Source organism: Marinifilum sp., from assembly GCF_965230805.1.
In the GTDB taxonomy this organism is placed as follows: Bacteria; Bacteroidota; Bacteroidia; order Bacteroidales; family Marinifilaceae; genus Marinifilum.
Genome location: NZ_OZ246019.1, coordinates 3,114,258 through 3,344,943 on the forward strand (window position 1 = coordinate 3,114,258; position 230,686 = coordinate 3,344,943).

At 35.9% G+C, this 230,686-nt stretch carries 174 protein-coding genes and 1 pseudogene (2 of these 175 only partly in view); 93 read left to right on the top strand and 82 right to left on the bottom strand.

The features are described 5' to 3' along the window. Nucleotides 1-448 carry the 3' portion of a cytidine deaminase gene (locus tag ACO05S_RS12605; protein WP_421918361.1) on the top strand. It extends 38 nt beyond the left edge of the window, so 448 of the gene's 486 nt are visible here — the last part of the coding sequence; its start codon lies beyond the left edge, outside the window; it ends in the stop codon at nucleotides 446-448. A gap of 98 nt (nucleotides 449-546) precedes the next feature. Here the strand turns inward: ACO05S_RS12605 and ACO05S_RS12610 are convergent, their stop codons facing one another. The 5 genes from ACO05S_RS12610 to panB form a co-directional block, all read right to left on the bottom strand. Then, nucleotides 547-1,272 (bottom strand): hypothetical protein, encoded by a 726-nt coding sequence (locus ACO05S_RS12610; RefSeq protein ID WP_421918362.1) that lies wholly within the window; start codon nucleotides 1,270-1,272, stop codon nucleotides 547-549. Between the two features lie 680 nt (nucleotides 1,273-1,952). Beyond that, entirely contained in the window at nucleotides 1,953-4,103 is a 2,151-nt protein-coding gene (locus ACO05S_RS12615; RefSeq protein WP_421918363.1) for a TonB-dependent receptor, read from the bottom strand. Nucleotides 4,104-4,361: 258 nt separating this feature from the next. Continuing rightward, nucleotides 4,362-4,604 carry a hypothetical protein gene (locus tag ACO05S_RS12620; protein WP_421918364.1) on the bottom strand — a complete coding sequence of 81 codons (243 nt, stop codon included), beginning with the start codon at nucleotides 4,602-4,604 and terminating at the stop codon, nucleotides 4,362-4,364. A gap of 922 nt (nucleotides 4,605-5,526) precedes the next feature. After that, nucleotides 5,527-6,231 (bottom strand): RluA family pseudouridine synthase, encoded by a 705-nt coding sequence (locus ACO05S_RS12625; RefSeq protein WP_421918365.1) that lies wholly within the window; start codon nucleotides 6,229-6,231, stop codon nucleotides 5,527-5,529. Nucleotides 6,232-6,281: 50 nt separating this feature from the next. Next, a complete protein-coding gene (gene panB, locus ACO05S_RS12630) occupies nucleotides 6,282-7,100 on the bottom strand; it encodes a 3-methyl-2-oxobutanoate hydroxymethyltransferase (RefSeq protein ID WP_421918366.1) in 819 nt (272 codons plus the stop codon). A gap of 398 nt (nucleotides 7,101-7,498) precedes the next feature. Here panB and dnaK point away from each other — a divergent pair, with 398 nt between their 5' ends. Further along, the gene (gene dnaK / locus ACO05S_RS12635; RefSeq protein ID WP_421918367.1) at nucleotides 7,499-9,424 is read left to right on the top strand and encodes a molecular chaperone DnaK; all 1,926 of its coding nucleotides are present in this window, start codon (nucleotides 7,499-7,501) and stop codon (nucleotides 9,422-9,424) included. A gap of 64 nt (nucleotides 9,425-9,488) precedes the next feature. On the opposite strand, the gene hemH is transcribed toward dnaK, so the two are convergent. The 4 genes from hemH to ACO05S_RS12655 all read right to left on the bottom strand — a co-directional run bounded on the left by hemH (nucleotide 9,489) and on the right by ACO05S_RS12655 (nucleotide 13,576). Continuing rightward, nucleotides 9,489-10,511, bottom strand: coding sequence for a ferrochelatase (hemH, locus tag ACO05S_RS12640; RefSeq protein ID WP_421918368.1), 1,023 nt, complete (start codon nucleotides 10,509-10,511; stop codon nucleotides 9,489-9,491). A 90-nt stretch (nucleotides 10,512-10,601) separates the two neighbouring features. Next, a complete protein-coding gene (gene hemF, locus ACO05S_RS12645; protein WP_421918369.1) occupies nucleotides 10,602-11,507 on the bottom strand; it encodes an oxygen-dependent coproporphyrinogen oxidase in 906 nt (301 codons plus the stop codon). 16 nt (nucleotides 11,508-11,523) lie between these two features. Continuing rightward, a complete protein-coding gene (locus ACO05S_RS12650; RefSeq protein ID WP_421918370.1) occupies nucleotides 11,524-11,841 on the bottom strand; it encodes a DUF6787 family protein in 318 nt (105 codons plus the stop codon). A gap of 184 nt (nucleotides 11,842-12,025) precedes the next feature. Beyond that, nucleotides 12,026-13,576 (bottom strand): peptide MFS transporter, encoded by a 1,551-nt coding sequence (locus ACO05S_RS12655; protein ID WP_421918371.1) that lies wholly within the window; start codon nucleotides 13,574-13,576, stop codon nucleotides 12,026-12,028. Between the two features lie 311 nt (nucleotides 13,577-13,887). Between ACO05S_RS12655 and ACO05S_RS12660 the strand changes: the two genes are divergently transcribed. From ACO05S_RS12660 to ACO05S_RS12685, 6 genes are all read left to right on the top strand, one after another. Then, a complete protein-coding gene (locus ACO05S_RS12660) occupies nucleotides 13,888-15,399 on the top strand; it encodes an NAD(P)H-hydrate dehydratase (protein ID WP_421918372.1) in 1,512 nt (503 codons plus the stop codon). Nucleotides 15,400-15,474: 75 nt separating this feature from the next. Beyond that, entirely contained in the window at nucleotides 15,475-16,617 is a 1,143-nt protein-coding gene (locus ACO05S_RS12665; protein WP_421918373.1) for a DUF4831 family protein, read from the top strand. A gap of 240 nt (nucleotides 16,618-16,857) precedes the next feature. After that, nucleotides 16,858-18,333 carry an aminoacyl-histidine dipeptidase gene (locus tag ACO05S_RS12670; protein WP_421918374.1) on the top strand — a complete coding sequence of 492 codons (1,476 nt, stop codon included), beginning with the start codon at nucleotides 16,858-16,860 and terminating at the stop codon, nucleotides 18,331-18,333. A gap of 121 nt (nucleotides 18,334-18,454) precedes the next feature. Next, nucleotides 18,455-18,919 (top strand): TetR/AcrR family transcriptional regulator, encoded by a 465-nt coding sequence (locus tag ACO05S_RS12675; RefSeq protein WP_421918375.1) that lies wholly within the window; start codon nucleotides 18,455-18,457, stop codon nucleotides 18,917-18,919. Nucleotides 18,920-18,931: 12 nt separating this feature from the next. Further along, nucleotides 18,932-19,066 (top strand): hypothetical protein, encoded by a 135-nt coding sequence (locus tag ACO05S_RS12680; RefSeq protein WP_421918376.1) that lies wholly within the window; start codon nucleotides 18,932-18,934, stop codon nucleotides 19,064-19,066. Between the two features lie 142 nt (nucleotides 19,067-19,208). Continuing rightward, nucleotides 19,209-19,979: an ABC transporter transmembrane domain-containing protein gene (locus ACO05S_RS12685; protein WP_421918377.1), complete on the top strand. Its 771-nt coding sequence runs from the start codon at nucleotides 19,209-19,211 to the stop codon at nucleotides 19,977-19,979. A 206-nt stretch (nucleotides 19,980-20,185) separates the two neighbouring features. Here ACO05S_RS12685 and ACO05S_RS12690 read toward each other — a convergent pair whose 3' ends face one another. After that, nucleotides 20,186-21,490 (bottom strand): IS1380 family transposase, encoded by a 1,305-nt coding sequence (locus ACO05S_RS12690; RefSeq protein WP_421918378.1) that lies wholly within the window; start codon nucleotides 21,488-21,490, stop codon nucleotides 20,186-20,188. Between the two features lie 89 nt (nucleotides 21,491-21,579). Between ACO05S_RS12690 and ACO05S_RS12695 the strand changes: the two genes are divergently transcribed. Further along, nucleotides 21,580-22,593 (top strand): ABC transporter ATP-binding protein, encoded by a 1,014-nt coding sequence (locus ACO05S_RS12695; protein ID WP_421918379.1) that lies wholly within the window; start codon nucleotides 21,580-21,582, stop codon nucleotides 22,591-22,593. Beyond that, the gene (locus ACO05S_RS12700) at nucleotides 22,586-24,316 is read left to right on the top strand and encodes an ABC transporter ATP-binding protein (RefSeq protein ID WP_421918380.1); all 1,731 of its coding nucleotides are present in this window, start codon (nucleotides 22,586-22,588) and stop codon (nucleotides 24,314-24,316) included. Before ACO05S_RS12695 ends, ACO05S_RS12700 begins: the two co-directional genes overlap by 8 nt. 122 nt (nucleotides 24,317-24,438) lie before the next feature. On the opposite strand, the gene ACO05S_RS12705 is transcribed toward ACO05S_RS12700, so the two are convergent. The 3 genes from ACO05S_RS12705 to ACO05S_RS12715 form a co-directional block, all read right to left on the bottom strand. After that, the gene (locus ACO05S_RS12705) at nucleotides 24,439-24,891 is read right to left on the bottom strand and encodes a DUF2062 domain-containing protein (protein ID WP_421918381.1); all 453 of its coding nucleotides are present in this window, start codon (nucleotides 24,889-24,891) and stop codon (nucleotides 24,439-24,441) included. 111 nt (nucleotides 24,892-25,002) lie between these two features. Then, a complete protein-coding gene (locus tag ACO05S_RS12710) occupies nucleotides 25,003-26,136 on the bottom strand; it encodes an alanine racemase (protein WP_421918382.1) in 1,134 nt (377 codons plus the stop codon). Between the two features lie 32 nt (nucleotides 26,137-26,168). After that, nucleotides 26,169-27,587, bottom strand: a complete 1,419-nt coding sequence (locus ACO05S_RS12715) for a nicotinate phosphoribosyltransferase (RefSeq protein WP_421918383.1) — start codon at nucleotides 27,585-27,587, stop codon at nucleotides 26,169-26,171. A gap of 186 nt (nucleotides 27,588-27,773) precedes the next feature. On the opposite strand from ACO05S_RS12715, the gene ACO05S_RS12720 reads away from it, so the two are divergent. Both ACO05S_RS12720 and ACO05S_RS12725 read left to right on the top strand, forming a co-directional pair. Continuing rightward, nucleotides 27,774-29,321, top strand: a complete 1,548-nt coding sequence (locus ACO05S_RS12720) for an MFS transporter (RefSeq protein WP_421918384.1) — start codon at nucleotides 27,774-27,776, stop codon at nucleotides 29,319-29,321. A gap of 863 nt (nucleotides 29,322-30,184) precedes the next feature. Beyond that, nucleotides 30,185-30,721 (top strand): DUF6515 family protein, encoded by a 537-nt coding sequence (locus tag ACO05S_RS12725; RefSeq protein WP_421918385.1) that lies wholly within the window; start codon nucleotides 30,185-30,187, stop codon nucleotides 30,719-30,721. 143 nt (nucleotides 30,722-30,864) lie between these two features. On the opposite strand, the gene ACO05S_RS12730 is transcribed toward ACO05S_RS12725, so the two are convergent. The 6 genes from ACO05S_RS12730 to ACO05S_RS12755 all read right to left on the bottom strand — a co-directional run bounded on the left by ACO05S_RS12730 (nucleotide 30,865) and on the right by ACO05S_RS12755 (nucleotide 38,873). Further along, entirely contained in the window at nucleotides 30,865-32,136 is a 1,272-nt protein-coding gene (locus tag ACO05S_RS12730; RefSeq protein WP_421918386.1) for an adenylosuccinate synthase, read from the bottom strand. 246 nt (nucleotides 32,137-32,382) lie between these two features. Beyond that, a complete protein-coding gene (locus tag ACO05S_RS12735; protein WP_421918387.1) occupies nucleotides 32,383-32,841 on the bottom strand; it encodes a Fur family transcriptional regulator in 459 nt (152 codons plus the stop codon). A 101-nt stretch (nucleotides 32,842-32,942) separates the two neighbouring features. Next, a complete protein-coding gene (locus ACO05S_RS12740) occupies nucleotides 32,943-35,192 on the bottom strand; it encodes a RelA/SpoT family protein (protein WP_421918388.1) in 2,250 nt (749 codons plus the stop codon). Between the two features lie 187 nt (nucleotides 35,193-35,379). Then, nucleotides 35,380-36,684, bottom strand: a complete 1,305-nt coding sequence (locus ACO05S_RS12745) for a M16 family metallopeptidase (protein WP_421918389.1) — start codon at nucleotides 36,682-36,684, stop codon at nucleotides 35,380-35,382. A 2-nt stretch (nucleotides 36,685-36,686) separates the two neighbouring features. Continuing rightward, on the bottom strand, nucleotides 36,687-37,925 hold the full coding sequence (locus tag ACO05S_RS12750; protein WP_421918390.1) for a M16 family metallopeptidase: 1,239 nt from the start codon (nucleotides 37,923-37,925) through the stop codon (nucleotides 36,687-36,689). Then, nucleotides 37,926-38,873, bottom strand: a complete 948-nt coding sequence (locus ACO05S_RS12755) for an NAD(P)H-dependent flavin oxidoreductase (RefSeq protein WP_421918391.1) — start codon at nucleotides 38,871-38,873, stop codon at nucleotides 37,926-37,928. A 334-nt stretch (nucleotides 38,874-39,207) separates the two neighbouring features. On the opposite strand from ACO05S_RS12755, the gene ACO05S_RS12760 reads away from it, so the two are divergent. From ACO05S_RS12760 to hutG, 3 genes are all read left to right on the top strand, one after another. After that, on the top strand, nucleotides 39,208-40,983 hold the full coding sequence (locus ACO05S_RS12760) for a chloride channel protein (protein WP_421918392.1): 1,776 nt from the start codon (nucleotides 39,208-39,210) through the stop codon (nucleotides 40,981-40,983). A 352-nt stretch (nucleotides 40,984-41,335) separates the two neighbouring features. Then, complete coding sequence (locus ACO05S_RS12765) at nucleotides 41,336-43,111, top strand: chloride channel protein (protein WP_421918393.1); 1,776 nt, start codon at nucleotides 41,336-41,338, stop codon at nucleotides 43,109-43,111. Nucleotides 43,112-43,204: 93 nt separating this feature from the next. Then, on the top strand, nucleotides 43,205-44,215 hold the full coding sequence (gene hutG / locus ACO05S_RS12770) for a formimidoylglutamase (RefSeq protein WP_421918394.1): 1,011 nt from the start codon (nucleotides 43,205-43,207) through the stop codon (nucleotides 44,213-44,215). A gap of 139 nt (nucleotides 44,216-44,354) precedes the next feature. On the opposite strand, the gene ACO05S_RS12775 is transcribed toward hutG, so the two are convergent. From ACO05S_RS12775 to ACO05S_RS12805, 7 genes are all read right to left on the bottom strand, one after another. After that, a complete protein-coding gene (locus tag ACO05S_RS12775) occupies nucleotides 44,355-45,263 on the bottom strand; it encodes a helix-turn-helix domain-containing protein (protein ID WP_421918395.1) in 909 nt (302 codons plus the stop codon). Between the two features lie 13 nt (nucleotides 45,264-45,276). Next, nucleotides 45,277-45,780 carry a hypothetical protein gene (locus tag ACO05S_RS12780; protein ID WP_421918396.1) on the bottom strand — a complete coding sequence of 168 codons (504 nt, stop codon included), beginning with the start codon at nucleotides 45,778-45,780 and terminating at the stop codon, nucleotides 45,277-45,279. A 152-nt stretch (nucleotides 45,781-45,932) separates the two neighbouring features. Continuing rightward, a complete protein-coding gene (locus ACO05S_RS12785; protein ID WP_421918397.1) occupies nucleotides 45,933-47,231 on the bottom strand; it encodes an alpha/beta hydrolase in 1,299 nt (432 codons plus the stop codon). Between the two features lie 6 nt (nucleotides 47,232-47,237). Further along, nucleotides 47,238-47,591: a hypothetical protein gene (locus tag ACO05S_RS12790; protein WP_421918398.1), complete on the bottom strand. Its 354-nt coding sequence runs from the start codon at nucleotides 47,589-47,591 to the stop codon at nucleotides 47,238-47,240. A 241-nt stretch (nucleotides 47,592-47,832) separates the two neighbouring features. Then, a complete protein-coding gene (locus tag ACO05S_RS12795; protein ID WP_421918399.1) occupies nucleotides 47,833-48,990 on the bottom strand; it encodes an iron-containing alcohol dehydrogenase family protein in 1,158 nt (385 codons plus the stop codon). Between the two features lie 224 nt (nucleotides 48,991-49,214). Beyond that, nucleotides 49,215-50,036, bottom strand: a complete 822-nt coding sequence (locus ACO05S_RS12800; protein ID WP_421918400.1) for an SDR family NAD(P)-dependent oxidoreductase — start codon at nucleotides 50,034-50,036, stop codon at nucleotides 49,215-49,217. Between the two features lie 32 nt (nucleotides 50,037-50,068). Then, nucleotides 50,069-50,890, bottom strand: coding sequence for an oxidoreductase (locus tag ACO05S_RS12805; protein ID WP_421918401.1), 822 nt, complete (start codon nucleotides 50,888-50,890; stop codon nucleotides 50,069-50,071). 392 nt (nucleotides 50,891-51,282) lie between these two features. Here ACO05S_RS12805 and ACO05S_RS12810 point away from each other — a divergent pair, with 392 nt between their 5' ends. The 11 genes from ACO05S_RS12810 to ACO05S_RS12860 all read left to right on the top strand — a co-directional run bounded on the left by ACO05S_RS12810 (nucleotide 51,283) and on the right by ACO05S_RS12860 (nucleotide 71,073). Further along, nucleotides 51,283-52,017: a hypothetical protein gene (locus tag ACO05S_RS12810; protein WP_421918402.1), complete on the top strand. Its 735-nt coding sequence runs from the start codon at nucleotides 51,283-51,285 to the stop codon at nucleotides 52,015-52,017. A gap of 137 nt (nucleotides 52,018-52,154) precedes the next feature. Continuing rightward, on the top strand, nucleotides 52,155-54,683 hold the full coding sequence (locus tag ACO05S_RS12815) for a hypothetical protein (RefSeq protein WP_421918403.1): 2,529 nt from the start codon (nucleotides 52,155-52,157) through the stop codon (nucleotides 54,681-54,683). An 824-nt stretch (nucleotides 54,684-55,507) separates the two neighbouring features. Next, nucleotides 55,508-57,283: a chloride channel protein gene (locus ACO05S_RS12820; RefSeq protein ID WP_421918404.1), complete on the top strand. Its 1,776-nt coding sequence runs from the start codon at nucleotides 55,508-55,510 to the stop codon at nucleotides 57,281-57,283. A gap of 225 nt (nucleotides 57,284-57,508) precedes the next feature. Beyond that, entirely contained in the window at nucleotides 57,509-58,084 is a 576-nt protein-coding gene (locus ACO05S_RS12825; RefSeq protein ID WP_421918405.1) for an RNA polymerase sigma-70 factor, read from the top strand. Between the two features lie 137 nt (nucleotides 58,085-58,221). Further along, a complete protein-coding gene (locus ACO05S_RS12830; RefSeq protein ID WP_421918406.1) occupies nucleotides 58,222-59,436 on the top strand; it encodes a FecR family protein in 1,215 nt (404 codons plus the stop codon). A gap of 101 nt (nucleotides 59,437-59,537) precedes the next feature. Next, nucleotides 59,538-62,885, top strand: coding sequence for a SusC/RagA family TonB-linked outer membrane protein (locus ACO05S_RS12835; protein ID WP_421918407.1), 3,348 nt, complete (start codon nucleotides 59,538-59,540; stop codon nucleotides 62,883-62,885). An 18-nt stretch (nucleotides 62,886-62,903) separates the two neighbouring features. Further along, complete coding sequence (locus tag ACO05S_RS12840; protein ID WP_421918408.1) at nucleotides 62,904-64,460, top strand: RagB/SusD family nutrient uptake outer membrane protein; 1,557 nt, start codon at nucleotides 62,904-62,906, stop codon at nucleotides 64,458-64,460. 114 nt (nucleotides 64,461-64,574) lie between these two features. Continuing rightward, nucleotides 64,575-66,440 carry a right-handed parallel beta-helix repeat-containing protein gene (locus tag ACO05S_RS12845; protein WP_421918409.1) on the top strand — a complete coding sequence of 622 codons (1,866 nt, stop codon included), beginning with the start codon at nucleotides 64,575-64,577 and terminating at the stop codon, nucleotides 66,438-66,440. Nucleotides 66,441-66,471: 31 nt separating this feature from the next. Beyond that, a complete protein-coding gene (locus tag ACO05S_RS12850) occupies nucleotides 66,472-68,145 on the top strand; it encodes an MFS transporter (protein ID WP_421918410.1) in 1,674 nt (557 codons plus the stop codon). Nucleotides 68,146-68,239: 94 nt separating this feature from the next. Then, nucleotides 68,240-69,838, top strand: a complete 1,599-nt coding sequence (locus ACO05S_RS12855) for a glycoside hydrolase family 43 protein (protein ID WP_421918411.1) — start codon at nucleotides 68,240-68,242, stop codon at nucleotides 69,836-69,838. 110 nt (nucleotides 69,839-69,948) lie between these two features. Further along, nucleotides 69,949-71,073, top strand: coding sequence for a glycosyl hydrolase (locus ACO05S_RS12860; protein WP_421918412.1), 1,125 nt, complete (start codon nucleotides 69,949-69,951; stop codon nucleotides 71,071-71,073). A gap of 134 nt (nucleotides 71,074-71,207) precedes the next feature. Here the strand turns inward: ACO05S_RS12860 and ACO05S_RS12865 are convergent, their stop codons facing one another. From ACO05S_RS12865 to ACO05S_RS12875, 3 genes are all read right to left on the bottom strand, one after another. Continuing rightward, nucleotides 71,208-71,819, bottom strand: a complete 612-nt coding sequence (locus ACO05S_RS12865; protein ID WP_421918413.1) for a hypothetical protein — start codon at nucleotides 71,817-71,819, stop codon at nucleotides 71,208-71,210. A 132-nt stretch (nucleotides 71,820-71,951) separates the two neighbouring features. After that, nucleotides 71,952-72,458: a hypothetical protein gene (locus tag ACO05S_RS12870; protein ID WP_421918414.1), complete on the bottom strand. Its 507-nt coding sequence runs from the start codon at nucleotides 72,456-72,458 to the stop codon at nucleotides 71,952-71,954. A 34-nt stretch (nucleotides 72,459-72,492) separates the two neighbouring features. Beyond that, nucleotides 72,493-72,975 (bottom strand): hypothetical protein, encoded by a 483-nt coding sequence (locus tag ACO05S_RS12875; RefSeq protein WP_421918415.1) that lies wholly within the window; start codon nucleotides 72,973-72,975, stop codon nucleotides 72,493-72,495. A 419-nt stretch (nucleotides 72,976-73,394) separates the two neighbouring features. Between ACO05S_RS12875 and glyA the strand changes: the two genes are divergently transcribed. Then, nucleotides 73,395-74,675: a serine hydroxymethyltransferase gene (glyA, locus tag ACO05S_RS12880; RefSeq protein ID WP_421918416.1), complete on the top strand. Its 1,281-nt coding sequence runs from the start codon at nucleotides 73,395-73,397 to the stop codon at nucleotides 74,673-74,675. 159 nt (nucleotides 74,676-74,834) lie between these two features. Further along, a complete protein-coding gene (locus ACO05S_RS12885) occupies nucleotides 74,835-75,605 on the top strand; it encodes a sulfite exporter TauE/SafE family protein (RefSeq protein WP_421918417.1) in 771 nt (256 codons plus the stop codon). 92 nt (nucleotides 75,606-75,697) lie between these two features. On the opposite strand, the gene ACO05S_RS12890 is transcribed toward ACO05S_RS12885, so the two are convergent. From ACO05S_RS12890 to ACO05S_RS12910, 5 genes are all read right to left on the bottom strand, one after another. Beyond that, on the bottom strand, nucleotides 75,698-76,642 hold the full coding sequence (locus tag ACO05S_RS12890; RefSeq protein WP_421918418.1) for a cell envelope integrity protein TolA: 945 nt from the start codon (nucleotides 76,640-76,642) through the stop codon (nucleotides 75,698-75,700). Between the two features lie 2 nt (nucleotides 76,643-76,644). Then, on the bottom strand, nucleotides 76,645-77,037 hold the full coding sequence (locus ACO05S_RS12895; RefSeq protein WP_421918419.1) for an ExbD/TolR family protein: 393 nt from the start codon (nucleotides 77,035-77,037) through the stop codon (nucleotides 76,645-76,647). Nucleotides 77,038-77,043: 6 nt separating this feature from the next. Continuing rightward, nucleotides 77,044-77,754, bottom strand: a complete 711-nt coding sequence (locus tag ACO05S_RS12900) for a MotA/TolQ/ExbB proton channel family protein (protein ID WP_421918420.1) — start codon at nucleotides 77,752-77,754, stop codon at nucleotides 77,044-77,046. Between the two features lie 127 nt (nucleotides 77,755-77,881). After that, nucleotides 77,882-79,270, bottom strand: a complete 1,389-nt coding sequence (gene nhaD / locus ACO05S_RS12905; protein ID WP_421918421.1) for a sodium:proton antiporter NhaD — start codon at nucleotides 79,268-79,270, stop codon at nucleotides 77,882-77,884. Between the two features lie 153 nt (nucleotides 79,271-79,423). Beyond that, on the bottom strand, nucleotides 79,424-83,821 hold the full coding sequence (locus ACO05S_RS12910; protein ID WP_421918422.1) for a translocation/assembly module TamB domain-containing protein: 4,398 nt from the start codon (nucleotides 83,819-83,821) through the stop codon (nucleotides 79,424-79,426). A 206-nt stretch (nucleotides 83,822-84,027) separates the two neighbouring features. Here ACO05S_RS12910 and tsaD point away from each other — a divergent pair, with 206 nt between their 5' ends. Then, the gene (gene tsaD, locus ACO05S_RS12915) at nucleotides 84,028-85,050 is read left to right on the top strand and encodes a tRNA (adenosine(37)-N6)-threonylcarbamoyltransferase complex transferase subunit TsaD (protein WP_421918423.1); all 1,023 of its coding nucleotides are present in this window, start codon (nucleotides 84,028-84,030) and stop codon (nucleotides 85,048-85,050) included. Nucleotides 85,051-85,650: 600 nt separating this feature from the next. Here tsaD and ACO05S_RS12920 read toward each other — a convergent pair. The 5 genes from ACO05S_RS12920 to ACO05S_RS12940 all read right to left on the bottom strand — a co-directional run bounded on the left by ACO05S_RS12920 (nucleotide 85,651) and on the right by ACO05S_RS12940 (nucleotide 92,960). After that, complete coding sequence (locus tag ACO05S_RS12920; protein ID WP_421918424.1) at nucleotides 85,651-86,097, bottom strand: hypothetical protein; 447 nt, start codon at nucleotides 86,095-86,097, stop codon at nucleotides 85,651-85,653. Between the two features lie 84 nt (nucleotides 86,098-86,181). Beyond that, nucleotides 86,182-86,748 carry a chemotaxis protein CheB gene (locus tag ACO05S_RS12925; protein ID WP_421918425.1) on the bottom strand — a complete coding sequence of 189 codons (567 nt, stop codon included), beginning with the start codon at nucleotides 86,746-86,748 and terminating at the stop codon, nucleotides 86,182-86,184. After that, nucleotides 86,748-87,590, bottom strand: coding sequence for a CheR family methyltransferase (locus ACO05S_RS12930; protein WP_421918426.1), 843 nt, complete (start codon nucleotides 87,588-87,590; stop codon nucleotides 86,748-86,750). The genes ACO05S_RS12925 and ACO05S_RS12930 overlap by 1 nt, the downstream gene beginning before the upstream one ends. A gap of 3 nt (nucleotides 87,591-87,593) precedes the next feature. After that, entirely contained in the window at nucleotides 87,594-89,186 is a 1,593-nt protein-coding gene (locus tag ACO05S_RS12935) for a response regulator (RefSeq protein ID WP_421918427.1), read from the bottom strand. Between the two features lie 18 nt (nucleotides 89,187-89,204). Next, nucleotides 89,205-92,960 carry a response regulator gene (locus ACO05S_RS12940; protein ID WP_421918428.1) on the bottom strand — a complete coding sequence of 1,252 codons (3,756 nt, stop codon included), beginning with the start codon at nucleotides 92,958-92,960 and terminating at the stop codon, nucleotides 89,205-89,207. 576 nt (nucleotides 92,961-93,536) lie between these two features. Here ACO05S_RS12940 and ACO05S_RS12945 point away from each other — a divergent pair. Further along, nucleotides 93,537-94,580, top strand: coding sequence for a hypothetical protein (locus ACO05S_RS12945; protein ID WP_421918429.1), 1,044 nt, complete (start codon nucleotides 93,537-93,539; stop codon nucleotides 94,578-94,580). A 496-nt stretch (nucleotides 94,581-95,076) separates the two neighbouring features. Here ACO05S_RS12945 and ACO05S_RS12950 read toward each other — a convergent pair whose 3' ends face one another. The 12 genes and pseudogenes from ACO05S_RS12950 to ACO05S_RS13005 form a co-directional block, all read right to left on the bottom strand. Beyond that, a complete protein-coding gene (locus tag ACO05S_RS12950; RefSeq protein WP_421918430.1) occupies nucleotides 95,077-95,907 on the bottom strand; it encodes a GLPGLI family protein in 831 nt (276 codons plus the stop codon). Between the two features lie 279 nt (nucleotides 95,908-96,186). Continuing rightward, a complete protein-coding gene (locus ACO05S_RS12955; RefSeq protein ID WP_421918431.1) occupies nucleotides 96,187-96,423 on the bottom strand; it encodes a hypothetical protein in 237 nt (78 codons plus the stop codon). Nucleotides 96,424-96,825: 402 nt separating this feature from the next. After that, entirely contained in the window at nucleotides 96,826-97,314 is a 489-nt protein-coding gene (locus ACO05S_RS12960; protein WP_421921288.1) for a GLPGLI family protein, read from the bottom strand. Continuing rightward, complete coding sequence (locus ACO05S_RS12965) at nucleotides 97,315-97,587, bottom strand: hypothetical protein (RefSeq protein WP_421918432.1); 273 nt, start codon at nucleotides 97,585-97,587, stop codon at nucleotides 97,315-97,317. A 16-nt stretch (nucleotides 97,588-97,603) separates the two neighbouring features. Then, a complete protein-coding gene (locus ACO05S_RS12970; protein ID WP_421918433.1) occupies nucleotides 97,604-98,365 on the bottom strand; it encodes a GLPGLI family protein in 762 nt (253 codons plus the stop codon). Nucleotides 98,366-98,383: 18 nt separating this feature from the next. Further along, entirely contained in the window at nucleotides 98,384-99,034 is a 651-nt protein-coding gene (locus ACO05S_RS12975) for a GLPGLI family protein (protein ID WP_421918434.1), read from the bottom strand. 133 nt (nucleotides 99,035-99,167) lie between these two features. After that, the gene (locus tag ACO05S_RS12980) at nucleotides 99,168-99,962 is read right to left on the bottom strand and encodes a GLPGLI family protein (protein WP_421918435.1); all 795 of its coding nucleotides are present in this window, start codon (nucleotides 99,960-99,962) and stop codon (nucleotides 99,168-99,170) included. A 146-nt stretch (nucleotides 99,963-100,108) separates the two neighbouring features. Next, complete coding sequence (locus ACO05S_RS12985) at nucleotides 100,109-100,288, bottom strand: hypothetical protein (protein ID WP_421918436.1); 180 nt, start codon at nucleotides 100,286-100,288, stop codon at nucleotides 100,109-100,111. A 597-nt stretch (nucleotides 100,289-100,885) separates the two neighbouring features. Then, nucleotides 100,886-101,278, bottom strand: a pseudogene (locus tag ACO05S_RS12990) (GLPGLI family protein); the annotation flags it as partial. Nucleotides 101,279-101,290: 12 nt separating this feature from the next. Further along, a complete protein-coding gene (locus ACO05S_RS12995) occupies nucleotides 101,291-101,632 on the bottom strand; it encodes a hypothetical protein (RefSeq protein WP_421918437.1) in 342 nt (113 codons plus the stop codon). A 35-nt stretch (nucleotides 101,633-101,667) separates the two neighbouring features. Next, complete coding sequence (locus ACO05S_RS13000) at nucleotides 101,668-102,513, bottom strand: GLPGLI family protein (protein ID WP_421918438.1); 846 nt, start codon at nucleotides 102,511-102,513, stop codon at nucleotides 101,668-101,670. A gap of 606 nt (nucleotides 102,514-103,119) precedes the next feature. Beyond that, on the bottom strand, nucleotides 103,120-104,397 hold the full coding sequence (locus tag ACO05S_RS13005) for a peroxiredoxin family protein (protein WP_421918439.1): 1,278 nt from the start codon (nucleotides 104,395-104,397) through the stop codon (nucleotides 103,120-103,122). 426 nt (nucleotides 104,398-104,823) lie between these two features. Here ACO05S_RS13005 and ACO05S_RS13010 point away from each other — a divergent pair, with 426 nt between their 5' ends. The 6 genes from ACO05S_RS13010 to ACO05S_RS13035 all read left to right on the top strand — a co-directional run bounded on the left by ACO05S_RS13010 (nucleotide 104,824) and on the right by ACO05S_RS13035 (nucleotide 113,095). Continuing rightward, nucleotides 104,824-105,399, top strand: a complete 576-nt coding sequence (locus ACO05S_RS13010; protein ID WP_421918440.1) for a TetR/AcrR family transcriptional regulator — start codon at nucleotides 104,824-104,826, stop codon at nucleotides 105,397-105,399. A 275-nt stretch (nucleotides 105,400-105,674) separates the two neighbouring features. Next, a complete protein-coding gene (locus tag ACO05S_RS13015; protein ID WP_421918441.1) occupies nucleotides 105,675-106,745 on the top strand; it encodes an efflux RND transporter periplasmic adaptor subunit in 1,071 nt (356 codons plus the stop codon). Continuing rightward, nucleotides 106,742-109,804, top strand: coding sequence for an efflux RND transporter permease subunit (locus ACO05S_RS13020; RefSeq protein WP_421918442.1), 3,063 nt, complete (start codon nucleotides 106,742-106,744; stop codon nucleotides 109,802-109,804). Before ACO05S_RS13015 ends, ACO05S_RS13020 begins: the two co-directional genes overlap by 4 nt. 10 nt (nucleotides 109,805-109,814) lie before the next feature. Next, nucleotides 109,815-111,191, top strand: a complete 1,377-nt coding sequence (locus tag ACO05S_RS13025) for a TolC family protein (RefSeq protein WP_421918443.1) — start codon at nucleotides 109,815-109,817, stop codon at nucleotides 111,189-111,191. Between the two features lie 661 nt (nucleotides 111,192-111,852). Next, a complete protein-coding gene (locus ACO05S_RS13030; RefSeq protein WP_421918444.1) occupies nucleotides 111,853-112,035 on the top strand; it encodes a hypothetical protein in 183 nt (60 codons plus the stop codon). Beyond that, nucleotides 112,025-113,095, top strand: a complete 1,071-nt coding sequence (locus ACO05S_RS13035; protein ID WP_421918445.1) for an adenylate/guanylate cyclase domain-containing protein — start codon at nucleotides 112,025-112,027, stop codon at nucleotides 113,093-113,095. The genes ACO05S_RS13030 and ACO05S_RS13035 overlap by 11 nt, the downstream gene beginning before the upstream one ends. Nucleotides 113,096-113,123: 28 nt before the next feature. Here ACO05S_RS13035 and ACO05S_RS13040 read toward each other — a convergent pair whose 3' ends face one another. From ACO05S_RS13040 to recG, 11 genes are all read right to left on the bottom strand, one after another. After that, on the bottom strand, nucleotides 113,124-115,958 hold the full coding sequence (locus ACO05S_RS13040; protein ID WP_421918446.1) for an ATP-binding protein: 2,835 nt from the start codon (nucleotides 115,956-115,958) through the stop codon (nucleotides 113,124-113,126). A gap of 206 nt (nucleotides 115,959-116,164) precedes the next feature. Beyond that, a complete protein-coding gene (rsxA, locus tag ACO05S_RS13045; protein WP_054714787.1) occupies nucleotides 116,165-116,737 on the bottom strand; it encodes an electron transport complex subunit RsxA in 573 nt (190 codons plus the stop codon). A gap of 11 nt (nucleotides 116,738-116,748) precedes the next feature. Continuing rightward, complete coding sequence (gene rsxE, locus ACO05S_RS13050; RefSeq protein ID WP_421918447.1) at nucleotides 116,749-117,333, bottom strand: electron transport complex subunit RsxE; 585 nt, start codon at nucleotides 117,331-117,333, stop codon at nucleotides 116,749-116,751. Further along, the gene (locus ACO05S_RS13055) at nucleotides 117,333-117,941 is read right to left on the bottom strand and encodes an RnfABCDGE type electron transport complex subunit G (RefSeq protein WP_421918448.1); all 609 of its coding nucleotides are present in this window, start codon (nucleotides 117,939-117,941) and stop codon (nucleotides 117,333-117,335) included. The genes rsxE and ACO05S_RS13055 overlap by 1 nt, the downstream gene beginning before the upstream one ends. A 2-nt stretch (nucleotides 117,942-117,943) precedes the next feature. Continuing rightward, nucleotides 117,944-118,945 carry an RnfABCDGE type electron transport complex subunit D gene (locus ACO05S_RS13060; protein WP_421918449.1) on the bottom strand — a complete coding sequence of 334 codons (1,002 nt, stop codon included), beginning with the start codon at nucleotides 118,943-118,945 and terminating at the stop codon, nucleotides 117,944-117,946. A 105-nt stretch (nucleotides 118,946-119,050) separates the two neighbouring features. Next, on the bottom strand, nucleotides 119,051-119,410 hold the full coding sequence (locus ACO05S_RS13065) for a four helix bundle protein (RefSeq protein WP_421918450.1): 360 nt from the start codon (nucleotides 119,408-119,410) through the stop codon (nucleotides 119,051-119,053). Between the two features lie 54 nt (nucleotides 119,411-119,464). Beyond that, the gene (rsxC, locus tag ACO05S_RS13070; RefSeq protein ID WP_421918451.1) at nucleotides 119,465-120,793 is read right to left on the bottom strand and encodes an electron transport complex subunit RsxC; all 1,329 of its coding nucleotides are present in this window, start codon (nucleotides 120,791-120,793) and stop codon (nucleotides 119,465-119,467) included. 15 nt (nucleotides 120,794-120,808) lie between these two features. Continuing rightward, nucleotides 120,809-121,771, bottom strand: coding sequence for a Fe-S cluster domain-containing protein (locus ACO05S_RS13075; protein WP_421918452.1), 963 nt, complete (start codon nucleotides 121,769-121,771; stop codon nucleotides 120,809-120,811). A 4-nt stretch (nucleotides 121,772-121,775) separates the two neighbouring features. After that, a complete protein-coding gene (locus tag ACO05S_RS13080) occupies nucleotides 121,776-122,204 on the bottom strand; it encodes a SoxR reducing system RseC family protein (protein WP_421918453.1) in 429 nt (142 codons plus the stop codon). 961 nt (nucleotides 122,205-123,165) lie between these two features. Next, the gene (locus ACO05S_RS13085) at nucleotides 123,166-124,551 is read right to left on the bottom strand and encodes a hypothetical protein (RefSeq protein WP_421918454.1); all 1,386 of its coding nucleotides are present in this window, start codon (nucleotides 124,549-124,551) and stop codon (nucleotides 123,166-123,168) included. Between the two features lie 208 nt (nucleotides 124,552-124,759). Further along, nucleotides 124,760-126,865: an ATP-dependent DNA helicase RecG gene (recG, locus tag ACO05S_RS13090; protein ID WP_421918455.1), complete on the bottom strand. Its 2,106-nt coding sequence runs from the start codon at nucleotides 126,863-126,865 to the stop codon at nucleotides 124,760-124,762. A gap of 456 nt (nucleotides 126,866-127,321) precedes the next feature. Between recG and ACO05S_RS13095 the strand changes: the two genes are divergently transcribed. Both ACO05S_RS13095 and ACO05S_RS13100 read left to right on the top strand, forming a co-directional pair. Continuing rightward, on the top strand, nucleotides 127,322-127,882 hold the full coding sequence (locus tag ACO05S_RS13095) for a cob(I)yrinic acid a,c-diamide adenosyltransferase (protein WP_421918456.1): 561 nt from the start codon (nucleotides 127,322-127,324) through the stop codon (nucleotides 127,880-127,882). Nucleotides 127,883-127,941: 59 nt separating this feature from the next. Then, a complete protein-coding gene (locus tag ACO05S_RS13100; protein ID WP_054714819.1) occupies nucleotides 127,942-128,163 on the top strand; it encodes a DUF2795 domain-containing protein in 222 nt (73 codons plus the stop codon). A 47-nt stretch (nucleotides 128,164-128,210) separates the two neighbouring features. Here the strand turns inward: ACO05S_RS13100 and ACO05S_RS13105 are convergent, their stop codons facing one another. From ACO05S_RS13105 to guaB, 6 genes are all read right to left on the bottom strand, one after another. Beyond that, on the bottom strand, nucleotides 128,211-129,797 hold the full coding sequence (locus ACO05S_RS13105; RefSeq protein ID WP_421918457.1) for an OstA-like protein: 1,587 nt from the start codon (nucleotides 129,795-129,797) through the stop codon (nucleotides 128,211-128,213). Nucleotides 129,798-129,802: 5 nt separating this feature from the next. Then, nucleotides 129,803-130,768 carry an AAA family ATPase gene (locus tag ACO05S_RS13110; RefSeq protein WP_421918458.1) on the bottom strand — a complete coding sequence of 322 codons (966 nt, stop codon included), beginning with the start codon at nucleotides 130,766-130,768 and terminating at the stop codon, nucleotides 129,803-129,805. Nucleotides 130,769-130,841: 73 nt separating this feature from the next. Next, on the bottom strand, nucleotides 130,842-132,164 hold the full coding sequence (locus ACO05S_RS13115; protein ID WP_421918459.1) for a peptidylprolyl isomerase: 1,323 nt from the start codon (nucleotides 132,162-132,164) through the stop codon (nucleotides 130,842-130,844). Between the two features lie 37 nt (nucleotides 132,165-132,201). Next, entirely contained in the window at nucleotides 132,202-133,041 is an 840-nt protein-coding gene (locus tag ACO05S_RS13120) for a hypothetical protein (protein ID WP_421918460.1), read from the bottom strand. Continuing rightward, complete coding sequence (locus ACO05S_RS13125) at nucleotides 133,034-134,683, bottom strand: peptidylprolyl isomerase (RefSeq protein WP_421918461.1); 1,650 nt, start codon at nucleotides 134,681-134,683, stop codon at nucleotides 133,034-133,036. The genes ACO05S_RS13120 and ACO05S_RS13125 overlap by 8 nt, the downstream gene beginning before the upstream one ends. Before the next feature lie 81 nt (nucleotides 134,684-134,764). Beyond that, nucleotides 134,765-136,234 carry an IMP dehydrogenase gene (gene guaB / locus ACO05S_RS13130; RefSeq protein WP_421918462.1) on the bottom strand — a complete coding sequence of 490 codons (1,470 nt, stop codon included), beginning with the start codon at nucleotides 136,232-136,234 and terminating at the stop codon, nucleotides 134,765-134,767. Between the two features lie 179 nt (nucleotides 136,235-136,413). Between guaB and ACO05S_RS13135 the strand changes: the two genes are divergently transcribed. From ACO05S_RS13135 to ACO05S_RS13180, 10 genes are all read left to right on the top strand, one after another. After that, nucleotides 136,414-138,321, top strand: a complete 1,908-nt coding sequence (locus tag ACO05S_RS13135; protein WP_421918463.1) for a RecQ family ATP-dependent DNA helicase — start codon at nucleotides 136,414-136,416, stop codon at nucleotides 138,319-138,321. Nucleotides 138,322-138,446: 125 nt separating this feature from the next. Further along, nucleotides 138,447-139,076: a DUF5063 domain-containing protein gene (locus ACO05S_RS13140; RefSeq protein ID WP_421918464.1), complete on the top strand. Its 630-nt coding sequence runs from the start codon at nucleotides 138,447-138,449 to the stop codon at nucleotides 139,074-139,076. Between the two features lie 34 nt (nucleotides 139,077-139,110). Beyond that, complete coding sequence (locus ACO05S_RS13145) at nucleotides 139,111-139,701, top strand: 3'-5' exonuclease (protein ID WP_421918465.1); 591 nt, start codon at nucleotides 139,111-139,113, stop codon at nucleotides 139,699-139,701. Nucleotides 139,702-139,788: 87 nt separating this feature from the next. Next, nucleotides 139,789-140,976 carry a class I SAM-dependent rRNA methyltransferase gene (locus ACO05S_RS13150; RefSeq protein WP_421918466.1) on the top strand — a complete coding sequence of 396 codons (1,188 nt, stop codon included), beginning with the start codon at nucleotides 139,789-139,791 and terminating at the stop codon, nucleotides 140,974-140,976. A gap of 55 nt (nucleotides 140,977-141,031) precedes the next feature. Next, on the top strand, nucleotides 141,032-142,243 hold the full coding sequence (locus tag ACO05S_RS13155; RefSeq protein WP_421918467.1) for a DEAD/DEAH box helicase: 1,212 nt from the start codon (nucleotides 141,032-141,034) through the stop codon (nucleotides 142,241-142,243). Between the two features lie 31 nt (nucleotides 142,244-142,274). Further along, nucleotides 142,275-143,324: a DUF262 domain-containing protein gene (locus ACO05S_RS13160; RefSeq protein WP_421918468.1), complete on the top strand. Its 1,050-nt coding sequence runs from the start codon at nucleotides 142,275-142,277 to the stop codon at nucleotides 143,322-143,324. Then, on the top strand, nucleotides 143,324-143,953 hold the full coding sequence (locus ACO05S_RS13165) for a hypothetical protein (RefSeq protein ID WP_421918469.1): 630 nt from the start codon (nucleotides 143,324-143,326) through the stop codon (nucleotides 143,951-143,953). The genes ACO05S_RS13160 and ACO05S_RS13165 overlap by 1 nt, the downstream gene beginning before the upstream one ends. A gap of 12 nt (nucleotides 143,954-143,965) precedes the next feature. Next, the gene (locus ACO05S_RS13170) at nucleotides 143,966-145,162 is read left to right on the top strand and encodes a protoporphyrinogen/coproporphyrinogen oxidase (RefSeq protein ID WP_421918470.1); all 1,197 of its coding nucleotides are present in this window, start codon (nucleotides 143,966-143,968) and stop codon (nucleotides 145,160-145,162) included. A gap of 112 nt (nucleotides 145,163-145,274) precedes the next feature. Continuing rightward, nucleotides 145,275-147,404 carry a Tex family protein gene (locus ACO05S_RS13175; RefSeq protein ID WP_421918471.1) on the top strand — a complete coding sequence of 710 codons (2,130 nt, stop codon included), beginning with the start codon at nucleotides 145,275-145,277 and terminating at the stop codon, nucleotides 147,402-147,404. Between the two features lie 718 nt (nucleotides 147,405-148,122). Further along, nucleotides 148,123-148,356 (top strand): hypothetical protein, encoded by a 234-nt coding sequence (locus ACO05S_RS13180; RefSeq protein WP_421918472.1) that lies wholly within the window; start codon nucleotides 148,123-148,125, stop codon nucleotides 148,354-148,356. Nucleotides 148,357-148,402: 46 nt separating this feature from the next. Here the strand turns inward: ACO05S_RS13180 and ACO05S_RS13185 are convergent, their stop codons facing one another. Further along, nucleotides 148,403-149,128: a head GIN domain-containing protein gene (locus tag ACO05S_RS13185; RefSeq protein WP_421918473.1), complete on the bottom strand. Its 726-nt coding sequence runs from the start codon at nucleotides 149,126-149,128 to the stop codon at nucleotides 148,403-148,405. A gap of 241 nt (nucleotides 149,129-149,369) precedes the next feature. Here ACO05S_RS13185 and ACO05S_RS13190 point away from each other — a divergent pair, with 241 nt between their 5' ends. From ACO05S_RS13190 to ACO05S_RS13215, 6 genes are all read left to right on the top strand, one after another. Continuing rightward, nucleotides 149,370-149,624: a hypothetical protein gene (locus ACO05S_RS13190; RefSeq protein ID WP_421918474.1), complete on the top strand. Its 255-nt coding sequence runs from the start codon at nucleotides 149,370-149,372 to the stop codon at nucleotides 149,622-149,624. A 103-nt stretch (nucleotides 149,625-149,727) separates the two neighbouring features. Further along, nucleotides 149,728-149,982 (top strand): hypothetical protein, encoded by a 255-nt coding sequence (locus ACO05S_RS13195; RefSeq protein ID WP_421918475.1) that lies wholly within the window; start codon nucleotides 149,728-149,730, stop codon nucleotides 149,980-149,982. 11 nt (nucleotides 149,983-149,993) lie between these two features. Continuing rightward, nucleotides 149,994-150,191, top strand: a complete 198-nt coding sequence (locus ACO05S_RS13200; protein WP_421918476.1) for a PspC domain-containing protein — start codon at nucleotides 149,994-149,996, stop codon at nucleotides 150,189-150,191. 254 nt (nucleotides 150,192-150,445) lie between these two features. Next, entirely contained in the window at nucleotides 150,446-151,162 is a 717-nt protein-coding gene (locus tag ACO05S_RS13205; protein WP_421918477.1) for a hypothetical protein, read from the top strand. Nucleotides 151,163-151,324: 162 nt separating this feature from the next. Beyond that, nucleotides 151,325-152,116: a PhzF family phenazine biosynthesis protein gene (locus ACO05S_RS13210; RefSeq protein ID WP_421918478.1), complete on the top strand. Its 792-nt coding sequence runs from the start codon at nucleotides 151,325-151,327 to the stop codon at nucleotides 152,114-152,116. Beyond that, nucleotides 152,116-152,682 carry a pentapeptide repeat-containing protein gene (locus ACO05S_RS13215; RefSeq protein WP_421918479.1) on the top strand — a complete coding sequence of 189 codons (567 nt, stop codon included), beginning with the start codon at nucleotides 152,116-152,118 and terminating at the stop codon, nucleotides 152,680-152,682. Before ACO05S_RS13210 ends, ACO05S_RS13215 begins: the two co-directional genes overlap by 1 nt. Before the next feature lie 158 nt (nucleotides 152,683-152,840). On the opposite strand, the gene ACO05S_RS13220 is transcribed toward ACO05S_RS13215, so the two are convergent. The 3 genes from ACO05S_RS13220 to ACO05S_RS13230 form a co-directional block, all read right to left on the bottom strand. Then, on the bottom strand, nucleotides 152,841-153,392 hold the full coding sequence (locus tag ACO05S_RS13220; RefSeq protein ID WP_421918480.1) for a carboxymuconolactone decarboxylase family protein: 552 nt from the start codon (nucleotides 153,390-153,392) through the stop codon (nucleotides 152,841-152,843). Between the two features lie 116 nt (nucleotides 153,393-153,508). Beyond that, nucleotides 153,509-154,327 (bottom strand): helix-turn-helix domain-containing protein, encoded by an 819-nt coding sequence (locus ACO05S_RS13225; protein WP_421918481.1) that lies wholly within the window; start codon nucleotides 154,325-154,327, stop codon nucleotides 153,509-153,511. 72 nt (nucleotides 154,328-154,399) lie between these two features. Beyond that, nucleotides 154,400-156,070 carry an alanine/glycine:cation symporter family protein gene (locus ACO05S_RS13230; RefSeq protein ID WP_421918482.1) on the bottom strand — a complete coding sequence of 557 codons (1,671 nt, stop codon included), beginning with the start codon at nucleotides 156,068-156,070 and terminating at the stop codon, nucleotides 154,400-154,402. 252 nt (nucleotides 156,071-156,322) lie between these two features. Between ACO05S_RS13230 and ACO05S_RS13235 the strand changes: the two genes are divergently transcribed. Both ACO05S_RS13235 and ACO05S_RS13240 read left to right on the top strand, forming a co-directional pair. After that, complete coding sequence (locus tag ACO05S_RS13235) at nucleotides 156,323-158,755, top strand: alpha/beta hydrolase family protein (RefSeq protein WP_421918483.1); 2,433 nt, start codon at nucleotides 156,323-156,325, stop codon at nucleotides 158,753-158,755. Nucleotides 158,756-159,304: 549 nt separating this feature from the next. Next, nucleotides 159,305-159,796, top strand: coding sequence for an outer membrane beta-barrel protein (locus ACO05S_RS13240; protein ID WP_421918484.1), 492 nt, complete (start codon nucleotides 159,305-159,307; stop codon nucleotides 159,794-159,796). Nucleotides 159,797-159,904: 108 nt separating this feature from the next. Here the strand turns inward: ACO05S_RS13240 and ACO05S_RS13245 are convergent, their stop codons facing one another. Next, nucleotides 159,905-161,413 (bottom strand): IS1634 family transposase, encoded by a 1,509-nt coding sequence (locus ACO05S_RS13245; RefSeq protein WP_421918485.1) that lies wholly within the window; start codon nucleotides 161,411-161,413, stop codon nucleotides 159,905-159,907. A 275-nt stretch (nucleotides 161,414-161,688) separates the two neighbouring features. Between ACO05S_RS13245 and ACO05S_RS13250 the strand changes: the two genes are divergently transcribed. Beyond that, nucleotides 161,689-164,196, top strand: a complete 2,508-nt coding sequence (locus tag ACO05S_RS13250; RefSeq protein ID WP_421918486.1) for an endonuclease MutS2 — start codon at nucleotides 161,689-161,691, stop codon at nucleotides 164,194-164,196. Between the two features lie 67 nt (nucleotides 164,197-164,263). Here ACO05S_RS13250 and ACO05S_RS13255 read toward each other — a convergent pair whose 3' ends face one another. Together ACO05S_RS13255 and ACO05S_RS13260 are read right to left on the bottom strand one after the other, a co-directional pair. Beyond that, a complete protein-coding gene (locus tag ACO05S_RS13255) occupies nucleotides 164,264-165,202 on the bottom strand; it encodes a hypothetical protein (RefSeq protein WP_421918487.1) in 939 nt (312 codons plus the stop codon). Nucleotides 165,203-165,399: 197 nt separating this feature from the next. Next, nucleotides 165,400-166,581, bottom strand: a complete 1,182-nt coding sequence (locus ACO05S_RS13260) for a CD0519/CD1768 family membrane protein (RefSeq protein WP_421918488.1) — start codon at nucleotides 166,579-166,581, stop codon at nucleotides 165,400-165,402. 561 nt (nucleotides 166,582-167,142) lie between these two features. On the opposite strand from ACO05S_RS13260, the gene recQ reads away from it, so the two are divergent. The 9 genes from recQ to ACO05S_RS13305 all read left to right on the top strand — a co-directional run bounded on the left by recQ (nucleotide 167,143) and on the right by ACO05S_RS13305 (nucleotide 182,124). After that, nucleotides 167,143-169,257: a DNA helicase RecQ gene (gene recQ / locus ACO05S_RS13265; RefSeq protein ID WP_421918489.1), complete on the top strand. Its 2,115-nt coding sequence runs from the start codon at nucleotides 167,143-167,145 to the stop codon at nucleotides 169,255-169,257. A gap of 220 nt (nucleotides 169,258-169,477) precedes the next feature. Further along, nucleotides 169,478-170,251, top strand: a complete 774-nt coding sequence (locus ACO05S_RS13270) for a LytR/AlgR family response regulator transcription factor (protein ID WP_421918490.1) — start codon at nucleotides 169,478-169,480, stop codon at nucleotides 170,249-170,251. A 321-nt stretch (nucleotides 170,252-170,572) separates the two neighbouring features. Beyond that, nucleotides 170,573-171,994 carry a hypothetical protein gene (locus tag ACO05S_RS13275; protein ID WP_421918491.1) on the top strand — a complete coding sequence of 474 codons (1,422 nt, stop codon included), beginning with the start codon at nucleotides 170,573-170,575 and terminating at the stop codon, nucleotides 171,992-171,994. Nucleotides 171,995-172,143: 149 nt separating this feature from the next. Further along, nucleotides 172,144-173,013 carry a BT1926 family outer membrane beta-barrel protein gene (locus ACO05S_RS13280; protein ID WP_421918492.1) on the top strand — a complete coding sequence of 290 codons (870 nt, stop codon included), beginning with the start codon at nucleotides 172,144-172,146 and terminating at the stop codon, nucleotides 173,011-173,013. Nucleotides 173,014-173,086: 73 nt separating this feature from the next. Further along, nucleotides 173,087-173,869 carry a LytR/AlgR family response regulator transcription factor gene (locus ACO05S_RS13285; RefSeq protein WP_421918493.1) on the top strand — a complete coding sequence of 261 codons (783 nt, stop codon included), beginning with the start codon at nucleotides 173,087-173,089 and terminating at the stop codon, nucleotides 173,867-173,869. A 152-nt stretch (nucleotides 173,870-174,021) separates the two neighbouring features. Next, nucleotides 174,022-176,574, top strand: coding sequence for an NACHT domain-containing protein (locus ACO05S_RS13290; RefSeq protein WP_421918494.1), 2,553 nt, complete (start codon nucleotides 174,022-174,024; stop codon nucleotides 176,572-176,574). A 334-nt stretch (nucleotides 176,575-176,908) separates the two neighbouring features. After that, nucleotides 176,909-180,589 carry a hypothetical protein gene (locus ACO05S_RS13295; protein WP_421918495.1) on the top strand — a complete coding sequence of 1,227 codons (3,681 nt, stop codon included), beginning with the start codon at nucleotides 176,909-176,911 and terminating at the stop codon, nucleotides 180,587-180,589. Between the two features lie 30 nt (nucleotides 180,590-180,619). Continuing rightward, nucleotides 180,620-181,852 carry a nucleoside recognition domain-containing protein gene (locus ACO05S_RS13300; protein WP_421918496.1) on the top strand — a complete coding sequence of 411 codons (1,233 nt, stop codon included), beginning with the start codon at nucleotides 180,620-180,622 and terminating at the stop codon, nucleotides 181,850-181,852. 44 nt (nucleotides 181,853-181,896) lie between these two features. Beyond that, nucleotides 181,897-182,124, top strand: coding sequence for an RNA-binding S4 domain-containing protein (locus tag ACO05S_RS13305; protein WP_421921289.1), 228 nt, complete (start codon nucleotides 181,897-181,899; stop codon nucleotides 182,122-182,124). A gap of 96 nt (nucleotides 182,125-182,220) precedes the next feature. Here the strand turns inward: ACO05S_RS13305 and ACO05S_RS13310 are convergent, their stop codons facing one another. Further along, nucleotides 182,221-182,604 carry an SRPBCC domain-containing protein gene (locus ACO05S_RS13310; RefSeq protein WP_421918497.1) on the bottom strand — a complete coding sequence of 128 codons (384 nt, stop codon included), beginning with the start codon at nucleotides 182,602-182,604 and terminating at the stop codon, nucleotides 182,221-182,223. Between the two features lie 391 nt (nucleotides 182,605-182,995). Between ACO05S_RS13310 and ACO05S_RS13315 the strand changes: the two genes are divergently transcribed. The 16 genes from ACO05S_RS13315 (at nucleotide 182,996) to ilvA (ending at nucleotide 207,609) form a co-directional block, all read left to right on the top strand. Further along, nucleotides 182,996-184,291, top strand: a complete 1,296-nt coding sequence (locus ACO05S_RS13315; protein ID WP_421918498.1) for a dihydrolipoamide acetyltransferase family protein — start codon at nucleotides 182,996-182,998, stop codon at nucleotides 184,289-184,291. 2 nt (nucleotides 184,292-184,293) lie between these two features. Further along, complete coding sequence (locus ACO05S_RS13320) at nucleotides 184,294-186,384, top strand: alpha-ketoacid dehydrogenase subunit alpha/beta (RefSeq protein WP_421918499.1); 2,091 nt, start codon at nucleotides 184,294-184,296, stop codon at nucleotides 186,382-186,384. A gap of 83 nt (nucleotides 186,385-186,467) precedes the next feature. Further along, nucleotides 186,468-186,977 carry a flavodoxin gene (locus ACO05S_RS13325; protein WP_421918500.1) on the top strand — a complete coding sequence of 170 codons (510 nt, stop codon included), beginning with the start codon at nucleotides 186,468-186,470 and terminating at the stop codon, nucleotides 186,975-186,977. 599 nt (nucleotides 186,978-187,576) lie between these two features. Next, nucleotides 187,577-189,754: a S9 family peptidase gene (locus ACO05S_RS13330; protein WP_421918501.1), complete on the top strand. Its 2,178-nt coding sequence runs from the start codon at nucleotides 187,577-187,579 to the stop codon at nucleotides 189,752-189,754. 842 nt (nucleotides 189,755-190,596) lie between these two features. Further along, nucleotides 190,597-191,091 carry a putative molybdenum carrier protein gene (locus tag ACO05S_RS13335; RefSeq protein WP_421918502.1) on the top strand — a complete coding sequence of 165 codons (495 nt, stop codon included), beginning with the start codon at nucleotides 190,597-190,599 and terminating at the stop codon, nucleotides 191,089-191,091. A gap of 1,354 nt (nucleotides 191,092-192,445) precedes the next feature. Beyond that, nucleotides 192,446-192,820: a NifB/NifX family molybdenum-iron cluster-binding protein gene (locus ACO05S_RS13340; RefSeq protein ID WP_421918503.1), complete on the top strand. Its 375-nt coding sequence runs from the start codon at nucleotides 192,446-192,448 to the stop codon at nucleotides 192,818-192,820. A 720-nt stretch (nucleotides 192,821-193,540) separates the two neighbouring features. After that, complete coding sequence (gene ilvD, locus ACO05S_RS13345) at nucleotides 193,541-195,406, top strand: dihydroxy-acid dehydratase (protein WP_421918504.1); 1,866 nt, start codon at nucleotides 193,541-193,543, stop codon at nucleotides 195,404-195,406. A 20-nt stretch (nucleotides 195,407-195,426) separates the two neighbouring features. After that, entirely contained in the window at nucleotides 195,427-197,163 is a 1,737-nt protein-coding gene (gene ilvB, locus ACO05S_RS13350; protein ID WP_421918505.1) for a biosynthetic-type acetolactate synthase large subunit, read from the top strand. Nucleotides 197,164-197,252: 89 nt separating this feature from the next. Beyond that, the gene (ilvN, locus tag ACO05S_RS13355) at nucleotides 197,253-197,768 is read left to right on the top strand and encodes an acetolactate synthase small subunit (RefSeq protein WP_421918506.1); all 516 of its coding nucleotides are present in this window, start codon (nucleotides 197,253-197,255) and stop codon (nucleotides 197,766-197,768) included. A 103-nt stretch (nucleotides 197,769-197,871) separates the two neighbouring features. After that, nucleotides 197,872-198,918 carry a ketol-acid reductoisomerase gene (gene ilvC / locus ACO05S_RS13360; RefSeq protein ID WP_421918507.1) on the top strand — a complete coding sequence of 349 codons (1,047 nt, stop codon included), beginning with the start codon at nucleotides 197,872-197,874 and terminating at the stop codon, nucleotides 198,916-198,918. A gap of 537 nt (nucleotides 198,919-199,455) precedes the next feature. Continuing rightward, nucleotides 199,456-200,952 carry a 2-isopropylmalate synthase gene (locus tag ACO05S_RS13365; RefSeq protein ID WP_421918508.1) on the top strand — a complete coding sequence of 499 codons (1,497 nt, stop codon included), beginning with the start codon at nucleotides 199,456-199,458 and terminating at the stop codon, nucleotides 200,950-200,952. Between the two features lie 223 nt (nucleotides 200,953-201,175). Beyond that, nucleotides 201,176-202,576 (top strand): 3-isopropylmalate dehydratase large subunit, encoded by a 1,401-nt coding sequence (gene leuC, locus ACO05S_RS13370; RefSeq protein ID WP_421918509.1) that lies wholly within the window; start codon nucleotides 201,176-201,178, stop codon nucleotides 202,574-202,576. 219 nt (nucleotides 202,577-202,795) lie between these two features. Continuing rightward, the gene (leuD, locus tag ACO05S_RS13375) at nucleotides 202,796-203,377 is read left to right on the top strand and encodes a 3-isopropylmalate dehydratase small subunit (RefSeq protein ID WP_421918510.1); all 582 of its coding nucleotides are present in this window, start codon (nucleotides 202,796-202,798) and stop codon (nucleotides 203,375-203,377) included. A gap of 114 nt (nucleotides 203,378-203,491) precedes the next feature. After that, on the top strand, nucleotides 203,492-205,057 hold the full coding sequence (locus tag ACO05S_RS13380) for an alpha-isopropylmalate synthase regulatory domain-containing protein (RefSeq protein WP_421918511.1): 1,566 nt from the start codon (nucleotides 203,492-203,494) through the stop codon (nucleotides 205,055-205,057). Between the two features lie 86 nt (nucleotides 205,058-205,143). After that, entirely contained in the window at nucleotides 205,144-206,214 is a 1,071-nt protein-coding gene (gene leuB / locus ACO05S_RS13385) for a 3-isopropylmalate dehydrogenase (RefSeq protein ID WP_421918512.1), read from the top strand. 129 nt (nucleotides 206,215-206,343) lie between these two features. After that, nucleotides 206,344-207,609: a threonine ammonia-lyase gene (gene ilvA, locus ACO05S_RS13390; RefSeq protein WP_421918513.1), complete on the top strand. Its 1,266-nt coding sequence runs from the start codon at nucleotides 206,344-206,346 to the stop codon at nucleotides 207,607-207,609. A gap of 490 nt (nucleotides 207,610-208,099) precedes the next feature. On the opposite strand, the gene ACO05S_RS13395 is transcribed toward ilvA, so the two are convergent. Then, a complete protein-coding gene (locus tag ACO05S_RS13395) occupies nucleotides 208,100-210,187 on the bottom strand; it encodes a prolyl oligopeptidase family serine peptidase (protein WP_421918514.1) in 2,088 nt (695 codons plus the stop codon). Between the two features lie 141 nt (nucleotides 210,188-210,328). Here ACO05S_RS13395 and ACO05S_RS13400 point away from each other — a divergent pair, with 141 nt between their 5' ends. The 4 genes from ACO05S_RS13400 (at nucleotide 210,329) to ACO05S_RS13415 (ending at nucleotide 215,448) form a co-directional block, all read left to right on the top strand. After that, the gene (locus ACO05S_RS13400) at nucleotides 210,329-211,864 is read left to right on the top strand and encodes a TldD/PmbA family protein (RefSeq protein WP_421918515.1); all 1,536 of its coding nucleotides are present in this window, start codon (nucleotides 210,329-210,331) and stop codon (nucleotides 211,862-211,864) included. Nucleotides 211,865-211,904: 40 nt separating this feature from the next. Next, nucleotides 211,905-213,221, top strand: coding sequence for a TldD/PmbA family protein (locus ACO05S_RS13405; protein ID WP_421918516.1), 1,317 nt, complete (start codon nucleotides 211,905-211,907; stop codon nucleotides 213,219-213,221). Nucleotides 213,222-213,405: 184 nt separating this feature from the next. Beyond that, on the top strand, nucleotides 213,406-213,990 hold the full coding sequence (locus ACO05S_RS13410) for a hypothetical protein (RefSeq protein ID WP_421918517.1): 585 nt from the start codon (nucleotides 213,406-213,408) through the stop codon (nucleotides 213,988-213,990). A 42-nt stretch (nucleotides 213,991-214,032) separates the two neighbouring features. Further along, nucleotides 214,033-215,448 carry a flotillin family protein gene (locus ACO05S_RS13415; RefSeq protein WP_421918518.1) on the top strand — a complete coding sequence of 472 codons (1,416 nt, stop codon included), beginning with the start codon at nucleotides 214,033-214,035 and terminating at the stop codon, nucleotides 215,446-215,448. 69 nt (nucleotides 215,449-215,517) lie between these two features. Here the strand turns inward: ACO05S_RS13415 and ACO05S_RS13420 are convergent, their stop codons facing one another. The 5 genes from ACO05S_RS13420 to ACO05S_RS13440 form a co-directional block, all read right to left on the bottom strand. Further along, complete coding sequence (locus ACO05S_RS13420) at nucleotides 215,518-216,813, bottom strand: S28 family serine protease (protein WP_421918519.1); 1,296 nt, start codon at nucleotides 216,811-216,813, stop codon at nucleotides 215,518-215,520. Between the two features lie 169 nt (nucleotides 216,814-216,982). Continuing rightward, nucleotides 216,983-218,365 (bottom strand): aminopeptidase P family protein, encoded by a 1,383-nt coding sequence (locus tag ACO05S_RS13425; protein ID WP_421918520.1) that lies wholly within the window; start codon nucleotides 218,363-218,365, stop codon nucleotides 216,983-216,985. Nucleotides 218,366-218,903: 538 nt separating this feature from the next. Continuing rightward, nucleotides 218,904-219,509, bottom strand: coding sequence for a lysine exporter LysO family protein (locus ACO05S_RS13430; RefSeq protein ID WP_421918521.1), 606 nt, complete (start codon nucleotides 219,507-219,509; stop codon nucleotides 218,904-218,906). Between the two features lie 23 nt (nucleotides 219,510-219,532). Next, complete coding sequence (locus tag ACO05S_RS13435) at nucleotides 219,533-219,802, bottom strand: LysO family transporter (protein ID WP_421918522.1); 270 nt, start codon at nucleotides 219,800-219,802, stop codon at nucleotides 219,533-219,535. 74 nt (nucleotides 219,803-219,876) lie between these two features. Continuing rightward, nucleotides 219,877-220,149, bottom strand: a complete 273-nt coding sequence (locus ACO05S_RS13440; protein ID WP_421918523.1) for a DUF493 family protein — start codon at nucleotides 220,147-220,149, stop codon at nucleotides 219,877-219,879. Nucleotides 220,150-220,384: 235 nt separating this feature from the next. On the opposite strand from ACO05S_RS13440, the gene ACO05S_RS13445 reads away from it, so the two are divergent. The 7 genes from ACO05S_RS13445 to ACO05S_RS13475 form a co-directional block, all read left to right on the top strand. Continuing rightward, a complete protein-coding gene (locus tag ACO05S_RS13445; RefSeq protein WP_421918524.1) occupies nucleotides 220,385-221,506 on the top strand; it encodes an efflux RND transporter periplasmic adaptor subunit in 1,122 nt (373 codons plus the stop codon). Nucleotides 221,507-221,529: 23 nt separating this feature from the next. Continuing rightward, nucleotides 221,530-224,694 (top strand): efflux RND transporter permease subunit, encoded by a 3,165-nt coding sequence (locus ACO05S_RS13450; protein ID WP_421918525.1) that lies wholly within the window; start codon nucleotides 221,530-221,532, stop codon nucleotides 224,692-224,694. A 47-nt stretch (nucleotides 224,695-224,741) separates the two neighbouring features. Then, complete coding sequence (locus tag ACO05S_RS13455) at nucleotides 224,742-226,028, top strand: TolC family protein (protein WP_421918526.1); 1,287 nt, start codon at nucleotides 224,742-224,744, stop codon at nucleotides 226,026-226,028. 148 nt (nucleotides 226,029-226,176) lie between these two features. Continuing rightward, nucleotides 226,177-227,304, top strand: coding sequence for a glycerate kinase (locus ACO05S_RS13460; RefSeq protein ID WP_421918527.1), 1,128 nt, complete (start codon nucleotides 226,177-226,179; stop codon nucleotides 227,302-227,304). An 847-nt stretch (nucleotides 227,305-228,151) separates the two neighbouring features. Next, nucleotides 228,152-228,706: an RNA polymerase sigma-70 factor gene (locus ACO05S_RS13465; RefSeq protein ID WP_421918528.1), complete on the top strand. Its 555-nt coding sequence runs from the start codon at nucleotides 228,152-228,154 to the stop codon at nucleotides 228,704-228,706. Nucleotides 228,707-228,892: 186 nt separating this feature from the next. Next, the gene (locus ACO05S_RS13470; protein ID WP_421918529.1) at nucleotides 228,893-230,086 is read left to right on the top strand and encodes a FecR family protein; all 1,194 of its coding nucleotides are present in this window, start codon (nucleotides 228,893-228,895) and stop codon (nucleotides 230,084-230,086) included. A gap of 97 nt (nucleotides 230,087-230,183) precedes the next feature. Continuing rightward, nucleotides 230,184-230,686, top strand: partial view of a SusC/RagA family TonB-linked outer membrane protein gene (locus tag ACO05S_RS13475; protein WP_421918530.1) — the start only. Its footprint extends 2,980 nt past the window's final position; 503 of the gene's 3,483 nt are visible here — the first part of the coding sequence; its start codon is at nucleotides 230,184-230,186; the stop codon falls past the right edge of the window.

A 230,686-nucleotide genomic window follows, 5' to 3' on the forward strand; every position in this document is an offset into this window, starting at 1 on the left:
CGATTCGATAGCAGAACTTTCAAAGGAAGATCAGTTGCTGGTAAACGAAGCTAAAGATGCGGCTCATCGCTCCTATGCTCCATACTCTAAATTTAATGTGGGTGCAGCTTTGTTGCTGGAGAATGGTGAGATTGTGCAAGGAAACAATCAGGAGAACTCGGCTTATCCTTCGGGTTTATGTGCCGAGCGGGTAGCGGTTTTTTATGCCAATGCAAAATACCCGGATGTTCCGGTTAAGGCAATTGCAATTACCTCCAGAACAAATGGAAGCTTTCTGGATGCTCCGGTTCCTCCTTGTGGGGCATGCCGACAGGTTCTGCTTGAAACAGAAAACAGATACAATCATCCCATAAAAGTGATTCTGTGTGGCGAGAAAAAAATTCAGATCATTGACAATATCAAACAGTTAATGCCTTTGTATTTCGATAAGGATATGTTGAATGAATAGATATATAGCTACAAACAATCAGCTTTCAGCCAACAGCTTTAAATCACAAAACCTTAAAAGATAAGTCTCAGGCTTAACTCCTGAGACTTATTTGCAACTTATTGCTGTTCGCTTTCCACTACTACTTCCTCATCTGCTTCTTCATCCTTTAGGTAGCGATAGTTAAAACCATAGTTTCGCATGATACGGCGCACATTCGAGGCCGATTCCTTCCGCATAACAAACTGAATGGTATCAGCAACTTCGCTAATCAGCTCATCAATAGGTTCGCGCTTGGCTTCCAGCTCTTTTTGCACACGGTTGTACTCACTATCGGCAGGACCAACTTCCTCTTTCTCTTTTTCGGCAGCAGATAATTTTTCCTGCACTTCAGCAGCCGTAGGATTACTCATTGCTGTGTATCCTTCAACAACTGCATTTGCATCGCCAAGAACAATTTGTCTGGCTACTTCAAACAGGTTATTATCACCTGAGAATTTAGGCAATTCGCCTTCGGAACTTACTCCATACAAACGAAATACCGATGTTGGATGATGCAAGCGATAAGTTCTTCGTTTTAAGCCATCATAAAAATCGCGTACATACACCTTTAATACGCCAACAGCTTCGTTTTTCTCTAATACTTCTTGCTGACGAGCCGACAAGCTGGCATCCAACAACTGATAACTGGTATCAAAATCGGTAAGACCTGATTCCAAATTGGCAACAAGTGTTTCACCTAAAATAGCAGAATTATTGGTTACTGCTTTTTTCGCCATACTTAAACAGGCTCTCATAAATGCAATGCGTTGCACATCTGAATTGGGTTGTGATAAATAAGGCATAGCTTACTTATTTTGGGTTAAATAAAAATTAATTCGTATCAATACACACAATTGGTGTATGAATTAAAATTTCAGCCCCTGTTTGATTAAAAAGGGATATCATTCTGAAATTTCAGAGGTCTGTCAGATACAACAGATGTATGATTTTTCAGTATCAATAAGCTGTTGATATCCAAGATTAGTATATTTTAAAATTTTAAAGTCTTGTCTGACTAATTAAAGCACTTATTCCAGAGATCGAATGGGTTGTTGGCACTCAATATGGCGTTCTACTCAAATAACAGAGGGCTGTCGGGATCAAAAGGAGGCCCAACTCCCAAACACACACACATGTTGATCCCAAAACACCACCTCTGTGTAAATTTCACAGGTCTGTCATAGCTGACAGCCTATCAAATATTAGCGACATAAACATATCTCATCCCGAAAGGGGACTTTTTTTAGGTACCAAAGGGCTTTTAAATCTTATAACAAGGCATTAATTAATGCGGTAGCCAGCTTGCAATATGCACTCTGGCTAAAACAGATCAGCTTTTCCTTCCTCTTGCCATTTGATTCTATTCCTGGCTTTCCTATCCATTTTCTTTTTGGTAGAAAAATTATAGTATAGCGAAAACAGAACTGTTTTCATGTCTACATTCATTTTATGGTATGATTTGTAATTATCAATTTGATATTTATTAACTGTTTCGTAGGGTAAGCTGCGATTCAAAAAGTTTACAACAAATTCTAATTTCTTTTTGAAGAACTTTTTTGGAAAATCCATAACTAAAAGCCTTATACCCTCTAGTTTCTCCACCATAGGTCAGACTAGTTGCATTCTGCCTGTAATTGGCAAACACCAGAAAATCCTTAGGGAAATAAATGTAAGCATAGGTCAACATTTCGGAAGTATAATCTTCATCAGAATATTCTTTTTCTTCTATTCTATTCCAGAAACCTCTCAAACTTCCTCCAAGTAGGAAATATTTATTAGGTCGGTAAGAGTAGTTAAGCTTTATTCCCAGTTTCTTTTGTTTCGATAAGTTTTCATATGTGTTTGCTTGTACACCTTGATCAGAATACCTTGTAACACTTGCTATATCATCATCAATAATCTGGTAGAAAATATTCATTTTTATATAACTACGACCAAAACGATATTGTCCGCTAAGATTTATGTTATGAGAATAGTAGTCTTTTAAATAAGGATTTCCAACACTAACATTTAAGGAGTCAGCATAATACTCGTAAGGATCAAGTTCATAAAATGACGGATGATATACCCTCTTCTCATATGAGATTTTTGTCGATAGCTTAGATGTAAAACTATAGGACATCCCTGCATTTGGGTAAAAACACCAATTATCGTATTCTATATTGGAAATTTCTCTTTTGTTGTACTTCTGCGCCAAACCTAACCAATAGGATAATTTTCCTTTCCTGGCAAAATAATCAACAAATCCGCTATACGTACTGTTATCGTATTCTATATTACGAATTGAATTATTTGATTCCAGGTAATTCTCAGTATTCTCGTTGTTATAGTCAACTCCAAACTTCAGATTACTGTTTTTATCAATTGCAATATCGTAAACCAGTTTTGCTTTTATGCGCTCACGATCCAACTCATTATATTCTGGTCTATCAGCACTTTCTAATGTCTCGAAATAATAATCTTTAAGATTTTGCTCTTCGTTCTGATCAAAATTTGAATACAAAAAATCTAGGGTCAAAGTTTTCTTTTCATCCTTTGATTGATTTTTATAAAATGTAGAAAGCTGAAAGTTATCGTAATCTTGATGTTCCAGGCCTTGAGTTTTAAACAGAGAATCTTTATTTATTAAATTGAGTTCATTAAAAAATTCTTTTCTGTGCAATGTTTTTAAGTTTGCAGCTAAGCCTAAAGTATTGTAATCATCAATAAAACAATCAATCCCACCATAATATTGTTCTCGATACCTTGGGTTAATACGATTATACCCTTGTTTAAATATCGTATCATTACTACCAATTTCGGTTCTATATTCCGAGATACTATAATTATTTGTCTGACTATGTAGCTTATAGCCTCCAAAAAAACGCCATCTCCCGGTATAGTAACTCAACGCACCATTTACCTGATCTAACATCTCATTCGGAAAAACGTAATCGAAATTTCCATTTAAACTATAATCCCTATCTTTTTTTAATATGATATTCACTATGGAAGTATAACCTTCATTCACGATGTCAACAGAAGGTGTGGTATTCACTTCGACCTTATCTATTTGTTCTGGCACTAATAATTTTAAGGGATTTGTGTCATAATATCTACGTCCATTCACCAAAACCAAAACATCACCGTCTCCTTCAACACTAATATCATCCTCAAGACTGACATGAATTGTAGGAACCTGTATTAATAAATCTCTTACATTCCCAGATTGATTTAACATTTCATTGGAAATGAAAAATACATCTTTCCTGGCTTGTTTTTCATGTAATTTCCTGTTCCCCCTTACTACAATCTCCGATAAGGAATTATCAATCTTCTCAAGAACAATTATTTTCAAATCAAGATTGCTCTTGCCCGCATTCAATACAATGCTTTTACTTACTGGAGTATAATTTAAGTGCGAAATCTTTATCTCATATGAGCCAGGCGCATCAACATTAATTTCAAACTTTCCATCGATATTTGAGGAACAACCTGCAACGAGTTGATCTTCCTTAAAAACGCCAATGTTGGCATACTCAACAGCCCAATTACTTTTATTTTTTAAGGTACCATGAATATGGTATTTGATTTCCTTGGCGAACAATGAAGTAGTGAAAGCAAAAAATAGAAGCAGAAGGAAATATTTATTCATGATTAATGTGGCAAAGGTTAAATTGATTAATTAGGTATTCAAGACCAGAAATAGGAGGACAAACATTACAATAATTACATTCGTTACATGGAGATACTTTATCGCGTGTTAAAAACCATGAAGAATTCTCATTGTAGTATTCTAAAAGATTCTTTGTTAGGTTTTGTTTATTATAGTTTGCAATGGGGGATCCATAAAAATTTGTTCCCATATTTCCCTTAGAGTCAATAAATACTTTCCCAAAATCAAATGTATTATTTAATTCATATCCTTGTCCATCATTGTTAAGGCACAGACTTCCACATCAGTACCAGGACATAAACAACTTACATCTGTAGAGTCATGATCAATAAGGCCACCCTTAATCACATCCATTTCTCGTATGCTTAATTCTGTTAATTTAATAGTATCCATTGTATTATAATTTATTAGTAAACTTCCTTCCTTATACAATTGCCAATTGTATAAGTCATCTCTATACAGTAGCTTTGCCCTCGCCAAAGGTAGCCTAGTGTAAAGAATGCTAATTCCCCGAACTAATTTTTTGACCTATTTTCCTTTCTACTGCGTTAAGCTTTTTCGCCGTAGCTAAGGCTATGCCTGTAAACCTTGCCTTGTAAAAAGAAAAATATTTTCAAAAACTTTAATTCGTTTTATTAACACTCTTCACACTAGCTACTAGCCATTCGGGATGAGAATGGATAAACGTTTATTTATATTCCCGAGTGGCATTTCTATAAGTTCGCAATATTCTTACGTGGCAAAATGTTAAATCAAAATTATGTATTTAAAATTTAACATCCACCAAAATCTCAATTGCTAAAAAACATATCTATTTTAGGGTTACCTTTTTGCTATTCGGGGGATGTAGTATATTTTTCAATAAATAAAGGGTTTTTTAAACCTCCAATAAAATGATCAATAAAACCAATATATCCATTCATAATTTTAGATTGATTCAAAATAAAGTTCACATTTCCAGATAAACTGAAATTTTATTTTTTAACATTTTTTAGTATGATTTTCCTCATTATTTTTTCACATGTTATCTCCACTAAATAAAAATATGATATAAAATAACGTGAGTTCGACGTAAAATACTATCCACAGAAAGTTCTATTTGGGATAGATTTGCATTAAAAATTTGGAAAGAATAGCGGGCTATTTTGAGGAATTTTTAATGTGAAGCTGTCGTAAAGAGAACTTTCCATTATGTGTTTGCCTGCTTTCGGCATAAATTTCCTCAAATCTTCTTGAAATATCCCGATATTCCTTCTAAAATTTGAGAAAATTTCTACTCAAAATCAGATCAAACTGTGAACGAATTTTACCTCGAACTCAGGTTAAAATAAAAAGCTCTGTTAGGATATCCCAACAGAGCTTTTGTTTATCCACAAAGAGCAATGCTATATGTGACTTATACTTAAGCTTCCACTAACTTCTCCAGTTCCCTCCACAAATTATCATCTTGTGGAACCGGCGCCTTAATTCTGATTGGTTCTTGCTTTACAGGATGCATAAAACCAATTTCTCTGGCATGAAGGCCAATTCCGCCTCCATTTTTCGAACGAGGAGCTCCATACTTTAAATCTCCACGGATAGGCATGCCTACTTTCGATAACTGTGCTCTAATCTGATGGTGGCGACCTGTATGCAACTTCACCTCTAACAAGAAATATTTCTGAGAACGAGTTAGCAATTTGTATTCAAGAATTGCTTCCTTCGCACCATTTTTCTCTTTATCGAATACATTGGTACGATTTTTTTCCTGATTTCTCAGTACATAGTGCTTAAGTGTTTCCTCTTCCTCCCTTGGACAGTTTTGCACCACTGCCCAGTAAATCTTATCAATTTGATCGGCCTTTTGCTGAAACATCTTATTCAATCGGGTAAGTGCTTTACTGGTTTTTGCAAAAATCACAACCCCGCTTACCGGTCTGTCGATTCGGTGTGGTACACCAAGGTACACATCTCCTGGTTTGTTGTATTTTTTTTTGATGTAAGCCTTCACCTTTTCGCTTAAAGGCTCATCTCCTGTCTGATCACCTTGCACAATGTCACCACATCGTTTGTTAATTGCAATAATATGATTGTCCTCGTATAGTATTTCTAATCTTTCTCTTGCCATCTTATTAGTCATTGCTTGCTGGTCACTGGTTGACTTGTCAACTGTAAACTTTAATATTGTTCTCTTTCGTTAGGGAAATCTTTCGATTTTACATCTCCAATGTAAGTTTCAACTGCTCCTTTGATTTCAGCAAACAGGTTGTGATATCTTCTTAAGAAACGAGGTGAAAACTCCTGAGTAATCCCTAACATATCATGAATCACCAATACTTGTCCGTCAACACCATTACCTGCTCCAATACCAATAATTGGAATAGATACACTTTCGGCAACCTGTTTTGCCAATACTGCAGGCACTTTCTCCAAAACAATTGCAAAACATCCTGCTTCTTCCAATAGTTTGGCATCTTCAATCAATTTTTTTGCTTCTTCTTCCTCTTTGGCACGAACAGCATAAGTCCCAAACTTATGAATTGATTGCGGAGTTAATCCCAAATGTCCCATTACAGGAATACCAGCTGATAGAATTCGATTTACCGATTCCAACACTTCTCTTCCGCCTTCCAGCTTTACAGCATCGGCGCTTGCCTCTTTCATAATACGAATGGAAGAATTCAGTGCTTCTTTAGAATTTCCCTGGTAGGTACCAAAAGGCAAATCAACCACAACCAAAGCTCTTTGCACTGCACGCACAACCGATGCGCCATGATAAATCATTTGATCTAAAGTAATTGGCAGTGTGGTTTCGTGTCCTGCCATAACATTCGATGCTGAGTCGCCAACCAATATTACGTCTACTCCGGCTCTATCAACAATAGTAGCCATCGAATAGTCGTAAGAGGTTAACATGGAGATCTTTTCTCCTTTCAGTTTCATTTCAGAAAGCACATGTGTTGTCACTCTCTTTACCGATTTTTTATGAATTGACATGATCTTAAAATTTTGGACAATAGATAAGTAGGTGCAATTGATACTTAAGCTGTTTTAGTTCAGATTGCAAAGGTATAAAAAAGGATAAAGTATCAAGTGAAAAGTAAAATAAGTGCCTAAAATACTTAAAGTGCCTAAAGTACTTAAAATTAAAAGAGAATGAGAGGTTGAGTAAATGAGTGAATAAATAATTCATCCTTTATAATTAACAATTGGAATTTCTGTCTTTCTGTCAGTAAAACTGTCATATTATTTACTGATTTTCTCCTTTCTGTGCCAGTATTGCATTTGAAATGTTCATTTTTTTAATGGCACAGGCTTTGATTAATCCCTTTCGGATTTAAAAATGATCTGTGAGTTTATTCGAAAAAAATAAGAACATTAAATAAATACTTAAAATGGGTAAAATTATTGGAATCGACTTAGGAACTACCAACTCTTGTGTATCTGTAATGGAAGGTAACGAGCCTGTAGTAATTCCTAACAGTGAAGGAAAAAGAACAACTCCATCAATTGTGGCATTTGTTGAAGGTGGCGAAAGAAAAGTAGGTGATCCTGCAAAACGCCAGGCAATCACAAATCCAGCTAAAACAATTTTCTCTATCAAGAGATTTATGGGTGAAACTTACGACAAGGTAGGTAAAGAAATCGGACGTGTTCCATATAAAGTAATTAAAGGTGATAACAACACTCCTCGTGTTGAGATCGATGATAGAAAATATTCTCCTCAAGAAATTTCGGCTATGACTCTTCAGAAAATGAAGAAAACTGCTGAAGATTATCTTGGACAGGAAGTAACTGAAGCTGTAATTACAGTTCCTGCTTACTTTAACGATGCACAACGCCAAGCTACCAAAGAAGCTGGCGAAATTGCAGGTTTAACTGTTAAGCGTATCATCAACGAACCAACAGCAGCTTCATTGGCATATGGTCTTGACAAGAAAGATCAGGATATGAAGATTGCAGTATTCGACCTTGGTGGTGGTACTTTTGATATCTCGGTTCTTGAATTGGGAGATGGCGTATTCGAAGTAAAATCTACTAACGGTGATACTCACCTTGGTGGTGATGATTTCGACCAGGTAATTATCGATTGGTTGGCTGATGAATTCAACAAAGAAGAGGGAATTGACTTGCGTCAGGATCCTATGGCTCTTCAGCGTTTGAAAGAAGCAGCTGAGAAAGCTAAAGTTGAGTTATCAAGCTCTACCAGCACCGAAATCAACTTGCCATACATCATGCCGGTGAACGGTATTCCAAAACACTTGGTTAAAACTCTTTCTCGTGCACAATTCGAGCAATTGGCTGATAGCTTAATTCAAGCTGTAATCGAACCATGTAGAGTTGCACTTAAAGATGCTGGGGTATCTGCTTCCGAAATTGATGAAGTAATCTTGGTAGGTGGTTCTACTCGTATCCCTGCTATTCAAAATAAAGTACAGGAATTCTTCGGTAAAGCTCCCTCGAAAGGTGTTAACCCTGATGAAGTGGTAGCTGTAGGTGCTGCAATTCAAGGTGGTGTTTTAACGGGTGAGGTAAAAGACGTTCTTCTTTTGGATGTTACTCCTCTTTCATTAGGTATTGAAACTATGGGTGGCGTAATGACTAAATTGATTGAAGCGAACACTACGATCCCAACCAAGAAAACTGAAACTTTTACAACTGCTGCCGACAATCAGCCTTCAGTAGAAATTCACATTCTGCAAGGTGAAAGACCAATGGCACAAGGAAACAAAACAATTGGTCGTTTCCACTTAGATAGCATTCCACCAGCACCACGTGGGGTACCACAAATCGAAGTAACTTTCGATATCGATGCCAATGGTATCTTAAATGTATCTGCTAAGGATAAAGGAACTGGTAAAGAGCAAAATATTCGTATCGAAGCATCATCTGGATTATCTGATGAAGAAATCAACAGAATGAGAGATGAAGCGAAAGCAAACGAAGAAGCTGATAACAAAGCAAAAGAAAGAATCGATACTTTAAACAAAGCGGACGGTATGATTTTCCAGACTGAAAAGCAGTTGAAAGAAATCGGTGATAAATTGCCAGCTGATAAAAAACAGCCAATCGAAGATGCTTTGAACAAATTGAAAGAAGCTCATAAAGCTCAGGATGTTGATGCTTGTAATGCTGCTATCGATGAGTTAAACACTGTATTCCAGGCTGCATCTCAGGAAATGTACAACGCTCAACAACAACAACAACAACAGCAAGGCGGTCAGCCAGGTCCTGATGCTGGTGCACAAGGAGGTCAAGCAGGCGGTAAGACTAAATCTGACGATGAAGTAACTGATGTTGACTTTGAAGAAGTGAAATAAAAAAGCTGATAGCTTATTCAATAAAATTAAAGGAGCTGCTCTGTATGAACAGCTCCTTTTTTATTCACTTAGGTGATACAGGCATAATCAAATCTTTAAGCGTTGCAATCCATTTTGGATGGTCGTTTAAACTTTCAACCAATACCAAGTCTTCACCACCATTTTCTTTAAACAGTTCGCCGTATTCCAAAGCAATTTCAATTGTAGTTTCAAGACAATCGGCAACAAAAGCTGGGCTAAAAACCATAAGTTTTTTTGCACCTTTTTGGGCTTGTTTAACCACAACCTTATCAGAAAAAGGTTCCAACCAGTTTTTGTCCAGTCTCGATTGAAAAGCAACCGTATATTTTTCTTTAGGGATATTTAGTTTTTCAGCCAACAATCTGCTGGTTTCGTAGCATGTTGCTTTATAGCAGAAATAATCCGTTTCTGGCCTGAATTGCTTATCGCAATCACATTCTTTGCAATTTTTTTGCGGATGTACTTTATTTACCTGCCTTAATGGCAAGCCATGATAGGAAAAGATAAAATGATCAAAAACATTTAAATCATGATGATTGGCATTGTCAACAATCGTATTTAAATATCCTTCATGATCGAAAAACTGATTGACCAATTTAATTTCAGGAATCACTTCCCACTTTCTGATCAGCTGCATGGCTTTTTCGAAAGTAGAACCAGTAGTTGATGAAGCATATTGCGGATACATGGGCAGAATAATCAATTGATCAGGCATGTCCAATCGGATCTTTTCCAAAACCTTCTTCATGGAAGGTTCCTGATAGCGCATTGCCAACTCCACTTTAAAATGACTGTCCAGCTCTTGCTGAAGCAGATTTTTTACTTTTTTGCCGTAGATCATCAATGGAGATCCATCTTTGGTCCACAATTGCTTGTAGATTTTCGATGATCCTTTTGCCCTAAACGGCACAATAATTAGGTTCACCAATATTTTACGCAGCAACCAAGGGATATCAATTACCCTTCGATCATTTAAAAACTCGAACAAATAGGTGCGAACATCAGAAACATTAGGACTTTTAGGTGTTCCTAAATTAAGGAGCAAAACGGTAGTTTTCTTTGGCATAACAAGTTTGTAATAGGCAAATAAATAAGGAAATGCATTCACATTTCCTTTCTGAAATTAATATTTTTTTTCGACTAATAATGAAACAAATCAAGCTGAGAATGGTTCGAGCCAGTTCAAGCCTTTTTTTAAGAGTTGTAAGCTTTCTGCCTCTTTCGATCCTTCTTGTACTTCGTATTGATAAGTCCATTTTACTTCGGGAGGCATACTCACCAATATCGATTCTGTTCTGCCAGCTGTATCCAAACCAAACTTGGTTCCTTTGTCCAAAACCAGGTTAAACTCTACATATCTTCCACGGCGATGCAACTGCCAGTCTTTTTCTTGTTTGCTGTATAATTTTGATGCATTGCTTTTCATGATCTTGCAATAGGTAGGAGCGAAGATTTCACCCACGTCCATTACAAAGGCAAACAGCTGTTCTTTAGTCATCCCGGAGGAATCGTTCAAATGATCGAAGAAAATGCCTCCTATACCACGCGTTTCGTTTCTGAATGGCAAATAGAAATATTCATCGGCCCAGGGCTTGAATTTGTTATAAAAATCGGGATGATGCCTGTCGCAAACTTCTTTCAATTTCAGATGAAAATCTTTGGCTTGATCTTTATCTACATAAATTGGGGTAAGATCTATTCCGCCACCAAACCAATAGCTCCCGTCGCTCAACTCAAAATAGCGAACATTCATATGTATGATAGGTACATGTGGATTTTCAGGGTGCATGATTAAGGAAACGCCAGTTGCAAAAAAATCTTGAGCATCAAGCTTTAACTTGCTCTTTATTTTTTCAGGCAGTTCTCCATGAACAGCAGAAAACTGAACTCCACCTTTTTCAATTATATTACCGTTTTTAATTACGCGACTTCTTCCACCACCACCAGCGTCTCGTTCCCAAATGTCTTCATGAAATTTTGCACCGGCATCGCAACTTTCCAATGCTTGGGTAATTTTGTCTTGTAATATTTTAAACTCTTCGGCTATGTATTCTTTTTGCATTATGCGTACCCTTTGTTTAATAAGATTTTGTTGCAGTCTTGTTGCTTTTCCGCTGAAACCGACTCAGCATTTTCTTCTCGAAATTCCAGAAGAAGCGGAATTGTCCGAGGAGGGTTCCCACAATCAAAAGTAAAAGCTGGTAAGTGGGTGTGATAATCAAAATGCTAAGAAAGATTCTCAGTAAAATATTGGTGTCGGTATCAATCGAGAAGTATTCAAATATCGGATTACGAACCAATACCGATAAGCTTCCGGTAATCGAGAATACAATTAGAATAACTACCAGTTGTAGATTTGAATTGATTTCCCATCGCTTTTTAAGTTTCTCAAACATCTATGTATATTATTTAGATTTATTTCAGATAAAGCAAATATAATATAAAATACCTTTAGGTCTGAAATAGGGCTAAGGAAATCTGTTTGATTTTATTGATTGCTTAATAGAGGAGAGTAGCAATTGAGGCATAAAAAAACCGCCTCAAATTGAGACGGTTTCTGTAAATATATTTTTGATTTGCTTACTTAGCAACTCTTTCAAGCCACTTAACCATTCCTAGCATTACAAACATTGAAAGGGCACAAGCCGCAACGAATACGAACCATGTTAACCACATTGGACTGCTCGTATATAAAAGACCACCAATAAATAGGAATAAGTTACCTATTGCAGTAGCAGCTAACCAAGCTCCTTGCATAATACCTTGCATATGAGGAGGAGCTACTTTAGATACAAAAGCAAGTCCCAATGGACTGATGAATAACTCTGCAATTGTCAAGATAAAATACAAACCAATCATCACCCATGGAGTTAATTTCATTGCATCTAAAGCCTCAGGACTCATACCAGCTAATTCAGCTTTTGTTGGTACTGCAAAAGAGAACACCATTAGGAAAACATATGCTAAAGCAGCAATACCCATACCGAAAGCGATCTTCTTTGGAGTAGAAAGGTTAAATCCTTTTTTATCTAAGAAACCAAAGAACCATACAATTAGAGGAGTCAACGCTACAACAAAAATTGGATTCACAGCAGCAAAAATTTCTGCACCAATAATTTGTGTAAATCCTAGATCAATTTCAATCGCACTTAAATCGATATAATCACGTGCAAAATAAGTTAAAGAATATCCGTTTTGGTGGAAAGCAAACCAGAAGAAAATTACAACTCCAAATACAGCAAATAAGGCAAAAATTCTTTGTCTCACTTCTTGAGCATCCATTTTTATCTCTTCTTTCGCTTCATCAGATTTTTCTACTTTTTTAGCTGAAACATCAGGGAATTTTGACTTATTAACAATATATATAATCAAAGAAACAACCATCATAATGATTGCCGCCATAAATGCATACTGGAAACCTTCACTAAATACATCAAGATAATTGTTTACAAAAGCTCCAAGATCAGTTACAGAAGTTCCGTCAGCGACAGACGCATTTGCATAAGTTGTTAACTGTTCTAATCTCTCTGCTGGCATAGCGCTTCCTTGAGCTACATATTCGTGGCACAATTCTGGTAAAGATGAGTTGTACAAGAAGTTATTTGCTTTCAACCACCAGTTTCTAACACCTACAGCAATAAAAGGGGCGAATAGTGCACCTACATTGATAAACATATAGAACAACTGGAAACCAGTTTCTCTTTTGTCCTTGAATTCGTCGTTGTCATACATTTGACCAACAAGAGCTTGTAGGTTACCTTTGAATAAACCATTACCAAATGCAATAACAAATAAACCTAAACACGTAATACCTAAATATAAAGTATAGTTAGGAACAGGTGTAGGTGTAGGGATAGCAATCATTACATAACCCAAAGCCATTACAATGATACCCGTTAGAATAGTTCCCTTGTAATTTTTAGTTTTGTCGGCTATAATACCACCAACCAATGCCAATAAATAAATAGAAGCATAAAAAATAGAATAAATAATTCCTGTAGTTACTTCTGATAGTCCGAATTTAGCAGAAATAAATAGCGTTAAGATTGCCATCATGATATAGAAGCCAAAACGCTCTCCCATATTAGCTAATGCAGCGGCAATAAGTCCTTTAGGATGTCCTTTAAACATAGATGTGTGTTTTAATTTATAATAGTTTCGTTTAAGTTATAAGAGTGACAAATATATAGAAAAAAACAGAAGTCCATAATGATTCGTAAGCGTTTCGCTCTTATTTAAAACGTTTTCGGAAGAAGACTCAGATTTCGAAAGTTTAGTATCTTTGATAGGAAACCCGATTTTGCTGTAGTTTTGAGTCTGTTATAGGGGTTTCATGATAGTCCGTTCATGTTAAAAATATGTTATAAAAAAGTAATTCGAATAAGTATGTACGCAAACAATATCAACAATTTTTTTACGTATAAATACAAACTGATTAACAAATGAAAATATTTCCTGTCCAAAAAATTGCCGAAATCGATACTTATACCATCGAACACGAACCCATAGAATCGATTGATTTAATGGAGCGTGCTTCAAAAGAGTTATTCAAGAGGATTTTAAAAAAATTTCCTGCTCCTGGGAATTGTAAAATATTTGTTGGTCCCGGCAATAATGGTGGCGATGGTTTGGCTTTAGCCCGAATGTTGGCAGAAAAGAACTATGCAGTGGAGGTGTTTATCGTTAAAGTTACGGATCAGCTTTCGAAGGATGCAGAGAAGAATTTACAGCGGTTAAAACTAGCAAAGAAAGTCGATATCTACGAGATGGTAAAGGTGGATGCTATGCCGTGGCTGTTTCCCGAAGACATTGTTATTGATGCCATCTTTGGTTCAGGCTTATCACGACCAATTGAAGGATTAGCATTTGAAGTGGTAAAAGCCATTAATGCAAGTGAGGCAAGTGTTGTTTCTGTTGATATTCCTTCGGGATTAATGGGAGAGGACAATTCTAAAAACAACTGCCACGGAATTATTAAGGCCAACTTCACCTTTAGCTTTGAGTTTCCAAAACTGGCATTTTTGTTCCCTGAAAATGCAAAATTTGTTGGAGAATGGGAAGTATTACCAATTGGTTTGCATGCCGATATCATTGAACAGGAACATACTCCTTACAAAATGCTTACTCGAAAGTTTGTGAAATCGCTATTAATGCCGCGAAAAAAGTTTGATCACAAAGGTACCTACGGACACGGTTTATTAATCAGCGGAAGCTACGGTAAAATGGGAGCAGCAATTTTGGCATCCAGGGCCGGATTAAGATCGGGCATAGGTCTACTTACTTCGCATATTCCCCGATTGGGATATGAAATTATGCAGACTGCAGTTCCCGAGGCGATGGTAAGTATCGATAGATCGGATATTATTTTTACCGAATACCCGGATTTAAGTCAATTCAAAGCAGTTGCTATTGGACCTGGTATCGATAAAAAACAGAATTCGTATCGGGCAATGATCGAATTACTAAACGAAATTAAGATTCCCATGGTGATTGATGCTGATGCGATTAATATTATTGGAGAGCATCCGGAATTAAAAAATGATTTGCCAATGGGAACGGTTTTTACACCACATCCCAAGGAGTTTGAACGAATGGTTGGAAAATCAAAGGATAGTTTTACTAGAAATACAATGCAGCGAGAGTTTGCAAAAGAACATGGGGTTACTCTGGTTCTAAAAGGAGCTTATACGGCGATTGCATGTCCCGAGGGTAGTGTGTATTTTAATCCAACAGGAAATCCAGGCATGGCAACTGCCGGAAGTGGGGATGTGCTTACCGGAATAATATTATCTTTGCTTTCGCAAGGATATTCTTCGAAACTTGCAACAATAATTGGAGTTTACCTTCATGGTTTGGCAGGAGATTTGGCAGCCAAAAAAATAGGTCAGGAAGCTTTAACTGCCGGTGATATTATTAATTACCTGCCAAAGGCATGGTTAACACTTAAAAAATAAGGAATTGTAGAGACCTTGCATTTTAGGTAAATGCAAAGACTTGGCTTATTGCGTCTCTACCAAAATAGAAATAAAATGAACAGAAACATTTTTAAACTACTAGTAGCAATTTTGATTGTTGGTGGAACAATTGGAAACCTAAGCGCACAAAAACGCAGAACTCTTGAAACGCCAAATACGGTAATTTATGCCTTACCTCAAACGGTTTTAAAAGTAGATGTGGTGGCTGAAAAGACAATTATGAAACGTGGACCTTTTGCTGATTATGCAAAAAAATATCTTGGGATTTCGGATGTTGTAAATAGCGATGGGGTGGAGTGGAAATTAAAGTCGATAGAATTGAATGGAATTGGAGAGGTGGATCCTGAACAGTTTCATAAAATTACTACCTCCGTAGATTATGAGCCAAGTTTAATTGCACTTACTCCGGAAGGCTTAATACGAGGGTTTAATCTTAAAAAATCAGCATCAGTAAATGTGGAAAAAGAGGTGATGAAATTGTCATCCGAAGAGATCAAGATGGAGTATGGTAAATTTTCTATCGATCCGATCATAAAATATCGGGAAGATACCACCTATAAAGTGGTTGAAACAGATACGGCTTTTATTAAAGTTCCGGTTTTGGAGAAGCAAGCTCTTACCAAATCGTTGGAAGAAAAAGCCGAAGAGGCTGCTCATCAAATTTTCAAATTAAGAAAACGAAGATTTAAAATTCTAAGCTCAAACTTTGAAGTTCTTCCTCCTGATGGAAAAGCCTATGAAATATTGGTGAAAGAATTGGCAAAATTAGAGGAAGAGTACATCTCTATGTTTGTTGGTAAAAAAGTTAGTATTCAGAAATCATATCAGTTTTCATACTCGCCAAAACAAGGTGAAAATGGAGGAGTGATTTTTAGGATGTCGCCTCAGATGGGACCTGTAGAGGTAAATAATTTAGGTGGACGTCCGGTTCGTGTAGATTTTAAAAACTTGAATGTTACCAACCAATTGGCCATTTTACCAACAGCAGGAGTAAATCCGCAATCATTAATTTTTTATAGAGTTCCTGGAGTGGCAGATGTTACCCTCTCAAACGGAAAGAGCGTCTTGTTAAAGAAACGCATGGCAATTGCTCAATTTGGGAAAATTGCCAAAATGCCAGCCGAAGTTCTCTTAAATGAGGATTACAGTATTGAGTATTATCCTGAACTAGGATCTATAAAGGAGGTAACAAAGTAATTTCAGTTATCGGTGAACAATGAACAGTTTGGAATTGAATTTTTGTTCGAATGATCGATAAGAATTTCCAAAACTCAAAACCCAAACTCCAATTAAGGAGTTTGGGTTTTGATGTTTAAATAGTTTCTTAAAAATTCTTAATTCCTTTTCACTTTTACAATAAGTCTTTCTGCCTTAATCAAAAAATACTACCTTTAGTGCTCTTAAATAATAAACACAATTTAACGGAGGAAATATATTATGAGCAAAGAGATTTTAAGCCTCGAGCCTAAAGCAATCTGGGAAAATTTTTATTCACTAACTCAGATCCCGCGCCCATCAAAGCACGAAGATGCTATTCAGGATTTTATAATGAAATTTGGTCAAGATTTAGGTCTTGAAACCATTAAGGATGCAGTAGGTAATATTATTATCAAAAAGCCTGCAACACCAGGTTACGAAGATCGCCAAGGCGTTATATTGCAAGGCCACTTGGATATGGTACCACAAAAAAATGCAGATACAGTTCATGATTTTGAAAAAGATCCGATTACTGCAGTTATTGAAGGCGAATGGGTTACTGCTGATGGTACTACTTTAGGTGCGGATAACGGTATGGGTGTTGCTGCGGCAATGGCTGTTTTACAGGCTAAAGATATTGAACATGGTCCGGTTGAAGCTTTGTTTACTGCTGACGAGGAAACAGGAATGACTGGTGCTTTTGGTCTTCAGAATGACGTTTTAGATGGGGATATCCTTTTGAACATGGACTCTGAAGATGAAGGTGAATTGTACGTTGGTTGTGCTGGAGGTATCGATGCAAATGTAAGCATGAAGTACAAAGAAGAGAAGTTAGACAAAGGAAACCGTGCTTACAAACTATACATGAAAGGCTTGAAGGGAGGCCACTCAGGAATGGAAATTATTTTGGGTCGTGGTAACTCAAACAAGTTATTGTTCCGCTTTATGAAGTATGCAACCAAAAACTTTAAGTTGAAGTTGGCTTCTGTTGATGGTGGTTCTCTTCGTAATGCAATTCCACGTGAATCTTTTGCAGTGGTTGCTGTACCCGAAAAATACGAAGAAAAATTCTTAGCTGCTATTTCAGAATTCGAAGCCATTTACAAAGCAGAATTATCAGTAGTTGAGCCAGATTTAGTGTTCTTTGCTGAAGCAACTGATGTTCCTAAAAGAGTATTCAAAAAGAAATATCAGAAGAATTTAATCAATGCAATTTATGCTTGTCCTAATGGTGTAATCCGCATGAGCGATGATATGCCAGGATTGGTTGAAACTTCTTTGAATCTTGCACGTGTTTTCAGTGAGAATGGTGTAATCACAATTCAAGCTTTAATTCGTTCATCAGTAAATTCGGCGAAAGAAGATTTAGCCCAAATGGTGTCTTCAACTTTCGAATTGGCAGGAGGTAAAGTAAACTTAGATGGTGAATATCCAGGATGGAAACCAAACATGGATTCTCCAATTTTAAAAACCATGCAGAAAGTTTATAACGATAAGTATGGTAAAGTGCCAGAGATTAAAGCAATTCATGCTGGTTTAGAGTGTGGTTTGTTAGGTGCTGTTTATCCAAAGTGGGATATGATCTCATTCGGTCCAACTATCCGCTTTCCTCACTCACCAGATGAGCAAGTGAAAATTGATTCTGTTACTAAATTCTATGATTTCTTAATTGAAACTTTAAAGAATGTTCCGGGAAAAGAAGAGGTAGAAGCATAATTAATGCGACTAGATAAGGAAGGGGGCGTACATTGTACGTCCTTTTTTTGTGAAAAATACCTATTAATGAGGATTGTTCATAAAGGAACATTGTTCTTTATCTGTATTAGATTTTTAGTTTATGCAGGTTCAAAAAGATAATATCAGATCGAAAATATTGAAAATAGCTGAAGAAGAATTCCTTAAAAAGGGATTTAAGAGCGTTTCTATGCGAGAGATTTCTGCCAAGTCTGATGTAGGACTTAGTAATATTTATAATTACTTCAGGAATAAGAATGAAATACTCGAAGAGGTTTTAGCTCCATTATTAGCTGCGTTTAATCAGTTGTTAGAAGATCATAATCAGTCTAAATATATAGATAAAGATATTTTTACTTCAGAGGAATATCAACTTGAACATGCCGAAACATTTGTACAACTAATATTGAAGTTTAAAAAGGAACTTAAATTACTTCTGTTTCATGCACATGGCTCTTCATATGAAAATTTTTGGGATGAATTTACTGACAGACATACAGAGACTGGTTTCAAGTATATTCAAAAAATGAAAGAAAAATACCCGCAGGTAAATACAAATTTCTCGTAGTTTTTTATTCATATGATGAGTTCATCGTGGTTAACAATTATTGGAGAGATTGTATCTCACGATCTTACTCGTGAAGAAATGGAGCATTTCTTTACTGATTATGTGGTGTTTGGGACAGCAGGATGGAAGAAACTATTGAATATGTAATATTTTTTTGAATAAACATGAACATCGTTCTTTTTTGAACTTGAAATAGGTCTACAACAATTTATTGGATTCGGCTTATTAGTAATTAAATTCATAAAACTCATATTGTATGATTAATACATTAAAATAATTACAAGCATTAATGGGTAATCGAAAAGTTCTTTTCCCCACTTCACTAATATTATCCGGACTAAGTTCCATCGTAGGAATGCTACCTTTTGTTTTTGTATGGCTTATTGTGGGAAACCTACTGAATAAAGACTTTACTCATGCATTTGAAAGTATAAATTACTATGCTATGTGGGCGTTTGGAACTGCAGTTGGGGGTGTTTTACTTTATTTTGTTGCGCTTACTTTATCGCATTTAGCAGCTTTTCGTGTGGAAACCAACATGAGACGTGAGTCGATGAAAAAAATAATTCGTATGCCATTGGGATTTTTCGATGAAAACACGAGTGGACGGATTAGAAAAATTATCGATGAGAATGTTAGTATTACACATGGCTTTCTAGCTCATCAAGTACCTGATTTAGCCGCTACAATACTTATGCCTTTGATTGCAACGGTTTTAATCTTTGTATTTGATTGGAGATTAGGCTTGGCATGTTTGATACCGGTTATTTTTTCTTTAGGAATTATAATTTCAATGATGGGAGGTAAGGGGCAGAAATTTATGCAAGAGTATATGAATTCCCTTGAAAAAATGAACACGGAAGCTGTTGAATATGTGAGAGGTATTCCAGTTGTCAAAATTTTTCAGCAAACCGTTTATTCTTTTAAGAATTTTCACAGTAGTATATTAAGTTATAGAAATATGGTAATAGAGTATACCAGATTATGGGAAAAACCAATGTCCTTTTATGTAGTTATTATTCATGGATTTGCATATATCCTAAAATCCGCAAGTAGATAAAGTAAAGCAAATTTTTGAATTTTATTTCATAAATAATAATCCTGATAAGATAAATAGCAAGTCAAAAATTCATTATTAGCATGCAATGAACCAATGCTCATGTGGCGGACTAGTCCTGAGGTAAAAAGATAATAATCAGTTCTCCAAAAGAATAACTGTTATTTAAGTGCCAATAAATAAGAAAATCAACATACTGTCAGGAAATACTATGTCTTGAAAGCTATCTTTCCATATACTTTCAGATATTTGTACCTGGCATGGCTGATCCATTTAGCTGGAATGCAAATAAATCGAAAAATAAATTTCTTGATTCTAAAATTTGATTTCAGATTTTGATAACGAGATGAGAATTTTTGAATAATATAATCATATAAATTTCTACACATTGCAGTAAGTATCAGAAAAACTGTGTTTTGTTCAAGTTTAGAGAATGGTAAGTGTCTCCATCCAAAATCATTCTTTAATACATCAAACTCTCTTTCGATAGTACCTCTTTGATTATAAAAGAAGACAATTTCATCATCAGTTTTTTCAAAATCAGAAGTCATTATACAACTATAAACACATGCTTCATTGGTGAATACATTTAACTGTCCATCCAGATTATTTTCTTTGGTAACAACAATTCTATACTCTTTAAGTAATCCTTTTTGCTTTTGATTTTGTGCCGCTCTTTTGAAAGGAGTAAATTTAGATGATCCACGAAATAGTGTTCTGCCATCTTTGGTTTTTATTTCCTTCCAATTATTCACCTTATTAATAGCTTGATAAATACTAGGTCGCATTTTTATACGAACGTAAAACTTATTGACATACCTGTTTACCGTATTTATAATGTCAAATTTATAAGAACCACTATCAGCTCTGAATGCATCAATTGAAATACCTTCTTGTCTTAGATTTTCAAACATTGTTTCCAATGTCTTTTCTTGCAAGGCATAGGCAACACTATTGCCATTTCTATTTTGAATGCCTACAATGTCACTACCAATAATCCCAACACCCGGACAGTAACCATATTCTCTTTTATAGGTCATTTTCGCATCAGCTTTACCTGTAAAAATAATTGTGTTATCATAGTCAAGTATCAAATCCCTTTTAAGATATTTTTCTGGGTTTAACCTTTTTAGCAATTTAATATTCAAAATATCCAGCATGGGATTTTCACTAAATTCATTTATTGATTCTCCACGTTTTGTTTTACATACATATTTAGCTTCTGAGAGTTCTTTAAATCGACTAAGTAATCTATCTGGACTAGGGGCTTTTAGATACGGGCTATCTGTTAGAAAACCTCTAAAGTTTTCTCCCAAATCCTCAATGCAACTTCCTCCGCAAAAGTAAACAGACCAGAAGGAAAAGATCAGATCTTTCCATGAGTAATGACTATTGCTGGAAAGTTTAGGTAGGCAGGTGTATAATAGTTGATCAATTTTAAGATTTTCAAATTCTTCAAGTACAAAATTTAAACCACCAAAAGGCGATAAATGAGAACTTTGTTGTATTTTCATAGTGCGAGGTTTTATCACCAATTTAGGTGAAAAAATCAAAGTTGTAAAGCTTTGAAATATTAAGCTTTACAACTTTTTTACACTTTTACATGCGGATTTTAGGATATATACTCGTACCCACTGCAGTTTCTCTTATAAATACTTCGGCGTCTGCAAGCTCTATTATTTCTAACTTGTTCTTTTACATTTTAATTACCCCTGTTTTTGGGCAGAGCATAATGAGAAGTATGTATCTTCAGCAAGCACTCGGACAGGCGAAAGAAGCGGTCTGCAGGCTTCAGGACTTAACAAATGTTGAACAACTTCCGGTTAAAAAGACTTCCCAAAAGATAAGAGGAAATAGCATAAGTTTTAAAAATGTAGTATTTAAATATCCAGATGCTAATAAAAATGCCGTTGATGGTTTGAGTTTTACTGTTCCTGAAGGAAAAACAGTGGCAATGGTTGGAGTTTCAGGTGGTGGCAAAACAAGTATTGCACGTTTAATTCCAAGATTCTGGGATGTCGATAAAGGACAAATCTGTATAGGTGGTATGGATGTTAAAGATATTTATCCTCAAGTTTTAATGAAACAAGTATCATTTGTGTTTCAAAATACTAAGCTTTTTAAAGCAAGTATTCTACAGAATATTAAATTAGGTAATCCTAAGGCAAAACAAGAGGAAGTTGAAAGGCTATTGGATTTAACAAGATCTCGTGAAATTATTAATAAGCTCCCTAATGGATTAAACACAAAGATAGGAGTTGATGGAACTTATCTGTCAGGAGGAGAACAACAACGAATTTCATTGGTAAGAGCAATCTTAAAAAATGCACCGATTGTATTACTTGATGAGGCTACAGCTTTTACAGATCCGGAAAATGAACATCTAGTACAAGAAGCTTTGAAGTTATTATGCAAGAATAAAACTGTTTTAATGATTGCACATCGCTTAACAGGCGTTCAAGATGTTGATGAGATACTTGTGATTGATAAAGGAAAAATTGTTGAACAAGGTTCACATCAGGAACTGTTGAATAAAAATGAGATTTACGCTAGTATGTGGAAAGAATATCAGCGCTCAGCGCAATGGACAATAGGAAAGGAGGCTCAGTATGTATAGATTTTTAGAAGAACGACTTGCTCTATCAGTTCAGGGAGCTAAGGATTTTACAAAAGGAGTATTTTTTACAACACTCCTAAATATGGCATTAATGTTACCGGCTATTTATGTATTCATGTTTTTGGAAGATTTTCTTCGGCCAATAATTGATCCTTCCGGAATACATCCTAAAGGATTATTTTGGTATTATATTTTAATTGGGATTTCATTTATGCTTGTAAGCTGGTTTATTGCTTTACTTCAATACAGAAGTAATTACACTAAGGTGTACGATGAAAGTGCCAATAGAAGAATTTCTCTTGCTGAAAAGTTAAGAACATTGCCACTGGCATTTTTTGGTGAAAAAAATCTGTCTGATTTAACTTCTACAATAATGGAAGATAGTACAGAATTAGAACATACTTTTTCTCATGCTGTGCCTCAGTTATTTGCATCATTTATTAGTTTGGGATTAATTGCCTTAGGCTTGTTTATCTATAACTGGCAATTGTCTTTGGCATTATTTTGGGTAGTTCCGTTTGCCTTTTTTATAATTCTATTATCAAAAAAGATTCTTCATAAAGAAAATCAAAAACACTATCTCAAAAAAAGAGACGTGACAGAACATATACAGGAGGGTATAGATACCATACAAGAGATAAAATCTTATAGTTTGGAAGATGCTTATTTGTATAAATTAAACCTAAAGCTAGAAGCTTATGAGAAACAATTAATGCATGGAGAACTTATTGCAGGTGCAATGGTAAATGGTTCTCATGCTTTTTTGAAATTAGGAATGGCTAGTGTGATAATTGTTGGAGCTGAGATACTTGTATCAGGAACTCTTGATGTTTTCACCTATTTGATATTCTTAATAGTAGCTTCTCGGATATTCGATCCTATTAACGAGGTGTTTAATAATATAACAGCACTTTATTACCTGGATATTCGCATCAATCGAATGAAGGAAATGAATTCTTTACCCATTCAAAATGGAAATTCAGAGTTTATCCCTGTGAATTATGATATTGCTTTTGAAAATGTTGATTTTTCGTATGAAAAAGGAAAACAAACCCTTAAGAATGTTTCGTTTATAGCTAAACAAGGAGAGATTACTGCACTCATAGGACCATCGGGTGGAGGGAAAAGTACTGTTGCTAAATTAGCAGCGCGATTCTGGGATATAAATTCAGGAAAAATTTATTTGGGAGGAAAGGACATTAGCAGGGTTGATCCGGAAGTATTATTACAGTACTATTCAGTAGTTTTTCAGGATGTGGTTTTATTTAACACTACAATTGAAGACAATATTCGGGTTGGGAAGCGCAATGCATCTGAAGAGGAAATTAAGCGTGTAGCCCAATTGGCACAATGTGATGATTTTATAAGTAAGATGCCAGATGGTTACAAAACAATTATTGGTGAAAATGGAGAAACTCTTTCAGGAGGAGAGCGCCAACGAATTTCAATTGCTCGTGCATTACTAAAGAATGCCCCAATTGTTCTTCTTGATGAGGCTACGGCATCTTTAGACGTTGAAAATGAAACAAAAATCCAATCAGGTATATCTGCATTAATAAAAAATAAAACGGTAATTATAATTGCTCATAGGATGAGAACAATTGCCAACGCAGATCAAATTGTTGTTCTAGAGAATGGTGGAGTTGTAGAAAGAGGCGATCCGGAATTTTTAAAAATGAAGCATGGCGTTTTTGCTAAAATGTTAGAAAAACAATTGAATTAAAGAAGGACAAAGAATGAGACTTGTTTCATGTTTGTAATGGAATGATATCATGGATGGAATATAACGATTGCTCTTCGAAGTGAGAAAAATTACTTAGGTGAAATTTATTTTTATGCTGTGATTCATGTTCTGAACCTTTTCAATAACAAGAATATCACCACGTAAAAAAGACTTCCAACTCCACTGGCTACAACTAAGGAACCAAGGGCAAACTGCAAGTAGTTTTCACCTAAAGTTTTTAAATTCATTAAATCAGGAACTTCAGTTTGAAAATGACCAGTCAAGATGAAAGCTCCGGATTGATAGCCTGCAATAAGAATTAAAGGAATTAGTGGCGGAATGCTACTAATATTTACCGTTACTAAAACCAGAACTTTGTTAAGGCGCAGCAGTATTGCTAAAGAAATTGCCAATGCCGTTTGAAACCCCCAGGTTGGGGAAAATGCTATGAACGCACCCAATGCAAGCGAAAGAGCAATTACCGAGTTAGAATTATTGGCGGCTGTAATTTCCGTAACAATTGCTTTCTTAATTCTTGAAGGTCTAAATTTTTCTATATATGCCTGATAATTCATATTTGCCCAGATCTCTTTGCAAAGAAACAAACCGGAAATAAAAATGTTCGAATTGTATTCCGATTTACAAAAAATAAGATTCCTTTAGTTTATACAATCATTAAGAGTATCTTAATTATCAATTGTTTGTTGTTCGCTGTTCATCGTGCTAATCCATGTGCCATCTGTCGAAAGATATTTTCTCATTAAGTTGGCTGTCATGCAGGAGTGTACGGGCAGAATGCCGATAATATCACCAATGGTAAATTCATCGAAAAGAATATCGCTACAGCGGATAATGCCATGTTCTTGCGAAAGTTCTGCTAAAAAACCTCCTCCAAGAATTTCGCTCCATCCATTTTCTGTTATTCGGACCAAACTGCCAAAAAGCTTTGTTCCATCCTGGTCGGCTTCGATAAATTCTTTTGAGAAATGAATACCTCCACCATGAATGACCAACTCCTTGCGATCGATATTTCTGGCAATAACAGGGCATGCCATTGCAACAGCAATTTCATTTTCTTCGCAGGAACCCAAAACGTATTGCATGATGTCATAGAACACAAAGTTACCTGGCCGAAGTTCATCAATGCCATAAAACTCTTTGCTAATGCTGCATGCTGGAGTATCACCAAGAGAAACCTGGATATTTGGAATTTCATTTCGGAATACATCCTTAAGTTCATTCAAGCTGAGCAAAGTCTTGCTATGGTTATTGTGAATTTCGTTTTGATCTTTAGCTTTGTAATTGTGACCGTTATGAGTAAGAAAACCTTTACATCGTAATTGCTCAGCTTCCTTCATTAAATCAGTTAAGATTTTAATGGAACCTATGGCCTCTGATGGAATTCCACATCGGTGGTAACCCACATCTATTTTTATAAAAATGCCTACTGAGTGTTGCAGTTCAGATTCCAGGTAAAGAATACTCTCTCTCGATTCCAGAACAAGATTTAAGTGGATCTTCGAAGCCAACTCATTAATCAAATCAATTTCACGAACATTTATAGGAATGGCTATCGTTATATCCTCCCAGCCATGATCTGCAAAATACTTTGCCATTTCAACGGATGAAACCGCAATGCAATCAACACCCCTTTCTTTAAACCAATTTCCCACCTCGACAGATTGATGCGTTTTAAAATGAGGACGCAATCGAGCATTGGCTTTCTGTGCCCTTGTAATCATAGCTTCTATATTGCTGATGCATTTTTGTTTGTCAAGAAGTAAGCTTGGGCGTATAATTTGATTATTAAGTGTTTTCACGTGTATACTTAATTTTGGCTTTAACTTGCGATCTATTTTATTCTCTCTCTAATATCTTTCAACATATTGTCTCTCAGTTCAAGCAAGTTTTTAGATATTCCTACCTTGTAAATATGTGGGCTGATAAAACGCTTGTGCTCATCGGGCAGCTGATTGAATCTTTGTTGTAAATATTGATTGATCTCTTTGGGGGATTTATTATCGATTAAAATTTTACCATTTTCCATTACTTTTTCAGTTAATTCCTCGGCTCTACAGTTCGAAATAAGGGTGTTTTTGTCTTTATGGAATGGGTGGTAAATCTTATCTGTATTCTCTTCTTCAGCAGTTAAAATTCCATCACGAAAAAACATCCCATCCTTATCAAAATAACGAATCAACTTTTTGCGCCCCGGCATAGTAATCTTTTCAACATTCTCTGATATTTTCAATCGAGGATTTCCATTGTTCTCAACCAATTTATAAACACCATCTAAAGCTCCGGTATCTTTGCCAGTTACCAATTCGGTTCCGATACCATATCCATCAATTTTTGCTCCCTGTTCGTTCAAACTTTTAATCACGTATTCGTTTAACTGATTTGAAGCAAAAATCTGAACATACTCCAAGCCCTCATCATCAAGCATTTTCCTGGCTTTTTTGCTTAAGTAAGCCAAATCGCCACTGTCTAAGCGAATGCCAACAAGTTTGAAGTCCTTTGCTTCCAATTCTTTGGCAATAGTAATGGCATTTGGAACCCCCGATTTTAGCGTATTGTAAGTGTCAACCAAAAGCACTGTGCTTGTTGGGTTGATCTCAGCATATTTTCTGAAAGCTTCCAATTCATCCTCAAAACTTTGTACCCATGCATGAGCTTGAGTTCCGGTAACGGGTATATTGTAATTAAAACCACTATACACATTCGATGTAGTATCGGCTCCGCCTATGGCTGCGGCGCGAGAAGCATGCACTCCTCCTAAGCCTTGAGCTCTTCTTAAACCAAAATCAGCGAAAGCTTTCTCGCCAATTACATTTCTGATACGACATGCTTTGGTTGCAATAAGGGATTGAAAGTTCAGATAGTTCAAAAGAAGCGTTTCGATTAACTGAGCCTCGATGATGTTTCCTTCCACACGCACAATAGGTTCGTTTGGGAAAACAATTTCGCCTTCGCGAACACTGTAAATTGTTGCTGTAAACTTAAAATCATTTAAATAATCCAAAAATTCCTTACGCAGGCCAGCCTTTCTTAAAAATTCTATGTTTTTACTGTCATACTTAAAGTTTTGCAAGATTTTTAAAAGATCATAGAGACCTGCAAAAATAAGGTATCCGCCTTTATATGGATTAGTACGATAGTAGTAATCGAATACTGTTTGTTCATGTTCTTTACCGCTTAAATAATAGCCTTGAGCCATGGTTAGCTCATAAAAATCAGTATATAAACCTGCATTTTCCGTTAATGTATTCATCGAATTTATTTAAAAATAATCACCTCAAATATAGGGATTATCTGTCTTACAAACCCGAAGTGTGGAATCAATATAGATAAGTTAAAGCGGATGGATACTATTTGATTCTATGAGGATTAATCTTAATTTAGCAAGCTTTAGAATAATTTACTAAAACAATAAAATCTTAAACTTAAAAATACAAACATGACAGAAGTAATAAGAAGAACACTGCGTGATTCATCTGCTATGAGATGGGCTATGTTGATCCTTTTATCAGGTTTAACGTTTAGTACCTATTGGTTTCAAGATTTCTTTTCAGGCTTGAAAGGATTAATGGAAACTGAAATGGGCTTTTCTAGTGAAGAATTTGGAAGAATACTTGGTTTAACAACTGTCGCCAATATGTGTGGTATGATTATTATTGGTGGTATTATGCTTGACAAGTGGGGAATTAGAATAGCTGGAATCGTTTTTGGAGGAATTGCAGTGCTGGGTGGAGCAATTTCGGCTATGGGTGCGGCAGGAATATTTGGTGCAGATAAAAGTACCATGTTAAATGCAATTATTGTAGGTAGGATTTTATTTGGATCTGGTCTTGAAGTTATTTGCGTTGTTGCTACTAGAACCATTGTAAAATGGTTTAAAGGATATGATCTTGCTTTGGCTATGGCCATAAATATGGGTTTTGGACGTTTAGGTAGTGCTATGGGAACTGCTTTGTCTCTTGATATTGCTGGTGGTCATGTTTCACCTGCTGTTACCTTTGCAGCAGGCTTAATTGGTGTGTCTCTTATAATGTTTTTAATTTATACAGTATTTGATGTTAAATTGGATAGGCAAGAGAAGGCTATTAGTTCTGAAAAAAGTGGAGAGGTTTGTGATACTGATGAAGATTTTAAATTTTCTGATCTAATTACTTTAATTAAGAATAAATCATTCTTGTACATTGCTCTTCTTTGCGTAACATTTTATGCTGCAATTTTTCCATTTATGCAATATGCTCCTGATTTGTTAATTAACAAATTTGGTTTTACTCAGGAATTGCCTCAGGCAGGTGAAGTTATTTTGTTTGGAAGTAAAGCCATAGGAGCAGCAAGTGTTTATATCGTATTTTTCTTATTTGCAATACTATTTGCTGTAGTTCCAAATAATTTTGAAAACAAGAATTTTCGAACCCTATTTAAGATTGGTGCATTAGCGGGATTTCTCATTTATTTGTTTATCATGAAGGATATTCTTGCTATTTGGTTGAACAATGGTGCGAAAACAGCAAGTTTAATTCCCCTTGGAACGATTATATTTACTCCAATTTTTGGAAATATTGTTGATAAAAAAGGAAAGGCTGCTTCATTAATGATTCTTGGATCATTGTTATTGATATTTGCTCACGTGTCTCTTTCAGTTCTACACAGTGTAGTGATAGCGTATTTTGGTCTATTAAGTTTAGGTGTGGCATTTTCGTTGGTTCCCGCTGCTATGTGGCCTTCAGTTGCTAAAATTGTGGCTGAAAACAGATTGGGTACTGCTTACGCTACAATGTTTACCCTACAAAACTGGGGACTTGGACTATTCTTTTGGGGTATTGGAGCGTTACTTGACTTTGTTAATCAAGGAATACCAGAAGGTCAAGCTAAAGACTATACTATTCCTATTTTGGTTCTTGTGGGTTGTGGTGTAATTTCAATATTTTTATCATTCCTTCTTAAGAAAGCTGATAGAGCTCAAAACTATGGTTTGGAATTACCTAGCTAAGAAATTGACGTTTTTAGAATAATTTATTATTTATAAATCCGCCTTGAACATTGAGTTTAAGGCGGTTTTCTTTTATCTATTATCGTAAGCGCAGAGAATAGATAAACAATTAGCCTAAGAATACGATGGCATTAGTCTAATGCTTCAAGTCAAAGTATTCTAACCTAATATATTACTATTTGTTCTTTTGAGTTTATTCTCACTAAAAAATATAGCCATAGCTAAGGCTTTGCTACTATTTTCGCATTGAATACAGTCAAAATTCTCAAAATAATTCAAAACTCATTCTATTATAAAACTGGCATAATAACGTGAGTTCGACGTAAAATTCGTTCACAGTTTGCACTGATTTTGAGTAGAAATTTTCTCAAATTTTCGAAGGAATATCGGGATATTTCAAGAAGGTTTGAGGAAATTTATGCCTAAAGCAGGCAAACACATAATGGAAAGTTCTCTTTACGACATCTTCACATTAAAAATTCCTCAAAATAGCACGCTATTCTTTCCAAATTTTTAATGCAAATCTATCCCAAATATAACTTTCTGTGGATAGAATTTTACGTCGAACTCACGTTATAATAATAAAGCTGACAATAAAATGGCAACTTTTTTATGCTTGTTAATAAAAGCACATTGATTCAATATTCATGAATTGATAAAACCATGTAGGGTAAAATAACTTCTAGACGTTTTATTAGTAAACGAAGCATAAAACTCCTCGCAACCTTTTTATTAGTGATGCATCAGATAAATAAAAATTTTGCTTTATGAAACGAGCATGATTAAAGTTATTATTATACATACATTGTAATGATTATTTTGATCTTATGGCTTCCATCTTACAAATAGAAAATAACAAACAGATGAAAGACTTGCATAGAATATTTATCGTGTTGTTTATGTTATCGGGTGGAGTAGTAATGCCTGATAAAGCAGAGGCAAAGAAAGTTTACAAGAAAGTTGTGGTTAAGCACAAGCGATATAAAAAATATCCTGCAAAAGGAACTCATGTGTTGTATATGAATTCGGCACGCAGAGTGAAGCACAACAAGGGTATTTTTTATCATGCTAATGGGATCTATTATAAAAAATCAACCTGTGGATACAAAATTGTTGCGGCACCCATAGGAGTTAGGCTTAAGGTACTACCTGCAAAACATGTGCGAATAGTCTTAAATGGTCGCCATTACTTTTATCATTATGGAACTTATTACATTTCGGTAGGTAAAAAGTATGAAATTGTTACACCTCCAGTTGGAATACAAGTGGATGATTTGCCAAATGGTTATAAGCTAGTTACGAAAAAAGGGAAAACATTTTATGTGGTTGATAAAGTGTTTTATGAGCGCATTGTTTTAAAGAATGGGTCAAGAGTATTTCAGGTTGTAGAGGAAGTATAAGAAAAGAGCTTGTCTAAAAAGTATAACATTAATGTGAGGAAAACGAAAAATCTATATCATTGAGAATCGGATGTTGCACTTAGTTCAACATGACTCTAAATAAACTTACTTTTTGGACAAGCTCTTTCTTGTATATGATGATTTTAATCAATCATTCTGTCAATAGTTTGAGCGCGGTTAGGACCAACCGAAACAACTTTTACCGGAACTCCGGTTTCTTTCTCGATAAAGTCAATATAAGCATTGAATTCTTCAGGAAATTCGTTTTCATGAGTCATGGCAGTCATATCTGTTTGCCATCCTTTAAATTCTGTGTAAACAGGTTCGATATCATCGGTCATTTCGTAAGGAACATGCTCAACTTCTTTGCCATTTACCTTGTAAGAGGTACAAATCTTAATGGTTTCAAAATTATCCATCACATCCGACTTCATCATGGTTAATTCGGTAACACCATTAATCATGATGGAGTATTTCAAAGAAACCAAATCTAGCCAACCACAACGTCTGGGACGTCCTGTAGTCGATCCATATTCGTTACCATTGTCTCTTAATCTTTGCCCGTCTTCGTCAAACAATTCGGTTGGGAATGGTCCCATGCCAACACGTGTACAATAAGCTTTAAAGATACCGATTACATTTCCAATTCGGTTAGGAGCAACACCTAAACCGGTACAAGCACCTGCACAAACCGTATTCGATGAAGTTACAAATGGGTAAGAACCAAAATCGATATCCAATAATGTACCTTGAGCACCTTCGGCAAGAATTGACTTGTTATCTTTTAGTGCGTCATTTAAAAATTGTTCGCTGTCGATTAATTGGAATTCGCTAAGAGCTTTAACTCCTTCGAACCAATCAGCTTCGTACTCTGCAATATCATAATCGAACTCGTAGAACTTGTCAAGCATTTGGCGGTGCTTGGCAACTACCAGTTCATATTTTTCTTTAAAATTATTGTTGATGTCACCAACTCTTAAACCGTTTCTACCCGTTTTGTCCATGTATGTTGGACCAATACCTTTAAGTGTAGAACCAATTTTAGATTTTCCTTTAGCAGCTTCCGAGGCAGCATCAAGAATTCTGTGAGATGGCAAGATAAGGTGTGCTTTTTTTGAGATAAATAATGACTTCGATAAATCGATACCTAATTTTTTGATTCCTTCAATCTCCTTTTTGAAGATTACAGGATCGATCACAACACCGTTACCAATAACATTGATTTTGTCATCACGAAAAATTCCAGATGGAATGGTATGTAATACGTGTTTTATCTTGTTAAATTCCAGGGTATGTCCTGCATTTGGTCCGCCCTGAAAACGGGTAATTAAGTCGTACTTTGGGGTCAGTACATCCACAACTTTTCCTTTACCTTCATCTCCCCACTGGAGGCCTAAAAGTACATCAACTTTCATTTCGTCTAATAATTTGATTTAAACCTTATAATCTAGTTTCCGAAACCGATTTGTTTTTGGCTTGGATTTGTAAAACGGTTCGGTATCGTGGTTAAAGCTTGAAGAGTGCTTACAAGTTTTAACAGTCAAAGGTAGTAATTATTTTGAAATGGGTTTGAAGAAAATTTTGCTTGTTGATAAAATGTATAGATACAAAAAAACCTCTTTATTTTAGAGGTTTTCAGAGATATATAATTGTTGATAAACTTAGTTGTTTTCTAGTTTTCTACAGTCTTGACAAATTCCGTAGATATATAATGAATGATGCGATACTTTAAAGTCCATATCGTCTGAAACATTTCTTCTTACATCATCAAGCCTTGTATCACAAAATTCAAGTACTTTACCACAGCGAGTACAAATTAAATGATCGTGCTTGTTGCTATCATAGGCTTTTTCGAATTGAGCAATATTTTTTCCAAACTGATGCTTGATTACAAGCTTGCAATCAAGAAGCAAATCAATGGTATTATAAAGAGTTGCTCTACTTACACGATAATTTTTGTTTTTCATAAATATGTATAAAGACTCAATGTCAAAATGTCCTTCTCTTGAATATATCTCGTCTAAAATAGCATATCTTTCCGGGGTTTTTCGGTGTCCCTTCTTCTGAAGATATTCTGTAAACATCTTCTTAACAATTTCTTTAGTGTCTTCGTTGCTCATATCTAAAAAATAGCCTAGGTGTTATCTAATCTAATTTAAAATAATGGCTCTAAAATAGTAATTTTTTTTAGAAATGAGATGTTATTTAGAATAAATTTTATTTAGGAGTATTCTTCAATGTTTTCTATACGTTTCACATTATCAAGCCCTTTGATCTTAATCAATTTCACGATAAGATTATTAAGATCTTCAGTATTGTGCACATATAGGTGAATTAAACCTTCAAAAATGCCATCGTGACTTTCGAAGTGAAGAGATCGCATATTCACGTCATGATCTTTGGAGATGATATTGGTTACCTCGTTCACAATTCCAATTTTATCAATACCAGATAGCTCAATAACAGCAAGGAAAGACATTAATCGATGGCTTGTCCAATCTGCTGCCAAGATTCGATCACCCTGACTCGACATTAGTTTTAAGGCATTCGGACATTTTCGCTTGTGAATGGTAATGTTATTGTTCATGTCGAGATGTCCTAGAACTTCATCTCCTGGAATGGGTTTACAGCAAGCTGCGATTTTATAAGATTCATTGGCAGCCATTTCGCTAAGCATGAGTGTTTTTTTCTTGTCAATGGTTGGTTTATCACCTTTCTCTTCTCTTTCAACAATTTTTTCCTCTTTTTCTTCATTGTTTCCAAAGAAGTTCAAACGCCAATATTTGATAAATTTACTTCTGGATTTTCTTCGAACAACTGCTTCAATATCATTGATATCGATTTTTCCCATGCCAATTTTATAGAACAGTTCCTCTTTGCCCGATAGTTTATAATGTTCCAGCATTTTTCGATAAGACTTTGCGTTCAACTGAAGACCAGTCTCAAGAAGTTTATCTTCAATCATTTGTGAGCCTTTGCTGGTGTATTCTTTTCTTTCTTTTTTAAATGCGGTTTTAATTTTAGACTTGGCTCTGGCAGTGACAACAAAATCCATCCATTCGTGTTTGGGAGATTGTTTTTCGGAGGTTAGAATTTCCACTTGATCACCACTTTTTAGAACATGACTAAGCGGAACAAGTCTGTGATTTACTTTTGCTCCTATACACTGGTTCCCAATATCGGTATGAATTTCGTAAGCAAAGTCTAATGTAGTTGCATTTTTCGGTAAGGTCTTAATCTGACCTTTCGGGGTAAATACCTGTATTTCTTGCGAGAACAAGTTCAGTTTAAACTCATCCAAAAAAGCCATTGCATCGGCTTCCGGATTATCAAGGATTTCGCGAACATCCTTTAGCCATTTGTCAAGTTCCGAATCACCCGAACCATTTGTATTGTATTTAGAATGGACTGCAAAACCTTTTTCTGCAATGTCATCCATCCTTTCTGTCCTGATTTGAAATTCAACCCAATTTCCTTTTGGCCCCATTGCTGTAACATGTAAGGCTTCGTATCCGTTAGCTTTTGGAGTACTTACCCAGTCGCGAATTCGTTCGGGTTTGGGTTTATAAATATCAGTAATTAAAGAATATATATTCCAGCACTGATTTTTCTCCGGAATACTATCATCGGGTTTAAAAACTACTCGAACCGATACCAAATCATAAATTTCTTCAACACTTACATTTTGCGTTTGCATTTTATTCCAGATGGAATAAATAGACCGAGGACGGTTTTTAATGGTGCATTTAATACTGTTCTCGGCAAGTTTTAGCTCAATTGGAGCAATAATTTCTCCGATGAGCTCGCTTTGTTTGGCTTCCTGTTCTTTTATCTTTTCGGCTATGGAATTATAATCTTCGGGATGTTCGTACTTTAGACTCAGGTTTTCCAGTTCGGTTTTAATGGTGTAAAGACCCATTCTGTGGGCCAAAGGTGCAAATAAGAAAAGAGTTTCACCAGCAATTTTCATTTGCTTACGCAGGGGCATTGAACTAAGTGTTCGCATATTGTGCAAGCGATCTGCCATTTTTATCAGGATTACACGTAAATCATCGGATAGGGTAAGCAACATCTTACGGAAGTTTTCGGCTTGCATTGAGGTTTTCTGATCGAATACACCTTTTATTTTTGTGAGACCATCAACAATTTGTGCGACTTTTTCTCCAAACAGATTTTCAATATCTTCAATGGTGTAATCCGTATCTTCAACAACATCGTGAAGTAAAGCTGCTACGATGGATTTTGTTCCAAGTCCCATCTCTTTTGCAGCAATATGTGCAACCTGAATAGGGTGCAGTATATAAGGTTCTCCTGATTTTCTTCTTACACCACGATGCGCTTTCCATGCAAATTGAAAAGCTTTCTCTATCATTCTGCGACTCTCTTGTGCTTGACTTCGTTTGCAGTCTTTCAATAGTGCTTCGTAGGCATCAAGGACTAGTTGTTTATCTTTTGTGGTTTCTACATTCATAAAAACTCGGTTCTCTTGTTTGTTAGTTTTAGTAGTAATTCTTAAATGTAGCGAAATCTAACTATTTTTTATCGTTTTGTTCAACTTAAAGTTTAAGCCATTTTTATGTATGATTCAAATGTAAGTTATTTTAAGCCAGTTCAACCATAATTAATTTCATGATTTAACCTGTTTGTTTGAATTTATTTTAGATGGAGTTTTTGCAATTCTTTGGTCCACAAACTACTAATTTGAGATCATCCTCCTGAAAATAGATATTGGCTATGTGCTTGATTTTATCAGCATCCACATTTTTAAGCTCTTTGATGAATTTCTGATAGTATGAGTTATCCAGACCAAACGGGAGATTTCCTTTTAGACTTTCGGAAAGAGCAAAGGGGCTATCTAAATTACGAAGCATTTCACCTAGAATGTAATTTTTTACCAGGTCCAACTCTTCCTCAGAGATTAAAACTTCTCTTAAGCGTTTAATTTCCTTGTAAATTTCAGCAATTGTATCCTTACATACATCGGTGCCAACTTCGGTAACAATTACAAAGTGGCCTCCTTTTAAATGAGAAATAATAATGGAGTTGATGCCATAAGTATATCCTTTATCTTCCCGAATATTTTGCATTAAGCGAGACCCAAAATATCCTCCAAGAATTAGGTTGAAAATATGAAGTGCTGTATAATCTTTATGCGTTTTATTAAAAATAGGTCGACCAATCCGGATACAGGCTTGAATCGCATCTTCCTTACATACGAATGTTTTGTTTTCTTTCGATAAAACGATTTCATGATTCGCTTTGATGATCTCAGTTTTTGGAGACCATGCTTCTTTTCCAAACATTTTTTCCAATTCATCAATTACTAACTGATCCACTTTCCCTGCAACAATAATTTTACAATTATTCGCAGTGTAATGAGTTTTATAGAACTCCTTTACTGTGTTAAGATCCAATCTGTCGAACTCTGATTCATCTATAATATTGGAGTAAGGATGATGCTTCCCATAAATTAAAGAGCTGAACTTATCTTTTGCAAGAACATTCGTTTTCTGATGTTCAATTTGAAAGCGCTGTTTTTTATTCAATAAAACGGTGTCAAATTCTTTTTTAGGAAATGTTGAATCCTTGATCAGGTTTTCCGTAATTTCTAAAGTTTCTGATAAGTACTTGCTTAAAGTATAGAGGCAAACACTGGCATCGTGTTTGGCGGCCGAAAAACCAATATAAGCCCCGTAAAAATCGAAATGTTCTGCAATTTCCGCTGCACTGTATTTATTGGTTCCCTCGTTTAGCATACTATTGGCCATGCTTGCCACCAAGGGTGACTCCTGGAACCAAATGCCTGCATCAAAAATAAATTCAATCTTTAATACTTCCTGACTTCCACCATTAATTACATGCACAGGAATGTTGTTACTTAGTCTGTATCTCGAGTCTCCTAAAATTTTGATATCATCAACCGTTTTAAATTTCGGAGCTGTATTTCGATATAATTTTTCCATTCCTATTTCTTTGAGTGATAATATAGAACTGAACAATTTTCTTTTCTGAAGAGTTTTGCGGATGTGTTTTGAATATCACCAACACTCACGTTACGATATTTATCAACTTCAGTATTAATATCATTGGCATCGCCTAGTAATTCATGTGTTGCAAGGTTCATAGCCTTATTTAGGTAACTGATTTCGGAGAAGATAAGACTTGATTCGATTTTGTTTTTTACCTTCTGAAGCTCATAATCAGATACTTTTTCGGCAGCCATTTTATTCAATTCTGTCCAAATTGCAGCCTCTGCTTCCTCAAACGAAACTCCCTTGCTTAATTTACCGGTAACCAGGAATAAACCTGGGTCAAAATCACCAGAAAGATAAGCGTCAATCGATGAGAATAGATTCTGTTCTTTTATCAGTTTTTGAAAAATCCTTGAAGATTGTCCGTTAGATAAGACGTCAGAAACCAGATCGGTTGAGTAGAACTCGTCATCGGTTCGGCCAGCCATATGAAATGCCATGTAAATGGCATCGAATGGAACATTACGTTCCAAATGCAGGCTCCTGAATTCTTTTTGTTTGGGCTCTTTAGGCAGATTGCGTTTTGCAATTTCACGACTTTCAATTGATCCAAACCATTTTTCTGTCAACAGCTTTACATGATCGGGTTCAACATTACCCGAAACTACAAGAATTGCATTGTTGGGAGCATAATGCTTAAAAAAGAACTCTTTTATTTCATCCAGTTGTACTTTTTCAATTTGTTCGATCGATTTGCCAATAGTTGGCCATTGATAAGGGTGTTCTTTGTAAGCCAAAGGCCTTAAATGCAACCAAACATCACCATAAGGTTGGTTAAAATATCTTTGTTTGAACTCTTCGATAACTACATTTTGTTGTACTGCCAGACTTTTCTCGCTAAAAGCCAGACTCAGCATTCGGTCCGATTCCAGCCAAAAGGCAGTCTCCAAATTGTCTTTCGGAACTGTTAGGTAATAGTTGGTTACATCATTACTGGTCCAAGCGTTGTTATCGCCACCAACCATTTGCAAAGGCTCATCATAGTTGGGAATATTCACCGATCCTCCAAACATTAAATGCTCAAAAAGATGAGCAATACCGGTTCGTTCTGGATCTTCATCTCTCGAACCAATATCATACAAAAGGTTGATAGCAGCCATCGGTGTGGTTTCGTCCCTGTGAACAATTACCCTCAAGCCATTGGCAAGTGTAAATTTATCGAACTCTATCATTTAGATTTTGAATTTATCAAGCCCTGAAAGTGCTTCTTTGTATTCTGTTTTGATTTCCTTTACGATCTCTTCTACCGATTGTATTTTAGAGATCAAGGCTGATATTTGTCCAATCTCCAACTCACCTTCTTCAAGATTTCCATCGAACATGCCTTTTTTAGCACGCCCTTTACCAAGTAGGTCTCTCATTTCTTTAGGAGAAGCACCTCTGCACTCTGCATCATTTACTTGTTCGAAGAACTGGTTTTTAATGAGTCGGGTAGGCGCAAGTTTTTTAAGTGCCAGTTTGGTTCCGCCTTCGCCCAGTTCAACAACTGATTTTTTAAAATCGATATGAGCTGAAGATTCTTCAGATACAGCAAAGCGGGTTCCCATTTGAACACCATCGGCTCCGAGCACCATGGCTGCCAGCATGCTCCGACCAGAACCGATGCCACCAGCAGCGATTACAGGTAAACTGGTTGCTTTGCGAACCGATGGAATCAATGCCATAGTGGTTGTTTCCTCGCGTCCATTGTGACCACCAGCTTCGAACCCTTCTGCAACAATTGCATCTACACCAGCATCCTCACATTTTTTAGCGAAAAATGCGCTCGAAACAACATGAACCACTGTAATTCCATGCTCTTTTAAAAAGGGAGTCCATTTTTTTGGACTTCCTGCAGATGTAAAAACAATTTTTACTTTCTCATCAATAATGATATTCATGATTTTATCCATTTCAGGATAAAGCAAAGGAACATTCACACCAAAAGGTTTCGAAGTAGCCAATTTTGTTTTTTGAATATGTTCCTTAAAGGTTTCAGGATGCATAGATCCTGCACCAATCAGGCCTAATCCTCCTGCATTACTAACTGCCGAAGCCAATTTCCAACCCGAACACCAAACCATTCCTCCCTGAACAAGGGGAATATCTATTCCAAAAAGAGATGTAATTCTATTTGTCATTTTTTATTCAATTAGTATACAATCAAAAAAGACACAAGAGCCATGAGTTTTTCTTGTGCCTTACTTAGTCAGATGATTTGTTTGCAAATTTAGAAAAATTCTTGATAAGAATGGGTCTTAGCCAATGATTTTGAGAATATTCATCCTTGCAAAGTCGGCATTGTCAAAAAGGGTTCTTTAGATTAATTATAGATACCTTATTATTCTTGATTTTTGAGCCGATTTCAGCATTGGATCTTGTTTCTTACGATCAATATTACTTTTTTTAGGCTTAAAATCAGGGTTGGCGGTTATCAATCAAGGAGTTTTGATTGGCTTTTTATATTAAATTAGAGTGAAGAAGAAATCATTATTAGGTCGTTTTTTAGTTTGGCGTTTAAAGCATGTAAGTGATCGTCAATTTATCTCTTTTATGGCGGTACTTATCGGCATAATATCAGGTATAGCAGCAGTGATTATAAAAAACTCAGTGCATTTTATCAGTGAGTTACTGCATCATAATTCGTCAGAACAATACCAAAATATCCTTTATGTGATTTATCCTACAATTGGTCTTACAGTGGCCGTTTTGTTCATCAAATTCGTCATTCGTCGTCCGGTTCGCCATGGTGTTCCCAATGTACTTTATTGCATCTCGAAAACTAACGGACAGATCAATAGTCACAATATGTTCTCTTCTATTATTACTTCTGCATTTACTGTAGGGTTTGGCGGATCGGTGGGTTTAGAAGGGCCTACGGTAGCAACAGGTGCGGCTTTGGGTTCAAACATAGGAAGACTCTTTCATCTCAACTATAAACAAATTACCTTGTTGCTTGCATGTGCGTGCACCGGAGCTATGGCATCCATATTTAAAGCTCCAATTGCAGCAATAGTATTTGCCTTGGAAGTGATCATGCTGGATTTAACCATGTGGTCTTTGGTACCTCTCTTGCTTGCTTCAGCATCAGCAGTACTAACTTCTTATTTCTTTTTGGGAATGAATGTATTGTATCCATTCGAAGTTCAGGATGGTTTTATCTTGAAAGATCTGCCATATTATATTGTGCTTGGTATTTTTACAGGATTAATAGCAACTTATTTTTCCAAATCATACATGTTTATTCATTCATTGTTTGATAAGATTGGCAATACATATAAAAAGTTGATTTATGGATCATTGGCATTAGGGGTTATTCTATTCTTTTTGCCATCCCTGTATGGTGAGGGATATCATGCGATTAATGCGTGTTTGTCTGGTGATTATTCCTATTTGTATAACAATTCTTTTTTTTATGCCCTGCAGGATAATTTTTTAGCCTTTGTTGTATTGATGGCAATGGTTATTTTCTTTAAGGTAATAGCGGCATCGATTACTTTTGGTGCAGGTGGAGTAGGGGGCATATTTGCACCAACTCTTTTTATGGGAGTAAACTCAGGCGTTTTGTTTGCTAAACTAATAGGGTATTTTGGTTTAAGAGATTTGCCGGTAAATAATTTTGCTTTGATTGGAATGGCAGGAATGATTGCAGGGGTATTGCATGCTCCTTTAACCGGCTTATTCCTGATTGCAGATATTTCAGGCGGTTATCAATTGTTTGTTCCTTTGATGATTACTGCTACCATTTCTTATGCAACAGTTAAAACTTTCGAACCACATTCGGTTTATACCATCCAGCTTGCCAAGCGAAAGGAGTTGATGACTCATGATAAGGATAAGAATGTGTTGTCGCTTATGAGTGTTACCAGAATGATTGAGAAGAATTTTAATACCGTTAATTCTGAAGCAACTCTTGGTGATTTGGTAAAAATTATAGCCAAAGCACAGCGAAATATCTTTATTGTAATTGATGATGAAAATAACTTTCAAGGAATAGTAAAACTAGATGATATCCGTGAAATCATGTTCAAGCCTGATAAGTACGATTCTGTTTTTGTGCGCGATTTAATGGTTATTCCGGAAGTTGTTATTCAGCATGATGAGTCAATGGCTGATGTTGCCAGAAAATACCAGTACTCCGATAAGTTTAACTTGGTGGTATTAAAAGATGGGAAATATTGCGGATGTGTTTCAAGAGCCCAGATTTTCTCAACTTACCGTCGAATGCTAAAACACTTCTCTGAAGATTAATTTTATTTTAATGTTTGGGTAATTATTTTATGGCAGATTTACGCCTATTAATAGCATAAAAGAGAGCATTTCTTTAGATGTGCCTTTAATTCATTAGCTTATCGTTAATTGTGAAATCAGTAAAAAAAAATCTTGGAAAAGAGTATAAGCTTTCTAATTATCTGCTACATTTGCAGTCAATTTTTGAAGGACTTTTAGCAGAGGAATGTTATAAATATGCTAAAATCAATAAAATACGTAAATGTCAGTTGATAGCTGCTTGTATGTATTATGCCCTAAGGCCGCCTGACTTCTGCAGCCATCCGACCTTTAACTTTATGTATGTGGAATAAAATAATCTTGATTCGGAGCAATGAAGAAGAAGAGTTTGCTTTCTCGATTTTTAATTTGGAGAGTAAAAAACATTAAGGAACGACAGTTTGTTTTAATTTTAAGTTTTTTGGTTGGTTTAATAAGTGGATTAGCTGCACTTGTGCTTAAAAATACCATCCATTTTACCCATCATTTTTTAACGCATCGCTTGCATGTTGAGTCGGCAAACTTGTTGTACCTGGCATATCCTGCTATTGGTATTTTACTTACGGTTTTGTTTGTAAAATTCTTTGTAAAAGATAATATTGGTCATGGAGTTTCAAGAATCTTATATGCCATATCACAGAAAAATTCACTCATAAAATCACACAATAACTACTCATCGGTATTAGCCAGTACACTTACCATTGGTTTTGGTGGATCGGTAGGAGCTGAGGCACCAGTGGTTTTAACCGGTGCTTCAATCGGTTCCAATCTTGGTAGGATGTTCCACATGAACCAAAAAATTATTACCCTAATGGTTGGTTGCGGAGCTGCAGGAGCAATTGGAGGAATCTTTAAAGCACCAATGGCTGGTATGGTATTTACGCTAGAGGTTTTGATGTTGGATCTTACCATGGCATCACTAATTCCATTGTTAATTTCATCAATTACAGGTGCAAGCATTGCTTATTTCTTTATGGGAAAAGGTGTTTTGCTTTCATATGATGTAACAGAACCTTTTGTTATTGGAAATTTTCCCTACTACATTCTTTTAGGAGTATTTGCAGGTTTGGTATCTCTATATTTTACTCGTCTTTCGATGTTTTTAGAGCTGCAGTTCGATCGCATAACGAACTGTTATCGAAAAATGATGGTCGGCGGAATTCTTCTAGGTGTTCTGATCTTCCTATTCCCACCACTTTATGGTGAAGGTTATATAACTATTCAAGCCTTGTTGGATGGGAATTATACTGACTTGGTAAATAACAGTATCTTCTATTTCTTAAAAGATAATTATTGGTTGCTTTTAGGCTATATTGTATTGGTTTTGGGTTTTAAAGTGATTGCATCAACCGTAACAACCGGTAGCGGTGGAGTTGGAGGTATATTTGCACCATCGCTTTTTCTTGGTGGAGTTTCAGGTTTCTTTGTAGCCCGATTCATTAACGGGTTGAATGTTGTGAAGCTATCCGAAAGTAATTTTACCCTTATTGGTATGGCAGGAATGATGGCTGGAGTGATGCATGCCCCATTAACTGCAATATTCCTGATTGTCGAAATTACCGGAGGATACGAATTGTTTATCCCAATCATGGTTACAGCCACAATTGCTTACTTAACCATCATGTATTTTGAACCACATTCCATTTACACCAAACGTTTGGCCAAACGAGGTGAATTGATTACTCACAATAAGGATAAAGCTGTTCTTACTTTAATGAAGTTGGGAAAGGTAATCGAGACTGACTTGAAAAAAGTAAGTCCTGATGCTACATTAGGAGAATTGGTAAAGATTATTTCTCACTCGCAAAGAAATATTTTTCCAGTGGTTGATGAAGATGACAAGTTGTTAGGAATTGTTTTGTTGGATGATATACGTCATATCATGTTTAACCCTGATATGTATGAGGATACTTATGTAAGAAACCTAATGATTATGCCACCCGCTATTTTAGATGCTAATGCTCCGATGGAAAAGGTGATGCGCAGATTTGAAGAAACAGGAGCCTGGAATCTTCCGGTTACTCAGGATGAAAAATATTTGGGATTTGTATCAAAAGCAAAAATCTTTAACGTATACCGTAGGGTTTTGGTGCACTTCTCGGATGAATAATACCTGTTTTATTTTGTGACTATTTAAGATGAAAGCTTGCTCAAAGATGGGGAGGCTTTTCTATTTTTGGCTTACGGTAACAAACGACTAATCATGAAGAACAAACACTATAAAACAATCGACCCTGAAATTTGGAAGGGACGAATTGACGATGAGGAGGACTACCTTGCATTCAGATGGCATCAGATAATCCAATCAATAGATCTTCTTGAAACTCCCAAGAAACCTTTAAAAGGATTTGGTTTATTAGGATTCTGTTGCGACAAAGGTGTAGAAAGAAATCTAGGGCGAAAAGGAACATCGAAGGCTCCAAATAGTATCCGTAAAGAAATGGCAAACCTGCCTTGCTCTTTTCCGAAGGGAACAAATATTTACGATTGTGGCAATATTGTAAGTAACGAGGCTGAGCTTGAGGAGGTACAAAATGTACTATCGGATGCGGTTTACCAGATGCTAAAAATGGGATTATTTCCATTGATTTTAGGGGGTGGACATGAGATTGCTTATGGACATTACATCGGGATAGAACGATATCTTGCAGAAAAGGAAAATCAAGAACTGGGAATATTTAATTTGGATGCACACTTTGATATGCGACCCTATAAAAATGGTCCAAGTTCAGGAACGATGTTTGCGCAAATTGCTGACCGATGCAAAATCAATGCAAAAGACTTTTCATATATGGTTGCCGGCATTCAACAATATGGAAATACGGTTAGTTTGTTTAATAAAGCCGACGAATTGGGCGTAAAATACCTAATGGCAAAAGATATTTCCAATGATAACATGTTTTCGGTAGGGCAAGATTTGGTGCGATTTGCCAGGCAACAACAAAACATTTACATGACGCTTTGTTCGGATGTAATCTCATCGGCTTATGCTCCGGGTGTGAGCGCTCCGCAACCCTTTGGTTTGCATCCCGAAATGATTTTGAAGTTGATTAAAACCGTAATTCAATCCGGAAAGGTGATTAGTTTTGATATTGCCGAAGTTTCCCCTCGTTTCGATGAGGATAACAGAACTTCCAAATTGGCTGCCATTATTGTCTTTGCAGTGATTAACTCCTTGGTTGAGTTTGGCTCTGCTTCGGATTGTATTTGCTAGACAATTGAGTTGGGATCATATCCTGCTTATTCATATTCTTGCTTAGAAAGGCTTCTTTTGTTGAAATATGAGACTGTACACCCTTGGGTGTCACGATAGTCTCATATTGATACAGTTCTAATTTTACGTCGAACTCACGTTAATTTAAACTCCGATACTCTCCCGGTGTCATTCCGGTTTTCTTTTTGAACATTTTGCTAAAGTACTGAGGGTATTCAAAACCTAAATCATAGGCAATTTCACTTATCGATACGGATGAGCCCAATAATTTATTTTTAGCCTTTTCTATAATGTGATATTGAATAAAATCAGTGCCATTTCTGCCGGTTTCTTTCTTCAAGATGTCACTCAAATAATTTGGGGATAAGCCAAGTTGATTTGCAAAATCTTTCACAGAAGGAAAGCCTTTTTGTTTCAGGACATCGGTATTGAAATAGTTATTAATCAAGCCCTCAAATTCAACTATAAGGTCGTTATTTTGGTTTGTTCGAGTAATAAATTGGCGATCATAGTAACGATTGCAGTAATTTAGCAATAGTTCAAGCGTTGAAATAATTAAAGTTTTACTATGCTTATCGATGTTTTGTGAAAGTTCAAGTTCAATATCCTCAACTATACCTTTAAGTTTGTTTTGTTCTTTATCTGATAAATGCAATGCCTCGTGCAAATTGTAGGAAAAGAAATTGTAATCCTTCATTTTAGAACTTAACGAAGTCTTGCGTATTAACTCAGGATGGAAAAATAAGCCCCAACCATAAATATCCTTTGTTTCATCGGGGTCTTCTATTGAAATTACCTGATTGGGCGCAAGAAAAAACAAAGTTCCTTCCTGAAAATCGTAGTAGTTTCTTCCATAGCGCAAGGCTCCGGGGCAAAGGTTTTTTTGTAATACAGTATAAAAACCTGTCGAGATTTTTATATTGCCTCCGTGCCCTTGGGGCTTTACTTTCGAAAAATCAATAAGCCCAATTAAAGGATGCTTAGGCTCTTCTTGCCCAAGCATTTTATGCAATTCGCTAATGTTTTCTATTCTAGTAATTGAATCCATCTTACACTTTCTCTTATTTTTTTATTTCCTGCCTCAATACATTTGTGTACTCGGCAATGGATTTATGCGAAAAGCCTTCGATAAGTAACTGTCCGATAAAAAGGATGGCAACTGAAAAAGCTACGCCTTTTAATACTGGCGATTTAACAAAAATTATCACAATTAGTGCAGCTAAAACAAATGCTGCAAATGTAATTTGATACCATATAAAGCCTTTATCAACTTTTTCCATTCTCTCGTGCTCATATTGTACAAACTCGGCTACATCTTTTTGGTAAATGGCGGTAGATTCTTGCTTTGTTTTTTCGTTGAAATTAAGATATGATAATCCGCCAGCTATGATAAGGATTCCTGCAGCTAAAGAACCCCATTTCATTCCGGAGGCCATGGGCGATTTGGCAACAAAAAATGCAAATATCCCTGCAAGAATTAGCAAGATAGATCCAAGGATCATAAAATTGATAGCTACCCATTTTTGGGCGGAAGCATAAGCTTCAAGTGATTGTAAAATGTTCATGATTTTATCTTTTTTCAATGTTTCACAAAGTTATATCGGTTTTATCATGAAACGAGACTTATTTCATGGTAATATTGGTATTATTTAAAATTTATTTTTTGATATCACGGGCACAACTGTTCAAACTTTGTTTTTGGCACATGCTTATCTTATTATTTAAATGCCTTTTCGAATGCAGCAATTCTTCTTTCAATGGCTTGTATGGTAATACTGCTATCTATTACACTTTCAAAGCCATGCAGTGTTCCTTTTGTTTTGTTTAATTCTACTTCAACTCCCGCCTTCATTAATTGATCTGCATATATTTCGGCTTCATCTTTTAGGCTGTCGAATTCTGCTGTTTCAATGTATGATGGTGGAAGATCCGAAAAGTTATGGGCTCGTAAAGGATAGGCATAAGCTGGAGTTTCCCCTTTTGTGTCTCTCAAATATAGCTTAATGGCATCTTGGCTCATAGGAGTGTTCCAAATAGGAACGCCTGTGTATTTTTTTGCACTTTCTGTTTGCAAGCGATCATCTGTGAGTGGGTAAACCATCATCTGAAAACAAGGGGTAAACGCTTGCCTGTCGCGCAGCATTTGAGCAACAGCTGCCGTTAAAGCCCCTCCAGCACTATCGCCATAAAGTGCAATGCGCTTTTTATCTATCCCAAGTTTCTGGGCATTGTCAAACACCCAAATTGCAGTATTATAACAGTCTTCTACTCCATGCGGATAAGCACCATCCAAGGCCAGGGTGTAGTCGATAAAAACTACTTTTGCACCTGTTGCCAAAATATAGGATTCATACAATTTCTTGTAAGTGGGAATTGCATACATCCAAAATCCACCACCATGAAAAGCTACAATAACCGGAGCATTGTCCGAACTATTTTTTTTCTGATATACCTCTACATTTCGAAGCTCTTTATATCCTTCAATCTGATAGTATTTAATTTCGATTGAATCATTAAACTCTTGTTTTTTATAAGCCCTTTTAAGAAATCGGTTCATCATTTTTTTTGGGAATGTTCCTTTAAACCGATAATTAATGATCCCTAATTTCTGAAAATCGGGATGTAGAGCTTCAACATAATTGTATGGCGTGGGGTGGTAACGCAACAAATATATAAACCCTGCTAATGATAAAAATTCGGTAACAATACCAACAATAGCCTGCTCAGAAACTCCGTCAATCATGATACTGATGAAACGAGTGAATAACAAAACAGATACTGCTATAATTGCTGGTTTCAGCCACCACGAGCCACGGATAAAATAGAAGAGTATTAGCAATCCCATAAGCAGGAGCATACTACCAATATCTGCTTTAAGAGCATTGATACTGACTAAGGATGCCGCTTTTACCTGAAAAATCTCCATGCTTAATGCCGGTGAAAACATCCAAATTGCCCATAAAACAAACATCAGGCACATTATTGCGAAAAGATATGTTTTAACGATATATTTCATTGTTTTTTATAGTTTATTTTTTCGAATGTTAAAATACAATAGCATGGGTACACTAACACAATCAACAGCAATTAAATAGGGATCAATTTCCCACAAAGGTGATGCTTCCTGCAAAACCAAAACAGCTGTCAGTCCAAGCGCATTGATAATAAGAGCCGGAAGAAGCAGTGTTTTTTTTCGCAGAAGAAAACTAATCCCAAATAATGTATATAAAGCTCCGATGACCAGTATGCCGATGTATTGAGCTTTATCTACTGTTGAAGCCTCTAAAAAGAAAATCAAGTAGATAATGTGCACAGGTCCAACCAAGGATAAGAGTGCGCCCTCGAGTGTTAAAAGTCTTTTGTGTATCGTTTTCATTACTTAAGCTTTTAAATTGTTCTTATTTAAAAATTGACTTGCTCTGTTTACAATTGCATCTGTAAATTCGGGTTTGCAATACTGGTATAATTAATAGGTCGTAAAAGTTGCCTGCCAACAACGCGTCGAACTACACTAAAGTCGGCAGGCTTCATCATAAACGATACCAATTTTAAAATCCATATTTCGATGCCAACAAAACTCTTTCTTACTTGTAAAAATCAGTTGCTTTTTGCAGATACTATATCGATTCTCTTATTGCACTTTCAATCCACTCATTGCTTGGCAAACCTTTTACCAAATAAGCTTCTCTCGGAGCAATAAAGCCTTGTGCATTTTTAACTACAATCTCTAACTCATCCAAGTTGGTTTTCTCGAACTCGCTAAGTTTAGGCAAGCCAATGCCTTCTGCAAATTTACGCATGGCATCTGCAAGCGCTTTGCCTGGGTTTTCACCTGCCTCTACACCAAAAATGTTCAATAAATCAGCTGTAGAATCCGGTACACCATCAGCTAAGTATTCTACCATTGGAAACAGCACGTGTGCTACGGCTACTCCATGCGGAATATTCCACTGCCCACCGATTGCATGCGCTATACCATGTCCGATATGAGTCATTCCCTGCATGCCGGCAAATATTGCTAGAGTTGATGCTTCTGCCATGTTTTGTCTTGCTTCCAAATTGCTACCATCTGCAACAGCTTTTGGTAAATTTTCTACAATTAAGCGAATGGCTTGTAAGCCAAAAGTTTTGGTTAAATTGTTTCTTTCTTTTGAATATAATGCCTCCAAGGCATGCGACAAGGCATCCAAGCCTGTAGACATGCTTACAGAAGCAGGCATTCCTTTGTGTAGTTCACCATCAACAATGGCAATTGTTGGAATCATCCCTGGTCCGTAAATAGACTCCTTGCGTTTCTTTTCCACATCCTTAATTCCTGCTGCCGGGCTCGCTTCGCTTCCGGTGCCTGCTGTTGTAGGAATGGCAATCAGGGGCAATAGTTTATCGGTACACCAATAGCCTGTGCGTGTGGTAAAGTGCTTGTCCAAATTATCCAAGCCTAGCGTAAGCATTAAATCCATCGCTTTGGCACAGTCCATAGTACTTCCGCCACCCACAGCAATAATCCCGTCAATTTTTTCACCTGCCATATCTTTGATGGCTTTTTCGATAATATGAGATGGATTGTCGGGTAGTACTTCGTCAAAAATCGAAAAGGAAATATTGTTTTCAATTAGAATATCAGTAACCGTTTTTGTAACTCCGGTTTTAACCAATATTTTATCGGTTACCACCAATATATTTTTCAAACTGAATCTCTCAACTTCTTTAAGAAGCTCTTTTTTAACTGATCCAAGACCAAATATTAAATGACCTGGATGTGCAAATTGATACATATTTTTAATTTTTGCTGTATTTGATAATTATTCCGGTTTTACCATGAAATAAGTCTCAAAATCAAAACCATTTAAGACTCGTTTTTCTGTTTATAGTTTTTCCATTTGTCAGATGGAAGCGGCAAGATCAAAATAACCATTATCCTGTATGTGTAATAATTATTTTAATCATGCTCGCTCCATGGTAAAACGGGAATAAGCTGACCATTTTGTGAAAAGCTATTTTATTTGCCTTCAGCTTCCATTAGCTTCTGCATTAATGTTCGAACATCGTGTTCTTCATCACCTTCATAACGAGGAGCATATTTGTCGAAAGCCTCTTTTACCTCCTTGTAACGATCATCAATACGTTTCATGTTATAAGCATGCGACACTACATAGAATTTTCCTTCTTTTATTTGTTCCATAGCTATGCTTGTATACTTGTCGGTATCCATAGCCAATTGCATGGATGCTTCGTCGCCTAATTCAGATTTTACAAAACCCGGGCAAATGTGCGACACTTCAATGAAATCAGGTGTTTCTTCGCGCAACGATTCTGAAATTGCAAGCGCAGCATGCTTACTAGCTACGTAAGGTGCTGCAAAGGGTACACCGTGGAAGAAAGAGTTCTCTGAACCAATATTGTAAATGGCAGCTGGTGTTCCTTGCTCAATCATTCTTTTACCGAAAACTGAGCATCCGTTAACCATTCCATACACATTAACGGCAAAACCTTTCTGAAAATCTTCGCCTGTTGAATCAATTACAGACTTGCTTTGAACCATGTTTCCCGCATTGTTTACGATAACATCTACATGCCCATATTTTTCCCAAGATTGATCAGCCAATTCTTCAACACTTTTACGATCGGTTACATCACAAGGAAAAGCAGTAGCTTCAATTCCCAGATTCTTTAATCTCGCAACCGCTTCTTCATTCCTGTTTTGCCTTCTTCCTGCAATAACAATTTTTGCTCCTTCTTGTCCAAACTTTTTAGCAAATGAGTAACCTATTCCGGTTGCTCCCCCGGTTATAACAACTACTTTATCTTTAAAATTTTCCATGATTATTATTTTAAATATTAATAAATCTAAGATTATTTCATTTTCATTTGTCCAAGCATCATGTTATCGAAAGTGCGATCTCCCAATAAACCTTTCATCATAATTCCTCCTTTGGCATCCATGCCTACTGCATATCTGGTTTTCGGGTTTTTCTCTTCAATAGCTTTAATAATGGCGTTTACAACAGGTTCTGGACTTGGAGCCTTTTCATACATCTTTTTAAAGTATGGAATAAAATTATCAACTATAGGTTGATAGGCTTCTCCCGGATTTACCGCTTCAAGTTCTTTTAGTACCACATCGTCAAAACCAGTGCTAAATGCTCCGGGTTCAACAATCGAAACATTAATTCCAAAGCGCTTCACTTCTTGCCTCATGGCATCCGAAAGTGCTTCAACGGCATGTTTCGAACTGGCATAAAAACCTAAAAAAGCGGTACTTACTTTGCCCACAATGGAGCTAATATTTACGATGCTACCTTTTTGCATCTTGCGCATATGTGGCAAAACATGTTGAGATACCCTTACCAAGCCCCAAACATTTACATCATACATGCGTTTCATGTGATCGATGTTGGTGGTTTCGATAAAACCATACGAACCAAAACCTGCATTATTTACCAAGGCATCAATTCTTCCTTCTTTTTCAATAATCTGATCAACACCTGATTTTACCGAATCGTCTTGGGTTACGTCCATTTTAATGGCTTTTCCACCAGCAGAAACCAATTCATTCATTTGTTCAACACGACGGGCTGCACCATATACAATGTAGCCTTTTTTTATTAGCTCTAAGGCAGTAAATTTTCCAAAACCAGAGCTTGCTCCTGTTATCAAAACTACTTTTTTACTCATAAGGGATATTTTTAATTGAATGTTTTTAGATGTGATAAATTTACAATGATTTACAGAGGTGTTTTTATACGATTCACGGATAGTTGTATACGATTTACTTTTAACCAAAGCGGCATGGTTTAATCTGCATAAAAAAATATCTTTCAAGAAGCCGGTATGGCTTTATTCTTAACTGAAAACACCTGAGGACATTCATAAATATGTGTAGTATGATGTATGCTGGCTATGTTTTAAAACATAGATTATATCTAAAGTCGGTGATTTATACTATTATACTTAAGTAGTGTTTATGCATTTTTAATTGTAGTAAACGAAATGCATATTTATAATTTTGGATTATCGATTAAAGTTATAATATTTAATGCACTTTTTTAAAACTAAAATTTGATATAATGACAAACAAAGAGAGCTTCGAATCGATTAAAGAATCCTTATTATCTATCCCCGAAAATGTAGTAAGTGATCCAGGAATGCCTGTAAGCATTTTCTTGACCGAGGCCGAAGACAAAACATACTATGTTACATTAGATAAAGATAAGCTTGTAGCTGCTGGTTTGAATGAAATATACATCACCAGCTTGCCAGTTCGAATTGGTGCTTTGCGCCACACCCAATCCGAATGGCTAAAAGAGTCGGAAAGAAAAACCGAATTGGCCGAACAATGGAAAGTGCTGTCGGCAGAGGCCAAAAAATTACATAGGGTACTGATTCATGATTTTAAGTTTGCTTACAGAAACGACAAGGAAGGCAAAAAAGTGGTTGACAAAATTGCGAAGGGCAGTGGGTATGGCGACATGGTTCAGGATTTTAGCAATCTGCACTGTTTTGGTACAGCAAACCCACAAGCATTAACTGATATTGGTTTTGACAATACAAAGCTTGAAAGAGCTTTGGAATTGGCAAACAGCATGGGTTCTTTGCTTAGTTCCATTAATGGTGAAAGAGACGAGAACGATAAGCCTGCAAAAGAGATGAGGGATCGTGCATACATGTACTTGAAAGAAGCGATGGATAAGATTTATGAGTACGGAAAATACGTATTCTGGGAGAATGATGAGCGATTGGAGAAATACTCATCGGAATATTTTCGCCAATTAAGAGAAGAAAGAGAGGAAAAAACAGAATAAGCCAATACCGGCAACATTCAGATATAAGCCGAATTGCCTTATGAAGGCAATTGGGCTTTGTTTTTTTTTAAAAAAACATAGGCAAATAACTTTATCTGCACAGTATAAAATTCAAATCATAAAAAAATCTATTAAAAATGAAAAGTAAAAGCTTAAGAACAATCGTATTATGTTGTGCTTGTTTGTTTGGCATGGTTATTACATCCTGCGACAATGACGATACGCTCGAAAATGTTGATAATTATATTGTTTCATTTAATCTTACCATTAATGGTGAAATATATCCGGGATTGGTAAACAACGATCAGAATATTGTATTTATTGAAAATGTAGAGACAAATGCTGATCTCAAGAATGCAGATTTTATATTTAATTTATCAACAGGAGCAAGTATTTCACCTGATCCAAGTTCTGTAACAAACTGGGAAAATCCGGTTGACTTTACCATTACCGCAGAGAATGGCAGTTCACGTAAATACCAAATCAGCGTAAAGCGTATAGGAGAGTCAACAAACAACAGCATTAACAGCTTTTCCATTCTTTTAAACAATTTAAAATACTGGGGGGTAATTGATCATGAAAAGAATACGATTAATGTTAATCTGCCAAGTGTAACCGATATTCAGAACCTCACAAATATTGAATACACCATTGCACAAGCTGCTCAAATTAATCCTTCGCCTGCCGAAATTAAGGATTGGAGTAAGCCAATAGAGACCACTGTAATCGCTCAAAATGGAGATGAAAGAACATATACCATTGCTGTGAATACAATATCAGATGATATGGACACGGGAAATCTTTTAAGCTCTTTATCTGTGCAGTTGCAATCAATAAAGTATTGGGCAAGTATCAACCACGAAACAAAAATTGCAGAACTTATCTTACCTGATGATGCTGATTTAAGCAACTTGCCAGATTTGGAATATACAATATCTAAAAATGCCAGCACCAGCCTTGCTGATATGCAAGATAATGATTGGACATTACCCAAAGAAATTACTGTTATCTCGGCAGACGGAACAGAGAATAAATACACAGTTATCATTACAAAAGTAAGTGATCATTCGACTGTTGATAACCTGCTAACTTCCTTTTATGTATTGCACAACAGTTTAAAATACTGGGGAGTAATTGATCATGAAAATGGAACAGTTAAAGTGAAATTACCCATGGATGCTGAGCTCGGCAATGTAGAGAATGTTGATTTTTCTATCTCAAAAGGAGCTTCGATTTCTCCTAACCCCAAAGAAATAATCGATTGGAGTGCAGGACTTGCTTTTAGGGTAAGCTCTAAAACCAATAGCAAAGACTATGTAATTACAATTGAAAAAATTACCACTGCCCAAACAACTTTTGTAGGAGATATTACATTTACCAGTCAAAAGCAGTTGAAAGAATTTGGAAAACTGGGCTACACCAAAATTATTGGGAATGTTGAGCTTAATGGCGATGAAGCATATTCATCAGGAAAGGGTACCGGAATGATTTATAGCCTTAGCCCTTTGTTACATATAGAGGAGATAGTAGGTGATTTGCGGGTTATAAGGTGTGACAAGATATCATCGTTTGAAGGACTAAAGAATTTAAAAACGATTGGAGGATCCTTATACGTTTCAGATAATGATGGCTTGTATGATTTTACTGATCTGGAAAACCTGGAAGCCATTGAAAGAAATTTATACATAAATATGTATGGAGGTAACCAAATTACCGATTTATCTTTTCTTAAAAACCTAAAAAACATAGGTGGTGATTTGACAATGGATTATTCGGGTAACAATTTTAAAGGTTTGGAGAAACTGGAAGAAATTGGAGGTGAGTTTGAGATAAATGGTGAAAATATAACTTCCCTGGAAGGTCTGGAGATGCTAAAAAGTGTGAACCGTCTTTCTATTTATGGTACTAACATTACTTCTCTTAAAGGTCTGGAAAATTTCACTAGTATTTACAATATAAGCATCGAAAGTTGCCCTAAGCTGGTAAATCTTGAAGGATTTAATAATGTAACTTCTATTACATTTTTGAGAATTTCAAATAATGCGGCCTTAACAGATTTGGATGCACTTAATTCTCTTACATGGTGTTCTGGTATTTCAATTATCGACAATGCGATGCTTAAGAATATTAATGGTTTAAGTAATGTAAGTAACCATACATCTGTTGAGCTCTATCGCAACCCTGTTCTTCAAAATGTTGATGGTTTAAAGGGAATTGAAGAGTGTTCAACTATGATCATTTCAGAGAATGAAATATTGGAGAATATTGATGGTATCAGCTCGCTAAAAAAAGTAAACAATATTTTGACAATAGGACATAACAACAACATCACTAACATTAATGCGCTAAGTGGATTAACTGAAATCGGAACTTCAATTTCAATTCAGCACAATGCTAAGCTTGATGATATAAGTGGACTAAGCAATCTTACTACGATAGGTGAACACTTATCCATTCTTTATAACAACATCTCAAATTTAGATGCACTTACAAATCTTAAAACGCTTAAGGGTGATTTGTGGATACAGGGCAATACAAACTTAAACGACTTTTGTGGCCTAAAAACACTAGCAACCGAAGGAGAAATTGGAGGAAGCATTTCAATCTCCGAAAACAAATACAATCCAAGTATGGATGATATAAAAGCAGGAGACTGTAGTTTGTAATGCAGGCATAAAAACAAATGAATCAATAGGGCTGACCAATTTATGGGTCAGCCTTTTTTTTGGAATTACGCAGATTGGGTATTGCTTGCGCAGATTGGGGTAAAAATGCGCAGAACGCTTAAAAAGTGCTCAGGATGGGTTGTTTAGCCGCAGAAGACCCCAATATGCTGCAGAACCACTGTTAAAATGCGCAGAACCACTGTTTATGCCGCAGGACGGTGTAAAAATGAGTAGGTATGGCTTAAAACCGTCAACATATGGCCTAAAAATGCTCAGAATTAAGAAAAAGATCCGCAGAACAGCATATTTTAGCGCAGAATGGTAAAAAAATGCGCAGGTCGAGATGATTTTGGCGCAGGATGCAGTCAACCTAAGTGCAACCAAGCATATTATCAAATACTAAATAACCTGAGTTCCACGTAACATTCTATCCGCAGAAAGTTATATTTGCGATAGATTTGCATTAAAAATTCGGAAAGAATTGCAGGCTATTTTGAGGAATTTTTAATGTGAAGATGAGATAAAGAGAACTTTCCATTATGTATTTGCCTGTTTTTGGCATAAATTTCCTCAAATCTTCTTGAAATATCCCGATATTCCTTCTAAAATTTGAGAAAATTTCTACTCAAAATCAGATCAAACTGTGAACGAATTTTACCTCGAACTCACCTTAAATAAATCTGACTTCTTGTGGTGGATGTTTTTAATCGAACTCAGATTATATTACCAATCGGGCTTGCGATTTTCGCATTAAGCTTATCTGGTTTCACTTTTTTATTTATCACCAATTGGTTAAATTACGTCTTGTAACCCAATTTAACCCTATGGCAAAAACAACCCGCTGGCGTCGATTCTTAATTTGGCGATTAAGACATATCAACAATCAAAACTTCATGCTAATATTAAGTGTTTTTGTAGGTGTTGCCTCAGGCATGACCGCTTTAATATTAAAAACAGCAGTATATCGCGGAAGAGAGTATTTATTAGATGGAATTGATTGGGCCTATCAGAATTACTTGTTTTTTTTGTATCCCATGATTGGTGTGGGCCTAACCTTGCTATTTAAAAAATATATCATTAAAGATTTTATTAAGCACAATATTACGGCAATTCTGCAAGCCATATCAAAACGGAATAGCATTGTAAAATTTCATAAAACCTATTCTTCGGTAATTGGTTCGATAATTACCGCAGGATTTGGAGGAAGTATCGGACTCGAGTCGCCAATCATTTCTTCGGGTGCAGCCATAGGTTCCAATATGGCTCGTAATTTTCATCTTAATTATAAAGAAATAACAGTAATGTTGGCATGTGGAGCCTCGGGCGCCATTGCGGCCATTTTTAATACACCAATTGCAGCCATTGTTTTTGCCCTGGAAGTATTGTTAATCGATCTTTCAAGGTTTTCGTTGATACCGCTTTTAATGGCTTCGGTTAGTGGAGCCATAACAACAAAGCTATTTTTAGACGAGGAAATTCTGATAGAATTTGCCATTACAACACCATTTGCTGCCAGAGACATCCCATTTTTTATTTTATTGGGAATTCTGTCTGGCTTTGTATCGGTTTACTTTACGCGGATGTTTTTGTTGATCGAAAATAAGTTTGATGCCATAAAGTTATTACTAAACCGCATGTTAACAGGAGGTTTGGCATTAGGTGTGTTAATCTTCTATTTTCCTGCACTGTATGGCGAAGGATACAATACGGTAAAAGCACTTATTGCAGGCAGGTTGGACGAAGTTTTTCGATCGAGTTTATTCGAAAATTACACTGATGTATGGTATATGGTACTCATCTTTATTGGGGCAATGGTGTTTCTTAAAGTGATTGCAACATCAATTACCATAGGAGCCGGAGGAATAGGAGGAATATTTGCCCCTTCGGTATTTACTGGTGCCATGTTGGGCTTTATTTTTGTGTATCTCTTCAATCATTTTCAGTTGGGACAACCTTTGGATGCCAACAACTTTACACTTGTAGGAATGGCCAGTGTGTTGGGGGGTGTTTTACAAGCTCCTTTAACAGGGATTTTTCTGATAGCCGAAATTACAAGTGGTTACGAATTAATTGTTCCTTTAATGTTGTCAACAACCATTTCGTTTATTACCGTTAAGAGTTTGCAAAAAGAATCGATAGTAACCACTCAATTGGCAAAGAAAGGCGAGTTGATTACACACAATAAAGACAGGGCCGTTTTAACCTTTATGCAATTGTCAAGTGTAATCGAAAAAGACCTGAAAAGCATAAATGAAGATGCTACACTTCAAGATTTGATTAAGGTAATATCAAAATCAAAAAGAAATATCTACCCTGTGTTAACCGAGCAAAATTATTTAATTGGAGTGGTTTTGCTTGATGATGTACGCGAAATCATGTTTAACAAAGAGATGTACAACACACCTATTGGCAATGTAATGATTATGCCTCCTGCCTCTATTTCTTATAAAGATACAATGGAAGTTGTGCTAAAGAAGTTTACTGAAACAGGAGCCTGGAATTTACCTGTTATTGATGATGGGAAATATGTTGGTTTTGTATCAAAATCAAAATTGTTTTCTGCTTATCGTCAGCATTTGGTTAAAATAACCGCAGATTAATTTAGAAGGAATCTAAATTAACATTAGGGCTGTAGGTATGTCAGTCGTGATGAAAGCATAGAAAACACGGACTGTTCTGTTCCGTTCTGCAATAAAAAGATATCAATTTACCTTAATCAACACATTTTAATATTTGGAGCTTTAGCATAAAACTTTCTAAATTAGTGCTGCTGGTAAAGGCGTTGTATGCATGTTTTTTATCACAACTTTAAAATATAATTAACTATGGCTAACTTCGATCAAGATCAATTGAAACAACTCGCTAAAGGCTCTTCTAAAGCCTTTCAATTGATATTTGATCGATATTATTCTGAGCTGATTCATATTGCCGAATATTATATGAAAGACGCTAAACAAGTTGAAGATGTTATACAGGACGTTTTCCTTCAATTGTGGGAGAAGAGATCAAAACTTAAAATACATACAACGCTAAGAGCCTATTTGGTTAGATCTGTTCAGAATAAATGCATTGATAAGTTAAGACGAAATACCCTTTCTGATAAATACCAGGACGATCAGAAATTTAAATTAAGAGAGGCAATTCTTATGCAATCATATGCCGATAATAGTTTAGGGGTTTTGTATGAGAAAGAATTAAAAGAGAAACTTGTTGATGCTCTGGAAAAATTACCGGAGAAGTGTTTAATGACCTTTCAATTAAGCAGAGACGAAGGAATGAAGAATGCTGACATAGCCAAAGAAATGGGAATTTCGGAAAAAGCTGTGGAAAGAAACATGACTCGTTCGTTAAAAATACTTCGCAGAGAATTAAGTGAATATTTGTCTTCAATTGTATTGTAGTTCGCAATCGTTATCATTTTTTTTCCGACAAAGTGCAGACAATCAATATGCTGTGATTTTCTTTTAAAAAATCCATTTTTTTATGTGGGGGTAATTTATTGTGGTTCGTCTTTTATATGAATGCCACAAAAAAAGATATGATTGATCAGAATTTGATATATAGATACTTTGCAAAGGAGACAACAACCGAAGAAGGCAGTGAATTGCTCGATTGGTTGGAAGAGGATGAGGAAAATTTGAAACTTTATCAAAAGTATTTCGAATTGTGGATTGCTAAACAAGCTGAGTCAGATCAGAATATTTTTCGGAAAAATAAAGTTTGGGATAATATTTCAAGCATCACCGATACTGAAAAACAAAAAGCTCACAAACCCAACAAATCAGTTATCGTATGGTTGAGGCGCATAGCTGCTTCATTTATTCTTGCCGTTGGACTTGCTTTTACAGCTCTTTATCTTTCAGATACACGCTTAACTTTTAATGATATGGAATACCAGCAGATCAGTTATGACCCATCAATAGGATATATTATTTTTCCGGATGGTTCGCATATCTCGCTGCCGAAAGAAGAGCTAAGTATAAAATATAAAGACAGCAAAATCACTATTCTTACAACAAAAAACCAAGTTTGGTATTCTTCAAACGAGAATAAAAGTAAGCAAATCGGGAGATTGGTTCAGGAGTTGTATGTTCCTTTTGGAACTTCTTACAATGTAGAGTTCGAAGATGGAACAAAAGTGAAACTAAACTCGGGAAGCAAATTTTTATTTTCGAACAATTCCTTTAGTAAAGAACGTCAGGTTGCTCTTAATGGTGAAGCCTATTTTGAAGTAGCAAAGAACGAAGAGCGTCCTTTTATTGTAAATACTGATATTATTAACGTAGAAGTTTTGGGAACCAAATTTAATGTTCGCGCTTATAAAAACGAAAACCTTATTTCAACCACGTTAATTTCGGGTTCAGTGGCAATTACTTCGAACAACGAGGCCTACAAATTTGAGGATGTAATATTAAAGCCTAACGATAGAGCACAATTTTTTATTAAAGAGCGCCACTTAAAAATACAGAATGGTACCGATACGGAACTGTCGTCTTCATGGACAAACAAGATGTTGAAGTTTAATAATGAATCGCTTCAAAAGGTATTAGAAAAATTATCAATTTACTATGGATTAGAACTGGATGTAACAAATGCAGACCTGCACGATATTACCTATTCAGGGAAACTAAATTTAAGAGATTCTGTTCAGGATATTTTAATCGGAATTCAACTTTCGACTTGCATAGATTATAAAATTGACGGTAGAAACCTAAGTGTTTCTTCAAAACAATCAGAAAAAGTGAATAATTAACCCAAAGATAGGATATGGAAATCGGGGAATGTTTGCCCCATTCCCCGATAACGTTTGCAATATCCTCTTGGATATAAGTATAACTATTAAATTACAAATTTATGAAAAAAAAGCTCTTGGTAAAATCAGGTAAGTTAAAAATGCATAAACTTACTGTGATGATGAACCTGCTAATCTTCATGCTTTTTGGTAGTATTTTTACCGTGCAAGCACAAGGATTACAGAAGATTACCCTAAACGTAAAAGATGTTCCTGCTAAGACTGTTTTTAAGGAAATAGAAAAACAGACTGGATATGTGTTTTTTTATCGTGATGATTTAAAAGCTGTAGAAAAGACCATTGACTTTGTTGCAAATGATCAGGATGTAAAAGTTGTTCTTGATAATTTGTTGAATAAAAAGTTAAATGTTGATTTTAAAATTGAGGGGAAACAAGTTTACCTTAGCGAAAAGGAAAGTCAAAAATCTACTCAGACAAAATTGTTAAAAGGTATAGTTACTGATGCAGCAACAGGCGAATCTCTTCCTGGTGTGAATATTCTGGTAAAAGGAACTGCAGTGGGAACTACCAGTGATTTTGAAGGTATGTATGCATTAAATGATGTTCCTTTGAATTCTACAATTCAGTTTTCGTTTATCGGCTACCAGCAACAAGAAGTTACGTTTGTTGGCGAGGAGATAAGTATAAAACTTGCGGTTGATGCTAAGGATATTGATGAGGTGATTGTGATTGGTTATGGACAGGTACAAAACAAAAGAACGGTTTCAACAGCTGTATCTAAAATCTCATCTTCAAGTATCGAAGCTCTTCCGGTAAGTCGACCTGAATCAGTTCTTCAAGGTTCAACAGCTGGTGTTACAGTTGCACAAAACTCTGGTTCTCCGGGTGCTCCTTTAACCATTCGTTTGCGTGGTGTGGGTACTGCTGGCGAGGCACAGCCATTATTCCTTGTTGATGGTGTACAGGTTCCTAACCTCGATTACTTGAATACTTCTGATATTGCAGATATCTCCATTTTAAAAGATGCATCTGCTTCGGCCATTTATGGTTCACGAGGTGGGAATGGTGTAATTTTGGTTCAAACTAAAAAAGGAAAAAGAAATTCCGATCAGCCAACAGTTTCGTTTGATGGGTATTATGGATTTCAAAATCTTGCCAATACGCCGGATTTAATGAATAGAGATCAGTATGTAAGCTATTACAATGCCTATGCAAGTGCTAATGGATTAACTACTATTTCCGATGCAGAAAGAGCACAATTACCAGATACAGATTGGTACGATGAAGTATTTGATGATAATGTGCCAATTCAAAATTACAATGTATCCATTGCAAATGGGGGAGATAAGTATTCTTATTATTTATCTGGTGGTTGGTTCGATCAGGAAGGTATGGTTGGTGGCGACCGAGGAAAATCAGATTACAATCGTAAGAATGTAAAATTCAATTTTGATACTGATTTAATGGATAACCTGAAGATAAATGTAGGAATCGATTTGGTTCGTACCGAAAGAAATTTCCTTGATGAAAACTTTGCAGGTACAGGTTCTGCCGTATTAAACTACATTCCTGCACTTCCTGCTATTTATCCAGCTTTTGATGCGGAAGGATTACCATACGATATGGGACAGTTCGGTACAGGTGTAATAAATGGTATAACAATGCCATTCTCTGGTGTTGGAGCTGTTACCAATCCATATGTAGCACTTTCTCATAACAATAACGAAATGGTTTCCGATATGCGAATGCTTAACGTTGGTGCAAACTGGAAAATTAAAGAAAATTTGATTTTCAATACCTCATACGCATATTTTGAGGAGCGCTCGTTGCAAAGAAACTTTATACAGCAATATGATTACAGATATGCTGGTCATGAACTGTACAACGAAACCAATGATTATACGGAAACTGACTACAGAAACTGGTATTCACAATGGGAAGGAAACCTTACCTACACTTTTAAAAACTTAGGTGAAGATCATGATCTGGATGTTATGGGTGGTTTCTCTGTTTTGGAATCTTACAGTCGTGTTAAAGGACAATCAGGATCAGACTTTTTCTTGAATGATTTTGATGATGTGAACTTTGCTTTAATAAAGGATGCTTCTGCAATTACTAATCTTAAGCCAAGTGAGATTGAATCAGGTCTGTTATCTTTCTATGGTCGCGCCAAATACAATTATAAAAACAAATACCTGTTTACTACTACAATTCGTAGCGATGGATCTTCAAGGTTTGGAGATGATAGGAGATGGGGTTTATTTCCTTCATTCTCTGCCGGATGGGTGCTTTCTGAAGAGGATTTTCTTGCTGACTCGGACGTATTTGATTTACTAAAATTACGTGCAAGTTGGGGTGTTAACGGTAATGATAACATAAAGGACTATCAACATAATCCATTTTTTAACACAAGAACCGGACCGTCTTTTGGGGGTAATAACACTGTGGGAATAAGTACAGAATTTCTTCCAAATCCTTTTGTTCAATGGGAAGAAGTTTCGCAAACCAATATTGGTTTGGATATTAATGCATTTAATAATACTCTAGGAATAACCTTAGATTACTATAAAAAGAAAACATCTGACATGTTGGTGCCAATTGGTACGCCGGTTTATATTGGAAAACAGTCAGCTGCGGCAAACATTGCTGACGTAGAGAATGAAGGTTTAGAATTCTTGGTTTCTTATAAGAAAACTTATTCAAGTGGATTTAAATGGAATGCTACTTTTAATATTGGCTATAACAAAAATGAAGTTACAAGTTTAGGTTCTAATGGTCAACCACTAGATCGCGGAAACATTGGCTTTATTTTCCCTGATCCGATCACAAGAACTGATATTGGTGAACCTATTGCTAGTTTCTATGGATACGAGGTAGATAGAATTGATTCTGAGGGTGAACTAATTTTTAAGGATTTAGATGGAGATGGTAAAGATGGTGTAACTGATAAGACTTATATTGGTAATCCATTCCCTGATTTTACTTACGGTATTAATTTAAGTGCTTCCTACAAAGGATTTGATTTAAATGCTTTCTTGTATGGATCACAAGGAAATGACATCTATGATGCTACAGTTAGACTTGATGCTCCTTATTCGAACCGTCCGGTTTCATACGGACAGGAAGGTGCTCCAGCAAACCTTCTAGGTGGAGCAACGGGTACCGATCAAACACGGGTGTCAGATTTCTATGTGAAAGATGGTTCTTTTGCTAAATTAAAAACTTTAACATTGGGTTATAGTTTGCCTAAAGCTACAGTAGAATCTATGGGATTATCAAAAGTTAGATTTTATGTGACAGGTCAGAATCTGTTTACAATTACTGATTATGATGGAGTTGATCCTGAAATTGGACAAGCAAATGCACAATCGGTTCTTGATGTAGGTATTGATAGAGGATTCTATCCACAACCAAGAACAATTTTATTCGGTTTTCAGATCAGATATTAATCTTAAAAAAAGACTATTATGAACTTTAAAAAAATAAAAAAGGGATTTTCCCTTCTACTTATGGGATTTGTTCTGTTCTCGCTTGGTTCTTGTGATACAGATGATTTACTGGAAAAAGAACCCATAACAGATTTAAATGAGGCAACAGGTATACAAACCGAAGCTGATATTGAAGCAATAATAAATGGAGCCTACGATGTTTTACAATGGCAAGTGATAAATGGTCCATCTACTCATATGCACCCGATAATTTTTCAGGAGATAAGATCAGATAATTGTATTTCTCAATGGGCATCATACTGGGCTGCAGGGGTAGCATTTGACGATTTTGATGCTATTCAGCCTAATAACACAAGTGTTTTATCCTTATGGCGAAAATGGTATACAGCTGTTGCCAGGGCTAACACTGCAATTGAGTTTGCAACAAACTATGATGGTTTAACCACCAGTGAATCAAAAGAAAGGTTAATAGCTGAAGCAAAATTTGTAAGGGCATTTGCTTACTTCGAATTGGTAAAACATTGGGGTGATGTACCACTTATTACTGATTACGTAGCCACAACAGAGGATCAGCTGATTTATTCGAGATCACCAAAATCAGAAATATACATTCAAATTGAAAATGACTTGGATGATGCAGTTAAAGTGTTGGGTACAAAAGCAGAAATGGAATTGGGAAGAGCTACAAAAGGAGCTGCTCATTCATTGTTGGCAAAAGTTCATTTGTACCAAGGAGAATATCAGGATGTTGTTACCAATTGTGAAGCTGTTATGGCTTTAGATTATGAATTAGAAGAAAACTTTGCTGATAACTGGAGCTTGGATAACGAATATGGTAAAGAATCAATTTTTGAAATTGGTTATGCTGATGGATTTTTTAGTGCAGATTTTGAGTCTGATCAGGCAATATACAATCAAGGTTCTTCATCTTACCAAATGTTTGGATTCATCTTTAATAGTTCCGATGATGTTCCGGGTAATGGTGGATTTGGAAACTGTGTTCCAAGAAAAGGATTAATTGATATGTATGATGATGCTGATGTAAGAAAAGATGCTACATTCATTACTCCTGAAACTGTATTTGATGATATAGGACCTGCTGTTAATGGAACCGATATTTATCAGTTTTTCTGGGTAAACCCTGCTGCTTTGGAAACGAAAGCCAGTATGCGTAAGTATCATTTACCAGCGAGAGTTACAAGATCTATCTTGAATATGGGCGCTTCACCATTGAATGAAAAAGTATTGCGTTATGCAGATGTTTTATTAATGCATGCTGAAGCTGTGGTAATGGGAGCAACTGGTGCTGATGGACAAGCATCACTGGATAAAGTTCGTGCTCGTGCAGGATTATCATCAATTCCTCTTACAGTTCAAAATGTTAAAGATGAACGACGTAGAGAATTGGCAACCGAAGGATGGGATAGATTCACGGATTTGGTACGTTGGGGTGATGCCGCAAGTGTATTGGCATTTAAGAACTTCTCAACAGGCCGTGATGAGCTATTACCAATTCCTCAGTCAGAAATTAATCTTGTAGGTAAAGAAGTGTTAGATCAGAATCCTGGGTATTAGATTAACAAATTTTCAAATTAATAAGGGAAAGGCTTAGCAATAAGTCTTTCCCCAAAGACATCAATTGTTTCTATGATATTGAAATGATAATGGTTATTGTATGGACTTATTTTTATGGAAAAATTCAACAAAACCTTACTAATATTAGCGATGATTGTCTCAAGTAACTTGATTACATACGGTCAATTTAGTGCTGAGAGGTATAAAGAATGGAGCAACACCACAGGTTATGCAAAAACTTATGTTGTAGATTGTAATCATCCAAGAGCTTCTGACCAAAACTTAGGCTCGTTTGATTTTCCTTTTGCTACAATTAACAAAGCTGCACAACGAGTAAAAGCTGGAGAGAGGGTTTTGATTAGAGCTGGTGTGTATCGTGAGATGATTGAGCCATGGTATGGAGGAACAGGAGCAGACAAGATGATTTCCTATGAGGCAATGGGAGGAGAGAGAGTTATTGTTAAAGGATCTAGAATCTTTAACACCAAGTGGCTGCAAAATATGGTATTTACAGATGCTCTGCCAGAATCAGAAATCCCAAATACTTGGTCGCGAAAAGTTTGGGTGAGTAAGCTTCCTGAAAATCTTTTCGAAAAAGGTTACAATCCATTTACATTACCAAATATTTTGCCCAACGAGCATGATTGGATGCCTTGGTCGGTTTTAACCATCGGAAAGCCTCCATATAATTTAAAAAGAGGTTTGCTTTTTCAGGATGGAAAAAGAATGACTCAGTTAACAAATGAGAGAGATTTAACCAGAATTCCTGGTTCATATTGGGTAGGAAAAGATTCAAAATCAGTTCATATTCATCCTTTTGGTAGTAAGGATCCTAACAGTAGCCTTTTTGAAATTGCAGTACAAAGCCATTTATTCAAGCCGCAAAAAGTTGGTTTAGCTTATATACAGATTAAAGGAATCACTTTTGAACATTGTGCAAATGGGTTTTTAAGGACTTCAACCGGAGCTGTTACCGCTTTTGGGGGAGATCATTGGATAATAGAGGGAAATACCATTCGACATATCAATTCATCGGGACTAGAATTCGGGTATTTTGCATTCGAAATAGAAGATACAAACCCTCTTAATGTTCAGCCCCGAAAAGGAGATGAAAAAGGAGGTATGATAGTTCGAAACAATCGGATTTATGATTGTGGAACGGCAGGTATTCGAAGTTTTACTGTTGTTGATGGGATAATTGAGAACAATACGATTTGTAATTGTGGATGGCAAGATGCAGAAAATTATTGGGAAGTAGCAGGAATTAAAATGTTAAGAAATAAAAATACACTAGTCCGAGGCAATCATATTCATCATATTCAAGGCGGAAATGGCATATGGATGGACTGGGATAACCAGTATAGCAGAGTCACTAAAAATATCATACATGATATTCAAACCATTCAAGGAGGCATATTTGTTGAAGCCTCAAAGTATCCCAACCTTATTGACAATAACTTTTTGTGGAATATAGATGGGCACGGCATTTATGGTAATGATAGTGATGATTTATATGTTGTGCACAACCTAGTGGCAAACACCACTGCACCCGTTGTAAATGCGATTGTTTCTACCGACAGGTATTTAAATGGAAAAAAACTTACTGCCGAAAATAATACCGTTAAAAACAACATTTTTATTGATGCTGCCGAGCCAGTGGTATTGCAATCAGCAACAAGTACATCGGATTACAATTTGTTTGTTTCTAGCAAGCAGCCGAAAATGATTCATTTGAGTCAATTACAAAAGAATGGAAAAGAAACGAATAGTTTTGAGCTGAATGCATTTGCAAGTTTCAACCCTGACATTTATCATTTTAAGCTAATTACAGAATCAGAAATTATGAAGTTTCCTAAACTAAGAGTTTTGGATACCGACTATTATGGAAGGGATTTAGATCATCAAATGGTATATCCTGGTCCTTTTCAATTGTTGTCGAAAAATGTGGAAATTCTTCTTAACGAAGTTCCAAAGAATTAAAAGCTCTATTAGTTATTAAAATAAATTCATTATGAATCAATATAAATGGTATCCAATTTTCTTGGCCTCAATAGTTTCTATTGGAGGATTACTTTTGGGAATATCAGCAAATGTTTCAGGTGCAAGCGAGTTTTACAGACCATTTTTTGGTTTAAAGGTTGGCACTTTTATGGAAGGATTAGGAGTTAGTATTGCCATGCTGGCCACCTTTATTGGAACATTTACTGCAGGAAGTATTAGCGATAAAATTGGACGTAAGAAATCATTATTGTTAGCAGCATTTTTATTTAGTTTTTGTACAATCGGAAGTGGACTGGCACCTAATTATACATTTTTTTTAATTTCAAGATTTATTGGAGGTTTAGGAATTGGAATATGTTTGGTTGTTGTACCTATGTTTATCGCAGAATTTTCTCCTTCCAATAAACGAGGCTTCTTAGTATCCTTTAATCAGCTAAATGTAGGAATAGGCTTTTTATTAGCTTATTTGATTAATTCGATTGTGCTACAATATGTAAGTGATCCGGAATTGATTTGGAGATATATGCTTGGAGTAGGGGTAATATTTCCGGGGATCTATTTCATTTTACTATTTTTTGTGCCGGAGAGTCCGAGATGGTTGATGCAAAGAGGAAGAGAAAAAGAAACTCTTAGGCTATTGACAAAAATAGGAGGTGACTACTATGCCAAAGAGGAGTTGAGTCAGATTCAAAAAACTACTATATCTTCTGAAACAAATGCCGTTAATGGAATTCGCTCTCAATGGAAGGAACTGTTTAGTAAAAAAATGAGATTGATTATTTTAATTGGCTTTAGCGTCGCATTTTTTCAGATGGCGTCGGGTTTTAATTCTGTGATGTTTTTTGCACCAAAGATATTCCGCTTGGCTGGCTTTAGCGGATCAGGTTCATTCTTGCAATCCAATTTAATTGGGATAACTATGGTGTTGATGACGGTGGTTTCAATGTTTTTAATTGATAGGTTAGGCAGAAAGCCATTGTTGTTGATTGGTGTGTCAATAATGGGATTGGCTATGTTAATGTCGACATATTCATTCCAACAGGCAACTTATCAAATCAATAAATCAGATATCAATCAAGTTGCAGGTTCAGGCTCAGCTGAAGATGCTATTATTGCTGAAATTCTTACCAAATATGAGGGTAAAGTGTATCACAACGAGATTGAGTTTTTCCATGCATTTAGAGATGACATTAGAAATAGTGCTGAAAAAATTTATACAAAAAATGTCGCATTTTTAAGCACAATTAATGAGCTAAAGGATAAAAATCTTGACCAAGAAAGTTTTTTAAAGGAGCTTGCTTTTTCAGTGTATTCAACCTACAAAGATGATTTATTAGATGTTAGTATTGATATTAAATCTATACTAGTTATGATCTCAATTTTAGCCTTTGTTATTGGGTTTTCAATTTCTTTAGGGCCGATTACCTGGGCTTTATTGTCAGAAATCTTTCCTGGTTCAGTTAGAGGTTTGGGAATATCAATTGCCAGTACGTTAAATGGTATTACAAGTTTCCTGGTAGTTACCATTTTACCGATTGAGTTGGAACAATTGGGTGCTTCCTTAACCTTTTTAATTTACGGGATTTTGATGCTGATCTGTATTGCATTGGTTATTAAATATTATCCTGAAACGAAAGGAAAATCATTAGAACAGATAGAAAAAGAATTAGTTAAAATAGATTAGTTGGTTTAGAGTTAGTTAATTAGGAGTGGATCTTTCGGGGTGGCTATTGGGTTTGGGAACAATCTCCGAAAGATTCCACTTAAAATCAGATGTTATGAATAAAATTCAAAATCCTATTATATCAGGGTTCAATCCTGATCCTTCAATTATTCGGGTTGAAGATGATTATTATATTGCAAATTCTACTTTTGAATGGTTTCCGGGAGTTCAAATCTATCATTCGAAAGATTTAAAGAATTGGAGACTAATTGGCCAAGCATTAACCACTACTAAATTATTGGAAATGAGGGGAGCCCCAAATTCTTGTGGAGTTTGGGCTCCTTGCTTAACTTATAATGATGGCACTTTCTACTTAATTTATACAAATGTGAAAACCTTTGATGGGGTTTGGAAGGATACCCCTAACTATTTGACCACAACAAATGATATAGAATCAGGAGAATGGACAGATCCTGTTTATTTAAATAGTAATGGATTTGATGGTTCATTGTTTCATGATGATGATGGGAAAAAGTACTTGTTAAATATGTTGGTTGACCACCGTGGTGGAAAGTTTTTTGGAGGAATTCAAATACAGGAATATGATCCTGTAAAGCAAGTGCTGGTAGGTGAGATTAAGAATATTTTTGAAGGAAGCGAATTGGGTATTACCGAAGGACCACATATTTACAAACGAAATGGTTATTACTATTTAATGACCGCAGAAGGAGGCACAGAGTATGGACATGCGGTAACACTTTGTAGATCTAAAAATCTCTTAGGGCCATACGAACTGCATCCCAATAATCCTGTAGTAACATCCAAAAATAACCCTGACATACCAATTCAAAAACCAGGTCATGCAGATATCGTGGAAACACAAAATGGCGAATGGTATATGGTACATTTAGGAGGAAGGCCATTAAGCAAATTGGGAAGGTGCACGCTTGGGCGCGAAACCTGTATTCAGAAGGTGGAGTGGCGAGAAGATAATTGGTTGTATTTAAGCGAAGGCGGGAATGAACCTTTTGAAAAGGTTCCAATGCCTAACTTACCAGAACATGAATTTGGATCCCTGCCGGAGACTGATGATTTTGATTGTAAAAAATTGGATGTAAACTATTCTTCTTTACGAGTGCCCATCCGACATGATTGGGCAAACTTAGAAGAAAGACCTGGATTTTTGCGACTGTACGGAAGAGAATCACTTTGTTCTTTTTTTACTCAGAGTTTGATAGCCAGAAGAGTTCAGGCGTTTAATATCGAAGCATCAACATGTATGGAATTTTCACCAGATAATTTCCAACAAATGGCTGGTTTGGTATTCTATTACAATACAATGCATATGTATTATCTGAACGTTAGTTTCCATGAAGATATCCAAAAGAAATATTTACAAATTATAGCAGGAGACAATGGTAATTTTTCAGAGCCATTGAATCAAGCTATCGACATAACAGGTGTAGATAGAATTTATCTGAAAGGACATATGAATAGAACAGAGTTACAGTTTTACTACTCTTTTAATGGCGATGAATGGGCTGCTATTGGACCCGTATTAGATGCTAGTATCTTGTCGGATGATTATGTAAGGGACAATGGTTTACATTATAGAGCGGCATTTACCGGAGCATTTGTAGGCATGTGCTGCCAGGATTTAACCGGAAGTGGTAAGTATGCAGATTTTGATTGGTTTAGGTATGTGGAAAAATAAGATCAAGAAGAGGTGAAACGAGCATGATTAAAATAATTATTAAACACACAGGCTAATGATTATTCTCATCTTGCGGCTTCCATCTGACAAATGAAAAAAATTATAACCAGATGAAAAAGTATTTTAAACGAGTAGGTATTTTGTGTCTTATTTTGTTGATTATGGTATCATGTAAAAATAATAAGGCAAAGAAGTCTGATGATACCAATGTGCTGGTAACAACCGATATTAGAGAAAAATTTGAACCCACAGATGGAAAATGCATTCTATTTATTGGCCAGGATATGGAAGCCATTGGAGGATTAGAGGATTATAATGATGGATATTTTGATCATTTTGATATTCCTGGAGGATTTACCATGTATACTAATTTTAGAACTGGTGATAGTTCGCCAGGAATTACGTACAAAGGATTGGATGGATTGACGACAACTGACAATTGGGGATCGGGCGATTGCAATATGCAAATGCAGATAGATGATCCGGATTTTAAGAATTGTGCTTTGGCCATTGGTTTAGAGCTTGTTAATCATGATAGCATTACTGCAACAGGCGGACATGATGATATGATTCTAAGATTGGGGAATTGGATAAAAGATTTAGGGCGAAGACCCGTATTTTTAAGAATTGGGTATGAATTTGATGCCCCGGAATGGAATCATTACGATAAAGAATTTTATAAATCTTCCTTTAAAAGAATTAGAAATAAGTTCGATTCCTTGGGAGTAAACAATGTTGCTTACGTGTGGCAATCGAAAGGATGGGGAACCAGTATAGAAGAATACTATGAATGGTATCCGGGTGATAAGTATGTTGATTGGTGTGGTTATTCACATTTTGCATGGGGTGTAAAAGGAGGAAAAACAATGATTGATTTTGCCAGAAAACACAAAAAACCTGTCTTTATTGCAGAAGCCACCCCCATGGTGTTCGTAGGCGATACCTTGCCAGTAGATTGTTTTTTGGATAAACCAGAACATGCAAAAATGGCAGTCAATTGGTTCGATGGATTTTTTAAGGTAATTCATGACAATCCTGATGTGGTGAAGGCAATTTCATATATCAATATTGATTGGTATAAACAGGCTATGTGGGCCAATGATCCACCTTTTAAGCATATTGATTCCAGGATACAGGTAAGCCCATTAATCACAGATAAATGGATAAAGGAAACTTCTGACGACAGGTATTTAAAAGCAAGCCCGAAACTGTTTGATCAGTTATGGGAGAAATAGGTTAATATGTTTGCTTCTGTAGTTTAAACCCGATGATTCAATCCTTAGAATCATTGGGTTTTTAAATTAAAAAACTACAATGGCTATGGATGAACCATTGTAGTTTTAAGGTATTTAGTGAAGTAAAAAAAGCATTACAAATCAATTGTTTCGCTTGAATTGCTTCTGTGTTTGCGGTATATCGAATCTCTTTGTTGGTAATACTTTTTACGTTGTTCTAAAAACTCATTTCGTAAAGAATCCAATTCGCGTTGCATTTCATAGTTGTGTTGTTGCCTGAATTGTCTTCTATTTTTCATCATCTCTTCCAATTCTTTAAAAAAGTCATTTTGGTTTGAATCTCTTTGATGAAAATCTCTTCTAAACATTGAGGAGTTAAAGAAATCTATATCAAAAAAGTCATCATTAAAAAAATCGTCCGAAAAGAATGGGAGTTTATTGTTCCCTTGTCTTAAGCTATCTGATCCAAAAAAACGGCTGAGTTGTTCTTGCATTCTTTTGTGCATTTTGCTCATATCCATTTTATTGAAGTATGCAGAATCGTTTAAAAAATGCTGAGAACTGTCCGACGACCATGAATAAACGTAGGTGGAATCATAGCGAACCAGATTTCCATTTTCATCATACACTTTGTTTACTTTAATATCTTTCTTGGGAGGTGTTTTGTTTTCTGTATTTTGACAATAAACAGAGAATGAAATTAACAAAGCACTACTAACGAGTAAAAGTTTTCTTAATCCTTTCATGATAAATGTACTTTTGATTTTGCTCCATAAAATTACAAAACATCTGTGTTTACCAAGAGTTAAAAAATTTTAAAAAGTATTAAAAAGCCACCTCGTTTGAAGCGGCTTAAGAGTATTATCTGAAATTAGAATTTAATTCATGTGTTTTAAATTGACTGCGTATAGGATTATAAATATTGCGGTTATAACAGCTCCAATAAGTGTCCACATTATCATAGAATCAAAATCGATTAAGGCAAGAGGAACCAACAACCAAAAAACATTTGCAAATGAGTACAAATAAAAACCGTTCTTCTTCAATTTAAACATTAGAAAAACACCTATTAAACTCAATAATGCAAATAAACAATTGGCTCCTGTAATAGCCTCCAGATTTTCAGACATGGCTTTTAATTGTACCATGCCATTTGCTGCCATATCATAGAAAAAACCAGACTCCATTCCTGCTTCTTCCATTTGCTCTAATGCCTCTGCAGTTTTCTGCATTTTCTCAGCATAGGTATTCTCAAAGGTTGCATAGTTGTAAATTGGTTGAATTAAACCAAAGTATCCACTACCAATAAATGATAGAATGCATAGTACAGTTAAAAAAGTGGGTCTTTTCTTAGGCATTTCAATAGTTGTTAGATTTTCTTCCATAACTAAATAGGTTTTGTAGAATGAGTAATTGTAATTAGTTCATTTTTTTCAGGTTGATTGCGTAAAGGGCAATAAATAGGATTGTAAATATACTGGCGAATAATATTCCAATATTCACAAATAAATTAAAGCCAACAAAAATTGCAGGAACAAATAATAGCAATATTTGCGCAATAGAATAAATATAGAAGCCTGTTTTTTTGAGTTGGAACATCAAAATAGCTCCTGTTAAACTGGCAGCATACAATAGGAACTGTGTTAGAGAAATTTCAAAAATGTTTTCCAGAGTTCTTTGTCCAATTTCGAGTGCTTGCTCAATAATTTTTCTTGCTGGCTCTTGGTGTACTTCTTCCAATGCCATTTCGAAGAATTCAGGGCTTAAAAATTTCTTAATAGGCGACATAAGCATTGCCATGATGTTATTTAAAACACCAAATCCACTGCCAATAAAAGAAAGAACACATAAAACAGTTAGTAATCCGGGTCTTTGTTTTGGTTGGGTTTCAACAATTTCCATTTGTGTTGTATTTATAAGTTAGAGTATTAAATTCACAAGCATAAATTTACGATAAAGATGATAAGTACAAAAAATATAAATCTTTTATTAGATTTTGTTAGAATCTGTCAGGTTGAGTAATTGGTTTTACATGATATCCTTTGCAAAGGAATGACAGACAAAATATTATACAAATTTTGAGTGTATGTCTTAGAAATGAATATTTAGCATTTAAATTAGCCTAAAATAATTTTTTTAATATTCTGATTTGTATAATTTTGAGCCTGCACTTTAAGGAGAGGATAAATAAAATGAATCTTGCGGTGCATCATCTTTTCAAGGGGAAACTTAGTCATGTTTGCATGGAAATTTAACCCTTTAAAACACTAACAAAACATTAAAATTAATCCGATTAATTTCGGGGTAAAAGACAAACAACAATGGAAAGAGATAGACAAATTTTCGACCTAATTGATCAGGAATACTTGCGTCAGAAGAACGGCATTGAGTTAATTGCTTCTGAAAACTTTGTGAGCCAACAAGTTATGGACGCAATGGGATCCTGTCTTACTAATAAATATGCTGAAGGTTATCCTGGGAAGCGTTATTATGGAGGTTGTCAGGTTGTAGATCAAACTGAACAATTGGCTATCGACAGAGCTTGCGAGCTTTTCGGTGCTGAATATGCTAATGTACAGCCTCACTCAGGAGCACAAGCCAATGCTGCTGTATTTTATGCATGTATGAAACCAGGTGATACATTTCTAGGTTTAGATTTGTCTCATGGTGGTCACTTATCTCACGGTTCTCCTGTAAACTTATCAGGTAACCTATACAATCCAATTGCATACCACGTAAAAGAAGAAACCGGTTTGGTTGATTACGATGAGGTAGAGAAGTTGGCTTTAGAGCACAATCCTAAAATGATTGTTGCTGGTGCCTCGGCTTATTCGCGTGATTGGGATTTCTCACGTTTAAGAGAAATTGCTGATAAAGTAGGTGCTATTTTAATGGCTGATATTGCTCACCCTGCAGGTTTAATTGCCAAGGGATTATTAAGCAATCCAGTTCCTCATTGTCACGTTGTAACTACAACTACTCACAAGACTCTTCGTGGACCTCGTGGTGGTTTGATCATCGTTGGAAAAGATTTCGAAAATCCATTTGGACAGAAAACTCCTAAAGGAGTAACAAAAATGATGTCACAAGTATTGGATTTTGCGGTATTTCCAGGACAGCAAGGTGGTCCATTGGAGCACGTAATTGCTGCTAAAGCTGTAGCTTTTGGTGAAGCCTTAACTGATTCTTACAAAGAGTATGCTATCCAGATGCAGAAGAATGCTAGGGTAATGGCTGATGAGTTTGTAAAATTAGGATACAAGGTAATATCTGGTGGTACCGATAATCATTCGATGTTAATCGACCTTCGTTCTAAATTCCCTGAAATTACAGGTAAGAAAGTTGAAAATGTATTGGTACAAGCTGATATCACAATCAACAAGAACATGGTTCCATTCGATTCACGTTCTCCATTCTCAACTTCAGGTCTACGTGTTGGTACTCCAGCCATTACTACTCGTGGTTTAAAAGAAGAGGATATGCCGGTAATCGTTCAGATGATTGATGAAGTAATTTCTAACATCGAAAACGAAGAGGTAATTGCTTCAGTTCGTAAACGTGTTAACGAAATGATGTGCGAGCGTCCTATGTTTGCTTGGTAAGAAAATAATACCAATTAGATACATAAAGGGAGGAACTTTGGTTCTTCCTTTTTTTGTGGTTTGATTAAGACGCAGATCTTTATAATTTTATTAGTTTCGAATCAAATTCTAACTCTAAGTTCTTAAGGCACTTTAAGTATTTGATAATTGTTATTTCTCATGGAATGGTATTATTATTTGTTGGTTGTATTGGTAGGCGTATTTGCCGGTTTTTTGAACACCTTGGCAGGAAGTGGTTCAGTAATTAGTTTGGCAATGTTAATGTTTCTGGGATTACCCGCAAATGTAGCCAACGGTACAAACAGAATTGCCATCCTCATGCAAAACATTGTAGGAGTAAGTAGCTTTAAAAAACAAAAGGTATTTAATTTTAAAGAAGGAATATGGCTGGCAATTCCTGCAATAGTTGGGTCGGTAATTGGAGCAGGTTTGGCAGTAGAAATCAATGAGGATATGATGGAGAAAACCATTGGAGGCTTATTGGTATTCCTCTTTTTTATTGTGCTATATAAACCTGATGCATGGGTAAAAGGTCAGGCTGGTTTAGTAAGATCAAAACCAAGTATTTGGCAAATTGTAATCTTCTTTTTTATTGGCCTTTACGGAGGATTCATACAAGCTGGTGTTGGTTTTTTCTTGCTGGCAGGTTTGGTTCTGGGCGCTGGTTTTAATTTGGTAAAAGCCAATGCAATTAAGGTATTTATTGTTCTTCTTTATACACCTTTTGCCATAGGTGTTTTCATTATGAATGGACAAATCGATTATAAGATAGGATTTATTCTTGCAGCGGGAAATATGATAGGTGCTTACATTGCAGCTAATTTTGCTGTAAGTTGGGGAGCTAAATTTGTTCGTTACATTCTACTGGGAGTAATCGTGTTTGCCTCTTTAAAGTTTTTAGGGTTTTACGAAATGATTGGCTTCATTTAAGTATCAAGAAAGGACAGTGTTTTATAGATTGTGATCGTCAGGAAAAAATTATGAATTACGTTTTTCACATCAATTTTAGAACTTTGTAACTACTAATTCAGCTGGAAAACATAGGTAATAGTTCCTTTCTGATAAGCGGGAGCACTACTATCAGAATTAAATTTAGCCTTTAGAGCTGCTTTTCTGGCAGCATCGAATAGTGCGGAATTACTTGTGGTAGATCCAGGCATACCAGGACGAGCATTTACCACTTTCCCATTTTTATCTACCGTAATTTCCACAACCACTTTTCCACCTTCCTGCAGATTGGTTTGGGGTTTAGGTATCGATAGAGAATTACGCCCTTGTAAATCGTAAGAAACCCCTTTGCTTCCTAATCCAGTGCCACTGTAATTGTCAGAATTCGATGATCCATTTTCTTTCCCTTGATTGCCTGACCCTTTGTTTACACCTTGCGAAGAGCTTGAAGAATTTCCTTGTCCAAATACATTTTTAGCACGATTGTTTATGGCATCAATCTTTGCCTGGCGTTCGGCCTCCTCACGTTTTTTGCGTTCAATTTCTTCCAGCCGTTTTCTTTCAGCTTCGGCTTCTTGTTGTTTGCGGATTTCTTCCTGTCTTTTCCTATCCGCTTCTAGTTGTGCTAATCGATTTCTTTCGGCTTTTGCCTTTCTTGCTTTTTCCGCGGCAGCTTTTTTCATGGCAATTTCCTCTGCTGATGGCAAGTCAGGGGCATCTTCGGTATCCTGTGTCAATATTTTTTCTTGTGCAGAGCTTGGCTCTGCTTCTGATTTTGCCGATGCTGCTTTAGGGACTGAAACAGGATTAGCAGCAGCAACTCTCTTCTTAGCTTTAGAAGGAGCAGGATCTCTTCTGCCAACACCTTGATTAGAATTTCCAAAATTTACAAGAATCCCTTCTTCTTCGGGAAGTGGGAGGGGAGTACGAAAGCCCAGAAAATACAATAGCACGATTAATCCAATGTGGAAAAACATTGTGCCGGCAAATCCTATTCTCTTGTTTTTGGATTCTTCCATATCTATTTCGCTCGTGTAGCCAATATCAATTTATACTTGTTGTTTTTTGCTATATTCATCACCTTAACCACCTGCTCCATGGGTACCGATTTATCAACGTGAAGTGAAATTGTTGGATCTTCTTCATTCGAGAGTTTTCGCTGCAATTTGTGTTCCAATTGCGAAAAAGGTACTGGTGTAGTTTCAAGATAGAAATTAAAATTCTTATCGATGGATACCGTAGTAATTGGTTTCGCTGCTGTTTGGTTGCTGCTTTTTGGGAGCAGTAATTTTAGAGCATTCGGACTAATTAATGTGGATGTTACCATAAAGAAAATCAGCAATAGAAACACAATATCAGTCATGGAAGACATACTGAAAGCTGCACTTACTTTATTTCTTGTTTTTAGAGCCATATTTTTTTATTTGATAGGTTCATTCAACAAATCCATAAATTCGGTAGTTGTTGCTTCCATATTGAAAACCACTTTTTCAACTTTTGCAACCAGGATATTGTAAGCAAAGTATGCGATAATACCAACTGTAAGACCTGCCACGGTAGTTACCATTGCTTGATATATACCACTTGAAAGTAATCCAACATCAATATTGTTTCCTGCATTTGACATGTCGTAGAATGCCTGAATCATACCCATTACAGTACCAAGGAATCCAATCATAGGCGCAGCTCCAGCCACAGTGGCAAGGGTTGGTAAGTTTTTTTCTAATTTAGATACTTCCAGATTACCGATATTTTCGATTGCAGCGTTTACATCATTTAAGGGTCTTCCAATGCGTTTAATTCCTTTCGAAATCATTCTTGATACAGGCGTATCCTTGGATTGACACAATGACAATGCTGAATCTATTTTGCCTTCATGTATATAATCACGAATTCTATTCATAAAGTTAGCATCCTCTTTTGTAGCCTTACGGATGGCAAAAAATCGTTCCAGGAAAATGTACATGGCAATTACCGAGAGGGCAAAAATTGGAATCATGATCCAGCCACCTTTAAAGGCCAAATCAACAAAATTTAGAGTTAGTTCTGTTGCTTCGGCTCCTTGCTCCTCAATAGGCAGTTCATTTTGAGCCATTCCCTGTACACCTGCAATAAGCGATAGATAATTCATATACGATGTTTTCTAGTTTGATCTAATACATAAAAAAACGAGATATAATACGGAATATTATATCTCGCTAAATTAATATTATTGATTTTATTCCCGAATATAAAAACAGGGAATTTAAATGTTTATTCTAATGCAATAGTATTGCTTGCAAGTAGTACACTCCGGCACCAGCTAAATATCCAATAAACGCAAGAAGTGTAATCTTCTTCAAATACCAAATGAAGTCGATTTTTTCCATCCCCATTGCTGCAACACCAGCAGCCGATCCTATGATCAGCATTGATCCACCTGTACCAGCACAGTATGCAAGAAATTCCCAGAATAAGCCATCCTGCATAAAGTTAGTTGCATAACCAACAGCTTCGACACCCTCGATAGGATACATACCCATAGCAGCAGCTACCAACGGAACATTGTCAACAATTGAGGAAAGCACACCAATAATCAAGTTGATAACATAAATGTCATGTACATTTTTATCTAACCAAGAAGCTAATATATCAAGATGACCAGCAGATTGTAAACTTGCTACAGCCGTAAGAATACCCAAGAAGAAAAATACAGTTGGAACGTCCACTTTTTTTAAGACCCCGGTTACGTTTAAACGACTTTTGAATTCTTGATCTTTATTCTTGTGCATAATTTCTGTAACTACCCACATTAAACCCAAACCGAAAAGCATTCCCAAGTATGGAGGCAAGTGTGTTGCTGTTTTAAAAACCGGAACAAATAGTAGTGATGCAACACCTAAACAAAGTATAGTTATTCTCTCTTTATGGGTAGTATATTCTATGTTTTCTCCTGCAGCAATGGCGGGACGAGTCACATTTCCTTTAAGGTAAGTGCTTACAATTATCAACGGAACAATCATTGTAAATAAACTTGGAACGATTACTCGGGTAATAATATTGATTGTTGTAACCTGACCACCAATCCATAGCATAATGGTAGTTACATCACCAATTGGAGACCATGCACCACCCGCATTGGCTGCTAATACTACCATAGAAGCAAAGAACCATCTGTCTTTCTGGTCATCGATAAGTTTACGGATTAATGCTACAATAACAATGGTAGTAGTTAAGTTATCAAGAGCAGCCGACATAAAGAAGGTTAAAATACACAATACCCAAAGTAATTTTACTTTGTTGGTAGTTTTAATTTTATCGGTAATGATCTTAAAACCCTGGTGTTGATCAACAATCTCAACAATTGTCATTGCGCCCAGCAGGAAGAATAGAATTGTAGAAATTTCAGAAAGGTGATGAAGAACCTCATGATGAGTAATAAAATCTAACATGCCATGTGCATTATCCATTCCTGGATTATGCGCAACGTATTCATTCCAAGCTCTACTCATGCCTGAAGAAAGGATATCTACCCCACCAAATACGTAGATAGTCCATGTTAACACCCCAATTAAAAGAGCGGATGCTGCCTTGTCAATTTTTAGTGGATGTTCTAGCGCAATTGCTGTATAACCCAGAACAAAAACCACAACCATTAATGCGAACATAATAATCTGATTATTTTAAGTGTTTAAATTTTTCTCAAAAATTGATGCGCTAATATACTAATATTTGCTTTTCAAAAATAGGTCAGCAATAAAAGAAAAAAATGCATAAGAAATTCTGCTGTAAAACATTGATGATGTGAATTTAAAGTTATTCTATTTCGAAGAATCTTTCTTGATCTCTTTGTTCTTATTGCCTTGCAGAAAGCTGAGGTATTTTTTAAGTAATCCGGAAAAAGTATTAAAATCTTCTTTATAGAAAATCCCGATTCCTTGGGTGTTTCTTGATTCTTCGTATACCAAATATTCGTTTGATCTGGTAAATGCTTTTAATTGTAATTTTCCTTTTTTATCAAGTTTGATATTTACATCAACATCGCCTACAATATCATTGGCTCTTTCTTGGCTATTACTTGTTCCAACATTACCATTAATGGTTACTTTATCGTCGAATACCTGAGTTGACAAAGCCACCTGAATTTCATCACTGGTTAGGTTGTCGCCTGGACGGTAGCTTACACCAATATCAAAGTCATTACTAATCTGACTTAACCAATTGGACAATTGGTTTGATAATAATTCACTAGTAGTAACACCAACAGCATAACTCGAGTTTTTGTTTTCGAAATCGGGGTCGGTCGAGCGAAGATATTCCGGTGTATAAAATCTATTTAGAACCAAAAGAGATAGAATTTGTTTATTGGTTTCATCTTCAGTTGAAAATAATCCTTCCAGAATACTTTGCGTTTGTTGATCTAAGGTTGGGAAAGCAATATTAAACTTGATAATAGGGTTTTCAAGATTTTGACTCAAGTTCATTTTGCACTGAACCGGAATTTTCCTGCTAATATCCACATAAGGAGTATTTAAGAGTAAATCGTATAGTGTAGTTTTAACATTATACATTGCATCAATATTAACTGTAGCATTGTAAGGATCACCAGCCCATTTGATATTACCTCCATTGGCCAGGTCGAATTTTTTATTAATAACATTCTGCAATGTAAAAAGATAACTTCCTTTCTGAATTGTGTAATCGCCAAATATTTTAAATTCTCCTTTGGTATCAATTTCAAGTTTTAGGTTTCCATTGCCTTTGGCCTTAAGAACATCACCAATCTGAGAATCAAAAATAATTTGAATGTCGGTTTCAGGAGTGATTTCAAGGTCACAATTCATGCGAATACCAGATAAATCAATTTTATATTCCTCTTCGTTTGGTGATTGCTCAGTTCGGTTTGTATTCACAAACGTAATAAAGTTGCTTTCCTGAATATCTCCATTATTATTTATAGGAACGTAAACTCGGGTGTTTTTATCGGTTTTGGCTCTAATTTCAATTTCCAGATCATAAACTGGTCCGTACAAATGAGTAATACCAGTTACATACGCCTCGCCATAAAACAGTTCGTTGTCCGATTCTTTGGTATCCAGTATATTAAAATTAAGTGTATTAACCGATAAGTCTAAATTGAAATTATTGAATTGTTCATGAGAAATGGTGCCAAAGAGTATTGCTTCTTGCTTGTTTTTATCACTAATTTTAAAATTTTCGAAGCGCAATTCTCCTGGTGTAATGCTGATACTATCGTTACAATAGTAGCTTGTTTTAAGATCATTAATGGAAAACTCGGTCTTGTCGAATTTTAGTTTACCATACGACTTTAAATCATCGGTATGCCCTTCGATATGTACACTTCCAGAGGCATTCCCTTTTATGCCGGATATGTTTTCTTGCAAATAAGGATTTAGCAACTCCATTCTCATTTTATTGATTTTGATATCCATATTTAACGAATCGCTGTTAGGAAAATAATCACCTTTCAAATCAAGTTCTTTATGAGAAGAAAAATCTGTAAAGGAAGAAAAGTTGAGTTTCTTTTGGTACTTATCCCAATCGCTTATTACGAAAAGGTTTCCCAGCGTATCATTGTTAAGAACCAAATCTTCGATCATAACATTCGAGTTTGAAAGTCGATCGCCATAAAAATCCGAAATTTGCACATAGCCTTTAACAGTTCCGTTAATTCCTATGTTTTGTTCGCGAGTAAGATCATTTAAGTTTTGCAGACTAATATTATGAATTTTAAAGTTTACGCTATCCTTAGGCTGGCTTGAGATTTTTCCGTCAAGTCCAAAGAATTGATTTTCGCGAGCAATTTTAAAGTCATTTATCTCGTAGCTTGTGCTATCAATAATAATTTTGGATTCAGGAATAGACCAAATACTGTCAGCCATAATAATGGTGCTTGGCAGCAGATTGATGTTCCATTTTGCATTTCCTGACTCTTTTGATTTTTCAACCTCAGCTTTTGCCGATAAGGAGCCACTATAGGTTACTTGATCCCAATTGTTCCATAAAACGTCAAGCTGTACCTTATTCTTTTGGGCAGTAATTTTTTGTGATAGATTGTATAATCCAAGTTGATCTGAGAAAATAAATTTATTGGTTCGTCCTTTTAAAATCAGTTTTTCACTATCAGCCGAAAGGTCAATTTTCAACTCATCAAAGGATTTACCTTCAAGCATAAGTTTAGGAGTGTCGAAATGAATGTTAAGCGTTCTGTTAATTGCTGATATTTCACCTTTAAGGTTTGTTTCCGGTGCGATACTAAAATCAGGGAATAATACTGAAGTGATTGGTTCGGTATCTTTTAATTTAAGTTGAAACTTAAAATTATTTGTACTATCAGTTTTAACGTATTCTTGATTGGGAGCATAAGCAGGCAAATAGTAATAGGCAAGGTTTGCAATGGACGAAACCAATTTAACAACTTCGTAATTTCCTTCAACTTTAGCATCAGAGACATCCGAATTTAAAATAATTCTTTTGAATTGTGGCGAGGTAAAAGCGTTGATTGTAAACTTGTTTAGCAGAAAATTGCCCAAGCTGTTTTTGTATTTCGTGTTATTGATTTCGATAATACCATTAGCATTGTCGAATCCGCTACCAGTAAAATTGGCATTTACCGAAAGGCTAAGCTCCGCTTTTTGATCTTTTGTGTTAAGATGCAAAGGAAATAGTTTTGCATGATAAAGATGCGAGCTAAAGTTAACAGTTGGTATTTCCTGTGAAAAGTCAATTTTCCCGGCAAAATCAAATCCTATATTTGGGTCTTCAATAGATATCTTTCCATCGAATTGCGATTTAGAGAAAAAACCATTCAATGAAAGATTTTCATATTCGTAATCGTAAAACTCTACTTTACTGATATTTCCTTTCATCACACCCTGCGTTGTACTTTTTGAGCTAAAGCCACCTACAGAAACATTCAAGGAGATGTTGCCAACTTTTTCCTGCTCGATAAGCCCACCTAAATTAAAATCATAGCTTCTTAAATCCCCATTAAAATCAAGCCTGTTGTTTACTTTATTTGGCTTAAAAAGTATATCCGTTTTAATATTTCCTAAATCAGTATCAAAGTTTCCATAAAACACAAAATCATTAACAAATCCATTAAATTTCCCTTTGTATTTAATCAATCCTAAATTCTTAAAATAATCCGGAAGGTTAAAGTGTTCTTTGGAATAGCCAGGAATATATACCTTCTCAATATCCGATATACTGGTAGTTAACTCTTTAAAATCAGCCTCGAGATATGAATCGTGCAGATAAGGTAAACCATTCATATAGAATTTGCCTTTTAAAGTAGTATTGTTGCCATAAACGATATCAATATCACGTCCTCTTAAATCATAAATTGTACCGTATAATTTACCCGATAAATAACCTGTTTCCCTAAAGCCTAGCAATTCCTCGTTAAAATAAGCAAGATCCAAAAAGCTAATGCGCGAGGATTGTAAAAGAAAATTAAGTTGCATTTTTTTGGTAAACTTAGCCCAATATCCCTGATGAGGTTCATAATTAAAAAAGAGATGCTCAGCTATTAGTTTGCTATGTTCCGAAACAATTGTAACATCAGAAAACCCCCATTGATGATTTGTAAACCAGTTTTTTGCATTAAAATCCTTTAACACAAAGCCTGATTTTTCTTTACAGCTAAGATGTTGAATAAAGTATCCAACAGAATCATTTTCTACCTTAATGTCACGAGCCTGAATGTTTAAATCTGTAACGTGAATGTCATCGTAGTTCATTCCAAAGGTTTGAGGCACATAGTCAGCGGTTTTGTAACCAAAACTGGAATTCTTCATATCAACATTTGCTAGCGTAACATTCCACGATTTTTGGGTAGAATCAAGCTCTGAAGAGGAATTTCCATTTGATAATGAATCCAGAAAAGCTTCAATGTTTAAGATTTTATTTTCGTCTTCGTAAAGATTGATAAAAGTTTTGGAGAGTGTTAATTTATTAAGGTAAAGTTCTTTTTTATTGATATTAAAGGAATCTATTTTTGCCTTTAAATGATCAATGTATATTAATGTGTCTTTTCGGTAATCCTCAATATATAATCCTTTTAATATAATACTTTTAAAAGGAGAGATATTTACCCCTTCGATACGAATAGGCGTATGGGTTTGCTCAGATAAATAATTGGCAATTTTTCTGCTTACATGAGTTTGAACCGTACTGCTTAAGAATAGCAAATACATGATGCAGGGAATCATAATGATAACCACAAATGTCCAAATTGATATTTTGAAGAATTTTTTAATAATTTTGCCGTTTTGTGAGTTGCACAAACTTAGCTAAAAAGAAGAAAAAAGTAACAAAGCTAATGAGCGATTAAAGAGAATTTTGATTTTTTTAACGAATCAAGTTCAATATCTATATAAAAGCTCGCTATAACTGGATAAAGATGAGTATTACTATTCTTGGAATTGAATCATCATGTGATGATACTTCCGCATCAATATTAAAGGATGGAGTTATTTATTCCAATATTATTGCAAACCAAACCGTACACATGGATTATGGTGGCGTAGTGCCTGAATTGGCCTCGCGTGCTCATCAGCAGAATATTATTCCTGTTGTGCACCAAGCGATGGATAAAGCAGGTGTTACCGCCAACGAAATTGATGCAGTCGCTTTTACTCGAGGTCCGGGTTTATTGGGATCTTTAATGGTGGGAACATCATTTGCCAAAGGATTTGCATTGGCTAAAAATATTCCATTGATTGAAGTAAATCACTTGCAAGCCCACATACTAGCCCATTTTATTGATGATTTAAAAAACAAATACGAGCATCCTGAATTTCCATTTTTGGCTCTCCTTGTTTCAGGGGGTAATTCGCAAATCATTGTGGTAAAAGATCATCTGGAAATGGAAGTTATTGGAGAAACCATTGATGATGCTGCCGGCGAAGCTTTCGACAAGTGTGCTAAAGTTATGGGATTACCTTACCCGGGAGGTCCAATTATCGACAAAAATGCAAAACAAGGAAATCCGCATGCTTTTGAGTTTAGTAAACCTAAAATTAAAGGCTTGGATTACAGTTTTAGTGGATTAAAAACTTCATTCCTGTATTTTATTCGCGATAGAGTGAAAGAGAATCCAAACTTTATTCAGGAGAATATGAATGATTTATGTGCTTCCTTACAGCACACTATTGTTGATATATTAATGAATAAGGTAAAGAGAGCAGCAAGAGAAACAGGAATAAATGAGGTTGCAATAGCCGGAGGTGTTTCGGCTAATTCGGGTTTGCAAAATGCCTTACACCAATCGGCAGCCAAATACAATTGGAAAGTTTATGTGCCTCAATTGGGATACTCTCTTGATAATGCTGCAATGATTGCCATTACAGGATACTTTAAATACTTAAAGAAAGAATTTGTAGGGCAGGATACGGCTCCATTTGCCAGAATGACAATTAAATAAAGTGGGTTTAAATTGCATTTGGTAAACTATTTAGTTTTACCACTTATATCGGTTTTAAAACAAAAGTTTGAATTTATGCCCGCTTAAAGCTGCAAGTTGTAGAGGCGATTTTACACTTGTCTAATGCAATTTGTCAAGAATGAACAGCTGAGTTATATATCATTCGTTTCGATTTAAAATTGGGATGCAAGCCTTAATTTAAACACAAACCTTCTGTAATGCCTATATCTGTTAGTTCGTTTTGCTACAGGAGGGTAATTTAGGCTACAGGCGACTTCTTTCTGCTACAGGAGGGTGTTTTTTACTACAGGCGCCTCCTTTTCGCTACAGGAGGGTAATTTCGGCTACAGGCGACTTATTTTTACTACAGGAGGTGTAAATTCGGCTACAGGCGACTTATTTTCGCTACAGACGTATCAAATATCGCTACAGGAATACCTAAATTGGCTACAGGCGATATATTTTGGCTACAGGCGTGTAAAAACGGATGAAAGCCCTACAACTGTTGATTTGTTTTCTAACTGTAAGGTTAAACTTGCTAACTGGAGGGTAATCTATCTAACTGGAGCCTGAATTTTTCCAACTGGAGGGGTGTTTTATCTAACTCTCATATATATTCAGATAGCTTTTCAGAACAGAAATGGATTGATCATTAAAATGATCTAAACTAAGAATTAATTCTTCTTTATTTTTCAATTTAAAAATCAAGTTGTGATTTTGGATTTTAATGTCATGTATGTCCTTAAGATAAACCTTTATTTCCTTTGATCTCCAACCGATTTTATACTTTAGTTTTCTAGAGTTGATGATGAGATACTCTTTGGGATAAAGAAATTTACAACCTAGCAATAAACCCATAAAATAGAATGCCATAATGGCAAGAGCAAAAATCAGGTAATTGCCAAGAGGAATGAAACTAAAATAATGGTTAAAAACATATAGCAAGACTGCCGAAATCAAAAAAGCAATTGCCAATGCAAGTTGTTTTGCCTTGGTTTCGTTATTGTTTATTTTATGATCCCTTATGTCGAATTCGAATTGGAGCATCGCTATTTAGTTTAGAACCATCGTAAAGTTACTAAATAACGTGATTTCGACCTAAAATTCCCTCCTCAGAAGTTTTGTTTGCGATTACATTTTAGCTGATAGTTCAATAATTTTAGCAGCGATTTGGTCAAGTTCAAGAACATAGTCTACTTTTGTCTGTTTCAAAGCCGACATAGGCATTATGGAAGCGATTGCATTTTCGGGGTTTTCAACCATTGTAATGCCACCATATTTTTTAATTGTTTTTAAACCATAAGTGCCATCCTGATTGAGTCCACTAAGAATAACACCTATAACTCCACTATTAAAAGACCATGCAGCCGATTCAAACAGTACGTCGATTGAGGGACGGGAGTGGTGTACTTTAGTATCGGCAGAGAAGGAGATTGAGGCATCATTATCGATAAGCATGTGATAGTTTGGAGGCGCAAAATAGACATTACCAGCTGTAATTACCTCTTTTTCTTCGGCCTCCTTAACATTCAGCTTGCTGATGTTATTCAAAAAGTCGATAAATGAATCGTTGTTATGGTCGCCAATGTGTAACACAACCAGTACTGGTAATATAAAATCCTTAGGAAAGGAAGGGATAATAATTTTTAAAGCTTCCAAACCCCCATAAGAAGTGCCTATAACCAATACCTTGTCCATTAACCAATTTTCTTTTTGAATATTTTCTGTTTTGCATCGATAGCAATAAAATGGTTCTCGTATTGGGTAAATCGGAGCGATTCTTTCGAACCCAGGCAAAGATGACCACTGTATATCAAACTTTCACAGAAAAGATTGATCACTTTATTTTGTAACTCTCTATTAAAATAGATCAAGACATTTCTGCAAAGAATCAGGTTTACTTCGGCAAAAACATGATCGGTTACCAAATTGTGATCGGCAAAAACTATGCGTTTCGCAAGTGACTGATCAAACTTAATCGATCCGTATTTTAAAGTATAATAGTCTGAAAGTTGACCTTTTCCGCCTGAATTAATATAGTTTCTATGGTATGTTTCCAAGTCCTGTGTTTGATAGATTCCATGTTTGGCAATTTCAAGAACTTTACGATTGAAGTCTGTAGCATATACCTGACATCTGTCCAGTAAACCTTCCTCCTTTAAAAGAATAGCCAACGAATACACTTCCTCACCGGTTGAGCATCCTGCATGCCAGATTTTTATAAAAGGGTATGTTTTTAAGCTTGGAATAACATTTTTGCGAAAGGATTTGTAAAAATCCGGATCACGAAACATCTCGGTTACATTAATCGATAAGTCTTCGAGCAAATCAATAAAGAAATCCTGATCCCTCAAAACTTTTTCCTGCATTTGGGATATAGATGCAAAACGCCCAACAGACATCCTGTGCACTAGTCTGCGCTTAACATGTGCTTTTGAATAGTTTCGAAAGTCATAACTGTATTTCTGATATACAGCTTCCAGAAACAAAGGAATCTCAATGTCTATATTTTCAAGTTTTGAAGGCTTATTTTGCTTCATACGCTAGGCAATGCTTTTAGTAACTTGGCATAGTATTTTTCTTAGCGCATCCTCTTTAAAAGGCTTGCTGATAAATTCATTCATTCCAGCATCCAAACAGGTTTGTTTATCTTCAACAAATGCATTCGCTGTAAGAGCAATAATATATGCTTTGTCCAATTCAGGGTGATCTGCTTCGAAGTTTCTAATTTTTTGTGTTGCGTTTAATCCATCTAATACAGGCATTTGCATATCCATTAAAATCACCTGGTAGTTGTTCTTCTTCTGCATTTCAAAAGCTTCTAATCCATTTTTTGCGACATCGCATTTAAGTCCCATATGGCGCAAAGTTAGTATGGCTACTTTCTGGTTAATAGGGTTGTCCTCAGCAACTAGAATAGATAATTGCTTAGGAATTTCCAGATTTTCATTATTAAACATATCTGTCACTTTGTCTTTGTATCCAAATTTTAATTCAAACATAAACTCCGACCCAACATCGGGTTCACTTTCAAGATTAATTTTACCACCCATTAGTTTGGTTAAATTCTTCGAGATGGCTAAACCTAAACCTGTACCTCCATACTGGCGTGTTGTTGAGCTATCCGATTGAGTAAACTCTTTAAAAAGTTTTCTCTGAACGTCTTTCGAAATTCCAATTCCGGTATCTTTTACCGAGAATAATAAAGATACATATTGATTGGTTTTCTCAAGACATTTTACCGACAATAAAACCGAGCCGGTATGCGTAAATTTTACTGCATTATTGGTTAGGTTCATTAATATTTGATTGAGTCTAAATGAGTCTCCTAATAAGTTCTCCGGAATGTTATCATCTAATTTAATTTTAAAATCTATTTTTTTCTCAACGGCTTTAAAATTAAGGAGGTGAAAGATGGTGTCTGTTAATTTTCTTAGATCAAATTCAATATTTTCTATTTCAATCTGTCCTGCTTCTATTTTCGAGTAGTCCAAAATGTCATTGATAATTTGTAACAGATTTTCCCCCGATGTAGTCATTACTTTTAGCATATCCTTTTGTTCCGCAGTCAATTCAGATTCCAGCAGCAATTGTGATAAACCAAGAATTCCGTTCATCGGAGAACGTATTTCGTGCGACATGTTGGCCAGGAATAGTGATTTTGCATTTGTGGCTTCTTCGGCTTTTTGTTTTTCCAGTATCAATTCCTCATTCTTTTTTTCAAGATATTTCAATAGGTTATTCAGGTCCTTTTTCTGACGGTACAAATCAAGAAAAACTTTTACTTTTCCTTGTAAAATTTCCGGGATAATAGGTTTTGGAATAAAATCAACAGCTCCTGTTTCTATTCCTTTAATAATATGCAAATCACTTTGATGAATCGCAGATACAAAAATCACCGGAAGGTATTTTGTTTTCTTTCGATGACGCATGAATTCTAAAGTTTCATAGCCATCCATCCCAGGCATTTGAACATCTAGAATGGCCATGGCGAATTCCTCTTTGAGCGTATGTTTTAAGGCGTTTTCACCAGATTCAGCTCTAACAAATTCAACATCAAAATCACTTAAAATCCTTTCTAAACTAACAAGGTTTTCAATTTTGTCATCTACGATTAATATTTTCTCTTTTTTCATTTGCTAATTCTATTTTAGCTAGTTGTAAAGCCATATTTTTAACATCGAGAACAATTTATTTTCGTCAATTGGTTTAGTTAGGTAATCATTTGCTCCGGAAGTAATGGCTTTCTGATAATCATCTTTCATGGCTTTAGCCGTTAAGCAAATAATAGGAATGTCTTTAATTTCAGGAGTTTTTCTAATAACACTCATGGCTTCATAACCATCCATTTCCGGCATCATGATGTCCATTAAAACCAGATCGATGTTATTGTTTTCTTTCAGCATGTCAATGGCTATTTTTCCATTTTCTGCTTCGAGAACTTCCATTTCTTGATCTTCAAGAATTTTTCCTAAAGCAAATACATTTCGGATCTCATCGTCAACTACCAATACTTTTTTACCCTTAAATATAGAGTTGTCAATTTCAGTAATTTTTAATTTTGGATTGTTTAATGCCGATGTAGCAACTTGGTGTAGGAATAAACTTACTTCATCCATTAATCTTTCATCGGATTTTATTCCTTTTAATATGATTGAGTTGGTATACTTGCTTAGTTCGCGATGTTCTTCTCGTGTCAATTCTTTTCCGGTATAAATAATGGTATTTGGAATCTTAATTTTCTTTTCGCTGAGAGTTTTCAACACTTGATTCCCCGTAATATCGGGTAAACCCAAATCAAGAATAATGCAATCGTATTTTTTATTTGAAATTAATTTAATAGCTTCTTTTCCAGTATCCGTTTGTTCAATCGTAGCATTTGTCGAAGTAAGAAGGCTATTAATAAGTTGTGTGGTTGCATCATCATCCTCAATTACCAAAATGTTTTGTGAGTCGGTTAATAGCTGAATTTTCATTTTATCAATTACCTGCGCAATGTTTGTGGCTTTAACAGTAGGCAATTCGTTGATATTGTGTTCGGTAAATCCTTCTATAGGATTGATAATGTGCATTGGCAGTTTGGAAGCATATGAGTGCAGTTTTAAAGGTTCCAGAACAGCTTCACCCTTTTCTATTAACAAATTTAATCCAACAATTATAGCCGAAGGCTGATGTGCTTCGATTAGTTGAATTGCATTTGGAATGTTATCTGCCACAAGGGCATGAAAGCTATTGTTATGTATCTCATAGTAAAGAGAAATTGCTTCTTCCTTATTGGGATGAATCAATACAACGGTTGAACCCTGATGCGGAACATCTCGGTCGTCATCAATAAACTTAGGAAGTGTAACCGATTGATTTGCATTCTCGTGTATTGTCCACGCTTTTTCTTCTTGTGCAAGTGGGTTGTTTTTTTTCATCCTTTGATCAGAGTGTTTTACCGGCAGATAAAGAGTAAAGCTTGAACCTTTGTTTATTTTGCTTTCCAGGTGAATTTCTCCCCCCAGCATTCTGGCCAATTCCTTAGAGATCGATAAGCCTAAACCAGTTCCGCCATATTTTCTGGAAGTACTTCCGTCAGCTTGCTGGAAGGCCTCAAAAATGGCTTCTTTCTTCTCGTCAGGAATTCCTACTCCTGTATCGATTACAGCAATAGAGCAAGTTTCCATTGCTTTAAGCTCATCTCTCCAAAATTCTGAATCACCATTTGCCTTGTTCATGGAAACGGTAATGGACCCTTTCGTGGTAAATTTTAAGGCATTCGATAATAGGTTCTTTATAATTTGTTTTAATCGAAGAGGATCCGTTTCGATAGAGTTAGGAAAATCGTCGGCAATGTTAACATTGAAATCCAGACCTTTCTTTTTAGCTTGGTGTTTAAAATCCATTAGAATTTCATTCTTAACATTTAATGGGGTCACGTTTTCTATTTCAACTGTCATTTTTCCAGCTTCAATTTTCGACAAGTCGAGGATTTCATTGATCAATTGAAGTAAATCTTTTCCACTTTTATTAATGATCTGCGCAGACTCAACATCTTCCGGACTTAGGTTGCCTTTTTTATTTTTCGCCAAAATCCTTGATAGAATTAACAAACTATTTAACGGGGTTCGCAATTCGTGAGACATGTTAGCCAGAAAATCTGATTTGTACTGACTAGCCTGTTCAAGTTCTTTTGCTTTAGTTTCTAATTTTTGGTGAGCAAGTGATAAACCTGTATTCTTTTGTTCTATTTCGTCCTTCTGAATTTCAAGCTGATTGGTTCTTTCTTCCAGTTCTTCGTTGGTAACTCTTAATTCCTCTTGCTGAACTTGAAGTTTCTTCTCGTTTTCGGTAAGTATGCTGGTTTGTTCGGCAAGTTCTTCATTGGCAACTCTCAACTCTTCTTGTTGCACTTGCAATTCGCTTGCTTGTTCTTGGGTGGTTTTTAACAAGGTTTCCAGTCTGATACGAGCAATTGTTGAAGCAATTTTAACAGTAATGCTATCTTTTACAGCTTTGATAAAGTCAATTTGGGTTTCTGAAAATACTTTAATTGCCGATAGTTCCATAACTCCCCAAAGCATGTCATTATATAATAATGGTACTAAAACGATATTTTTTGGTAGCATTTCCCCTGTTCCAGAGAAAACTGAGAAATAATCAGAAGGAACGTCTTTTAGGTGAATAAATTTTTTACTTACAGCAGTTTGACCTATCAAGCCATGTCCGGGTTTGATGTTTTTGTATTGATTTTTATCAGGAATGCCGAATGAGGCGGCTAATGTTAAAACCTGATTGTCTTCTTGATAAATATAGATAGCTCCTAATTCAGCTTTCAAGAAAGTAGTCATGTAATCCAGCGATTTTCGTGCCACTTCATTCAAATCATGCTCTCCTTGCAGTTCATTGTTTAATTGGTTGACTCCTGATCGAAACCATAAGGTTTCATCATTTATTGTTTTTGATTGTTTTAGAGTCTTCACCATTTGATTTAATGAAATAGACAACTCATCTTTTTTTGATTTGGGGAGGAGGCTAACGCTAAGGTCTCCATCGGCAATCTTTTTTGTATAGTTAACAACATTTTGAAAATCAGCTTGAATACTTTTAAAAGATTTTGCAAGCGCACCAATTTCATCAGAAGTTGAAATACCCAATGGGGTACGATAGTCTCCTTTAGCAATTTGATTAAAGTTGTCAACCATTTTTCGAACAGGAACTGTAATGGATCTGGAAATGTATCTGGACAAGATTATAAATAATCCTCCAATAATGATTGAGATGATTGTCATTGCCCAAATGAGCATTTCATTTACTTTACGAGATAAATTATGTACTTCATAATGAATGCCGGAATAGTATGTTTGCAGAAATTCCAGATTTAATTCCAACTTATTAAGATCTATTTTCAAATCGGTGTCCATTAACTGATTCTTGATTTGTTTGGTCAACTCAAGAGCTTTCATAGAGTGATCTATCGAGTTGTACATTTGCTCGTTGTTTATTAAATGCAAAATACGAAATCTGGACACCAGTAATTCTGCATTTTCAAAATCGTTACCATATACTTCAGGAAATCCCTCATAAAGATCAGTGGCTATTTCATTATTGGTTTTGGTTTTATATTCTTCTTCTAGTCTTAACAAGTCATTAATAAGCAAACTGGAGCGATTAATTTTTTCAGCAGCTACTTCACGATATTCCGGGTCTTTTGTAAGTTGATAATTATAAAAGTTATCCATACTACTCTGCAAAAGATTTGCATGTACGCGTAAACCGTTAATCATTGTGGTAAAGATGTGGCTTGTTTTAAAAAAATAGTTGGATGTATAACTTAAAAGAGTAATACTTATCAGTGTTAAAATCGTTAAAAGCAATAGCTTAGATTTAATCTTCCAATCTTTTAAATTTTTTATGGCAAAATTCATGATGTATGTATGTAATAAAAATCCAAATGTTAAAATAGGGGATTCTTTTTTCTGAATCACGGTAATATTACGACAATTCTTGTGAATAGTTGCTTTTTTAATGTGAATAAATGTTTTTTTTCCGCGAAATTTTACAGGTAAAAATAAGAGATATACTTTATTATTATAAAACCGAAGTGGTTTCTATAAAATAATACAATATTTTGTTAACAAAAGTGATGTGTGCAATAAGCTTAAGCTATTCAAATACTTGGTAATAAAACCAATAATATCAGGTAAATAATCTGTGTTTGATATCATCCAATCTGGTCATCCAATAAGTGCTGCTAATTCAATAAACCTTTGCATGTACAGTTCGAGTCGTCATGATACTGTTATTAGCATGATGAGTCCTGTTTTTTTGACCATAGAGACACACGAATTGGGCGTTGTAGCAACATACATTTATAATTTTGGCATATTTGACAATGGATTATTTTTGGAATGATAATTGATCAGGGAGGGAAGAAATCATGAGTGCTTATTTTTGCAATTATAATATTCCCTTAAATTACCAAGCCTTAAAGTATACCTAATATGAATAAAACCTTACTTGCACTTGTATTTGTACTACTACAGTTTAGCTCGATGAGCCAGAACAAGGAACTCAAAAAAATGTACTCCAAAGGAAAGTATGATCAATTGATTGAAAAAGCACAAATTCTTTTAACTGATAATGAATCGGATCCATACTTGAATTCCATACTGGGAAGAGCCTATGTCAATTCAAAACAATTTAAAGCTGCAATTCCTTACCTCGAAAAAGCGATGAATAGCGAAGCGGCTTTAGGAGAAATAAAAGCACTTAGCAAAGCATACCTGGCCAAATGTTACTTTATAATGGGAGAAGAGCAAAAGGCAGTTCGCTTTTTAAAAGAGTGTCAGAATGGCAGAGATTCGAAAGAAGCCAGCAGGTATGCACACAGGTATTTGAATCTATTTCAAACAGGGGTTTATTATAAGGCCTGGGAATTGCTGGAAACTGATAATATCCGTTTCCATTTTCAGGATAATCAGAAAATGCAAGATGTTGACGCTTATATGAATCGCATGAATGTGAATTACAAAAGAATTGTTTCCTTCTTTGATATGAATCCTTCGAAGAAGGTAGATATTTTTATCTGGACCGACAGAAATGAAGCTTTTCGAAAATTAAATAAACCTTTGGGCTTTTTTAATTCTGATTTGTGTACCGTGAATGTTTGGGATCAACAAGAGGAAGATTATGAAATGAGCCATATGCTTAGTCAGATGGCATTAAACACCAAATTTAAAAGCATGTTAATAAATAAAGGTCTGGGCGTTTATTTTGATAGCATGGATAAAAATTTATTTACGATTGCGCGTAAGCGAATCTCAAAAGAAAAATTTTCATTGCTGGAATTATGGGAAGAGCCAACCAGATACGAGCGAAATTTAAGCTATCCTGTTGGAGCTGCTTTTATTGAGTTTTTATTGAATAAAAGGGGAAAAGCTAAATTAAAAGACTTCCTAAAAAACCAAACCATAAAAAATGGGAAAAAGGTGTATGCCGACTTCGATCAGTTGGTGAAAACTTTCGAGTCTATGTTATTGCGATAAAATAGAATTAGAAATAATAAACCGTTCCATCAAATATTATTGGAACGGTTTTGTGATTGAATAGGTATTGCTTACATATTCATATTTTAAACTTACAACAGGATTTTTAGTTGCTGATTTCAATAATTGATATCCAATTGTTATTGGAGCCATTATAATGAGTATTATCAGAACAGCACTATACAAACAGAAAGGAAAACCAATTCAGTATGGATAGTCTTCGAACCATTTTACATGCCATTTTTTACAAGCAAAGAAAATGGGGCAGTGGTTGACCTAAGCTTATTCCACCAATTAATGAAACTTCACAAAGGCTCGCTAACTTTTACTTCGCAAGGTGATGGGCTAACAGTATTTAACGTCGAACTCACGTTAGTTAGGTCTTAGAAAAGAGACATCACACCAGTTTCTTGGCTCTCATAGATAATCCCTTAGGCTTTCTGTGTGTTTTTACAATTATCCAGTAATCTCATACTTATTATTACTCAACTAACTATTATTTCATATTATTTAGCATTTCTTGGTAAGCCGGGGATGAATATTCTTTCAAGTAATTTTTAGGATCTAATTCCGGGGTGAATATTTCTATAGGAATATCTCCTGATGTAAACATAGGCACCCCAGTAAGAACTTGTTTCTTTACATGTTCAATACTTTCTCGTTGCTGTTTCGTTAAATTATCAATGTGTTCTTCCAAATTAAGTATTTTTGCCCCGTTTAATTGAGGTTCATAATCTTCTGTATGCTCTCTTATTTCCAAGGACTTGGCTTCCCATTTAAAAAATGTGTCCTTTGAATACACCTCCAACATTACTCCTGGTAAACCATGGAATTTCCAGGGTGCAGCTTTAAATGGGATTTCATTTGTAAACCATGCTACATAATCTCTGCCCCTGAAGGTACATTCAGCCTTGTTGCAATGATATCCCAATATCTTTTTTACAGCAGGTATTCCCTTGGTGTTTTCATTGGATAAACTCCATTGGAATAATGGCAGTGGTTCTTTTAAAAGTACTTCGTTATCATATACAGATGCAAGCAAATATGTTTTGTTATAATCAACACTTGAAATAAATTTATACTTGGGCAAATTATTACTACCTACAATTGATGCATTATCATACGAACAAACTATTCTGCTTATTACTTTGCTTTTGTAAGCTAAAACTTTCATTTCCCTGACTAAATTGGGCTCGATTAATGTTTCCATACGTATCATTGAATAATGCTTGTATGTAATACAAAGTTCTTTTTCTTGGGCACTTAAGCTTGAAATACTCGTGCTTAATAAACCAATAATAATTAATAAACGATTTATTTTTTTCATGATTTAAGTTTTAAATAATTCCTTTTGCTACACAATAAAAATGAATGGTAACAAGCGGGTAATTGTTTTGATTAATTGGATTCATAATTAGTTTGAATATATTAGGTTAATATGATTGTCTTAATCTTTGTATTTTTATTGGTAAGGGTGCCACATACTGAGACACCCTTACTTGTAAAATTAACCCCTATTCTGCAATCTATGAGTTTTACAAGCTATATAAAGCTCTAGGTTGAAATTGTAATTAATCTAATCAATGCAACAAAATAGAAGAAGAAATTAACGGAAATCTTCAGGATTAGTAATAGGTGTTACATATAATTGACAAGTACCATCATCTTGACAGTACTGATAGGATTCTGCCCAATAGTAATAATTCATTAACCTATAACATTCGGTCCATGAAAGACCATGAAATTCTCTAACCGGACTTTCACCAATAATTTGATAACCTACATAATGATATGTTATATTTGAATCCGTATAACCAGATACAAAACCGTTTTTTCTTGCCATTTGGACTGCATAAACAGATGAAGCAAAAACAACCAAACTAACCACTAACAACGTAAACTTTTTAATCTTTTTCATAATTTTATTTTTAAATCATTTTTATTTAAATTCATTTTTTGGTTTTGCCCTCTCTATACTTACAAGGGCGGAAGAAAAACTTCCTGTTTGTAATATTTGCTTACTTTTGCATTAAACCTCCTTTCTTTATAAGGAGCCGGGGCAGGAAGCAATTGCGCTTAACAATTATGGGCTTCCTGCCCTTTTCCTTTTATAATAATAGGTTCTGTCAAGTTTGTTTGCTACAACTAATTCTTTGTCTTAGGCACTAAGCGATGCCGAAAACGTAATAAGAATCAATAATAGTGTTATGATTTTTCCTGTTTTCATCATTCGTTAGTTTTGTGATTAATCCAAATCAAATTTTTCAATGGTTCTCAATTGCTTAGAAATATACTCTTCTGATTTACCGTTTCGTTTATGATACTCTATCCTAGATTGTTTTCTTGCCTTTAATACCTTTATATATTTTTTCAAATCAACAATATCCCATCCGTAAAAAGGCAATTCTATTTCTTTTTTAAACGGCCTTATTTCTAAGCTTTCCGCTACCCAACTGCAATATCCATCGGTTGAATGCACTTCCAGTATTGCACCGGGCAATCCATGGAATTTCCAGGGAGAAGCCTTAAAGGGAATCTCCCGGGTAAACCAAGCCTCGTAATTGCGCCCTCTGAAGCTGCATGTGGCTTTGTGGCAAGTGTATCCGAGTATCGTTTTTGTTTCCTTACTCGGCTTCCATTCAAATAAATTAAGCGGTTCTTTTAAAAGTAACTGTGCCCTTCTAGGTAAGTCGTCAGAAATAAGAAGATGCCCCTTGGAATAATCAATTACTATCTAGTTATACGTAGTATCTCTTGATATTAAATTACGATCCTTGTCTAATGTATTTGATATTCTTCCATATTTTCTGGATACTATTTTATTTCCGTAAGAAAATACTTCAACAGTACCTTTCCTCATAAAAGAACATTCACTTAGTATTAAGCCCAAATTATCACTTTGAGTATACTTGTATTTTATATATAATTCTTTTTTCTGGGCACTAAGCGATGTCGAAATCGTAATAAGAACCAATAATAGTGTTGTGATTTTACCTCTTTTCATCATTCGTTAGCTGTTTTGATTAATCCAAATCAAATTTTTCAATGGTTCTTGTTGACATAGAAATTTGCTCTTCTGATTTACCTCTTCGTTTTTGAGACTCTATACTAGATTGTTTTTTTGCCTTTAATATCTTTATGTATTTTTTCAAATCAACAATATCAATTCCATAAAAAGGCAGTTCTATTTCTTTTTTAAACGGCCTTATTTCTATGCTTTCCGCTACCCAACTGCAATATTCATCGGTTGAATACACTTCCAGTATCACACCTGGTAAGCCATGGAATTTCCAGGGAGCAGCCTTAAAGGGAATAGCCCGTGTAAACCAGGCCTCATAATTACGACCTCTAAACTTACATGTGGCTTTATGGCAAGTGTATCCGAGTATGGTTTTTGTATCCATGCATGGTTTCCATTCAAATAAATTAAGCGGTTCTTTTAATAAAAAGTATCGATTTTTATCTGCAGGTAAAAAACTAGATAAAAGAAGTTCTTTCTTGTTGAAATCCATTGCTACATAAAAATAGTTAGTATCACATGATACAATTCTATTATCTCTAATTTCTGCATTTGTATAGTGTGAAAGCTTTCTGGAAATCATTTTATTTCCATAAGAAAAAACTTCAATATTACCATGCTCTCTAGTAGAGTACTCACGAGCTAGTAAACCACCACCTTTTCGGTTGTATTTGTAGTTTATAAACAGTTCTTTTTCTTGGGCACTAAGCGATCCCGAAATCGTAATAAGAATCAATAATAGTGTTGTGATTTTTCCTGTTTTCATAATACGTTAGTTTTGTGATTAATCTAAATCAAAGATTTCGATGCTTCTTGTTGACATAGAAATTTGCTCTTCTGAATACCCCCATTTTTTATACTTATCTATACTGGATTGTTTTTTTGATTTTAGTATCCGTATGTATTTATCCAAATCAACAATATCCCATCCGTAAAAAGGCAATACTATTTCTTTTTTAAACGGCCTTATTTCTATGCTTTCCGCTACCCAACTGCAATAATCATCGGTTGAATATACTTCCAGTAACACACCAGGTAATCCATGAAATTTCCATGGGGCAGCTTTAAAAGGAATCTCGCGGGTAAACCACGCCTCGTAATCACGACCTCTAAACTTACATGTGGCTTTATGGTAAGTGTATCCTAGTAACGTTTTTGTATCCATACTCGGCTTCCATTCAAATAAATTAAGCGATTCTTTTAACAAGAACTGTTTACCTTTACCGCGAGGTAAAATATCAGAAATAAGTAGGTGCTCCTTGGGATAATCAATCACTGTGTAGTAATACATAGTATCGCATGATATCACATTGCCATCTGCGTTTTTTGTATTTGATGTTCCGTTAAATTTTCTGGATACCATTTTATTTCCGTAAGAAAATACTTCAACAGTACCTTTCTCCTTATAGGAACATTCACTATATATTAAGCCCAAAGTATTACTTTGTGTGTATTTGTATTTTATATACAGTTCTTTTTGCTGAGCATTAAGTGATGCCGAAAATCGTAATAAGAATCAATAGTAGTGTTGTGATTTTTCCTGTTTTCATAATTCGTTAGTTTTGTGATTAATCCAAATCAAAAATCTCAATACCCGTAGGCAGATTCATCTGGAGTCCTTTAAGAGTATTAATCTCAAATTGAAGATCAGGAAAATTAAGTAAGTTTCTTTTACAACTTTCTATACTCCCTTTTCGATCTTTCTTTAATATAACAATATAATTATCCAGATCAATAATATCCATTCCTACGTTAGGCAATTCGACTTCGCTTTTCTTTGGCCTTATTTCAATCGAATTTGCAACCCAAGAGCAATAACCATCGGTCGAATAAACCTCCAAAACAACGCCAGGTAATCCATGAAACTTCCATGGACAAGCTTTAAAAGGGATTTCGGTAGTAAAATATGCCTCATAATTACGCCCCCTAAATGTACATGTGGCCTTGATACAATCATAATCCATAATTGTCTTAGATTCCTGGGTTAATTTCCATTCAAATAAATTAAGAGGTTCTTTCAAAAGCATTTTGTAACAAAAACCAAATCCTGGATTATAATCAATAAATACAGGTTCAAGTAAATATCCTTGAATGTAATCAACCTCAATATAATTGTATGTTGTATCAATACTTCTCTTGCTTTTAGCAACCAACCGTTTAGTTTCTCTTATATTAATACTATTCGATGAATAAATCCTCACATTATAGCTAGGGAATGCATTTCTAATAATTTCAGAATTATTTTTGCCACCAATTCGCAAACAACTCTCATTAAACGTGTATGTAACCACAAGTTCCTTCTTCTGGGCACTAAGCGAAACAGGTATAATAAATATGATTACAATTAATAATTTCATACTCATGATTTGTGTATAATTATGCATAGCATTTATAAGTATTAGACTATTTTATTTATAATATTTAGTGATAATGTCTTAATAGATTTATTCAATACATTTTTTTTATTACATATACCTGTCAATAGACAGGTATATGAGAATTGTATGATTTAATGGCTAAATATTCGACAACAGCCTGTCATAGGGTTATAATCTGCTGCAACACCACCATTCCATATAAGTAATTGTTCACATTCATCAACATTTGCTACATCTCCTGTAATTTTGATTTCTCCACTTATGATCCAGGAGTCATCCAAATGCACCCATTCATTATTGACATCAGGCACTATCGCTATCAAATTAGGCGTCAAACCTAATACCCAAGCAAAAACAACCAAACTCACCACTAACAACGTAAACTTTTTAATTCTTTTTCATAATTTCAATTTTAAATCATTTTTATTCAAATTCATTTTTTTTGGTTTTGCCCTCTCTATACTTACAAGGGCGGAAGAAAAACTTCCTGTTTGTAATATTTGCTTACTTTTGCATTAAACCTCCTTCCTTTATAAGGAGCCGGGGCAGGAAGCAATTGCTCGTAACAATTTTGGGCTTCCTGCCCTTTTCCATTTATAAATTAGTCATATCAAAACCAATTGATCTAAAACCTCACTTCCATCGAAAACAGGAAGTACTTTCTTTGCAGGTTGCTGGAAGAAATTGTCTGAGAATATTCATTATTTCTTACATTTCGGCTTGAGTTCTCATCAATTAGATTTTGTCCATCCAGTGTATAAATAATGGTCTTCTTTTTGCTGGGCGTAGATTGTTGTGCCGCTAAAAAGGCATATCAACACTAGAAGTATTCGTTTTGTTATGGTCATTTTTCTTGTGTCTGTTTTAGGGCAATTTTAAATCGATTCTTCTAAGGCTATTGACTAGTTCTAATCGAAAATTTCAATTTTTCCATTATCAAAATCAATAAATCCCATTTTCATCCCACTATTTCCATACATCAATTTTGCTTTCTTTTGGGCATCTTTTCTTTGGTTACTATCATTCCGTAATATCTTAACATATTGCTTTAAATTTATGCGTGTCAAACCATCATCAGGAAATTCTATATCCGATTTTTCGGATGAGATGTCCAATGATTGAGCAGTCCAACTGCAAAATTCATCAGTTGAATAAACCTCCAGCATAACTCCTCGCAATCCATGAAACTTCCATGGAGCTGCTTTAAAAGGAATATATTTTGTAAAATAAGCCACATAATCACGTCCTCTAAAACTACAGGTAGCCTTAAAACATTTATAGCTCAGAATTTTCTTAGTTTCCGTACTTAGTTTCTAATTAAATAAGTTCAATTCTTCTTTTAATAAGACTTTCATTTTACGCATATTCTCTATTGATAATATTGTATTTTTTTGAAAATCTTTACGTACATAATCTAAAAAGGTGATTACTCCTCTTAAACTAGGCTCCCCAAATTGCGTTCTTGAAATTACTCCATTTACATCAGCATAAAGCTCCGTTTTATTGACTGTTTTGTGAATATCTTTATCTCCCAGAGAAGAAGGAATTCTCTTTTCAAATTGATATTTTATTAACAATTCCTTGTCTTGTGCATTAAGTGTTAAACAAGTAATTAAGCATGCTACCGTTACGAGTATTCGTTTTGTTAACGTCATTTCTTTAAGTTTCTTTTCGTATAATTATAAATCGATTATTTAAACTTTATTGGCTGGTTCACTTCAAATATTTCAATATTATTGATCAGGATACTATTTATTGTACAAATTTCTGAATCTCTATACTGAGGAAATCTCAAGATGTTTCTTTCGGTAGTTTCAATAAATTTTTGTTTGCGTTTCTTTAACAAATCTTTGTATTGCTCTAGGTTTATTTTTTTCATGCCAGTATGAGATATCTCTTTCTCATGATTTTGTATTTTAAGTGCCTGAGTAGTCCATCTACAATATTTATCTGTTGAAAACACTTCTAGCACAACACCTGGTAAGCCATGAAACTTCCATGGGGCAGCTTTAAAAGGAATTTCTCTTGTGAAATAAGCCACATAATCACGTCCTCTGAACTTGCATGTGGCCTTGATGCAAGTATACCCAAGAATTGTCTTTGTTTCCCTACTTAACTTCCATTCAAACAAATTAAGAGGCTCTTCTAATAACATTAGGCAGCTGCCATCAGATCGCTGAAAAACGGGTTGTAATAAGTTAGAATTCTTATAATCAACTCTTATATAACAGAAAGTTGTATCATAAGACATAACTTGTGTTTTATCATGAAACTTGCCAGTTATTGAACGAGCAAACTCTCTTATATTAGTATTGTTAAAAGCATGAGTATTAACATTATAATCATAAGCTGGATTTTTAGTGATCTCAGAATTGTTTTCTCCACCAAGCCGTAAAAAACTTTGTTCAAATCGATAACTTACACATAACTCTTTTTGCTGGGCATATAATGAAGTAATCATTACAAAGATGAATCCCAATGAAAGCAACAATACCTTAAGCGTTGTCGAATAAATCGATTTACATTGTGTTGTCATTTTTAAGTAAGATTTTTTAAAAACAGAAGACTCCTGATTTTTAGAATCTTCTGTTATGATTAACGAATTAATGTGTGTAATGAATTCTTATTATGCAAAAACAGTTATAAATACTTTACATTCCTGTGTGAATATATTATAAGAGCAAAAATCACATCCATTTTGTTCCATTAAAAATTTACATTCCTCAAAATGTGAAACACGAAATATTACTTTTGTTTCTCCAATATGAATCCAAGAACCTTTATATTGACCATTTTCCCATGACACCCAATCCCAATGCGGCACAGCATAAACAGATGAAGCAAAAACAACCAAACTCACCACTAACAACGTAAACTTTTTAATTTTTTTTTATAATTTTAATTTTAAATCATTTTTATTCAAATTCATTTTTTTTGGTTTTGCCCTCTCTATACTTACAAGGGCGGAAGAACTACTTCCTGTTTGTAATATTTGCTTACTTTTGCATTTAACCTCCTTTCTTTATAAGGAGCCGGGGCAGGAAGCAATTGCTGTTAACAATTTTGGGCTTCCTGTCCTTTTCCTTTTTTATTCGTATGGGTAGTGATAGGATGACTTCGAGTCATCACGTCACTTTTTATTCTAAAATCCAAATACTTTTTCAAGTTGTTGGTTCATGTTGTACTTTGCCTCATCGGCGTAAGCGGGGCATCGTAAATTTTTGGCAATTACCTTACCCTCTTTATCTATTAAGTAACTACTAGGGATAGCCATTCCCCAATAGTCTATAATAATTTGAGAGTGTTCACTTCCTGTTGTATCAATTGCCTGTTGCCAGGGAAAGCCTTTCTCATTTATATAGCTTTGCCAATTCTTTTTGTTGGCATCTAAGGCTATGCTTACAATTTCAAAATCTTGTTCGTGGTATTTGGCATAAAGGTCCAGCATGTTGTTTTGCTCTGCCTTACAGTAATCGCAATTGATCACCCAAAAATTTACCAGTGTAACATTCCCTGTAAAATCAGAAAGTGTAAGCTGGTTTCCCCTGCTGTCGGGCAATTCGATGGCCGGTGGCGTTTTTCCAATACAAAAGTTTTGTGTTGCCTTGTACTTTTGAGCAATGCTTTTGTATTCTTGAGTTTTCTTTAACTTATCGCCAAGCAAGGAGGTATAATATTTCATGTCCGACTCATCAAGCTTTGCAAAATTGGGCCTAAACACATAGGCCAAAAAGTAATCGAGTGCCAGGTATGAATTGGGGTTTTTCTCTAAATAGCTTAATGCCACACTCTCTTTTAGAAGATTTAATAGCGTCAATTGTTCTTTTTGTTCCTCTACAAACTGCTGTATATGCTCTCGACTCGACTGCTTAGACGGTTTATTGTTTTGCAGCCATTGTAAATAATTCGCATCGGCCTGAAGCAATTGCTCTGCCTCCTCTGTCTTCCAAAAGTTAATAAATTCCTGATTGACAGTGCTACCAGAAAAGCTAAATGGAATGGGAGTTAACAGGTCTTTTCTTTTAAGCAGGCTATCGCTTACCAATTCAATGGACTGCCTACTGGCATCAAGCATGAATGGGAAATAACAAGTACGTTCTTGGTTGGTTAACACATAAAGTCCCAGTCTTGATATATGCTCCTGAATCTTGGCACTGCCATTTTTGAATTCAAAAAACGAAATAAAACCATCCCTTTGTTTTTCCTTGCTAAACAGAACAGGCTTTAAATTGCCTTTTTCATCATTGGCTAAAAAATACCACTTGCTTTGGGGCTTGGGTGCTTGCCCAATTAGCTTTATTTCCAGACTGAAATTACTCTCCGTTTTCTCAGGTAAAATAAGATTGCCAAATCTGTAGAGAAGGATAATAGCAGAACCAAGTAGTAATAAAATAGAAATTCGGTTTAGAGTCATTTTCATAAGTAATTGGTGTTATTTACAAAATCGCATCATATCAAAGGGATATATACAATACTTCCCTCATGTAAAAGAGCGCAAGATCACATTTATTATTGAACACTACCTTTTACCACCAATAACACAATCTTCCAACTTCTCCAGGTTTGCTTTAATAAGATGTTCTCAAAAACATCAACATGAATTTATCTATTTCTTTTTTCAATATAAGTGATATTCTCACTCTTAATAAACACGTTTAAATTAAACGGAAGGGTGAGTGAAAAACAAACTATTTAATTATAAAAATCACTTCCTTTATATAACAACTGGATCTTCTGAATATTACAAACCATGCTTCAATAAGCTTTTCTAAAAAAATCTAAAAATGAGATTGAGGTAGAAAAATATTATCTATATTTGTACGCGAAATACCAATATAGTTCATTTGTGGCAAAAACGGATAAAATAGAAATTAAAGAGAGAGTAATGACACTTTCTATGGAGATGATGATGAGGTTTGGTTTGCGCGGACTGAATATGATTGATCTAGCTAAAGAGTGTGGGCTTGCAAAAGCCACATTGTATAAAATCATTGGAACCAAGGAGGATTTGATCAGGCAGATTGCTTTCGAAATTTTTGATAGGAACATTATAAATATTTTACAGCCATATCGAACCAAGGATGATCCGATTGAAGTGACCAAGGAGTTTTTAGATAACTATTTTGATTATGCGATTTCTGCGCAAAAAATTCTTATTCAGCAGATATATAAAGAGTATCCTCTGATAGAAAAAGATGTTGAGAATAAGTATCAGCATGAAATGGATATTGTAATTAAAAAGTACAATGAGTGGCAGGAGAAAGGGTTGATTCGGCAGGATGTAAATGTTAACTATTGTATTGAGGCACTGCAGGCATTAAACGATTTTTATATTATGGGAACATTTTCAGAGAATGAAGTAATTGATAGGTTGCGACAATCATTTATATGCATGCTTAGAGGAATGGGAGTTGAAATTTAGATAAAATTAAATTTAAGTTTAAAAACTATTGAAATCTATTTTCTATTTTCACGCAGGAAATCAAATGTATGAATCGGGCATGATTAGAAAAATGATTAAACATACACGGTAATGATTTTTTTGATCTCCTTGCTACCATCTGTCAAATGGGAAAAATTATAAACAGATGAATTGTTAAAGTTGATGTAAAATAGATATTGGAGTAGACAGCTTCATATATTTTTTGAATAAAAATGAACTCTATGAACACTGATAGTTCAAAAAAGTTGCAGACGATGAAAATTTCTAAAGCCTTAATTCTGCTGTTGGTATTGACAGCAGGTCTTTTTTCTTGTAAAAACGAGAAAGAGAATAATGTAAAACTTGTACAACCTGTTAAAGTTTATAAGGTGAATGCAAGTGGTAATGAGAAAAATAAGAAGGTTTTTACTGGCCTAGTCAAAGAATCGCGAGAAGTTCGAATGGCTTTTCAGGTTCCTGGCCCACTTGTAAAACTTAATGTTGACCAAGGTCAGTTGGTAAAAAAAGGAGAGGTAATAGCCGAACTCGATAAAAGAGATTTTATTGTGAATCTTGAGTCAGCCAACGCCAATTACGAAAATGCGAAATTACAGGCAGAGAGATATGCAGCTTTGTTCCAAAAAAGGAGTACTTCAAAAAGTGTATACGATCAAACACAAGCTGCCTTTAAGTTAGCTAAAGCTCAGAAAGAAGCAGCTGAGAATGCTTTGGAAGATACCAAGATCTATGCACCATTCACAGGCTATGTGCAAGAGATGTTTGTTGAAAATTTCGAAAAAGTGGGAGTTGGGCAACCAATCGTATCCATACTTGATTTAAAAAATCTGGAAGTAAACGTTGCTTTAAGTGAGAATGATTTTATGATAAAAAATTCGTTCGAATCCTTTGTGTGCAAATTTGAAAATTTTAAAAATACTGACTTTAAGCTTAGTTTAATAGATATTGAAAGAAAACCAAATGGTGATAATTTCTATAAAATGAGGTTAAAGCTTGATGCCAATAAAAAACAAGTTGCACCTGGAATGGTGGCTAGCATTACCGTTTTTCTTACCTCCGAAGGGTCTGCAAACTATAAAGTGCCAGTAGAATCCGTTTTTAGCAATAAAGGAAAATCTTACGTTTGGATTTTTGATAACAGCACGAACTGCGTTCAACAGCGTGAAATTAAAATGTTAGGATTCGATTCCAATGGTATGGTAAATCTGGCTGAAGGTATTTCTAATGGAGAAATGGTGGTGGCAGCCGGAGTTCATTTTTTGAAAGAAGGACAAAAAGTTAAAATGTTGGTTAAGAAGTCTAATACCAATATAGGAGGTCAGTTATGAATTTTACAGAAGCTGTATTAAAACAGCGAAAAGTATTATTATTTGTCCTGATAGCTATTGTTTTTGGTGGTGTAGCCGCATTCTTTAAAATGGGAAAGCTCGAGGATGCCGAAATCAGTGTAAAATCGGCCTTGGTGATTACTCAATATCCAGGAGCCTCACCACACGAGGTGGAACTGCGTGTAACTGAAATATTGGAAACGGCCATTCAGTCAATGGATAATATCCTTAATATAGAGTCACGTTCCATGGCTGGATATTCCGAAATTACTGTTAATGTTAGCAAGAAAGTAAGAACAAACGAATTGCCACAGCTGTGGGATATTCTCAGAAGGAAAGTCAATGATATTAAACGGGCATTGCCACAGGGAGCATCAGATCCTATGGTGGTTGATGATTTTGGGGATGTATACGGAATTTTTCTTGCTTTAAGTGGAGATGGTTATTCAGAAGAAGAGATTCAGGATTATGCGCGATACATGAAAAGAGAGTTGCTCTTAGTTGATGGCGTTAAAAGAATCAATCTTTTTGGGGAACAAGAAACCTGCATTAATGTTGAACTTTCTCAGGAAAAATTGGCCTATTTAGGCATCCATCCTGCCCATGTAATCCAAATCCTAAATCAACAAAACAGCATGGTAAATCCAGGGAGTTTAAAAGTGGGAGGAGACAGGGTTCGAATTGCTTCCGATGGCAGCTTTCATGAACTGGCAGACCTAAAAAACATCTTAATTTCGGCAAATGGTCAAAATCCTGTTTTTCTGAAAGATATTGCAGAGGTTAGGGAAAGTTATGTGCGACCATTTTCTAGAAAAATGAAGTACAATCAGACCCCGGCTATTGGACTAGCCATTGCCATGGATAAAGGTGGTAATGTAATTGAATTGGGGAAAAAGGTTCAGCTAAGAATTGGCGAGCTGAAGAAAAATGTACCAGTTGGAATCAATATCAATCGTGTATTTTACCAACCGGAACGTGTAAGTATTGCAATTGATCAATTTATGGTCAACCTAATTGAATCGGTACTGATAGTTGTATTTGTACTTCTGTTGGCAATGGGATTCCGCACCGGTCTGTTAATTGGTAGTGGCTTGATATTTACCATTTTGGGTACATTTATCATCATGCTAAGCATGGATATTACATTGCAACGAGTAAGTCTTGCTGCAATTATTATTTCGATGGGTATGTTGGTTGACAATGCCATTGTTATTGCCGATGGTATTTTGGTAGATCTAAAGAAAGGGGTGAAAAGATCGGAGGCAATGAGTCGTACTTCCAAGCAAACAGCAATGCCTTTATTGGGTGCTACTGTAGTAGCCATTCTTGCTTTTTTACCAATTTACTTATCACCTGATAGTACTGGGGAGTTTTGTACCAGTTTATTCCAAGTTGTAGCCATCTCCTTGTTTCTGAGTTGGATTCTAGCATTAACTCAAACTCCTTATTTCTGCGATTTATTTCTGAAAGGAAAAAAATATGAGAAACAGGAAAGTGAAGAAGAGCAAGTGGATCCATATGCAGGGAGATTTTATCAGATGTTTCGAAACTTTATCAAATACTCCCTTCGACACAAAACCATGATTTTGACTGTTACCTTGTTAATGTTCTTGTCGGCAGTATTATTATTTAAGAATGTAAAGCAACTATTTATGCCTAATCTTGAATACAATCAATTTATTGTGGAGTATTGGTTGCCTGAAGGTTCTGATATTGAAACTGTAGAGAACGAACTTTCTGGTCTTGAAACTTATTTGTTAGATCAGGAGGAAGTACTAAATGTTACCACAAGTATTGGATCAACTCCGGCACGATATACTTTGGTAAGGCCATTTACCAATAGAAATTCAAATTATGGGGAACTGGTTGTTGATACGAAAGATTATGAAACTACTGTTAAGTTTGGAGCGGAACTTCAAACCTATTTGGATGAAAATTATCCATGGGTTAGAGCCAGAGTAAGATACTATTCACCAATTTCAACCGAGGCAATGATAGAGGCTAAGTTTTCCGGTCCCGATCCTAAAGTGTTAAGAGAATTGTCTGAAAAAGCAGAAAGAATTATGGAAGAGGAGCCTTTAGCCATCAAGGTTACCAACAATTGGAAAAATCAGGTTAAGGTTTGGAATCCTCGATTTTCGCAGGCTCAATCTCGTATTACAGGAATTAATCGTTCTGATGTTTCGAATGCTTTGGCAAGTGCTACCAATGGATTAGCGATTGGGGTTTTTCGAAAAGCAGATGATATTTTACCGATTTATCTGAAAACAACCACAGATGAAGATAAATATGTGGAAGCTTTGGAGAATACTCCGGTGTGGGGGACAAAAGACCATAGTATTCCATTGCGTCAGGTGGTTTCAGGTATTGAAATTAATTTCGAAGATCCTGTCATAAAAAGATACAATCGTCGCAGGGCAATAAAAGCTCAGTGCGATCCTGCTCCGGGTTACAATGCGCCTGATGTATTCAATAAAATACGGGATAAGGTAGAAGCAATACCATTGCCTGATGCTTATGATTTGGAATGGTTAGGGGAGCATAAGAACAGTGCTGATGCCAATGAGAATATCAATAAATTCTTGCCGCTGGCCTTTCTTTTAATGGTTATCATTATTATGATGTTATTCAATAATTTCCGTCAGCCCATTATTATCTTAATCGTATTGCCATTGGCATTGATTGGTGTAAGTTATGGTTTGTGGATAACTGGGAAACCCTTCGGATTTATACCAGTTCTTGGTACTCTGGGGCTGATGGGAATGATGATTAAGAATTCGGTGGTCTTATTAGATCAGATTAATCTTGAAATCAAAGCGGGAAAACAGGTTCTAACAGCCATTATAGATTCAGCAGTTTCAAGAATGCGACCGGTGATAATGGCATCATTCACAACCATTCTTGGTATGATCCCGCTCATTCCGGATGAATTGTTTGGCGGAATGGCTGTAGCAATCATGTTTGGCTTGCTTTTAGGATCAATCATCACATTAATTGTTGTACCGGTATTATATGCGGTTTTCTATCGGGTTAATACTAAAAATGTAATGGAATTATAATACAGCTTTCATGAAATTATTCAAATACAATACATATATCATTCTGGCCATTTCCATGATATCATTTCAAGGGATCGGGCAGGAAACTTTATCACTAAATGAGAGTCGTAAATTGGCTTTGGAATACAATCAGAGAATTAAAATTGCTGATGAGTTAATTTCCGAAAGTCAATCTAATGTAAAGTTTGCATTCACACATTTCTTACCAAACCTACGTGCAGAAGGAAATTATAATTATTTGCATGGCATTGATGATATTTCCTTGTCAGGCTTTTTTCTTCCGACTGCCAATAGCATTGAAGACGCAAAGTTAGGAAACTATACAGGTACAAGTGATGTTTATTTTCCTGGCTTAAATATCCAAATGGGTAATATAGACTATTACTCGGCCAATCTGATTTTAAGTCAGCCCATTTACGCAGGTGGAAAGGTGAGAAGTAATTATAAAATGGCCAAGTTAGTATCACAAGTATCCGTGTTTAATCGAAAATTAAAAGAATCAGAAGTCATTCTTGAAACCGATGAGGCATATTGGAACCTGGTATCGCTTACCGAAAGAGTAAAAGTGGCCGAAAAATATGTTGAAATGTTGAATCAATTGGTTACCGATTTGAAGAATGCCTTCGATCTGGAATTAACAACAAAGAATGAACTTTTAAAAGCTCAGGTGCAGTTCAATCAGGCAAAATTAGATTTGTTCAGAATTAAAAATGCTCGCATTCTTTCGCGAATGGCACTTTGTCAGGTAATCGGCAAAGATTTAAAGAGTGATTTGATTGCTTCTGATACAGTTATTTGTGTAGAAAATAAGAATATTGATAATAATTTTATTCAAAAAGCCATGCAGCAGCGACCTGAGATCCTATTGTTAGGCAAACAGGTTGAAATTGATAAACAGGAGGAGAAAAGTACTCTTGCCGATTATCTGCCACAATTAGGTCTTGGTGCATCCTATGGCTACACAAGTAGAATCGAAAACTTGATGGATTCACGTCAAAGTTTAACCGTTCAGGCGAACCTTTCAGTTCCGATTTTTCATTGGAACGAAAGAAAGCACAGAGTGGCTGCGAGAAAGTTTCAGACAAAGCAACGCAAGCTTAAGTTAGATCGAACAAAAGATCTGATCAGTCTTGAGGTGCAACAGGCTTATTTTAATTTACAGGAAGCATATCAACAAAAAGAGTTAGCTGATATTTCGATGAGTCAAGCAGAGGAGAACGTGCAGATAACAAAAAATAGCTTTTACGAAGGCTTAGCTAATGCAACTGAGATGTTAGATGCTCAAGCCTTTTGGCAGCAAGCTCATACCGAATTAATAGATGCAAAAATAAATTTCAAATTAAAAGAATCAGGCTTTCTTAAAGCAAAAGGGGAATTAGCAAATTAATATAGTGGGAAAGAGAGGATTGAATTACAAGTGTAGGATGTTGTTGATTTGTGATTAAATCAGCTTTGTAATTCGTCCTCTCTTGGTTTAAAAAAAAAGCCAGAGCATGGATTTATACAAGACTTATTTTATGGTTATACAGGAAAAATCCCTACCCAGACCAGGATGAAAATGCGCAGAGTGCCTATAAAAAGCTATCAGAATGGGTGATTCGAAGCAGAAAGCTCAAATAATGCGCAGAACGGTATAAATAGGAGTAGGTATGGTTTAAAACCATAAAGGTATGACATAAAAATGCTCAGAATTAAGAAAAAAATCTGCAGAACGGCCGGTTTTAGCACAGAAAGGTAAAAATAACCGCAGATCGAGGTGATTTTTGCGCAGCATACTATAATACAGGTATTACATATAAAAAAATCAGGTTTTCTAAAAGCAATAGGGAATTAGCAAATAAATATAGTGGGAAAAGAGAGGATTGAATTACAACTGTAGGATGTTTTGATTTGTGGTTTAATCAGCTTTGTAATTCATCCTCTCTTGTTTTAAACCAAAGTTGCAAAATGGATATGAATTTTTACATACTCAGTTAATTGCAATATCCAAATTACTTTAATAAAACCAATATGGTTTGATTGGGAAAATGAAAGAGAATTATAAAAGAATGAATGATAGAAATGCGCTCTATAGCGAGGCAATAAAAATTTTAGATTATCCTTCCAAAAATAACATACAAATTCTTAAAACACATCTGTTTCTTCTAAAAGTAAATGATGATTATGTGATTAATAGTTCAGAGCCAATTGATGATTTGGTATCATTTATCAATGGTAATCATGGAAAATAAAGTAGTAGCACGTATTTGTAATACCATAATTTATTTTGGAAAGATTATTCTAACATGGATTGTTGCACTTTTTTTCTTAATGGCATTTCAGGTTGAAGAGAATAATTTACTTTGTATTTACGGATATTCGGATTTAAATAATTCTATATTGTCTGCTTTTCTTGCAGGTATGATTTGGGGGATAATATTTAAAATATCTCGTTTCATTAGAAAATTTGTATCGCACTATTTGTTAATTATTTTACTTTCATTATCAGTAAATATCCTAAGTGCTTATTTGCTTATTTATTGGGTTTATCATTTGGGTGATATTTTTATCAATAAAGAATTCCCTAATAGTTTTCAACATTTAATCGATCTGTATAAATCGCAACTGTTTTATTCGATTTTGGCTTACTTTTTTATCGTAGGGACTTTAATAGAGATATTCTTCGAAATAGACAAGAAATTAGGGCGCGGTGTTTTGCTAAAATTCTTATTAGGGCGATACTATAAACCGAAAGAAGAGGAAAGAATTTTTCTGTTTATGGATCTTAAATCATCAACTTCGTATGCAGAACAATTGGGGCATTTTAAATACAGTAGGTTGTTACAAGATTGTTTTAAAGATATCTCTCCGGCAATTACTAAAAATAAGGCGCAGATATATCAATATGTAGGTGACGAGGTTGTTTTAACATGGAAATTAGAGCATGGTCTTAAAAACAATAGATGTATTCAAGTATTTTTTGACTTTATGGACGAACTCAATAAAAAAGAGACTTACTATCAAAGGGAATATGGTTTGATTCCTGTATTTAAAGCAGGGGTGCATTCAGGAAAAGTAATGATAGCCGAAGTTGGAGAATTAAAGTCTGAAATTGCTTATCATGGCGATGCAATTAATACAGCCTCACGCATTCAGGGATTGTGTAATTCATATCAGTCTAAACTATTGGTATCAGGTGACTTGATTAAGGAATTGAAGTTGCATCATTACTTCGATATCTGGTCTGAACCATTGGGAGCTGTTCTTCTGAATGGAAAAAAGCTTACTACCGCACTTTATAAAATTTGTTAGTAAGCCAAGTTCTATTTGGTATAAACATTTATACTTTAAGCCCTTTGTTCTGATTAAAGTATTTGTTAATGGTTTCCAAAAGTTTCTTTTCATCAAAAGGCTTGGCAATAAAATCATCACAACCCGCCTCGAGGCTCTTGTTTTTATCTTCCCTAAAAGCATTTGCCGTTTGGGCAATAATTGGGAGATTATCGCGCATTTTCTTGATCGATTGTGTTGCTTCCAAGCCATTGATATCCGGTAAACGAAGATCCATTAACACCAAGTTGATGGTAGGATTTTTTAAGCTTAACTCAATGGCTTTGTTGCCTGATATGGTATGAAGTATCTTAACTTTTGTAGGTTTTAAAGCAGCTTCGATATACTTGTAGTTGGTTTCATCATCTTCAACAACTAATATCAGCTTATCGTCCCATTTGTAGCCCTTCTTTTTTACTTTCTGCTTATCAAGAAGAAGATCCGAATCTACAGGTTTGTATGGAATAGTGAAGTAGAAAGTTGTTCCTTTATCTTCAACCGTTGACATTCTTATTTTACCACCCATAAGCTCAACGAAACCTTTCGAAATAGCCAATCCAAGACCAGTTCCACCGTACTTCCGGGTAAATGATTCTTCAACTTGACGGAAACGTTCAAAAATGATATTTTGTTTCTCTTTTTGGATGCCAATTCCAGTATCTTTAACATAGAATTCCAGAAAATTGTTCTCGATTTGTTTGTAACCAAACTCAATAAATCCTGATGAGGTAAATTTAAATGCGTTATTTAGAAGATTAGATAGGACTTGACGCAATTTTCTTTCTTCGGTAACTACCTTAGCATTCTCATTAGATAATGATTTAATCACCCTAAATTCAATCTCTTCGTCAGCAATGTTTTCTTTACTGAATTGCAGGTGTAAATCATCAAGGATTGAATTGATAGAACACTTTGTTTCTTTAATAATGGTTTGCCCTGCGTCTAGTTTGGAGATGTCCAGAATATCATTAATAATCTTAAGAAGCTGGTTTGAACTTTTATAAATGATATCGATATAAACATTCTGCTGTTCATCAGTTTTACCTGGTTTTCTTAGCATATCGGCAAAGCCAATAATACCATTCATCGGAGTTCTGATTTCGTGCGACATGTTTGCCAGGAATGCAGACTTTAGGCGGTCACTTTCCTCGGCTTTTTCTTTGGCCTTCAACAACTCTCTCTGCGAATCTCTGATGGGCGTTATATCGTTAATGATAATCATGGAAGAACTATCGAAGGGAACCATAAAGAATTCACAATGTCTTTGCTCACAATTTTTAGTGTTCATGTGAAATTCTTGTTTTTCGATATCTGTGTTCTCCTGTTTTGCTTTATTAATGGCGGCTTGCCAGGTTTTGATAACCGTATTTCGATAATCTTCGTCAGGGTAGCATTTGCAATACCAATCTTCAGAATTTCGGATGTCGTTTAATGTATATCCAAATTGCTCTATAAATTTGTCATTCAGAAATTCAATATTGTTTTTATCATCGGTAATGACAATTGGAAGAGGAGATTTATGAATCATTTTCTTCAATCTTCTCTCGCTGGAAATGATTGCCTGTTGGGCATTTTTCCTTTCGGTGATATCACGCGAAGTAGACAGAATTACATGTTTTCCTTGCAATGTTACCAATTGGTTTACGGTTTCCATTGGCGTTTTTTTGCCATACTTCGAAACAAATACCTGTTCGCTGGTAAACTGCTTTTCGCGAGTTAATCTTTTTATAGAATCAACAATATAATCCTCACTAAGTTCTTCGATAAAATCACTTAATGAAAGCTGAAGAAGCTCTTCCCGGGCGTAACCCAAAAGGATACATGCTGTATCATTTGCTTCTATTAATTTCGATGATCCATCACCCAGATATTCGTTAACCAGAATAATATCGGTGCTACCATTAATTAGGTTTCTGTATTTTTCTTCACTGGTTGCCAGTGCGGTAGTTCGTTCTTTTACCCTTTCTTCCAGTTTTTCATTAAAAGATTTTAGCTGTTCCGAGTAATCGTGAATCTCCTGATATTGTTCGCGAATGGTTTGTTCTCCCTTTTCACGTTCTATGATTTCGTTTTGGAGTTTGCCATAAGTTTCGGTTAATTCGCTTATTGAGTGACTTAACAGATTCTCTTCGCTAATTCTTTTGCCTGACCCATGTCCTTGCCCCTGGTAAATTGCTTGTGCCTTATAAATAAAGTTCTTAATTGGTCTGGAAATGCTATCGGAAATTACATAGGTAATCGCGATACAAATTATTACAATAATGGTTGATACAATAATAAACCAAAGAAGGGTAGTATTATGCATTTCGGATGCTTCCTTATAACTGGATTTGGCAACGTTGGCAGCAAAATCAGTCATTACTTTGGTTTTTTCTTTTAGCTTATTTAGGTGAGTAGCGGCAATTCCATCAACCATTTTCTTGGCCGAGAGCTCTTTGCCACTTACTTTTAGGTCGATAATATTGTTTCTGATCTCCTCCCAATCCATAAAAGCATGGTATGCATCACCCACATCTCTTTTGTTGCCTAAAAACTTGTTGTACACCGTATCAAATTCATTTTCAACCTTCAGATGGTATAAGTTAATGGTATCTATGGCCTGATCGAACTCTTGCTGGGTGCTGGCTAGTAGGATATCTTTCATGGCACTTTCCATGATCTGGATGTGAGTGTTGATATCTCGAACGCTGTTACTAACTGTATAGGTGTGAGTGTAAATGAATTCGGATTCTGAGCGAAGTTTCTTTACCTGAAAAATAGAGTGGATGAAGAATAGTACCGTAAACAGTAAAATAAGTCCGAATCCGGCAAGAACTCTCGTACGAAATTTTAACTTATTAAGCATTTAGCTTCGACCTGTGTTTAGTGTGTAATTCGTGGTTTCTTGTCAACAAAACCTGCTGCTTTGCGTCCTAAGTTAGTTATTCCTTTGGATTTACCCAAGATTTTTGATAAGGAGCTTATTATTGCTTACGTAGAGGGGAATTTACTCAATAAAAAAAAGCAGCTCATTTTGAGCTGCTTATGAAAAATAATTAATTGTATTTTGATCTATACGATTCCGGAAAATCCCATAAAGGCCATTGCTAATAAACCAGCTACAATCAGTGCAGCAGGGGTTCCTTTTATTCCTTTTGGTAATTCCACCAAATCAAGATGTTCTCTTAAGCCTGCAAAAAGTACCAATGCCAATCCAAAACCAATTGCCGAGGCTCCCGAGAAAACAACAGCTTCAAGCAAATTGTAGTCTTTCTGAATGGTCATAATTGCCACACCCAAAATGGCACAGTTGGTAGTAATAAGAGGCAGAAATACTCCCAATGCCTGATACAATGCCGGGCTTACTTTTTTCAAAATAATTTCAACCAATTGTACAAGGGATGCAATTACCAAGATAAAAGAAATGGTTTGCATGAATCCAATTCCATATGGATTAAGGATATAGTGTTGTATTAGATAAGTTACTATGGTTGCCAGAATCATTACAAAGGTAACTGCTCCTGTCATACCTACTGCGGTAGATACTTTTTTCGATACTCCAAGGAAAGGACAAATTCCAAGGAATTGCATCAATACTACGTTGTTTACGAATATTGCTGATATTATAATTACTATAAATTCCATGACGATTCTCCTTATGCTTTTCTTACTCGGTTAATAAATGCAATTAAGTATCCCAATGCGATAAACGCACCAGGTGCTAATACGAATACTAACATCCCATAGGTCTCGTTGAATAATGTTATTCCAAACATTTTGCCCGAACCAAAAAATTCACGAATTGCACCTAGCATGGTTAATGCCATAGCAAATCCTAAACCCATGCTAACTCCATCGATTATTGAAGGAATCAGTTTGTTTTTAGAGGCAAAAGCTTCAGCGCGACCTAATACCACACAGTTTACCACGATCAACGGAATAAATACACCCAATTGCTCGTGTAAAGCAGGTACGTATCCAGCCATTAGTAAATCCACCATGGTTACAAAAGATGCAATAATTACAATAAATGATGGAATTTTAACCTTATCGGGAATTTGTGAGCTTACTAATGAAATAACAAGGTTTGACATGATTAGCACGAAAGTGGTAGCCAAGCCCATTCCCAAACCGTTAATTGCTGATGAGGTAACCCCCAATGTAGGACACATTCCCAATAGTAATGTGAAAACGGCATTTTCCTTAAAAAATCCTCTTAAAAAGATGTCTTTATTTGTCATTACTTGCTTCCTCCCTCCATTTGTTTATTGTACTCATTGTAAGCAGTCTGAACGGCATCCAGGAAAGCTCTGGAACTAATAGTAGCAGCAGTAATAGCATCTATTTCTCCACCGTCTTTGCTCACACTTAGCTTTGCAGTTCCAGGATTTTTACCCAAAATACAGCACTTGGCTTTCGTAGGATCAGTAGTTTTAAACCAAGGCTCCATTTTGGTACCCAAACCTGGAGTCTCTTTGTGTTCCAATACCGAATAGTTATTAATTGTTCCGTCAGGTTTAAAACCAACCATAATCCAGATGTAACCTGAGAAACCATTGGTAGTAAAGGTTTTTACTGCAGTTCCTACCAGTTTACCATCTTTCTTTGCAGGGTAAAATTCTAGTTTATCGCCTGTAGGCATATCCACTGAATACATTTCCTCGCTTGGGTTATTATTAAATTCAGGAACAACTTCCTTAATTGCTTTCAATTTTTTAGCCAATTTCGCTGCGGCGATAGGCTCTTTGGTTAACTCGTAAAGTCCACCTAATGCAGCCGAGGCAACTAGTGTTACAATGAATAACACCAGAACCATATTAATAAATGTAGATTCTTTTTTATCAGCCATGATTATTTCCTTTTTTCGCCGAATCGCTTAGGTTTAACATACACATTAATTAGTGGTACAAATGCATTCATAATGAGAATGGCAAATGAAACTCCTTCAGGATATGCTCCAAATACACGGATTACTACAGTTAGGACACCAATTCCCACGCCGTAAATTATCATTCCCATATTCGACATGGGAGAAGTTACATAGTCGGTTGCCATAAAAATACCACCCAATAACAAACCACCGGTTAAAATATGGAATACCGGACCGGCATAAGCTTCGGGATCAGCCATGTGAAGAATTCCGGTTAAGATTGCAACAGACCCAATTACGGCTACAGGAATGTGCCAGCTAATGATTTTGCGAATCAGCATGTAAATCAATCCAAGAACTAAAGCAGCACCTGCAATTTCGCCCATCGATCCTCCCATATTTCCGAGGAACATATCCATGTTTGATGGCATATCAGGAAGTTGCATCAATTTTGACAATGGCTGTCCATTTTTCAGTCCTTCCTTAATGATGGCAAGAGGTGTAGCACCGGTATCAACGTCGATATATCCACTACTTAACCCTTTAGATACCGGCCAACTGGTCATTTGAACCGGGAAAGAGATTAAAAGGAATACACGTCCAACCAATGCAGGGTTGAATACATTGTTTCCTAATCCACCAAATGTCATTTTACCAATACCAATGGCAACCAGTGCACCGATCAAGATAATCCAGATTGGAAGATTTGAAGGAACATTAAAGGCTAATAGAATACCAGTAATAATGGCAGAACCATCGTTAATGGTAACTTCCGTTTTTAGGATGTATTTTTGAATTAAGAATTCGAATAAGTAACATGATGCTACGGCGGTTAGGGTAACTACAAGAGCACCTAATCCAAAGTAAAAGAACGAAAATAGCAGCGCCGGAAGCATCGCAAATACCACACCATACATGTTTTTCTGTATGGAATCTCCACTGTGAACATGCGGAGATGGTGCGACAAGTACTTTGGTGTTCATTTTTTGAATTTATTAGTTAAATTTTATTTGTTTCTACTGTTATAGATGCTTTAAGTATTTAAAATGGTTTTTTAGTACTTAAAGTGCCTAAAGTATTTAAAGTACTTAGAGTTTTAATTTGTTGCTAATAGATGTGAATAATGCTACAAGTTCATTGGCTTCTTTTAAAATGGGATCAATTCTGTTAAGAGATAACCAATCCATTTCGTTTATTAATTCCAACCAATAAACAGTTTCACTTGCTTCACTTTCACAAATCTTGATTTTATTTTTAAAATCAGCTTTGCTTCTAGATCTATTTGCTTCTCGGTAGTTGGCTCCAACACTTGTTCCCGATTTCGTAACTTGATTTCTTATCACTTTACTTTCTGGGATATTTGGAAGAGAAACTGATAATTTGATAACAGAAAGAGCGAACGTTTTAGTTCTTTTCTCCAATTGGTTACCAAAATCTTTATTATCCATTTCTATTCACTTTAAGTATTTTAGGCACTCCAAGTATTCTAAGTACTTATTTTTTTATTTTCTTGCTCTCATAATCTGACCCACTTTTCCTTTTCCTAATCGGATATAATCCAATAAAGGACGATGAGCAGGACAGGTATAGCTACAAGAACCGCATTCGATACAATCCATAACCGCATCTTTTTCTAAGCGCTCGTAATTTTTCTGATCAGCACAAACCATTAGCAAATATGGCTCAAGGCCCATAGGACAAACTGAAACACATTTGCCACAGCGGATACATGCTTTAGTTGCTTTACGTGCCGTTTCTTCACGGGGAAGTAGTAATAATCCAGAACTTCCTTTAGTTAATGGCACATCAATACTTGATAATGCTTTACCCATCATTGGGCCACCACCAACAATTTTACCAGTATCTTCAGGAATTCCACCAGCAGCTTCGATGATGTCTTTAACAGGAGTTCCTATTCTGAACATCCAGTTCGATGGATTCTTTAAGGATTTACCTGTAATGGTAGCAACACGTTCGATCAATGGTTTGTTTTTCTGAATGGCTTCGTAAACAGCAAAGGCAGTACCTACATTCTGAACAACTGCTCCCACCTCTATAGGAAGAGCGCCAGATGGAACCTCACGCTTGATAGTTGCTGCGATTAGTTGCTTTTCACCGCCTTGTGGATATTGAGTTTTTAAAGGACAAATTTCTATTCCTTTATAGTTTGCTGCAAGTTTTGTTAGGTGAGCAATTGCATCAGGTTTGTTATTTTCGATACCGATTATTGCTTTATTTACACCCAATGCTTTCATCAGAATTTGAGTGCCAACTAATACTTCATCACCTTTCTCTAACATGATACGGTGGTCAGAAGTCAGATATGGTTCACACTCAACAGCATTAACAATCAGAACTTCGGCAGTTTTTCCCGGAGGTACTGAAAGTTTAACATGGGCAGGGAAAGTTGCACCTCCCAGGCCAACGATACCTGCATCGCCTACACGCTTGATAATTTCTTCTTTGCTTGCGCTGATTTCTTTAACCAGGTCTTCGCTTCTATCGATGTGCTCTAGCCATTCATCACCTTCAACTTTAATAATGATTGATGTTCTACGGAATCCACTTGCATCCATGATATCATCTACCTTGAATACTTTTCCAGAAACTGAAGAGTGAATGTTTGCAGATACAAATCCAGAAGATTTTGCAATTAATTGACCTACTTTAACTTCGTCGTTCTTCTTTACAACAGGAGTAGCAGGAGCTCCAATATGTTGTGAAATTGGAATGCTTACCATTTGGGGTATTGGCAATGCCTGGATTGCACTGTTAGCAGATAGTTTGTTTTCTGCCGGGTGAATACCTCCTATAGAAAATGTTTTTAACACTGATTATCCTCCTATTTATTTGTTATCAGATGTTTCTTCATTCGAATCGTTTGCTTTAGGCTCTGCCTTAGCAGCTTTAACTTCCGGTTTTGCTTCGGCCACTTGCTTTGTAGTTATTGCGGCTGGCTTAGCAGCTGGTTTACTTGCAGGTTTTTCTTTGCGAGCAGGGAAGTTTATTTCATGTATTGCATTGGTTGGACAAACCACCACACATTTTCTACACAACTTGCATTTGTTATAGTCAATGTATGCCAAGTTGTTTTCAACAGTAATGGCATCGAACGGACACTCTTTCTCGCACTTGCGACAACCAATACATGCTACATTACATGCTTTTTTTGCAACGACACCTTTATCCTTGTTTACACAGGATACAAAGATTCGGCGACTCTTCGGACCTTTTTTTCGAAGCTCGATAATGTTGTTGGGACAAGCTTTAACACAGGCACCACAAGAAACACATTTGTCTTCAACAATTACCGGAAGACCTGTTTCTTCATCCATATACATGGCATCGAAATTACAAGCGTCAACACACTCTCCTAAACCTAAACAACCGTGCTGACAACCGGTTTCGCCACTATAAAGTGATGCAGCAATAGAACAAGAGTTTGCTCCGTCGTACTGATTTGTTTTTGGACGGTTCTCGCAAGTTCCGTTACAACGAACTACCGCAACAGTTGGATCTGCTGCTTTTACTTCGTGTCCTAAAAGGGCACCAACATGCGACATTACTGCGGCTCCACCAACAGGACAGTTGAAGTTAGCGATGTCGTCGGCTTTGACCAATGCTTCGGCAAAACCTCTACAACCCGGATAACCACAACCCCCACAGTTAGCTGCAGGCAATGCTTCTTCAACCTCGTCAATTCGAGGATCTTCGTACACTTTGAATTTTTGGGCTACAAAATACAGGATAACTGCTGCTGTAACGCCAATCGCACACAAAGCCAGAATAGTGATAGCTATAATGCTCATAGAATTAAATGTTTACGATTTTTTCTATTGTAAATGAAAACGTTTTCTTTAGTCGTCCTTTAAAAAAGGACAATATGATATAATAAGGAGGTAAAACTGCCAAAGACAATAAACCACTTATTAATTCGTCGTTAGTAATTGCTGTTGCAATAAAAAGTACCAGTAAAACAAGTACGAAGGGTAGCACGTAGGCAATCAATAAAGCGAACCAACCCAAGGATTCCTGGTAGGTCAACTTTACTTTTTCCCCAACAGAATACTCGTTGGTGTAATCAATAACATCAATTGATTTTTCTTTCATGTCGGACATGCTGCATGCCCCTTTGGCATGACATCCGGCACAAGCGGAAACATTAACAATTCCCACCGTAATCTTTCCATGCTCTATTTCAAGAATGGTTCCCTCATGATCAATTTGTTTGGGATTACTCATGCTTAAGCCACTTTCTGATTTTATTTGGGTGTTTAACTACTGTATATCAGTAGGTTTAATACTGTATGTTATGTAACACATGCCAACAAAATTAATACTTTAGCTTACATTCCATGCCGAAAAAGTCTATTTATAGCGTGTTTAAATAGAGCGACTTCCTTGCTTTTGTAATGTAGAGATTGCAATTTTTGATGTATGTATATTGCTTCCAGTTGGTTTGGGCTATTCAAGAAAAAAATCGTTAATATTCGTGATTTATGCAAACGAGATAATTTAGATTGGTTATACATAGTACAAGCGGTTTTAAGCATTGCTGATTCTACCAGTTTTATTATGAAACTCACGTTATTTTAATCTTGTGGCTTCCATTTAACAAATCGAAAAAAGTATAAACAGATCGAAATTTATTTCGTGGTAGTACTGGTATTACCAGATATTTTGAAAGGCAAAGGGGATAAATCCAAATAGATTTGCCTTATGGCAATAACCAATAAAACTAGGGAATGAATGTGTCATTAATAGAAATGTATAAAGGATCGACATAGATGTATAATACAATGATATATAAGTATAAAACTAATAAATATTAGTTAAATACATATAATTGGAAGTATAATACATATTCATCTTGGTTATGAACCTATATGAATAGGTAGAAGACCTATATTTATAGGTATAATACATATAAATCTTAGTTTAAAGCAAATAGAAATTGGTATAAAACATATAAATATTAGTATAATACATATATTTACCATTAGCGGATCACATGATAAGCACCCTTGGTGTTTACAGTTTTCGACGGAGTTTCTTGTTTGAGTGATTCTTATGCTGGTATCGACCCCTTTCGGCCTTTTATGTAACCTAAATGAGTAAAGCAGGTTAAAGGACGTACTTGCTTGGGTAAAAAACTTGCCCAAACTTGTTAAAATCAAAGGGGCAAGTTTTTAAATCTATTGTTTTAGAATTGAAATCTTAAAGCGATATAAGGCATTACAGAATTATCGGCTTTGTAAGAGCCATCGTCCTGTTTGTTCCATGTCCATTTGTAATCAATTCCTGTAGCTACAACCGGACTAATTTTATAGGCAAATCTAATTAAAGCGAGAGAATTATCGTCGAACTTAAACGTATCTCCAAAATCAACTAAATTGGATTTGGTGTAGTATCCTTCTATGATAATCTTATCGAATAAATCTTTGGTGCGAAGGTTTAAATGCATACTTGCCGGGCTTTCTTTACCTACATTGTCAGGCAATAACAAACTTCCTCCTACCAGAACTTTATCCATTAATGAAGCCGTTAGCGATCCGTAGATACCTTGCTTATTTTTGGAATTACCTAGTGCTGCAATTTTAGCATCCTTATTAATTTCATAGTGTACATCAAAAAATTGAGGTAGATAGTTATCGCTATACCAAAGTCGCTCAAGTCTGGTATTTAGTCTAAAAAAATTGCCAACAATATTCATGTTGGCATTGGCACCAATTCCCATTCCCTTTCCGGCCTTGTAACCGTGGCTTGGAGGTATTGCTTGGTGATATCTTGCCAAAGAGTCTGATTTTATTTTGGCCAACTTGCTAAAATGAGTATATCCCGTAAGGTTTATAAAACTAGAGTTGATTAAAGTAATTCCCATGTCGAAAGCATATGCACTCATGCCATCCGATAGGAATTCGTTTTTACCAGAACCATCACTGAATCGATTTGTTCTATCCTTATCGGTGATATAGGAGATCCCAAAATCTAATGTTTTAAGGACAGGAATTCCGCTTGCCCCAAAGGGACGAACGTAAGGACGGATCGCAAACAGGTTGAAAGATTCAAGATTAAAATCGCTGTAAATGCCTTCAATACCAAATACTTTTTTGATTCGGAAATCGTAGCTTACACCGACTTTTCTTTTTTCGAAATTAGGCGAATTACTGTAATTGTTTAACAAATTTCCATAGCCAAGCGACTCTGCTCTAAGCTGACCAAGTTTAATGAATACCGGGTCTTTTTTCTTTCTACCATATCTTATATAACTGATCAAACGAAGGATTCCGGATCCATTTTTAAATTCATCACTATATAAATCTCCAGTTTCCAGGTTAAAATATACAGGAATATCAAATCCAAGTCCGATTTTACCAAAATTTAGTTCCGGTTGCAATCTGGCTCCTGCATAGTTTTCACCTCCAATTCTGGCAAATGCAAAGGATCCGGTAAAAAGATTTAAGGAATCAGGATTAGTAAGGCTTTCGAATGAGTTATCGAAGCCATAAAATGAATTTTCTTTTTGTGCTACTGCTTGATTTTCGAATAGCAACAAAGACAGGAAAGTTAGTAGTAATAGTTTTTTCATCGGTGTGTAAGTTTTTTTCATTTGTCAGATGGATGCCACAAGATCAGAATAATCATTGCCGTGTGTGTTTAATAATTATTTTAATCAGGCTCGTTTCATATCTGTGTGGATTATTGTAAAGAACCGATTTAAATCGGGTTTACCCTATTTGATAGGTATGTTTTGGTGTTTAAAAATGTTTGAAATTTACCTTTTAGTACTCCGATTTTTATGAAATAACGCTCCAGTTAATTTTGGTTTTACTTAGTCGTTTCACCTGTTTTGCTAAGGTGAAGTTCTCTTTCTTTTCAAGCAGAGGATCATTGTCAAGAATTTCTTGTGCGATATCTCTTGCATATTGTAAAAGCTGACCATCTTTCCCTAAATGGGCAATTTTTAAATCGTAAGAAATACCACTTTGCTGTGTACCCTCAATATCTCCCGGGCCACGCAGCTTCAAATCAACCTCGGCTATTTCGAAACCATCGTTGGTTCGTACCATGGTTTCAATGCGTTTTCTCGATTCATTCGAGATTTTGTAAGAAGACATCAAAATACAATAGGACTGCTCTGCTCCCCGACCAACACGCCCCCTTAACTGGTGCAATTGCGACAAACCAAATCGTTCTGTACTTTCAATTATCATTACCGATGCATTGGGTACATTCACCCCAACCTCAATCACTGTTGTGGCAACCATTATTTTAGTTTCTCCCTGCGCAAATCTTTGCATTTCAGCATCTTTTTCGGCAGGTTTCATTTTGCCATGAACCATACTGATACCATATTTTTCAGGAGGAAAAGATTTTGCTACATTTTCGTATCCCTCTTCAAGATTTTTAAAATCCATTTTTTCTGATTCTTTAATCATCGGGTACACCAAATAGATTTGCCTTCCCAAATCGATCTGCTTTTTCATGAATTCATAAACCTGTCGGCGTCTGTTTTCAAAATAATGAACGGTTTGTATTGGTTTTCTTCCGGGAGGCAATTCATCAATAAGCGATACCTCCAAATCACCATACAAAGTCATTGCCAAGGTTCTTGGAATTGGGGTTGCTGTCATAACCAGAACATGAGGAGGAACGGTATTTTTTTTCCATAGTTTGGCACGTTGAGCAACTCCAAATCGGTGCTGCTCATCAATAATGACCAATCCCAGATTGTTAAACTGTACTATATCTTCGAGTAGGGCATGTGTTCCAATCAGAATTTGTAATTCGCCGGTTTTAAGGTCTTCATGAATTCTGCGTCTGTCTTTTTGCTTTGTGGAACCGGTAAGCAATGCTACATTCACATCAATGCTTTCGAGCAAGTCCGAAAGGCTTTCCATGTGTTGTGTTGCTAAAATTTCGGTAGGAGCCATCAAACAAGCTTGGCAATCATTATCAAGAGCCATTAACATGCACATTAATCCAACCATGGTTTTACCACTGCCAACATCACCTTGCAGCAATCTGTTCATCTGCTTTCCCGAACCAACATCTTTTCTAATTTCTTTGATTACTCGCTTTTGGGCATTTGTTAACTCGAAGGGCAAGTTGTTTTTGTAGAATGAATTAAAGTAATTTCCAATGATCAAAAACGGATGACCTTTGTAAAGAATTCTCCGTTTCATTTTCATTTTTAGGATGTTGAGCTGGATGAAAAACAACTCTTCAAACTTTAAACGATATTGAGCTTTTTTAAGAAGATCTGTGTTTGTCGGAAAATGAATTTGGAGCAAAGCTTCGTGTAAATTGATTAAACCTAGCTTTTTTATCAATGCAGCGGGTAAGGTTTCAGGAATTTTTCCATTAATTGATTTAAGGGCATTTTCCTGTAGTTTCTGAATAGCTTTTGAATTCAGAAAATGGTTCTTCATCTTTTCAGTAGTAAGGTAAAAAGATTGAAGCGATGCATTAATTTTACCATTGGTCTTACTTGCTTCTTCAATTTCGGGATGAACAACATTAATTTTTCGATTGAATTCAGATGGTTTCCCAAAAACAATATATTCTGTATTGGGTTTTAGATTTCCTTTTATGTATTTAATGCCTTTAAACCAAACCAGTTCCATTGTGTCTTTGCCATCGGTAAAATAGGCTACCAATCTTTGTTGACGTTTTTCGCCTAAAGTTTCGATATCGGTAATTTGTCCTCTAACTTGAATGTAAGGCAATTTAGAATTTACCTCTGCAATAGAATAGAATTTTGTTCTATCGATGTATTTGTATGGGAAATGGTACAATAAATCTTCATAACTATAAATCGATAGTTCCTGATTTAAGATGGAAGCTTTCTTGGGGCCAACACCTGCTAAGAATTTTATATCCAGACCTGCTAATTCAGACATTTAATTGATTGAAAGTTCAACAAATCCAATAATTTTAATTATTGAGAAACTCAAAATTACAATTTAGAAACTGTTTTAAATTTGTTTTTAGAGTTTTTTTATTGATGAACCTAACGAAGTGATTTACTTAGCATCTTATTTTATACCGGTATTAGCATGAAATAAGTCTCCTTCTTTATTCCTTGTTCATAATTTTAAAAAAAAACATAGGGTAACATAACGATTGATCTCTGTTTTTATACCTTGACCAAATTCAAAATTCTCAAAACAATTTAAACTCAACTTCATAGTAAAACTGTTATTAAAATGGTTTAACAAATTATCCGAGTAGAAATCAAATCAGGCTCGCAAGAAAAATATCAATATAGAACTAATCTAAATAATAAATTATTTTATCTTTGTTATAATGAGGCATATGTAGCGATAAATAGAATATGTCTGCTTAAATATTAAATGATGGACAAATTTAAAGTATATACCAAGACCGGAGATAAAGGGACTACCGGATTGATTGGAGGAACCCGAGTACCTAAATTTCATTTAAGGTTAGAAGCATATGGAACAGTAGATGAACTGAATTCATACATAGGCTTAATTCGGTCGCATCAAATTGAAAAACAGACAAGGCAAGTGCTTTATGTGATACAGAATAAGCTGTTTTTAATTGGTTCTCGTTTGGCAACGGATGAAGAAAAATCCGATTTAAAGCAGAAGTTAAACCTGAGCGAAGAGGACATATCATTGCTGGAAAATGAAATGGATAGAATGGATAAGAAACTTCCCGAATTAAATAATTTTGTGCTGCCTGGAGGCAGTCAGTTAAATGGATTCTGTCATGTAGCGAGAACAGTTTGCAGAAGAGCCGAACGGAGAGCCAATCAACTATCAGTAGAGATTGACATAAATCCCTTATTGTTGAAGTATTTAAATCGATTATCGGACTACTTGTTTGTGTTATCACGTAAGGTTTTACTGGATATTGGAGCCCCTGAAATAAAATGGGAACCCGACTTGTAAATTCGGAAAAAAAAATTATATTCGCAGAATAAAGCAACCTAAAAAAATATTTTGAACTTATGTATTGGACACTTGAATTAGCAACAAAACTTGAAGATGCCCCTTGGCCAGCTTCAAAGGATGAGTTGATTGACTACGCAATTCGATCTGGTGCACCACTAGAGGTAATTGAAAATTTGCAGGAAATCGAGGAAGAAGGAGAGATTTTTGAGAGTATTGAGGATATTTGGCCAGATTATCCTAGCAAAGGAGATTTTTTATTCAACGAAGATGAATACTAAAAAATAAAAAACGAGGTTTTAATTTAAAACCTCGTTTTTATTTTACCCTATTCTGAAGTTTGAACTTTAGCATGTAAAGCTTGTAAAATACTTTGTGATGTTTTTGGTGGCGTATCCCTCCAAAAAAAGATGTCTTCCTTAGATTTTGGTTGAATGCCATCAAACCAACGAAAATTTTTCAAAAAGAGCATTTCTTTCTCCACTTCAAATAATGGATACAGGTTGCCATCAGGTTTCTTAATGAAAACGATCCGGTCAATTTTGTTTTCTTTGATATGAATGGTGATATCACTACTTTTAGCCACATTCATCCCCATGATGATACTTTTGTCTTTAGGATAATATAAGGTTTCGCCATTTCCATCGATTTCCAATTTATACATTTTATTGTCTTTAACATGACCTAGCATGTTCTTTCCTTTAATCTGATTGTAAAATGTGCTATCTTCTTTGGCAGTCAAGAAAGAAGAGCCTCTAAAATGAAGGTATCTCACTTTCTGATTTTGAGTTTCGATTCCTATGGTATCTGCTACCATTTGATTTCCTTGTGCCCATAAAACAGGATCGTTAAATAGTCTTATGGTAGAGTCCTGCATGGTATATACCAATGAGTCGCATTTTCCTTGTAAATCGGGTCTGAAAAATTTGACATGATGAAAAGCTTTTATAAGCTCAAAACCGGCAGTATCTTTTGATATTGTTAAGGTATCCGAATGTAGAAATAAAGAGTCTTGTTGGGCAACTTGAATAAAAACAGCGGAGTCAGTCATTAAAGCCTCTTCGGGATTTTTAAAAGTCTCCAGGTAATGTCCTTTTAAAATGAGATTGTTGACGGTATCGCGCAATTCTACATTATCAAATATTCTGGCTGTTTCATTATTTTTATCCAAATAGATGCTGTCTCCTTTTATTTGATACTCATCCCTGTCGAGCGTTGTATTTTTAAAGAATTGTGAAATTCCGCTTACCGTATTGTACCAACCGTCCTCAGAATAAAGTGTTTCCGTTTCACTATCGATTGTGGTTGGACCTAAAATAAATGCGGTTTTACTTATAGTATTGTATTTTAAGGTATCTGATTTTAAAGTGTAATCAGGATTAACAACTTTAACACTATCCTTAAAAAATAGTAGGTCTTGCTTGGTGTAATATCGGCCGATATTGCTTGTAAGAGTGTTAGAATCATCAACAATTTTTCCACCATTAAAATAATAACCAAGACTTTGATTCATATCAAAATCTAAATACTCCGTTGTAATTGTTACCGATTTGTTTTTCAATTTTACATTATCACGCATTTCGGCAAGCTTGGTGTTTCCATTATAATTTAGGTAATCACCATAAATATGAACTGTGTCTGCGTTAATAATGTGAACATTTCCAAAAGCTTCAATTCTATTTTGTTCGTTGTATTGATATACACTATCGCAATACATTTTAATATTCTCGTGCGTAATGAATACTTTTCCATTAAAAATGGTAAGCGGAGGTTCTGCTTTTAATAAAGCTCGGAAGCTTTCTGAATTTTTAATCTCTACTCTCGATTTTTTTTGTGCTTGCGTTGGAAGTGCAAACAGACTGAATAAACCTATAAGTACAAAAATCGATTTGTATTTTGTCAAGATGCCAGGCATTCGTTCTATTTTAATAATTCTTTTATAATATCTTCAACACTAATTCCTTCGGCTTCAGCTTTATAATTTTTCATGATTCTATGTCGCAATATTGAAATTGCTACTTCTTTTACATCCTCAATATCCGGAGAATATTTTCCAGATAGTAAAGCATGTGCTTTAGCTCCAATCACCAAATATTGAGATGCTCTAGGTCCAGCTCCCCAATTGATATATTCATTTGCCATAGAATGAGAAAAGTCTGTGTTTGGTCTCGATTTAGCCGCCAAATTTACCGCATATTCCAATACATTGCGGTTAATGGGAACTTTTTGTATCAATTTTTGATAGAAAGAAATTTTATCGCATGAAATGATTTTGTCTAAAGCAACATCCTTGCCAGAAGTAGTGTTTTCTACAATCGAGATTTCATCTTCAAGTTTAGGATAGTCTAGGTAAATACTAAACATGAAACGGTCTAATTGAGCTTCGGGAAGTGGATATGTACCTTCCTGCTCAATTGGATTTTGAGTAGCTAAAACAAAGAATGGTTTTTCGATTTGATAGTTTTTCCCATTTACTGTAACCATTTTCTCTTGCATAGCCTCCAAAAGTGCGGATTGCGTTTTGGGAGGGGTACGATTAATTTCATCAGCAAGAATAATATTGGCAAACAAAGGTCCTTTTATGAAATTAAATTTACGCTCACTATTTAGAATTTCAGTTCCAATAATATCAGAAGGCATTAAATCTGGTGTAAATTGTATTCTTTGGTATTTTAAATCCAAAACCTCTGCAATTGTATTTACAAGCAGGGTTTTGGCAAGTCCTGGAACACCAACAAGCAGGCAGTGGCCATTACTAAAAATTGAAATCAATACTTTTTTAATGATTTCATCCTGGCCGTAGATTTTTTTGCCGATTTCCTTAAGTAGCTTTTTATAATCTGCATATAAGGAGTTAGCAGCTTCAACTTCAGATTTAAAATTCATAGAATTAATTTAAGAATTCCCTCAAAAAGTCAGACACAGCATAAAGCTGTGTCTGATAAAATATTTAAGCTTATTACTTTAGCCAACCCTTATATCTAAATTTCGAATTCTTGTATGAATCATCAATGTGGACATAGGTTCTGGCTTGTTTTTCTTTGATCCATTTATTAAGTATGTCTTGTTGCTTTTTGTTTGTCAACATATTTTCAAAAATACTCCAATCATCGGAAAGATTGGCAGGGTGAGCTTTTGTTTCCGATTTCATTTTAATGATTTTATATGAATCTTTCCCTCCGGCAACATCAAGAAATGGTTCAGAGATTTCATTAATTTTTAGAGTGTTTAATTGTTGAGTAATGACAGGAGGCAAGTTGTCTTTTTGAAATTTAGATGAACCTGTATATGGATTAATAATTAATCCACCGTTATTTCGGGTATCCTTGTCTGCCGAAAAGTAAAAGGCAGCCTCGTCGAATTTCATTTTATCATTTCTTATTAGATCAGCAATACTATCTAATCTTGAAATGGCTTGTTCTCTTTTTACTTGTTCAATCTTAGGTTTTAAAAGAATGTGTCTTACATTAATTCTTTCCCCTTTACGATCAATCAACTGAATAATATGAAATCCGTATTCCGTTTCCACAATTTTTGAAACCTTATTCTCTTTTAGATTGAAGGCAACATTAGCAAACTCAGGAACTAAATCTGCTCTTGGCGTGTAACCTAACTCACCACCTCTGGGAGCACTAGGACCCTCAGAATAAAGAACAGCCAGAGTAGAAAAGTTATCCCCATTAATAACTCTCTCTCTAAATTCTCTCAGTCTATTTCTTATTCGATCTTTTTCATCATCAGTTACCTTAGGATAGCTTACAATTTGCTGTATTTCAATTTCTCCGGGAATAATTGGTAAACTATCTTTATTTATATTGCTGTAGAAGTTTCTCACTTCGGCAGGTGTAATGTGAATGTCTTTTGTGATTTCTGCCTGCATTTTTTCTTTAATGCGTTCATCGCGTGTGTCATCACGAAGTAGGTTCTTCATTTCCAAGATGGATTTCCCGAAGTATTGTTCTAATTTTTCTTTAGAACCAATTCGTTGAATATACATTTGCATTTTACGATCAAGATCGTCTTCAACCTCTTGTTCTGTTACTTCAATACTATCAATTGCAGCTTGAGCTATCATAAGCTTTTGAATCAAAAGATCTTCAAAAATTTCTGTTTTTAAATCAACACTACCCGAAGTATAGCCATTAGCCTTAAGCTGCTTAAATCTTTCTTCAACATCCGATTTTAATACCTCCTGATTACCAACCACAGCAATAATTTTATCTACCACATTATCTTGAGCATTAAGAGTAAGAATACTCAGTAACAAGAGTGTGATTGCCATGCAAGTTTTTATAAAAATGTAACGCATATTATATGGTTTAATAAATTTTGAATTGATTCTTCGATTCTGCATCTCTATAGATGTTTTCTTCGAGGTTTTTAATAAATTCTATTTTTCTTTTATTGATAATTATTTTTCTGATATCGTCTCGAACAAAATCAAGAGGAGCAATATTATTCTTAAACTCAACATTTTTTACAGCAATAAAATATCTGAATGTAGAATCTTCTGTTTCTATATGTTTTGTGCTTTTAAGTAATTTGTCCTCATTCGCAAATTGAAAAGGAATTTGATTTAATAATTCCTTCGCATTTATCCATTGACCGCTAAAATTATCAAATTTTGTGGCATTCTGAAAACAGTAATCTTCCAATTCGTCCCAATCTTCATCTTTTTCCGATTTATATAGCTTTTGTACTTTATCGTAATTGGGAACAGGTTTGGATATTTTTATATATAATGCTTTGATAATGTTTTTGTTGAGGATGAAGTTGCTTGTATTTTGTCTGTAATAGTTGTCAATTTCAAATGAGCTAACGGTAGTGTCAAGTTTTTGCTCTAAAAGCTGTTGCTGATATTTATGAATAATTAAAGATGAACGATAATCTTCAACCATTTTACTTACATCTTTATCATCTTCCGTTAAATTTAGTTCAGCCTTTGAAATAATTAATTGTTTTTTAATCCATTGATGGATATAGTTATCGGCGATGAGAAGGCTGTCTTCTTTCGAGCTGTTGTCTGGTACAATTGCCTCAACTTCACTCATGTATAAATACTCTTGATTAACCTTAGCAATAGTTTTGTCTTCTTCTTCCTTGTAGCTGCATGCGGTGAAGCATGTAAAAATAATTATAGGTAAAATAATTTTATTCATTCTTTAATATCGCAATTTTATTAACGGTTGCCTTTTTAATCGTAACAGAGTATTTTTCACGCAACTTTTTCGACCAGTTCATTTCTAAATGTTCCCGATAATCTAATAATACTCTTTTTCTTACTTTGTTAAAATCTAAATTGTTTTTATATTTTTCCGGGTTTTGATCGAAGAACTTCCTTAGATTATTGTCATTAGCGACCTCCTTATTCCATATTGCACTTTTTGTTATGTAATATACCAATACACCTTTTTCATATTCATTGAGCAATCTTTCTAATTCGGGATTCTCTTTTACCAATTTCTTTTTATGGTAGGCCAATATACATCTGTTTGTGAAATCAACATACAACCTATTGATATATTCTCTAAAATTCTCGTAAATATCTTTCGATTCTTGTTTGCTTAAGAATTCAGCAAACTTCTCTTGAGAGTAGTTTTTGCCATCAATTGAGATTAAAGGTTCCCAGAGTTCAGCATAAGCATAATCAAGTATGGAGTAAAAATTTGAAAGATGTTTTCGATTTTCTTTGTAGTTGTATTTGAGTTTTAATTCTTCAATCAATTCTCTTTTCGATTTTCTCGACCTATCATCTTCTTCCAATAAACTTAGAAGTTCATTTTTACAACTCTCATATGAATTATACTCTTTCCTATCCAAAAGTTGAAGAATATGATAGCCAAATTCAGTTTTAACAGGAAGAGAGTAATCATGAGTTTTTTTTAATAGGAATGCGGCTTTCTCAATTTCCGGATGGATTTCAAATAAGCCAAACCAAGGTAAAATGCCCCCATCCTTTGCCGAACTTACATCATCGGAATATTTGTGAATAAGTTCAGAGAAGTTTGCCCCATTTTGTAGTAAGTTATAAATAGAATCTGCTTTGATCTTAATTACTTCCCTTTCATTTTTCTTTTTGAATTCAAGCATTAAGTGCCTTATTTTTATTCTCCCTGGATTTTTAATTTTCTCTGTTGTTTGAACGATGTGATATCCATATTGAGAACGAACAGGCTTTGAGAATTCACCTACCGGAGTATTGTAAGCAGCATTTTCCAAGGCATATTCCATGTCGAATACAGTAATATAACCTAGTTCTCCATTGTTTTTTCGAGCCGATAAATCGTCGGAATACATATTGGCAAGCTTGGAAAATTTCTTCCCTCTTTTTAGCAATGCATATATTCTGTTTGCTTCATTATAGGCTTTAAGAGTATCTTTAGGAGTTGCTCTACCTTCAATTTTGATTAGTATATGACGAACTTTAACAAAGTGTTGAATCCGATTAAATGTTTCTGTAATTAACTGGTCACTAATTTCAAAAGGATAAAGGTAGTTGAAGAAAGCTTGATTGTGATAATTCTTAATTTCCTGAATAACTTTGGGTATGGTATCAAACCGAAGATTTTTTGCTTCTAAAGCTTTTAGATGAAAATCGATATACAAGTCTAAGGCTTTGGCAAGAGGCAATGCTTGGTTATGTTGATCAAGAAGCTTATTGCTTTCGAAAAGTTCTGCAAATGGAGCAGAAGGGTAGGGTTTTCCATTGATTGAAAAAAGGGTATCTGATGGATTGTATTGTCCGTAACTTGCCAACGAGCAATATAAAACTGTAATCAGATATAATAAACCCTTCCTCATTTAGCAATTATATGGTAAATATTCTAAAAAAGAAAACGGTAACCCACACCATAAGGGGTTACCGTAAATTATGAGATAAAATTATCTACTATAGTTTGGAGCTTCGCGAGTAATGGCTACATCATGTGGATGACTCTCGGTCATTCCGGAAGCAGTAATTTTAACAAATTTGGCATTGTGTAACTCTTCAATACTAGCAGAACCACAATATCCCATACCTGCACGCAAACCACCAATTAACTGATAGATTACTTCATATAGAGTACCTTTGTAAGGCACGCGAGCAGCAATTCCTTCTGGAACTAATTTCTTGATATCATCTTCAGCATCCTGAAAGTAACGATCTTTCGAACCTTGTTGCATAGCTTCAACAGAACCCATACCACGGTACGATTTAAATTTACGGCCATTGTAAATGATGGTTTCTCCTGGTGATTCTTCAACACCGGCAAGAAGCGAACCCGCCATAATAGAATCAGCACCGGCAGCAATAGCCTTTACAATATCACCAGAGTAACGCAAGCCACCATCGGCAATTACAGGAACACCAGTACCCTTTAGAGCTTTTGATACTTCGTAAATTGCACTTAACTGTGGAACACCAACGCCTGCAATAACACGTGTAGTACAAATCGAACCAGGACCGATTCCAACCTTAACAGCATCAGCACCGGCTTCAACCAGCATTTTAGCAGCTTCAGGAGTGGCAATGTTACCCACGATAAACTGCATGTCAGGAAACTTCTTCTTTGCTGTTTTTAAAACTTCAACAACTCCTTTAGAATGACCGTGAGCTGTGTCAATAATAATAGCATCGGCATTTGCTTGTACCAAAGATTCAATTCTTTGTAATGTATCGGCAGTAACACCAACAGCAGCAGCCACACGCAAACGGCCTTTTTCATCTTTACAGGCCAATGGCTTATCTTTTGCTTTGGTAATATCCTTATAGGTTACTAAGCCAATCAATTTGTTATTTGAATCAACAACAGGTAATTTCTCAATTTTATGTGCTTGAAGAATTTCTGCTGCCTTCTCCAAATTGGTAGAGTCAGATGTACTAACAATGTTTTCACTTGTCATTACTTCTGATATTGGGCGATCCATATCCAGCTCAAAACGCAAATCACGATTGGTAACAATACCCAACAACGACTTATCTGTGTCGACCACAGGAATACCACCAATTTTGAATTCCTTCATAAATGCCAAGGCATCTTTAACGGTTTTGTATGGTGCGATTGTGATTGGATCGTAAATCATACCGTTCTCAGCTCTTTTAACTGTTAATACCTGCTTTGCTTGAGCTTCGATACTCATGTTCTTGTGAATTACGCCAATACCTCCTTCACGAGCAATGGCAATTGCCAATGCAGATTCGGTAACCGTATCCATCGCAGCAGATACAATTGGAGCATTAAGTGTAATGTTTTTGGAGAATCTCGTTTTTAAACTTACGTCTCTGGGAAGTACTTCAGAATAATCTGGAACCAAGAGAACATCATCAAACGTTAAACCGTCAGAAATAATTTTATCAGATACGAATGACATTATGCAATAATTTTAGATTTAAATTGCATGCGAAAATACAAAAAATAGCGGAATAGAACTTGATTATAAATACTAAAAATTGTTAATTGATTAAATCCGTTTAAAAGTTAGTATTTTTAGGCTGTTTAAGCCTGGGAAAAAGAGCATCAGAAGGATAATTTAAACTGTAAAAGAAATAAATGGATCGATTTAAGGATATTCTAAAAAAATATTGGGGATATGGTATGTTTCGTCCTTTACAGGATGAAATAATTAAATCGGTTTCCGAGGGGAAAGATACTTTAGGCTTGATGCCTACCGGGGGTGGAAAATCCTTAACTTTTCAAGTGCCCACAATGGCAATGGATGGAATTTGCCTGGTGGTGTCGCCTTTGGTTGCATTAATGAAAGATCAGGTACTGAATTTAAGAACAAAAGGAATTAAAGCTGAGCTTTTGTATTCGGGACTTTCAAGACATGAGATTGAAAATATTCTGAACAAATGCTTATTTGGGAATGTGAAATTTCTGTATATCTCTCCAGAGAGAATTGGTTCTGATATTTTTAGAAAGAAAGTGGTTCAAATGGATGTTTGTCTCATTGCAGTTGATGAGTCGCATTGCATATCGCAGTGGGGATATGACTTTCGTCCTTCGTATTTAAAAATTATCACGCTTCGTGAGTTATTGCCAGAGGTTCCGATACTGGCTTTAACAGCTACGGCCACAAAAGATGTGGTTGCAGATATACAGGAGAAACTAGGCTTTCCTCAGGAAAATGTATACAAGAAAAGCTTCGAACGTAAAAATTTAGTGTATTTGGTTCGCGAGACCGAAGACAAGCACAAGTACTTACTTACGATTCTTAGGAAACAAAGAGGTAGCTCTGTTGTTTATGTTAGAAGTAGAAAAAAATGCAAAGAATTAACCGAATTTCTCAAAAACAACAGGCTAAGAGCAGAATACTATCATGCTGGCCTACGAAATGAAGTGAAAGATTTGCGACAGGAACGATGGAGGAAAGGAATTGTTCAGGTGATGGTTGCTACAAATGCATTTGGAATGGGAATTGATAAATCGGATGTTCGAAGCGTGGTTCACATGGATCTGCCAGACACATTAGAGGCCTACTTTCAGGAGGCCGGAAGGGCAGGACGTGATGGGAAAAGAGCGTATGCAGTAATGCTTTATTCGAATCCCGATAAGGTTCAGCTATTAAAAAGAATAAAAACCACATTTCCTGAAAAGGATATGATTATAAGGGTTTACCAAGCTTTGGGAAACTATTTGCAAGTAGCAGAAGGTGCAGGAAAAGATGCTGTTTTTGATTTTGATTTGGGACAATTTTGTCAGAACTTTAAATTTAATGTTTTGCAAGCTTTTAATGCATTAAAAATATTACAGCGTGCTGGCTATATTGAATTAACCGATGATTTAGAACATGAGTCTAGAATACACTTTGCAGTAAAACGAGATGATTTGTACAAATTTCAGGTGGCCAACAAAGATTTCGATAATTTTATAAAAATTTTGCTTCGATCATTTACAGGCTTGTTTACAGATTACGTACCAATCAATCTGGATACTTTATCGAAAAGAATAAAAGCAGATAAAGAATTAATAATTGAGTATTTAAAAGAATTATCGAAATATGGCATAATCAAATACATACCAAGAAAGAAAACTCCTTTTGTTTTGTATACTCAAGAACGCTTGCCAATCGGGTTTCTTACTTTTCCGAAAGCGGTGTATCAAGAAAGGAAAGAAAAGTTTGAAAGTAAAATTCAATCGGTTATTAATTATGCCGAAACGAAAAATATTTGTCGCTCGAAATTTTTATTAGAGTATTTTGGACAAAAATACGCACCGGATTGTGGAAATTGTGATGTTTGCAAAGAAAAAGAATCTCAGTCTTTAGGTGATAAGGAATTTAGAACCATATATTACGCAGTATTGGATTTAATAAAAAGAGATTATTTGCCAATTGACGATATTGTTGAAAAGTTAGACTACAAGGATGATGATATTATAAAAGTAATTCAGCATCTAAAAGACAACGAAGAGGTTGATTGTAAAAGTGGGAATAGGATAAAATGGATCCCCATATAGGTCAATCTTGCTTATAATATTTTCCGGTATTAAAAATCAAATCATCAAAGTAATTGTGATGCTTGGAAACTAAGCGTTTATTATTCGTAAAAACTTGTTATTTTTGCAGGTTTATAGGAGAAGAGATGAAAGATCAATTTGAACACATAGTTTATACTAAGAATGTTATTGAATTTGTAACTGTTGCAAACGAATTTTGTTTGTTATTGGAATCAAGTTCAAAAATTTCGAAACTTGAGTTTGTAGAAACGGCTCAAAAAATATTGCCATTGCTGTATTTAAAAGCAAGCATGTTACCGAAAAATGAGAGTGAGTTAGATGAGGAAGTTGAAAAATTTGTAACCGAATCGGATTGGGAGTTTATTCACTCTTCGGTGAAAAATAAGATGAGTGCGCACGATGAGTTTTTAGAAGTATTTGAGAATGATATGGAATACAGCGACACTCCATTAGTTGCTTCTATTTCTGAAAATTTTGCGGATATTTATCAGGATCTAAAAGATTTTATTACTTCCTATAAGATTGGAACGGTTGAGGTAATGAATGACGCACTTTGGGATTTGAACAATCACTTTTATGAGCATTGGGGACAAAAACTGGTGAATTCTCTTAGAGCAATTCATAAATTGTCCGCTGATAAAATTAACTTAGATGACGAATCGGAATTAGATATGAATTCAAATATCGATAATGCCGATTTGAGTGGATCCATTTTCTCGCAGCGTCAGAGAGAGTGGGGTGAAGACAATGAATAAGAAAAAATTAATTTTCGGAGTAAAAGAATATTAAATGTTGCCATTTCAAAAATCAATTACAGTAGAAGAAGCTAACAAAATGCCATTAAAGGCTTTCGAAGGAGATATTATTCTTGTAGATGAATATGAAAATCTTTTCGATGCGGTGAATTACCTAAAAAACTATCCTGTTTTAGGGTTTGATACCGAAACCAGACCATCGTTCAGAAAGGGAAAAATAAACGATGTAGCTTTACTTCAATTGGCAGCAAATTCAAAAACCTTTTTGTTCAGAATTAATAAAATAGGACTTCCTATAGAAATTATAGATCTTCTTAAAAATCCAAATATTGTTAAAGTAGGAGCTGCCATTAAAGATGATATTCGGTCTTTGCAAAAACTAAACGATTTTGATGCCAACGGGTTTTTAGAGTTACAAGACTATGTTTCCAGATTTGGAATTGAAAGCTTTTCTTTAAAAAAACTATCTGCAATTGTATTGAATTTTAGAATTTCGAAAAGGCAGCAAGTTTCGAATTGGGAAGCGGAAACCCTAAGTCCCGGTCAGATAAGGTATGCAGCTACTGATGCATGGGTGTCTTTAAAGATATTTGAAAAACTTAAAGCTGCTGAACCGGAATTATAAGACTTACAAATTACTTAGGCTTTTTAAAAGTCGTAAACAACGAATGCCGGGAATTGCAATTCGTTAATCAGAAAAATACATTTCTAAATGATAGATTATCCAAAAGTATACCTGAGAAAAGGGAAGGAGCATTCTGTTAAAAGATTCCATCCTTGGATTTTTTCAGGTGCTGTAAGTAAAGTAGATGAAGGCTTACAAGAGGGAGATTTGGTATCGGTTTATAACGATAAAAATGATTTTTTAGCAATTGGGCATATCTCTATTGGGTCGATTGTGGTTCGAATTCTAAGCTTCGAAGAAAGAGAGATTAATCTTGATTTTTGGGTAGAAAAATTTCGTTCTGCTTGCAAGATGAGAAGAGCTGTTTCTCTTTATGGAAGAGAGGATAACAATGTATTCAGATTGGTACATGGCGAAGGTGATGGTCTGCCAGGTTTGATTATAGATTTCTATGCGGGAACAGCCGTAATGCAATGTCATTCGGTTGGTATGTATTTGCATCGTGAGGAAATAACCGAAGCCTTGCAAAGAACTTTTGGCGATGATTTGATTGCCGTTTTTGATAAATCGGAAGGAACCATTCCTTTTAAATCGGGAATTGAGCCAAAGAATGGATACCTTTTTGGCGAAACAGAATCATTTTCTGCCATGGAGAATGGTTTGAAATTTAATGTGGATTGGTTGAAGGGACAGAAAACAGGTTTCTTTATCGATCAGCGTGAAAACAGGAGCTTATTAGAGCATTATTCTAAAGGAAGATTGGTACTTAATATGTTTTGCTACACAGGAGGATTTTCATTTTATGCCATGCGGGGTGGTGCAGAATTGGTTCATTCGGTTGATAGTTCATCAAGAGCCATTGATATCACCAAAGAAAATGTTGAACTAAACTTTCCGGGAGACAAGCGCCATGAAGCCTTTGCAGAAGATGCCTTTAAGTTTTTGGATCAATCTTCGCAAAAATATGACCTGATTGTGCTCGATCCGCCAGCATTTGCAAAACACAAGAAAGTGTTGGATAATGCACTAAAGGGATACAAGCGCTTAAATAAAAAAGGATTCGAACAGATTAAACCAGGTGGAATTCTTTTTACTTTTTCGTGTTCGCAAGCGGTTAGCAAAGAAGATTTTAGAAAAGCAGTATTTGTTGCTGCGGCAAATGCAGGAAGAACTGTTCGCGTTCTGCATCAATTAACACAACCTGCTGATCATCCGGTTAATATTTATCATCCTGAAGGGGAGTACTTGAAAGGTTTGGTATTGTACGTGGAATAAGCAGTTTATTGTATTCCCAGTAATTAAATTTTTTAACTCACTAAAAAGAAACCATTTGAAATTTTCCGAATTTGATTTTTCTCCTGAAATAATGGAAGGGCTGGATGCCATGGGTTTCGAAACACCCTCACCTGTGCAGGAGTTGTCGATCCCAAAAATTATCGAAAACAAAGATATGATTGTTTGTGCTCAGACAGGCACAGGCAAAACTGCTGCCTATCTTTTGCCAGTAATGGACCAAATCCAAAAAAATCAGATTGATGGATTTAGCACTTTAATATTGGTTCCAACACGCGAGTTGGCCATGCAAATCGATCAGCAAATGGAAGGCTTTGGATACTTTGTTTCCATTACCTCATTATCGGTTTATGGTGGTGGTGATTCTTCGGTTTGGGATCAGCAGAAAAAAGGACTGATGGAAGGTGCAGATGTGGTAATAGCAACACCCGGAAGAATGATTTCACATCTGAATTTAGGCTATGTCGATACATCAAAAATTAAACATTTGATATTGGATGAGGCCGACAGAATGTTGGATATGGGTTTCTTTGAGGATTTGATGCAGATTGTTAGTTATCTTCCCAAAAAAAGACAAAACCTGATGTTTTCGGCCACTATGCCACCAAAAATAAGAGAGTTGGCACAAGAAATTTTGGTGGAACCCGAAAGCATTAATATCGCCATATCGAAACCGGCAGAAGGAGTTTTACAAGCTGCTTACATGCTTTACGAGGAGCAGAAAATACCATTAATTAGCCACTTGTTGAAAGGGAAAGATCTGAAAAGTGTAATTATATTCTCATCCACGAAAATGAATGTAAAAGCAATTACCAATGATCTTAAAAAACAAAAGTTTAAAGCGGCCGGAATACAGTCTGATTTAGAACAGAATGAGCGGGAAGAGGTATTGCGCGAGTTCAAAAACCGAAAACATCAAATACTGGTGGCTACAGATATTATTGCCAGAGGAATTGATATTGATTCAATCGACTTGGTAATTAATTTTGATGTGCCGGGCGATGCAGAGGATTACGTACACAGAGTGGGTAGAACTGCTCGTGCCGAGTCGGAAGGGGTTGCCTTGACTTTTATCACAACAAAAGATCAGAACGATTTTAAAAAGATTGAGGATTTAATTGAATCAGATGTGTTCAAGATTCCTGTACCAGCTGAACTTGGAGAAGCACCTGAATATAAACCTCGAACAAAATCAAGACCCAAAGGCAAACGAAAGTTCTTTAAAAGGAAAAAAGTAAATAAAAAATAATAATAAAGGATTAAATCAATAATTTAAGGCTATGAAAATTCTAAGAAACACTATTCCAGTTTCAGATGTTTATAATTTGATGAAATCTGGGGAATTAACTATAAATAGAAGTTATCAGAGAGGAAAAGGACTATGGCCTAACAATGCTAGATCTTATTTTATTGATACAATTTTAAATGATTTCCCTTTTCCAAAAGTTGTGTTAAGGCAAGTTGTAGATTTGAAGACTAAAAAATCAAAAAGAGAAATTATTGATGGTCAGCAGAGATTAACTACAATACGAGATTTCATCGAGAATAAGTTTAAATTAACATCGGTTAGCAAAAAATATGCGGGGATGTCTTATGAGGATTTGCCAGAAGAAGTTTCGGCTGCACTATTGTCATATGAAATTTCAATTGATAATATAGTTACAGCAACTACAGAAGAGATATTAGAGATTTTTCGCAGAATCAATTCATACACGTTACCGCTAAATACCTCAGAAAAAAGGCATGCAACTTTTCAAGGAAAATTTAAATGGTTTATTAGTAATCTTACCGAATATGTTACGCCTTTTTTTGAGAATTATAAGACATTATCCTTAAGAGAAATATCTCGAATGATGGATGCTGACCTTATTACTGAGTGTTGTCAGTTGTGCATTGATGGAGTTCAAAATAGAGGTGCTTCTAAACTTGATAATATTTATAAGGAAAATGATGAATCTTTTGATTTAGAGGAAGAAATTTATGAAAAAGTAATTTCATCTTTTAATTTTATTAAAGATAATCTTACTGAAGTTTTTGATAGTTGTAAAGTTCCATCGTATATATTTTATTCTTTGATGGGAGCATTAATATATAATAAATATGGATTACCTGATGCTAAAAATGACTTTCAAGATTTAGAACCATCAGGAAGTTTTGCAAATGAGGTAAATCAAGTTAGAGATGAATTAATAAGAATGTTTTCAGAAGCTGAGGAAAAAGATGAAGATGGGAAATATTTAAATTTTGTTAAGGCATCTATTGCAACGACTCATAGTTATAAAAATAGACTAATGCGAATCCAGACGATTGTTTCAGTTCTTCAGAATTAATGCGACACCTATCTCACAAAAGAAATCGATTTATAAAAGTTGCTAATGATTATTCTGGTTTGCTTTCTTATGAGGATGGTAAAAATCAAATAATAGCGTCTTCTGGAGTGTTAAATTCAATTTGGAATAATTGGAATAATTTTTGGCGAGAATTCTGGATTGCGTATGTGAAAGGCGGGTATGATTTTTCTCAAAATAGAATAGCTCCGATTTATCCAAATTATACAGATAAACAAGCATGTCATTATTTGCTTTATTTATGCGGAAAAAGAAGAAGGCATAATGTTGGGGATAGTATAACTTATAATAATCAAGAAGCAACATGGGGTGATCCCAATATAATTTCTAGTCTGGCAACAGGTTTAGTACGACATCATTCATATATGAATTACGTATTGGGGGTTTTAAATCATTATCAGATTCCCATAATGCATTTGCAAAAAATAAGAAATACATTTATACATTTAAATAGTGAAAATGTAAATAATCTAAATACAATTTCTTCATATTATTCATTTTCTCCGAATCAAGATTTAATAGATATCTTGGATGCTAGGGATATTGGGGCAAATGTAAGATGTTTTGATAATCTTGTTAGTAATATGAAAGGAATGATTATTAATTTATAAACACTAACTAAAATGACCCAAGCTGAATCTTACGACATGATTGTTGTGGGCGCAGGCATTAGTGGATTAAGCCTTGCGAATCATATTGCCCGATCGGGAAAGAAAGTATTAGTTGTTGATGCTGCCAATAAAATTGGCGGATGTTTAAATACCTGTTACAAAGATGATTTTTGGGTTGAGATGGGGGCGCATACTTTTTATGCTACCTATACCAATTTAATCGATCTGATTCAGAAAAATGGATTGGAGCAAGACATTCTTGCTCGCGAGAAAGTTGGCATGAAAGTGTTTACTGATAAGCACGAGAAAATCATGAAGGGGGTAAATAAGTTTGAGTTAATGCGATCGGTTCCCAATTTGTTTTTCACGAAACGAGATGGAAAAACCGTTAAGGAATATTTTGGTAAAATTGTTGGACCAAAGAACTATGATAAAGTATTTACTCGCATGTTTAGTGCCGTAATTGTGCAGAATGCCGATAATTTTTCAGCAGAATATTTTCTAAAACGACGCAAAACCAAAAGCAAGAAGCACCCTAAGAGTTTTATTCTTAAAAAAGGAATGTCAAGCTTTATGGAAGCCCTTGCTGCACATCAGAATATTAAAGTTCAACTCCACACTAAAATCAATCAGCTTGCTAAAAATAGCGATGGTTTTAAAGTACTTGCCGAATCGGGTGAAATATATCAATCTAAGGATATTGCTTTGGCGGTTTCCCCAAAAATTGCTTCGAAACTAATCAAAGGTTTAAATACCGATTTATCAGATGTTTTGGCTGCTTATCCTATCCAAAGCATTGAGACACGCACAGTGGTTTTGCCAAAGGAAAAACTGAATTTTGATCCTGTTTCATTTATTATTCCATTACAGGGATCTTGTTTTTCAATGGTTACTCGCGATGTTATGACTCACGAAAAAATGAGAGGATTTGCATTCCATTTTGAAGAAAACCAGATCTCGAAAGATGAGCAGGAAAAATTTATGAAAGACTTGCTTCTTGTTGATTCTTTGGGTGCTGAAACGGTTGAAACAAAGCACCAATTGCCTTTAATCAAAACAGGTCATTCGAAGAGCTTATCAAAAATTAAGCTTTTGGCAGAAGAAACCGGAATTTACATTACCGGAAATTACTTTAATGGTTTGTCATTGGAGGATTGCGTTGAACGATCGAAACAAGAATTTGAACGATATGCTGAGAATTGTAAATGAATTCGTAGGAATTACGAATTGAATATTACGAATTGCAATCGTTCTTAAGAAATTCGAATATTCTTGTTTGAAAGAACTTGTATTTATATCTCACATCTCATACCTGATAAAAATGAAAAATTATATATCCACTATAACGAAAAGCTTGCAATTGCAGGCTTTTCAAGTAGAAAACACAATACAATTGTTAAGCGAAGGGGCTACATTGCCGTTTATTGCCCGTTATCGTAAAGAGATGACCGGTAGTTTGGACGAGGTTCAGATAGCCAATGTAAAAGAGGAATTGGCTCGATTAACTGAGCTTGACAAAAGACGAGAAAGCATTCTTGAGGCGATTGACAAGCAAGAGAAACTTACCGATGAATTACGAGCCAGAATTGAAGCTTGTAAGGAGCTGAATCAGTTGGAAGATTTGTATTTGCCATACAAACAAAAGCGCAAAACCCGAGCTGTAAAAGCCAAGGAAAAAGGCTTGGAGCCTTTGGCTAAGATCCTAATGAAACAAGTGGAGCATGATGTGGAATCCAGGGCAAGTCGGTTTGTAAACGATGAGGTTGCTGACGAGCATGAAGCACTGCAAGGTGCACGTGATATTATTGCAGAGTGGGTAAACGAGAATGAAATTTCGCGTAATTCGGTTCGGGGTATTTTTCAGCGACAGGCGGTAATTCGTTCCAAACTAATTAAAGGCAAGGAGGAAGAAGGAGAAAAGTTTAAAGACTATTTTGAGTCGGAAGAGCCATTGAAAAGATGTGCTTCGCATCGTATGCTGGCTTTAAGAAGAGGCGAGGCGGAAGGAATTTTACGATTGGAAATTGCTCCAAAGGAAGAAGATGTATTGGATAGCTTGTACAGAATCTTTATCAAAGGAAATACCGAAGCTTCGGAGCAGGTTGAGATAGCCGTAAAAGATGCCTATAAAAGATTACTAAGCTCTTCGATTGAAACAGAGTTTGCAAAATCCTCGAAAGAGGAAGCAGATAAAGAAGCCATTCGTGTGTTCTCCGAAAATTTACGCCAATTGTTGCTGTCTTCCCCATTGGGACAGAAGCGTGTTTTGGCAATTGATCCGGGATACAGAACAGGTTGCAAAGTGGTTTGTTTGGATGCTCAGGGAAATCTTTTGCACAACGAAACCATATATCCGCATGCACCACAAAATCAGGGAAAAATGGCAGCCAAAAAGTTGACCAATATGGTGGAAACCTACAACATACAAGCCATTGCCATTGGGAATGGAACAGCTAGCCGGGAAACAGAACGATTTGTGACCCATTTGCATTACGACAGAAAAGTACAGGTGTTTGTAGTAAGCGAAGCAGGAGCCTCAATTTATTCAGCATCGAAAGTGGCTCGTGAGGAATTTCCACAGTATGATGTTACCGTGCGTGGTGCAGTTTCTATTGGCAGAAGACTAATGGATCCACTGGCAGAATTGGTGAAAATCGATGCCAAATCGATTGGAGTAGGGCAGTACCAGCATGATGTTGATCAAAATTTATTGAAACAGAGTTTGGATCAGGTTGTGGAATCGTGCGTAAACAAGGTTGGTGTAAATTTGAATACAGCAAGTAAGCATTTGTTGACTTACGTATCTGGCTTGGGACCACAGTTGGCACAGAACATTGTAGACTACCGCGCTGAGAATGGCACTTTTTCATCCCGTAAGGAGATCACGAAAGTGAAACGAATGGGAGCAAAGGCCTTCGAACAATGTGCTGGTTTCCTAAGAATTCTAAACTCCGAAAATCCATTAGACAATTCGGCTGTGCATCCCGAATCGTATGGAATAGTAAAGCAAATGGCAAAAGATGTGAACTGCACTGTTGCTGATTTGATTGCAGATCAAAATCTGCGCAAGCAAATTGATTTAAACAAGTATGTAAGCAATGAAGTTGGATTGCCAACGCTTAAAGATATTATGGAAGAGTTGGAAAAGCCGGGACGCGATCCGCGAACGGTAATTAAGGTTTTCCAGTTTAAAGAAGGTATTTACAAGATTGACCAATTGGAGGTTGGAATGGAAATGCCTGGCATTGTTACCAACATCACCAATTTTGGTGCTTTTGTTGATGTGGGTGTGAAGCAAGATGGATTGGTACACATTTCACAATTGGCTAATCGATTTGTTTCCGATCCGGCAGATGTGGTGCAGCTTCATCAGCATGTTAATGTGAAAGTAATTGAGGTGGATGTTGCCCGAAAGCGCATTCAGCTATCGATGAAAGATTGTGAGCAGTAGTATCGAGCTTTGTATGGCGGTTTGGATAGTCTGATTTCGATTAAAAATATTCGCCGTAAATGTGTAGCTCTATTTTTGCCTTAACTAAACTCAAGTGATTTTGTGCCTCCCCAGCTTTCGAGGCACAAATTGAGAGTGATTTTGAGCCTCCCGAGCCGGGGAGGCATATCTTTTAACTTTATTTTGTGCCTCTCTGGTTTTCGAGGCACAAATTGAGAGTGATTTTGAGCCTCCCGAGCCAGAGAGGCACAGATTTAGCCTTCATTTTGTGCCTCCCTGGTTTTCGAGGCACAAATTGAGAGTGATTTTGTGCCTCCCGAGTCAGAGAGGCACAGATTTAGCCTTCATTTTGTGCCTCCCCGGTTTTCGAGGCACAAATTACAAGTGATTTTGAGCCTCCCCAGCTTTCGAGGCACAATTCAGGCATTTATGATCAGAAAAAATACATCTTTTTGGAAAATTCCCTCTTCGTCTGCAATTTAAAGCTTAGAATTTGTTATCCTGCATTCTACCAGTATCTGCATTTATAATTATTTTCTATTTGTCAGGCATAAGTCTGCAAGATCAAAAAAAATCATTAGCGTATATGCTTAATGATTGTTCTTAATCATGCTTGTTTATAATAAAACTGGTAGAATTGGAAACTTTACAGGATGAAAAAAAATGCTATTGAGAAGTTTTAGCTATTTTTGACACTCAATAACGAAAAAAAAAGACTATGGATTTTAACGATCAGGATGTAATTATAGAGTGTCCGAATTGTAAAAAGGAAATGATTGTAAAGATTTTGGAGATTACCAATCATCATACGGTAAGTTGCCCTGAGTGTGGTGCTAAAATCGACTTATCGGCAAACGATCCATCGGCAAAATTGGGAATTCCTAAGAACTATAAGCCTTTTGAAGGACTGGATGAATACTTGAAAGAAGTAGAAGCAAAAAGAAATAAGTAGAGACGCAAAATCTTGCGTCTCCTTCTTTTATTAATCTGTTCTGTAATTATCGTCTGCTAACATTGCCGCCGCTCGAACTGTTCACATTCACCTTTGTTGGATCGCCATAGTAATTTACATCGCCACCTGAGCTTGCTGATACTTCGATAGATTCAATGGCATAAACGGAAACATCGCCGCCACTCGAAGCTTTGGCTCTACAATATTTAGCTTTTAAATCAGCGGCCCTTAAATCGCTACCACTGCTTGCTTTTCCGTAAAATGAATTGACTTTACCTGCAAGATTTGCATCGGCACCCGAACTAACCGAGCAAGTTAACTCATCAGCTTCGAGTTCAAGATCTGCATCAGCACCTGAACTTACCGAAATATCAAGCTCTTTAAATTTTAAAATACCATTCGATTTCAAATCCGAACCACTCGAAATGCTAATTGCATTTAGATCAACAAAAGTGACATAAACATCAAGTTTTTTGGCTCTGCGAATTGGGTCTTCCGTTTTGATGATTAATTTATCGCCCTTCACACGAGTAATAATCAAATCCAATAGATTTTCATCTGCCTCAACTCTTACCGATTCTTTATCGCCTTGTATTAGGTAAACATCAATTCCGCTACCTGATGAAATTGCGGTGAAAGAACCAACTTCTCTATCTTGTTTTACTACATTACCATTGCCGTTTTCTCCCCAAAATTGTGCATTTACATTTGATGAAAATACCAAAATCAATGCGATTAATGTAAGGGACTGTTTTTTCAATAATTTTTTCATGAGTATAATTTTTAGTTCATAAAATGAAATACTATGCGATTGGTGTTTGCACATTTATGACGCTGGTATTTATTATGCGGTTACAAGTTAAAAGACTTTATGACAGACTTTGCTGTTGCATTTTTGGCTTAAAACTTTTGAAAGCAAAGCTTGTTGAAGAAAAATTAAAGAAGAATTTACAATGTCTTTTCATCTGCTAAGTTGAATTGATTTAAAATTGCCAAAGCCTAATTTTAATAGTATGACAAAGAAAAACAGAATCATTAGTTACAAAAAGCTGGATGAGGATTTACTGGATCTGGTGAATAAGACATATCCAAATGGATTTGAAGATGCAGTTAAATCTTACATTCTTGGTCCAAACAAAAGCTTTTATGCATTCTCGGTAAGTACCGAAGAATATAATATTTTGGTGAAAGTGGAGGTAAATTACGACTTTGGATATGATGAGGATAATGAAGAGGCGGAAAATGAAACCGATATCGATTTAAATTAAGCAATGCTAAGAATATTTTAAAAATAAAAATTGTTAATCCAATTTTTGTTGCTTAGAACTCAATCTCTTCCTATATTTACGGCACATTTAATACTTAATAACTATGCTACCAAAGTTTTTATTAGCAGACAATTCGCAAGAGTTACCAGACACTCTTTTCATTGTTCACACTCGTTCCCCAAAATGCATTATCGAATGTGATGTAGAGGATTTTAATTCGAACCAGACAATTTACTGGATGGATAGAACTCCTGAAGACCAGAACTTAATAGAAGATTTACTGGATGAAGCCGAGACATTCTTTAATGATGAGTTAGAAAATCAGGAAGACCTTTATGACGAAGAATTCGACGATTAATTGATAGTGCAATGGGTAAAAAGCTACAAAGATCATCAAATAAAATGATTGCAGGTGTTTGTGCAGGAATTGCTGAATATATGGGTTTGGACATAACACTTGTTAGGGTTCTATATGTACTGATTTCTATTTTTAGTGCAGGTTTTCCGGGACTATTGGTCTATATTATTTTTTGGTTTGTTATGCCGGATTATTACGAAGTGTTATAATTTTTTTCTTTAAAGATATAATGGGAAAGCGAAAGCTTTCCTTTTTTTTGCCGTTTAATAAAATGTGTTACAAAACAGTAAAAAAATATTCAAAAACACCACATTTGTCATGATTTTGAATAGCACAATCTTCTATTTTTGCAGCGAATTTAAAGGAAGAATACATCACATCAGTTTTTGCTTTCTTAACTAATCGCAAAAACTAAATCATTTCTTTCTTAGGCACAAATACAAACACTTAAAGAATCTAACGGATGAACCTAAAAAAACTAATCCCTTTTGTTGGCTTGGTATGCATTGGTATGGGAGTTAAAGCACAAAATCTTCCATCAAAAACAAAGATAAACAGAAGCATCGACTTTGTAAGCAAGCATTTATGGAGAGGCAGCAATAGTGGAACTGCGCCAACCATCGAACCTACTCTGGAGTTGCAAACCGGTGGTTTTACTTTTGGAGCATGGGGAGCCTATGCAACTGATGATAGCTACCAGGAGGTTGACTTGTATGTTTTGTGCAACACCCCTTTATTTCAGTTTGGTGTTTACGATTTTTACTGTCCGCGACCAGACTTCGAAAACTCTAAATTCTTTGATTTCGATAGCGAGAACAGTGTACACTTGTTTGATGCTACGGTAAAATACAAGGGTTGTGAAAAGTTTCCTGTTTCGGTAATGGGCTCAGTTCTTTTCTATGGAGAGTTTGATAAGGATGAATATGGAGATCAGAATTATTCTACTTATTTCGAGTTGGGATATTCAAATTTAATTGGGGGTAAAAAATTCTCGTATGCACTGGGTTTTTCGCCATTCGAAGGAATGTACGATGATAAATTTAATGTGGTAAATGTAAATGTTACTATGTACGATGAGATTAAATTGACAGATAATTTCTCGGTTCCAGTTCGCGGTGGATTAACATTGAATCCGGCAAGCGAAAAGTTGTTTCTTACATTCGCTATTACTCTGAGATAAGATTAGATATTGAAAATATTTGTCAGGCTTCCTTTTTTTTGGAAGCCTTTTTTGTTTAAGGATAATTGCTGATATTTAAAAATCAGCGAAGAACAAACGAATGAGACTCATTTTGTGCTAATACTGGTTTAAATTGAAGAGTAATGAAATAATTGTAAACAGATGAAACTTACAAAATATCATATTGATGCTTTTACCGATAAATTATTTGGGGGCAATCCGGCTTGTGTTATTCCATTGAATGACTGGTTGCCGGATGAGTTGTTAAGCAATATCACCAAAGAAAACAATTTGGCAGAAACAGCTTTTTTTGTTCGCAAAGCCGACCGTTTTCAGATACGATGGTTTACTCCCGAAATTGAGATGGATCTTTGTGGACATGCTACATTGGCAACGGCTCATGTTATAAAGAAACATTTGAATTATCCCTTAGATAAAATTCTTTTTACATCGGCAAGTGGCGATTTGGGGGTAAGTTTTGATGATGAGAAATATGTTCTGGATTTTCCGGCAAGAATGCCTTTGCCCGCATCATTACCATCAACAATTGAAGATAGTTTGAATATTCAAGCTCTTGAAGTATTTCAGGCAAGAGATTATGTGTTATTGTATGAAACGGAAGATGATATACTTGCTTTGGCACCCGATGAAAACAAACTAAAAGCCATTGATTTGGGTAATGGAGGAATTGTTTGCACTGCTCGTGGCAGCGAATGTGATTTTGTTTCTCGATTCTTTACTCCCGGAGCCAGTATTTTCGAAGATCCGGTTACCGGATCGGCTCATTGTTCACTTATTCCTTTTTGGAGTGAGAAACTTGCTAAGCAAGAACTATTGGCAATGCAATTGTCTGATAGAAAGGGAGTGTTGTATTGTGCCAATAGCGAAGATCGGGTAAAAATTGCTGGTGACGCAGTAAGTTATAGTATTGGGGAAATTTATTTACAGGAATAATGGAGTATTTTGAAGAAGAGGCATACGAAAATCAGGATTTTTCGACCAATGCTATAAAAAAGGCTGAATATGATAATTGCAGGTTTGTGAATTGTTCTTTTGCCAACTCAGATCTATCGGGTGTAATTTTTCTGGAATGTGAATTCGATTCTTGCGACTTGAGTAATGCCAAGGTGAATCAGACTGCCTTTAGAGATATTCGATTTAAATCATGTAAAATGTTAGGAATTTCATTTCAAGATTGCAATAAGCTTCTACTCTCATTTGGTTTTGAAGATTGCATGCTAAATTTAAGTTCGTTTTATCAGCTGAAATTAAAGGCAACTCGGTTTATAAACTGTCAATTAAATGAAGTTGATTTTGCAGAATCAGATTTGACTCAGGCACTATTCCGGAATTGTAATTTGGCAGGCGCAGTGTTTGAATATACCAATTTGGAGAAAGCTGATCTGAGTTCAGCAATCAATTACTCCATACATCCTGAATCGAACAAAATTAAGAAAGCAAAATTTTCGGCTCAAGGTCTGGCTGGCTTGTTACAGCAATATGATATTGTAATCCAATAAAAAAGCGGCTGTCCTTTTTTGAGACAGCCGCCATATGTATATTATACCATTTAATTGTAAATAATGTGAGTTGGTTGAGTTCTCAGATCATTTCGGTATAATGCCGATGTTTAATTTGTTGCGTAAGCAACTTGTAAATTAAGAATCGGTATAATTGCTTAAATAGAAGGCTTGCTTAATTCTTTAGCCTTAGGAAAATCTACAGGTACTTTTGTCAGGTTGTGAGTGTAATTGGTGAAAGATATTTCCACTACCACTGCCAGCAAATCAATTAATGCTTTCTCATCGAATCCTATTGCATAAAAGTCTTCCAAAGAACTATCGCTGGCTCTACCTCTGTTAGTAGCGATATCGGCAGCAAGTCTGCTTAAAGCTCGTAATTTAGGATCTGCTGAATTTCCTTCTCTCAATTCAATGGTTTCTTCTTCTGAAAAGCCATTCATTTTCGAGATTGCGGTATGAGCAGCCAAACAATATTCGCATCCATTTACTTCCGATACGGCCAGTTTAATGGCTTCCAGTTCTTTTGTCGAAAAACTTCCTTTACCTGCCTTACCCGAATAGTTCAGATAGTTTTCTAATGTATCGCTTGAGTATCCTATTGTTGCATATAAATTAGGAACCATACCCAATTGACCTTTTACATTGTTTAAAATGTTTTGTGCTTTTTCGTCAAGCTGATTTACTGCTGGTACATTGATTGTTTTCATTTTTTTATCCTTTTGTAATTAATATTCTTATTTAATTGTCTATTACAAAAGTGCAGTAAATAAAAAGTGGAAAGAATGGCAATTCTTCCCACTGGCTTAGCAATTTTTCCTTTTCCTTACAATATCTTGCTTTTTTTAAAATCGGTTGGACTTTTTCCGACCACTTTACTAAAAAAACGACTAAACTGGGCTGCATCATTAAAGCCCAGTTCATAGCCAACTTCCTTGGCGGTTTTATCGGTATAAATAAACAAGCGTTTGGCTTCCAAACCAATTCTATCCTGAATCACTTGCAAAGGAGTTTTATCATTATACTCTCCAAATAAATTTGATATGGTTTTGGGTGATTTATTCAATAAATCGGCATAATCGGCAACCTTGTGTTTTTGTTTAAAGTGCATTTCAACCAATACATTAAATTGCCTGATGATATCCAATTTATCCTGATTAATCTCAGGATTTGTTAAGGTTTTTCGAGCAAGCCTGGTGCATTTGATAAGAAACCTTTTAAGTAATACTTGTAGCATCTCGCCCTGGATAAGATCTGCGTTCTCCAATTCTTCAAGAATAGCATCAATCAATAATGCAAAGCTTTCCTGTTCTTTTTTATCCAATGATACAATGGGCACATCCGAAGATCCAAAAAACAAATATCCATGGCACGACACTTCTTGATCGTGTTGTTGTATGCAATAAAATTCTCGATTGAATGACAATTGATTGAGAATGTCTTGACTATCTATTACACTCAGCCGATTTAAAGGTGTGAGAAAGAGAATTTGGTTCTCCTTTAAAGTATAATCAATTCCATCAACATTCAGTTTTGAACATCCCCTTCTTTGCCAAATCATTTTATAGGTCTGATTTTCATTAATCACCTCATGCGAAAAGGAAAAAAACGATGAATCTTTTTTGTTTGAATAAGTGTGTTGCATCGAAATTAGGCGTATTTAGATATTTTAAACGAACTATACCATTATTCTTGTTGATAAGGCAATAAATACGGTTTATATTTCAGATGGATGTTCTTTTCTGAACTTGTCCCAGTACGTATTTAATGTCGACTTCATATCCTTATGCAGCATTAATATCCCGACAAGGTTAGGCAGAGCCATTAGAACGATGGTAATACCAGATATGGTCCAAATGATTGTAGTATCGGCAAAGGATGCTATAAAAAATCCAACACAATAAATGATACGATAGGGAAGAACTCCTTTCACGCCAAATAAATAAGTAACCGATCGTCCTCCGTAATATGCCCAGGCTATTGCAGTTGAAAATGCAAATAACAAAAGTCCTATAGAAACAATCCATTTACCCCAATCGCCAAGTAAACTTCGTGTAAATGCTTCGGCAGTTAAAGGTGCAGAGTGTACCAACGATTTCCCTTTAAATATCACTCCGTTTTCCGACGTATACTTACCTTTTATAATGGTAATTTTACCATTGTATAAATTGTTTTTTGAATCGTATACCAAAACCTCTTCAGCAACAGAGCGTGCATTAATAATGCTTAGTTTATTTTTGATTTCACCATTCACCACATTTAAATCACCTGTAAATAAAGGTATTTCAGAAGTTCCGCTTAAATAATGATAGAGTTTTTCGCGATCAGTTTTATTAGAGTCGTCGTAATGTGCAGCCATAATTACCATATCGGTTTGTTGAAACTGATTTGGCAACTTTTCTGTCCATACTCCTGATGATAGAATTACCAATCCCGTAAGGGTACAAATTACAATGGTATCGATAAAGGGCTCAAGAATAGCAACCATACCTTCCGATACGGGTTCTTCGGTTCTTGCTGCGGCATGGGCAATTGGAGCAGAGCCTTGACCAGCCTCATTACTAAATAAACCACGATTAACACCTTTTGTTAATGCATAAGAAAAACCAGCTCCCAAGAAACCACCAACTGCAGCTGTTCCTGTAAAGACATTGGTAAATATCGATAGAAACGAAGGGATAATATTCTCGTAGTTGTAAAAGATTACCGCCAGTGCACCAACAAAATAGATCAATGCCATGGTAGGCACCAGTTTTTCGGTAACTTTTGCAATACGCTTGATACCGCCTAAAATTACAAATGCCAATAAAGTGGTAAGAATTCCACCTACCAGCATCTTGTTGAAACCAAATGTGGTAAACATGGAGTTGGAAATGGAGTTAATCTGAGGCAAACTACCAGTACCAAAGGATGAGAAAATGGTCATAGCAGCAAAGAAACCAGCCAGCCAACGCATGTTTAGCTTGTTTTTCATGTAGTACATTGGACCACCGGATATGAACCCTTTTTCGTCAGTTTCACGATATTTGTGCGATAGGGTAACCTCCACAAACTTTGTGGTCATCCCTAAAAAGGCAGTTACCAACATCCAGAAAAGTGCAGCTGGTCCACCCAAATAAATTGCCAATGCAACGCCGGCAATATTTCCGGTTCCAACGGTTCCCGATAGGGCTGTAGTTAGTGCCTGAAAGTGAGAAGCATCACCTTTCTCGCCAGGTTTGTCGTATTTTCCGCTAACAACTTTTAGGGCATGTTTAAAAAAGCGAAACTGTGGAAATTTAAGATAAATGGTATAAAATAGTCCTGTTCCGATTAGTAAAATAGGAAACCATTTGCTGCCTCCTAAATATCCTTCAATTAAAATTAGAAAATCATTAAGCTTATGCATAAACAAAGATTAAGGGTAAAGGTTGATGAAATAGTTTTAGAAAGTCAACTAAGATAAGGGTTTATTTTGAATAGAAAGAAAATTGACGGGTAGAATAATATAAAGCAGGTGAGTAGCTTCATCGCACCTGCTACTAAATTTATCGAAAAATATGTGATCATATAATTTGAAATATATAAATTTAGATTCTTATCATTAAAATATTATAAATCATTGTCCGAGAGGGCAAATTCATGTATAAAAAAACAAAAAATGAAAAGACTAACTTACGTGCTGTTACTTCTTGTTGTGGCAAATGTTAACGCACAGAACAACATTGACTTTCAGAAACCGCCAAAAGAAATATTGGAATTGGCTGATGTTGAACAGGCGCCATCGGTAATTGTTGATTATAGCAAAGAAAATATGCTGCTATATTATCGCAATGCTTACAGAACCATTGAGGAATTATCACAGGAGGAATTGCGCTTGGGAGGATTAAGAATCGATCCTAAAACCAATATTGATAGCAGAAAAAATTATTATAATACGATCAAAATAAAAAAACTGAATTCGAAGTCTGACGAAGAGATTCAAGTTAAAGGTTTCCCTAAGGATGCTCGGCTAACAAATTTTCGTTGGTCACCGGATCAGTCGAAATTGGCTATGACAAACACTACAAATAAAGGAGTGGAAGTGTGGATTCTGGATAAAAAATCTGTAACAGCCAAAAGAATTACAGAAGCAAATGTTAATGCCAATTTAAAAAATCCAATTAATTGGTTTAAAGATAGTGAGGCCGTACTGGTAAAGCTTGTTACAGAAGATAGAAAAGAGTTAATTAATACTGAAAGTTCAGTTCCATCAGGACCAACCATTTCGGAGAATAATGGTAAAAAAGCCCAGAACAGAACCTATCAAGACTTATTAAAAAACAAGAATGACGAGTTTAACTTTGAGCAGTTGGCAATGTCCGATTTGTATAAAGTAAAAATGGATGGAACAAAAGAAAAATGGTTGCCCGCTGCAATGTACAAGGGCATAAGCTTTTCTCCTGACGGAAATTATGTGATGGTTTCCGTGGTCGAAAAACCATTCTCTTACTTGGTGCCATATGGTCGTTTCCCATCAAAAGTTACAGTGTATACAAAAGATGCAAAGAAAGTGGAAGATGTACTTACCGTTCCTTTAATTGAAGATTTGCCGAAAGGTTTTATGGCCGTTAGAAAAGGCAGAAGAAAACTAAGTTGGAGATTGGATGTGCCTTCATCTTTGATTTATGCAGAAGCTTTAGATGGTGGTGATCCTGCAAACCAGGTAGAGTTTAGAGATGAAATTTTTCAACTGGATGCACCATTTAAGGGAAAAGGAAAAAGCATTGTAAAAACCATTAACCGTTTTTCCCGCATAAATTGGGGTAACGAGAACATAGCAGTGGTACAAGATTATTGGTGGAATACAAGAAATGTAAAAGCGTACACTTTCAATCCATCTGATGCTTCTGTAGAACCAAGCGTAATCATAGATCGAAATTATCAAGATAAATACAGTGATCCGGGCGAGTTTGTTACTTCAAAAAATAAATTTGAAAAATACACCCTGGCCATGGAGGGGGATAATGTTTTCTTATTGGGGGATGGATTTTCAAAAGAAGGTCAATTTCCATTTTTGGATAAACTGAATTTGAAAACGAAAAAAACCAAACGATTATATCAATCTACATACACCGATAAGCTTGAAGATTTATGGGATTTTGATGTGAAAAAGAAGCAGTTGTTGGTTCGTATAGAATCTAAAAATGAATATCCCAACTACTATTTCAAAAATCTAAAAGGGAATAAACTAAAGCAGCTTACCTCTTTCGAGAATCCATTCAAGAGTATTGAAGGAGTTCACAAAGAGGTTATCAATTATAAAAGGAATGATGGTGTTGATTTATCCGGGACCTTATACCTGCCGATAGGATATGATATGAAGAAAAAGGAAAAAGTTCCAATGATACTGTGGGCTTATCCGAAAGAGTTTAAAGATAAGAAAAGTGCAGGGCAAACAACAGCAAACCCCAATAAGTTTACTTATTTACACTGGGCTTCTCCACTATTTTGGCTGGCACGTGGGTATGCGGTTTTGGATGATGCAGCTTTCCCAATTGTTGGAGAAGGCGACGAAGAACCAAATGACACTTTCCGTTCGCAATTGGTTGCCAACGCTAAGGCTGCTATCGATGCGGTTGATGCAATGGGATATATCGATAGAAATCGAGTGGTATGTGGAGGGCATAGTTATGGAGCCTTTATGGTGGCCAACCTATTAACACATTCCGATTTGTTTGCAGCAGGTATTGCTCGAAGTGGCGCTTACAACCGAACACTTACCCCATTTGGTTTTCAACGTGAAGAAAGAAACTACTGGGAAGCACCAGAGGTTTATTACACCATGTCGCCATTTATGCATGCCGAAAAAATGAAGAGTGCTTTGTTGTTGATTCACGGTAAAGCTGATAACAATTCGGGAACCTATCCAATGCAAAGTGAGCGTTACTTTAATGCTTTAATAGGATTAGGAGCAACAGTTCGTTTGGTAATGCTGCCCAAAGAAAGTCACTCATACCGTGCTAAGGAAAATATTTTGCACATGTTATGGGAACAAGATCAATGGCTTGAGAAACATGTAAAAAATAGAAAAAGAGAGCTTGCTGAAAATTAAGAGATATTAAATGCACGATCTAAAGCTCGCATAGTGATATGTGGGCTTTACGTTTAGTTAGAATGATGATAAATATCTGCTGGTTGCTATTGACATTATAATAACGTGAGTTCGACGTAAAATTCTATCCACAGAAAGTTATATTTGGGATAGATTTGCATTAAAAATTTGGAAAGAATAGCGTGCTATTTTGAGGAATTTTTAATGTGAAGATGTCGTAAAGAGAACTTTCCATTATGTGTTTGCCTGCTTTCGGCATAAATTTCCTCAAATCTTCTTGAAATATCCCGATATTCCTTCGAAAATTTGAGAAAATTTCTACTCAAAATCAGATCAAACTGTGAACGAATTTTACCTCGAACTCACGTTATAATATATTTAACAATTGTTATTCTAATAAGAGGTAGCCGAAAATCTTTGCGAGTAGGCAAAATTGTAATACTTATAATTATGAGATTAGTTTTTACCACACTTTGTTTATTAATTTTTACAAGCATTGTTTCGGCTCAAACAGAGCGAGGCAAGTTTTTAATTTGAGCACAGTCTAATTTGAGTTTTAGTTCATTGGATACGGAAGTGAAATCAGATATGGGTGATGAAGATTTTGGATCAAATAAAGAATTCGAATTTGCTCCTCAAATAGGATATTTTGCTACAGATGGTTTGGCAATAGGTGCTGAGTTATCATTTACTTCATCTAAACAAGAAGATGAAGATGGTGACGAATTTAAAATGAATACCATTGCATTCGTTCCTTTTGCAAGATATTATTTTGGAGAAACCAATGTTAAGCCATATTTACATCTAGGGCTAGGGATTGGTTCGGCGAAAGAAGAATCAGATTTTAATGATCAGGACTATAGCTTGACAGTCTATGAATTTGGCGGAGGAATGGCAATTTTCATAAATGAGTCTATAGCTGTTGATTTAGGTTTGGGATATGCTTCAACAACTTTGAAACCAGATGGAGATTTTAGTGGCGACCCCAAAATTGTAACTAGTGGTTTGGCTTTCCAAGCTGGTTTTTCTTTTTTCTTATAAAGTAAAGTATAAAATAAGCAATGCTGCAATTTCATACAATTGTAGCATTTTTTATGCGATTAAGCTAGGTATAAACTTTTTCCTGAGTTCCGCACAGGGACACCCAAATTAGAAATCAAATAATTTAGCTAGATGTTTTTGTTCATCATTTAGAAGTAGAGTTTCTTTAAAAGTGTTGCCAGTTTTGGGATCTGAGATTTCGATTGCATAGATTGATTTGGCGATGTCGATGGCTTTTTCGGGACTCATTTTGTCTGTTTTTAACTTCAGTTGCCTCTCAAGTTCTTTGTAAACTTTATAGGCTACAAAATTGATGGTGATAAGCGCCTGAATCCTTTTTTGCAGTCTATGGTAGATTGGTCTGATCTTCAGGTCATGCTTTGCAACCCTAAAGGCTTTCTCGATTTTCCATAGCTGGCCATAATTATTGATGATTTCTTCCTTTGAAAGTGTTGTATTGGTCATGTAACCTTTCAGTCCATCCCATGCTGCATCCTCTTCAAATTTTCCATGATTGATTCTGATAGTTATATCTCCTTCCAGTTGTAAATACTTATTGTATCCTCTATTGTTTATCGATGACTTGGTCAGCTTACCTGATTTGATCCTTTGCTCCAACTTCATCAGCCCCCTTTCCCTATTATGCCTGTCCTTTTTAGCCCTTCTGTCAGTATATCCGACAATTAAGTTTGTTCCATCGGTTCTGGGAATAATTGCACTGGATTTATCTTTGAGATTCAGAGCGAGTATTTCTTCTTTAATCGCCTTGCTTTCATTTTTAATGCGTGCGCCAAGAATAAACTCATAACCTTTCTTCTGAAGTTCTTTGACATTAGAAGATGAGAGTAAGCCGGAATCAGCTATAACAACTAGCTTATCCAGATCATATTTGTCTTTAAAAACATCAATAATGGGAAGCATTGTATGGCCTTCAAACTTGTTACCTTCATGAATTTCATATGCTGACGGATAGCCTTCAACACCAACAAGTAGCCCCAATACGATTTGCGGATTCTGGTGTTTTCCTTCTTTGGAAAAGCCTCGTTTTCTTAAATCATCTTCATCATCAATTTGAAAATAAATTGTTGTAACATCGTAGAAAACAACCCTGATGATACCGCCAAGTATCTTTTTGGTATGCTGATAACTAATTTGCTGAAGCGTTTCTTTGTGATCAGAATAGACTTTATCCAAATACCTGTATATCCTGTCTTCTTTTATATTTATCGAAAAGTATCTGTGTAAATACTGAGTCGTTTTTAACTTACTTGCCGGGTGTGACAGTCGAACCAGTACTAATTGTTTTAGAAGGTCGTTACAAACAGTGTCAAATCCAATTTCATTATAAATCCTGCCAAGTAACAGGTGGACACCTTCAATTGAAATGTTTCGTATGCTTTGTTTGACGGTTTCCTTGAAATCCTGTACTGTAAAATCAAAAGATTGTTGACCTTCATAATGCGAGATATAATCAAGTCCTTGTTGGTAAAGAGTTTCTATTTCAGTATCAGAACAAGAACTGCCGATAGTTTTAAGCACTTTGTATTTTCCAGAGCTTTTATCAATGACTTGCACACTGACAACACCACTATTGTTCTTCTTTTTTCTCACAAACATAGTGCAAATATAAGCCTGGGACACCCAAACATCCAACTAAAAAGAACTTATAACCCTGTAATAGTGCGACTTAAATCTTTTTGCCTGAAAAAAGTGCGGAACTCAGGCCAAGCTGGTTTTTCTTTTTTCTTATAAAGTAAAGTATAAAATAAGCAATGCTGCAATTTCATACAATTGTAGCATTTTTTATGCGATTAAGCTAGGTATAAACTTTTTTGCCTATCCATCACTTTTGTTAATTTTGCATGGAATAAACATATACAGAAAGTTAGCTCGTGATATATCCGGAAAATTTTGAGACAAAACTTAGATTCGATAAAGTTAGAGAACTGGTAAAGAAACAATGTTTAAGTTCTTTGGGAAGAGATTTGGTTGATGACATTCGTTTTTCGAATTCGTTCAATACCGTTAACCGAATGGTGAATGAAACCAATGAATTTAAAACCATTTGTTTGGAGGAGGAGAATTTCCCTTTGGGATACTTTATTGATGTGCGTCAAAGTTTGGAAAAAGTTCGTATTGATGGCACTTATCTTGAGCTGGAAGAGCTGTACAATCTAAAGCGCTCTCTGGAATCCATCTCTTCAATTTTAAGATTCTTTCAGAAGAAAGAGGAGGATGAATATCCTTACCTTAAGAAATTGACCGGGAACGTAAAGATGTATCCTTATATCTTCGATAGGATTAATGGAATTATTACCAAAAATGGAAGAATTAAGGACAATGCATCTCCCGAATTGCAACAAATCAGAAGCTCTTTAATTCAAAAGCAATCTACCATTTCGAAACGAATGCAATCTATGCTTCGGGCAGCACAAAAAGAGGGTTGGGTTGATCAGGATGTGGCACTTTCGGTTCGCGATGGACGTATTGTAATCCCAATTCCATCGGCATACAAACGAAAAATTAAAGGGATAGTTCACGATGAATCAGCAACTGGTAAAACTTCATACATTGAGCCATCGGAAATTGTAGAAACCAACAACGAAATTCGGGAACTGGAGTATGCTGAGCGACGTGAGATCATTAGAATCTTGCTTGAGTTTACAGCGCAACTTCGCCCATATATAGATGATTTGTTTTTGGCTTACGAATTTATGGCCAAGATCGATTTTATTCGGGCAAAAGCTAAGTTTGCTATCCAAGTGAAAGCTTTACTTCCAAAAATGGAGAAAACGCCAACATTACTGTGGGAGAAGGCCATTCATCCACTCTTGTTTTTAACCTTGCAAAACGAGGGGCGGAAAGTAGTTCCACTAAATCTTCAAATCTCAAACGATCAAAGAATTATTCTGATATCAGGCCCGAATGCCGGAGGTAAATCGGTTTGTTTGCAGACTGTCGGTTTGGTGCAATACATGTTCCAATGCGGATTCTTGGTTCCCATGGAAGAGGAATCAAAAATCGGGATCTTCGATAAAATTTTCATTGATATTGGCGATGAGCAGTCCATCGAGAATGATTTGAGTACCTACAGTTCTCACTTGATGAATATGAAACATTTCCTGCGTTATTCAGATACAGACACTTTAGTGTTGATTGATGAGTTTGGTACGGGAACTGAACCAGCTTTAGGGGGTGCAATTGCTGGATCAATACTAGATAAATTAAATCGCAAGAAGGTTTGTGGTGTAATTACAACTCACTATTCGGGTTTGAAACATTTTGCTTCGGAAGCAGAAGGAATCGAAAATGGTGCCATGTTGTACGATTCTCATCAGATGCGACCTCTGTTTCAGCTGCAAGTGGGTAAACCAGGATCATCATTTGCTTTCGAGATTGCAAGAAAAATCGGTTTACCTGAAGAAATTTTAAAAGCTGCAACCGACAAAGTAGGTGAGGATCATATCAATTTCGATAAGCACTTGCGTGATATTGTGCGCGATAAAAGATACTGGGAAAGCAAACGTGATAAAATCCGACGCAACGAGAAAAAGCTAAATCAACTTGTAGAGCAGTACGATAAGGAGCTGAAAGATGCGAGTAAGCTGCGTAAGGACATTATCGAAAAAGCACAGCAGGAGGCGAAAGATCTGCTTCAGAATGCAAACAAAACCATAGAGAAAACCATTCGCGATATTAAAGAAAGTAAAGCTGAGAAAGAGAGAACCAAAATCGCCAGGAAGCAATTTGAAGAAACAAAAGTTCAGCTAACACAAGCCGAGTTGGAAGAGGAAGAGAGAATTAATCGCAAAATCCAGAAACTCAAAAATCGCGAAAAGCGCAAGGAACAAAGAGAGCAAGGAAGTGAAACGACAGCAAAACCAACAGCAGCTAAGCCGATTGTTAAAGCTAAAAAACAGTTCAATGCTGATGTAATTGAAAAAGGCGATATGGTGAAGCTGGATGATCAAAACACAGTTGGAGAAGTTATCGAGATTAATGCCAAAACCGCAGTTGTTACTTTTGGTAGCATTTTAACATCGGTAAAACTCACACGATTGTCGAAAGTGTCCAAGTCGCAACTGAAAAAACAGGAGAAAAGCTATAATCAAACTTCAGCCTTGGTGCAAGAGCGCATTTCAAAAAGAAAGTTGACTTTCCGACAAGATATTGATGTAAGAGGAATGCGAGGTGAGGAGGCGCTTCAAATTGTTATGGATCATGTTGATGAGGCCATCATGCTTGACATCAAGGAATTTAGAATTCTGCATGGAACCGGTCATGGTATTCTTCGGCAGTTAATTCGCGATTACCTGCAAACTGTTGATTTGGTTCGTCATTTCAGAGATGAACGGATTCAAATGGGAGGATCAGGAATTACTGTGGTTACAATGGAGTAAATGTTAGATACAAAAAAAGGAAATCTGACTTACAAGGTTTCCTTTATTAATTTCTTAAAAACAAGAATTATAAGTTTTCGTTGATTGCTTTGGCGTAGGAGCTGGATTTTCCGAAAGCCTTACATTTTTGGATATCGTCATACAGCCAAATAAATCCTCCATCAATATTGGCTTTCTCTTTGCTGATTTTTTTACCTATTGCGACAGGATTATCACCATTCTGGCAGTTTTCACCATTTCTGCACCACAAACCGTAAGATACTTTCAGATTGCCAAAGTGCTGATTCCATTCTTCAGGTTTATTTAGCGCTCCTCCTGCATAACACTGAAGATATACACGATCGATAGTCCCGGGTTTTTTGGCTTCAACTTGTTCGTAAACCGATTTCCAATATTCAGTTTTGGTGTACGGGCACAAGCCAACTTTTAATCCCATATCTGCCAACATTAAAGTAAAATCTACTGTTGAAGCAACATCATAAGTCACTTCATCATCGTAGTTGATCGCTGTAGCGCCTGTAATATCTATTAGTTTCTGAATGGCTTTGTACAGTTTAGTTTCCGGTCCTGTACCTTCAGTAGCAATTAAATCCTTAATCACTTGCCACGATTTGGCTTCCCAAGCACCTATTCCTAATTCAATTCTGTCAACAGAAGTTGGAGCTACAGTCAATTGTTCCAATCTGGATTTCCATTCAGGATCACCTATGTAATCACCATCGGCATTTATGATTGGCGTGTCGTTGTATTTCATGCTTCCGTCTTCGTTGATATGAATGGTCCATACAATTACAGTTGAGAAGCCTGATGATTTTAAATCGTTAATTACTTCCATACCACCTGAATAAAACGGGCCGCCACCAAAAATAGCAGAATATTTACCATCGGGGGCATTAGAAATTGCTTCATCTTTCTTATTGGCAGTACCATCCGATTTGTCGCAAGAATTGCATGAAACAGTGCCCACAAAAATTAAAATGTAAAGTAACTTTTTTAGAATTGACATAGGATTCGTATTTAATGAATGATAATTCAAAGCTAAAAAAAAGGAGTTAATGGCAGAGTTAATTTCAACTTAATCAGCAATAATAAATATTAATGAACTTGGCTTAATGGGTATAAAAAATGCCACCTCAACTGAGATGGCATTGCTTTTATAAGTGTTATTTTACGTCGAACTCACCTGATTTAATCAAAATCGGATTAATATAAAAATGTACTTACAAGAACATAGAGATAATGGGAAAATGTACCAGCCATAATTCCTCCAATGGTATGCGACAGCAAAGCCTTCGAAGTTAATTCTCGATAGTTTAGCGTATCCAACATGGCAGTGTGCGTGCTTAAATAACCACTCCAACACATCCCCATTGCAGTAAATACCGCAACAACATTCCCGTCAATAATTCCTTTCGCAAGGAATGCTTTTACAAGCGATAATGCAGCACCTACAGCACCGAGCGAAGTTACCGGAAAGGCAATCAATTCAGGGAATTTAAAGCCAAACAACCCTTCGAAAAGCCACCAAATATAGCCTGCCAGTTTGGGTAGTAATGGTACGCCCTCGTAGGCTACGCCCTGATATCCTATTGTTGGATCTTTTGGTCCAAATGTTAGCATCATCACCATAGTTGAAATGATAAGAACACCGGGAATAATTGCCAAACCAAGATCAACACCTGATTTACCACCATCCAATATCGAATTCAGGAACCTTAAGAAAACGCCACCTTCCGATTTAAAGCTGATTTTTTCTGTTGCACCTTCAAAATCATTATCCGTGCGTACAGGAATCTTTCCTTTGATTAATCGTTGCATTAACCGAGTAGAAACTACAGCTCCAAATAGTGCTCCAACCAAACCAATTAGTGCAGGAATAAACATGCTTTCTTCGCTACCCGGAACTTTAAGTGTAGACATGAATGTGATTACAATCAGTCCCATTCCGAAAGCAGTTCCAAAGTTGGTTAAAGATACCAATTGGTAGTTTTTAAAATACTTGCTAAAGTTTTTATCGTTTGCCAAGCTGATAATAGCAGGGTTATCCGATAAAAAAGTTAGAACTCCGGCCAATGCACCAACTCCAGGCAAATTAAATAAGGGTTTCATCATTGGAGCAAGTAGTTTTTCCAACAATCGTACCACTCCAAATTCAATTAATAATTTACCCAAAGCGCCCGAAAGTACTGTAATTCCCATAATGTAGAAAACAGTATTCATTAGCAAATCCCATGCAGTTTGCATGATTGTATTCAGCATATTGGAAACACCCATTGTGTGTCCGATGTATCCAAAAATTCCGAAAAAAGTAAGAAGAAACATTACGGCTTCGTACCTTCGTTTCTTCAAAAAATCTGTCTCTTTGATAGATTTAATTGCGTTCATCTTTTTGCTTGTGTGTTTGTTTTTGTTACTCGCTGCAAAAGTATACTATAAACACAATTTCTTAAGCTTTTTTTATATGATCTTTATCAGCTTTTTAAACTCTTTGGTATGTTACAAAAGCATATTGCGATAACAATACTATTAATCGAATTCGGTTTATTATTCGAAACACTCCGAATTGTTTTATCTCTGTCCTGTTTTTTTCGTGGTAGCCTCTCGTAGGTACTTACGAGAGGTCCTCGTAAGTATTAGCCTGAGATCGAATAAACCTATTCGCCACAGAAAGTTAGCTTAATTCAAGATTTGTTTTAGAAAATCTGAAAGAATATCGGGATATGTTGAAGAATTTTTAGAGTATAGATGACTTTTTAAAGAATCTAATTGCTTTTGGCATAAGTTTGCTCAAACCCCCTCGCAATATTCCTTCGGTAATTTGAGAATACTTCTACTCAAAATCAGGGCAAGCTTTAACAATATCTTTAGTCGAAACCAGGTTAATAAATTCTTCTTTCTACTTCACTCAATTTGTACTAGCTTTGTCATCCCAATTAAAGAGTAGCCATGACAGCAGCAGCAAATGCATTAAAAAGATATTTTGGATACGATCAATTTCGTCCCCTACAAGAGAAGGTAATCAACTCCATCATGCAGGGTAAGGATGCCTTGGTGATTATGCCAACAGGCGGAGGGAAATCAATTTGTTATCAGATTCCTGCCATTATTATGGAAGGAGTAAGTATTGTTGTTTCTCCGCTGATCGCTTTAATGAAAGATCAGGTAGAAGGATTAAGAGCGAATGGTGTTTCGGCTGATTATTTAAATAGTTCGCAAAGTCCGGCAGAGCAAGCAAAAATAATTGAAAGACTTGCGGCAGGAAATATTAAACTGCTATATGTTTCTCCTGAAAAATTGGTAAGCCAGGATTTTTATTACCTGATGTTACAGCTTAAAGTAAATTTGTTTGCTGTGGATGAGGCACACTGCATTTCGGTTTGGGGACATGATTTTCGTCCGGAGTATACAAAAATGGCTTATCTAAAGAAACAATTTCCTCATGTTCCGATTGTAGCGCTTACTGCTACAGCCGATAATCTTACTCAAAAGGATATAGTTTCACAATTAAAATTATCTGATCCTGAGCGATTCACCTCTTCTTTTGATAGGCCTAACTTAAGCTTAACCGTTGCTCCCGGACGTGACAAGTTCAAATCCATACTCGGATTTTTACGACAACGCCCGCATCAGTCTGGTATTATTTATTGCCTAAGCAGAAAAGCAACGGAAGGTTTGGCCGAAAAATTACGAAATGCTGGTGTAAATGCTGTATACTATCATGCAGGTTTATCGACAGAAGAACGGGCAAAAAGGCAGGAAGATTTTATTAATGATGAGATACCCATTATCTGCGCAACCATTGCATTTGGAATGGGAATCGATAAATCGAATGTTCGCTGGGTGATTCACTATAATTTGCCTCGAAATATTGAGTCTTACTATCAAGAAATCGGTAGAGCAGGAAGAGATGGTTTAAAGGCAGATACCCTATTGTTTTATAGTTTTTCGGATGTAATCGTACATCGTAAATTTATCGATGAATCGAAACTTAAAGAAGTTTCGCATGCCAAGCTGGAGCGCATTCAGCAGTTTTGTGATGCACAAATTTGCCGACGGAAGATACTACTAAGCTATTTTGGAGAGCATCTGGAAGAAGATTGTGGGAACTGTGATGTTTGTAAAAATCCTCCACAATTGTTTGATGGAACAATCATTGCACAAAAAGCATTTTCAGCAATTGTTCGATTAAAGGAGCAAGTTGCAACAGGAACTTTAATTGATGTGCTGCGTGGATCTTCAAGGCAGGAAATTATAAGCAAGGGATACAATCAAATTAAAACTTATGGCGCCGGAAAAGAGATTGCTCATCAGGATTGGCAACAATATCTGCTTCAGCTATTAAATCTTGGATTTATTACAGTGGCTTATGACCATGGTAATGCCTTGCGATTAACCGAGCAGGGAAGAGAAGTGCTATTTGGAGAACGTTTGGTTAAACTGGTTCATTTGGCTTCGATGAAATCGGAACCAGTGGTTAAACCAATTGAGAAGAAAACTACTCAGCAAACAGATAGGGAAGGATTGTTTGAAGCATTGCGCAAGCTTCGTTTGCAAATTTCCAGAGAAGAAAGCATCCCGCCATACTTGGTTTTCTCAGATGCTACATTGCATCAAATGACCCAGGACAAGCCTACAAGCGAGTTCGAAATGAAAATGATTTCGGGAGTAGGGGTTCGAAAATATCAGCTTTATGGAGATTTGTTTATAAATGAAATTCTAAGCTTTCAGCAAACAAAGAATCGTGAAGCTCAAAAGAGCGGAGAGTCGTTTTATAAAACCTATGAGTATTATAAACAAGGTTTTTCGGTGGACGAAATAGCCAGTATTCGTAAAGTAAATCCTGTAACCATCTATTCTCATTTGGCCTCTTTATACGAAAAAGGTGCGGATGTTGATTTGTGCGAATTCTTTAGTACAAAAGAATTGGAGCAGATCGAAAATGCATTTCGTTCATTGAATTATTCTGATAATATAAAAGAGTTGTACATGTTCATGGGCGAAGAAATAGAGTACCATAAAATTAGATTGGCCATTTCATATCTTAAAGTCAGTTCATCTTAGTATCTGCAATACCAGTATTACTATTGAAAACCAATATGGGTTTCGGACATGGAACAGCCTCAGATCGATTCGAAAGTTTAAGAGAAGTTGCTTGTGAATATACCTTTGTATCAGATCGGGCGGAATAAATGAAAAAAATGTGAATGTTTACACAAAGTACTTAACAGAGCGCTTTTTTTGTATATTTAAGTTCAGACTTAAAAAATAAACGATTATAACTATGATTCGAGCTTTAATAATTGATGATGAAATAAAGAGTCAGGCTACACTTAACAAGTTGCTTGAGAAATATTGTACTGGAGTTGAAGTGGTTGGATTCGCAAATAATGTAAAGTCAGGCGTTGAGGCTATTCATGATCTTAGTCCAAATCTGGTTTTTCTGGATATTTCGATGCCTGATGGAGATGGGTTCGAAGTGCTACATCAAGTTCAGAGTCGAAATTTTGAGGTGATTTTTACAACAGCCTATAATGATTATGCAATAAAGGCTTTTCAATTTTCAGCTTTGCATTACCTGTTAAAGCCAATAAACTACATAGAATTACAAAATGCAGTTGCACGCTATAAGCAGAATCATAAGACTATCGACTTGAATGAGAAAATCGAAGTTTTATTCGAAAGTTTAAATAAGCAAAACAAAAAGATAATCTTACCTACTTCAAATGGGATTAGGGTAGTAGAGTTAAATAAAATTATTAGATGCGAAGCGGATAGTAGCTATACTAAATTTTATTTGGAAGATGATTCCGTTTTAATGGTTTCCAAGGTGTTATCAAGTTTTGAAGGAATTTTACCTCCAAATAAATTTTGCAGAGTTCACAGTAAACACTTGGTAAATCTTAATTTTATTAGTCAATACATAAAGGGAAGAGGTGGTAGGATTATGCTATCAAACGGTAAAGAAATAGAGGTTTCTGAGAGTCGAAAAAAGGATTTTTTATGTAGATTAAAGGAATTGGCACATTATTTACCAATTGAAAAGAAATGCAAGTAATGAATTGATTTTCTTATGAATAGGAAGCTGGTTTTGGCTTCCTTTTTTTCTGAAAGTTCCAAGGTATAATGAGATATATAGAATGAATTGTTTTGATTTTTCATTAATGAGCTATGTATGGAGTTAACGTGTTTTTTTTGTTGTTTTACGCACTTATTGTTTCTATTTACATCGTTACTGTTTCAGATTACTCATTTACATAGTTTGGGTTGTATAGTGTATATGTTATGGATAAATTCGCAAACTATAAAAGATAATTAGAATCATCTTTTTAAAAATAGTTTATACAATCTAAATTTTTAATGTCAAATTTGAATTAACATGAAATTAAAATTTTTATCTTTAGTATTATTGGCACTTAGTGTTATTGCATGTGACTCTTACGAAGAGTCAGAATCAGTTGCTGCAATGAGAAATGCAAGAACCGAGTATGTAAAAGCCGAAACAGCTCTTAAAACTGCTCAAGTAGCTTATGAAGATGCAAGAACAAAATCAATGGAAATTGCCAATGCATATGCTGAAGCAAAAAATGCCAATGAGCTTGAAATGTTGAAAATTCAACTAGAGGAAGCTCAAGCTGAACTAGAAGCAAGAAAAATAGACCTTGAGGAGAATATTGTAAGACAGAAAAAATACATCCAAGATCTTGAAGATGCTGCAGTTCAGGAAGCATATTATGATTATACTAGTGCATATTCTGATTGGAGCAATAAAACTTATAATCTTTTGAATCAGCAAAATGAATTGACAAATGCTAATATTCGTTTAGCTGGTGCTAAAATGGATGATGAGAATTGGGTGGCAAGACAGATTGGTTACAGAAATGCTGATATTGCTCGTTACAATAGCCAATTGGAAGAGTATAACGCATCATTGGCAACATACAAAGAATTAGAAGCAAGTAATGATTGGGATGCTGTAATTGTTGAGCTAGAAGAAAAACGTACTGAGCTTGCAGAATTACGAGTAGAAGAAAACAACTTGAATGCTGATTTATATTTATCATATAATAAAGAAAATGATGCGTACAATGCTTTAATAGATTGGGCTTATGAAAACTACATTACTCCTTCAGTTATAAGAAGCGAAGGTATCATTGAAATGGCAGCTGATTTTAATGCGCGTAAAGCTCAGTTAGCAACTGATACCGTTGCTCCTTATACCGAAATGACAACTGCTAAAGGTGATTTAGAAGATGCTGAGCCAACCGATGCTGGTTATAATGTTCTTTTAGAAGATTACAATAACAAATTAAATACTTATAACGAAGCTATTGATGCTTATGAAGATTATAAGGAAGAAATGTTAAAATCAGAATTAGCTGCATTGAACTCTACATATATAGCAGCTTGTAATAAAACTGATGATTTGAATGAGGAATATGCAGTAATATCAGGTAAAAGATCTGCATTAAACGATGAAGTTAACAACTTAAATAGCCTATCCTTTACAATTGAAACAAATGTCTATTATGGAGCTGAGTATGTTGCTAATGAGTTGGAGTGGATGATTAATAATACTGAAAGCAATATTCGAGATTATCAATATTATATTGATGAAGCTGAAGATGATTTAGCAGATTATGAGGCAGGTAACTACTATATGGCTGAAACAGTGCGAAATTACGAACAGCAAGTAGCAAATATTGAATTTACAATTTCACAGTACACTGAAGAAATTGAAACAGCAAAAGCATGGTTAGATAGCTGTGAAGCTAAATACAAAGCTTTAATAGACGGTTAGTAAGTGGTAAAAAAGAGGTTGTCCAAGAAGTAATTATTATTGCGTGATTAATGGAATTCAGCTTTATCCCTTCCCTTACGATAGTTGAATATGAAATAAATTACTTTTTGGAATCCTCTTAGGAATTCAAAAATCAAAAAAAAAGAGTTATGTATAGAAAAATTATTTCTTTGATTTCCCTATCACTTTTGTGCAGCTCTGCTATTTTTTCGCAAGTCAATTCTATTAATGACGGATTTGTGCCGAAAAAAGGCAATTGTACTGTTTCTTTGGTATTGGGTAATAATGATGTTACCGATATTAATCCGAGTGTTTTACCAAACTATTCGGTATACGATAATCAGAACAAGAACTATGTTACCAGATTAGGTGCTGATGATAATTTCTCAGTAAAAGAACCAGCATCGATTACTAATATGGCTGGAATTTCCTTAAATTATTTTTTGAGCGATAAAGTTTCTTTAAGCTTATTAGGATCATATGGCTACAAATCAACTGCTGGAGAAGATGCTTTTACTGGAGTTGTTCCACTAAGGAATTCTGAAAATAATCCTATTTGGGGAACAGAGATACCTGCAATACAGGGTGCTCCCGAAACTGAAAATCATAAGTTATATGTTTCAACAGGTCTTAATTATCATTTTAGATTCGAGCAAGATTCAAGAGTTTTAAGAAATGTTGATTTTCACATGGGTGCTCGTTTTAACTTTATGTACGAGTGTTTAGAAAAAACACAAGTATCTTGGCTGATAGAAGACGATGGTGATTATTTGGTAGGGTCTGGAGATGCAGGAACCGCTACTGCAGAAGCATTGGGGCTTGGAGGTTCGATTGTTGGAGGAGTAGATTATTATTTTACCAATGTGCTTTATTTAGGATTAGAGGTGAATGTTGCTAATTTTATGTATCAACATACCGAAATTGTTAAAATGCCAGGTGTTCAAGGTGCCGATCAGAGTACTACATTCGTTAATGCATTTTCATATCCAAGATTTAAAATTGGTTTTAAAATATTTTAGTAGTAGAAGTAGTGTTCACTAATTTATTTGAACTTCCCGGTCTTGATTTATTAGGCCGGGAATAATTTGTTTTATGAAGATTAGTAATAAAATCACTTGTCTTATATTTGATCATGATCAAACAAATATCCAATCTATTGGAAAAATGCTTAAGGCAGCAAGTGATGAAATAAATATTGTCAAAAGTTCGTCTGATTTAAGTTCCTTTGAGAGTTTGATTATTGAATTTAAGCCTGATTTGATAGTTATAAACGCAAACTTGATAATAGAACAAGATATTCAATTTTATCAGGAGGGGTATCACAAATTCGAGATCATTTTTACTACTGAAAAATCAGACTTTGCTATTGAAGCTTTTAAATATTCAGCCTTGCACTGCATATGTAAGCCATATTTACAGTCTGAGTTCAATATTGCAGTTAATCGTTTTAGGAATAGACATTTAATATATTCTACTAAAGAAATAGATCATTTATTAGAACTAAATAATTCGAACTCATATCGAATAATGTTACCAGATGTATTCGGTTTTAGGTTGGTTAATGCCAACGAAATAATTAGATGTGAGGCGCAAAGTTGTTATACAAATTTTTACCTGCAAAGTGCTGAGCGAATTGTGGTGTCAAAACCGTTATCCAATTTTGTAAATGTGCTTCCTAAGCAATTGTTTTGCAGAGTACATAACAAGCACCTAATTAACTTAAACCATGTTAAACAATACATAAAAGGGCGAGGTGGCAAGATTATATTCCAAGATGGTAGTTCAGTTGGTGTTTCTGAGAGGAAGAAAAAAGAATTTTTAGAGCACTTGAAAAAGATAGCATTTTCTTTTGATGAAGTAAGCCTTTCTGTGTAGCAAAATATTTTTTGGTATTTACGTAAATATCAATCGAAATGACATAGTTACTAACTTGTTTGCCATTTTAGTATATTTTAGATTGACTTGGTTGGCTTTCTAGCTTAAATTTGACCGTATGATCAAGGTGATCAGTATTATCTAAAATGATTATGATAGAGTGTCTGAAGTTAGAAATCTTAAAAAAATTTGGGAAAGATTTAGTTTATACCAAAGATTGTAGGTTCTTGGCTGATACTATCTGTGAAGAAACTGGAAGAAGAATAAGTACAACGACGATCAGAAGGTTATATGGTTTCTTAAAAAGTACAACACTACCAGGAAAGTACACTTTAAATATTTTAGCAGATTATTTGGGATTTAATGATTGGGATCATTTTTGTAATTATTGGGAATCTAAACCAAAGGAGGAGGTGAAAGCTAAACAAGACTGGTTCGATTTTTATAACAAAGCAATCTCATTTAGTACAGATACCTATAACTTTATCTCAGGACAATCCGGAATTCCATTAAAAGCTGTGTCAGCTCGCTTGGAAGCCGAAGAAAGGATTAAGAATTTTTTGAATTCAGAGAAAAAAGCATTGGCCTTTATTGCTCCAGGAGGATGTGGGAAATCAACAATGATTGCCAAGTGGTTTGAAAGAAAATGGTTAAACAGGAAAAATGAAGATGTTGTCCTTTTTCTGAATGCATCTTTGATGATTAGTTTTCTGAATTCTGAATTTAAGATGGAAAACTGGGTACAAGATCAATTTAAGTTTGCACAAAAAGATTCATTGAAATATTTTTTAAAGCATCCTGAAGAATGCAAGAGCAGGATAATTTTTGTGATTGATGGATTGGACGAAATCACCTATGATAATTTGAAATTGGAACGATTGTTTTTACAGATAAAACAGTTTGTTCTAAACTTTAAGGATTTAGAGCAAATTAAGCTTATTATCACCTCACGAAATACAACTTGGCAAAAATTTGCATTGCCTTTTGTTGTGCAATCAAATGCTTATAAAGATTGTTGGTACGATCTGAATGATCAAGCTGATAAAATTAATGAGGCAAATTTGAAACCGCTAAATCAAAAGGAAATTCAAAGGGTATTTGATAAAACCTTAAACCTTACTTATGCGCCGAATGTATACATTGAGGATTTAACCTTTCATCAGAAACGGGTTATTTCAAATCCTTTTTTTCTTGAGTTATTCATTAAACTTTATTCTCCTAATAAAATTCATAAACTAAAAAAGAGCTATGAACTTATTCATGAATACATCAAGAATAAGGTTCATTATTCTAGATTTTCCGAAGAGAAGATCGATGTTCTTCATGCCATTTTGGAGCTTATTAATCATGGTAAGAAAGGAACTGCTGCAAAAAAACTTGAGTTAAGAAAAAAATATCCTGTTCATCTAAAAACTGCCGGAGATTATTATTCCGCATATGAGGAATTGTTATCATTTGGAATCATAACCGAGTATATTTCCACCAATAACAAGAATAATTATTGTAAATATGTTAAGATCACAAATGAAATTTTGTTCGAAACCTTGATAGGGATTAGCCTTATTGAAGAAAACGGAGGAGTAGATTTTGACTTGATTAAAAGAGTAGATGAAGAATATAGTGGGTTTGAGTTAAAGAATAGATTGATTTCATATCTTTTAGAATCATCTTTCTTAAGTGGCAAACACCTGGAATTAAAGGATTTGTTCGATTTAAGTGATGATGCCTTGTCTTCTCGATCTATACTCGATACTGTTTTTAACTCACCTTTTTACCTAGAGAAGCACAAGCTTGATTTGATAAAGCATTTGGCTTTAAATAAAAAGTCAGAAAGAATATTTTCAAAAGTTTTTTCTGATACTTTGAATCTACAAAACAACTCGAAACCTATTCTTGAGATATTTGCAAAAAATGGTGCAACAAAGAATTTAAGAATAAGATCATTGAGCTTATTGCTTATTTCTTCAATTTTTAGCTACGAGTCGGATAAAGCGGATCATTACTTTAATGAACTTTCTAAAGAAGATGTTGACACATCTTGCGAGGGCTCTACAATTTCAGTCAGACTAGCTGCTGTTTTAATGTACAATCATTTTATTGGTAATGATTCAGACGATGTGGAATTATTTAAACTATTCTATTACCGAGAAATGTCATATTTAAAATATGCGCAATCAAATAGTAGCATTGATGGAGAATTTGAGTTAATTCTCTGTATGGGCTTGACATATATGGAATTGTACCATAAGGTTTTGCAATTGGTTGATGATGCAGAACATTTATACAAAAATGAAGATGATAATTATATGTCTTCAAACTATAGACTATTGCAGTGCTATAGAATTTTTGCTCAATATTCATTAGGAATGAATCTCGAAAAACAACAAGTTGACTACTTGTTAGATTGTAAAAGCGTGATAAATGCATCTCAGAATTACTACTTACAAATATATTATAATTCATTTTTGATCACGTGTTACTCAGAAACAAATGATATTCGTAGGGTTGAGGAATATTTTAATAAAGCTATAGAGCTTAGCGAATTTGCGAATTATCATTCTTGTACTATGAGTCTTTACAGGAAAATGGCATGCTTTTACAATGAAAATGGTGAAAAGACCAAAGAAAGAATTTGTATTGCAGAAGAAACAAGATTATTTAAAAAATATGCTTCTAGTTACACATTAGCAGCACTTTTAGTATAACTCTCTTCACAAATTCACTTGTATTTAATAAAGCTGTTTGCATTGGCAGGCAGCTTTATTTTGTTTATAATACTCGTATTACGTTTCAAAATTATAACTTTACGCTGTTTGTGATTAACAAATAAAGTATAATCTAATACTAAATTATTACCAATTAAAGCACCAAATGATTCATATAAATATCATCTTTTCTTCTGTAACTCTACTAAAACAAGCAACGTAAGAATGATATGCTTTAATTTTTTAGATTTTACTGCAAAAGAAAATCTTGAGATCTTTATTTAAGTTGGTATAAAATCAGAAACCAACTTCTAATCAAGAATAAAATAAGTACATGAATAAAAGCGTTGAAAAGATCAGTAAGCTTTGGCGTGCTCTTAAATCATCCATGAATATGAATATTACTCGATTTAGTCTGCTTTCAATTATAAAGGTGAATATAATAATCATTTTCATTTTTTATAATGTCTCATCTTTTGCTCAAGAAAAGTATTCAATTACAGGAAGAGTTAAAATTGAAAATGGTAGCATTGATAATACTTTTATAACAATTTATCGAAATGCTAATAAAATAGAATCTAAACTTATTGACAAGAATGGAAAGTTTAGTTACGATCTGGATTTTGGCAATGACTACATCTTTGAATTTTCCAAGGAAGGTTTTGTTAGCAAAAAAGTAAGTCTTTCTACTTTTGTTCCGGAAGAAGTATTAAGCAGGGACAGTCAGTTTCCACCTTTTAGATTTACGGTGTCTCTTTTTCCTGCCTATGAAGGATTAGATTTATCAGTATTTGATCAACCCATGGGAATGATCATGTATGATAAGGAGTTAGATGATTTTGATCATGATAAGGAATATGATGCACAAATACGTGATGCCATAAGAAAGGCAGAGGAGGCGGCCAGAAAAAGAGCGGCGGAACTGGAGGCACAGCGTTTAGCCAAAGAAAGGTCGTATAAGGCAGCCATTCAAAAAGGAGACATTAGTTTCAGAGAAAAGAAATATGAGGAATCAAAATTAGCTTATAGTGATGCATTAACAATTAAGCCAGAAGAGCAATATCCCAAAACACAGCTTGCAAAGATAGATGAATTGTTGGCAGAACAGCAGCGTCAGGCAGAAGAAGCTGCGCGATTGGCTGCCGAGAAGAAAGCCTTGGAAGAAAAATATGCATCCATTGTTTCTTTGGCAGATTCACAATTTGAATCAGGAGATTATAGCTCAGCAAAGACAATATATTCTGATGCTTTGGCATTGAAATCCGAAGAGCAATATCCCAAAACACAGCTTGCAAAGATAGATGAATTGTTGGCAGAACAGCAGCGTCAGGCAGAAGAAGCTGCGCGATTGGCTGCCGAGAAGAAAGCCTTGGAAGAAAAATATGCATCCATTGTTTCTTTGGCAGATTCACAATTTGAATCAGGAGATTACAGTTCAGCAAAAACAAGTTATACAGATGCTTTGGCATTGAAATCCGAAGAAGAATATCCAAAATCACAAATTACAAAGATTGATGAATTGTTGGCAGAGCAGCAGCGTCAGGCAGAAGAAGCTGCACGATTGGCAGCTGAAAAGAAAGCCTTGGAAGAAAAATATGCATCCATTGTTTCTTTGGCAGATTCACAATTTGAATCAGGAGATTATAGCTCAGCAAAGACAAATTATTCTGATGCTTTGGCATTGAAATCCGAAGAGCAATATCCAAAATCACAGCTTGCAAAGATTGATGAATTGTTGGCAGAACAGCAGCACCAGGCTGAAGAAGCAGCACGATTGGCAGCCGAGAAGAAAGCCTTGGATGAAAACTATGCATCCATTGTTTCTTTGGCAGATTCACAATTTGAATCAGGTGATTATATTTCAGCAAAGACAAGCTATGCAGATGCTTTGGCATTGAAATCCGAAGAGCAATATCCCAAAACACAGCTTGCAAAGATAGATGAATTGCTGGCAGAGCAGCAACGTCAGGCAGAAGAAGCTGCACGATTGGCAGCTGAAAAGAAAGCCTTGGAAGAAAAATATGCATCCATTGTTTCTTTGGCAGATTCACAATTTGAATCAGGAGATTATAGCTCAGCAAAGACAAATTATTCTGATGCTTTGGCATTGAAATCCGAAGAGCAATATCCAAAATCACAGCTTGCAAAGATTGATGAATTGTTGGCAGAACAGCAGCGCCAGGCTGAAGAAGCTGCACGATTGGCAGCTGAAAAGAAAGCCTTGGATGAAAAATATGCATCCATTGTTTCTTTGGCAGATTCACAATTTGAATCAGGAGATTATAGCTCAGCAAAAAAAAGCTATTCAGATGCTTTGGCATTGAAATCCGAAGAGCAATATCCAAAATCACAGCTTGCAAAGATTGATGAATTGTTGGCAGAGCAGCAGCGTCAAGCGGAAGAAGCTGCACGATTGGAAGCTGAAAAGAAAGCCTTGGATGAAAAATATGCATCCATTGTTTCTTTGGCAGATTCACAATTAGAATCAGGAGATTATAGCTCAGCAAAGACAAGTTATTCTGATGCTTTGGCATTGAAACCCGAAGAGCAATATCCCAAAACACAGCTTGCAAAGATAGATGAATTGCTGGCAGAACACCAGCGTCAAGAGGAAGAAGCTGCACGATTGGCAGCTGAAAAGAAAGCCTTGGATGAAAAATATGCATCCATTGTTTCTTTGGCAGATTCACAATTTGAATCAGGAGATTATAGCTCAGCAAAGACAAGTTATTCTGATGCTTTGGCATTGAAATCCGAAGAGCAATATCCCAAAACACAGCTTGCAAAGATTGAAGAATTGTTGGCAGAGCAGCAACGACAGGCAGATGAAGCTGCGCGATTGGCCGAGGAACAAGAAAAATTATTGGCTCAGAAGAAATTGAATGAAAATAAATATTTAAAGCTTATTCAAGCGGCTGACGAATATTTTGAATCAGAGAAATGGAATCTTGCTGCGAAGAATTACTATGGGGCTTTAAAGCTTAAACCTGAAGAGCAATATCCGCAAAGCAAAATAGATGAGATTGAAGCGATTCTGGCAGAGATAGAAAGAAAAGAGAATGAGAAATCAGCAAAAAAACGTGATTATGAAAAGTTGATTGCTATTGCTGACAAGCAGTTCGGAAATGAGGAGTATGATTTTGCCTTACTAAAATATCAGGAAGCTTTAGATTTGATGCCGAAACAATCATATCCGAAAAATCAGATCAAAAGAATTGAAGTGATCATGGAGCGACAAGCCATGGCCAGCAGAAAGGAACAAGAACTAAATTTAAGATATAGCGAAGAGTTGGAAAAGGCGGAAGATCTCTTTAAAAAGGAACAGTTTAGTGTAGCCAGACATCACTACAAGGCTGCTCTTGAAATTAAGCCTAAGGAGAATTATCCAAAAGATCAGCTTGATGAAATTAGAAAAAGGTTGAAAGCTTTAAAAAATGCTGAGCAAGAAGCCATTGCTACCAATCCAACAAACTTTGAAAAGAAACTTTCTATTATCAAGGAAAAGGAGTATGCTGATTTAATTCAAAAGGCAGATCAGGCCTTTCAGTCATCTCAGTTTACCGTGTCGAAGGTGATGTATGAGAGAGCCTTGAGAATGTTTGAAAGAGATTATCCTAAGAAACAATTGAAGGAAATAGAAAAACTGATCAAGGAAGGGAAAATTTCAGATCTGTCCGAAGAGTACAAGCAGTTAATTGCGCGGGGAGACAAGGAGTTGTCAGCAAATCAATATGCAGTTGCCAAGTTCTACTACAAAAAGGCTTTACGATTGAACGGCAAGGAGAAATATCCAAAGAATCAGTTGAAAAAAATTGATGAACTTTTACAATCGAAAAAGAATCAGAAAGCAGATAAGGAGTACAAAGAATTGATTGCAAGAGGAGATGCAGCCTTTAATAAAGGAAACCTGACCGTTGCAAGGTTTTATTATAAAAAAGCGCAGCAAATAAAACCTGGCGAAGATTATCCACAAGAAAAGCTAAAAATGATTCAATCTAAACAGAGTAAAAAGTAATTTTGGAGCACATTAATTTAAGAACACAGTATGGCATTAAACTACCTATTTATTTTCTTCTTTCTGATTGCCTTTGTTGTAGGATTGATCAAACTCATTTTCTGGGGAGATATGGATGTATTTCCGGCAATGATAGACTCCACCTTTAGTATGGCCAAAACGGGTTTTGATATTTCCTTGGGGTTGACAGGAGTCTTGACTCTATGGCTAGGGATTATGAAGATTGGAGAGAATGGAGGAATTGTTAAGGTTTTTTCCAGGTTGATTGGACCTTTTTTTAATAATTTGTTTCCTGAATTGCCCAAAGGACATCCCGCACATGGATCAATCATGATGAATTTGGCTGCGAATATGTTGGGTTTGGATAACGCAGCCACACCTCTAGGTTTAAAAGCCATGAAAGAAATGCAAGAAGTTAATACAGATAAGGATAAAGCTTCCAACGCTCAGATCATGTTCTTGGTATTGAATACTTCGGGACTGACGATTATTCCGATTTCAATCATGGTGTATCGTGCTCAATTGGGAGCCGCTAATCCATCGGATATATTTATTCCAATATTACTGGCTACCTATTTTTCAACCATTGCAGGTCTAATTAGTGTATCAGTAGTTCAAAAAATAAAATTGTGGGATAAAACAATCTTAGCCTACCTTGGAGGATTAACTGCAATTATCATTGGAATTATAGCCTATTTCTCTAGCCTTGAGAAAGAACAGATTACAAGCATTTCTACAGTGGTAAGTAATGTATTTCTGTTTGGGGTTATTATCGCATTTATCCTACTGGCAGCAATAAATAGAGTAAATGTTTACGAGAGTTTTATTGAAGGAGCCAAAGAAGGATTTAATATTGCAATTAAAATTATTCCGTATTTAGTTGCAATACTAGTAGCAATTGGAGTTTTCAGAGCATCTGGAACAATGGATCTTTTTGTAGAAGGGATGCGCAAGCTTTGCATGTTGCTTTCGGTAGATCCTGATTTTGTGGAAGCCCTGCCTACAGCGATTATGAAACCTTTAAGTGGTAGTGGAGCTCGCGGAATGATGGTAGATGCAATGACCACACATGGAGCAGATAGCTTTGTGGGAAGATTGGCCTCGACCCTTCAAGGCGCAACCGATACTACATTCTATATAATTGCAGTTTATTTTGGTGCTGTTGGAATAAAGAATACACGTTATGCTGTAACCTGTGGTTTAATTGCTGATTTTGCCGGAATTATTGCCGCTATATTTATTGCATATTTTTTTTTTCATTAGAATTGTACTTTGTTGAGTGAGAATAAACTCATTCATATTTACAAATTCACACATTAACTAAAAACATGATTACATTTAAAATAGATACAGAATATATCGAACTCATTAAGCTTTTAAAAGCAACTAGCCTAAGCGAGAGTGGTGCACAAGCAAAAACATTTGTAGAAGATGGAATTGTTCTTCGCAATGGGGAAGTGGAAACAAGAAAAAGAGCCAAGATTCGTCCCGGTGATAAAATCGAAATATTTGATGAGCTTATTATCGTAGAATAAAGGATAAATCGATATCAAAAGAAAGCGCAAGAATGATTAAGTTCTTGCGCTTTCTTTGTCTAAAGGCCTTTATGCACTTTAAGTAGTATAATCTTCTTAATAGAATTCAAGAAAGTTTTTAACCGAATTCAGATAAAACTCCTTCCAACCTTCCACAATTTCTTCGTAATCATCATCAGGAATATTTGTATGGCTTAATTCGATACGTGTGTCTTTTCCTGCCTTTTTCAAAAGTATGGTAACGATTGACGGATGTTCCGTTTCGCCGAAAAACCACTCCTGAACAATTTTATAATCTTTAAGCATTTCCAGATTGCAACCAGAAATATCGCCTTCCCACAATGAGAAGATGGTTCCAACTTTATCGTTCATTGTAGCAGGATATCCGGTCCAAAGTTCAATTTGAAATGAGTTGGTTAAAGCATTGTATACTTCTTCCTGACTTGCACTAATTGTAAACTGATAGGTAAATTCTTTCATGAGATCTTGATTTCTTAACACAAAATTATATCAAAATGCTAACAATTCCTTTAGTTAATTGTATTAAATTAAAGAATACTTACAAGAGGGTGTCTCAAAAGTAAGTATATCATTTAGGGTCATGTTGAACAAAGTGAAACATCTGATTCAGAATTTAGAAATTCTTGGTTTTCTAGGAATAACATTAGCTTTTTACTATAGGGACACCCTCTTTACAATTGAGTAGTAAGATTAGATAATAAAGGCAGTTTTATAAAATCGATATGCTGATAAAAAAATGCAATGTGGAGATGACAAAATAATCAATTTGAAACAAATCTAAATAAGAATAAAATTTTATCTTTGTATCGATACATTTAAATATGAGTATAAATATTAAAACATAAGTTATATGTCTAGCTTTGAAATTCTAATGCCCAAAATGGGTGAGAGTGTGCAAGAGGCTACTATCACAAAAATGTTCGTAAAACTAAACGATCAGGTTGAAGAAGATGATGTGCTTTTTGAAATTGCAACAGACAAGGTGGATTCTGAAATACCATCTCCTGTAGAAGGAAAAATTGTTGAAGTCCGATTCAAAGAGGATGATTTGGTGCCTGTTGGCGAAGTTGTTGCGGTTATTGCTATGGGTGATGTTGAGGATGTAACAGAAAATCCTGTTGCAGAAGAAAGTGTGGAGCATGAGGCTTCATCTGAAGAACCAGTGGTATCGGAAGTTGCAGACGATCTTAAATCGCTAAGCGGTAGATTCTATTCTCCATTGGTGAAGAGTATTGCCAGAAATGAAAACATATCAATTCAGGAACTGGATTCAATTCAAGGACATGGGAAAGATGGTAGAGTTCAAAAGCAAGATGTATTAAATTACTTGTCGCAAAGAAATGGATCGATAGTTGCTCCTGTTGAAAAAGCTGCAAGCACTGCACAAGTTGAGAAACAAGAAGTTGAAAAACCAAGCGTTTCAATGTCTATCGGAGCGCAAGATCAGATTGTGGAAATGGATCGTATGAGAAGGATTATTGCTGATCATATGGTAATGTCTAAGCAAACTTCTCCTCACGTTACTGCAATGGTAGAGGCAGATGTAACCGATATGGTAAATTGGAGAAATAAGGTGAAGGATGAATTCTTTAAGAAAGAGAATACCAAGCTAACCTTTATGCCAATTATCATTGAGGCAGTGGCAAAATCATTGCGTGAGTTCCCGGGAGTTAATGCTTCGGTTGACGGGTACAATATCATTCTGAAAAAAGATATCAACATCGGAGTTGCAGTTGCATTGCCAAGTAATAATTTGATCGTGCCGGTTGTAAAGAATGCCGATCACAAAAATTTGATTGGCTTAGCCAACAACATGAATAAATTGGCTGACGATGCAAGAAACAACAAGTTGAACCCGGATGATATTCAAGGAGGAACATTTACCATTTCAAACTTTGGTTCATTCAAAAATGTTATGGGTACACCAATTATTAACCAGCCACAAGTTGCCATACTGGCGGTTGGAACCATTGAAAAGAAACCGGCCGTAATGGAAACTCCTGCAGGCGATGTTATTGTTCCTCGTCAGAAAATGTTCCTCTCTTTATCCTACGACCATAGAGTTGTAGATGGAGCATTAGGAGGGGCGTTCCTCAGAAAAATTGCAGATTATCTTGAAGAATTTGATATCAACAGATCGATTTAATTATGGAAACATTAGAACTAAACTCCGTTGAGAGAGAAAAGAATAAGAATATGACCGAGAAAAAAAAGTATAGTATTAAAAGAACTTCCAAAGAATTGTTGGGGCGTTGGTATCATTTAATGACTCTTGGACGAGCATTAGACGAGAAAGCACCGAACTATTTGAAGCAGGCAATTGGCTGGTCGTACCATGCGCCTTATGCCGGACATGATGGCATCCAGTTGGCAATTGGTCAGATGTTTAATAAGGAAACAGATCACCTATTCCCTTATTACAGAGATATGCTTACCTCAATATCAGCGGGATTAACAGCCGAAGAGGTAATCTTTAATGGAATTTCGAAAGATACCGATGTTGCTGGTGGTGGACGACACATGTCGAATCACTTTGCGAAACCCGAATGGAACATTCACAATGTTTCTTCTTGTACAGGAAACCATACTCTGCACGCAGTAGGAGTTGGACGTGCCATGAAAAGGTACAAGCACAATGGTGTAGTATTTAGTTCGCAAGGAGAATCTTCAGTTTCGGAAGGCTATGTTTACGAGGCAATTAACGGAGCAACCAACGAACAGTTGCCTGTAGTTTTTGTATTTCAGGACAATGGTTACGGGATTTCGGTACCTAAGAAAGATCAGACAGCAAACCGAAAGGTGGCTGATAACTTTCGTGGAATGAAATACCTGAAAATTATCCATTGCAATGGAAAAGATGTATTCGATTCGATGAACGCCATGTTGGAAGCAAAGGAGTATGCACTGGCAAATTCAATTCCGGTAATTGTTCAGGCTAACTGTGTAAGAATGGGATCTCATTCCAATTCAGATCGTCATGAATTGTACCGCGACAATGCTGAATTGAACTATGTGCAGGAGTATGACCCATTGGCAAAATATCGCAGATTGCTGATTCGTTACGATCGATTTACCGAGGAGGAACTTCAGGCTATTGAGGAAGAAGTTAAGCTTGAGGTAAAAAAAGCGCACAAAGCAGGATTAACTGCACCAGATCCTGATCCGGAATCCATCCATGATTTTGTATTGCCCGAAGCTTATGTGTCCGAAAAATATCCGGAAGGTACACATGATTATACCGGAAATGAAAAGAAACTGATTGAAGGATTGAATGAAACTCTGAAAGCAGAATTCCGTCACAACCCTGATACTTACATTTGGGGACAGGATATCGCCAACAAGGACAAAGGAGGAATCTTTAACGTTTCGAAAGGCATGCAGCAGGAGTTCGGAAAAGAAAGAGTCTTTAATGCTCCGATTGCTGAGGATTTTATTATGGGAACAGCCAATGGTATGAGTCGTTTCAACGATAAAATCAGAGTTGTGGTTGAAGGAGCTGAGTTTGCAGATTATTTCTGGCCGGCAATGGAACAGTTTGTGGATACTACCCACGATTACTGGAGATCTAAAGGTCAGTTCTCGCCAAATATTACCGTCCGTTTGGCCTCAGGTGGTTACATCGGAGGAGGATTGTATCATTCGCAAAACATTGAGGGAGCGCTTACAACTTTACCGGGAGTTAGAATTGTTTATCCATCCTATGCCGATGATGCTGCAGGTTTGATGAGAACAAGCATGCGTTCGAAAGGAATGACTGTATTCATGGAACCAAAGGCATTGTACAACGATCCGAAAGCAGCTACACCGGTTCCCGAAGATTTTGAGGTGCCATTTGGCAAAGCGCGTATTAGAAGAGCAGGTGCTGATTTAACCATTATTACTTACGGTAATACCACCCACATGTGTGTTGAGGTAGCTGATAAGTTTGCTGAAGAAACAGGCAAGCAGATTGAAGTAATTGACTTGCGTTCATTAATTCCTTTGGATAAGGAAACCATATTAAAATCGGTTGAAAAAACAAATAAGGTTCTTGTGGTTCATGAGGACAAGGTGTTTTCAGGTTTTGGAGCCGAAATCTCAGCAATGATTACCGAAGAAGCGTTTGAAAAATTGGATGCTCCTGTGAAGAGAGTGGGTTCAACATTTACACCGGTAGGATTCAATCGAATTTTGGAAAGAGCCATTCTCCCTAACAACGATAAGATATATGCAGGAGTTAAAAATCTGTTGGAATATTAAAATTAGATGTTAGATATGAGAGTTTAGATTTCTTAATCTTCTTGTCTTATATCTCATTTCTTATATCTCAAATCTAAATAACAATGAAAAAAATAGGATTATTCTATAGTTTCAATACAAATAAAACAGCTAAGAATGCTGAGAAGATAAAAAAGGCATTTAACGATTCTGTAGAGGTCGAAAATGTAAATGTTGAAGAAATAGATGAGGAAACTTTTCTTAGCTATGACAATATGGTTTTGGGAGTTCCTACATGGTTCGACGGTGAGTTGCCAAACTATTGGGATGAGTTTATGCCTGCCATTGAAGATTTGGCATTGAAAGGCAAAACCGTGGCTCTTTTCGGTTTAGGAGATCAGCTTGGATATCCTGAGAATTTTGTTGATGCAATTGGAATTCTTGCCAAAGCTCTTGAAGAAAGAGGTGCAAAGGTAATTGGATTAACATCTACCGAAGGCTTTACTTTTGAAAGATCAGCCGCTCTGCGCGATGATAAATTCTTGGGTTTGGCTCTTGATATAGAAAACCAGGCTGCATTGACCGATGACAGAATTAAAGATTGGGTTGAACAATTAAAAACAGAGTTTAAATAAGCAGATTACAGAAAGCAATTCATGTAATTGTTAGTAGAGACGTACGGTCGCCGTGCGTCTCTATTTTTTTTATGCCGTATCCATTCATTAAATTGCAAGTCATTGATTCAAATCTGCATATGAAAACGAACAAATATCAAAACAAATATAGAATCCCATAGGCAAGAGCTCCATGGAGGTACTATTCCAGTGAAGATTTGTACCAACAAGCATGAACCACTATTGGGTGAAATTGAATCGGAACAAATGATTTTGTCTGCAATAGAAGAAATCGTAAAAGAAGAATAAAAAAATTAATTAGAATCATTATAAATCCGCAACAGCGAAAAGCAGCAGAATCTATAATGCTCAAAAATTCATAGCTTTACCTGAATCAATGCAACAGAATAATCTCATACTACAAAATAGATCCTATAAAGGTCTGTACGAATGCTGGATTTGTTGAATCAGAATGATTCTAGCATCTCGTATTAGAGGTTTTGATAATCAAATCTCTAATCTCCACTTATAATTACTTTTTATCTACTGTTAACAAACAAGAATTCGTGCTTAGAACATTTTAAGTAGCGAGTATTGTTTTAAAGAATCAATAATAAAAAATGAAAAAATTAGTACTGATTTTGATTTCTTTTTTGTGCATAACAAGCATTCATGCGCAAAAGAGCTTTACGCTTGAAGATATTACCAACAAAGGAACATTTAGAGCTCGTTCGGTATATGCTTTGCGATCGATGAACAATGGAGAAAGTTATACACTTTTAAAATACGGAACTAAAATAGAGCAGTTTGCCTATGCAAATGGAGAGTTTGAGCAAAGTATTTTTAACTTATCGGATATTGGAACAGATAAATTGAAAAGAATTGACGGATACCAGTTCTCGGCAGATGAGCGAAAGATATTAATCACGACCAAGCGACAGAACATTTATCGTCATTCTTTTTCGGCTGAGTTTTTTGTGTACAATCGAGATAATAAGAAACTTGAGAAACTATCAGAGGGAAGACAACAGTTAGCCGATTTTTCTCCATCGGGAGATATGGTTTGCTTTTTTAGAAAGAACAATTTGTTTGTGAAAGATTTGAAATCGGGTAAAGAAACACAGTTTACCTTCGATGGAAAATACAATCATATCATTAATGGTGCACCCGATTGGGTTTACGAAGAGGAGTTTGCTTTCTGGCAAGCATTTCAATGGTCGCCGGATGGAAAACGAATTGCCTATATGCGATTTGACGAGAGCAAGGTAAAGCAGTTTAATATGACTGTTTTTAAAGGCTTGAATCCTGAAAAGAAAGAGAATGCACTGTATCCTGAAAACCACACGTTTAAATATCCGAAAGCAGGCGAAGAGAATTCTGTAGTTAGTGTTCATGTGTATGATTTGGAGAGTAAAAAAACATCTACCATCGATGTGGGAGAAGAAACAGATCAGTACATACCAAGAATCAAATGGACGCAGGATCCAAAAGTTTTAAGTGTAGTAAGGATGAATCGTCACCAGAATCATTACGAATTGTTATTGGCAGATGCAAAATCAGGTAAAACTCATCTTTTGTATGAAGAGAAGAACAAAGCCTGGATTGATGTAAACGATGATTTGACTTTCCTAAAGGATAATCAACACTTTATTATAACAAGTGAAAAATCTGGTTTTAACCATGTTTATTTATACGATATGAAAGGGCAACTTGTACGTCAAATTACAAAAGGCGATTGGGAGGTAAGCAAGTATCTGGGTTTTGATGAGGAAAAGAAACTGTTTTACTATCAGGCCGCTGCCCTAAGTCCTTTGCAAAGAGAAATTTATTCCATCGATATCAAAGGCAAGAAAACTCAGAAGTTGAGTAAGCAAGTAGGAACCAACTCGGCAAACTTTAGTAAAGGATTCAAATACTTTATCAATTACTATTCGGCAAACGGAGTGCCTACAATAGTTACGCTGCACAACGCCAAAGGAAGGCTGATTCGCACTTTGGAAGACAATAAGGACTTAAGGAAGAAATTGCAAGAGTATGAGATTCCAAAACGTGAGTTCTTCTCATTTGAAACTTCGGAAGGTGTAAAATTGAATGCATGGATGATGAAGCCAATTGGTTTTGATGAAACCAAAGAGTATCCTGCATTACTGCATTTTTATGGTGGACCAGGCTCTCAGCAAGTTCTTGATAGATATAGATTCGATTGGTTGGAATATTTAGCTCAGGAAGGATTTGTTGTCGTTGTTGTTGACAACCGGGGAACTGGAGGACGCGGAGAAGCATTCAAAAAATGTACTTACATGCAAATTCAGAATCTGGAAGCAATCGACTTAATAGAGACAGGCAAATATATGGCCAAACAAGCATTTATTGCAGCCGATAAAATAGGAGTGTATGGTTGGAGCTTTGGCGGTCAGATGTCATCGCTATGCATGTTTCGTGGAGCAGATGTATTTGCTGCAGGCATAGCTGTTGCTCCGGTAACAACATATCGCTATTACGATAGCATTTATTCGGAGCGCTACCTTCGAACTCCACAAGAGAATCCTGAAGGATACGACAATTATGCACCTATTCATTTTGCGGATCAGTTAAAAGGAAAATTCTTGCTGATACACGGAACTTCGGATGATAATGTTCACGTACAAAACACATTGGAACTGGCAGAGGTGTTGGTACAACACAATAAAAAATTCGACATGCATTTGTATACCAATCGCAATCATGGCATATATGGTGGTCAAACTAGATTGCACCTGTTTACCAAAATGGTGGATTTTTTAAAGGAAAATTTGTAGCAGTAAATTTGTATTTTCATTGATTTAATATTCGTTATTCCATTTACCACAGAGAACAATTAAGGAACACAGAGAAAGAATGATTTATACCCGTTTTGTTAAGAAACGATTATAAACAGAAATGGGAGTAAGTATTGAATTGTTTAATGATATCCTATATCATGCCATGTTTGTTTGTATTCAGGAAAATTAAATTGATTGATACGCATAAAATGTATGGTGAATGTGAATAGATTGGCATAAAAAGTTCAACATTTAACGTAAAAACCTGATCTTTTAACGTGATAAGCTGAGCGTGCAACCTTAATGCTTAAGCTTGTAACATTAAAAGTTCAGGTTTTTACGTTACAGCTTGTCTTTTTAATGCTCAAAGCTCAGGTTTTAATGTTACAAGCTTAAGTTTTGATGTTTTTTGCTGTCCTTTGAGGTAAGGAAAGCATGGGTTTTCATTAAAAGTTGAGCTTTTCACGTTCAAAGTTCAGGTAGAAACGCTCAAACCTCAGCCGTAAACGCTCAAACCTCAGCCGTAAACGCTCAAACCTTAGCTTTTAACGTTCAAACCTTAGCTAATCACGTTAAAAGATCAGGTTTTTACGTAAAAAGCTCAGGTGTAAATGCAAAAAGTACAAGAAATAACATGCTTATGTCGGTTGATGGAGATAATTGTAGTTGATCGTGTATCTGAATATTAGGATACTTCAAATTTGGTAAGCGGGAGGTATGTATTAAGAATGGAAAAGAAGGATGCAACCTTCGAAAGTATAAAACGGATCAAAAAGTAAAACACGAAAACCTAAACCCTGCTGCTAATGCATACGTAAAAAGTCAATTCACAGATAGAGATGCACACCCCCAAACAAATCATATCAGGAGGTCAAACAGGAGTTGATCGTGGTGCTTTGCAGGCAGCAAGGAGATTGGGAATTGCCATTGGAGGATGGTGTCCGCCCAATCGAGAGGCCGAGGATGGAATAATTCCATTGGAATTTGATTTAAACGAAAGTCCGTATGAGCGAAGCAATACCGCAACTCATGTTCCTCGTTCCCTTCGAACCGAATGGAATGTGCGAGACTCGGATGCCACACTAATTTTGATGCCTCATACACATCTTCTTGATCCGGGAACGAAATGGACCATTGATTGCTGTTTGGCCATAAATAAAGCTTATTTGATTTGTGATCCATACGAAAAGGAGAGCAAACAAACTATTCAAAAGTGGTTGGATGAGCACAAGCCATTAATACTCAATTTAGCAGGACCGAGTGAGTCGAATTTACCAGGAATTCAGGATGCTGTCAAAGTCCTTTTGCAAACTGTGTTTTCTAATAAGGCTTGATCATGAAACAAGCACTTTAGAATAATTATTAACATGCACGCAAATGATTATTTTGATCTTGTGGCTTCCATCCGGCAAATGGATCAAATCACAAACAGAAAAAAGTCTCCTTCTATTGTTCGTTTGAGTTTATTCTTCCTAAAAAAAATCAAGCTAGTGTGAAGAGTGTTAATAAAACGAATTAAAGTTTTTGAAAATATTTTTCTTTTTACAAGGCAAGGTTTACAGGTATAGCCGTAGCTACGGCGAAAAAGCTTAACGCAGTAGAAAGGAAAATAGGTCAAAAAATTAGTTCGGGGAATTAGCATTCTTTACACTAGCTATTACTATGACTCTGTCTTATTCCTTAAATTAACCTAAGTTCGACGTAAAATTCATTCACAGTTTGATCTGCTTTTGAGTAGAAATTTTCGAAGGAATATCGGGATATTTCAAGAAGATTTGAGGAAATTTATGCTGAAAGCAGGCAAACACATAATGGAAAGTTCTCTTTACGACATCTTCACATTAAAAATTCCTCAAAATAGCACGCTATTCTTTCCAAATTTTTAATGCAAATCTATCCCAAATATAACTTTCTATGGATAGAATTTTACGTCGAACTCACGTTAAATTAACTCAAAACTCTCAGAATATTTTAAGACTCATTTTATAATAAAACCGGTGTAACTTATTGAATTAATTGTAAATGTAAACTTAAAACAGATTTCATACTAAACGAACATTATTAGAGAAAAGAAAAACGACATTTGCAAAGTACTGATGTCTGAAAATTGAACTCAGATGAATTCATTAGTTTAGGTTATTGTTGTTGTTTGGGAGCTCTCGGTTTGGGAGCTCTTTTTTTTGCCTTGACCACACTTAAAATTCTCAAAATAACTTAAGACTTATGTATAGTAAAATTGGTATTTGAACATTTAATTGTGCAGTAAGGTTCTTCAATCGTGAATGGGACGATAATTTGTCCGTTAGTGCAATAATTTCCTAATGCAATTGATCCAATTTAACATGCAGTTCGCTTACATTGCAAGTTCAAGAGGATCATGGGACTTATTGCTTGATGATCTTGCATATGCAAGGAAGCCAACCTGCGATTATTTTGTATGTTTTGCAAATTTATAGATCCTCAGGGGAGATTTCCGGGATTGAAATTAAAATGGATTATTTGCACTCTTAACATTGTTTTGTATTTTTGGTTTTTTAAATGAGCATATTCTCATAAAATAAAGGGGGGCTGGATGGATAAAAAGGATAGTTATATTTTGATTTATTGTGCTACAGATAGAATGATAATACTTTTATAAATCAAATTCATCAAGGCTTTCAAACACAAACAAGAGTTAATTAAAATCATATGAAAATTGCAGTACCCGTTACAAGGAACAAACAAGTAGATGGTCATTTTGGTCATTGTGAATTTTATTGTGTTTATACAATTTCAGAAGCAAATGAGATTGTCAAATCGGAGGTGATGGACTCTCCTCAGGGTTGTGGTTGTAAATCAAATATTGCACCGGTATTGGCTCAAGCAGGTGTGAAAATAATGTTGGCCGGAGGAATTGGCGAAGGAGCTATTAATGTGTTAAATCAAAATGGCATCGAAGTGGTTCGTGGTTGTGCAGGTGGTGCCGACGAATTGGTTCAACAATTTATTTCGGGATTGGTAAAAGATAGTGGAGAAACTTGTAAGCATCATCATGGAGATGATGGACATTCATGCAATCACTAAACTCGAAAATGCGAAACTTGACGAGAGCCATTGTTTGAATCAAACCATGGATGCATGAAGAAAATGGAATTGGATCTTCAATTTTTATTTATTTGGGATTCAAGAATATCAGCGCAAAGCTTTTCGAGAAATAAGTTTAGGCTGATAAAATTGAATTGAAGCTTACATTTTCGAAAAAGTACTGTAAAAATAATATCGGCAGTATATCAGATCGTTATAGGTGTTATTTAGAATGTATTTTTCGAAAAATCATGAATTGGGAATCGTAGGATTTGGGAAAAAAAGATTTTTTCACATACATTTGTCACATAGATTTGTTGGCGTAATCAGATCGAAATAGATTGTAAGGGTTCGTTGACAAAATTGAGAACAAGAAAAAAATTACAACATGCGTTTAAGCAATGTCATTATTATTATTAACGTCATTATTCGCGTCCTTATTTGGACACGGAACGAGGCTTTGCATGTTTAAGTAAACGAAATTAATTTTGCAAAATATTTAAAGCCTCTTCAAAACGAAGGGGCTTTTTTTGATCAGGTTATTGTATGTTATCATTTAATGTTGTCATTATCGTCATTATTATTTCTATCGTCATTATTAGAATGAGGATCAGGGAAGACTTGCAAACACAATAACTTCGAAGCAAAACGAATTTATGAGCGCTCTTCCCAAACGGAAGGGCGTTTTTTTTGCCCCGTAAATGAGAGCAAGCAAAAATAATGATTAAACGAAGTAAACTATTAACAGAAATGTATAAAAAACCATTACGAAGTAATCAAACCACACAGGGTCGACGAATGGCAGGAGCCAGGAGTCTTTGGCGTGCCAACGGAATGAAACAGGAAATGTTTGGTAAACCTGTAATCGCTGTGGTAAATTCTTTTACTCAATTTGTTCCTGGTCATGCTCATTTAAAGGATGTGGGACAGATGGTAAAACAAGAAATCGAGAAATCGGGTTGTTTTGCTGCCGAGTTCAATACCATAGCTATTGATGATGGGATTGCAATGGGACACGATGGTATGTTGTACTCTCTTCCTTCGCGCGAAGTAATTGCTGACAGTGTTGAGTATGTTTGTAATGCGCACAAAGTGGATGCAATGATATGTATTTCGAATTGTGATAAAATTACCCCGGGAATGATGATGGCAGCAATGAGATTAAACATTCCAACAGTTTTCGTTTCGGGAGGACCGATGGAAGCTGGTGAATCGAAAGGGGAAAAGCTGGATTTGGTAGATGCAATGGTAAAGGCAGGTGATGAAAGTGTAAGTGATGAAAGATTGCAGGAGATTGAAGAATCTGCTTGTCCAACTTGCGGTTCATGTTCCGGAATGTTTACAGCCAATTCGATGAATTGTTTGAATGAAGCATTGGGATTGGCTTTACCAGGTAATGGTACTGTGTTGGCAACTCATGCAAATCGTAAGCGTTTGTTCATGGATGCGGCCGAATGTGTTGTGAACATTACAAATGCATATTATCGAGATGGAGATGAAAACGTTTTGCCTAGATCAATAGCAACTTTCGAGGCATTTAAAAATGCGATGACATTAGATATTGCAATGGGAGGTTCGACCAACACAGTTCTGCATTTGTTAGCAATTGCCAGCGAGGCAGGTGTTGAATTCACAATGAAGGATATGGATGAGCTATCTCGCAAAACGCCAAACTTGTGTAAGGTAGCACCAAATTCTGACAAGTATTATATCGAAGATGTGAATCGCGCTGGTGGAATTATGAGTATTCTGGGCGAATTGGCAGAAGGTGGATTGTTGAATACTAATGTTGGGCGTGTTGATTATCCAAACCTACAAGCCGCTTTGGATGAGTACAATCTATGTTCAAAAACTGTAAGCGATAAAGCAATGTCAAACTATCATTCAAGTCCGGGTAAGCGTGGAAGAAATTTGAGTTTTGCTTCTCAGAACGAAGTATATGCCGATTTGGACAAGGACAGGGAAAATGGCTGTATCCGAAGCATGGAGAATGCTTACTCTCAAGATGGAGGATTAGCTGTTTTATTCGGAAATATTGCTCCGGATGGTTGCGTAGTTAAAACTGCGGGAGTAGCCGAAGAGGTGTTTAATTTTAAAGGAACAGCCAAAGTGTATCAATCGCAAAGAGATGCTTGTGAAGCCATTCTTACCAAAAAAGTAAATGCTGGAGATGTGGTGATCATTCGCTATGAAGGACCATCGGGAGGACCAGGAATGCAAGAAATGCTTTATCCAACCTCATATCTGAAATCAATGGGATTAGGAGCCAAGTGTGCTTTGATTACAGATGGAAGATTTTCAGGCGGGACTTCAGGCTTGTCGATCGGACATGTATCGCCAGAGGCAAGAGCTGGAGGAGCAATAGCTCTCATTAAAGATGATGATCAAATCGAAATAAGTATTCCAAACAGAAGTATTAATGTCTGTATTTCGGATGAAGAACTAGAAAAGAGAAGAAAGGAAGAGGAGAGTTTTGGAAAAGAGGCATACACGCCCCGAGGACGAGGACGAGTAGTTTCGAAAGCCCTTCAGGCATATGCAAAATTAGTCTCTTCGGCAGATAAAGGAGCAATACGTCAATTGTAGCATGCAAAAAACTTAACAAGATGGAAACAGCAACAAAAAGCGCAAATACCAAGGAGATGAATAAAACTACCGAAATCATATCGGGAGCAGAGATATTGGTTAAAAGTTTAATTCAGGAAGGAGTTGATACCATGTTTGGATACATTGGAGGTGCGATAATGCCGGTGTATGATGCATTGTACGATTACCAGAAAGAACTAAAACATTATATGTCTCGCCATGAGCAAGGAGCTACTCATAGTGCACAAGCTTATGCCAGAATCACTAAGAAACCGGGAGTTTGTTTTACTACTTCGGGACCCGGAGCAACCAACCTGCTAACAGGTTTGGCTGATGCCTACCTGGATTCAACGCCAATGGTTGTAATTACTGGTCAGGTTCCTAGCGGTTTGCTTGGTTCAGACGCATTTCAGGAAACCAATATGGTTGGTCTTTCGATGCCGGTTACCAAATGGAATTTTCAAATCACGAAAGTGGAAGAAATAGCTGAGGTAATGGCAAAAGCCTTCTACATTGCACGCTCTGGTCGTCCGGGACCGGTACTAATAGATATTACCAAGGATGCTCAAGTACAAAAAGCAGAGTATAAGTACGAAAGATGTAAAGGTCTTCGATCCTATCAGCCTGTACCAAAGTTGAATATGGATGAAATATCAGCTGCAGCAGAATTGATTAATTCCGCTAAAAAGCCATTGATTTTGGCTGGTCAAGGAATCTTATTGTCAGGAGCTGAAAAAGAACTTATGGACTTTGTGGAAAAGACTCAAACGCCGGTTGCCTGTACTTTACTGGGCTTATCAGCTTTTCCAACGGATCATCCACTTTATGTAGGTATGCTTGGAATGCATGGCAATTATGGCCCTAACATGAACACCAATGAGTGTGATGTTTTGATTGCAATTGGGATGCGTTTTGATGATCGTGTAACGGGAGATACTTCGAAATATGCAAGGCAAGCAAGAATCATTCATATTGATATTGATAGATCGGAACACAACAAAAATATATGCGTTGATGTACCTGTTTTGGCAGATGCAAAACAGGCATTAAATGAATTGAATAAGCTAGTTAGTGGATCGTATCGAGAAGAATGGATGCAAAGCTTTAAAGATTTTTATCAATTGGAATTTGATAAAGTAATTGAAGGGCAAACCCATTCTACTCGCGACTGCATCAACATGGCCGAGGTAATTGATAGTCTTTCAGAAAAAACCAATGGTGAGGCAATTCTGTGTACCGATGTAGGTCAGCATCAAATGACAAGTGCGAGATATTACAAGTTTAAGAATCCAAACACTCAGGTTACTTCAGGAGGATTGGGAACCATGGGATTTGGTATGCCGGCTGCTATTGGTGCTCAAATTGCAGATCCTAATGCAACCGTTGTTTCTGTTTCCGGAGATGGTGGTTTTCAGATGACCATACAGGAATTGGCTGTAATTCGCCAGTACAAATTACCTGTAAAATCAATTGTATTGAATAATTCATTCTTAGGAATGGTACGCCAGTGGCAAGACTTGTTCTTTGAACAGCGATTCTCTTACACCGAAATGGACAATCCTGATTTTGTAAAAATTGTTGAAGGATATGGTATAAAAGCAAGAAGGGTTAGTAAGCGTGAAGAATTGCAGGATGCGATTCAGGAGATGCTTGATTTTCCGGGTGCTTACTTCTTAGAAGTGGTTGTTGAGACTGAGAGCAATGTATTACCAATGATTGCTCCGGGAGCAGCAGTTTCTGAAATGAGGCTTGAATAATTAATTAGTAATAAAGAATTTAATAATGAGTAATTATACGATCTGTAAATTTTCTAAATACTTGATACTAGTTACTAAATACTAAAAAAATGAAAGAATATACAGTAACGGTTTTTTCCGAAAACAATATAGGTTTGTTGAATGAGGTAACAATAGTTTTCTCGCGACGAAAAATAAATATCGAAAGTTTAACGGTATCAGAGTCAGAAGTTAAAGGTGTATCTAGATATACTATTGTAGTATTCTCGGATGAAAAGAAGATTGAGAATGTAGTTCGTCAGTTGGAAAAAATCATCGGCGTATTTAAGGCACTTTATTTTGAGGCTGATGATATCGTTCATCAGGAAGTTGCACTGTTTAAAATTGCAAATTCTCCAAAGTTGAACGGAAACCTTGAGGCATTAATTCGAAGACAGAATGCTAAGATTTTGACAGTAAATCCAGATTTTTTAGTAATCGAACGTGTGGGTTACAAGGCAGAAAATCAAGAGTTGTTTAACGAATTAGAGCAATACGGAGTTCTTCAATTTGCAAGATCCGGAAGAGTAGCAGTTTCTTGTCAACAAAAAGAGTTTACAAGTTATTTGAAAGAATTAACAAATTAATGAAATAGATATGAGATAAGAGAAATGAGATGTGGAAAATAGTATTCACACCTTTTTAATCTAATATCTTGTATTTCAAATCTAATATCTAAAATAAAAAATAATGGCAACAATTAATTTTGGCGGCGTAGAAGAACAAGTAGTAACTCGTGAGGAATTTCCATTGGAAAAAGCTCGTGAAGTTTTAAAAGAGGAAACCATTGCAATTATAGGTTATGGTGTTCAAGGACCAGGTCAATCATTAAATCTTAAGGATAATGGTTTTAATGTAATCATTGGTCAGCGTAAAGAATCAAAGACTTGGGATAAGGCCGTAGCCGACGGTTGGGTTCCTGGTGAAACGCTTTTCGAAATTGAAGAAGCTTTGGAGAAAGCGACTATAATTCAATATCTGCTTTCGGATGCCGGACAGATTGCAGTATGGCCAACAGTTAAAAAATATTTGACTCCGGGAAAAGCTCTGTATTTCTCTCACGGATTTGGAATCACTTATAAAGAACGAACAGGGATTGTTCCTCCGGCAGATGTTGATGTAATTCTTGTTGCACCAAAAGGATCAGGTACAAGTTTAAGAAGAATGTTCTTGGAAGGAAGAGGTTTGAATTCATCTTACGCAATTTTCCAGGATGCAACAGGTAAGGCTTTTGATAGAGTTGTAGCTTTAGGTATTGGAGTAGGTTCAGGTTATCTATTCGAAACTACATTCAAAAGAGAAGTATACTCTGATCTTACAGGTGAGCGTGGTACCTTAATGGGATGTATCCAGGGGATTTTTGCCGCTCAATACGAAGTTCTTCGTGCCAATGGACATTCACCTTCGGAGGCTTTCAACGAAACTGTTGAAGAGTTAACTCAGAGTTTGATGCCATTGGTAGCAGAAAACGGAATGGACTGGATGTATGCAAATACTTCAACCACGGCACAACGAGGAGCATTGGACTGGTGGAAGCCTTTCCGCGATGCCACCAAGCCGGTTTTCGAAAAACTATACAAGGAGGTAGCTGCTGGTAACGAGGCTCAACGTTCTATCGACTCGAATAGTGAAGAAGATTATCGTGTTAATTTGGAAGAGGAGTTGAAGGAATTACGCGATAGTGAAATGTGGAAAGCAGGCACAGCTGTTCGTAAACTTCGCCCGGAAAATAATTAAAAGGAATATAAAGAATAACCAAGTGAAAGAGTAACAGAAACAAATACGGTTTTATTGTATATAAAACTGGTATAAAGTACATTTTGATTCTTTCACTTGTTTGCTCCTAAACTTATACACTAAAAATCCCTTGAATATCCCATATCTGTAAGGATTGACTATGGATTTATTCTATAGATTATGAGATAGATATAAGGAATTGACTGGCAGAAAAAATAAATTCGAATTGCTTTGAATATCGTAGCTTGTTGAGATAAATTGTTTTTTCGGATAGACATTAGTTTTTAGGTTTGTTCAGTGTTTGAAAAATCAGACTAAATCATTAACGCAGAAACAAAAGAAGATGTACGCAAGTTCATTAATTATTGGCTTAATTCTCATTCTTGATCTCATTATTATTAGAAGATCGAGTAGGAAGACTGTGTTATAATCTGAAAAAGAAAAAATGATCATAATGCTAAGTTCTTCCAAAAGTGGAGGAACTTTTTTTTTAAACAGCAAAAACTAGTTAATAACCAAATTAGCAAAACAAAAGAAATGAGTGACAAGTTATTTATTTTCGACACAACATTGCGAGATGGAGAGCAAGTGCCAGGTTGCCAATTGAATACGATTGAAAAGATTGAAGTGGCAAAAACACTTGAAGCTTTAGGTGTTGATGTTATTGAAGCAGGTTTCCCGGTTTCAAGTCCAGGGGATTTCCAGTCGGTCGTCGAGATCGCTAAAGCAGTAAGTAATCCTACCATTTGTGCTTTAACACGTGCAGTTGAAAAAGATATAGATGTTGCTGCTGAGGCACTCAAGTTTGCAAAGCGAGGCAGAATCCATACAGGAATTGGAACTTCACCATATCATATCAAATCAAAACTGAATTCGAATCCAGACGAAATATTGGAGCGTGCTGTTCGTGCGGTAAAATATGCAAAGCGATATGTTGAGGATGTTGAGTTTTATGCTGAGGATGCGGGCAGGTCGGAAAATGAATATTTGGCAAAAGTAGTTGAGGCGGTAATCGCTGCAGGAGCTACGGTAATTAATATTCCTGATACAACAGGATATTGTTTGCCTGCCGAATATGGTGCAAAAATCAAATATTTGATGGAGAATGTTACTAATGTGCACAAGGCAATACTGTCTACTCACTGTCATAATGATTTGGGTATGGCAACAGCGAACTCGCTAAGTGGTGTAATTAACGGAGCCCGTCAGGTGGAGGTAACCATTAATGGGATTGGTGAGCGTGCTGGTAATACTTCATTGGAAGAGGTTGTTATGGCAATAAAAACGCATCACGATTTGCCTTTACATACCGATATCTGTACCAAGGAAATTTATGGAGCAAGTCGATTGGTTTCTTCATTAATGAACATGCCGGTGCAGGCTAACAAGGCCATTGTAGGTAGAAATGCTTTTGCGCATTCTTCGGGAATTCACCAGGATGGAGTATTGAAAAACAGAGAAAATTACGAGATTATTGATCCTGTAGATGTTGGAATTCAGGAATCGGCTATTGTTTTGACAGCTCGTAGTGGTCGAGCTGCATTAAATCACCATTTGCAACAGATGGGTTATGAATTGTCCAGAGAAGATTTGGATGATGCTTATTCAAGATTTCTGATGATGGCCGATCAGCGTAAAAATGTGAGTGAGAAAGATCTTGCTGAATTAATGGGTGAGAAAGAAAACCTGGACAAAACTGTGGAATTAGAATTGTTACAAGTTGTTTCGGGTAAATCAACCATACCAATGGCAACGGTTCATCTTAAAATTAAGGGCGAAAAGTGTGCCGCAACGGCAGAAGGTAATGGCCCGATTGATGCTTGTTTCAATGCTGTTAAAACGTTGATTAAGCAAAAGTTCACCTTGGGAGAATTCTTGGTGCAAGCATTAACTCGCGGAAGTGATGACCTTGGTAAAGTACACGTTCAGTTAGAGCATAATGGTAAGGTTGTATATGGTTTTGGAGCTAATGTGGATATCATTACTGCCTCGGTTGAAGCCTTGGTAGATGCCCTTTCGAAGATTGTTTACTAGAAAAAGAGTATTGGAGATTTCTTTGCACTATAAATGTTGAAAAGATTAATTTTTAAGGCAATGATGAATTCAGAATATTGTTTTCGAGATGGGTTTTCCCTGATTAGGGAAATTACCAAATCAAACTATTGAAATCTAATTCTGTTGCTTTATTAAAATCCATAAAAATAAAATAATTAAATAAGCCAACAGCTATAAGCTATCGGCTAACAGCTAAATAAAAATGGAACCAAAAACATTATTTGATAAAGTTTGGGATGCTCATGTGGTTGAGAAAATCGAAGGAGGCCCAAGTGTATTGTATATCGATAAACATTTGATACATGAAGTGACAAGTCCACAGGCCTTTGCCGGCCTAGAGGCTCGAGGCTTAAAAGTTTTTCGTCCGGAAAAAACGGTTGCCACTCCTGATCACAATATTCCAACCGAAAATCAACATCTTACCATTAAAGATGAATTGTCAAGAAATCAGGTGGAAACCTTAAGTGCAAATTGTGAGAAAAATAACATTACTCTTTACGGAATAAACCATCCTAAGAATGGCATTGTTCACGTGGTTGGGCCGGAATTGGGACATACACAACCAGGGATGACAATGGTTTGTGGTGATAGTCATACCTCTACTCACGGTGCTTTTGGTGCTGTTGCTTTTGGTATTGGTACTTCAGAAGTGGAAATGGTTTTGGCCACTCAGTGTATTCTTCAGCCTAAGCCTAAAAAAATGCGAATTACCCTCGAGGGTGAATTACAAAAAGGTGTTACCGCAAAGGATCTTACACTTTACGTGATTGCTCAATTGGGAACAGGAGGAGCAACTGGATATTTTGTAGAGTATGCAGGATTGGCAGTTCGCAAATTAAGCATGGAGGGCAGAATGACAGTTTGTAATATGAGTATTGAAATGGGAGCTCGCGGTGGAATGATTGCACCAGATGAAACTACATTTGAGTATGTGAAAGGTCGTGAGTTTGCTCCTAAAGGCGAAGATTGGGACATAGCTCTAGCCAAATGGAAGGAACTGAAAACCGATGATGGAGCTGTATTCGATAAAGAATACACATTTAAAGCAGAGGATATCGAACCAATGTTAACCTACGGTACTAACCCAGGCATGGGCACAGGAATTACAGGAAGTATTCCATCGGCTGAACAAGTGGATTCATCTGAATTGCCTACGTTCAAAAAATCTCTTGAATATATGGGATTTGGATTAGGTGATAAACTGTTAGGTAAGAAGGTTGACTACGTATTTGTTGGAAGTTGTACCAATGGTAGAATCGAAGATTTAAGGATGTTGGCTTCGGTTATAAAAGGCAAGAAAAAGGCTGATTCGGTTACAGCATGGATTGTTCCCGGTTCGAAGCAAGTTGAAAAGCAAGCTCAGGAAGAGGGTTTGGTTGAAGTTCTTGAAGAGGCGGGATTTAAGCTTCGTCAGCCAGGCTGCTCGGCATGTTTGGCAATGAATGACGATAAAGTTCCTGCAGGAAAATACAGTGTTTCTACATCGAACAGAAACTTTGAAGGAAGACAAGGCCCGGGATCAAGAACTTTGTTGGCCAGTCCGTTAACAGCTGCGGCTGCGGCAGTTACCGGGGTTATTACAGATCCCAGAGAGTTGTTTTAATGGAATAATGTGAGTGGTCTAAAACACATAAACACTTTTCTACTTGTTGAATAAATTAAGAAAGCTATTGGCTGTTAGCCTTTGGTTATTAACAATAAAACTCAATAAAAGAATGAAGTTTCTGAGTGGAAACTTTTAGATTACACTGAATTAAAGTATACATTAATATTTTTTAGCTAAAGGCTAATAGCCAAAAGCTAATAGCATAAATAAAAAGATATGCCAATAGATAAATTTACCGTATTAGAGTCTACTTATGTACCTCTTCCAATCGAAAATGTAGATACGGATCAGATTATACCTGCACGTTTCTTAAAAGCAACAAGTCGTGAAGGTTTTGGAGAAAACTTATTTAGAGACTGGAGATTTAATCCGGATGGATCAGTAAACAAAGATTTTATTTTGAATGATCCGAAGTATGCTGGTAAGATTCTGGTTGCAGGAAAAAACTTTGGAAGTGGGTCTTCAAGAGAACATGCAGCCTGGGCGGTTAACGATTATGGTTTTAAGGTTGTTGTTAGCAGTTTCTTTGCAGATATTTTTAGAAATAATGCTTTGAACAACGGAGTGCTACCTGTTGTGGTATCACCTGAGTTTTTAAGTAAGATTTTTGAGGCTGTAGAGAAAGATAACAAGCAGCAACTTGTTGTAGATCTTGAAAAACAAAGCATATTATTGAATGGAGAAAAAGAGGTGTTTGAAATTAATCCTTACAAGAAAAATTGCTTATTGAATGGATTCGATGACATAGATTACCTCTTGGATAAAAAAGAAAACATAGTTGAATTTGAGGAAAAGTAAATTCGCAAAATTGTGACTTTGTAAATTAACTATTTAGTATGGGACAAGTTGCAAAATAACAATGATATTATTTCCGAATTTACAAACTAACACATTCACAAAATAACACAAAGAATGAATGAACTGCGTAGCTTAGAAATAATGGATACCACACTCAGGGATGGTGAGCAAACCTCGGGAGTTAGCTTTAATGCCAATGAAAAATTAGGTGTTGCTAAGCTCTTGTTGCAATCCCTTAAAGTAGATCGATTGGAAGTTGCTTCCGCAAGAGTATCGGAAGGAGAATTTCAGGCAGTAAAGAAAATTACCCAATGGGCCGAAGAAAATGGTATGATTGATAAAATCGAAGTATTGGGATTTATTGATGGAAAAGCTTCGTTAGATTGGATTTATAAAAGTGGTGCACGTGTTGTAAACTTGTTGGCAAAGGGTTCATTAAAGCATTTGCAGGGACAACTTCGAAAGTCTCCCGGTCAGCATGTACGGGATATTAAAGATGCAGTGGCTTACGCTGAGGAACTTGGCATAAAGGTTAATCTTTATTTGGAAGATTGGTCGAACGGGATGATGAGCTCAATAGATTACGTTTGGTATCTGTTGGATGAACTGCAAAATGAGAAAATACAAAGGTTTATGCTGCCTGATACTTTGGGAGTAATGAACCAAGTTCAGGCTTTTGATTTTTGTTATGCTTGCCGCGAAAGATATCCAAAACTGCATTTCGATTTTCATGCTCATAACGATTATGATTTGGCTTTGGCAAATGTTTATTCATCGGTTTTGGCCGGAGTCAACGGAATCCACACAACAGTAAACGGTTTGGGCGAGAGGGCTGGCAATGCTCCATTGGCCTCGGTTGTGGGGGTGATAAAAGATCACCTTTCCAGAAAGATTAATGTGAACGAGGAAAAGATCAATACGGTTAGTCGTATTGTTGAAACTTTTTCAGGAATTAGAATTCCGGCCAATAAGCCTTTGGTAGGTGAGAATGTGTTTACGCAAACTTGCGGTGTTCATGCAGATGGAGATTCTAAAGACGACTTGTACTTTAATCGATTAATGCCCGAGCGTTTTGGTCGTAAAAGAAAGTATGCCTTAGGAAAAACTTCAGGCAAGGCAAATATCAAGAAAAACCTTGAGGAGCTTGGAATGACACTGGAAGAGGAAACCATGAAAAAGGTTACTCAAAAAGTAATTGAACTAGGCGATAAGAAAGAAACAGTTACAACCGAGGATCTTCCCTATATCGTTTCTGATGTGTTAAATCAAAGCATGGAGGACAAGCCTATTGTGATCAAGCATTATTCTTTGTCATTATCGAAAGGAATGCGTCCCTTCGCATCTGTTAATTTAGAAATTAATGGCGAAATGCATGAGGGTACAGCATCAGGAGATGGTCAGTATGATGCTTTTATGAATGCAATTTGGAGTGTATACGAGACCTTAGGGAAAGATCGCCCCATACTAAAAGATTATTTCGTTAGAATTCCGCCAGGAGGTAAAACCGATGCTTTGGTAGAAACTCTTATCACATGGGATTTTAATGGGAAGGAATTTAAAACGCGTGGATTGGATCCCGATCAGGTTGAAGCAGCGATTAAAGCAACATCAAGAATGCTAAACCTTTTGGAACAACAGTGCAGTAATAACAGTGAACAATTATCATTAAAAAATAAATAACAAAATACAAAATTATTAGATTGGGAGGAGCTTCGTAAACTTCTCATCTAACATCTCAAATCTAATAACTCAAATCTAAATTAAAAATGACTTACAAAATAGCAGTATTACCAGGTGATGGTATTGGTCCTGAAATCGTTGAACAGGCAAAAAAAGTATGTGATGCAATCACAAAAAAGTTTGACCATGAATTCGAATATACCAAGGCTTTGGTTGGAGCTGCGGCCATCGATGAGGTCGGCGATCCTTATCCGGCTGATACTCATGAATTGTGTATGAATTCGGATGCAGTACTTTTTGGTGCAATAGGCCACCCTAAATTCGATAACGACCCTTCGGCTAAAGTTCGTCCGGAGCAAGGGCTTTTAAAGATGAGACAAACATTGGGTTTGTATGCAAACTTGCGTCCTGTGAATACTTTCAAGTCGCTAATTCACAAATCGCCACTAAAAACCGAATTGGTGGATGGAGCCGATTTTATGTGTATCCGTGAACTTACAGGAGGTATATACTTCGGTCGCCCACAGGGCAGAAGCGAAGATGGCAAAACGGCTTACGATTCTTGTGTTTACACCGCCGAAGAAATTGAAAGAATCATTCGATTAGGATTCGAATATGCTGGCAAAAGAAGAAAAAAACTCACCATTGTTGATAAAGCAAATGTATTGGCAACTTCCAGATTGTGGAGAGAAATTGGACAAAAAGTAGCTCCTGATTATCCGGATATCGAAGTGGAATACATGTTTGTGGATAATGCTGCCATGCAAATTATTACCTGGCCAAAACGTTTTGATGTAATGGTTACCGAAAATATGTTTGGAGATATTCTTACCGATGAGGCAAGTGTGATATCTGGTTCAATGGGGATGTTACCGTCGGCATCTATTGGTGTTCATACTTCGGTATTCGAGCCAATTCACGGATCGTATCCACAGGCCGCTGGTAAAAATATAGCCAATCCATGTGCAACGGTGCTTTCGGCAGCAATGATGTTTGAATATGCATTTGGCATGATGAAAGAAGGTGCCTTAATTCGTGAGGCAGTAGACAAGTCTTTAGAAGAGGGAGTGGTAACCGAAGATATTGCGGACGGAAAAAAATCTTATTCAACATCAGAAGTTGGAGATTGGTTGGCTGATTATATAGAAAAAGCGTAAATAAGGCAGTTGGCTTTTAGCAGTTGGCTATTGGTAATATTAAAATGCTAATAGCCAACTGCTAAAAGCCAATGGCTTGTTTATTTTTTAATTAAATCACAAAAGGGAAAAAATCACAAAGGGGGAAACGTGACAAAAAAAACAGAACATTATTATCCAAAAATGGCTGATATTGTAAAGGCTGGTCGAACAGTTAAAGAGGTGGTTGAAGCTACACCTTTACTGAAGAACATGAACCTGTCTTTAAAATATGATGCCAATATCCGCTTAAAGCGGGAAGATCTTCAAATGGTGAGATCTTACAAAATAAGAGGAGCTTACAATAAAATAGCCGGATTAAGTAGGGAACAACTTGCCAAAGGAATAGTTTGTGCCAGTGCTGGCAATCATGCACAAGGGGTAGCTTATTCCTGTCAGAAACTCGGATGTTGTGGTGTAATTTATATGCCGGAAACAACCCCTCGTCAGAAAATTAAACAAGTCAAAATGTTTGGTGGCGAGTTTGTTGAGGTAATCCTTACGGGAGATACTTTCGATGATGCATCAAATCAGGCTTTGGCAGATGCAAAAGAGCAAGGCAAAACCTTTATCCATCCTTTTGATGATGCTAAAATTATTGAAGGACAAGGAACCATTGGTCTTGAGATATTGCAAGATTGCCCTGATCCTATTGATTACATTATTGTACCTATAGGTGGAGGAGGATTGGCTTCGGGGCTGGGTGCCTGGATCAAGGAGTTTAGTCCGAAAACCAAAATTATTGGAGTTGAGCCCGAAGGTGCACCTTCCATGAAAACAGCATTCGAGAAAAAGGAGAATGTTTCATTAAACACAATCGATCGATTTGTTGATGGAGCCGCTGTGCAAAAGGTTGGTGACTTAACCTGGCGAATATGCGAGAAAGTATTGGATGATATTATTGTGGTTCCCGAAGGATTAATTTGTTCAACCATATTAAGACTATATAACGAGGATGCAATTGTAGCTGAACCAGCAGGCGCATTATCGATTGCTGCTTTGGAATTGATATCAGATAAAATAAAAAGCAAAAACGTTGTTTGTATTCTTAGTGGTAGCAATAATGATATCACACGCATGGAAGAAATTAAAGAGCGTAGTTTGCTTTACGAAGGCCTAAAGCATTATTTTATTGTTCGGTTTCCTCAGCGTTCAGGCGCTTTAAAAGAGTTTGTAAATGATGTTTTAGATCAGGGCGATGACATTACACACTTTGAGTATTACAAAAAACACAGTAGAGAAAAAGGTCCTGCTGTAATTGGCATTGAGGTGCGACAGCCTGAGGATTTAACGAGACTTCAGGAGCGAATGACGGAAAGAAATTTTGTATTTGAATATTTAAATGACAAGACTGACTTGTTTCAGTTCATCATTTAATGACCTTCGATCAAAAATAATCACCACAGAAAGTCAGCTTATTATTAAACGTGAGTTCGACGTAAAATTCTATCCACAGAAAGTTCTATTTGGGATAGATTTGCATTAAAAATTTGGAAAGAATAGCGTGCTATTTTGAGGAATTTTTAATGTGAAGATGTCGTAAAGAGAACTTTCCATTATGTGTTAGCCTGCTTTCGGCATAAATTTCCTCAAATCTTCTTGAAATATCCCGATATTCCTTCGAAAAATTGATAAAATTTCTACTCAAAATCAGATCAAACTGTGAACGAATTTTACGTCGAACTCAGGTTATTAAAAACAATCCGGATGGTTTTCGCTATCCGGTTTTTTTTCGTGGGAGCCCCTCGTAGCTACCTACGAGGGGTGCTCGTAGCTACCTGTGTTAGTGTTTCGTAAGTTAATACTGGTATAAAATCTAAAAAGCGATATTGCCATGCCGGGAATATCGCTTTTGGTATGATCTGGTTTATCTTGATAATATTTTCATTAAGAAGCCGTACATGTCAGCCTTTTCGCGTATGATCGATACATGATTAATACCACCATAATGGCCGGCTTTTTTTTCTACTCTCAATAATATGGGATTTAATTGAGCTTCACGATTTTGAAGTTCCGCAACAAATTTATAGGAGTGAAAAGGAGGTACACGATCGTCGTTTTCGGCGGTCATGATTAACATGGCCGGATAATTTACGTCTTCTTTAATATTGTGCAATGGAGAATAGCTTCTCAGGTTCATAAAATCAAGCGAGTCTGTAACCGTACCAAATTCATTTGTGTGTATTGATCCTACTGTGAAATTTTCGAAACGTAACATATCTGTTACCGCTACGTCAGGAACCACAGCAGCATATAAATCAGGACGTTGAATTGCAGCTGCAGCTACGATTAATCCTCCATGTGAAGCGCCATTAATGGCAATTTTTTTCTGAGTGGTATAGCCTTCTTTAATTAAGTATTCTGCAGCGGAATGAACATCGTCTATGGTATTTTGTTTGTTTAATCCTCTACCTGCCTTAATCCATTCTTTCCCAAGATCGCCACTACCGCGAACATTGGCATACGCAAATACTCCTCCTTGTTCGATGAAGTAAATTATTCCAGCATCAAATCTTGGAGAAGAAATGCTGCCAAATCCGCCGTATACTTTCAGAAGGCAAGGGTTATCTCCATTCAATTTTAGTCCTTTTTTGTATACGATATTCATCGGAACACGAATCGAGTCGTTAATTGGGTACATCATTGATTTGTGTTCGTAGTTTTTAAAGTTGTAGGTAACCTGCACCGTTTCACCAAATCTTCGTTCAAAAGTTTTTGTGTTGAAAATGTAAGGCAAGGGAGGAATAGTATATCTTTCCATAAAAAAGTACACCTCTTCATCATCTTTTTCACCGTTAAATCCATAAATTGAACTTGCATCCGGCAATGCCAGACTATAAAGTGGCTTTCCTGCTATATTATATACTTTAAGGAGTGGATGTTGATTGCTTTGATAGATTAATAAAATTCGATCCCTTTTGGCAATGCAATCTGTTAAAACAGCATTGTTCACTTCTGGTACAACTAATCTCCACTTGGTGGGATTAAAAGGGTCGATTTCAACAACCATACCTCCATTGGTATTTTTACCGCTAGTTGCAATTAATTTACCATTATAATTATCTACAAACGAAATAGCCGACTTTTGTTTCATTAACAAAGGTCTTAGGTATGGCTTTTCCGAATGAAAATCAATAAAGAAATAGTTGTAGTAGTATTTTGTTTTTTCTCTAAGGATAAAAAACCTTTCATCCGAAGTCATCTGGTAACTGAATTGTACTTTTGGATTTTTTCTTTTAAAAATTAGTTGATCTTTTTCCTGAGGCTCTCCAAGTTTGTGATAATAGATTTCTTCTCCAATTGTAGCGTAAAATTCCCCTAAATTAGGATATCTGGAATAATAAAAGCCATCGCCTCTCCAAGCAATTGCTGAAAATTTAACACCAGTTAAATGATCTTTCATTTCGCTTCCTGATGGCAATGCAATGGTTCTGATTTCCCTCCAGTCGGAGCCGTTTCTGCTAATAGTATATGCCAGATGTTTTGAATTTTTTGAAACGGAATATCCTTCGATATTTACTTTATCTCCTTTCCTGCTATAATTTGGATCAATTAAGAGCTGATCGATGTTTTTTGGACTGCTTCCCATATATAAACCAGCAGTGGCGAAGTCATTTCGCCTTTTTTTGCAGAAATAGTATTTGCCATCTTTAACAGGAAAATCCATAATTACATAGTCATATTTATCAATTAAGGTTTTGCAATTATATTTGGCTGAAGCCTTTTGCAAGTACTTTTTTGCCAGTTTATTTTCTTGTTCTACCCAGTTTAGAATGCTATCGTTTCTTACATTCTCTAACCATCTGTAGTTTTCTGATACCACATATTTATTGAAAAAAGTATCTGTAACAGTATGTTTTGGGCAAAGTGGATATTCTAATTTCTGGGCATGGGTCGTTTTTATACTCCATACCATTACGATAATGAATAAAGAATGAGAAATAAATTTACACATGATGAATAAAAGTTAATTTAAGTTCTAGGTGTGTTTTAATGAGTAGCGAATTTATAAAAAACATGCTTTTATGACAATAAAAAGTCTTAACTTTTGTCTGCCAAAAGAATCAAAGAAAACCCTAACCTTAAACACATTTGTATGAATAATGAAGTTTCAAGAAGAGACTTTGTCCGTACCGGATCTGTGTCTCTTGCAGGAATGGCGATTCTTCCTTCCTTTTTAAGTTTTGGATGTAATCGATTAACTGAGCAATCAGCTTTGGAAGAATATCTGCAACACTTTGGTGTAAACAAAGAGATGTTACAAAAAGTTATGGCTGAAGCCTTATCGAGAGGAGGCGACTATTGTGATTTGTTTTTTGAGCACACACTTTCCAATAATGTTTCATTAATGGATAATGAAGTAAACCGTGCTGGTTCTAACATCGATTATGGAGTTGGAGTTAGGGTTTTAAAAGGAGATCAAACAGGCTATGCATTTTCGGAAGAAGTTAGTTTGGGAGCCATGCTAAAAGTGGCAAAAACTGCTGCAAGCATTGCCAACGAAAGTAAAGATTTTCCGCCCATTAACTTAAATGAGAAAACCCATCCTGATTATTACAAATTTAAAACTGCCTGGGAAGATGTATCCATCAAACAGAAAATCCCATTTCTGCAAAAATTGAATGATAAAATTTTTGCATTGGATGAAAAAGTAGATAAAGTACAGGTATACTTGAATGATGAATCGAGCCATGTTTTATTTGCTAATTCAGAAGGGATTTTAAGTTTTGATTACAGACCAATGTTTAGTCTTTCGGCCAGCTGTGTCTTGATTGATGGAGACAAGAAAGAAGACTTTTATTCTGCTCGTTCGATGAGAATTGGATTCGAATACTTAAATGATGAATTGTTAGACGAAATTGCCAATGAAGCTGTAAGCGGGGCAAAACGTCAATTCCTTGCCGGCAAACCAAAAGCGGGTGAAATGCCGGTTGTTCTTGCGGCAGGTAGCTCGGGAATTCTTCTTCACGAAGCCATTGGTCACGCTTTCGAGGCCGATTTCAACCGCAAGGAAACTTCTATCTTCTCCGATAAAATGGGTAAGAAGATTGGTAAGGAATTCGTTACCATTGTTGACGATGGAACCAATCCAAATGTTAGAGGTTCGGTGAATATCGATGATGAAGGAATTGACACCCAGAAAACTAAATTGGTTGAAAATGGTGTGTTGACCAGTTATATTCATGATAGAATTAGTGCCAATCATTACGGTGTCGATCCTACTGGTAATGGCAGAAGAGAATCGTTTCGATTTGCTCCTATTCCGCGGATGAGAAATACATACATGGAAAATGGTCCGCATTCAAAGGATGAAATTATAGCAAGCGTTAAAGAAGGTGTATTTGTTGATACATTCACCAATGGTGAGGTGAAAATCGGTGCCGGTGATTTTACATTCTATGTGAAATCGGGCTATTTAATTGAAAATGGAAAACTAACTCAACCAATTAAAGATATCAACTTGATTGGTAATGGTCCTGAATCATTGGCCGAAATTGAAATGGTAGCTAACGATTTTAAAATGGATTATAGCACATGGACTTGTGGTAAGAGTGGACAAGGAGTTCCTGTATCGCTGGGCTTACCAACAATAAAAGTATCGAAACTTACTGTTGGTGGAGTTAATGCTTAATTGCACTCATGTATCATTTATCAATTAAACAGACGAATCAATGAAAGACAATAAAAAAATGGAATTGGCCCATTGGGCTTCCAAATATGCAAAGGAAAATGGTGCTAACGAAGTATACGTTTCTGTATACGACTCAAAGCAGTCTGATATTGAAATTAGGGATCAGAAGATTGAAACCATTCAGGAGTCCATTGAAAGTGGATTGAGTATTAATTTGTATGTAAATGGCAGATACTCTTCTCACTCAACCAATCGATTGAATAAAACGGAACTGGAAAGATTCATTAAAGAGGCAATATTAGCTACCAATTATTTGGCAGAAGATAAATATAGATCATTACCCAATCGTGACCTTTGTTACAATGGCGACGAGCGTGATTTGAAACTGTCCGACTCGGCTTACGATAAGCTTGATCCTCGTGAAAAGATTGAAGCGGCTATGAAAGTAGAAGCTGAAACCATTGGAATGGACGATAGAATTATTACGGTTTCTGGTTCGTATGGCGATGGATCATCACGTGGCTATATGGTGATGAGTAATGGAGTAGAAGGATTTAACGAATCTACTTCTTTTTATCTTAGTGCAAGTGCCTCGATAAATGGAGGAGATAGCAGACCTTCGGCAGGTCATTATATGGCAACACGCTTTTGGGATCAATTAAAACCGGATGGAATTGGGAAATATGCTGTTGAGCGAGCTTTGCAGAAAATTGGAGCCAAGAAAATCAAATCTGGAAAAATGGACATGTTAATCGAAAATCGTACGGTAGGACGTGTATTCGGATCATTCCTTGATCCATTGTATGGTTACAATTTGCAGCAAAAGCGTTCCTTTATGGAAGGTAAAATTGGGCAAAAGATAGCTTCGGACAAATTAAGTATTATTGATAATCCATTTATTGAATCGGGACGTAATTCTCGCTTGTTTGACAGAGATGGTTTGGCTGCAAAAGAAATAACTGTTGTTGAAAAAGGGATTTTGCGTACCTATTATATAGGAAATTACTATGGCAAAAAGTTAGATATGACACCTACAACAGGTTCTCCTTCCAATTTGATTTTCGAAAAAGGAAACAAAGATATATTTGGCTTAACCAGAGAAATGAAAGAAGGTATTTTTGTAACCGGATTTAATGGAGGGAACTCCAATCCTGCTACCGGGGATTTCTCGGTGGGAGTTGAAGGGTTCTATGTAAAAGATGGTGAAATTATTCATCCAATTTCAGGAATGAATATCACAGGTAATCACAAGGAAATGTGGAATCAGTTGGTGGCTGTTGGGAATGATCCTTTAATCGATCGTTCGTGGCAAACACCAAGTATGCTGTTTGAAGGAATTGACTTTAGCGGATTGTAAAAACCAACAAGTAAAAATAGATGAAGTGGCATTCTTTGCGGAGGATACCACTTTTTTTATCAGTTAAAACTCAATCAAAAACATGTGAAATTTAGAATACGACTAAAAAGCAAAAAACAGCTAAGCATAATCACGCTTAGGTGAAGAATTCTTACTATTTTAGATCGAATCAAAATCAATAATTATGATACTACAAATTTCTGACTGGTGGAGTGCCATGGATATCGTTGAAAAGATATTCTGGGGAATCTCCATTCCATTTTCAGTTCTGTTTCTTATTCAGATGCTTATGACTTTTCTCGGTGGAGATGTGGACGATATGGCTGCTGATGGCGATGCAGATGTTTCCGGTGATGGGGGTATAGATTTTCAGTTTCTAACGCTGAAGAACCTGATTGCCTTTTTTACCATTTTTGGTTGGACCGGAATCATCTGTTTGCACATGGGCTTTGGTCCTGGATTGGCAACTTTTATTGCTACCATAGCCGGTCTGATCATGATGGTAATTATGGCCTCAATCATGTATTTTATGGGAAAACTGACCGAGGAAGGAACCTTAAATCTAAATAATGCCATAGGTAAAGTGGGTAATGTATATCTTACCATTCCCGCAGGAAGAAAAGGAATGGGAAAAGTTCAAATTCAAGTGCAGGGACTACAAACCCTTGATGCCATTACCGATGCCGAAAATGATATTTCAACAGGAGCTGTTGTTGAAGTTATCGAGATCTTAAACGATCAAATTCTTGTTGTATACCCAATAGGTTAATCAATTACTAATTTTAATAATCTAATTAAATAACAAAACATTATGGGAGAATATATTGTTCTTTTGATTACTGCTATAGTAATATTCGTATTTGTTCTAATCGTATCATTCTTTAAAAGATACAAGCGATGTCCATCCGATCGAGTATTGGTTGTGTATGGTAAAGTTGGTAAAGGCGCAGGAACCGAATCGCGCTCAGCCAAGTGTATTCATGGTGGAGCCGCATTTGTTTGGCCAATTATTCAAGATTATGCATTTCTTGATCTTACTCCTATTTCGATCGAAATCAATCTTACCAATGCCCTAAGTAAGCAAAACATTCGTGTTGATGTTCCTTCACGATTTACTGTCGGAGTCTCGACCGAAGCAGGTGTTATGACCAATGCTGCTGAACGTCTTCTGGGACTATCTCAAGTGGATGTTAGTAATCTTGCTAAAGATATCATTTTTGGTCAGTTGCGTTTGGTAGTTGCGACTATGGATATCGAAGAGATCAACAGCAATCGTGATAAATTCCTTGCCGCGGTATCTTCAAATGTAGAGGCTGAACTGAAAAAGATTGGTTTGAAACTGATCAACGTAAACGTTACGGATATCAATGATGAATCGGGTTATATCGATGCACTTGGAAAGGAAGCCGCTGCCAAAGCAATAAACGATGCAAAGAAAAGCGTAGCCGAGAAAAATCGTGATGGTTCTATTGGAGAGGCAAATGCATTGCAAGAACAAAGAGTACAGGTTGCTGCTGCAGATGCAACAGCTGTTGAAGGGGAGAATACAGCGAAGATTACCATTGCAAATTCTGATGCGGGCAGACGTGAAAAAGAAGCGGAAGCAGAACGTTTGGCTACCGCTGCCGAGAAAGTGGCTACGGCACGTGCATTAGAGGAAGCATATTCGGCAGAAAAGGAAGCAGAATCAGCCCGTGCAATTCGAGATAAAGCATCGCAGACTGCTGATATTGTTGTTCCTGCACAAATTGACAAAGAAAAAATTGAGATTGCAGCGGAAGCAATTGCAGAGCAAACCCGTCGTCATGCGAAAGGGGAAGCGGATGCAATTTACATGAAGATGGAAGCGGAAGCAAAAGGTATTTATGAGATTTTAAGTAAGCAGGCTGAAGGTTTCGATAAGATTGTAAATGCTGCCGGTAGCGATGCCAAAGATGCTGTAATGTTAATGATCGCTGATAAGTTACCGGAATTGGTTTCTACCCAGGTTGAAGCAATCAAAAACATCAAGATTGATAAGGTTACTGTTTGGGAAAATGGCAATGGTAAAGATGGCAAGACATCCACAGCTAACTTTATGCAAGGCATGATGGGATCAATTCCTCCAATGGAAGAGCTATTTAAAATGGCAGGCATGGAATTGCCAACTTACCTTGGGAAAAAGGTAGAATTGAATAAGGAAACGGTTGACTTCGAAGATGTTTCTGACAAAGAAAACAAAGAATAGGAATAAAAAATATCCAGATTTAAGTAGAAAAGGAGCATCAATTGGAGCTCCTTTTCTATTCTTCTTTTATCAGGAATTCTCAATTCTTATCTCCAGCCATTCTTCCAATGTCTTGATAATTTCATTTTTCATATCAGGAGGAAAGCTTTTAATTCGAGTTCGGTGCGCTCCTTCCGGATTTACAAACTTTTTGCATTTATTTTTGCCTTTTAAATCAACAGCAGTGGCCGACCATGTGTCCCATTCTCCATAGATGAAAAGCATTTTTTCTGCATCAGTTTGTAACCAATGATTTACCTTTTGCATAGATTCCGGATTAAACTTCCTAATTGGTTCATTCGGGAATACATGATCAAAGCATAAATCTTTTTTGTACTTGATGTATGGTCTGAAAGGTTCAACTTCGTAGCTGTACATGCCTATTTCAGTTAAGGCTTGATGATAAAATGCCAAGCCAGGCTTCAGACTATTCTCATCAAAAAAATCCATACCCGAAACACGAAGCAAGTGATTGAACAGATCTTGAGAGGTGGCATCGGAAGATGGAATATCCTCACATTTTGTATTACCCCATTGCCAAAAGGCAAATGAATATTCAAGTATGCTCAAATCTAAAGCCTTTTCCAGTCCCATAGAAAAAGAGTAGCCTTTGTTTTCGGCAAAAACTTTGGCTAATGGTAAGATTTCTTTTTTGTTCTTAAAACAAGCCAACTGAAACTGGTAAATTTTATCTCTGCATTCTTTACTACCAACACTTGCCAGGTGTTGATGTATTCTTTTGTCTTCGCGAGCTAAATTATGAGGAGCAACATACGGGACGCTTACATCAACATCATTTGGGTAGAAAAAGCGGTGATAAATGGTTGTTTGTCCACCTTTACTGATGCCAGTAGTAAGCCACTTGCTTTTGTATATTTTCTTTAAAGCTTGAATTATCTTGTGTTGGTCGGCTGCAGCTTGTTTGATATTCAGGTATTGCCAGTCTATACTATCGGGCATTGAATTTTTAAAATAGCGATGCTCAATAATCAATTGATTGGCATGTAAAAGTTTACTCAACTCACCCGCCTTTTCTGTCCAGATATTGTATCCTTGTAGCTCAACAACCATAGGCTTATCATATGCCTGATGTCCCAGCAAAACCCTTTGTTTAAAAGTTCCGGCATCAGGATTTTCATGATCTAATGGTTGGGTAAAATAGATTTCGAAATACTCGCTAAAAGTTGTATCTCCTGTTATTTTTTGAACTGTTACATTCGGAAGCTGTATTAATTTTTGTTCCAGACTTAAAGGTTGAGTGCATGCAGCAAATCCAATACTGATTACAAAAAGAAGCGAGTAAAATTTAGTTGTTAATTTGTTCATATTGTGTTTAGGTTTAGTAGCCAAAGGCAAGTTTATATTTCAACAATTTTTAGTGTTGATTTATTATAGCTAACAGTTAACAACTAAACACTAAAAGTCTGTTGATTATCCATGAAAGCCTTTGCGCTACTGTGTATGAATTAGGAGTATTCAAATCGAACTCATCTTATTATGATCTTTGAGACTCTACATCTTCAATGCTTTTAGGTATAGGTTTTCCTAATAATCGGGCACCATCTTTAGTGATTAAGAAGTCCTCTTCGTTCCTTAATCCTCCAAAATCTTTGTATTGTTCTACTTTATCGTAATTGATAAAATCAGCAAATCTGTTTTCTGCCTTCCACATGTCAATCAGTTCAGGAATGAAATAAATTCCGGGTTCAATGGTCAACACGAATCCGGGTTCTAATTCTCTGCCAAGGCGTAAAGATTTTAATCCGAATTGTGTACTTTTTGCTTCACCATTGTATCCCACATACACTTCGCCAAGGTTTTCCATATCGTGAACGTCCATTCCCATCATATGCCCTATTCCACATTGGAAGAATAGTGCATGAGCACCCTGATGAACAGCCTCATCCAGATCTCCTTTCATGAAACCCATTTGTTTCATTCCTTCGGCAATGGTTCTGCTGGCTTTAAGGTGAATATCTTTAAATCTTACACCGGGTTTTAGTTCGGCAACAGCAGCCTCGTGCGCATTTAATGCAATTTGATATATTTCTTTTTGTCGTTGGGTAAAAGTCTTGTCAACTGGGAAAGTGCTCGACATATCACCTGCGTAATGCATTCTGTTTTCTGCGCCACAATCAATCAAAAGCATATCACCACTTTTTAATGTATTGCCATGATAATGATTGTGAAGTGTTTGTCCGTTTATTGTTGCAATGGTAGGAAATGAAAGCTGTCCACCAGCTCGTACTGCCACTTCTTGCACAGCAGCAGCAATTTCATACTCTTTCATGCCTGGTTTAGCCATTCTCATAGCAGCTAAATGCATATCGGCTGTAATGTTAACCGCTTCTTCTATATGAATAATTTCTTCCTCCGATTTATAATTCCGTTGGTTAACAACCGCCTGAACGAATTCGCTAGATGATTTTTGATTTGCTTGATCTGGCTGTATCTGCAGCCAGTTAAATAGTTTTACTTGATGTTCAGGGCGATAAGGAGGCAAGTAATGAACCTTTCTTCCTTTTGCAATGGCTTGGTCCAAATACTTTTTAAGTAGCTGACTTGGTTTTGTTTCATGAATTCCAACCGCTTCGCTTTTTTCTTTAATGGTAGGTTGTGTACCCATCCAAACGATATGGTCGATACTTAATTCATCACCAAATATAATTTCTCTGTTTTCATCGATATCGATTATCGCATTCAAACCGGCATAGTCAGATCCAAAGAAGTACAGAAAAGTACTGTCTTGTCGGTAATGATAAGTGTTATCGGCATAGTTCATACCACATTCGTCGTTACCTAAGAATAGTAAAATGCCCGATTGAATACTTGATTTTAGAAGTTCTCTTCGTTTTTGATACGTTTTTTTTGCAAACATAAGGATTAGGTTTAAAATACATTAGTTTATTCTAGGATAGAAAAACTCCATAGAATGTAAAAAAGTTGAATAATTCGGAAATTAAAATGCGATCAGGGGGGAATTAACAAATCCAGCATTCGTACAGACCTTTGTACGAATTATTGTAGTGCGTTATGTGTTTGTTAAATAAAATCATACATGGATTTGTAATGGGTAAATTTAGAAAAAAAACGCAAATAAGCTGAGTAAGATATAAAGATTTTATGTCGAACTCAGCTTGTACCTCTATAAACCAAAAGTTTGATCTTTTAGGCTTTCATCATTTAATGAAAGATCAAATTGGAATATTCCTATTCAGAATGCTTTAATAAGCAGATTCCGATAAAGAATATTTTAGCCGTTGTTTTGATCTTGTGGCTTCCAACTGACAATTGAAGGGAAATTATAAACAAATGCGTCTCAAATTGTTTTTAGAATTTTGAGTTTAGCCAAGGCACAAATTTGAGATATAGCATTAGCAAGGTCGATATTTTTTAAGGTAGGATAAACACCGGTATTACAATATTTCCAGAATGAATGGAACCAGAAAAGGAACCAGAATTGTTAGTACAATTCCGCTGAATACCGAAATGACAACCCATTCTTTACCAGTGTATTTTGAGATAATAGGGAGAGTAGTATCCATTGCGGTAGCTCCACCCGATGCGATTCCGGCAAGTTTTCCAAAGTATTTTACAAAAATCGGTACAGCAAGCAATGTTATAATTTCGCGTAAGATATTTGATAGAAGAGCAATCACACCTAAGGTTTCGCCGCTTATTTGAGTAATAAAAATGGATGATAAACTATAGTAGCCAAAACCAGCACCAACTGCTAAAGCTTCTTTTAATTGTATTTCGGGTGTGAATATGGAGATGATACCAACACCAAATAATGAGCCAACAATTACACACAAGGGTACAAGCACGATTTTAATATTGGTTTCCCTGATTACTCTCCATGATGATCGATCAGCGCCAATGCTTATTCCCACTAAAAACATCAGAAGGTAAAGGGCATAAAGTGAGAAATCAGATTCCATGATCACCTCTGGTAAAAATCTTGTAAGCCCTAAAACTAATCCTAATGCAAAAAATCCGAGTATAATCAGGCTGTTCTTCATGCTTTGTAATTGGCAATAGTTATTTACTTATTAAAAAATAGTTGATAGGTGATATATGCGAATATTAAACTACCCAACACCGCACCTATTGTAAGGATTAAAGCTTGCCAACCAATTGTATGCAGGTTGTCAATAATCGTATCGTTTAAACCGACACCAATGCCAAGCAAAAAAAGCAGTAAATAAATCGAGTATGTGATCATTTTATCAAGCCCTTTAATGATTTTAGGAAACTTCCCTAGGAATAATCCCAATATAATACCCATTGTCATTAATAGTAGAACGGTAACCATTTGCTTTGCTCTATTTGTTAAGTGCTGTTAATTTAGGTAATTTTTAGTGCTTGATCACACTTCCGCTATTATTTCTACAGAGACATAATCCCTTTAATGCCTTGTGCTCTTGAGTAGATCTCGATCACATCCTCCGCCGAATCCATCATCATTTTTACCGTTACGCCTATAAAGCGAATATCACGCGAAGTTTTATAGGTAAATTCGGTGTCTTTAGGAAACAAGTTCTTTACTGCATTTAGTTTATCTTCATTATTTGGGACAATGAATTTAAACATGTACATCGAAGGCCAGTTGGTCGACTCAATTAAATGTTGTTTTATTTTGTTGTATTTATCTTGATCCATATTTCTGTATTATAGATTGATGGCACAAAAATGGGAAAATATTTTATGCTTTAATTGATAATAAGCTAGTATTTTAATTGAAGGCCATGAATGAATTAGGCGCAAGAGCATGTGAGAGATTTAACGCTTCATTAAGATTTTTATTCTCAATTCATAAATTATAATACTATCATAAATCTTATCTTTATATTTTCATAAACAAAGCATTTAAATCCATCCGTAACATTCTGTATATATGAATAGAAAGATTATAATTGTCCTGTTGGTTATTACAAGCATTGCATTGGCAGGAATTGTTTCCACTCTGTTGAAGGGAATGAAAAAAGATCCTGAAAAAAATTTGAATCGTACAAAATTGCCCATTGTAAAAGTGGAAACAGTTGAATACACATCAATAGAGACACCTGTTGTTGAAAAGGGGAGATTGGTTTCGAACTTAGAGGTAAATTTGAGCTCCGAAGTAGCAGGACGCATTATCGAAAGCGGTGTTCCATTAAAGGTGGGTCAAAAATTTAAAAAAGGAGATTTACTCATAAAGATTTACGACAAAGATGCTCGAATGGATTTAAGAGCTCAAAAAAGTAGGTTTCTAAACAAATTGGCAGAAAACCTGCCGGATATCAAAGTTGATTATGCCGATAATTTTCAAAAATGGATGGACTTTTTTAATTCCATTGATTTGGATAAGAATATTTCGGATTTGCCTGAAGTAAAATCCGATCAGGAAAAAGTTTTTATGGCGAGTAGAAATATAATAGGAGATTATTATGCAATAAAAAGTGCCGAGGTAAAGCTTGAGAGAAGAAGGATTTATGCTCCCTTTAATGGCTCTTTTGTAGAAGTGAATACGCAGGTGGGTTCGGTTGCAGGAATGGGTTCGAAATTAGCAGGAATTATAGAGTCTGATAACTTGGAATTACAGGTTCCGGTTGAGTCGAAAGATATCAAGTGGTTAAAAGTGAATGATAAAGTGGATGTTTTAGATTCGAATGGGAGTGTGATCTCAACGGGAACATTGATTCGTAAATCAGACTTCGTGGATCAGGGAACACAGTCCGTTTCCGTTTTTGTGAAAATAAATAATGAGAATGGAGCTGAATTGTATCAAGGACAATTCCTGACTGCCCGCTTCAATGGAAAAATCATTGAGGATGCAATGGAGATTCCAAGAAATGCTGTGTTTAGGAACAATAAAGTATTTGTTGTTGAAGATGATTTGCTTCAGGAAATGAAAATCAATGTGATCAAATTAAATGATAATACTTTGGTTTTTAATGGGCTTAAAGAGGGGCAAGCACTAGTTGTTGATCTTCCGGTTAAAGCTTCGAATAACATGAAAGTGAAAGTTATTAACTAGATTTTCTTCTAAAACAACCATAGATGGAAAAGATTGTATCACGATTTGTAAAGTATCCGTTTTACGGAAAAATGATAATTGCATTGTTGTTAATAGCAGGGCTTACATCCTTGGTATTCATGAAGAAATCATTTTTCCCTCAAACAGAATCGAAAACAATTACTGTTTCGATGGTATTTACCGGCGCCAGTCCAAAAGAAGTGGAAGAAGGAATCACATCAAGAATTGAAGATGCCATAAGAGGGATTGTAGGGATTAAAGAGATGAATTCTGTTTCTTCCGAGGGATTTGCCAGAGTAACAATTACCACAACAGGAGATTATGACTTAGATGAAACATTGGCCGATGTAAAAAATGCAGTTGATGGCATACCAAGTTTCCCAACAGGAGCCGAAAAGGCTGTAATTGCCAAGCAAAGGTCTACCACGCCAGCCATACGAATGGTGGTATCCGGAGATGTGGATTTAATAACACTAAAAAAGTATGCCGATAGAATTTACGACGATTTGATGCGTTCAAAAAAAATGTCTCAAATTAGTTTGTCAGGTTTCCCAAGGTTGGAACTTTCGGTTGAGGTGAACGAAGATAATATGCGTAGATATAATCTAAGTTTTAACGAAATATCAACTGCGATTGCAAATAATAATATTGACATTTCGGGAGGAACCATTAAAAATGAAGTGGAAGAGATACTGATCAGAACCAGAAATCGCTCGGTTGATCCTGATAAAATTGGCGAGATCATTTTAAAAGCCAATCCCGATGGAACTTATCTGCGAATAAGAGATGTTGCAAATATTCATTTTCAGTTTCAGGATGTTCCTAACTCCACATATGTTAATAATAATCCTTCGGTTGGAATTGTTATAAACAAATTAAATAATGAAGATTTACAAGAAATTTCGGATTTCTGTAGTGATTACGTTGAAGAATTTAATGCCCAACACCACGACGCCCAGATGTTAGTAACATTTAACTTTGTTGACTTGTTGAAATCGCGTCTTAATTTGTTGTACAAGAATGGTGGATATGGATTGGCTTTGGTAGTATTGTCCTTATCACTGTTTTTAAGTTTTCGCCTGGCTTTGTGGGTAGCCTGGGGAATTCCAGCCTCATTTCTGGGGATGTTTATTCTGGCCAATTTAATGGGGGTTACCATTAATATGATTTCTTTATTTGGGATGATCCTAATTATTGGAATTCTTGTTGATGATGGAATTGTAATCGGAGAAAATATTTATACACATTTCGAAAAAGGGAAAAGTCCCAGAAGAGCGGCAATTGATGGAACCTTAGAGGTGGTTCCGGCGGTTTTAACATCTGTTACAACTACTATGGTTGCATTTTCTCCATTGTTATTAATCACAGGCAATATGGAGTTTCTTTTCGAAATGGCATTTGTTGTTTGTGCATGTCTTGGCTTGTCTTTGTTCGAAAGTTTATTTGTGCTTCCCAGTCATGTTGGCAATGAGGTGGTTTTAAATGCAAAGAAAAAGGCAAATGCATTTAATCGATTCAGAAAAAGGATTGAAAATGGGATTGTTCATGTACGCGATAAGGTTTATGTGCGGTTATTAGATTGGATTGTTGCTTGGCGTTGGTTTGTAGTATCAACCCCTATTGCTCTTCTATTAATAACTTATGGATTATTTAGTGGTGGTTTGATTCAAAGTACTTTTTTTCCAAACCTTCCATTTGATTCATTTAATATTAACATTGCATTTAAGCCGGGAAGCAATAAGGATATCACCACTTCTTATTTAAAAGAGTTCGAAAAATTAGTTTGGCAAGTAAATGATGAATTGATGAAAGAGTTTAACGATACAACGAATTTCATCAAATATACAACAGTATCTACAGGTAATTCGTTTGGAGGACAAGAGAGCGGGCCACATGCAGGAAATTTAGGAGTTATGCTTCGCGATATGGAAGGCGCTCCCGTATCTAGTTTTGAAATCTCCAATAGGGTAAAAAAGATAATCGGCAATGTTCCCGAAGCAGAAAAATTTACCATAGGAGCCTTTAATCGTTGGGGAGCACCTGTATCTGTTAGTTTATTGGCTAACGATTTAGATGAATTGAATCGTGCGAATGATTTTTTTCAGAATGAATTGCGACAGATGGCTTCTTTATACAATATTAGCGATAACAATCCATTGGGAAGTAGGGAGGTTCGCTTGAGATTAAAACCAAAGGCCTATTATTTGGGAATGAATCTTAGGTCAATTACTTCGCAAATCAGACAGGGATTTTTTGGAGGTCAGGCACAGCGTTTACAAGAGGGCAAGGACGAAATTAAAGTTTGGGTAAGATATCCCAAAAGCGACAGGGTTTTTATTGGTCAAATGGAAGAAATGAGAATTCGAACTCCTCAAGGTGTATTTCCGCTTTCGGAATTGGTGGAGTACGATATCAAACGCGGACCAGTTAGTATTCAACGCTACAACGGATCTCGTGAAATTCGGGTTGAGGCTGACTTATTGGATCCAAATGAACCGGTTCCGCCTATTCTCGAATACATTAGCGATAATGTTCTAACTGAACTCAATAATAAATTTCCTGGGGTTAGGGCCGAATATCAAGGACAGGAAAAGAGGTCGAAAGAGGATGGAGAGGAGCTTAAACTGTATTTCTCCATAGCATTTATGATTATCATTTTTATTGTAATGATCCATTTCAGAAGCTTCACCCAAGGATTAATTGTTTTAATGATGGTTCCTTTAGGTTTTATGGGCTCTGCATGGGGGCATGGGATTGAGGGATCGCCTGTATCTATGTTGAGTGTTTGGGGTATGGTAGCATTATCAGGGATTATTATTAATGATGCAGTAGTGTTCCTGTCTAAATACAATTCCCTGATTCAGGAAGGTTTGGAACCCATCCCCGCAGTGAAAGCAGCAGGTAAAGCCAGGTTTAGAGCTATTGTGCTTACAACTATCACCACATCTATAGGTTTGTATCCTCTTATATTGGAAAAATCATTTCAAGCTAAGTTTTTAATTCCAATGGCAATTGCTTTGGCATATGGAGTACTAATTGGAACCATTTTTCTGCTACTGTTTTTCCCTGTTCTTATTATCGTATTAAATGATACCAAGAGAATCCTAAAGCAGTTTTGGGAAGGTGAAAAAATTGCTCCAAGAGATGTCGAGCCTAAAGTAAGAGAATCAAAAGTAAGTTTAGATTAATAATTTAGAAGAAATCAGTTTCTTCGAGGCATTATAAAAAGCAAAAGATGATAAAAAAGATATCATTAATACTATTGTTTAATTTCTTCTTTTTAAGTCTGATGGCTCAGGAAGAATTAAGTTTGTCAAAAGCAATTCAAGTTGGTCTGGAAAATAACTATGAATTGAAAATCATCCGTAAATCGGAAAAGATTTCTGAATTAAACAATGCATGGGGAAATGTGGGGCGATATCCTCGCATTCAGTTTAACCTGCAAGGGCGAGGAGTAAAAGACTACAATGATAACAATGACTTTACCCGTTTGAGCTTAACTCCTTCGCTTGATTTGGACTGGACAATTTTTGAAGGTTTTGCAGTGCAAATCCGAAAGGATAAGTTTAACGATTTGGAGCAACTATCGAGAGGAAATACCCTGATTGCAATCGAAAACAGAATCGAATTGATCATTTTAGCCTATTACAAAATTCTGCTTGAAAAGGAAAGACTAAAGGTAAGTGAGAAAATCATGAAATTGTCTTCCGACAGATATGAGAAAAGTAAGATTGGCAAAGAATTGGGGAGTACGGTAACCTACGATGTCTTGCAATCGAAAAATTCCTGGCTCGAAGATCGATCCTCCTACCTTTTGCAAGAAGTTAATTTTAATAATGCTGTGCGTGATTTGAATTTTTTATTGGGTGTAAAAGAAAGCAAAACATACAATTTTACCGATGAGTTTTTACCTGTAAGCGATGAATATGAATTGGGGAATTTGCTGGATAAGATGTTAAGTAATAATAACAATCTTAAAAATCGTTACATACAGGAGATGATTTTAAGGAGAGATGTTGAGTTGGCACGAAGCAATTATTTTCCAAGTCTGCACTTGGGGGCAGGAGTTCAGGCAAACAGAATTAGGAACAAACTTAAAGGCATATCGGCAAATACAACAGATTCTCACAATCTGTATGCAAATCTTAGCTTAAGCTATATGATTTTTAATGGGAACTCTAATCGCAGAAGCATGCAGATTGCAAAAATTCAGGAAGAAATTGCCAAAATCGAAACAGAAGATTTAAAACACAGCTTGACCAATACATTGGCTCAGAATTTTGAATTGTATCAGGTTAGAAGGGAAATATATTTGTTGGCGGAAGAGAATCGGGAAGCAGCTGAATTGAATTTGTCCATTTCAAAGGACAAATTCGAATCGGGAAGCATCAACTCTTTTAACTACCGCGATGTTCAGATTGTATATCAGAATGTAGCATTGGCTCGCTTAAATGCCATATTTAATTTGATACAGTCCAGAACCTCGCTGGTAAGATTAACTGGAGGAATATTAAACGAATAAACTCAAAAGGACATAAGAAGGAGGCTTATGTCATGATAAAAGGGGTATGATCTGATGCTCGTGTTCTTTCACCTTCCTAATCAATTGTATTGCACTAAATGATAGAGGTACCAAGCTTGTATTTCTTTCGTGATGATTCCAGGAGAGAATGACCAAAATAATAATAGCTCCCGATAAATTTAAAAGTTCACTTTCAGGTCTTGAGGTGTGCGAAGCCATAGAAATTGGCATTAAAAAACAGGCACCCCATGTTCAAATTGAGAAACTACCCTTAGCCGATGGAGGCGATGGAACTGTTGAGGTTCTGCAATATTACTTAAATGGAAAAATGATTTCAGTGGAGGTTAAAGATCCTTTGGGAAGGAAAGTAAATGCTTCTTATTGGTATTCGAAGACCAAAGGAATAGCTTTTATTGAGATGGCAGCAGCATCAGGAATTCGATTATTGACAGAATATGAAGCAAATCCTTTAAACACCAGTACCTACGGAACGGGAGAATTGATAAAAGATGCTTTGGATAAAGGTGTAAATCATATCATTTTGGGGATTGGAGGAAGTGCTACAAACGATGCGGGAATAGGAATGGCAAAAGCTTTGGGATATCGCTTTTTCGACAAAGACCAGAACGAGTTAATCGGCCTGGGAAAAGATTTGAAACGGGTAAAGAGAACTGATAATACCAGAGTTCATCCCAAAATTAAGGATGTAAAATTCGAAGTGGCATGCGATGTAGATAACCCTTTATTTGGCTCCCATGGAGCAGCTTATGTGTATGCGTCGCAAAAAGGGGCGAGTGGACCAATGATTGAGCAATTAGACAAAGGTCTTCGTGCTTTTAACGAAATGGCAAAAAAACAATTTCAGCTAGACCTGCAGAATATAAAAGGTGCAGGTGCAGCAGGGGGCTTGGGGGCAGGTAGTATCCTTTTTTTAGATGCGAGATTACAGTCAGGAATCGAACTAATAAAAAATGTGGCCGATTTCAACAAAAAAATAAAAACCGCTGATTGGATTATTACCGGAGAGGGAAAATTGGATTCTCAGACTTTTTCAGGTAAAGTGATTCGTGGTGTATTGGATTCAATTGAGCAACAAAACTTGGCTCTCTTTTGCGGGAGTGTTGATTTGTCGGAAGAAGAAAGAAGTAGAATTCAGATTGAATACATCGCTGAAACATCAGCTTATGCCAAAAATCTTGATGATTCCATGCAAAGTGCTGGAAAATATTTAAAAATGGCAGCAGAGGAGTTCGGTAAGAAGTTGAAAGTTAAATGATAAATTTCTATGGGTTGACTTGAATATAATAAAAGGATATCCCCAAAGAGAAACATTATTGTTATTATGAGTCTTAATCCGCAAAATGAGACAATGATAGAAAACTAGAATTGTCATTTCGAAGTAGTTACAACTGAGAAATCTGGTTCTAAAGAGATTTCTTGCCATTCTTTATAGAAATGATAACAATACGATATTTTGCATTTTGTTTGTGTTAAGCCTCTTGTTAAAATAAGCCATTAGCAGTAAAGCGAAGAATTTCTAGCTTAGAGAATCAGATGTTTTACTTTGTTCAATATGAGACGAAATACTTTAAACTTAACGTGAGTTCGACGTAAAATTTGTTCACAGTTTGCACTGATTTTGAATAGAAATTTTCTCAAATTTTCGAAGGAATATCGGGATATTTCAAGAAGATTTGAGGAGATTTATGCCGAAAGCAGGCAAACACATAATAGAAAGTTCTCTTTATGACATCTTCACATTAAAAATTCCTCAAAATAGCCCGCTATTCTTTCCAAATTTTTAATGCAAATCTATCGCAAATATAACTTTCTGTGGATAGAATTTTACGTCGAACCCACGTTAAACTTACTTTTTGGACGACTTTGTTGTTCGGAATTTTCATGATTTTCCCACTAAAAGTAAAGCTATTGGTTTACTGAAAATTTTCTTTGTCTTAGATTGACAACTTCAATTAAATGAGAATATCAGATTATTCTCCATTGCATTAGGGTAAAATCTTTGGTAAAAAATGCACCTCCAATTTTACTTTAAATTTTAAATTTCAATCAATTCTTTTACATTTGTTGCAACAACCCATTACTTACACGACCTAACATATTTGATGGCACCGAATTCTAAGATAAAAATCCGCGAAATAGATTTCAAGAAAGTATTTGATTCCTACTTTCCTTCCTTGTGCGTTTTCACTAATAAATTTGTTAAGGATGAAGATTTGGCTAAAGATTTGGTGCAAGATGTTTTTGTGAAGATTTGGAACAAGTCTGTCGAATTCGAATCAGAGAAATCAATGAAGGTGTACTTCTATCTTGCTGCCAAGAATAACTGTTTCGACCATTTAAAAAGACAAAAAAGAATAGGTTTTACCCAAGAACTGAATGAAGAAGTTCAAATCGAGGATGATTATGTTGTGAACGAAATTGTTCGTGAGGAAACCTACCGACAGTTAGAAGGAGCAATAGACTTACTACCTGAGAAAGCACGTGAAGTTGTGCGTTTGAACTTACATGGCTTAACGAATCCAGAAATAGCTGAAGAGTTAAATGTGAGTATTAACACCGTTAAAACACATAAATTACTTGCTTTTCGTAAACTTCGCGAGATCTTTGGCGAACAATATGTAGTGTTCTTGTTGGTAGAGTTCTATCATTTTCTTTAATAATACCACATTTCATTTAATTTAGATCCCTTCCTGAATGTCCTTGTAACTAGTGCTTTGTAAAGATTGTTCGCTTATATTCAGTAACTTTTTTTAAAAAATAACCTATTCCCTTCACCCCGATTTCAAAAATAAAGTCTGTAAGGTAAAAGCAATAGGAATGTGCACCAAAACCAATTGTTTAAAATGAAAGAAATAATAGATAAAAATATTGATATTAGTAAGTTGCTTGCTTTGCATTTGAATGGAAATTTAGATGAGCAAGAGCAAAAACGCCTGGAAGCCTGGTTGCAGGAAAAGGATTCCCATAGAGTTCTTTTTGAGCAATTGAAGCAAGGCGAGAATGCTCCACAGCGTAAGGAACTTATCAATCGAATCAATTTGGATGATGAATGGAGTAGGTTCCAATCTTTAATCCAGAAAGAACCGGGTATAAGAAGCTTGAACTGGAGAGCAATAGTAAAGTATGCAGCCATTATTGCCTTGCCTATTTTGGCAGCCACATTTTTATTGCTGCAAGATTACTCTTACGATGACTACGTATCTGATATTCCTGTAGAAATAAAACCTGGAACAAAATCGGCAGAACTTGTTTTAAGTACAGGAGAAAGAATACGGTTAGGCGATAAAGATCTTTTGCTCGAAGAAAGTGAGCAAAATGTTACCATTCATAATAAAGATCGCTCCTTAAATTACATCACTTCCGATAAGAAAACAGCTAAGTTAAGATACAATTACTTAATCATGAACCGTGGAGAGGAGTATCTGATTACTCTTGCTGATGGAACAAAGGTATGGTTGAATTCTGAGTCGAAACTTAAATTCCCAACTCAATTTGCCGATAATATCAGGGTAGTTGAATTTGAAGGTGAAGGCTACTTTGAGGTGGCTAAAAATGAAAAAGCACCTTTTATCGTAAAGACCAAACAGCTTGATGTTGAAGTGTTGGGAACAGAATTTAATCTGTCGGCGTACGCTGATGAAGAGAGTGTAAAAACAGCCTTGGTTGAAGGTAGTGTAAAGATCTCTCCAAATTATGGCGACATAGAAAATATAATCATCAAACCGGATGAGATGGCAGTCTTAAATATTGCAGACCATAAATTGGATGTAGAACAAGTTGATGCCAAGGCCTATGGAAGGTGGAGAAAAGGTTTGTTTTCATTTAATGAAGAGTCACTGGAAGAAATCATGAGAAAGCTGTCTCGTTGGTACGATATCTCTGTGTTTTTTGAAGATGATGAAACGAGATATCAGTATTTCTCAGGAAAACTGCCACGTATCGAGAATTGTAACGATCTGCTGGAAATGATAGAGAAAACAACCAGTGTTGAATTTGAAATTAAAGATGAACGAACGGTAATTGTAAAATATAAATAAACCAAAAAAATACCGGAACATAGTACCAGTATGTTCCGGCTATTTAGAATTAATCATCCCAATGGGATGTGTGTGTAACTCTAAACATTACAAATTTATGGAAAAAATTAAAATGTTTCGAATATCCAAACTATTAGGTATTCGGAAGAAATGGCTAATTGCTATGAAAACATTTGTTCTTTTATTTTTTGCTTTCAGTTTACAGCTGAATGCTAGTGTATTCTCACAAAGGGTGAATCTGAGATTAAAGAATGTGAGTGCAAAGGATTTAATTCGTGAAATTGAATCACAAACCAACTTGGGTTTCATCTATAATCTTAATGAGATTGAAAAACTAGATGGAATCTCGATTGACGCAAAGGAAGAAACCGTGAAAGAGGTTTTGGATGAAGTGCTTAAAGATACTGACTTGACATATGAAATTGATCAAGAAGTTATCATTATTAAGCCTCGTCCTGTTGTCGTTGAAAAAAATATGGATCAACAACAACAAAAATCAATCAACGGAAAAGTAACCGACAAAAATGGAGAACCTCTTCCAGGTGTATCCGTTTTGATCAAAGGATCATATACTGGAACAACAACCAATATGGATGGATT

Excerpts from the sequence above, each read along its gene's own strand:
- ACO05S_RS13295 (WP_421918495.1), top strand. The coding sequence starts at position 176,909 with ATGAATAAAAGCGTTGAAAAGATCAGTAAGCTTTGGCGTGCTCTTAAA.
- ACO05S_RS13005 (WP_421918439.1), bottom strand. The coding sequence starts at position 104,397 with ATGAAAATGACTCTAAACCGAATTTCTATTTTATTACTACTTGGTTCT.
- ACO05S_RS13405 (WP_421918516.1), top strand. The coding sequence starts at position 211,905 with ATGAAAGACAATAAAAAAATGGAATTGGCCCATTGGGCTTCCAAATAT.
- ACO05S_RS12945 (WP_421918429.1), top strand. The coding sequence starts at position 93,537 with ATGAATAAAACCTTACTTGCACTTGTATTTGTACTACTACAGTTTAGC.
- ACO05S_RS12775 (WP_421918395.1), bottom strand. The coding sequence starts at position 45,263 with ATGGATTCAATTACTAGAATAGAAAACATTAGCGAATTGCATAAAATG.
- ACO05S_RS12780 (WP_421918396.1), bottom strand. The coding sequence starts at position 45,780 with ATGAACATTTTACAATCACTTGAAGCTTATGCTTCCGCCCAAAAATGG.
- ACO05S_RS13055 (WP_421918448.1), bottom strand. The coding sequence starts at position 117,941 with ATGGCTGATAAAAAAGAATCTACATTTATTAATATGGTTCTGGTGTTA.
- ACO05S_RS13140 (WP_421918464.1), top strand. The coding sequence starts at position 138,447 with ATGAAAGATCAATTTGAACACATAGTTTATACTAAGAATGTTATTGAA.
- ACO05S_RS12785 (WP_421918397.1), bottom strand. The coding sequence starts at position 47,231 with ATGAAATATATCGTTAAAACATATCTTTTCGCAATAATGTGCCTGATG.
- ACO05S_RS12980 (WP_421918435.1), bottom strand. The coding sequence starts at position 99,962 with ATGAGTATGAAATTATTAATTGTAATCATATTTATTATACCTGTTTCG.
- ACO05S_RS12705 (WP_421918381.1), bottom strand. The coding sequence starts at position 24,891 with ATGAATTATCAGGCATATATAGAAAAATTTAGACCTTCAAGAATTAAG.
- ACO05S_RS13105 (WP_421918457.1), bottom strand. The coding sequence starts at position 129,797 with ATGCCTGGCATCTTGACAAAATACAAATCGATTTTTGTACTTATAGGT.
- ACO05S_RS13470 (WP_421918529.1), top strand. The coding sequence starts at position 228,893 with ATGAAAGAAATAATAGATAAAAATATTGATATTAGTAAGTTGCTTGCT.
- ACO05S_RS12750 (WP_421918390.1), bottom strand. The coding sequence starts at position 37,925 with ATGATAGAGTTCGATAAATTTACACTTGCCAATGGCTTGAGGGTAATT.
- ACO05S_RS12935 (WP_421918427.1), bottom strand. The coding sequence starts at position 89,186 with ATGAAAAAAGAGAAAATATTAATCGTAGATGACAAAATTGAAAACCTT.
- ACO05S_RS12670 (WP_421918374.1), top strand. The coding sequence starts at position 16,858 with ATGAGCAAAGAGATTTTAAGCCTCGAGCCTAAAGCAATCTGGGAAAAT.
- ACO05S_RS12765 (WP_421918393.1), top strand. The coding sequence starts at position 41,336 with ATGAAGAAGAAGAGTTTGCTTTCTCGATTTTTAATTTGGAGAGTAAAA.
- ACO05S_RS13330 (WP_421918501.1), top strand. The coding sequence starts at position 187,577 with ATGAAAAAATTAGTACTGATTTTGATTTCTTTTTTGTGCATAACAAGC.
- ACO05S_RS12825 (WP_421918405.1), top strand. The coding sequence starts at position 57,509 with ATGGCTAACTTCGATCAAGATCAATTGAAACAACTCGCTAAAGGCTCT.
- ACO05S_RS13060 (WP_421918449.1), bottom strand. The coding sequence starts at position 118,945 with ATGAACACCAAAGTACTTGTCGCACCATCTCCGCATGTTCACAGTGGA.
- ACO05S_RS12820 (WP_421918404.1), top strand. The coding sequence starts at position 55,508 with ATGGCAAAAACAACCCGCTGGCGTCGATTCTTAATTTGGCGATTAAGA.
- ACO05S_RS12865 (WP_421918413.1), bottom strand. The coding sequence starts at position 71,819 with ATGAAAGGATTAAGAAAACTTTTACTCGTTAGTAGTGCTTTGTTAATT.
- ACO05S_RS12805 (WP_421918401.1), bottom strand. The coding sequence starts at position 50,890 with ATGAGTAAAAAAGTAGTTTTGATAACAGGAGCAAGCTCTGGTTTTGGA.
- ACO05S_RS12835 (WP_421918407.1), top strand. The coding sequence starts at position 59,538 with ATGAAAAAAAAGCTCTTGGTAAAATCAGGTAAGTTAAAAATGCATAAA.
- ACO05S_RS13145 (WP_421918465.1), top strand. The coding sequence starts at position 139,111 with ATGTTGCCATTTCAAAAATCAATTACAGTAGAAGAAGCTAACAAAATG.
- ACO05S_RS12950 (WP_421918430.1), bottom strand. The coding sequence starts at position 95,907 with ATGAAAAAAATAAATCGTTTATTAATTATTATTGGTTTATTAAGCACG.
- hutG (WP_421918394.1), top strand. The coding sequence starts at position 43,205 with ATGAAGAACAAACACTATAAAACAATCGACCCTGAAATTTGGAAGGGA.
- ACO05S_RS12730 (WP_421918386.1), bottom strand. The coding sequence starts at position 32,136 with ATGAAAGTTGATGTACTTTTAGGCCTCCAGTGGGGAGATGAAGGTAAA.
- leuD (WP_421918510.1), top strand. The coding sequence starts at position 202,796 with ATGCCAATAGATAAATTTACCGTATTAGAGTCTACTTATGTACCTCTT.
- ACO05S_RS13365 (WP_421918508.1), top strand. The coding sequence starts at position 199,456 with ATGAGTGACAAGTTATTTATTTTCGACACAACATTGCGAGATGGAGAG.
- ACO05S_RS13200 (WP_421918476.1), top strand. The coding sequence starts at position 149,994 with ATGGGTAAAAAGCTACAAAGATCATCAAATAAAATGATTGCAGGTGTT.
- ACO05S_RS12910 (WP_421918422.1), bottom strand. The coding sequence starts at position 83,821 with ATGTATTTGCTATTCTTAAGCAGTACGGTTCAAACTCATGTAAGCAGA.
- ACO05S_RS12815 (WP_421918403.1), top strand. The coding sequence starts at position 52,155 with ATGAAAAGTAAAAGCTTAAGAACAATCGTATTATGTTGTGCTTGTTTG.
- ACO05S_RS13425 (WP_421918520.1), bottom strand. The coding sequence starts at position 218,365 with ATGTTTGCAAAAAAAACGTATCAAAAACGAAGAGAACTTCTAAAATCA.
- ACO05S_RS12920 (WP_421918424.1), bottom strand. The coding sequence starts at position 86,097 with ATGCTCCAATTCGAATTCGACATAAGGGATCATAAAATAAACAATAAC.
- ACO05S_RS13410 (WP_421918517.1), top strand. The coding sequence starts at position 213,406 with ATGATACTACAAATTTCTGACTGGTGGAGTGCCATGGATATCGTTGAA.
- ACO05S_RS13300 (WP_421918496.1), top strand. The coding sequence starts at position 180,620 with ATGGCATTAAACTACCTATTTATTTTCTTCTTTCTGATTGCCTTTGTT.
- ACO05S_RS13080 (WP_421918453.1), bottom strand. The coding sequence starts at position 122,204 with ATGAGTAATCCCAAACAAATTGATCATGAGGGAACCATTCTTGAAATA.
- ACO05S_RS12735 (WP_421918387.1), bottom strand. The coding sequence starts at position 32,841 with ATGAGCAACGAAGACACTAAAGAAATTGTTAAGAAGATGTTTACAGAA.
- ilvD (WP_421918504.1), top strand. The coding sequence starts at position 193,541 with ATGATTAAACGAAGTAAACTATTAACAGAAATGTATAAAAAACCATTA.
- ACO05S_RS13325 (WP_421918500.1), top strand. The coding sequence starts at position 186,468 with ATGAAAAAAATAGGATTATTCTATAGTTTCAATACAAATAAAACAGCT.
- ACO05S_RS12970 (WP_421918433.1), bottom strand. The coding sequence starts at position 98,365 with ATGAAAACAGGAAAAATCACAACACTATTATTGATTCTTATTACGATT.
- ACO05S_RS13455 (WP_421918526.1), top strand. The coding sequence starts at position 224,742 with ATGATAAAAAAGATATCATTAATACTATTGTTTAATTTCTTCTTTTTA.
- ACO05S_RS13220 (WP_421918480.1), bottom strand. The coding sequence starts at position 153,392 with ATGAAAACAATCAATGTACCAGCAGTAAATCAGCTTGACGAAAAAGCA.
- glyA (WP_421918416.1), top strand. The coding sequence starts at position 73,395 with ATGGAAAGAGATAGACAAATTTTCGACCTAATTGATCAGGAATACTTG.
- ACO05S_RS12850 (WP_421918410.1), top strand. The coding sequence starts at position 66,472 with ATGAATCAATATAAATGGTATCCAATTTTCTTGGCCTCAATAGTTTCT.
- tsaD (WP_421918423.1), top strand. The coding sequence starts at position 84,028 with ATGAGTATTACTATTCTTGGAATTGAATCATCATGTGATGATACTTCC.
- ACO05S_RS13160 (WP_421918468.1), top strand. The coding sequence starts at position 142,275 with ATGAAAATTCTAAGAAACACTATTCCAGTTTCAGATGTTTATAATTTG.
- ACO05S_RS12930 (WP_421918426.1), bottom strand. The coding sequence starts at position 87,590 with ATGAAGCAAAATAAGCCTTCAAAACTTGAAAATATAGACATTGAGATT.
- ACO05S_RS12875 (WP_421918415.1), bottom strand. The coding sequence starts at position 72,975 with ATGGAAATTGTTGAAACCCAACCAAAACAAAGACCCGGATTACTAACT.
- ACO05S_RS12655 (WP_421918371.1), bottom strand. The coding sequence starts at position 13,576 with ATGTTTAAAGGACATCCTAAAGGACTTATTGCCGCTGCATTAGCTAAT.
- ACO05S_RS12810 (WP_421918402.1), top strand. The coding sequence starts at position 51,283 with ATGACAAACAAAGAGAGCTTCGAATCGATTAAAGAATCCTTATTATCT.
- ilvC (WP_421918507.1), top strand. The coding sequence starts at position 197,872 with ATGGCAACAATTAATTTTGGCGGCGTAGAAGAACAAGTAGTAACTCGT.
- ACO05S_RS13035 (WP_421918445.1), top strand. The coding sequence starts at position 112,025 with ATGGAAAATAAAGTAGTAGCACGTATTTGTAATACCATAATTTATTTT.
- ACO05S_RS13040 (WP_421918446.1), bottom strand. The coding sequence starts at position 115,958 with ATGCTTAATAAGTTAAAATTTCGTACGAGAGTTCTTGCCGGATTCGGA.
- guaB (WP_421918462.1), bottom strand. The coding sequence starts at position 136,234 with ATGTCATTCGTATCTGATAAAATTATTTCTGACGGTTTAACGTTTGAT.
- ACO05S_RS12700 (WP_421918380.1), top strand. The coding sequence starts at position 22,586 with ATGTATAGATTTTTAGAAGAACGACTTGCTCTATCAGTTCAGGGAGCT.
- ACO05S_RS13380 (WP_421918511.1), top strand. The coding sequence starts at position 203,492 with ATGAATGAACTGCGTAGCTTAGAAATAATGGATACCACACTCAGGGAT.
- nhaD (WP_421918421.1), bottom strand. The coding sequence starts at position 79,270 with ATGTTCGCATTAATGGTTGTGGTTTTTGTTCTGGGTTATACAGCAATT.
- ACO05S_RS12685 (WP_421918377.1), top strand. The coding sequence starts at position 19,209 with ATGGGTAATCGAAAAGTTCTTTTCCCCACTTCACTAATATTATCCGGA.
- ACO05S_RS13290 (WP_421918494.1), top strand. The coding sequence starts at position 174,022 with ATGATAGAGTGTCTGAAGTTAGAAATCTTAAAAAAATTTGGGAAAGAT.
- ACO05S_RS13135 (WP_421918463.1), top strand. The coding sequence starts at position 136,414 with ATGGATCGATTTAAGGATATTCTAAAAAAATATTGGGGATATGGTATG.
- ACO05S_RS12870 (WP_421918414.1), bottom strand. The coding sequence starts at position 72,458 with ATGGAAGAAAATCTAACAACTATTGAAATGCCTAAGAAAAGACCCACT.
- ACO05S_RS12610 (WP_421918362.1), bottom strand. The coding sequence starts at position 1,272 with ATGCCTTATTTATCACAACCCAATTCAGATGTGCAACGCATTGCATTT.
- ACO05S_RS13420 (WP_421918519.1), bottom strand. The coding sequence starts at position 216,813 with ATGAACAAATTAACAACTAAATTTTACTCGCTTCTTTTTGTAATCAGT.
- ACO05S_RS13115 (WP_421918459.1), bottom strand. The coding sequence starts at position 132,164 with ATGGCAATCACACTCTTGTTACTGAGTATTCTTACTCTTAATGCTCAA.
- ACO05S_RS12615 (WP_421918363.1), bottom strand. The coding sequence starts at position 4,103 with ATGAATAAATATTTCCTTCTGCTTCTATTTTTTGCTTTCACTACTTCA.
- ACO05S_RS13335 (WP_421918502.1), top strand. The coding sequence starts at position 190,597 with ATGCACACCCCCAAACAAATCATATCAGGAGGTCAAACAGGAGTTGAT.
- ACO05S_RS13430 (WP_421918521.1), bottom strand. The coding sequence starts at position 219,509 with ATGAAGAACAGCCTGATTATACTCGGATTTTTTGCATTAGGATTAGTT.
- ACO05S_RS13065 (WP_421918450.1), bottom strand. The coding sequence starts at position 119,410 with ATGGATAATAAAGATTTTGGTAACCAATTGGAGAAAAGAACTAAAACG.
- ACO05S_RS12725 (WP_421918385.1), top strand. The coding sequence starts at position 30,185 with ATGAAAGACTTGCATAGAATATTTATCGTGTTGTTTATGTTATCGGGT.
- ACO05S_RS12855 (WP_421918411.1), top strand. The coding sequence starts at position 68,240 with ATGAATAAAATTCAAAATCCTATTATATCAGGGTTCAATCCTGATCCT.
- ACO05S_RS12665 (WP_421918373.1), top strand. The coding sequence starts at position 15,475 with ATGAACAGAAACATTTTTAAACTACTAGTAGCAATTTTGATTGTTGGT.
- ACO05S_RS13400 (WP_421918515.1), top strand. The coding sequence starts at position 210,329 with ATGAATAATGAAGTTTCAAGAAGAGACTTTGTCCGTACCGGATCTGTG.
- ACO05S_RS12795 (WP_421918399.1), bottom strand. The coding sequence starts at position 48,990 with ATGTATCAATTTGCACATCCAGGTCATTTAATATTTGGTCTTGGATCA.
- ACO05S_RS13025 (WP_421918443.1), top strand. The coding sequence starts at position 109,815 with ATGAAATTATTCAAATACAATACATATATCATTCTGGCCATTTCCATG.
- ACO05S_RS12895 (WP_421918419.1), bottom strand. The coding sequence starts at position 77,037 with ATGGCTCTAAAAACAAGAAATAAAGTAAGTGCAGCTTTCAGTATGTCT.
- hemF (WP_421918369.1), bottom strand. The coding sequence starts at position 11,507 with ATGCAAAAAGAATACATAGCCGAAGAGTTTAAAATATTACAAGACAAA.
- ACO05S_RS13100 (WP_054714819.1), top strand. The coding sequence starts at position 127,942 with ATGTATTGGACACTTGAATTAGCAACAAAACTTGAAGATGCCCCTTGG.
- ACO05S_RS13030 (WP_421918444.1), top strand. The coding sequence starts at position 111,853 with ATGAATGATAGAAATGCGCTCTATAGCGAGGCAATAAAAATTTTAGAT.
- ACO05S_RS13320 (WP_421918499.1), top strand. The coding sequence starts at position 184,294 with ATGGAAACATTAGAACTAAACTCCGTTGAGAGAGAAAAGAATAAGAAT.
- ACO05S_RS12900 (WP_421918420.1), bottom strand. The coding sequence starts at position 77,754 with ATGAATTATCTATCGCTTATTGCAGGTGTACAGGGAATGGCTCAAAAT.
- ACO05S_RS13125 (WP_421918461.1), bottom strand. The coding sequence starts at position 134,683 with ATGAGGAAGGGTTTATTATATCTGATTACAGTTTTATATTGCTCGTTG.
- ACO05S_RS12890 (WP_421918418.1), bottom strand. The coding sequence starts at position 76,642 with ATGGAAGAATCCAAAAACAAGAGAATAGGATTTGCCGGCACAATGTTT.
- ACO05S_RS13075 (WP_421918452.1), bottom strand. The coding sequence starts at position 121,771 with ATGAGCATTATAGCTATCACTATTCTGGCTTTGTGTGCGATTGGCGTT.
- ACO05S_RS13180 (WP_421918472.1), top strand. The coding sequence starts at position 148,123 with ATGGATTTTAACGATCAGGATGTAATTATAGAGTGTCCGAATTGTAAA.
- ACO05S_RS12715 (WP_421918383.1), bottom strand. The coding sequence starts at position 27,587 with ATGAATACATTAACGGAAAATGCAGGTTTATATACTGATTTTTATGAG.
- hemH (WP_421918368.1), bottom strand. The coding sequence starts at position 10,511 with ATGCCAAAGAAAACTACCGTTTTGCTCCTTAATTTAGGAACACCTAAA.
- ACO05S_RS13150 (WP_421918466.1), top strand. The coding sequence starts at position 139,789 with ATGATAGATTATCCAAAAGTATACCTGAGAAAAGGGAAGGAGCATTCT.
- ACO05S_RS13015 (WP_421918441.1), top strand. The coding sequence starts at position 105,675 with ATGAAAATTTCTAAAGCCTTAATTCTGCTGTTGGTATTGACAGCAGGT.
- leuB (WP_421918512.1), top strand. The coding sequence starts at position 205,144 with ATGACTTACAAAATAGCAGTATTACCAGGTGATGGTATTGGTCCTGAA.
- ACO05S_RS13315 (WP_421918498.1), top strand. The coding sequence starts at position 182,996 with ATGTCTAGCTTTGAAATTCTAATGCCCAAAATGGGTGAGAGTGTGCAA.
- ACO05S_RS12690 (WP_421918378.1), bottom strand. The coding sequence starts at position 21,490 with ATGAAAATACAACAAAGTTCTCATTTATCGCCTTTTGGTGGTTTAAAT.
- ACO05S_RS12790 (WP_421918398.1), bottom strand. The coding sequence starts at position 47,591 with ATGAAAACGATACACAAAAGACTTTTAACACTCGAGGGCGCACTCTTA.
- panB (WP_421918366.1), bottom strand. The coding sequence starts at position 7,100 with ATGTCAATTCATAAAAAATCGGTAAAGAGAGTGACAACACATGTGCTT.
- ACO05S_RS12625 (WP_421918365.1), bottom strand. The coding sequence starts at position 6,231 with ATGGCAAGAGAAAGATTAGAAATACTATACGAGGACAATCATATTATT.
- ACO05S_RS13280 (WP_421918492.1), top strand. The coding sequence starts at position 172,144 with ATGTATAGAAAAATTATTTCTTTGATTTCCCTATCACTTTTGTGCAGC.
- ACO05S_RS13460 (WP_421918527.1), top strand. The coding sequence starts at position 226,177 with ATGACCAAAATAATAATAGCTCCCGATAAATTTAAAAGTTCACTTTCA.
- ACO05S_RS12745 (WP_421918389.1), bottom strand. The coding sequence starts at position 36,684 with ATGGAAAAATTATATCGAAATACAGCTCCGAAATTTAAAACGGTTGAT.
- ACO05S_RS13445 (WP_421918524.1), top strand. The coding sequence starts at position 220,385 with ATGAATAGAAAGATTATAATTGTCCTGTTGGTTATTACAAGCATTGCA.
- ACO05S_RS13095 (WP_421918456.1), top strand. The coding sequence starts at position 127,322 with ATGGACAAATTTAAAGTATATACCAAGACCGGAGATAAAGGGACTACC.
- ACO05S_RS13270 (WP_421918490.1), top strand. The coding sequence starts at position 169,478 with ATGATTCGAGCTTTAATAATTGATGATGAAATAAAGAGTCAGGCTACA.
- ACO05S_RS12845 (WP_421918409.1), top strand. The coding sequence starts at position 64,575 with ATGGAAAAATTCAACAAAACCTTACTAATATTAGCGATGATTGTCTCA.
- ACO05S_RS13450 (WP_421918525.1), top strand. The coding sequence starts at position 221,530 with ATGGAAAAGATTGTATCACGATTTGTAAAGTATCCGTTTTACGGAAAA.
- ACO05S_RS13085 (WP_421918454.1), bottom strand. The coding sequence starts at position 124,551 with ATGAAAAAACTATTACTACTAACTTTCCTGTCTTTGTTGCTATTCGAA.
- ACO05S_RS12830 (WP_421918406.1), top strand. The coding sequence starts at position 58,222 with ATGATTGATCAGAATTTGATATATAGATACTTTGCAAAGGAGACAACA.
- ACO05S_RS13310 (WP_421918497.1), bottom strand. The coding sequence starts at position 182,604 with ATGAAAGAATTTACCTATCAGTTTACAATTAGTGCAAGTCAGGAAGAA.
- ACO05S_RS13020 (WP_421918442.1), top strand. The coding sequence starts at position 106,742 with ATGAATTTTACAGAAGCTGTATTAAAACAGCGAAAAGTATTATTATTT.
- ACO05S_RS13235 (WP_421918483.1), top strand. The coding sequence starts at position 156,323 with ATGAAAAGACTAACTTACGTGCTGTTACTTCTTGTTGTGGCAAATGTT.
- recG (WP_421918455.1), bottom strand. The coding sequence starts at position 126,865 with ATGTCTGAATTAGCAGGTCTGGATATAAAATTCTTAGCAGGTGTTGGC.
- recQ (WP_421918489.1), top strand. The coding sequence starts at position 167,143 with ATGACAGCAGCAGCAAATGCATTAAAAAGATATTTTGGATACGATCAA.
- ilvB (WP_421918505.1), top strand. The coding sequence starts at position 195,427 with ATGGAAACAGCAACAAAAAGCGCAAATACCAAGGAGATGAATAAAACT.
- ACO05S_RS13000 (WP_421918438.1), bottom strand. The coding sequence starts at position 102,513 with ATGACAACACAATGTAAATCGATTTATTCGACAACGCTTAAGGTATTG.
- ACO05S_RS12740 (WP_421918388.1), bottom strand. The coding sequence starts at position 35,192 with ATGAATGTAGAAACCACAAAAGATAAACAACTAGTCCTTGATGCCTAC.
- ACO05S_RS12925 (WP_421918425.1), bottom strand. The coding sequence starts at position 86,748 with ATGGACAAGGTATTGGTTATAGGCACTTCTTATGGGGGTTTGGAAGCT.
- leuC (WP_421918509.1), top strand. The coding sequence starts at position 201,176 with ATGGAACCAAAAACATTATTTGATAAAGTTTGGGATGCTCATGTGGTT.
- ACO05S_RS13205 (WP_421918477.1), top strand. The coding sequence starts at position 150,446 with ATGAACCTAAAAAAACTAATCCCTTTTGTTGGCTTGGTATGCATTGGT.
- ACO05S_RS13215 (WP_421918479.1), top strand. The coding sequence starts at position 152,116 with ATGGAGTATTTTGAAGAAGAGGCATACGAAAATCAGGATTTTTCGACC.
- ACO05S_RS13110 (WP_421918458.1), bottom strand. The coding sequence starts at position 130,768 with ATGAATTTTAAATCTGAAGTTGAAGCTGCTAACTCCTTATATGCAGAT.
- ACO05S_RS13225 (WP_421918481.1), bottom strand. The coding sequence starts at position 154,327 with ATGCAACACACTTATTCAAACAAAAAAGATTCATCGTTTTTTTCCTTT.
- ACO05S_RS12660 (WP_421918372.1), top strand. The coding sequence starts at position 13,888 with ATGAAAATATTTCCTGTCCAAAAAATTGCCGAAATCGATACTTATACC.
- ACO05S_RS13195 (WP_421918475.1), top strand. The coding sequence starts at position 149,728 with ATGCTACCAAAGTTTTTATTAGCAGACAATTCGCAAGAGTTACCAGAC.
- ACO05S_RS13170 (WP_421918470.1), top strand. The coding sequence starts at position 143,966 with ATGACCCAAGCTGAATCTTACGACATGATTGTTGTGGGCGCAGGCATT.
- ACO05S_RS13440 (WP_421918523.1), bottom strand. The coding sequence starts at position 220,149 with ATGGATCAAGATAAATACAACAAAATAAAACAACATTTAATTGAGTCG.
- ACO05S_RS12800 (WP_421918400.1), bottom strand. The coding sequence starts at position 50,036 with ATGGAAAATTTTAAAGATAAAGTAGTTGTTATAACCGGGGGAGCAACC.
- ACO05S_RS12680 (WP_421918376.1), top strand. The coding sequence starts at position 18,932 with ATGATGAGTTCATCGTGGTTAACAATTATTGGAGAGATTGTATCTCAC.
- ACO05S_RS13260 (WP_421918488.1), bottom strand. The coding sequence starts at position 166,581 with ATGAACGCAATTAAATCTATCAAAGAGACAGATTTTTTGAAGAAACGA.
- ACO05S_RS13275 (WP_421918491.1), top strand. The coding sequence starts at position 170,573 with ATGAAATTAAAATTTTTATCTTTAGTATTATTGGCACTTAGTGTTATT.
- ACO05S_RS13285 (WP_421918493.1), top strand. The coding sequence starts at position 173,087 with ATGAAGATTAGTAATAAAATCACTTGTCTTATATTTGATCATGATCAA.
- ACO05S_RS12755 (WP_421918391.1), bottom strand. The coding sequence starts at position 38,873 with ATGACAAATAGAATTACATCTCTTTTTGGAATAGATATTCCCCTTGTT.
- ACO05S_RS12720 (WP_421918384.1), top strand. The coding sequence starts at position 27,774 with ATGACAGAAGTAATAAGAAGAACACTGCGTGATTCATCTGCTATGAGA.
- ACO05S_RS13175 (WP_421918471.1), top strand. The coding sequence starts at position 145,275 with ATGAAAAATTATATATCCACTATAACGAAAAGCTTGCAATTGCAGGCT.
- ACO05S_RS13245 (WP_421918485.1), bottom strand. The coding sequence starts at position 161,413 with ATGTTTGTGAGAAAAAAGAAGAACAATAGTGGTGTTGTCAGTGTGCAA.
- ACO05S_RS13465 (WP_421918528.1), top strand. The coding sequence starts at position 228,152 with ATGGCACCGAATTCTAAGATAAAAATCCGCGAAATAGATTTCAAGAAA.
- ACO05S_RS13185 (WP_421918473.1), bottom strand. The coding sequence starts at position 149,128 with ATGAAAAAATTATTGAAAAAACAGTCCCTTACATTAATCGCATTGATT.
- ACO05S_RS13230 (WP_421918482.1), bottom strand. The coding sequence starts at position 156,070 with ATGCATAAGCTTAATGATTTTCTAATTTTAATTGAAGGATATTTAGGA.
- ACO05S_RS12860 (WP_421918412.1), top strand. The coding sequence starts at position 69,949 with ATGAAAAAGTATTTTAAACGAGTAGGTATTTTGTGTCTTATTTTGTTG.
- ACO05S_RS13165 (WP_421918469.1), top strand. The coding sequence starts at position 143,324 with ATGCGACACCTATCTCACAAAAGAAATCGATTTATAAAAGTTGCTAAT.
- ACO05S_RS13435 (WP_421918522.1), bottom strand. The coding sequence starts at position 219,802 with ATGGTTACCGTTCTACTATTAATGACAATGGGTATTATATTGGGATTA.
- ilvN (WP_421918506.1), top strand. The coding sequence starts at position 197,253 with ATGAAAGAATATACAGTAACGGTTTTTTCCGAAAACAATATAGGTTTG.
- ACO05S_RS13415 (WP_421918518.1), top strand. The coding sequence starts at position 214,033 with ATGGGAGAATATATTGTTCTTTTGATTACTGCTATAGTAATATTCGTA.
- rsxE (WP_421918447.1), bottom strand. The coding sequence starts at position 117,333 with ATGACAAATAAAGACATCTTTTTAAGAGGATTTTTTAAGGAAAATGCC.
- ACO05S_RS12675 (WP_421918375.1), top strand. The coding sequence starts at position 18,455 with ATGCAGGTTCAAAAAGATAATATCAGATCGAAAATATTGAAAATAGCT.
- ACO05S_RS13120 (WP_421918460.1), bottom strand. The coding sequence starts at position 133,041 with ATGAATAAAATTATTTTACCTATAATTATTTTTACATGCTTCACCGCA.
- ACO05S_RS12650 (WP_421918370.1), bottom strand. The coding sequence starts at position 11,841 with ATGTTTGAGAAACTTAAAAAGCGATGGGAAATCAATTCAAATCTACAA.
- ACO05S_RS13340 (WP_421918503.1), top strand. The coding sequence starts at position 192,446 with ATGAAAATTGCAGTACCCGTTACAAGGAACAAACAAGTAGATGGTCAT.
- ACO05S_RS13395 (WP_421918514.1), bottom strand. The coding sequence starts at position 210,187 with ATGTGTAAATTTATTTCTCATTCTTTATTCATTATCGTAATGGTATGG.
- dnaK (WP_421918367.1), top strand. The coding sequence starts at position 7,499 with ATGGGTAAAATTATTGGAATCGACTTAGGAACTACCAACTCTTGTGTA.
- rsxA (WP_054714787.1), bottom strand. The coding sequence starts at position 116,737 with ATGGAATTTATAGTAATTATAATATCAGCAATATTCGTAAACAACGTA.
- ACO05S_RS12695 (WP_421918379.1), top strand. The coding sequence starts at position 21,580 with ATGCGGATTTTAGGATATATACTCGTACCCACTGCAGTTTCTCTTATA.
- ACO05S_RS13210 (WP_421918478.1), top strand. The coding sequence starts at position 151,325 with ATGAAACTTACAAAATATCATATTGATGCTTTTACCGATAAATTATTT.
- ACO05S_RS12965 (WP_421918432.1), bottom strand. The coding sequence starts at position 97,587 with ATGATGAAAAGAGGTAAAATCACAACACTATTATTGGTTCTTATTACG.
- ACO05S_RS12840 (WP_421918408.1), top strand. The coding sequence starts at position 62,904 with ATGAACTTTAAAAAAATAAAAAAGGGATTTTCCCTTCTACTTATGGGA.
- ACO05S_RS12955 (WP_421918431.1), bottom strand. The coding sequence starts at position 96,423 with ATGGCAAGAAAAAACGGTTTTGTATCTGGTTATACGGATTCAAATATA.
- ACO05S_RS12940 (WP_421918428.1), bottom strand. The coding sequence starts at position 92,960 with ATGAATTTTGCCATAAAAAATTTAAAAGATTGGAAGATTAAATCTAAG.
- ACO05S_RS12995 (WP_421918437.1), bottom strand. The coding sequence starts at position 101,632 with ATGACGTTAACAAAACGAATACTCGTAACGGTAGCATGCTTAATTACT.
- ACO05S_RS13255 (WP_421918487.1), bottom strand. The coding sequence starts at position 165,202 with ATGTCAATTCTAAAAAAGTTACTTTACATTTTAATTTTTGTGGGCACT.
- ACO05S_RS13190 (WP_421918474.1), top strand. The coding sequence starts at position 149,370 with ATGACAAAGAAAAACAGAATCATTAGTTACAAAAAGCTGGATGAGGAT.
- ACO05S_RS12885 (WP_421918417.1), top strand. The coding sequence starts at position 74,835 with ATGGAATGGTATTATTATTTGTTGGTTGTATTGGTAGGCGTATTTGCC.